Here is a 230,686-nt window from a genome sequence, read left to right on the forward strand (position 1 = left end):
TTTATGTTTCAATCAGTCGCCAGTTTATTTGGCCACAACCTTAAAGAAACTTATGATCCTGATGAGCAGAGAGATATCGAGGCCATACTTACCCAGGCCGGATATAATTCCACTAACTACTAATAATGGATAACACAAGCGTCTACAAGTTTAACGTTCAAAGGTTAAACGGTGATGATATCAGTCTGGCGGCCTATAAAAATAAAGTCCTTTTGATTGTAAACACCGCATCTCAATGTGGCTTTACCCCACAACTTAAAGACCTTGCCGAGCTAAAGGGGATTTTTGAAGGTGCCGATTTTGAAATACTTGCCTTTCCTTCAAACGATTTTGGCGGTCAGGAACCTTTGGAGGGTGCAGCTATTGCCACCTTCTGTGAAAATGCAGGAGCAACCAATTACCCCGTATTTGATAAAATAAGGGTGCGTGGCCCGTTTGCTCATCCTTTGTACCAGTTTTTTGCCAACAAAAAGGAAAACGGGAAACTAAAATCGGTTCCCCGTTGGAATTTTCATAAGTTTTTGATTGATAGGGAGGGCCACGTAACCGATTTTTACTACCCTTTTACAAAGCCTACTTCTTCAAAGATCCGGAAGAAAATAGAGCGGCTTTTAGCCGTTGCTCATTAACACAAACAATACAATGAAATTAGATATTTTAGTTTTATCGGTACATCCCGATGATGCCGAATTAGGCTGTTCTGGTACTATTTTAAAACACATAGCCCTTGGCCACAAAGTTGGCATTGTTGATCTCACCCGTGGTGAACTGGGTACCCGTGGCTCGGCCGAGATTCGTGAACAGGAAGCTACCGCTGCTGCCGGTATATTGGGAGTAGCGGTAAGGGATAATCTGGGTATCCCAGACGGTTTTTTTCAAAACACAAAAGAGTATCAGTTAAAAGTGATTGGTGCTATCCGCAAATATCGGCCTAAAATTATAATTACCAATGCTTATCATGACAGGCACCCTGATCATGGGCGCGCCAATGAATTGGTAGAAGCATCCGCCTTTCTTTCGGGTTTGCGTAAAATAGAAACTTTTAACGACGGCGAAGTACAGGAGGCCTGGAGGCCAGACCTGGTGCTTCATTTTATACAAGACAGGTATATCAAGCCTGATATTCTAATAGATATAACCGAGTATTGGGATAAAAAGATAGAAAGTATTTACGCCTATGGTTCCCAGTTTTTTAACCCCGAGTGGAGCGATGAGCCGCAAACTTATATTTCTACCCCCGAGTTTATTAACGTGGTTGCCGCACGGGCAAGCGAGTTTGGCAAAAGTATAGGCGCTAAATATGCCGAAGGCTTTACAAGCCGAAAAATTTTAGGCGTAGATGATCTTTTTGCTTTAAAATAATATATTTTTTAACTTTAAATAAATAACCCACTATTCCGTTAAGGAATAGTGGGTTATTTTATAATATAAGTTTAAATATTTACGCTTTAATATATTCAAAGCGATTATTTTCGTTGCTTCTTTCTCTTCTGAGTTTATTTTCGTTGGCGAGTTTTAGCAATATGCCGGATAGTTCAGATGTTTTAAAATCAGAATCGAACTGATCTTTACAATACTGGGCAATTGAGGAGATAGAACGTTGAGTATCAAAAAAATCGGTACTTAACAGTTGGTTTAATATTTTGGTAGCTCCTGGTTTTTTGCGACCTGGTATTGCCGAATTTTCATCATCTGAGCGTATTTTACGGCCCTTTTTACTGAAAATTTCGAAACCGTCGGCATCTGCTTTTTCCGACTCGATCATCACATCCAGTAGCCTGTCAATGATTCTTACCTGTACTGCTTCTGATTGAAATGAGTTAACAACTTCGGCTACTTCAACAAGTTGTTTTTTTAATTTCTCTATATGTTTGCTCATGATGAAATTAGAATTTATTCTAATTGGGATGAAACAAATCTAATCGGAATAATAACTAAAAATAAGGCGTATTTTGGTGAAAAGATAGCATATTTTAACTTTTTATGCCTTTCTGGCGATGTTCGCCTCCTGAAACATATATTAAATACAAAACTACTTACTCTGTGGAGTAAGTTATTATTAGTGAATTACTATAAGGTCATCACAAGCTTTTGGATATTTTCTCCAACATATCGAGCCCGATATCGATATGGCTTTTTTCAATAATAAGTGCCGGCCTGAAACGGATGCTTTTGTCGCCGCAGCCTAAATACATGATATTATTTTCCAGTCCCTTATTAATGAAGGCATCCCGCTTGTTTTTATCGGGGAAATCAAAAGCAGTAAGTAGCCCTTTACCGCGTACATTACTTATTATTGGCACCCGTGAAGCTATATCATTTAGCTGCTTTTGTAAATATTCGCCCATATTGGCGGCGTTCTCACATAGGTTATCTTCTTCAATAACTTCCATAATCTTTGATGAGCGCACCATATCAACCAGGCTGCCACCCCAGGTAGAGTTGATACGAGATGAAACCCGGAACACGTTGTTTTCAATCTCATCAACACGGTTGCTGCAAAGTATACCGCAAACCTGCATCTTTTTACCAAAAGCAATAATATCTGGCCGGGCCTTTTCGCCAAAATGCTCATGGCACCAGAATTTGCCTGTAAGGCCAACGCCGGTTTGCACCTCATCATAAATCAACATTGCTTCATACTCATCGGCCAGCAGGCGCAATTGTTCTAAAAATTCCTTACGCACATGGTTATCACCTCCTTCTGATTGTACAGGTTCAATAATAATAGCGCAAACATCATCTTTATTATCTTCAAATGCTTTCCGGATCTGCGCTACGGATAATTGTTCCCTTCGTAACAGATCTTCGTGATTGCTATCGCTATAGGGAAAATTCATATAAGGTACCGATACTCTTGGCCAATCAAACTTGGCAAACCATTTGGTTTTATTGGGTAGGGTATTGGTTAAACTCAATGTGTAGCCAGATCTGCCGTGAAAAGCATGCTCAAAGTGAATCACTTTAAAACCGCGTTCTTTAGTATAGCCCCTCGCAAAGTTTTTTTGTACTTTCCAGTCCATAGCTACTTTAAGTGCATTCTCAATAGCCAATGAGCCTCCTGCTATAAAAAAAGCATGCGGCAGGTAATCAGGAATACCAACCCGCGAAAAAGTTTCCAGGAACTGAGCATATTGGGTGGTATAAATATCAGAGTTTGATGGATTGGTTAATGCCGCCAGCATCAGGTTTTTTTTGAACCCCTCGTCGTTCACCATTTTAGGGTGATTGTAGCCCAATGGCACCGACGCAAAGCATGTAAAAAAATCAAGTAGTGTACGATCATGCTTGGAATCATAAATATAAACACCCTTACTTTTTTCCATGTCAAAAGTGAGATCGAAGCCATCGGCAAGTACGTGCTTATTTAATGAAGCCTGTACATTTTGGGGAGAAACAAGTAGGTTGTACATATCAGTTGGATTTAAACAAATCTACAAAAAAGCCTCAAAAAACAAAAATTAAGCGGTTTTTGAACCGATTAGCTAAAAAGTATGTTTAAATTGTTTAAAGTTGGTTTTTATACCAAAGCCCAAACCGGTACACCAGGTTTTGTGATGAAATCACTTGATTTAAATTGAAAAAACTTCCGTTTGCCCTTGATTTTAATTCTTGTTTACCCGAAAAATATAAAAAGCGTTAATGGTGAAATTAACCTTGGCGATAATGATTAAGGTTTTATTAAGTATTTATTAATATCGACTTATTTTATTTACAATAATAAACCAACGCTACGGGATAGCGCCCAAAGTACACCTGTATTGTATTTAATACCTAACTACCTATGTCAATTTGTGTTTTTAAACCTCCTTAGGCTAAAACCGGAAACCCCTGTTTGCTTACAAATCAATTTTTAAATCATCAAAACCGACAATATGAATTTTAAAAAAATATACACTATAAGTTTTATACTTATTATGGGCATATTAAGTGCCTGCCAAAAAAAAGACATCGCGAATAATGGAGCAACTGTTACTGGTTTAACAAAAAAACAAAAGACCACGGCATCGTCTGTTGGCGATGTGGTAGGCAAAGTAACCGTTGGCTATCAGGGTTGGTTTGCCGCCATTGGCGATGGATCGCCTATTAATTTATGGTGGCATTGGGCCGACCCGAATAACCAGGCACCAACTTCAACCAGTATCCGCATAAAATCATGGCCGGATGTGCGCGAATATACCAGTACCTATCAAACTGCTTTTGCAAATCTTAATAATGGGCAACCGGCAACGCTATTCTCGTCTTTTACAGACCAAACAGTAAATACCCAGTTTTCATGGATGCAGCAAAACGGCATTGACTGCGCCGCCCTGCAGCGTTTTAACCCAACAGGGGGCGAAGGCCCGGTACGTGATGCCATAACCGCGAAAGTAAAAACCGCCGCGGAAGCCACTGGCCGTAAATTTTATATCATGTATGATGTTGGCTACTGGACAAATATGCAATCGGAAATTAAAACCGACTGGACAAACAAAATGTCGGCTTACACATCTTCGTCGGCCTATGCTAAGCAGAACGGTAAGCCGGTTGTATGTATCTGGGGTTTTGGATTTAATGACGAAGGGCACCCATGGTCGGCAGCGGTTTGTTTAGATGTAATTAACTGGTTTAAAAGCCAGGGATGCTATGTAATAGGCGGGGTACCGGCTTATTGGCGGGATACAACTGCCAGCGAAGTAAGGCCCGGTTTCTTAGCAACCTACAATGCCCTCAATATGATATCGCCATGGATGATTGGTAAAATAGGCACCATTGCCGAGGCCAATAGTTTTTACAATGATCACCAGGTTGGCGATCAGGCTTATTGTAATGCTAATGGTATTGATTACCAACCCTGCGTTTTGCCAGGCGATCTGCAACTTCGTCAAAGAGTACATGGTGATTTAATGTGGACCCAGTTTTATAACCTGGTACGAGGTGGGGCCCAGGGACTTTATATTTCGATGTTTGATGAATATAACGAAGGTAACCAGATTGCCAAAACAACTGAAAACTCTTCTTTTGTGCCCGCGGGTTCAAGCTTTTTGTCATTGGATGAAGATGGGACAGCTTGCTCTGCCGATTATTACCTGCGTTTAACAGGCGATGGCGGTAAAATGTTGAAGGGACAAATCGCGCTTACCGCTACACGGCCTACCCAGCCCATTGTTAGCACCGGCGGCTCTGTACCTATAGGGCAATCGGTAACATTTAAAGGTTCAAGTAATAGCTTGTATGTAAGCAGCGAAAATGGCACCCAGGCCATGAATTGTAACCGCACTGCGGCGGGTGGCTGGGAGCATTTTACGGTGGTGGATGCCGGCGGCGGCAAAGTCGCGTTGCAAAGCCAGGGCAAATACGTATCGTCTGAAAATGGTACCCAGGCCATAACCTGTAACCGTACATCAATTGGCGCATGGGAGCAATTTGATTGGGTGAACAATAGTGATGGTACTGTTTCTTTTAGGGGAAATAATGGCAAGTATGTATCGTCAGAGAACGGAACTCAGGCCATGACCTGTAACCGCGCCACTATCGGCGGTTGGGAATCCTTTTGGTTAAATCAATAAAACAATAGTTTAAAGCCGCCGGCTAATGCCGTCGGCGGCTTTTTCAGATATGTTATTTCCAGGTACCTGGTGTATCGTCTTTTGCCTGTATATCTCAAAAAAACTTATCCTTCATCCCCAGTAATCCCCAGATACCGCCGCTATGAATAGCCAATATTTTACTGCCAGGTTTAAAATGACCTTTGCTAATGAGGTCATAAATGGCATACATCATTTTGCCCGTGTAAACGGGTTCAATCACAATGCCGGTGCTTGCCACAAATTGTTTGATGAATTTGATCAGTTCATCTGTGGTTTTGCCATAGCCTCCAAAATGATAACCCGTATGCAAATCATAAGCAACCTGTTTATGTAAAAACTTATCAATCTCCTCCTTTATAAAGCCACCGTTTTTAAATACGGGAACGGCGTTAAAATTGGTGTTTAGCTGATGTTGTGTTAAGCCGTTGATAATGCCAGCTGCGGTGGTTCCTGTTCCACAGGCACAAAAAATATGATCGTAGGTGTCTGTTAGCTCTTCTACCAATTCGCTGCAGCCCTGGGTAGCTTCTGTAGATGAACCGCCTTCGTCAATAAAAAAAGCTTCGGCATCATCGTCAAAATACTGATTGAACAAGGCTGGTTTATCCCGGTAACTTTCCCTATCAGTAAAAATTAGTTGCATGCCATGCAGTTTGCATAAAAATAAGGTATCGTTATCAACGGCCTCGCCCCGTACTATCCCGGTTGCTTTGAAGCCGAACTTGGCTGCTGCCGCTGCGGTGGCAAGCAGGTGATTGGAGTATGCGCCTCCAAAAGTAACCAGGTGGTTTTTATGCCGATGCTGCGCGCTTTTTAAGATATATTTTAATTTACGCCATTTATTGCCAGATATCATGGGGTGTATCAGATCATCACGTTTCAGGAAAACTTTTACGTTATGCTCCGCAAATAATGGATCATTGATCTGCTGAACCGGACTAAAAATTTCAAGATTGATATTCATAAAATAACCTGCCCTTAATGCTATTGCAATATTACGTTTAACCTACCACAAAAAACGATTACTTTTGCCCTCAAATGGCATACGAACCCGAGCTGATAGAGCAGGAAGAACAGGATTTATTTGAACACTTGCGTGTAGTGGTTGATAAAGGTCAGTCGCTGTTGCGTATTGATAAATTTTTGATGCACCGGGTGGAGAACGCCTCGCGTAACCGCATTCAAAATGCCATTGAGTTGGGCAATGTGTTGGTGAATGATAAACCAATCAAAAGCAGCTACCGCGTAAAGCCGTTGGATGTGATCTCGGTTGTATTGCCGCATCCGCCCCGTGATACCGAAGTTTACCCCGAAAATATTCCCATTAATATTGTTTACGAAGATGATGATGTATTAGTGGTTGATAAAGCCGCCGGTATGGTAGTACACCCCGGCTATAATAACTATACAGGCACGCTGGTAAATGCGCTGGTATACCATTTTCAGCAATTGCCAACTTTGCCGGGAAACGACGGCAGGCCGGGACTGGTTCATCGTATTGATAAAGATACTTCAGGTTTGCTGTTGATCAGCAAAAACGAACGTTCAATGAGTTGGCTGGCCAAGCAGTTTTTTGACCACACCATCACCCGTAAATACATTGCCCTGGTTTGGGGCGACCTGCCTGAAGATGGCACCGTGACAGGCTATATAGGCCGCAGTATAGCCGATAGAAGGGTGATGTCGATATATGATGACCCCGAGAAGGGAAAATGGTCTGTAACGCATTACAAGGTGTTGGAGCGCATGGGCTATGTTACATTGATAGAATGCCAGCTGGAAACCGGCCGCACTCACCAGATTCGCGCGCATATGCGGCACATTGGTCACCCACTATTCAGCGATGCTACTTATGGCGGCGATAAAATTTTGAAAGGTACCGTATTCAGCAAATACAAGCAGTTTGTAGAAAACTGTTTTGAACTGATGCCACGGCAGGCACTGCATGCGCAGGTGCTGGGATTTTTACACCCCACCCAAAAGAAACAGGTACTGTTTGAATCGCCTTTACCGCCAGATTTTGAAAGCGTATTGCTAAAATGGCGCAGATACACTGCCGCTGATAATCAGTTAAATACCGCCGAGCAGGAATAGTACTTCATGATCTGTTAATATAAGCATGGTTTTTGTGTAACAGTTTGGCATTTATAAATTTAATCTGATTTAAAAATCTGCACATTTGCACATCTGAAATTCGCACATCTACATGACGCCTGTGTTTATCAATTTTAACGGACAAATCCTTCCTCAAAACAGCCAGCTACTCACTATAGCAAACCGTGCTTTTAAATATGGCGACGGCTTGTTTGAAAGCATGCGCCTGATGAAGGGACAGCTTAAGTTTGCCGACTTGCATGCCAACCGCCTGCAACGCGGCATGAAGGCGCTTAAAATTGATGGCTATTCGCAAATGGATACCTGGTTTTTGAAGGATATTGTAGAGGAACTGGCCAAACGTAATAAGGTGAAGCACGGTCGCCTGCGCTTAACGGTTTACCGTGATGCCGAAGGTCTGTACGCGCCCAGTCAAAACAAAATGGGCTACTGCCTGGAACTGACAGAGTCTGACGAGCCCCGTTATTTTTTAAACGAAAAGGGTTTGATCATGGATGTGTTTACCGAGTTGCCTAAGCCATCAAACTACCTGTCGAACATCAAAACCTGCAACTCGCTTATTTACGTGATGGCGGGTATCTACAAATCGCAAAACAAGTTAGATGATGTGTTTCTGTTGAACCAAAACGGCTTTTTGTGCGAGGCCAGCAGCTCCAACATATTTATCCATTACCAAAACCACTTATACACTCCTGCGCTAAGCGAAGGCTGTGTTGAAGGTGTGATGAGACAGGTGGTCATAAAACTGGCGCAAAATGCCAAAATGGATATCACCGAGGCCCAGATCAATCCCGATATACTCTACGAAGCCGATGAGGTGTTTTTAACCAATGCCACCCGCGGCATCCAAACCGTAATGGGTTTTGGTGTAAGACGATACTTTAACCGGGTAAGTAAGGTGTTGATGGATGAGTTGAATAAGTTGTGAGTTGTTAGGTTGGGGGGCGGTTGCGAGGTTCGAGGGGGAATGGCTAATAATCAGAATCAAAAGTTCAGACGGTCAAAATCCAATAAATCTGTTTAATCCCGGTTCAGACAAAATCGATTACAGTTGCTCCTCAAAGATGAAAAAATGCCCGGTCTGTGGGTCTTCTTCATATAAATTGCCGTTATCCGGTTGGGCTCGCCAAATATTCAATCCCTTTTTGTTGATGAACCATGATGGCGCATCTTTCGGTGGCGCGGGAGTATCCCTTGTAATATGGAGGTTGTTTTGTTTGATGAACCCCAGTTTCCACTCTACAGTCGGCGCCAATTCCAGGTAAACAACGTATTCACGGCTAAGATGTGCTGATTGCCAGTATTTGCCATGGATAGCACGTACATTCTTATCCGGTTTTTGGCCGGCCCATAACATAAAGGTGTCGTCGGCACTGGTTGAGTTTTTCTCCCAGCATCCTGTTAGGGTAAACAAAAACAGTATTGCTAATAAAAAGCCGAAATAGTGTTTCACGGTTATATTGATCTTTTGATCAAATATAATCTTTTACTCTGCTACTACCGCGGTATTGATTGCGGCGAATATGCCATCCCAAAGGTTAATGCGTTCCTGCAAAGCTTCTTGAACAGCTGCTGTTGCTTCTTCCCATTTCTGATCGTCTTCGCCGCAAAGTTCGGCGGTCATTTCGTAGGCTAAATTGGAATGGTGATCACCATCAACCTCAATATGGCGCTCCAGGTAATATAACAGAATGTCAACCTTGCCCGGCAATTGTTTGCTAATTTCTTTTACAATGCTCACAAACATATCGGGAATCAAATCCTCACGACCAAATGTAAACACAGCTGCCTGCACATGGCTTTTGTTGTTGTTAATTACCTCAAAGGTGTGTTGTACAAAATTGCGGGCCGCCAAAGGGATCTCAGCAATAATCAAAGCTTCATCAATGTGTTTGCCAAAATTTAACTCATTAAACAGGTTGTTAATGGCTGTAGCCTGGCTGCCGGCTTGCTGCATGGCGCGCAGATACAATTCAAAATGGCTGGTGCGGTTGCCTTGCTCATCTACATCACTTTCCTCGCCGGTTACAATTTCATTGATCAGGTAACGGGTGTTGGCATTACCGGTTGGCATCCATGGGGTAGCAGTACAGGTAAGCCTTTGCTGCAGCGATTTTAACAACGACATAAAATCCCAAACCGCAAATACGTGGTGATCCATAAAGGCAGTCAATTCATCAAGTGAGTTGATGTTTTTATATAATTCGTGCTGAATTAACTGATCACGTAAGGGTTGGATTGTTGATTTTAAGCGTGCTATACGGTCGCTGAAGTTTGCCATTTGCAATTGAAAATTAATGGCCGCAAAAGTAGTAAACCTAACGGTTTAAAACCAGTAAGTTGTAGTTTTTGACTTTGAGTTGATAGGTCATCAACTTTGTTGATGCCTGCGTTAAGTGAGAAGGCCGATTTTCGATACCGCTCAATACCGTTCCACCGGAACGCATGGAACAGGTGGAACGCTTTGGAACGCATTCATATTAGTAATCAGCAAGTTGCGTTTTTTAAAAGTTAAAAAGCATGGAACACTTTATTGTCTCACTATCAGTAACTTAAGTCGAAAAAGTCATTATTGTCCTGAAAAAATGTAGGTTTTGATGGAACACGCGGTTAAATAGATGTGTGTGTCGTCCTGAAAAAGGTTTACAAGTCATAAATCATATAAAATACTATTGAATTGAATTTAAACAAGCAGTAAAAAATGAGTAACATTTTTATGCGCGGTAATCAAAATGGGTATATCTTTAAATATGAAATTGACCACTTTGTTACCAGTTATAGTAGCCATTGTTTTTGGAGCCGGATGCAAACCTGCCCCTGCGAAAGATCCATCCACGCCGGGAACGGAGATTCCCGAGGCCCTGAAAGATGAGAAATCAAGTTCGGACTTTTTAACAAAAACCAATCCCAGGGGATCAATGATGGATAATATTTATGATGATCTCGCTAAAAAAGATCCGACACTTCAAAAATTAGAAGAGCAGCTGCAACACTTCAACGCGGGTTTTCCGGATAGCTTAAAGAAATTTAATGAATATGCTAATAAATCTACTGCCTACTATTCATCGGCAAATGAGTCTTTAAATATGCTTAAGGATACCGTGTTGAGAGATCAGCTGAGAGCAGTGCTTGCCGATAGTAAATCGAAATATATGGGTAAAATAAGCAGGTTCAGTAATTTGATGACCCACATTGATAGCAACCACATCAAAATTGAAGATTACCATACCGTTTTAAAAGTAGTTACAACGCTGCCCGTTATTGAAAAATACCAGGATGATGCCATGCCCGATATTACCAGTACGGCAAACCTGGCCAATGAGGCGCAACGGTTAAGAGCTAAAACCTATCAGCTGGTTAAAAAGCAGGGAAAGAATTGACGTGATTAATTAGTATAGTAATCAATAGCTTCAATGATAACCTCACAAGCCATTGTAATTTCATCGGGCTGGATGATGAGGGGAGGGGCAAGGCGCATGGAATTACTGCAATGCAAAAACCAGTCGGTAATAACACCATTTTCGATACAGCGGTCGATGATCTTTTTGTTGAGGTAGAAGTCTGCCAGTTCAACGGCCAGCATCAAGCCTTTGCCACGCACCTCTTTAATAGCCGGGTGAACTAATAATTTGCGAAAAAGCGCTTCTTTTTCGGCTACGCCGGATATCAGACCATCTTCAATCAATACTTCCAAAGCAGCTAAACCGGCTGCGCAACATACCGGGTGACCGCCAAATGTAGTGATATGGCCAAGAATAGGGTTATCTTTCAAGGCATCCATAATTGCGGTAGATGCGATGAACGCGCCGATGGGCATGCCACCGCCCAATGCCTTTGCCAACAGCAAAATATCGGGTACTATCTCAAAGTGGTCAAATGCAAACAATTTCCCCGTACGCCCAAACGCGGCCTGGATCTCGTCTAATATCAACAACGTCCCGGTTTCATCGCAACGTTTGCGCAAAGCCTGCATATAAGCCAGGTCGGGTACACGAATGCCGGCCTCGCCCTGTACGGTTTCCATGATTACACAAGCGGTTTGCCCGGTTATCAATTGAAGGTCATCATTATTGTTAAAATTAATAAAACTTACACCAGGTAAAAGCGGACGGTAGGCCTGTTTAAATTCTTCATTCCCCATTACACTCAAAGCGCCTTGAGTACTGCCGTGGTAGGAATTGTGGCAGGCAATAATCTCACTGCGCCCGGTAAATCGTTTAGCTAACTTTAACGCTCCCTCAACTGCTTCGGCACCAGAGTTGGTAAAATAAACCGACTGTAAATTATCAGGCAATACGGAAATCAGCTTTTCGGCAAAAAGCACTTGTGGCGTTTGCACAAATTCACCATAAACCATCAGGTGCATGTATTTATCAACCTGTTGTTTAATGGCATCCTTTACCTTAGCATTGCCATGCCCAAGGCTGCTTACCCCAATACCCGATATCAGGTCGATAAAAGCATTACCCCTGGCATCGTACATGTAAATCCCCTCGGCACGCTCAAATTCCAGCAACAACGGAAAGTTGGTGGTCTGCGCGTTATTAGCCAAAAAAAGCTGACGAAGAGTAGGCATGAGCAGGAGTTATAAGTGTTGAGTAGTGAGTTTTGAGTTTTAAAACAAAGATAAGGCCTAATCCAAAATTACAAATAGGTAGCAATGAATTAAACCACGGGGACAAGACCAATGAACAAATGAACCAGTGAACAAATGAACCAATTAATTTCCTGCTCGTTCGCTGCGTTCGCTGAGTTGTTTGATGAGTTCGTCGTTAAATTCCTGCTCGCTTTTGTACAGCTTACTTACCTTCTCGGGCGGGAGGATTTTTGAAAAAGAATCTTTATAGCGTTTACGGATAGCAACAAGCTGGCTCTCGTAATAGATCTCCCTATCTATCTGCTCGGTACCGTTAGATGCCGCGCTGGAGTTGTTGAGGCGTTTTAAGATACGCACAGCAGTAAGTTCCTGCTGATATTTCTGGTATATGGGCCAAAACTTAGTCGATTCTTCGTCAGACAGATCCAGTTGTTTGCTGATGAAGTTATTGCGTGCGGCTTCCAGTTTTTTACCTATAGCGCCCTTTTTTGCCCGGTTAACTCCGGGCGCTGTCCTGCCGTTGGGCACAAGCGAATTGGCTTGCGCAAGGCAATGATGAGCGGTTGCTACAATAAAAAATACTATAAATGTATGCCTGATTAAATTACGCATTAAAACTCCTCAATTAATTAGTATCTATATAATCCGACAGATCTTCATCTAAACTCTGGCTGTTAACTTTTTGCGATCCATCCATTAATGTACGGGTGTCGTTGGCATCCATATGCAATTGCAGGTAGCTTTTAATTTCGGCTACAGGTACGGTCGAAAGTTCTTCATGCAGGTAAGTATGCGCATGATCTGTTGGTGCCGCGCTTTTAAATACCACGCCGATACCCAATATAAGGGCAAAACAAGCCGCGGTAGCATACCTTATGGTATGCGAAGCAAACATTCGGCGCACAAGACCTTTCTTTTTAACCGCTTCCTGGAAATTGATCACATTGTCTGTTTCCTCAACTTCTTCGGCATCCTGGTTAACCGTTTTATTTAAAATGTTTTGGCTAAGCTTATCAAAGTAATTTGCCGGCACTTCAAAGCCTTCGGCATCGGTGCTCATCAACTCCTCAATAGCTATGCGGCTTTGAATGTTGTTGCTTAGTTCATCAAAATAATTTGCAGGTACCGCAAAAACTTCATCCTCACTATGGGCATACTGCTCAATAGTTAACCTGCTTTGGATATTGTCGTCCAGTTCGCCAAAATAATTTTCAGGAACGGTAAAGCTTTCAGCCTCATTATTCACGTATTGCTCAATAGCAATCCTGCTTTGGATTTGGCCTGCCTGCTCGTCAAAAAAAAATTCGGGTGTGGTGAAGCCGGTATTATCAGTACCTAAGGCCGCCTGGATATTAACGCGGCTTTGTATGTTGCTGTTTAAATGTTCAAAGTAATTTTCAGGCACGTTAAAACCTGTAGATGAGTTTTTAAGCTCTTCCAGCCTGATGCGTGATGTTATGTGCTGCGCTAATTCATTGAAATAGCCAGACGGCACCATGAACGGGTTATTTGCGTTAACCTGTTTCAATGATGTATAATCATCCAGCCATTCCCTATTGTCCATATCGCTTTTCATACATAACTATAGATGAACAAAGTGCTAAAAGGTTTAACGTGATTATGAAAAATTTATGAAATTAATCTTTTGATAGTAAATATGCCTCTATCTTCTTGACTGCCAGGTGAAAAGATGCTTTTAACGCACCCACGCTTGTGCCCAAAACGTCAGAAATTTCTTCATATTTCATATCCTCATAGTATTTCATGTTAAAAACAAGCTTTTGCTTTTCTGGCAGGGTTAGCAATGCTTCCTGCAGTTTACGCTGAGCTGCGTCGCCATTAAAATACGCCGAATCGGCCAATGTATCGGCCATGTGTTCATAAGCAACATCATCCAACGAAACATTATTTTTTTGTTTCTTTTTGTTCAAAAAAGTAATGCATTCGTTGGATGCTATGCGGTACATCCAGGTATAAAGCTGCGCGTCATTCCTGAAACCAAGCAGGTTTTTCCAAACTTTAACAAAAATATCCTGGGTAAGGTCATCAGCATCGTCATGATCAATAACCATGCGCCTTACATGCCAGTAAATTTTTTGCTGGTATTTTTTAAGCAGCAGGTTAAACGCTTCGTTTCGCGTTTTCTCTTCCCTGAATTTGCTTAAAATCTCTGAATCTTCTACCTGCACCGACATTTTATAATTTTTATAGTTAAATGCTAATTAAGCATTTTTGTTTTTTCTTTCGATAACCTTTTTAACGGCCGCCACAATATGGTCTGCATCTAAACCGTATTTGGTCATCAATTGTTCTGGTGTACCGCTTTCGCCAAAGCTATCGTTTACAGCCACATACTCTTGCGGAGTAGGGTTGTTAACGGCTAACAATTGTGCTATGCTATCGCCCAAACCACCTAAACGGTTATGCTCTTCGGCAGTAACTACGCAACCGGTTTTAGCAACTGATTTTAATACTGCTTCCGCATCCAACGGTTTAATAGTGTGGATGTTAATGATCTCGGCATCAATACCTTCTTCGGCCAGTTTTTCGCCAGCTAAAATGGCTTCCCAAACCAGGTGACCGGTTGCAAATATACTAACATCGGCACCTTCGTTCACCATCCATGCTTTTCCAATCTCAAATTTTTGATCGGCATCGGTAAAAATAGGAACAACCGGCCTGCCGAAACGTAAATAAACCGGACCTTCATACTCTGCAATAGCCATAGTAGCGGCTTTGGTTTGGTTATAATCACAAGGGTTAATCACTGTCATCCCTGGCAACATTTTCATCAGGCCAATATCTTCCAGGATCTGGTGTGTTGCACCATCTTCGCCCAAAGTTAAACCCGCGTGTGAAGCGCAAATTTTAACGTTTTTGTTGGAGTAAGCTACCGACTGACGAATCTGATCATAAACCCTGCCGGTTGAAAAGTTGGCAAAAGTACCGGTAAAAGGAATTTTACCACCAATAGTCATACCAGCTGCAATGCCTATCATGTTTGCTTCGGCAATACCAACCTGTACAAAACGCTCAGGGAACTCTTTAATAAAATCATTCATTTTTAACGATCCAATAAGGTCGGCGCAAAGGGCAACAACCTGGTCGTTTTTTTTGCCGGCTTCCAGCAGCCCGGCACCAAAGCCCGAGCGGGTATCTTTTTTATCTGTGTAAGTATATTTCTTCATTTGAGTTGTGAGTGATGGGTTTTGAGTAATGAGTTTTTATTGTTTGTTGATAGGCAGTTTTGAATTAGAGGAGATGAGTTAAACTCAAAACTCGGCACTCAAAACTGACAACTAATTAATAATCGCCCAAAGTTTCTTCTAACTGTGATAATGCTGATTTAAGCTGTTCATCGTTAGGGGCAGCACCATGCCATTTGTGTGTGCCAACCATAAAATCAACACCATACCCCATTTCGGTATGCATCAATATCATGATAGGTTTACCCTGACCTGTGCGGCTTTTAGCAAGCTCTAAGGTTTTAACTACATCGGCCATATCATTACCCTTCATTTCCAAAACATCCCATCCAAAAGCTACCCATTTGGCATGTAAATCTCCTAATGACAATACTTTTTCGGTTGGTCCGTCAATTTGCTGGCGGTTGAAGTCAACTGTCGAGATCAGGTTATCAACCTTGTTGTGTGGGGCAAACATTGCTGCTTCCCAAATCTGGCCTTCCTGTAACTCGCCATCGCCGTGTAAGGTAAATACCAGGCTTTTATCTCCATTTAATTTTTTAGCTAAGGCAGCGCCGATAGCCACGGATAAACCCTGACCTAACGAACCAGACGCGATACGGATACCCGGCAAATGCTCATGTGTAGTTGGGTGGCCCTGTAAACGGGTATTTAGTTTACGGAAAGTTGCCAGTTCGGCTTTATCAAAGTAACCTGCATGCGCCAAAGTGCTGTAAAACACTGGTGAAATGTGGCCGTTTGATAAAAAGAAAAGGTCTTCGCCAATGCCATCCATATTAAATTTAGGATCGTGGTTCATTACCTCAAAATACAGTGCGGTAAAAAAATCTGTACAACCTAATGAACCACCCGGGTGGCCAGATTGACAAGCATGTACCATGCGTACAATGTCGCGTCTAATCTGCGACGCGGTTTTTTCTAAGTCTTGAATTGTTGATTTCATTAAAATTTAGGAAATTAAAAGAGCTGCTAATCTAAAAATAATTGTTGTTATTTTAACACTTATTTTACAAGATCTAACACCTGTTGTGACGAGTTTTTGGTATCAACTTTACTAATTAAATGGGTAATGATGCCATCGCCATTAATAATAAAGGTGGTGCGGGCGGTGCCCATATATTGTTTGCCGTACATGTTTTTCTCAACCCAAACGCCGTAGGCTTCAACTATAGCTTTTTCGGTATCTGAGATCAGTGTAAATGGCAGGCTGTATTTGGTCTCGAATTTTTTGTGCGATTTTTCGTCATCGGTACTTACACCTATTACATCATAACCTTTGCTTAGTAATGATTGATAGTTGTCCCTAAAATCACACGATTCGGCAGTACAGCCCGGGGTATCATCTTTAGGGTAAAAATAAAGGATTATGTTTTTGCCTTTATGGTCGGCCAGCGATACGGTGTTTCCGTTTTGATCTTTAGCTGTAAAATCGGGGGCTTTATCGCCTTCTTTTAATGTTGACATACTTATCTGTAAAAATCTGCGGTGAAATCTGTAAAATTATTTTTGTTATCCGCCAGGGTGAGTTTAAACGTGTGTTTACCCGGCGCAATATCGCCGCTAAAGGTATAGCTTAAAATTTTAGTTTTATAATCCAATTCCATTAAAACCCACTTATTATCAATGGTACCAGTGTAACTTTTTATGCCCGATAGGTTATCGCTCATCCTAAAATTGATACTGTGCGCCAGTTTCATGCTACTGCCGTTTTTAATATTGAGTGCATGGATCACCGGCGGGATGGTATCTATCTTAATAAAGTAATCGCCAAAGGTGCTTGTTTGGGTTTTTACCCAACCATCCTGGTAATAGCCACCTACACAACCCATAGTGGTACTTACAATAACGGCCTTATCGGCATATTTACCCAAATCAACTTCGGGTTTTATCCACAGGTCGTAATTTTCGTGAATAGGGGTAAGGCGGTTGTGGATGTGGTGGATGGATGAATAGCCGCCAACAGGTTTGGCCGAGTTGGAGTAAATAAAATCCAGATCGTCGTACAAATTGCCCGGCATAACGGTAACCTTTACCTTATCGGTACTAAACTCACTCTTTTTATCGTAATGAAATAAAGTGCCTGCTATTTTATTGGCTGAGGCATTAAAAGGGCTTGCCTGTACTTTAAGTTTTAATGATGATGTATTGCCGGCAACATCTTTTACCACATATTCAATATCATGCAGTGCATTATCATTAAAGGTAATGATGCCGCGGTTGATGGATTGCGGATATAACGAAATATGGCTGCCCGGCATAATAAAGCACTTCTGCATCCATCTGTGCGATTGTTCAAAGGCCGGGAAATCGATATAAGCGTTAATGGCATGTGTTTGATCGAATGCGAAACGCTCAACAGCAAAGGTATAAACGGTTTTTCCGTCGAGCTTTAACTCCAGCGAGTAAATGCCGTTATGGTTGGCCGATGTACTGTTCATATCGGTGGTATTGATGCCAAAACCGATATTGCCGCTAAGGTATAACACCTGTGGTTTGGTAAGATGATAGTTACCGGCTGCTCCCGTAACGCCCATAAAATCGCGCGGCGTTTTTTCGCTAAAGGGATTACCATTTAGGTGATAGATACCAATGGAGGTGATAGTTGGTGGCACCTGGTCGGGTATGGTTAAGCCAAACAGCTGCGGATTAATGGTTTCTTCGGTTTGGGTATCCCTGATCTCGAAGTGTACATGTGGCCCGGCAGATGCACCCGCGTTACCGGATATGGCTACTACCTCATCTTTACAAACGGGTACCTGCGTAGGTTGTAGTTTAAAGTCAGCTTCGAAGGTTTGGTGCTCATATTGGTATTGTTTTACCAATGCGGCCACAGCAGGCGTAAAAGCCGAAAGGTGACCATAAACAGTGGTATAACCATTAGGATGGGTAATATAAATAGCCCGGCCAAAGCCGCCGAATTGTACCCGTACGCGTGATATGTATCCATCATTTACAGCATATACCGGGTAGCCGGTGCGCTGATTGGTTTTAAAATCGAGCCCGGAGTGAAAATGTGCCGGTCGCAATTCGCCAAAAGAGCCGGCTGTGGTATGTGGCAGCAGATCAAGCGGGTAGCGGAAATAGTTTTGTGGGTATTGCCTGCTTTGGATGGTGGCGGTTTGCGCCAGCAGTTGTGTGTAGATTCCTAAAGATAATATACAGGTAATGATACTTCTTTTTTTTACCATGCTTAAAAAGCTGTTCAGTTTTAATTTAATAATGTTTTATGTTCGAGTGAAGCTTCCTAACGTAGAGACGCAATATTTTGCGTCTTCCGCCAGACGAGCGGCTTTGCGATTCAGATTTGCATGATCGATTTGCACACGGGAGACGCAAAATATTGCGTCTCTACACAGAAATTATATTACTTCACCCAAAAATCGAGCATTTTCTCGCCTTCCAAATACCCCTCAAGCCTATCGCCAACGGCTACTTTGCCAACACCTGCCGGGGTGCCGGTAAAAATAAGGTCGCCTTTTTTTAGGGTGATGTAACGGGATACAAAAGCGATGAGGCTTTCAAAAGAAAATAACAAGTTAGCGGTATTACCTTGCTGGCGTGTTTCGCCATTGATATTCAGTTTAAAGTTGATGTTATAGATATCTGCAAATTTAGCTTTGGGCACAAAAGCGCTGATAGGGGCCGAGCCGTCGAAAGCTTTGGCTAATTCCCAGGGTAGCCCTTTTTCTTTATGTTTACTTTGAATATCGCGGGCGGTAAAGTCAACACCAAGGCCAATTTCTTCATAATAACCGGCAGCAAACTTCTCGCCGATGTGTTTACCTTCTTTGCTTACCTTGAGTACAATCTCGATCTCGTGATGGATATCTTCCGAAAAGTCGGGGTGGTAAAATGGCTTGTTATCTTTTAAAATGGCAGTTTCGGGCTTCATGAAAATAACCGGCGTGGTAGGTACCGGGTTATTTAATTCTTTGGCATGTTCGGCATAGTTGCGGCCAATGGCAATTATCTTCATATCGTTTATGCGTAAATGCCAAAGCTAAAAAAAATTAGTCATTGCGCTGCGCTGTCATTTGCTTCGCGTCATTGGTCATTTCGCTTCGCTGTCATTAGTCATTTGCTTCGCTGTCATTAGTCATTGGGACTTTTCTTTTTTGAGAAAATAGTTTGAAATAATTAAAACAATAAAATGTACCAGCAATTCCCACTAATGACTAATGACTAATGACTAATGACTAATGACTAATGACTAATGACTAATGACTAATGACTAATGACTAATGACTAATGACTAATGACTATAAAACAGAGATTCGTTTAATAACCGATTCCGTACCGGCTACAACACGCACGAAGTAAAAGCCACGACTGAGTTTGTTATTAATCTGGTAGGCTATGGCATGGTCGCCGCCTTCCACTCTTTGGTTAAATACGGTGGTGATATCGTTGCCCAAAACATCCATAATTTTAACAGTTACGTTTGAGTTGCGGCTAATGGTGTATTTGAGGTTGATCTGATCTGTTACCGGGTTAGGATAAAGCTGCACATCATTAAGCAGTTTATCATCCGGGCGCGATACAGTTACTTTTTGGGTTGATGTTACTGCCGGCTTTAAAGGCGGCAATACCAGGTGCAATCCATTTTTTAAATAAGAGGGCTTATTGTTTTTGTTTTTGGTAACATGAAGGTAGGTTGTATCTCCCTTTAGTTTTGGTAAAGCAGTTTTAATGGGCGACGCGGCAGCCACGAAAGCAAAATTCATAAAAATTGCCACAGCAATTAATGCGAACCACGCGTAAGTGAAAGTAAAAGGGTAAGTAGTTTTTCGCCTCATTATTAAGTTTACTTTACAAAAGTATAAATAATGCCCTCACGACGTAAAAAATTGACGTTTTTGTAAAACTTTTTAACAAAATTTAACAATAAGAGCTGTTTTCAAAGTATAGACCTGTATTTCTCTTATACGTTTAACGTTTATATAAGTTTAATGGAAAAAATTAATATTTTTGCGCCATATTAAAGTAAAATAGTGTCAAACCATAAAGATCTGCAAAAACTGTCGGCCGCCGGCCTTCTTATCAGTTTAGGAATAATTTACGGTGATATTGGTACCTCCCCATTATACGTATTTAAAGCCATTGTTGGTACAAACCACATTTCTGAAACATTAATTCTTGGTGGGGTTTCCCTCATTGTATGGACGTTAACATTGCAAACTACATTAAAATATGTGGTTATCACGTTACGTGCTGATAATAAAGGTGAAGGAGGGATATTTTCCCTGTTCTCGCTGGTCCGTCGAAAGGCAAAATGGCTTATTGTACCTGCGGTTGTTGGTGGCTGCGCGTTGCTTGCCGATGGTATCATTACCCCGCCTATCACCATATCATCTGCCATAGAGGGTTTAGAAACCAAGATACCGCACTTACCAACGGTACAAATTGTAATCGCCATCATCACAGGCTTGTTCATTATACAACAGTTTGGTACATCATTGGTAGGCAAGGCTTTCGGGCCAATTATGTTTATCTGGTTTACCATGATGGGGGTTTTGGGTATCAGCTATATTGCTAAATCGCCGGGCATCATCAGGGCGTTAAATCCTTATTATGCATATGAGTTATTAAGCTCAAGCAGCAGCCATACCGCGTTCATTATATTAGGAGCCGTATTTTTATGTACTACAGGAGCCGAGGCTTTGTACTCCGACCTGGGGCACTGCGGTAAACAAAATATCCGTATCAGCTGGATCTACGTTAAAACCTGCTTAATATTAAATTACCTGGGGCAGGCTGTTTGGTTGTTGCAAAGCAACGGCGCTATCATGGACCTGAATGTTAACAACCCTTTTTATAAAATAATGCCCGGATGGTTTTTAATATTTGGTATCGGTATCGCTACCGTTGCGGCCATCATTGCCAGCCAGGCCTTAATTTCGGGTTCATTTACACTGATTGCCGAGGCCGTTAGGCTTAATCTTTGGCCAAAAGTACGCATCAACTACCCGTCAGAACAAAAGGGGCAATTGTATGTACCAAGTGTTAACTGGCTGCTTTGGGCAGGCTGTATTGGTGTGGTTTTAATTTTCCGTCATTCTGATAAAATGGAGGCGGCATACGGCTTAAGTATTACCGTGGCCATGCTCATGACCACTATACTGGTATCTAAGTTCCTGAAACGAAAAAAAGTACCGACATATATTATCAATACCTTTTTGGCGGTTTACCTGGTTATTGAAGGTACGTTCCTTACCGGTAACCTGGTGAAATTTTTACACGGTGGCTGGTTTACGTTATCAATAGGCTTTGTATTATTCACCGTAATGTGGACCTGGCACACGGCCCGCAAAATCCGTAACCGCTACGTGAAGTTTGTTGGTATTGATGATTACTATAACATCATCAACGAGCTTAGTGCCGATGAAAGCGTTCCTAAATATGCTTCGCAATTGGTGTATTTGACCAGCGCTAATTTTAATTCAGAGATTGAATCAAAAATTATTTATTCCATTTTACAAAAGTCGCCCAAACGGGCTGATGTTTATTGGCTGGTACACGTTGATGTGGTGGATGAGCCTTACAAACGTGAATACGAGGTTGACTTTTTGATCCCCAATAAATTGATCCGTATCGACTTTAAACTCGGGTTCAGGGTTGAGCAGCAGATTAACCTGTTGTTTAGACGGGTTGTTGAAGACCTGGTTAAAAAAGGCGAGGTAGATATCACCAGCAACTACAAATCATTAAACAAACACAAAATTGTAGGCGATTTTAGGTTTGTGGTGATTGAGAAACTGTTCTCGCGTTCGCACAGCCTGTCGTTATATGAGCGTTTCATCATGGATTTCTATGTTTACCTTAAAAAGGTGAGTTTATCAGAAGAACGCGGTTTCGGTTTGGATCTGAGTTTTGTAACGGTTGAAAAGGTACCGTTGATGTTATCGATACCTGATGCTATAGAGATACATAGGGTAAATTAAAGCCTCACCTAAACGGCGAAGCCTTCATGAGTGCCAAAAAGAAAAAATAAAATGCGAATAATCCTCTCCAAAGGAGAGGACTTGGAACTGCAGGCGGAGAATGTTTAATATTTCTTTCGAATACTACCAAATTCTGCCAGGTTGGTTTATCCAGCTTGGCTTTTGTGTTTAATACTGTTGGCGGCCTTCCGTTGGCACCACGCAAATCAAAAGTCCTCTCCTTTGGAGAGGATTTAGGTGAGGCCGAGGCTGCTGCTCGCCATCCTCATAAACCCCTTCACCTCGTCATTCAAATCTTCCTTAAAATACATCCTGAAATAATGGTTGTGCTGATTGGTGCCCGGAACGGTTTTTATTTTAGTGAAGCACAGGTTATCGGCATAAATTTCATCGAAAGGGAAAACCACATCAATAAAGTTTTTGCCCAATTGTGTTACATAGGCAAAGTTGGTTTTTAAACCAAGTGCGATCATGCTTTTGGTGGGGCATACTTTGATAGGGGTTATTTGCAGGTACTCATTAATGAAGTGATCAAACAGCTCAACGGTATAGTCGGATTTTCCTTTAAAAAAATCCCCAAGATTGCGTTCCCAGCAGGAGTGGACCTGGTTGGTATTAAAAAACTCGCGTTCGCAAATGGGGCAGGTCCACATAACAATTGTTTTATAGTGGTTGTTAAAATTGAGCGATGGGTAAAAGAGATTAACTCAGAACCCATCAATCAAAATTGGTTACTATTTTACATCAGCTTCTTTACCCAAAACGCTGTTTTTGTAGCTATAAGTAAAGTAAATCACAAGCCCTATTACCAGCCATATCAGGAATCTTAACCAATTGGTGTAGCCAAGTTCGGTCATCAGGTAAAAACAACTCATAAGTCCTAAAACAGGAATAAGCGAGAAGTTTTTAAGGAAACTATAAATGGCGATGACAATGATGAGGATAAAGAACAGGTAATTAGGGAAATTGTACAGGAAGCCGTTGAGTCCTAAGCTATATTTTGTTGTTTCGGCAATAGATGGGGTGGCCCTTAAGGCGGTATTAAACTTATCTTCTTCCAGTTCTTTAAAGTATTTTATAGCAACGGTTGTGTCGTTTATGTTTTGTTTGTTGTATAGCTTGGTACAGGTAATTGCCAACGCGTTTTTATCGGCAGCCTTCAAATCATCAATAATTGCCGATTTTTCTTTCAGTTTTTTAAACTGCATCATTTCTACCTGTGCAGGTGCTTTAATATAAATGCAAGCCCCTAATATGGCTATGGTTAAAAGGGGGATGATAAATTTGCCATTCACATACGGCAGGTGAAACTTGCCTTGTTGCGCTGCTTCGCGAGGTAATATCAATACACCGCCGCATACCAGTACAAATGCAAACAGGGTGCCAATGCTGGTAAGGTCGGTTACTTCGGTTAGGTTCATGAATAATGCCGGTATAGCAACCACAAAGCCTGTTACCACGGTAGCAAATGCAGGTGTGTGAAATTTAGGATGGATGCGTGAAAACGCTTTAGGTAATAAACCATCGCGACTCATGCTCATCCAAATGCGGGGTTGCCCCAGTTGAAATATCAATAATACACTTGCCGTAGCAATTACCGCGCTAATAGATATAATGTAACTCACTTTATGTAAGCCTACTTTGGCAAATACAAACGCAAGTGGATCGCCAACCTGTAGGTCTTTATAACTCACCATCCCGGTTAATACCAATGCTATCAGGATATATAATACCGTACAAATGATAAGGGAGTAAATCATACCGCGGGGCAAATCGCGTTGTGGTTGTTCGCATTCCTCAGCAGTGGTTGATATGGCATCAAAACCTATATAAGCAAAAAATACACCCGATACGCCCTTCATTACACCTCCAAAGCCATTAGGCATAAATGGGTGCCAGTTGGCCGGGGTCACATAAAAAAAGCCGACAACAATAACAGCGATAACGATCACAATTTTCAGGATCACCATGGCGTTGGTAGCTTTTTTTGTTTCGCGGATGCCGATATAAACCAGGTAGGTAATAACAAATACGATCATTAAGGCAGGCAAATTGGCTATTAGTTTAAAGTTGCCAATACCCGGTGCATTATCCCATGCCATCGCTGCTGATTTGGCCCTATCGGCAACATCGGCAATTTTTGCGCCTGCCGCCACAACAGCTTCGTGCCCTCTTAAGGCCGACACATAATCCATGGTCAGGTATTTGGGCAAATGGATATTAAAGCCTTCTAAAAGGTTCACAAAATACTCGCTCCATGAAATAGCTACGGCGATATTGCCAATGGCGTATTCCATCAAAAGGTCCCATCCTATGATCCAGGCAATCAGTTCGCCAAATGATGCGTAAGCGTAAGTATAAGCACTGCCCGCCACCGGGATGCGCGATGCAAATTCGGCATAACATAAAGCCGAAAAACCGCAGGTTATAGCGGTTACAACAAATAATAGGGAAACTGCCGGTCCGCCGTGAAAAGATGCCTCGCCAATGGTGCTAAAAATACCTGCGCCAACTACGGCGGCTATACCCATAAGGGTAAGGTCTTTTACGTTAAGTTCTTTTTTGAGTTGTGATGATGCTGTTCCGGGGTGTTCTGCGTCGCTAAAACCGCAATCAACATCGTGTAATATTTTGGCAATGGATTTTTTACGAAATATGCTTTTCGACATATATTTTAAAGTAATTAGTTAACCTTTCCCAAACATAATCATTTTTTTGCATTAGCTAAGTATCCAGTCAATGTGATATATACTGAGGTATTTACGCAAAAAAAGGCCGGGATTTCCCGGCCTTTTTAAATCTATTTTAATGACTAATTCATCTTAATATTAACGACTTGTTAAAAAAATAAGGTCTCACGGCTAATATTGAGCTTCTTCCGCCAAACGTTTCTTTCTGCGGATGGATGCTACTACCGCTATAATGATAATTAATGGCACACCACCAAATAGACCAATCTTAACAGGCGTTGACATGCCTTTGGCATTTGACAGGTATTGATCCTTACGGTTAACGTCTGATACTTTGATAGAATTCGAAAACTCTTTTAGCTCTGGTGTGGCAAGGTCGGCCCGTGCTTCGGGATAAAAATATTCAAAAGTGTAAGTAGCTTCCTGAGTATAAAGCAATATAAATCGCCTTAATTGAGGTGCTTCACCTGTTGAGCCGCTGTTATCAACCCTGAGTGTAAAAATGCGGGCCTCCAACGGACCGATGGTGGTATCGCGCGGGTTCATGATGCTTCCGTTTCGCGATTGTTTCCTGATGCCCTCGGCAAAGGTTTTAAATACGTTTTTAAGGTCTTTTTCTTTGTTTAAAGGTTTGTTGTTGGCGGCGTTTTGCGCCTTTATAACAACAATATATCCTAATGATGCCGTAGCTTGATAGATCTGCTGACCTAATGTATCTTTCTTGGTAAAGTTTGCGGGAAGTGATACTGTAACTACACTATCAATTTTTACAGGTTTAAGAATTTGACTAAAACCTAAAGTCGCAAACAGGATGAGGCTTAAACTTAAAATTGTCTTTTTCATAGTTAATCTAACCTGAAAAATAGCTTTTGGTTTTAAAAATTAATTGACAGCCGGTTTTGGGTCGACATGATGATATTGATAATCAGTTGATTTAGTTGATCGGTATTGCAGATGTCAGAGGACACTGATAAAAGTTTACCGGCTGGCTCAAGGTTTATAAAATTACAGTATTTAAGTGATCGCAATAAACTGTAATAGCCGGCAACACTTTGATTTGAAAACTTCAACCATCCCAACAAATCGCGGATTGAGCACCCTGTATCCGAAACCAAAATTTTTTCACCGACAAAACACGTACACTTACCGATTTCTTTAAATATATCGCCAGTTTTTGTTTGGCTCAACTATAATGTTACCTTAGTTTTGGGATATGATTTAAAATGCAACCGTACAAATGAACAACGATATAAATTCTCCGAACAACCCCAACAAAGGAAAAGCCATGGCCGGCATTATTTTGCTTGTTGTTGGGGGCTTATTGCTGCTAAAGCAACTTACCTTCTTTTTTCTGCCCGGCTGGCTGTTCAGTTGGCCAATGATATTGATTGCCTGGGGCCTTTACATTGGCGGCAAGCACAATTTCAAAAATTCGTCATGGGCCATCATGGTGTTTTTAGGGGTAGTTTTTTTATTTAATGATAACATTCCCGATGCAAGTCGTATAGTTTGGCCAATAGCTATTATTGGTTTTGGTATGTGGCTGATTGTAAGGCGCGGCAAACATGGCGATGCCGAATGGAATAAACATCGCGGTAAATGGGACAAAAAATTTGGCGATACGGATTTTTGGAATAAAACCGAAAAGCCAAAGTTTGATTTTGGCAACCAACCTGAAGTTGACTATACTGTAAAGGATGGTGGACAAACGCCTCCCCAGGAGCCTTTTACGCCTCCAAATACGCCGCCGCCATTCGGTCACCACGATGGCGATGACTACCTTGATACCGTATCTATCTTCGGCGGGGTTAATAAAACCATCCTGAGCAAAAACTTCAAGGGCGGCGATATCGTGAACATTTTTGGGGGTGCCGAACTTGATTTTACACAGGCCGATATTAATGGCCGCGTTTACCTGGATATCACCCAGATCTTCGGCGGCACCAAAATCATTGTACCATCTAACTGGCAGGTAGTGTCTGATCTGGCGGCCGTATTTGCCAGTGTTGATGATAAACGTATAAAAAGCACTGCATCAAACGTTAATGGTAAAATATTGGTACTAAAAGGGGTGTCTATTTTTGCCGGTGTTGATATCCGCAGCTATTAGCCCCACCCAAACCCTCCCCGGTAGGAAGGACTTTATATAACATAAACTAAACAAACCAAAGTCTCCCCTACCGGGGGAGATTTAGAGGGGGCTAAATAACATGAACTGGTACGTAGCAAAATTAGTTTTCAGGGTAATAAGCGGTGATGGCGATCATCAGGCGCAATTTGATGAGCAGTTACGCCTGATCAAAGCCGAAACCGAATTAAATGCCTTTGAAAAAGCAAACCAGATTGGTCATGCCAACCAGGATAGCTTTAAAAATATAGAAAAACAAACCGTTAAATGGCAGTTTATTGATGTGGCCGAACTTAACCGCATCAGCGAGCCCTCCGATGGTACTGAACTATATTACAACATCCACGAAACACCGGATGCTGATCTGTACATTGCCTGGGCGCACCATAAAGCCGCGTTGCTGGGTGTACGGAATTAATCAATTAAATTAAACAGAGAGAACATTAGTTTTGGCTACACCATCATTTTCTGCTTCAAGGTTATACGGTGCATTTGTTGCATGCGGCTTTGTATGGGCTGCATTGCAAACTTATATCATCCATAGTTTTGGCTTTTTGTGGTTCACCGCTACTATTGATGGTTTATTAAGCGCTGTTTTACTTGCCGGTGCCTGCTGGCTTATCAACAATAACCTTCGGTACTACCAGCCTGGTAAAGGCAGTTATATCAACTTGTTTATATGGGTAGTAGCACTGGCCGGTACTTGTGCCGCCGGATGCCGGTATTTATTGCCCTTGTTAAATACCGATAAGGTATATATCAACTTTGTGATCCTTTCGCTCACCGTTCGCTTTTTTACTAATTTTTTGGCGATTGGGTGGATGGCCATGATCAGCTTACTTTGGTACTCGCAGCTTGATCAAAAAGAAACCCTGAAACGCAAAACCGAAGCCGAGCAACTGGCCCGCGATGCCGAGTTATACAACCTGCGCCAGCAACTGCAGCCTCACTTTTTGTTTAACAGCCTTAACTCCATTAACGCTCTTATCGGCTTTAAACCCGATGAAGCCCGTAAAATGATTCACCAGTTGAGTGATTTTTTACGCGGAACTTTGAAAAAAGACGACCAGCAGCAGGTGCCGCTTTGCGATGAACTGGCCCACTTAAATTTATACCTCGAGATTGAAAAGGTGCGTTTTGGTCACCGTTTACAAACCGAGATCAGTTGCGATGATAAATGTGCCCAGGCTTTGCTGCCAAGCATGTTGTTGCAGCCACTGGTAGAGAACGCCATTAAATTTGGTTTGTACGATACTACAGGCGATGTAACCGTAAGCATCCGCGGCGAAATGGAAGAACACTACCTGGTAATTATGGTGCAAAACCCTTACGACCCACAAACATCACGACCTAAAAAGGGTACTGGTTTCGGTCTGCGTGGTGTGCAGCGCAGACTATATTTATTATATGCCCGTAACGACTTGATGGAAACTCACGCAAATGATGATATATTTACAACCATAATAAAAGTACCTCAAGTATGAAGCGCGCGTTAATTATTGATGATGAGCCCTTGGCCCGCATGGTTGTAATGGAATACCTGCTTGGTTTTAAAGACGAAATTGAACTGATAGGCGAATGTAATGATGGTTTTGAAGGACTAAAAGCCATTCAGCAACACCAGCCCGACCTGGTTTTCCTTGATATCCAGATGCCTAAAATTACCGGCTTTGAAATGCTGGAGTTGGTAGAGAACCCACCTGCTGTAATATTCGCTACCGCTTTTGATGAGTACGCTATAAAAGCTTTTGAGGCCCACGCGGTTGATTACCTGTTGAAGCCTTTTAGCAAAGATCGTTTTAACAAAGCGGTTGAAAAATTCCTGGCATCGGCCCCTCAAAAAACTATCGCTAAACAAACAGAAGAATTACTGGAAACCGCTGCTACCCAATCAGCAGCGCAGCATGAGCGTATTGTGGTTAAAACGGGCACCAAGGTTAAAATTATCCCGGTTGCCGATGTTGAGTACCTAATGGCCGATGATGATTATGTAAGCGTGATTACCAAAGATGGCTCGTACCTAAAAAACAAAACTATGAGCTTTTTTGAGCAAACCCTCGATTCAAGAAAGTTTGTACGCGTACACCGCAGCTACATCATTGCTATAGAGCAAATTACCCGTATTGATCCTTACGAAAAAGACGCCCACCTGGCTATCCTGAAATCGGGCGCCAAGATTCCGGTGAGTAAAACAGGTTACGTGAAGTTGAAACAGGTATTGGGGATATAGGGGGATTGAATGAACAATCCTGCTACGATAATAAATCAGATATTCGTCGCGACATATTGACTGGACCGCCGAAGTCGTACTCCGCTGGAGTACAATTCTGTGTTTTCCGATTTCTACAAAGCTTTTGTCCCGCCGGGACATCCTTGCGGATTAAATAGGCTTTGTTGTATATTTAAGATTGATCAACCGATAGACAAGCACCCCATAGGGGTGAAAGCTTTGTAGTAATTATTCCTTCCGTTTCCTGAGCTCAATCGGAGCTCAACTTCTCAGCGCTTTGAGTCCAAAAGATAGTACAGGACGGCCAAATTCCCGAGGTTTTATAAATTGCCCTTTGATACCTGTTATAAAACCTAACTGGTAAGCCAATTTCTATGGAGCCGGAGTTAATACATTCCTATGATTCAATTAAAAAATACAGCTATAGTCAAAGCGCTTTTATTAACGTTTTGTACAATTTTGATGTTTTGCTCATTTAAAATCGTCAATAAACCTATTGCAAAGCCGGTGGTTAATTCCCATCCCAAAATTGTCAATATCGTAAATTTTATTCGCTTACTGGAGCCGCGTGATCCTGCTATTACCGAGGATGTACTTTATCAAACCGTGGTAAAACAGGTTGAGATGATGAAGAAATATCATTTGGGCGGCACCTTTCTGTTGCAATACGATGCGCTGATGGATGACCGCTATCAAAAGCTTTTAAAAAGTCTGCCGCGCGATTCATTTGAAATTGGTGGCTGGTGGGAAATTCCACAGCCTATGGTTGAACGTGCCGGCTTGAAATGGCGCGGCCGTTACCCCTGGGACTGGCGGGCTAACATTGGCTTCGCTACAGGTTATACGCCTGCCGAACGCGAAAAACTAACCGACGTTTACATGGCCGATTTTAAAAAGATCTTTGGGTATTATCCAAAATCCGTGGCCTCGTGGTTTATTGACGCGCATACGCTGGCTTACATGTACACCAAATATCACATTGTGGCATCGGCCAATTGTAAGGATCAATATGGCACCGATGGTTACACCATGTGGGGCGGCTATTGGAACCAGGCTTATTATCCAAGTAAGATTAATTCATACATGCCTGCACAAAATGAAAAGAACCAGGTACCCATCCCTATTTTCAGGATGCTGGGCAGCGATCCCGTTAGGCAATATGATAATGGACTGGGTACAACCAGGCAGGGGGTAATTACGCTGGAGCCGGTTTATAAAGATGGGGGAGGCGACTCCACCTGGGTTAAATGGTATTTTAAACAGTTTGTTGAAGGTGCTGATATGGAATTTGCCTACACGCAGGCCGGCCAGGAAAACTCCTTTACCTGGGATGCCATGGCCAAAGGATTCGAGATTCAATTGCCACTAATAGCCCAACTGCGCGATGCGAAGAAAGTAAAGGTAGAGACATTGGCCGCATCGGGTAAATGGTTTAAAGAGCGTTACAAAGTTACACCCTCAACATCCGTTACCGTAAATGAAGACCTGCCGGGCAGCGACCGTAAAACGGTATGGTTCAACAGCCGTTTTTACCGGGTTAATTTATTGTGGGAAAACGGTAACCTGCGTTTTAGGGATATTCACCTGTTTAACGAGCGTTTGCCATCGGTATATGAAACCAAAGTGGCAACATCAAATGAGTGTACCTTTTTTACGCTTCCTTTTGTAGATGGCTACATCTGGAGCAAACCATCGCAAATTGCGGGGCTAAGGTTTAAGGCAATTATCGACGGCAAAGAAACATTGATAACAGGTGGCAAGCCTGTTATTACAGATAAAGTGCCCGGCAAGCTTCACATCAGCTGGCCGGTAACCTCCTTTGATGGAACATTGGTAATGGATTTGGATGCCCGTACCGTAAATGTGAAACTGGTAACCAAGCAACCCGTAAAGTGGTACCTGGATATGACCACTGCCGATGGTGCTAAACTGCCTTTCACCAAAGTTGGTGCTAACGCTGTTAATTGCAGTTTTGAAGGATTGAATTATTCCGTATTGGCATTAGCCGGCTCATTTTCAAAACCCGATAACGGAGCTGTTTTTAGGGTGATGCCGAAAGGGAATGATTTGGTGCTGGATTTGGCGGGGAAGAAATAAAAGTTTTAGTCGCAGAACCCAGACTTACGAAGTTTTCAAAACTTCGTAAGTCTTTTGTCGCTTTGCTATTTTCCCCTTCAGAGGCAGCCGGATTTTACAACTCGCATTGGAACACTTTTGTAAAGCCGTTTTAACAGTTTCTAAGCAATTTAATCACTGGTTCAATTTCTTATTTACAATCCTATCGGCATAATCCTGGATCAGGGCTTTGCAATCGGCCATACCCTTGTTCATTTCTGGATTAATCGCTCCATTCATCAGGTTTTTCTCCAGGCCTTTATCGGTAGATGCGAAAATGCCGGTAATGTTCTTCCCGTCGAAAAGGTAAATGTAATCGCCCTGCATAAACTGGTAAATGTTACCGGTTGAATTGATAACCCGCGGGGTTTCGGTGGGTAGGTTGCTAATGAGGCTGCGTCCCCATGACCGGAAAGGTTTATGATAGCCTATCAGATCAACCAGCGATGGATAAATATCCATTTGCTGGGCAAGGTCTGTACGAACGCCTTTTAATCCATAAGCCTCATTAGGACTAAAAAACAGGATAGGCACGGCAAAACGATTGATGGATTTGCTGTACTCCGGGTAGTAAGTTTGGCTGGTATGATCGGCGGTGATTACAAAAATGGTGTTGTTGTACCAGGGTTGCGTTTTGGCGTAGTTAAAGAACTGGCGTAAAGCATTGTCTGAATACTGTACACATTTATCAATAGGTAACGGACCGCCTGTAAAGCGGGCCTTGTATTTTTGAGGGATCTGGAAAGGGTCATGTGACGACAGGCTGAACAGCGTAGCCAAAAAAGGCTGTTTTTGTGTGCCGATGGTTTTGCCCATAAATTGAAAAAATGGCTCGTCCCAAATACCCCATATGCCATCAAAATCAGCATCGTTATTGTACTCGGTTCTGCCGTAGTAGTTTTTGTAACCTAAAATATTGCCAAAGCCCTGAAAACCCATCGAGCCATTAGCGGCTCCGTGGAAAAAGGCCGTTTGATAACCCAATGTATCGCAAATAGATACCAGAGACTGGATTTTTTGTTTGGCATAGGGCGAAGAGGTAAAGGCCGTTTGAAAGGAAGGAATCCCGGCCAAAACGGATGACATGGCATGGATAGATTGCCTTCCGTTGGCATAAGCATTATTAAATATCAGGCTGCTGTTTGACAAAGAATCTAAAAACGGGGTGTACGATTTAAAATTAGGAATATGGGCGTCCCTGTTCATACTGCCCCAATATTCGCGGGCCATGCTTTCCAAAATGATGACCACTACATTTGGCCGCACTGCCGGGTTGCTGTTATATTGTTTAATGGGCTTAATATTGGCGTTGATATAGGCCGTATCTGAAAAATGCTGAATTTTAAAATTATTGGCGCTGAGCGTTCTTAAAATGGCGAAGGGTGTGTTCAGGATGATATCGCCCTGGTTGGGCACGGTAACATGTTTATAGGCATCAACCATATTGATGGGGCGGGTGCTGTGCGCAAAATCGCCTCGGATACCACCGATGGTCAACGCGGTTATTACCAGGAACGAAACTACAGATGATAAAAAATAGACCTTCGCATCTTTTACGGGCTGCGGTTTAATTTTCACCCGTTTATAAAGCCATACCCAGGCAAAACAGCAGATAATAAATATAAAAATGATGTACCAGTAGGTGCCCGAAAAATGTTCAAATAATGCCTTTTTATTGGTTTCATCACTCAAAACATCAAGCGTGGCTTTGGTTGACCGTACCTGGCTAAAACGGTAATAAATGATATCGATAAAGTTGGTGGCATAAGCCAGCAGGTTGGTAACAAAGTATAAAATGGCCAATCCCTTTTGATAGTCGGGTTTGGTGTTAATGGTTAAAGGGAGTACGCTCAATATCAAAAACAAACTATTGATGTACAGCAGGGCAGTAGTATCAAAAGCCATCCCGTAGTAACACAGCTTTAACAGTCCCGAAAAATCATCAACAGCAAAAAGATTGGTATTAAAAGCAAAGAACAGTACTCTGGCTATAAAGTAGAACAGGTAACCTAAAAACAACCGGTATAAAAGTACTTTATATTCGTTCAGCCTAAATTTATCAGCCATAAGGTGATGCTTTTGTTCATCCGGAAACCAGGCCGCGCAGCAGGTGCTTAATTCCTGTTTTTGTAGGTTCAGGACACTAAAACACCCCGGCTTATTTTACGGAGATTTTGAAAAGCGAAGATATAAAAAAGCACCCCATTATTAAGCCTGTGTAAATGGTTGGGTGTGATGATTTAACATAAGGATGACGAAAACGGATGTATTCCCGCTATAAAGTATGGCGGTTTATTTCACGAGTTCAATTCTTGGGCGTCTGAAAGTAAAAAGCGTTGGGCACGTGCGATTCCTTCCTTGGGTCTACTGTGTGTACACATCTTTTTTATTAAAGAAAAATGTCATTTCGAACTCGCAAGCGCAGGGACAAAGCGGGGGGCGAGGAGAAATCTTGTGCGATTTACATGGGCTGAATGTCCGCTTTTACAAGATTTCTCCTCACCTCCGGAGCGCAACCCCTACCGGTTCGTTCGAAATGACAACTCTTTTTATTGGGGCCAAAAGTTTAACAAGATGTGGTTAAACGGTAGGTTGGGAGGGAATAAAATTTAAAGGTAACGGATTTTAAAATGCCTCGTTCAAACCCAAAAAGAAACCTTTATTACCATACTTACCAAAAGCGTAATCAAGACAAAGGTTGGTACGGGTAGCTTTATTAAACAATACCCTTAAACCTGCGCCGCCGCCTGGTTGAAACACCTGGAATAGCTTGGTGCCCTGCTCATCATTGGCGCTTTGCATGCTAAAGAAGGTAACGCCGCTTAAAAATTTGTTACGTGTTATAGGGAAACGGTATTCAACTTCGGTATCGTTAAATTGGGTCCCTTTAAAATAGGTGGTAGTGTAACCCCTGCCGCTACGGAAAGAACCATCTTTACCGGTGCCGGGCAATTCAAGATAAGGCAATGTGCCACTAAGCAAGTATGAACCCCAGTTCCAGATGGCTATTACGTGCTCGGGATGGCTTTCACTCAGGCTAAAATATTTCCTGAAATCGGTTGTAAACTGTACCGAGCTTTTGGTACTGCCTATCCAGGTTTGGTTAACCCTGAAACCGGCATCGGCATAAATACCTTTATATGCCCGGTTTTGATTATCACGCGTGGTATATTGAATGTTAAACAGGAAACCATTGGCCGAATAATGATCCTGAGGTAAGCCATGCTCGTTGTTATAAACGCTTGATGGTGTGCCGTCAAAAGTAGTGTCCTTTTGAGTAATCTTTCGCCTGATATCAAATGAAACACCTGCACCTACAAACAGGTTTTTCTCCACTTCTTTATAAACTTTTTCCCTGATATTAAAATATTGGGAATGCAGGGCGTATACCTTGTGTGTTGGGTCGGCAAGGGTTTTATCGTTTGCGCTTCCGCCGTCAATCTCACGGCCAATTCCGATTCCATAATCCGGGGTTACTGTTTTAGCTGCAACTATACTACCCTGAAAATTGTATTTATTACCCGGTGTAAATATATTGTGGTTAACGTAAAAGTAAATGATACCTTTTGTAGTGATAGATGCCGAGGTTGCTGCAACCGAAAGTAAAGTATTGGGGTCATTTCCTAATTTACGGCCAGCCACGGCCTTAATGCCTATCTGCGCGCCAATAGTTGGGTTAGCTGCAATATTGGGTATAATGGTGATACCCGATTTTTTCTTCAGCGTATCTGGTTTTCTGCCGGGATGAAAAATGTTACGGGTAAGGTCGTTAAAATCGTATTGCTGGTTAAAATTATCCGCTTTTTTAATCCTGGCCACCTTACGTAATGAATCTGCTTTTAATGAATCTATCGGCGGGCCAACCTGGGCGTAGCTATATTGGCTTATGCCGGCTAAAAAACATATAATTGAAACCTTTAATAATTTAGAGAGGCTATGTTTATTGTTATATAATACTGTCAATGTGATCGTTATTTAATTTAAATATCCATGTTGTAACAACAATGGAACTGATAAACTAACAAAATGTTTGACGGGCTGTGGAGTTGAGACAAAAGGCAAGCAAACATTTGGATAGGGCGCTTCTTTTTCACTTCATTTTATTTTCATTAATTTGATTGATCTTCATGCGTCTGCTTTTGCAGATCAACACCATATTATCATCATCTATGAGACCTAAATTTATTCTTTTAATATTCCTCGCGTTTATCTATTGCGCTTGCCTGGCTCAAAAACGAGTTGTAACTGTCGACACAAAAAACATGGTTTTGGTTAAATCGGCAATTTACTTTAGAGGCTTGGATAGCGCCCGGCTTAAAGCGGCAATTGATAGGTATCATTTACCTGCCGACTTTTTTTCGCAGGAGTACCCCGAGATTAAAATGTATGTCCCCGCTTTTTATATCGATAAATACGAAGTGACTAATGCAGATTATAAAAAGTTCGTTGAAGCCAATCCGCAATGGTCAAAAGCAAATATTCCGGATAGCCTGTACAATGGCGATTACCTGAAGGATTGGAAGGTGAATAACTACCCCAAAGGCAAAGGCGATCACCCTGTTGTTTATGTTAGCTTTCTTGCCGCTAATGCTTATGCGAAATGGGTGGGAAAACGGCTCCCTAATGAAGCGGAGCTGGAATATGCAGCCAAAGGTACACAGCAACAACCTGCCGATTTTCCCTGGGGTAATAACGATGCCGACAGACAAAAAGCAAATTTCATCCAATCGGGAATAGGGCAAACTACTAAAGTAGGTAGTTATGCCCCCAATACTTTGGGGCTTTATGATATGGCCGGTAATGTTTTTGAGTTTTGCCTCGACCTGTGGCGTCAGGACGAGTATGTTGAATTAAAAAAGGCCATAATAAGTAAGAACTTCTTTAATTTCTCTCCACCTGATCGTCATAGTGTAGCCATCCGTGGCGGTAGTTGGAATGACGAGGCTGTTAAACTGCGTACCACTTACCGGCAAAAAATAGCAATGACAGATTGTAGCCCGTACGTGGGTTTCAGATGTGCGGTTAGGGGACCTAAAAATAAAGATGGCCGTTAATTAAGTATTGCCCTTTATTCTGCAACAGTTTTCTTTTTAAAGAAAAAGTAGGTCTGACTAAAGTAGCTAAAGCAAATAATAAACACGGTAGCAATGATTTTTGCCGGGGTAGGGTACAGGCCAAGCCCATCAACCAACAGCTTCAGGAACACAATATTAAGCACAATACAAATGGCGTTAACCACTATAAACCGGGATAATTGCGCGCGTTTGCTTAGGCCTGATTCGTGAAAGATCACAAACCGGTTTAAATAAAAGCCGGTACAAAAAGATATACTGAAAGAAGAAATTAATGAAGCTATGTGCGGACTTAGCGTATAAGCCCCGATATGCAGGTTTTGCTTTTGATACACAAAATTATAAAACGCGCTGAAAAGCAAAATATCCAACACCGTATTACCACCACCACAAGCCGCGTACCTGAATGTATGCAGTGGCATCAACTTTTTAAACGGGCCGTAAAAGAAATCGACGATGATGAAAATAGTTCGCCTTATAAACTCATGGATTTTTCGCATTGCTGCAAAGGTATTGATTTTATTTTTTTGTTCTACAAACAGGCAAGATGCCGTGTAACGGCTACCTGTTCTAAACACTGAAAGCTATAATGCTTTTCAAAAATCAGAGAAATCTTAAGTATTTCTCCGATTACCCTCTGATTTTTTAACTCACCCCTGCAATCTCCAGCAAAACTTCTTCCTCTGGCTTGGCTTTGATCATGCCATTGATGTTGAAATGCATTTTTAAACATTCCAAAAAGTTTTGAATGGCGGGCGTTTGCTTAATTGTGGCGGCATACCAGGTGCGTTGAGCAATGGTATGATGTAATGGAAGTGTAACAATATTGCGACCACGAAGGTATGGTTCCACAATCCAGTCGGCCATAACGCTGATGCCAAGGCCCGCGTTCACCATCTCGATAGTGGCATCGGTGTAGTGAATCCGATGCAGCGTTTTGGGCCTGACCTGTTGCGCCTGGATGAGCGCTTCTATCACCGGCGTATCCTGGTACGATGGATCATATAATGGTAAAATGAGTTCCTCATTCTGGAAATCTGATACATTAATTACCTTCTTTTTTGCCAGTGGATGATCCTTACAAATCACCGCCACAAGGTGGTCTTCAAAGATCGGTTCGTACATGATTTTGGTGTTGATCATTTGCGTACGTACAATGCCAATATCCAGTTCTCCGCGCATCAAATATTCCAGCGGACGGCGCGTTGCATCCGATAAAATGTGGATATTGATATCAGGCCAGCGGTTTTTGTAATATTTGATGATGCCGGGCAACCAATGGTAAGCGGTGTAGCATTGCATGCTGATGGTGAGTTTTCCGGTCTTACCGTTCTTATAATTCTGGATGTCTTCTTCCAAAGAATTGATCTCGGCAAGGATTTTTTCGGCGCTTCTCAGGAAGCGATAACCTTGTTCAGAAAGATGGAGTTTTTTACCCTGGCGATGAAAAACTTCAATGTCCATTTCGCGTTCCAATTCTTTCAATTGGTGGCTTAATGCCGATTGTGTAAGGTGCAAAGTCGCGGCCGCTTTGGTAAGCGATCCCTCCTTTGAAATGGTATCAACTAAACGAAAATGATGGAGTGCAATATTCATGTATTAGTTTTTCTAATGATTATGACAAAATTAATTCATTTTTCTAATATGTGCCATACTTTTACATTTGCCGTGTACAAACTACACCACAATGTTACAAATACCTTCAAAACGATTACTTCTGTTTTTAGGTGTTTTTTATGTCATTCAAGCTCAGGCTCAGCAACAGGTTCTCAATATTAAAGATGCTGAACAAATGGCCCTCGCTAACTACGGTACCATTAAGTCGAAAGCAAACCAGCTAAACGCTGCGAAGGCATACTTAAAAGAAACACGAACAGAATATTTACCAGATGTGAGCATCTCTGCCCAACAGGACTACGGAACCGCCAACGGCCAAAATGGACCATTATATGGTTACCATGGCTTATCAGTGGCCTCATCTGGTCCCGCATTGACCAAACAAAACTGGAATGCCGCCTTTGGCTCACTTTACCTGAGCAACGTAAGCTGGGACTTTTTCAGCTTTGGCAAGGCTAAAGAAAAAGTGAAAGTGCAGGCCCAGGTTGTAAACCGCGAGCAAAGCGACTTATCGCAGGAAACTTTTCAGCACCAGATCAGGGTAGCAAGCACCTACCTGAATTTGCTGGCCGCCCAACAGCTCGAAAAAGCTCAGCAGGATAATCTTAACCGATCGATGGATCTGCAAAAGGTTGTTGTTGCCCGTGTTAAGAACGGCTTAAACCCTGGTGTCGATTCGTCATTAGCAAATGCCGAAGTATCAAACGCGCGCATCGCTTTAACCAACGCGCATCAAACCGTGCAGGATCAAAGCAACCAGCTTTCTATTTACCTGGGTATTCAGGCACAGGAGTTTGTGTTGGATAGTGCCTTTATTACCAAAGCACCGGCAAACCTTGCTGCGCAAAGCGCGATATCTGCTGCCGATCATCCTACACTGCGTTATTTCCAGAACAGGATAGGGGTAAGCGATGAGCAGACAAAGTATTTAAAAACCTTCGCGTTACCAACCTTTAGCTTATTTGGTGTATACCAGGGCAGGGGATCGGGCTTTAATGCCGATTATGCTTCCAACCAAAGCAGCTACAGTGGCAGCTACGGTGCCGGTGCCGATCCAACCCGTTATAACTACCTGTTTGGCGTAGCCATGGTTTGGAATTTTACTACTATTTTCCGTACGCATTACCAGGTACAATCGCAAAAGTATACTTCAATGCAATACAAAAACGATTACGACGTGGTGGCCCAGCAACTGCAAAATCAGCAGGTGCTTGCAGAAACCCGTATCAGCAACTCCCTTAAAAATTACCAGGAAGTGCCGGTAGAGGTTAAAGCGGCCAGCGATGCCTACATACAAAAATATGCGCTGTATAAAAACGGTTTATCAAACATTGTCGACTTTACACAAGCCCTGTACACGCTTAACCGTGCCGAGGTTGACAAATACATCGCATCCAATAACGTTTGGCAGGCCCTGCTCTTTAAATCGGCCGCTACCGGCGATTTTGGCTTATTCATTAATAATTTTTAATAAAAGATATATACATAAATAATGGGAATGATAAAAGGGGCGCTCCAAAAACCAATTACCATATTGGTGATAGTAGCCGGGCTGTTTTTCTTCGGGATAAATTCGATCCGTACCATCAAGATCGATATTTTTCCTGACTTAAACCTGCCGGTTATCTATGTATCTCACCCATACGGAGGTTTTACCCCAAACCAAATGGAAGCTTATTTTGGTAAGCAATATGTTAACTTGCTGTTGTTCGTTTCGGGCGTAAAAAGTATCGAAACCAAAAATATCCAGGGTTTAACATTAATAAAAGTTACTTTTTACGAAGGTACCAACATGGCCCAGGCAGCGGCCGAAGTCACGAGTTACACCAACCGGGCCCAGGCCTCGTTCCCGCAGGGATCGCAGCCCCCGTTTATTTTGAGGTTTGATGCCTCAACATTACCGGTTGGTCAGTTGGTGCTAAGTAGCGCCACCCGCTCCAATAACGAATTACTTGACTACGCGCTGGTTTACGTGCGGTCGTCATTTACTTCAATCCCGGGCCTGGTAGCACCGGCACCTTTTGGTGGTAACCAACGTACGGTATTGATCAAAATTGATCCAAACGCTTTACGTGCCCACAACCTAACGCCAGATCAGATTGTGGCCGCCCTGCGCGAAAACAACCAGAACACGCCGGCAGGTAACGTGCGCATAGGTGATTATAACTACCTGGCACCATCAAATACCACCATTAAGCAGATCAAAGATTTTGGCGATATTCCATTGTACAAAAACGGTATCCAAACTGTGTTTATGCATGATGTGGCTACTATTGAAGATGGCGCGGATATTACCAACGGTTACGCTTTAATTAACGGTAAACGTTCGGTTTACCTGCCAATCACCAAATCGGCCACGGCCTCAACCTGGGATGTGGTTCAAAACCTGAAGAAGGCGCTGCCAAGGTTCCAGGCTTTATTGCCCGATGATGTAAAGCTATCCTTTGTATTCGATCAATCGATATATGTAATTAACGCGGTAAAAAGTTTGGCCGAAGAAGGTGCCATTGGCGCTGTACTTACCGGTTTAATGGTATTGCTGTTTTTGGGCGATAGGCGCGGGGCGTTAATTGTAATATTAACTATCCCTACGTGTATCATATCAGCGGTATTCTTTTTATCGCTGTTCCATCAAACCATCAACATCATGACGCTGAGTGGGCTTTCGCTGGCGATAGGGATTTTGGTGGATGAATCGACGGTAACCATCGAGAATATTCACCAGCACTTTGATATGGGCAAACCCAAGGCATTAGCTATCTGGGACGCCTGTAAGGAAATCGCTTTCCCTAAATTGTTGATCCTGTTTTGTATCCTGGCCGTGTTTGCACCGGCCTTTACCATGACAGGTATCCCGGGCGCGTTGTTCCTGCCGCTGGCATTGGCTATCGGTTTCTCCATGATTATCTCTTACTTACTGGCACAAACTTTTGTACCTATCATGGCCAACTGGATCATGGTGAACAAGCACGAAGATCATAGCCATGCAGATGGTTTTGCTTTGGAGGACGAAGGTGAGCCATGGGAGCAAAAAGAAAAGGCCATGAAAAAGGCGCTTGAACATAGCGAGGGTAAAGTAACCCGCTTTGATAAATTCAGGGATAGCTTTATGCGCCTGATGGACCGTATGCTGCCAATGCGCAAATTATTGGTAACCGTGTATGTTATCGGCGCATTTGCTCTGGCGTTCCTGCTGTTCAATATCATTGGCCGTGATGTATTGCCAAAGGTAAACTCCGGTACTTTCCAGGTTCGTTTACGCGCACCGGATGGTACCCGTTTGGAGCGTACTGAGGTAATAGCGATAAAAGCACAGAAGATCCTTGGCGATATTGTTGGTAAAAACCACATCGCCATTACATCAACATTTGTAGGTTCGCACCCTTCCTCGTTTTCTACAAACCCTATTTACCTGTTTATGGCTGGTCCGCAGGAGGCTGTAATGCAAATAAGTTTGTCCGAAGATTATAAGGTAAACCTTGATGATTTGAAAGAAAAGATCAGGCATGAAGTTGCCAAACAAATTCCGGGCATCAAATTATCTTTTGAGCCAATTGAGCTTACCGATAAAATTTTAAGCCAGGGTTCACCAACGCCTATCGAAATTGCTTTATCGGGCAAAAACAAAAAGCAAAACCAGGAATACGCTTTCAAGATCTTAGATAAACTGAAAGATATCAAATACCTGCGCGATGCCCAGATAGGCCAGTCATTTAACTATCCTACTATCGATATTAATATAGACAGGCAGCGCGCGGCTCAGTTAGGCGTAGGCTTAAACGATATTTCCCGCTCATTGGTGGCATCAACATCATCATCAAGGTTTACCGAAAAAAATAACTGGATTGATGAAAAATCAAACCTGAGCTACCTGGTACAGGTGCAAATTCCTGAATACCAGATGGCCAGCCTCAATGATGTTAAAGAGATCCCGGTATTGGCCAACCAGGCCCGCCCGGTATTGGGTGATGTTGCCGATATTAAAACCGGCATAACCAATGGTGAAAATGATAACATTGGTGCCATACCAACGCTATCTGTTACAGCCAATCTTTACAAAATGGATTTGGGGACAGCTACTACCGATGTGCAAAAAGCAATCAACTCATTAGGTAAGCCGCCACGTGGTTTAACGGTTGAGTTGCACGGTATGAGCCAAACGTTAACCGATACTTTGGATAGTTTGCAATCAGGCTTGTTTGTAGCTATTTTGGTAATCTTTTTGATGCTGGCCGCAAATTTCCAGTCGTTCAAAATGTCTTTGGTGGTATTATCTACCGTACCTGCGGTGTTGTTTGGATCGTTGTTCCTGGTAAAAATTATGGGATCGACATTGAACCTGCAATCATACATGGGTATGATCATGTCTGTAGGTGTATCCATATCAAACGCGGTATTATTAATAACCAATGCCGAAGAATTACGTAAGCATAACGGCGACGCGTTAAAGTCGGCCCGTGAAGCGGTTGCCCTGCGTTTACGCCCTATATTGATGACCAGTTTGGCCATGATTGTGGGTATGGTGCCAATGGCATCCGGCTTAGGCGAAGGTGGTGATCAAACATCACCGTTAGGTCGCGCGGTAATTGGTGGGCTGATAGCCTCAACTTTTGCAGCATTGCTGATATTGCCGCTGGTATTTGCCTGGGTACAAGGTAACACCACCACCCAATCTGTTTCATTAGACCCTGAAGATAAAGAAAGTAAATTTTATGTCCCTTTGCACCATCATGAAAAAATTTAAAAATAAACCGATACTTATCCTTGCCGCTTTAGCCATTACCTTAAGCTCGTTGAGTGCGTGCCACTCAGATGATAAGGAAAAACAAGAACAAGAGGCAGAAGAGCAAACCCAGCAGGCGGCAGAAACGCCTACCGTGGAGCTAACACCTGTAACCAAAGGGAAATTAAGCAACAACATCACCATCCCCGGCGAGCTGATCCCTTACCAGCAGGTTGATCTGTACGCGAAGGTTAACAGCTATGTAAAAAAGCTGTTGGTTGATATAGGCTCTGAAGTGCATGCCGGCCAGTTATTGGTGGTGTTAGAAGCTCCCGAGATCAATTCGCAATTAGCAGGTGCGCAATCGCGCATCAAACAATATGAGGCGGTTTATTTTGCCAGCAAAGCCACTTATGACAGGTTGGTAAGCACCAGCAAAACACCAGGTACCATATCACAAAATGATCTGGAACAGGCCGAAGCTAAAAAGAACGCGGATATGGCCAATGTAGAAGCTGCAAAATCGGCACTGAAAGAGGTATCGGCTAATTTAGCTTACCTGGAGATCAGGGCACCTTTTGATGGTGTAATTACCAGTCGTAATGTAAACCTGGGTACCTATGTTGGCCCGGGTGGTAAAGGTTCTGATCCTTTGCTGACATTACAGGATCAAAACAGAATGCGTTTGGTAGTATCGATTCCTGAAAACTATACCGGCTCATTGAGCAATAAAAGCGAAGTGAGTTTTAGGGTGAAAGCCTTGCCTAATGAAAAGTTTACCGCCGAAGTAAAACGTATGGCCGGTGCTTTGGACGAGAAGCTTCGCGCCGAACGCCTGGAAATGGACGTGTACAATAAAAGTAAAAAACTATTACCGCATATGTTTGCCGAGGTTGATGTACCCCTTCCAGCCGGTGATAGCACTTTTGTAGTACCTAAAACTGCAGTAGTAACATCAACCGAAAAGGTTTTTGTAATTAAAGTGGTAAATAACAAAGCCCAGTGGGTTGATGTTAAAAAGGGAATTACCAGCGGCGATAACGCAGAAATATTTGGCGACATAAAACCAGGCGATCAACTGGTAAAAGTAGCCAGCGAAGAAGTAAGGGACGGTGCAACCGTAAAGACCAAGCAATAATATTCTTTTTGTTTTTTTCTGAGATCCCGTTCTGCGAAGGCAGACGGGATTTTTTGTTGGAAAGAGGATAGTAAAACAGAAATGTCATTTCGAAAGAGCAGCTGTGGGAAGCGCATGAGGGCGAGAGAGAAATCTTATACTTCCTGCTATGCGTTGACTATCGGCTAATGCATGTCGTATAAGATTTCTCCTCGTACCTTGTTCGAAATGACAACATTTTTTAATATTGCAAGTGGTAATTTGAGCCTATCTTACCTTAATCCTTACTGCAGTCCTTTCAAAATATTAATCCCAACATTATCAACCGTTTCTCCGCAATTGGATAGTACCACAACAGCCAGGTTCTTATCCCTGTTAAAAGCCAGGAATGAGCTGCTGCCATAGGTACCGCCGTTATGAAAAATATATTCCACACCGTTTATAGTGATAATATGCCAGGCCAAGCCAAGTTTGGCGTCTTTTTTAAAGGTGATCTGGTGTGTGAGGGCTAAGGCTTTACCTAATTTATCGTTAGCGGGGTTCATATTCACTTTAACATAAAGCAATAAGTCGTTAACCGATGAATGCAGGGCTCCACAGGGGGCCAGGGCGTCAAAATCCCACGAGAGTGTAGCTTTGCCATCGGCATTGTAAACCGTGGCTAGACGGGGCTGTATTTCGGCTGTTATGTGTTGCATAGTACTTTTCATGCCAAGCGGTTTGCAAATTATCTCGGTAACCAATTCATCATAAGTTTTGCCGCCAACCTGGGTTAGGATGGTTCCTAATAAGCCAACAGCTAAATTGGAGTAAGCATATTGCTCGCCAGGTACGCTGTTAATTTTGCAGGTTTTAAGATACGCGAAAAGTAATTTTTTGTCGTACAGTTTATATGGGTTCAGCTCGTCGGTATTTGGGTCGAGGTTATCGGGCATGCGGGCTAAGCCGGATGTATGATTGCTGAGTGTAAGCAGGGTGATGTCCTTTAGCGCCGGGTTTGTTTTAACAGAATCGGGCAAAAACTTAGTAATCGGATCGGTAAGTTTAATTTTGCCCTCGTTAACGTAGTAAGCTAATATGGTTGATGTAAACGTTTTACTGATAGAGCCTATCTCAAAAACGGTATTGGCATCCGGTAATTTGCCATTGCCTTTTACGGTTTCGCCATAAGCATAAAACGAGATCTTACCATCTTTTAAAACACCAATACTCAGCCCGGCAGTGCTTGCCTTTTGAATATATACACGCGCCGCCGAATCGACTTTAATATCCATAGGACTGTTCATTTTATTGGAGGTAGCTACTTTTTCCATCCTATCGGCAACAGCTTCTTTATAAGGCTGGAAAAGGAACATTTCTAATTTATCGTACTGATCTATACTCATAGATAGCTGTAAAGTAATAGTGCCAAAAATGATCTTATAGGTAGCAACCTTGTTGTTGAAAAAACTAACAAATGATGATCCCTTAATATCACCTAAAGGGAAAAGCTGTTGATTGCAAACCGAGCGGAACGCGTCGGCGTTGAGTTGGCTCCTGAACTTGTCGCCGGTGAGGCTGTAAATAGAATCGGCCAGTTTATCGTTGTAATAGCTTTTTACCAATGCGAAAACCGAATCTGTGCGGCGTTGCTGTTTACTTTGGGCTGTTGCCGATAAGGAAACCGTGCAGAGCGCGATAATCAATAAGCTTAAAAAATGTTTGATTTTCATAGAGCAGTGGATAAGTTAATAATCCTGCAGGTGTTTTTGTTGAAGGCGTTCGTTCAGCGGATCGGTTAGCCGGATAAACCTGCTTTCGTTGTAGGTCCATCTTAACCTGTTAGTGATAACGCCCGTGAAGCCCCCAATCATATAACTGTACCCAATAAAGCTGAACATGTTGGAAGGATCTTCCATAATAATTTTAAGGGTAACTACGGTAGATAAGCCCAGGATGCTTACCAATATCCACAAATACGCGCCAAGGATAATACCACCATCGGTAATGCAATATCTTAAAATACCTCGTTCACGAATCTTTTCCCACTTTTTAACAAAAAAGATATTCCTTACGTCTTCAGGGGTTAAGCTTTTATGTTTACCCAGGTATTTTTCAATCATCCACCTGTCACGACCGTAATAAGCTGCTCCCCAAAAGATGAAGCCGGAAGAAATCTCTGCAACAGTTTCAATAATTTTAAGATTGAAATTGAAAAATAGATAGCCCGTAAAAACAATCATACCAAGTACAACAAATATCGAGAGCTCGTTATCTCTAATGTACCTGGCTGTTTTATTCATTTCTTTATGGTGTTTGTCCGGCAAGTAAATACAGTACTGCCATACGTACGGCCACACCGTTTTCTACCTGGTCTAATATAATAGATTGTTTGCTATCGGCCACATCACTGGTAATTTCCACACCGCGGTTAATAGGGCCGGGATGCATTACCGTGATCTCCTTATCTAACGAATCTAATATGGTTTTATTGAGTCCGAACAGCATGGTATATTCCCTTAACGACGGGAAATATTTAATATCCTGGCGCTCCAGCTGAATGCGTAGCATATTAGCCACATCGCACCAGTTAAGTGCCTTGATCAGGTTATGCTCAACCTTTACACCTAATGAACCAATATATTTAGGGATCAGTGTGGTTGGTCCGCAAACCATTACCTCGGCACCTAATTGTTTAAGGCAAAGTATGTTGGAGAGTGCCACGCGCGAGTGCAGGATGTCGCCCACGATAACCACCTTTTTACCTGCTACATCGCCATATTTTTCGCGGATAGAAAAAGCATCAAGCAAAGCCTGGGTAGGGTGTTCATGCGCGCCATCGCCGGCGTTCACTATCTGGGCTTTTACATGTTTTGATAAAAAGATACCAGCGCCTGCGTAGGGGTGGCGCATAACTACCATATCTACCTTCATGGCCAGGATATTGTTTACGGTATCAATGAGTGTTTCGCCCTTACTTACAGAGGAAGATGAAGCCGCGAAATTCACCACATCTGCCGAAAGGCGTTTTTCTGCCAGTTCAAAAGAAAGGCGGGTACGGGTGGAGTTTTCGAAAAATATATTGGCAATAGTTACATCGCGCAATGATGGCACCTTTTTTATCGGCCTGTTTAAAACAGATTTAAAGGTATCCGCCGTTTCAAATATCAATTCAATATCTGCCCGGTTTAAATCTTTTATGCCTAATAAATGCCTTGTGCTTAGTCCTGCCATGATCTTTTGATTTCGGATTTCGGATGTTCGATTTCGGATTTTTAATTTTTGATTGTCCGATTTCTAATTCTCTGATTTCAGAATTATTTTTTTATTTCTAATTTATTAAGCCGTTGTCTCTCTTTTGCTGTTTTACCTATCGCGGTAAATATTGCTGTGAGTTCATTAGCTTCTTTCTTTAATGCTGATATACTGTTTGAATCTACCAGCTCCGACTCTTCCATTACCTCTAACCAGTAGATAGATTCGTCGGCTTATTCTTCAACAATTATTATTTTATTTATAAAGTCAGCAGTCGATTTTCCTCTACATGCCGATCTGTAATTTGCACCAATGGACGTAGCGCATCTTATCAATTGATTTGACAGTACATCCAGTGAACGTTTTCGTGGAAGTTGCTCTATAAACTTAATAATATCAATAGAAAACCTCAATGTCCTCCGTTTTAATTCTACCTTATCCACGTTTGCAAATCAAAAAATTCTAATTCCTTAATTCCGAAATCGAACATCCGAAATCCGATATTATTTTATTGTGCCTCAGATACAAGTACTATTTTATCTTCTCCATCAGTATCTTTCCAGCTTACCACTACTTTTTGGCTCGCGATGGAATCAACTTCTATCCCCACGTAATCAGCCGATACAGGTATGTGCCTTGAATAGCGCCTATCAACTAAAGTCAATAACTCTACTTTCTCCGGGCGACCAAAGGCCTGCATGGCATCCATGGCAGCGCGTATAGTACGTCCGGTCCACAGTACATCGTCCATCATGATCACTTTTTTGCCTTCGATGATAAAATCAATTTTAGTTTGATTAGGCACCAGTGGTGATCCCTGCCTGCGGAAGTCATCGCGATAAAAAGTGATATCCAGGTCGCCCTGCATAATTTTACTTTCGGGAAGTATCTTGCGGAGTTCTTCGGCAACACGGCGGGCCAAATAAATGCCACGCGGCTGAATACCAATCAATACCGAACCCGAAAAATCGTTATGATTTTCAATTAACTGGCGACATAAACGTTGTATGGTAATCTGGAATTTTTGACCGTCGAGCAGTGTTAGATTTTGCATCGTATGGGTGGATTTGGGCAAAAATAGTAAATAGTTTTCAGTTTTGAGTGATGAGTTTTGAAAGTAAACGAGTAGTAATAGATTAATGGATTGGTGTTATTACTTCGTTGTCCGTCATGCATAACAAATATGTCATTGCGAGGCACGAAGCAATCTCATACTCTACAGGGCAGATTTGCATAGTTCGCGATTGCTTCGTGCCTCGCAATGACATAATTTTATAGATTGTTTTCCAACTCAGATTTTGCGGATCGGATGATATTATTACTGCTCAGACAACAGTCTCAAAGCCGCCATAGCCCGCTCCGCATCCTTCTTCGCTACAAAAATATGATCATGGTAAAAAGCGGCAACAACATTGCAGCTAATTTCTTCTTTGGCCAATGCAGCGGCAAAAGCAGCGGTAAGCCCGGTTGCCTCTAATGACGAATGAATAGTTAGCGTGATCCAAGCGGCTATATAGCTATACTCCAGCCCGAGCGTATCGGCAATTTCTTTTTTGAGAATCACCGTTAGTGCTTCCTCTTCTTTAAAAGTGCCTATGACTTGTTTTATGTCGATGCTTTGATCGCCTGATACGGTGCAGTAAACATAATCGCCCTCATTTAAAATAGGGGTCATGGTTTTGAGAAGGGTATTTAGGTTGGTTTCGCCGGTCATGATTAATTAAGGTTATAAAAAAAGCCCTTCCGAATGATCGGAAGGGCTTAAGAATTGCTTAGTTTAAAAGCTTATGCTTCTTCGCCTTCAGATTCTTTTTTAGCAGCAGGGGCTGGCGCAGCTTTGCGGGCTTTGCTTTCAGCGCCTTCCATTTGCTCTTTTAACTGAGCTAATACGCTAAGGTCACCTAAAGTTGATTTTTCAACTGATTCTTTCACTTTTTTCACCGCGTTGCTTGCAGATTTTGCTTCTTTTTTGCGGTTTTCAAATTCCTGTACACGAGCGTCAGCGCGGGCTTCTTCCCAGATACGTGAGTGTGAAATAACGATACGTTTGTTTTCTTTGTTAAATTCAATGATTTTGAATTCAGCAGCTTCTTCAGCTTTAACGCTTTTGCCGTCTTCTTTAACCAGGTGTTTGGTTGGCGCAAAGCCTTCAACACCGTAAGGTAAAGCTACGATTGCACCTTTGTCAGTTACTTTCAACACAGTACCTTCATGAATTGAATCAATTGTGAAGATGGTTTCAAAAGTATCCCAAGGGTTTTCTTCAAGCTGTTTGTGGCCTAAGCTTAATTTGCGGTTATCAATATCAAGTTCTAAAACAACCACGTTTAATTTTTCACCAACTTTAGTGAATTCATTAGGGTGGTTAACTTTTTTAGACCATGATAAGTCGCTGATGTGAATTAAGCCGTCGATGCCGTCTTCCAGTTCAACAAACACACCAAAGTTGGTCATGTTTTTAACTGTAGCAACGTGAGTTGTGCCAATAGCATATTTCTCACCGGCATTTTGCCATGGATCAGGAGTTAATTGTTTAACACCTAAACTCATTTTGCGTTCGTCGCGGTCAAGTGTTAACACTTGTGCTTCAATCTCATCGCTAACTTTCAGGAATTCCTGAGGGTTGCGTAAGTTTTGTGACCATGACATTTCTGATACGTGGATCAAACCTTCAACACCAGGGATGATTTCAAGGAAAGCGCCGTAATCAGCAACAGTAACAATACGTCCTTTTACTTTTGAGCCTACAACGATGTTCTCGTCAAGTGACTGCCAAGGGTGTGGAGTTAATTGTTTTAAGCCCAAAGCAATACGTTTTTTCTCGTCATCAAAGTCAAGAACAACAACGTTGATCTTTTGATCCAATGCAAGAATTTCACGTGGATGCTCAATACGGCCCCAAGAGATATCAGTAATGTGTAATAAACCATCAACACCACCAAGGTCAATAAATACACCAAAGTCTGTAATGTTTTTAACAGTACCTTCCAATACCTGACCTTTTTCAAGACGGGCAACGATCTCTGTTTTTTGGTTTTCCAAATCGTCTTCAATCAGCACTTTGTGCGATACCACTACGTTTTTAAACTCGTGGTTAATTTTAACAACTTTGAATTCCATTGTTTTACCTACGTACACATCGTAATCCCTGATAGGTTTAATGTCGATTTGTGAACCTGGTAAGAAGGCTTCAACGCCCATAATATCTACAATCAAACCACCTTTAGTTCTGCTCTTAACAAAACCAGTGATGATCTCATCATTATCAAGTGCTGAATTAATGCGCTCCCATGATTTTTGAGTTTTTGCACGTTTACGTGAAAGTACTAACTGACCGTTAGCATCTTCTTGTGATTCTACAAATACGTCAACTGTGTCACCGATCTTAAGATCTGGTGTATCACGGAATTCTGATACTGAAACTAAACCGTCTGATTTAAATCCTACGTTTAATACTACATCTTTATTGTTAACATTAACAACCGTACCAGTGATGATTTCGCCTTTGGTGATAGAGCTGAAAGTTCCATCATACAATTTTTCGAATTTCTCACGGTCGCTATCGCTGTAGTTACCAAATTTTTTGTCATCTGCATCCCAGTCAAAATCTGCACTCGGTGTAGCTGCAATTTTAGATTTGATCTCTTCGATCGAGATTGAATCAGCTTCTGATTCAATAGTTTCTTTTTCGCCAGATGCGGTAACTGTACCCAGTTCAGCTTCTTTCGCTTTTAATTCTTTTTCTGCTTCTTGTTTTTTTGCCATTAAATAATTTATCTCCTTTTCCCAATTTGTTAATTGGGACTGCAAAGGTACAGACATATTTTTATTTAAAAAAGAATTATTTAATGTTAATTGCTGATAATTAGGCAGTTTTTATCCGGATTGAAGGATTTTTGGAGTAAGGAGCAAGGATGAAGGCCTTTTTGCAGAAAGGGACGTTCTATATCAATTGATTAAGGGCCTTATAATTTGCTGCCAATCTCATCAAATATCTCCATAAAACCACCCAATAAGTAATCGCGGTAGCTGCTAAGCACTTCGTTCATTTGGCTTTCATGTTGTTCGGTAAATGGATCTTTCCAAACCCGCATACAAATGCGTTTAAGGGCGTAAGAGATCTGGTGTGTTTCTGCATAGGTATGCAGGTACTTGCTTTTCTTGAAGTTTTCGTAAAACTTGAAGAACACTGCCGTATCTGCCAGGCCCGAGAAGGTTAAAAACTCATCTATAGTTTCTGTTTTACAACCAGCCAGGTGGGCATAAAAATCATCTACTTTTACTTCACCGGTGGTAAGTAACAGGTTATCAATAATCAATTCAAGCGCTATATGTCCTAAAAAAAATGGCTTTACCGGCGAACCTGTTATTGCAGGTAACAATTGTTTTTTTAGCTCGTGCGAGTGAAAGATGAAAAATTCGGATGAGTGAAAATACTTATCTACTGCCAGGTGCTTGTTCCAGCCGGCAATGATGGAATTAACATCAGGGTTGGGGGGGTGTAGTTTTTCGGGCCGCAGAATAACGTGCTTATCTGCATTTTTCAACAGGTCTGGCAATACCGTTCCCAATACATGGTAACAGTTGGTGGTATGCCTGTCGAAATAAAAGTGCGATAAAAAATTCATAAGCGTATGGATGCAATATACTATGATTTAAAGATACACAGGGTATCTTGGATTACGATATATCACTGTTTAAAAAATAGATGTATTATTGCCTGCAATATGGAATATGTTGATGTGGCAAAAAAACCAAGGATCAGAACACTCGATTCTTTAAGGGGGATTGCTTCTCTTTCGGTTGTAGCTTCGCACATTTTAGGACTTCATCTTTACCTCTCCCTTCGTTTATCCCCTTTTTATATTATAATGGCAGGACATGAGGCAGTTATTTTTTTCTTTGTGTTAAGCGGATATGTTTTAACCTATCAATATTCATCCAATCCGGTTTATTCTTATCATAGATTTTTACTTCAGCGAATAATCAGGATCTATATTCCTTATATCATATCAATTTTCTTGTGTATAGTACTTTTATTAATTTGCAAGCCTGCTCATTTAGGCGATGCCTGGATACATATCATGTGGTCGGCGCCAATAACTTATGAACTAATTTTAAAGCACATCTTTTTCATTAGTAACTTTAATACCAAGGCTTTCAATCCCGTAATATGGTCGTTAGTTCATGAAATGCGTATGGCTATATTATTTCCAGTCTTACTCTACTTTTTAAAACTTAAACCCGCAAAAGCTTTTATAATATTATTTACGGTTTCAATTATAGCAATGGTTGTTATAGCCTTTAATATTGAGCCGTCGTTTGGCTTTTTAAATAGCTTTAGTTATACCCTATATTATTTTTACATCTTTTTTGTTGGTGGATTAATTGCCAGATACCAACAAGCGTTAACTTTATTTTATAGCAGCTTAAGTCCAAATAAAAAAATAGTTTCAATTATAGGTGCGATTTTGCTTTACAATTATTCAAACTTCATCCCATCTCTACTTGTAAACAAACATTTACCCGCAATGGCTATTGAACCTGTTTCTACTATGGTTGGAGATCTTTTAACCGCCATCGCATCTTATTATTTAATTATAGCAGCAATAAGTACGTCAAACAACAAAGTACTTATCAGTAAAATACCTTTATTTTTTGGGAAAATATCTTATAGTTTATACCTTATCCACCTTCCTACCCTGGCTTTCATTTACTTTACTTTGTATGGTAAAATCTCAACTCCTATTATATTATGCATTGGCTTTATAGTCAGTTTACTTTTAGCGGCTATTTTTAATAAGTATGTAGAAAAACCAGCCATGGGGATGTCAAAGCATAACTTATTGAACAACCAGGCAGAAAAGCGGCTATAATATTTTTTGTCTTCATCCTCTTTTTAAGTCCAGCCTATCGTATAATTATTCTTTTATCTTTGCAGCTTTGAAACAACACTTAATATGAACTTTGTTGAAGAACTAACCTGGCGCGGTATGCTGCATACCATTATGCCGGGCACCGAAGAGATGCTTAATAAAGGTATGGCTTCGGGCTATATAGGGTTTGATCCTACTGCCGATTCGCTGCACGTAGGTCACCTAACACAGATCATGACTTTGATTCACTTTCAACGCGCCGGCCACAAGCCATTCGCGCTGGTGGGTGGTGCTACCGGTATGGTGGGTGATCCATCGGGCAAATCTGCCGAGCGTAATTTATTATCGGAGGATGTGCTGCAACATAACTTAGAGGCGGTTAAAGCCCAACTTACCCGTTTCCTGGATTTTGACAGCGGCATGAACAGCGCCGAAATGGTGAATAACTACGATTGGTTTAAGAATTTTACTTTCCTTGATTTTATCCGCGATGTGGGCAAGCACATCACCGTTAATTATATGATGGCTAAGGATTCGGTAAAAAAACGACTGGAGGGTGACACCGGCATGTCGTTCACCGAGTTTACTTACCAGTTGGTACAGGGCTATGATTTTTATTACCTGTGGAAAAACCATAACTGTACCATTCAAATGGGCGGTAGCGATCAGTGGGGTAATATTGTTACCGGTACCGAGTTTATTCGCCGCAAAGATGCCGGCGAAGCATTTGCCTTAACCACACAGTTGATTAAAAAAGCAGATGGAACCAAATTTGGCAAAACCGAAAGTGGCGCAGTTTGGTTAGATGCCGAACGTACATCGCCATACCAGTTTTACCAGTTTTGGCTAAACACAACCGATGTGGATGCCAAGGCCTATATTCGGATCTTTACTTTGTATGACCGTGCCGTTATTGAAGCCTGGGAAGCCGAGCATGACGCGGCACCACATACCCGTATATTGCAAAAAGCACTGGCAAAAGATATTACCATCCGCGTACATGGCGAAGCTGAGTATGAAAAGGCTATCAAATCATCTGAGTTTTTATTTGGTAACATTGGTATCGAGTTTTTGAACGAGCTTAACGATGCGGAGGTGCTGGCCTTATTTAGCGGCGTGCCTAACTTTAGCATCTCTTTAGATGAACTGAAAGACGGCATAGCGGTTACCGATCTGCTTGCAGCCAAAACAACTGTTTTCCCGTCAAAAGGCGAGGCGAAAAAAATGATTGCCGGCGGTGGTGCTGCTATTAACAAAGTTAAAATTGCAACTGCCGACGATGTTTACAATACCGAAGCTTTAATTGGCGGGAAGTTTATTATAGTGCAAAAAGGAAAGAAGAACTACTTTTTGATCATTGCAGAATAAATAAAAGCAATTCAATTACTTAGATGCAGGAGCGATGGCGAAAACCATCGCTTTTTTTGTGCGTAAAAATTTGATAATGCGACAAATGGTAATTATATTTGTATATATGTCATATAAAGAGAAGCGAAACAAAGATAATGTCCTGCACGAGCCAATGGCGGCTTACCAGGTATCTGCTCCTATGCCATCTTTTTACAATTTGCTTGGCGGCAGCAAATCACTAAAGCTTTCTACAGATTTTGATGTTATTAACCTGGCCCGTAAAGGTTTCCCTAAAAGCGTTTTATTGGCCTTGGCTAAAAAGATATCTTTAAACATACAGGAGCTTGCCAATATTTTGCACATCAGCGAGCGTACTTTACAACGTTACGAAGATGATGCCATCATCAAAACAGAATACGCCGAAAAGGCCGTTGAACTTGCCCGCCTTTATACCCGTGGCGAGGATGTTTTTGGGTCGATAGATAAATTTAAGATCTGGATAAAAACACCGTCATTGATTTTTAATGGTGAAGCACCAGTTACTATTTTGGATACTTCTGCCGGTTTTGATATGGTTTTTAAGGAGTTGGGCCGCATTGAACACGGTATTTTTGCCTGATGATTGTTTACCGCATTTCCAACTGTAATTATGCGGGCGACTTAAGCGGCACGGGGGCGCGTTTGTACGGAGGCCGGTGGAATAGTGAGGGTAAAGCCATGCTTTACACGGCATCATCAAGGGCTTTGGCTGTTTTAGAAGTATTGGTACATTTAAACACCTTAATTGTACCCAATAATTTCTGCTTAACCGAAATTAAAGTTCCTGAAAACGATATTTTTACTTTAGATGAGTCCCTGTTGCCACAAAACTGGCGGGATATATCGCCACCACGCCTATTACGCGATCTGGGTGATGAGTTTTTGAGAAAAAATGAACATCTGCTTTTTAAAGTACCCTCATCCATCGTACCTGCCGAATATAATTACCTGCTCAATCCTTTACATCCGGATGCTATAAAAGCCAAAGTAGTGAAACGAGAGCCTTTTAGTTTTGACGAGCGATTGATAAATTAATCATTAGGTCATTTGCTTCGCGTCATTAGGTCATTGGTTAAAATTTAATGCCTCAATGACACAATGACACAAAAAAAGCGATGAGGAAACCCCATCGCTTTTTTTATAACTGATTGTTTACACTTAAAAATCGCTAAGCAAATCCAATTTTTTAGCATTATATTCTTCCTGTGATATCAAGCCGTTATCAAACAAGGTTTTTAATCTTTTTAATTTTTCGGTAAGCTCATCTGGTTTTGGTGCTGGTGGGGCAGCCTGTAGTATTGGCTCGGGTGCTGGTGGTGCAACCGGTGCAGGTGGCAATGATGAGGTCACAGGAGCCTGCGCGTTATAAACCTGTTGTGCCGGCGATGCATGCGCAGCAGGGTTTTCAAACTGCACCGAGCCCGATTCTGCACGTTTTTGCTCCAAATCGCGTTGGCGGCGGGCTTCGCGCTCCACTTCCTTACGTTCCTGTGCGTATTGGTATAGCTTACGGCCCTGTACTTTAGGCAGGTAATCTACAGCCATTTCGGCACCGTTGGTTGTTTTTACGCTGAATATAGCCCCAATGATCTCTTCTTTAGTATATACATCAACAATATCCTTCCACACAAAATCAACAAACTTAATAGATAAGCCCAGGTTGGCCGGGGTAAAAAATAAGATGCGTTTGTTGGTTAGGGCAATGCAATCAGGAAATAAGTTAACCAATGGTTTTTTCTGAACTGCTATATAGATGATCTCCTCACCTGAAGAAAGCAGGTCGACCAAACGGAAATAAACTTTTTCAACCGTTTTAGGATCTTGTTCCTCGTTTAAAAATTTCTCAATCATGTTTTTAGCATTTATGATGCACGCAAAAATAACAATAATACTTAAGTAGCCTATAAGTTTTAAGCAATCAGCAAATTACAGCCGCGGATGTCGCTTTGATCAAAACGACCCAATACCTCAAAGGAGTTATCGGCATAAAGCTTGCCCAAGTCCTGTGTGGCTATAAACGAGCAGGAATTGATATTAGCCAGGTCTATCACGTTGATCCCACCGGTTTTGCCAACAGGTAACGTACTTATCGGGTCGTTAGTATCGCGGATGATGACCTGCATCCAGGGCGGGCATTCAAAAATACCATCGCCTTTGGAGTAGGCTTGCGAAAGCAGTTCCGTCATCCCATATTCTGAATGGATTGAGTTTACTCCAAAGCCTTTACACAGCATGTTGTGCAGTTCTTCGCGGATCATTTCTTTCCTGCGGCCTTTCATCCCGCCGGTTTCCATCACGATCAATTCCGGAAAATCTATCCTATAATTGTCAATAAAATCAAGCAGACCAAAAGTTACGCCAATTAACAAAACAGGCTTTTTAGCTTCCTGTTGCTTTTTAAGCTGATGGTAAAGCTCGTCATGGTTGTACAGAAAAAAGCCGCTATCGGGATTGTTTGATTGTTTGATCAGGTCGTCAACCATATAGATCAGCGATGAGCCTTCACGCTCCAAATAGGAGGGGAGTAAAGCCAGCACCGTGTGTGCCCTGATATCGCCATAAAACAAACCAAATGCTTTTCTGAAACTATCCTCGTACCAGGTTTTATCGGTTACATGGTGGCTGCTGGTGATCATCCCCGTAGTACCCGAACTGGTAAACGTTACCTCTGCCGGGGCATCTGTGCTCAATATGGTGTGCGATTTGAAAAACTCGATAGGTAAAAATGGGATTTTATCGACTGTAGCAACCTTTGCCGGATCAATCCGTAATCCCCTAATAAATTGATTGTACACTGCGCAGTTTTGAGCCTGGTAGTTAAAGATCTGTAGTGTCACATCCTCAAATTGCCCCGGGCTGCTGATAGAAAATACCTGTTGTTTATCGGGCTTGTTCATGCATGGCAAAGATAGTTAAATGTGCAGATGTGCAAATTTCAGATATGCAGATTGTTTTTTCGCTATGGTCAATGCGCATTTTTAAAACTGGGAACTTCTAACAGAGGAAATGATAGTGTCCCGCCGTCATGCCGAACTTGTTTCGGCACCCCACTTGCCGGGTATACTTCATGTGGTACACCTATCCTGTGGGGTCCTGAAACAAGTTCAGGATGACTTCCTTTTTTATAACTTGTCATAGGCAGGAGGATGGATGAACCAATGACGGTGGCACCATATCTCCGCAAGTTCCGGGTTTTAACCCGCGTCTGATAGCCCCACCTTTACACTATCAAAACACAATACGATGAACAAATTTAAAATTGTACCGCTTTCAAAAGCCTATGTAAATATCATTAAAACAACCATGACCGACGATTTTGGCAACCCGGTTGTTGAGCAATTAGCTACCGGCCTTGGGCCTTGTCGTATCTCATTAAAGCCGTTTGAAAAAGGGGTGGATAAACGACTGTTGTTTAAACACTCGCCGTTTGTGGTTGAAAATGCTTACAACCAGCCAGGCCCCATATTTATTAATGCCGATGAAGTGGAAGAGTACAGCGATGTGTTTCGTTTTCCGCAACTCATTAAAGCAAACAAAAAAAGCTTCCCCTTATCCTTAATTGGCTATAATCATGAGCAAATGATGGTACTCACAAGGTTAGTAGGAGATGATGATGTTGACCAATTGATAAACGAGATTTTTGACCAACATCCGGCAGTTGAATACCTGCACGCCCGCAATGCGCAGGCTTGCTGTTTTATCTGTAAAATTGAAAGGTTGTAATTTAAAAGTTAATTAACTTAATTTTAAAACAACTGTTTGTTTTATAGGTTGTTGTATTTAGTAGTTTAATTAAACTGCATACCCCATGAAAACATTAAATATTTTAAAATTCCCGCTGATATTAAGCCTGTTTTTTGTGCTGATATCTGCCAAAGCAGGCGACAAGGAAACCGAGCGTGTACACAACTCAACAAAAGTGCTCAAAGAGTTTGGCCGGATAAAAGAAAGTATCCCGCACCAATTATTGGAGCAATATGAGGGCATTGTGATTATCCCTAAAATGATCAACGCCGGCCTGGGCATTGGTGCCAAACGTGGCAAAGGCGTGGCTGTGGTAAAACTGGGCGGTGGTAAATGGAGCGACCCTGTTTTTGTAACTATTACAGGCGGCAGTTTGGGTTTGCAGGCAGGCGTGCAATCGGTAGACCTGGTGTTGGTTTTTCGTCATAAAGGCGTGCTGACCAAGGTTAAAAATGGCGATTTTACCATCGGCGGAGATATTTCTGCAGCTGCTGGTCCGGCGGGCCGCAGTTCGACAGCTACTACAGATTATAAACTGGAGGCCGAGATCTATTCGTACTCACGCAGCCGCGGGTTGTTTGCCGGTATTAGCATCAATGGCTCAAACCTGAGTATTGATAAATCGGCTAATGCCAAATTTTATGGCGATAAAGATTCTTCGGCAGATATTTTTGCCTCATCAAAAAGCAGCGCCGAATCTGTGAGGTCGCTTAAGGCAACTTTAAAAGCTTTGCAATAATTTAATTGTTGAAAATTGTTTTGAAAGAGCTTTGCTGTTATGGCAAGGCTTTTTTTGTAGAAGAAAACATGTCGCAGACCAACTGGCGAAAGACTTACGAAGTTTTTAAAACTTTGTAAGTCTGGATCTACGACTTGCTCCGACCAAATTCCTAAATAAACCGTTAAAACATCGTCAAAAAATAAAACAACTGCACTTTTTATGGGTTGAATACGTTAATTATGCACATTATTTGTATTAATCAACCCCATGAAAACATTGAAATTTTTGACGTTCCCGCTTTTACTAAGTTTATTTTTTGTGCTGATATCGGCAAAGCCGGATGAAAAGGAAACCGTAAGGATCCAAAATTCGGCCAACGTATTGAAGGATTTTGCCGAAATGAAAGAAAGTATCCCCAGCGAATTAATCAAAAAATACGAAGGTATTGTGATTATTCCCAAACTACTTAACGGCGGTTTGCTTATTGGCGGCAAACGCGGTAAAGGCGTAGCTATGGTAAAACTGGGCGATGGCAAATGGAGCGACCCTGTATTTGTAACGCTAACCGGTGGCAGCGTTGGTTTCCAGATCGGCGTTCAATCGGTGGATTTGGTTTTGGTGTTCCGTCACAAATCAGTTTTAACCGATATTAAGAAAGGTAGCTTTACTATTGGTGGCGATATTTCTGCGGCTGCCGGCCCGGTTAATCGCAATAAATCGGCAGTATCTGATGCTAAGTTAGAGGCCGAGATCTACTCTTACTCCCGCAGTCGTGGTTTATTTGCAGGGATCAGCCTTAACGGTTCTGGCTTAAATATCGACAACAATGCCGATTCAAACTTTTACGGCAATGATGATTCATCACAGGATATTTTTGCCGCGTCAAAAAACACTTCCGAAGAAGTTACAGCACTAAAAGAAAGCCTGAAGAATTTTAAATAAGCGTTGTTAAAAGCTTATGTTTAACGTGGCCCGCTTCAAAACAGGCCACGTTTTTTTATACCTGCTCTTTTTCAAAAGCCTTTTTAACCAGTAATCCGGATAGCGCGGCAAAGCCACCTACCAAGCCGCCTGCCAGCCCGGTTATGATCAATATTAACCACCAGGATGGCAGTTGAAATAATACAGCTATTTTTTTGGCCAGGATATGATCATTGGGGATGCTTTTAAATAGCGCTAATACCACCCATACAATAAAGACCGCGCCAAAGCCCGATACAAAGGCTTGGCCAGCGGTTTTACCTACAAAAATGGCGGCTAAAAATGCTGCTATTGCAACTACCCACCAGGGTAAAAAAAAGCCGCTTGCAAAGGATAAAATGAGTATGATGAGAAATAGCATGATGTTATTTTTTAGTGCTGATGGTTAAGGTTGTTTTAATACGGGGCGATTTTTCATCGGGCGATTGCATAAACAATAGTTCTTTCAACTGGCCTTGTTGCCAGGTTTTTAACATATCGTCATAAAAAAAGCTGCCAGGGTTGCCGCTTTCGCCGCCGGGTAAAATACCGTAGCCTTTTACCGTTGGCCCCATTTGTACCACCATACGCCATGATGGGCCATGCCCGTTAATCAACGCGTTTATGGTTGAGCCGGTACCACCACTTTCAAAATTGCCCGAGCTTAAGGCCTCCTGCCGGGTTAGGTGCTCAATTTCCATTGGTTTAACAGCGCCCCATTGCCAGCTTTTGCCGGGTTGCCCGTATTTGTGGGTAAGGCTGTCAATAACGTTTACAAAGGCATGGTTAATTACTTCGGTGCAGGTTTCTTTTGCCGGCGAGTGGATATTATCAAACCATTTGGAATCGGGTTCCTGCAAAATCAGTTTTTCGGTCCGGTCCATAGATGGGTAATTGGCCTGTAATTCTTTGGAGCCAAAATCATCGCTCCAAATCATCCTGTAAATCTCTAACCACCAGTTGCTAAATATGGTTGCGCCAACAGAATTTACAGCGAAGTTCTTATCCCAGGTTTTCACAATTTTATAAGCCGCCAACTGGTTTTGATCAAGCTTGGTGGCATCTAAGTATTTCATTAACGCAGGCATCATATCCTGGGCGCGGATGCTGTATACATCGGTTTGTAAAAGCCGCATGCTATCAACAGTGGCTTTTTGCATTACGGCAAGCCTGTCGTTAATGCGTTTACCTCGCTCGTATGGCGCAAACTGCCAGTTGATATAATACGGATAAGTTTGATCTGTTGACGATTGGTTAGCCGAACTCACAAATCCCCTTGGTGGGTTTTTAACGGTAGGGTTCTGATCAAAAGGGATCCAGCCGTGCCAGTCGTTCGCCGGGTCGCTGCCATCCATAATAAATTTACCCTGGTCCCTGAATTTTAGCGGGAACTTTCCGTTGGGCGTTATAGCTATATCGTTACCCTTACTGGCAAATACAAAGTTTGACGCCGGGGCATTAAAAAAGGTGAGCGCCTTACGGTAATCGTTATAATTTTTACCTGTGTTAAGGATGTACATGGTCATCAACTCGTTCGATTCATCGTGTGCTATCCACCTTAAAGCATCACCAACAGGGACAAATTTGGGCGTATGCGGGGTTGTTTTGCTTTTATCTTCATAAACAACCGGCCCGTGGTGGGTGTAAATAACCGTATCATACAAGGGGGCCTTGCCGCGAATGTTGATCACCTCAACCCTGCGGGTTGTTTTGTTCCATTGTTTATTGTACCAGTATTCGTTTTTGGCAGCATCCTTAAATTTTACCTGGTACCAGTCCAGCACATCGGCATCAACATTGGTTATGCCCCAGCTAATGTTATTGTTAAAACCTAAAATTACGCAAGGTGCGCCGGGTAAACTTACTCCGTAAACATTCATGCCCGGGGCCGAAAGCTGTATTTGATACCAAATGGATGGAAAGGTAAGGTCAAGATGCGGGTCGTTAGCCAAAATAGGGTAGCCATTGGCTGTTTTGCTGCCTGTAACCGCCCAGTTATTACTGCCGATGCCTTCTTCTTTTACAGATCGTTTGACTTCACCATTCATTTGCGCCAAAAAGCCTGCCGGTTTTTTGGGAATGGGTAGGGGTTTAAAATCCCATTTGGTACCTACCGGGATAATAGGGTCTTCTTTTGAAGGATAATCGGGGAACAGGTCATCGGTGGTTGTAGCGCCAAATTTTTTGAGGATGTTGCTCATGGCAAACTCGTTTGAGCCGCCTGCCAAAGTTTCTGACATCAGTTTTAATAAAAACGCGCAATTGATAGGCTTCCAATCTTCGGGGGCGTAATCCAATAGTTTAAACTCCAAGGGGTATTCGCGCGGGCCAAGCTGGTGAATGTAGGCGTTGATACCATCGGTGTAAGCCAAAATCATTTGGCGGGTGGTTTTATCGGCCATCATAGCTCTCAGGCTGTTTTCTGCACCGTAAACCATACCCATGCGTCGATGATAGCGGTCTATCTCCAGGGCCTGGTCGCCGGCTACTTCGGCCAGCCTGCCTGCAGCGCTGCGGGTTTGGATATCCATTTGCCAAAGGCGCTCGGTGGCGGTTACGTAGCCCTGGGCGTAATATAGGTCGTGCTCGTTTTGCGCAAAAATATGAGGGATGCGGTTTTCGTCGTACTTAATGGTTACGGTGCCTTGTAGCCCGGGTAACTTGAGTGTGCTTGCAGTTAAAATATGTTTGCTCTCGGCATTTTGCCAAAAACCATCTGCCGGACTCAGAAACTTGCCCAACGGAGGTACCGGGCCAAATTTTGTTTGCAGCATCCAAATGAGGGTGAGGGTAAAGGCAATGGAGAAAAATGCTTTTGTAAACTTCATCGGTATAGCGTGATATCGTCTATAAAGTTAAGATTTTAATATGCTTCTTCAAGTTTAGGTTTACGCTTTTTATAATGTCTTTTGGGTTTATTTTGCAGGCTATCCGGATTGCTGGTCTGATAGCCTGCTTTCTTTTCGCGCCTGAATTCCCATGGCGGTGTAGGGTTAACGTCATGCCAAAGGCCCAGCTTGCTTTCGCGGGCCTGCTGTTCGTACCCGGCCAGCTCGGCGCTTTGCGAATATTGTTTGTATTGCCAGGCGTAGCCGGTTTTTACCAGCTGATAGTTCACGTTGGTGCCATCCTCTAAAATAACTAACGCCACTGTACGGCCGTAACGGTCATGTACATTGCCAATCAGCTTTACATATTTGCCAAAACAAAGATCGGATGTGGCTTTTTTTGCCGCCTGCCCAAAGGCCTGTGTTTTTTCGGGACAGTCCACTTCGGCAAGACGTACGGTCATTTCCTGGTTATCGTTGCTTAGTAACCCAATGGTATCGCCGTCTTTAACCTTTACAACTTTATACAAGTTGGCCGGCTGGCGGTTACATCCCCAAAGGGTAAACAAAACAATAAGCAGGAGCGAGGAGTACTTTTTGAACATATGTGATTTCAGATGTGCAGATTTCAGATATGCAAATGTGCAGATTTTGGCCGGTTGATTTTTTGATTATGCTGATTTCGTTGATATGTTTTTTGGTCTGAACCGGGATTAAACAGATTTATCAGATTAACAGGATTTTGATATTTGAATCCTGCTAATCAAGGCTCAGGCATTATAATTATAGTATACATGGTATCAAAGAAGAGAATTAAAGAAACCGATAAAACGGGCAAGCCTTGGGGGAGTGGGCTTAGCGGTTAAACCAGTTGATAACAATATCCAGTCTTGATCTTTTTAAAACATCAAGCCAAAAACGGTGTACATGCAATGATTTCATGGTTTTTAACATTTTTTAACACTTTCAGTTATACTATAACTTTTTAATTAGGGAAATATTGTATCAGTTCATGGTTGATGGTTCATAGATCATGGTGACAGAGGAGTTCATGGGGAATAGTCGCTACTAATTGATTTTGATTATTCGGGTAAATAAAGTGCTATTAAATGGGTGATATTTTGCTGCCATGAACTATGAACAATGATCTATGAACCATCAACCATGATCTATTGAACTATCAGCAAAAACCTATTTGCTATCAACCCTTAACAATCGTATTTTTGCGCGTTATGAGTATTTCTAAAACATATCTACCCAAAGAAACCGAGGATAAATGGTACAGTTACTGGTTAAAGCACAACTTTTTTAAAAGTGTGCCCGATGAGCGCGAGCCTTATACCATAGTCATTCCGCCGCCAAACGTTACCGGGGTTTTGCACATGGGGCATATGTTAAACAATACCATACAGGATGTATTGGTACGCCGCGCCCGTATGAAAGGGAAAAACGCCTGCTGGGTTCCCGGTACAGATCATGCCAGTATAGCCACCGAAGCTAAGGTGGTCGCCATGCTTAAAGAGCGCGGCATCAGCAAAAAAGACCTTACCCGCCCCGAGTTTTTAACTTATGCCTGGGAGTGGAAAGAAAAATACGGTGGTATTATCCTGGATCAGCTTAAAAAATTAGGTGCCTCATGCGATTGGGACCGCACCAAATTCACCATGGACGAGGAACTATCCGAAGCCGTAATTGATACGTTCATCCACCTGTATAAAAAAGGCCTCATTTACCGCGGCGTACGCATGGTAAACTGGGACCCGCAGGGTAAAACCGCGGTGAGCGATGAGGAAGTTATCAGGAAGGAAATAAATCAGAAGCTTTATTATATAAACTATGAAGTTGTGAGTTCTGAGTTTTTAGTTTTGAGTGAAAAAGAGACTCAAAACTCAAAACTTAAAACTCAGAGCTATCTTACCATAGCCACCACCCGCCCGGAAACTATTATGGCCGATGCGGCTATCTGCATTAACCCTAATGACGAGCGGTATGTGCATTTGCATGGCAAGCGCGTATTTATTCCGCTGATTAACCGCGAGATCCCGGTGATACTGGATGAGTACGTTACCATGGATTTTGGTACCGGCTGTTTGAAGGTTACCCCGGCGCATGATTTAAATGACTATGAGCTTGGTCAAAAACATAACCTGCCTGTTATTGATATTTTAAATGACGATGGCACGCTGAACGAAAAAGCGCAGATTTTGGTTGGTGAAGACCGCTTTATCGCCCGTAAAAAAATTGCTGTGTTGCTTGAAGAAGCAGGAGCATTGGCCAAGGTAGAGGATTATAAATCACAAATTGGTTTTAGCGAACGTACCGACGCCGTTATTGAGCCTAAACTATCAATGCAATGGTTTTGCAAAATGGGCGAAATGGCTAAACCAGCCTTAGAATATGTGTTGGACGGTGAAGTAAAGCTTATTCCCGAAAAGTTCATTAACACATACCGTCATTGGATGGAAAACGTGCGCGATTGGAATATCAGCCGTCAACTTTGGTGGGGACAGCAAATTCCGGCCTGGTATTTACCAAACGGCGAATTTGTTATCGCTAAAAATATTGAAGAAGCGCTCAAAGAAGCTCAGCTCAAAACTCAAAACTCACAACTCACTACTGCCGATTTAACCCGGGATCCTGATGTTGTTGATACCTGGTTTTCATCGTGGCTGTGGCCGATCTCAGTTTTCGACGGATTTAAAGATCCCAACAATGCCGATATCAACTATTACTACCCAACCAACGACCTGGTAACCGCTCCCGAGATCCTGTTTTTCTGGGTAGCGAGGATGATTATGGCCGGGCACGAGTTTAGGGGCGCGGCACCGTTTAAAAACGTTTACCTAACCGGTATCGTAAGGGATAAACTGGGCCGTAAAATGTCGAAATCATTGGGTAACTCGCCAGATCCTTTGGAACTGATAGAACAGTATGGTGCCGATGGTGTGCGTGTAGGTATGTTGCTATGCTCACCGGCCGGTAACGATTTGATGTTTGATGTAAGCTACTGCGAACAAGGCCGTAATTTTGCCAACAAGATTTGGAATGCGTTCAAGCTGATTAAAGGCTGGGAGGTTGATAGCAGCCTTGCCAACCCTAATGAAATAGCCATTGAATGGTTTGGCAGCCGCTTTAACCAGGCCCTGGGCGAAATTGAAGATAACTTTACACAGTACCGTTTATCAGAAGCTTTAATGGCCACGTACAAGCTGGTTTGGGACGATTACTGCGCCTGGTACCTGGAAATGATTAAGCCTGCCTACCAACAGCCAATTGACGCGGTTACCTATAACGCAACTGTTGCTTACTTTGAAAACATCCTCAAAATACTGCATCCTTTTATGCCTTTCCTTACCGAGGAATTATGGCACGATGAATTGTTTGGGGAAAGGGATACTTTAGACTGTTGCATTGTTGCGCAATTGCCAAATATTGGGGAAATAAATACTCAGTTGTTAACTGAGGTTGAGGTGGTTAAAGTAATTCTTACTCAAATCAGGAATATTCGTCAAACAAAACAGATCTCGCCAAAAGACGCGCTTGAACTTTCGTATAAGTCAAATTCGGGCATAAACTATCAGCAGTACCAGGCAATTATAGCCAAGCTGGGCAATATCAGCACGTTTACAGCGGTTAACGATAAGGTTTTAGGTGCGGTCAATTTTCTTGCCTTAACCGATGAATTTTTTATACCCCTGAATGAAAATATTGATCCGGTAGCGGAGTGTGCCAGGCTGAATAAGGAAAAGGATTACCTTTTGGGCTTCCTTAAGTCTGTTAATGCCAAGTTGGGTAACGAACGTTTCATGGCCAATGCCAAGCCCGAAGTTATAGAAATAGAACTACGCAAAAAGGCCGATGCAGAGGCCAAACTACAAATCATCGAACAAAACCTTGTTGATTTGGCTTGCTAATTGCTTTTGTAATTGGCTCTTTGTACATGATGTTTAAAACGGCCCGTAATGCAGGGTTGTATTTAAACATCATGTGCAAAGAAGTCAATGAAATTCATGGGTAAAAAAGTAAGTTTTTTTAACTTTTCAATAAGCCAGATTTTGTTCAAGGATCAGCCGTTCCTTGACCAGGCTCGTATTCGTCTTCTTTTTTTTGGTTTTCCGCTGGTGTTTGTGGCACTTGGTGCTATTCTTTTAAGTGTTTATTTCCAGGGCCAGCTACTGTTGGCTTATACAGCTGCGGGCCTTATGGTTTGCGTTGCCGCTTTATTTAAGTTTTTAACTTATCGGCCCAACTGGCGGTTGATATCCCATTTATTGCTAAGTGCAGGCACCATTGTTAATATCACCGTGGTGTATTTTACGGTACAAACTGTTAATATTGTTACCATACAGGTTATCATATTGGTTATTGTTTTTAGCTATTACATGCTTGGGCAAACCGGCGGGTTGGTATATTCCCTGCTGAACACCATACCGGTACTTATTTTTATGATCATTGAGTTTACCAAAGGTTATGTAATTAATATAAAGCCCGATAGGATAGATCAGTCAACCATTATCATTACCCTGTTTGCTAATTTTATACTGCTCATATTTATCCACAGTCATTTTTATACAGCTTTTTTAAAGAACATAAAGCAGCTAAAAGACGGTGCCAGGGAGCAGGAAGAACTTAACGCCAGGCTTAATGTGGCTATTGAAAAGGCCGAAAAATCAACTCATGCCAAATCCGAATTTCTTTCAACCATGTCGCATGAGATCCGTACGCCACTTAACGCGGTAATTGGCATGAGCAACCTGCTTATGATGAACAATCCAAGAAACGATCAAAAAGAAAACCTGGAGATTCTTAAGTTTTCGGCCAGCAACTTGCTTGCGGTTGTAAACGATGTGCTGGATTTTAATAAAATAGAATCGGGTAGGCTGGTGTTCGAAAACATTCGCTTTAACCTGGTTGAGCTAATGCATAATATCTGTGGCGCGTCGATCATCAAAGCCGAAGAAAAAGGGCTTTTGTTTAAGCTGGATATTGACAGCTCGTTAAAAAATAAGATACTTTTTGGCGACCCTACCCGTATCACCCAAATTATTTATAACCTGGTTAGCAATGCCATAAAATTTACCGCAAAAGGTAACATATGGGTAAGGGTAACCTGTTTTGAAGACCGCCACAATACCGTTACCGTTAAGTTTTCAATAAAAGATACCGGCATAGGTATTGAAGAGCATAACCTGAGTACCATATTTGAACCCTTTACGCAGGAGTCGTTAACCACCACCCGGCAGTACGGCGGCACCGGGCTGGGTTTGGCCATTGTAAAACGCCTGCTTGATTTGCAAGGCTTGCATATGGATGTAAGCAGCAAAATGGGCAAAGGATCTGAGTTCTCATTTGCGATGGAGTTTCCGGTATCAACAGAAATAGTGGTAGATAAACCGGTTGTTGCTACTGTAAAATCACAAACAGAAGAGCCGGAAGGTTTGGCTTGCGTAAGGATGCTTATTGCCGAAGATAATATGGTGAACGTTATGCTGATGAAGAAGCTGCTCTCTAAATGGAAAATTATCCCAACCATTGCCGAGAATGGTATGCGCGCGGTGGAATTAATGCAATACGGTAACTTTGATATTATACTCATGGACCTGCAAATGCCCGTAATGAACGGACTTGATGCCGCCATGGAGATCAGGAAAATGGCCGATCCTAAAAAATCCGGGATCCCTATTATTGCTTTAACCGCTTCGGCTTTGATGGATATCAAAGAAAAAATTTATGAAGCCGGTATGAACGATTATGTATCAAAACCGTTTAAACCAGATGAGCTTCTCCAAAAAATACAGCATTTTGTAATGGTGGCCTAAACGGGCTTGCTATAGGCCGGTAAATCTTCAATAAACTTATATTCCCGCTTTTGCTGATCAATAATACAATAGTAATGCTGCAGGCCGTTGCTCACTGCCAGTAACGATACCTTGTGTACCATATTATACCGGGCAACCTGGTCAAACGTTTTTTGATCGATAGTTACCGATGGGGCTTTACACTCCACTATCAAAATGCGTTCACCAACGCTGTTAAATACCACAATATCTGTACGCTTTTGCAGCCCGTTTAGCTTAAGGCCACCCTCAAGCCTGATGAGCGAACGCGGATAGTTTTTTTGTTTAATTAAATATTGTACAAAATGCTGCCTTACCCATTCCTCGGGTGTAAGGATGATGGTTTTTTTGCGAATCTCATCAAATAAAGAAAGCTGCCCGTTGCCGTCATCGCTTATTTTAAAAGGATAGGGAGGGAGGTTAAGGGGTGGTAGAATTGAAGTCAAAATTAAAAATTAAAAAGTCAAAAATAGCTTCGCAAGGCGGCTATTGGGTTGTAAAAATCGTCATTGCTTTGTGCTTATCCACAACAAGTTCACCATGTCATTACGAGGAACGAAGCAATCTCATGCTCTACAGGGCCGACTTGCATAGTTCGCGATTGCTTCGTTCCTCGCAATGACATAATTTTATATGGTTATTGCCCGTTAGCAATATGTTAATTATGCCAAAAATAAGAATGATTAACGGCAAGCCTTCATGCAATTCAAACTTTACTTTCCACATTTGAAATATAGCAGCGTTTTACCACAACCTTTTCTTTAATTTTGAATATTGAACCAGAAAGTCATTTTTGACTTTTTAATTTTGACTTTTGAATTAAAATGACCGCTGCCGAGATAATTAAGGATATTAAAAACCGCAAATACAAACCCGTGTACCTGCTGCACGGCGAAGAGCCTTATTTTATTGATGTAGTGGGCAACCATATTGAGCATAACCTGCTTAGCGATGCCGAGAAGGGTTTTAACCAAACCGTAGTGTACGGCAAGGATACCGATATTATGACCGTGCTTAACGCCGCTAAGCGCTATCCCATGATGGCCGATTACCAGGTTGTTATGGTAAAAGAGGCCCAGGACATGAAATGGGGTAAGGATGACGATAAAAAAGGCATGGATCCCTTGCTTAGCTATCTTGAAAAACCGCTGCCGAGCACCATCCTGGTGTTTTGCTACAAGTACGGCAAGTTTGATAAGCGCAAAAAAACATATAAGGCTATTGATAAAAACGGGCTCGTGTTTGAATCGGCACCGTTGTATGATAGTAAGATACCGGCCTGGATAGAAGGTTTTATCAGCGACAAGGGTTATAAGATAAGTACGCAGGCCTCGGCAATGTTATCCGAGTACCTGGGTAACGATCTTTCAAAAATTGCTAACGAGCTTGAAAAACTGATGCTTAATGTTGCTGCCGGGCAGGAAATCACCCTGAAACATGTACAGGATAACATCGGCATTAGCAAAGAGTATAATGTATTTGAGCTGCAAACCGCGCTGGGTAAAAAGGATGCTTTTAAGGTTAACCAGATCATTAATTACTTTGAGGCCAATCCTAAAAATAACCCCATTGTACTGGTGCTGGGCAACCTCAATAATTTTTTCAGCAAGGTGCTGGCCTACCATTACATCAAAGATAAATCGCAGCAAAACCTGGCGCGCGAGCTGGGCGTAAATCCCTATTTTGTGAAAGATTATGAGCTGGCGGGTCGCAGTTATAATTACCCCAAAACCATGCAGATCATCAGCTACCTGCGCGAGTATGATTTAAAGAGCAAAGGTGTTGACTCGCTTGCGCCACACGGCGAGTTGATGAAGGAACTGATGTTTAAAATACTGCATTAATTATCCCTTAAACACGTTTTTGCAGCTTTAAACTAAGTAACATTTTTGTTAGGTGTATCATATGGCTGCGTAGCCCCGTAGTGGTATGCATTTGTTTGAAAATGCCCTTTTTAGCCAGATTTAAAGGTTTTTTGCTGTCGCGATCTTGAGGCTTCCACTTGTGTAAAGAACTATTTACATTGTAACAAAATTAACCGGTAATTTAATTTCTTATGTTCACTTAACGAAAGCAGCCTGCACTGTTTCCGAAGTATGATATAAACATAAAAATTAAAAAAATTATGATTCTTCTATTCTGCGGATTATCAGGTGCAGGTAAAACAACATTAGCCAAAAATGTTGCAACCGAATTGACAGAGCTTGGCGTAAGGACCGAGATCATTGATGGCGACGAATACCGGAGCGAGATCTGCAGGGATCTTGGCTTCAGTAAGGCAGATCGCTGCGAAAATATCAGGCGTTTGGGCTTTGTGGCCAGCCGGTTTTCGGCACATGGAATTGTTACTATCGTAAGCGCTATAAACCCCTACGAGGAAATGCGCCGCGAACTGACCGAAAAGTACGATCATGTAAATGTTGTGCATATTGATTGCCCGGTTAAACAACTCATTAGCCGCGATACCAAGGGGCTTTATAAAAAGGCTTTTTTGCCCGATGGACATCCCGATAAACTAAAAAACCTTACGGGTATCAACGCCCGGTTTGACGTGCCCTACGAGCCTGACCTGTATATCAATACAAGCGAAAGCACCGTGCAGGAAAGTACCTCATCGTTGCTGTATTTTATTTTAAATAACCTGCACCCTGTTGAGCCGGTTAAATATAAAGCAGCTAACTAAAATTATTCAAAAGGATACATCATGTTTTGATGTATAACCTTGTCACATCTATGCAAAAACGAACTCTTATTATAGCGGGCATGCACCGCTCCGGTACCTCGCTTATTACCCAGTGGCTTACCAAATGTGGTATGGAACTTGGCGAAAGACTTGGCGGCGCAAGTACCGGCAATATTGAAGGCCACTTTGAAGATTGCGAATTTTTAAAAATGCACGAGGAGATCCTCGATAACCATAAGCTCCCCCGATCTGGTTTAACGGCTGCCCATGTTGATAGCTTTTCTATTTATGAGCGGGAAAAGATTAAAAGTATTATTAAAGTAAAACAGCAGCTGTATGACCAATGGGGATGGAAAGACCCGCGCACCTGTATGTTTCTTGATGTTTACCAGCAGCTGATTCCAGATGCCTGTTACATGGTGATCATCCGCGATTACCAGTCGGTAATAAGCTCATTGCTGCGGCGCGATGTTAAGGTGATGGATAAAAGGTATGAAGACCGCAAGCTTTTTCCACGGCTGGCCTGGTTTCGGTTTAGGCGGGCCCGCAAAATAAAGGCGTTTTACCGCAGTAATACCCAGGAGTATTTAAAAGTTTGGATATCCTATAACCAGGATATTTTAAACTGCATTAAGCAGCTAAACCGGGATGCCTTTGTGGTAGTAAACTACAACATGCTTAACAAAGCCGACCTGCCTGTTTTTAAACACCTGCAAAACCAATGGGACTTTTCTTTAAAATATTTCAAGTTCAAGGATGTATTTAAGGAAAATCTTATGGGCGAAGACCTCGACATCGATCAGTATATCGTCGACAGAAGGTTGGTGTTTAAGGCTAAGCAACTACAGGATGAACTGATGGGATATATGATAGGGTAAAGCTTTGGCAGTGGTAACCTTTAAAAATGTGATTAGCCAGCGAAAGACTTACGAAGTTTTCAAAACTTCGTAAGTCTGGGCGGCGCTGTTCGAATGTCTCCGACGAACTACTATGCCTATAGTTTTAAACTACAGGAGGCGGACCATGGCGGTTACCTAAACGCGGGCCTCGGCAGCGAAAGTATTATTTACTTACTTTCTATCCATTCCTCGGCCGCTTCAAGATCGTTAAAAAAGCTGAAACTGATTTTTCCCTTTAATGTTTCGATACTTTTTTGGGCCGAGAGCTGGCTGAATACACTTGGCGAATAAACCCAGGCAAAATACCGCAGACCGGCCTTTTCCATCGCCGGGAACCATTCGTTATTACCCCAGTCTGATGCTTCAGACCAATTACCCAACACATGTATATTGCTGTTAAGCACCTTGCTTACTTTGTTTTTCTGCAACATATCCAACATTCGCAGGCAGCCTTGTTGTACCGATTCGAGGTTTTGGAAACCCGTCCAGTCGGCATCAATACGGTGATGGGTTTTATTATAAACCAGGGTTAGTGTGCTGTCCTGGTAAAACTCATCACCCCTGATAATTGCTTCCGCTTTTTCTGCGCCATCCAACAACAACCTGAAAAAGAAAGTGGAGCCTATACCGGGTTTACTTTCAATCCAAAAGCTGCCATGGTGCCGTTTCAGGATCTCGGCAGATATAAATAACCCCAACCCAAGGCCTTCAAAACGCATGGCAGTGTTATCAACCCGGTAATAGCGGTCAAACAGGCGCATGAGGTTTTTTTCTTCGATGCCGATGCCAAAATCCTGTACCGATACGATGAGGCTGTTATCGGGGTGGATAACGCAGTTTACAATTACCTTATCCGCCTCGGGCGAGTATTTAATGGCATTGCTTAGTAAATTATTTACCACCTGTTCCAGGCGGAAACGGTCGCCGGTGTAGGTAACATCTTCGGCTTTTTCCAGGATGATCTGGTGCGATGTGGTGGCTTGCTGCACGCTTTCGATGCTATCTTTAAGCATATCCAAAAAGCTGAAGGCCTCCATGTTATACTCCATTTTACCGGCGTTAAGGCGGCTAACATCCAACAGATCGCTGATGAGTTTCTCTAACCGTAACACATGCGTCGCCGATTTTTGGATAAAAGTGCTTAGCTTTTGCCCATCAGTAGTGCGCTGCATCAGCTGGTTAAATGCCTTAATACTGGTGAGCGGGGTTTTAAGTTCATGGCTGGCAATGGAAAGGAACTCATCCTTCTTTTGCTCGTTATTTTTCTGAATTTCGATATTGGTATTGGTACCCAGCCACAGGCGGATGTGCCCGTTCTCTATCAATGGCAAAGCCCTGGCCAGGTGCCATACATATAGGCCATCATGAAACTTCAGCCTAAACTCCACCATAAATTCCTTACCGCTTTGCAGGGCAGCCCTCCATTTTTGAGCGCTTATGTGCTGGTCATCGGGGTGGATAAACTCTTGCAACCTTCGGCCCAGGATCTGATCCATACTTTGGCCAAAATCATCGCAAATTACTTCGTTAACATAGTCGAGTGTGCCATCGGGGCGGGCTGTCCATACCTGCTGGGGCATGGCGTTCAGTAAAAAACGGAAACGCTGTTCGTTCTCTTTTTCCTTTTGGCGGGTAAGTATGGTTTCAGTTAACTCAAAAACAAATACCAGGATGCCGTCAACCACTTCGTCGGCATCATAACGGGCCTGGTAAATAAAGGAAAAGTAACGGTCTTCAATGGGGCCATCCTTGGTGCGGGCCATGGGTACTAATAGCTCCTTACCTTCAAAGGTGTTGCCGGTATAGTAAACGCTTTTTAAAATATCAATAATGGGTGTGCCCTCCAATTCGGGTAGGGCTTCGCTCAAAGGTTTGTTCAACAACTCCCTACCGGGAAAAAGCTGCTGATAAGATGGATTTACCAGTTCAAAAATAAAGTCGGGCCCATCAAGCACACAAATGCCGGTAGGCACCTGCATAAAAAATCGTTTGAGCCTGTCGCGCTCGGCAGCCGCTTCGGCCTGGGCGTTAAATAGTTCAACGCTGCGCAGCTCAACCCGCTCTTCCAATTCATCATTTAGCCTCAGCATACTTCGCTGCGCCTGGAACAACTCCTCGTTGGTGGCACTCAACTCCTCATTGGCCGATTGGATTTCCTCGTTAGTCGCCTGGATCTCTTCGTTTGCATTGGCCAGGCCACGGTTTAAGGCCAGCAGTTGCTGCTCGTTTTGTTCTAACCGTTTTTTGGCTAAAACAAGCTCTGTTATCTCGTACTTAAAGCTTAAAACGCCGGTTATTTTGCCCGCCTCATCGCGGATAGCCTGGTATACGTAATTAAAATAATGGTCTTTTACCGGACCGCCGATTTCATCGGCCAGGGGAATATTGATCTCATGGCCTGCCATGGTTTCTCCGGTTTTGTATACATGCTGCAGTATATCCCAAATGGGCTCGCCTGCTACTTCGGGCAGGGCGTATAACAAGGGTTTGCCTAATACTTCGCGGTTGGGGAAAAGTTCGGTTTTATAGCGTGGGTTTATAAATTCATAAACCAGGTCGGGCCCGGTTACTATAGCTATCTGGGCAGGAATCTCGTCAAACAGTTTTTCTATTTGCCTGCTCAGGTTTTCGGCCCGGGCAGCGGCAGCAGTTTCTTTTTCGAGGCTGGCCTTCAGGTTCCGCTCAGCAATTACCTGGACGGTAACATCCTCGGTGTGGTGAATAATGTAGCAAATTTCGCCCTCGGCATCCAAAACCGGGGTGTGTGATGTGTTCCAGTAACGTTCTTCTACGTGCAGCGGGTCTGTTGCCGATGGTATATCAAACCGCATTACCGGCAATTGGTGCGGCTTGTGTGTTTCCAATACAGTATTAAGCGAAAAAGAAATACCGCCCTCCTCGTGCGACCAATCCGGAATTTTGGGAAACACGTCAAAAAGAAAATGCTCGGCCAGTTCGGCCCGGGTTTTACCGGTAAGCTGTAAATAGGCATTGCTTGCCGTAAGCATATAAAGCTCCGGCGAAAGAATAAGATAAGGCTGAGGCATTGTTTCAAATACCCTCAGCGTTTCTGGCGGTAAAGCAGAACTATGTTTTAAAGCCATTTATAGCTATAAGAAAGATGTACACAAGAATACTAAACGGTTAGCATTTATTAAAATGCGATAATGGGAAAAATGTTTTTATTAGTTTGCAGTTGCCAGTTTGCAGTTGGCCAAAAAATCCAACAAATCTGATAAATCTGTTTAATCGCGGTTCAGAAAAAAAATCATCACAACAAAATCATCAACAGTCATGTCTTTGTATCTTTACTGCATACCCAGTTAACCCAATGGCGGCAGCGGCTTTATTTCCGGGAGTTTATTTGTACAGACGCATTGTGCAGGCCAAGCTGTTTATTGACGGGCACTATCACGAGGCTATTAACCTGGATAATATTGCCGATGAGGCATTCTTTTCTAAGTTCCATTTTATCAGGTTGTTTAAAAATACTTATGGCAAAACGCCGCACCAATATTTGATTACCGTTAGGGTTGAACAGGCCCGTTTGTTGCTGCAAAAGGGTAAGCCCGTTGCCGAAGTTTGCTACACCGTGGGTTTTGATAGTGTTACCTCTTTTTCGGCTTTGTTTAAAAAGACCATCGGGCAATCGCCATCGGCATACCGGCAACGGGAGATCAAACGGTCGGCCGAGATGCAGGTGTCGCCTTTAAAATTTATCCCCAATTGTTTTGCGCAGGAAAAGGGCTGGCTTAAAAACAGCAATTTTCAATAGGTTTTAGCAGGATGTTTTGTTCAGCTTTGGGAAACCAAACAACAAAGCATATGATCACCAAAATGAACCACGTTAGCATATTTGTTCTTGACCAGGACAGTGCCTATGAGTTTTACGTTAATAAACTTGGCTTTAAAGTACACACCGATGCATCAATGGGCCCCGGTATGCGCTGGCTTACCGTTTGTCCGCCAGAACAGCCCGACCTGGAGATTTCCCTGATGGCTATTGCCGAAGGCATGATGTTTAAAAAAGAAGCCGCCGCACAAATGCGCAGCATGGTAAGCCAGGGCACCTTCGGTTTTGGGGTATTTGAATGTAACGACCTGATGGCCACTTACGAAGAGTTGAAAGCCAAGGGCGTAGAGTTTAAAAAAGAACCCACCAAAGAATTTTATGGCTACGAAGCCCTGTTTAAAGATGACTCGGGCAATTGGTTTTCATTGGGAGAAAAGGAGAGATAGGTAGGTGGTATGAGGCTGTATCATCAATCAAGCCGTCCCTTGAGAATAACTCCACCTGGTCCCCGGATAAATCAAGGAAAAAAGAGGCTGATCATGATTTATGATACAGCCTCATATTAACGCAAAGTTATCTTTTGTAAATAATAAAGCCTACAACAATAAAAACTCCTGAAATATTTTACTTTTATAAGAAGCTATCTAAAAGCGGCTTCATAAAAATATTATAGTCCAAAAAGAATCGTTGTTCCTCCTTACAGCAATGACGATTCTTTTTGTTTTTAGACAGCTTCTAAGATAACCGGAATCATGGCATCAACATATCTTACCAAAATCGTAAAGGGAAAAACATACCATTTTAAAGCAACTGTCGAAGATCATGTGGTCAATATAACCGAAGGCGTGTTTTACAACTGGCTCGATCAATCGTCTGAAGGTTGTAGGAACAATGATAATGCTATAAAAAAACAACAGGAGTTGGTAAACGAAAAGTTGAATGAAGGATACCAAATAACGGCATATTCAGAAGTATTGGAAAACTCGATCTACATATACGACAAAGCAAAGTGGCACTTCGGCGGCAATTTTCCCGACGAACTGGATGATTTTCAAGGCTATGTTCACACAGGAATGTATTTAGGCTGGCTAATAAGCCGGAATTTAGTAAGCGGCCAGTTTGAAACCGATCACGAACAAGAAATAGCATTGTTTAAAAAGCAGGGTATAACAGGCTCGCAAATTTTTGAACGTTGTTGCGATGGTGTTTTAATGCTCGAAGATATCAATGAAATAGGGAATCGCTTTTCGCTGCCGTATTTCAATTTTAACACAGGCCAATATCTTGATGATTACGAGGCCACTCTTTTACAGAGCAAAGCCACCTTGTATCATGTTGATGACAACTGGGAGAATTATAACAAATTGAAATTTGTGTTAGATGAGCGATTTGACAACTGGAATATGGGCAATAGTAAAAAAACCTTTTAGAAACGGTAGTAAGCTTTAGCCCTACTGGGAGCAGGAGAAATAGCAGGGGTTCTTTGTATGGATGGGTTTCAAACTCATGACCATAAAAAATTATTATAAATTTATCCCGGCCTAACCGATTTATATAGCCCAAAGGGCCATTGCAAAAGGTTAATTACAAAACATGAATGGGATTATTTGACTTTTTTAAAAAGAAACCGATAACTATTGAACCGCCCCAACAACCGGCAGATGAAGAACCGATTGATCGTAATCTTGAGTTGCTCGAAGCATTCAAACTGAGGCTTATTGAAATGGGTTACAAAGTTGAATGGCATAATAAATACCAGGGCATTGTTATAAATGACGAATTGGAGATTGCCACAACAATAGTAAACAATCCCAATAATCACCCAAGTGTATTACAGTTAATCGTGCTGGCAATTCATCTCCAATATTTTCCTGGCGGGATACAGGAATGTTTTGTGGGGATAGGCCTTACTTTTCAGGATCAGGTAAAATCGGCCCTCCATAACTATATTGACAGCATTTTTTTAACCATCATCGATAGCTTTTCTGAAAGCCATAACCCGGACTTTGATTTTATGGTGAACACCGATGGAAAAGACGTATTGTGGCATCCTAAATTTGGGAGCATGTTATTACAGGGTAAATGGGACGAACAACCGATTGGTGAGCCCTTATTTGAATTATTGAATAAGCAGATCCCCGATAAACTAACCTCAAACAAAATCAACTGGCTCAAGATCTATCTTTTTAAACGGGACAATGAACCTATCATAGGGGATTGCCTCTTGAACAACCAACCCTGGGATGAAGGCATGGCTTTAGTTTCGCAATACGCAAATAGCTGGAATGTGGAAGGCGACTTTAAAGGAATCAAGCAATTTATTATGTTTAGACGGTGCGATTAAATATGATGACTTACGCAATCAATAATGTCAATTGATTTGTATATTTATAATAATATCATAGTACTGGTAGAAACGTTATAACAACCGGATGCTAAACCATGGAGCCAGAAATAATTAAATTACAGCTTTTTGATAAACAGGAACAAATCACTGCCAGCCTGTATGTACAACAACTTTCCGAGGATACTTTCAGGATGATTGAAAATGAGCTTTTCAATTGCCGGTTAACTTATGGAACAGAATTTAAAATCAGGATCAATAAAAACGGGGAGCACGAGATCGTAAAAATCATTAATGATTCAAATTTTGTCACCCGGCGCTTTTTCCTTTCAGCACAATTTAAAGAGTCGGAGTATAGGGTTTTAGGGGATGAAATTATGCGGCAAGGCGGCTTTTGGCAGGTCGACTTTGGAAGTATCGCTACCATAAACCTCCCCAAAGAGTGTGAGCTTGATATAGATGAAATCTTTAAAACTTTTGACTTTAAGCCGGGTGAAATTGTGGATTAAACAAATAACCTAACCCTACTTCACCTTTTTCCAATCCGCATCTTTCCCGGCCGCGTTGTACGTAGTAAGCACATAATTGCCTGTGCCTGCATCTATTTTAAATTCAAATTTTAACGCGGCTTCTTTGATGTAGAAACGACTGGGGCTTTCGGCAAAAAGCTTCACTTGGGGCAGGCGGTCTTTGGGGTTGGTGGCCTCTACATATAACTGGTTTTTTTTCAGGCTGATCACCATCTGGTGGTCTGTACCTACAGCGTACGTTCCGCACAGGGCTTTCAGGCTGTCGTCATTCAGTTGTATCCCGGTTTTAAGCGGGTGTCCAATGGCAAAGCGGGCAATATCGTTGGTGATCATCTGCCAATCCATATCAGTTTCAAAGCCATTGAACAGGGTAATTACCAGTACATCTTCATGCGGCAGCCAAAGTTCGTCGGTTTGGTAGCCGTCTGTCGAGCCGCTGTGTTCTACCGTTTTGATGCCGTCAATATCTTTAACAAACCACCCGTAACCGTATTGCGCTAATGCATCTGTTGGTTTAAAACCGGTGTAGGCCCTGGTTAACATGGCTGTACTGATCAGTTTGCCATCGCTTAAAGCCTGGTGCCATCGCAGCAGATCGTCGGCATTGGATGTTAAGGCACCGGCTGCGTACATCATGGTTGGGTCCTGGAGTTCGGCGTTTTCCCAGTGCTTGCCGTCAAACCTGGAGTAGCCGCCGGCTATGCCTTCGGTTTGCGGATGAGTGGGCAGGTAAAAAGTATGCTTTAAATTTGCCGGGCCAATAATATGATCCTGTAAATAACTGTCGAACGATTGACCGCTCACCCGCTCAACAATATAACCCAGCAAAAAATAGTTAGAATTACTGTATTCAAACTGGCTGCCCGGTTTAAAACGCAGCGGTTCGTCTTTAAAATAGTCGACGCCCTGCGCCGGGGTATAATGTTCATGTACTTTTTTAGGATCGGGATGTGCTATCTCCTGGAAATTGATTATGCCCGACGTTTGTGTCAACAGGTTTTCAATACTGATGGGGTAGGCTTTGTGCGGAAAATCGGGTATGTATACCTGGATACTGTCCTGTAACCTGATCTTACCCTGCTCAACCAATTGCAAAACGGCAATGGCGGTAAATTGCTTGGTCATGGAGCCAATGCGGAAGATCATATCCGGGGTCATAGCAGCTTTGGTTTTCAGATCGGCCAGGCCAAAAGCTTTGCGATAGATCACCTGCCCCTTTTTCGCTATCAATACCACGGCTCCGGGCGCAATACCTGGCAGGCGTGCATTAACCAGGCTATCGGTTTGCGCTTCCAAACGCTGGCCATAAGCCGGCGGCATGAGAAGGCTTATCACAGCGAGGCTGATTATGAATAAAGAGGTAGAGGTTTTCATTGTTTAAATTTAGGCAAATATGCGTCTCTACAAAAAAGCCCCTGGAGATTAATCCGGGGGCCTCGTTTTCATAGGTATTCAAGCTGCTAATCTTAATAATTCGGATTCTGCACCAACACGCCGCCGCTTTTATCAATTTCGGTTTGTGGTAGCGGCCATTTGTAAAACTTGTCTTCAAAATGATAGTTGATGAGGCTGGTTTTAACGGCGTTTAAAACAGGGCCGGCAATATGCCACCTCAGTAAATCAAAATGGCGCAGGCCTTCAAAGGCAAGCTCAATACGGCGCTCGTGCCTGATGCGATCGCGCATTTGGGCCTGGGTATAACCTGCGGGATAAGGCGGCATCCCCACACGTGCACGCAAATCGGTCATGGCTTTATAAACCGTGGCATCCGGGCCTGCTATTTCATTCTGGGCTTCTGCATACATAAGCAAAACCTCGCCAAGGCGTAATACTACGGCATCCTGCTGACTAAGTGTAGAAAAGCCGTAAGGCATATTGTTAGGTTCCAAAAACTTGATGGTACCGTAACCTGTAGGACGAAGATTTGATGGATGGTAAACCTTGCCATTGCCAAAATCAACAGAATCCCTGTAAACAGTTTTACGTAACCTTGGGTCGCGGTTGTTAAACTGGTCTTTGGTATCGGTAAGCGGCGATGTGCCATATGGCAGGCCATCGGTACATTCAAAAGCATCAACCATGTTTTGCAGCGGTGCGCAGGCATCATAATCGCCATAATACAGGTCCCAGGGAGCGGTATTGTTAGGCGATAAAAAGTTGATGGAGAAAATGATCTCGGTATTACCTTTTTGCGTGGCATCCCTAAATACATCTTCAAAATTGGTGCTCAGTTTATATTGGGCCATCAGGTCGGTACACAGGTCGCGCACCTGGGTAAGTATAGCCGGGTCGGGCGTACCGGTGGCTCCATATGCCGCAAATATCAATGCCCTTGCCTTAAGCGCTTTGGCCGATGAAGCTGCCGCGTGGCCGCCATTGGCGTAGTAAGCGTTGGTGCTTAAGTTGGCAATGCTGTAATCAAGATCGGTAGTTATTTGGGTAAGGATCTGCGCTGCCGGTACTTTTGGCTGCTTTTGGTTTGAAAGGTCAAGTGGTTGCAGTACCAGCGGCACATCGCCATAAATGGTGTACAATTGCAAATAAAAGTACGCGCGTATAAATCTTACTTCGCCCTCGTATATCTTCCTTTGCGCATCGCTGATATCGGCACCTTTATAATTACCCAGGTTTTGTAAAAACAGGTTTACACGACCAATGCCGGTATAGCTATCATTATAAATACCGGTTTCGTAACCGCCGGTGTTGGGGTTAAAATTGCCTTGCACAAAATCTTTTGAACTGCCCGAGTTAAACTGGTTGTAGCCGTTATCGGTAAAGCAATCCCTGAAACCTATACCTACCGAAAATTCTTCGGGCTGCATGGATGCGTATACCGCGGCCAGGGCCTGGTCAAAATCGCCTTTTGATTTATAAAAGGTTGATGTTGCTATCTGATCGAGCGGGTTAAGGTCGAGCGTTTTTTTACAGGCGCCTAAAAACAGCGCTGTAACAAATATGGTGGTTATTATAAGACGGTTTTTCATGTGGGGACTAATTAAAAGGTAACGTTTAGACCAAAAGAATAGATCTTGTTTTGCGGGTACTGTACCAGGTCGCCGCTGCCATACCGTTCCGGATCAAGTCCCTTAAATTTGGTGATGGTAAGCAAGTTATCGCCGGCAAAATAAACCCGCACCCGGTTAACGCCTATCTTTTTGGTAAGCTGTGCCGGTATGGTATAACCAAACACCAGGTTTTTAAGCCTCAGGTATGATGCATCCTGTAAAAAGAATGACGACGGACGGGTTATTTTATCTGGTGCACCCTGGCCCCAGTAAATACGCGGCATAGTGGTTGATGGGTTCTCTGGTGTCCAGCGGTTAAGCCAGTCGGTAGTTGGTGAAGCACCTTGTACAAACGGGATAGTTCCCCAGCCCGATACGTATGATTTTACGCCATACACACCCTGCATCATGGCGGATAGATCAAAGCCCTTAAAGCTGGCACCCAGGTTAAAAGAGTAGTTTAATTTAGGGTAAACGCCGCCAATAATGGTGCGGTCGTTATCGTCAATTTTACCATCGCCGTTCACGTCCTTGTATTTCAAGTCGCCGGGTAGGGTGCTGTCATTATATTGCTTTGGCGAACTGGCCACTTCGGCAGCGGTTTGGAAAATGCCCGTCACCTGCAGCATGTAAAACGAGTTCCATGGCTGGCCGTTTTGATTAATGGTATAACCCGACTTTTCGGTTTGGCCAAACTGTACCAGTTTGTTGCGGTTATGATCAACATTAACACCCACGTTGTATGCAAAGCCGCGCAAAGCGCCATCGTGAATCATGTTGTTATAGTTAATACCAAGCTCAAGGCCGCGGTTATTAACCACACCATCGTTAATGGTAGGTGCGCCTAAACCCACAACTGCAGTAACCTGCGATTGCCTTAAAATGTCTGATGTGGTTTTGTTATACCAATCGGCAGTAATGGTAAAATTTCTAAACAAGGTAAAATCCAAACCAATATCAGTCATGGTAGTGGTTTCCCATCTGATATTGGGGTTGTTCAGATTTTGCTGGGCTACGCCGGTAGTCAGGGTGCTGTTATCAAACGAGTAAGCGCCGGTTAGGTTAAGCAAGGCCTGGTAAGGGTAGTTAGCACCGTAACCGCCAATAACAATGTTTTGGTTACCCAACTGGCCCCATGATCCCCTTAGTTTAAAGTTGTCAAGCCAGGTTAAGTTAAGCGCCTTAACAAAAGGCTCTTCGGTGGCACGCCAGCCGGCAGAAAAGGATGGGAAAATCCCCCATTTATTACTGCCCGAAAATTTGGAGCTGCCATCATCGCGGATGTTGCCTTCTAACAGGTAACGGCCTTTGTAATCATAATTTACCCTGCCAAAGTACGACATTAATGCCCACTGGTTGGCCGTGCCATTAGCGCTCTGGATATCCGTACCGCCAGCGTTTAGCTCAAGCAAATTTTCATCGGGGAAGTTTTTGCGGTAACCCTGTAAATAGCTGTATTTGCTTTGCTCCACACTGTAACCGGCCTGTACCTTAATATTGTGGCCGCCAAAGTTATGGGCATAGTTTAAGTAACTGTAAAGGTTGGTATAAACGGTTTGCTCGTCCTGGTCGGTTAAGCCTTTACCCAAATCAAGCGATGTGCCTAATTGCTGGCTATGGAAGTAGTACTCATCAATGGTCGATTTAAAATCCTTGTACTTATCCATGTTAAAATTCACGGCACCTTTGGTATACCATGAAAAATCCTTGTTAAACTGTACCTCAAACCAACCCTGGGCGTTTACAGCATAATCGTTATCGTTATGGGTAAAACCTTTGTCAAGCTCGGCTATAGGATTTTTGTTGTTATACTCAAAATCATAGGCTTTATAAGTGTACCTGCCGCTGCCATCGGGCAGGAAAGGACTATAAGTTGGTGCCTGCGACATGGCCGACAGGAACAGATCTTTTGAACCACCTGCAACCGACTCTGTAGTGCCCGATTTAAGCAATACATTGGTGCCAAACTTGATATGGTCGTTAACTTTTGAGGTCAGGTTGATGCGGGCATTGTACCTTTTATAGTTAAATCCCCGCATAATACCATTTTCATCTACATAACCTAAGGATACGTTATAGGTAGTTTTATCGGTACCGCCGCTAAAAGTAAGGTTGTGGTTTTGGGTAGGGGCGGTTTTAAAGATGAGGCTTAGCCAATCGGTATTGGGGTAGTGCAGTTTATCGGTGCTGTTACGGTACAGGTCTATCTGGTCCTGTGGGTAAAGCGAACCCGGATCGGTAATGCCGCTGTTGATGTGCGCCTCATTAAAAAGCTCCATATACTGGGCCGAGTTAGTAACCACCTTAAACAGCTTGGTAGGTTTATAAATGCCCACGTTACCATCATAAGAAACCGACATCTGGCCGGCCTTGCCTTGTTTAGTGGTCACCAATATTACGCCATTGGCGGCCCTTGAACCATATATTGATGCCGACGCAGCATCCTTTAAAACAGATACATTGTCAATATCGGTGGGGTTAACATCGCTGAAGTTGCCAGGTACACCATCTATCAATACCAAGGGGTCAGATCCCGCGCCGCTAAAAGTGCTGTTACCACGGATGCGGATAGATACGCCCTCGTTACCCGGTTCGCCAGATCCCTGGTTTACCTGTACACCAGGGGCCAGGCCCTGTAGCATGGAGGCTGTATTTACAACCGGGCGTTTGTTAAGTGTTTCGCCGCTCACGGTTGATACCGCGCCGGTAAGGTTTACCTTTTTCTGCGTGCCATAACCTACAACAACCACTTCGTTAAGCGCCGATGTTTGTTCTTTTAAAACAACATCAACCTGGGTTTTGCTGCCCACAGCAATTTCCTGGTTTACGAAGCCGATAAAGCTAAATATCAATACGGCAGTATTATCATTAACGGTGAGTTTGTAAGTACCATCAAGCCCGCTTTGGGTGCCTACATCAGTGCCTTTTATTTTAACGGTAACACCGGGCAGGGGCTGGCCTTTGTCGTCTTTTACTGTACCTGTTATGGCGATAGCTTGCGCGGGTGCTTTTTCAACCGGTTTAGGGGTGACAACTATAGTGGTGTTGTTGATCACGTAGCTAAAGGGCTGGTCATGAAAGCACTGTTTAAGGGCTTCATCCAGATCGGCATTTTGCAGGTTCACGTTAACCGGCACAGCCTTTTTCAGCATTTTTGAATTGTACAAAATGCTGAAACCGCTTTGCTTGTGAATTTCCTTCAGCGCCTCACTTAGTGAAGCATTGCTTTTGGTCATGCTGATCTTTTGCGCAAACAAAGATGAGGCACTCACCTGCAGCACAGAAACCAGGCACAAAAAGAACGACAATTTCATAATCAGAAATAATTTAGATACGACACAGGGCAGCTCCCTGCATCTTATTGCAGTAGTTTTTTTATACATTTGAATGTTAGGTTAAATAATTGGTTATGAGAAAAATGATCATTGGTTTACCTGGCAGCGTAAAAGCTAATACCAGGGGCGGTGCGAACGCTCCTGGTTTATTGCCGACAGGTAATATTTAAAAATATGTATAGCTACTTTGTAAGTATTACCCTCCTTCCTTCAATTTTATAGTGAATGGTACCGGTTAACTGCATGTTGTTGAGCAGTTCGGTTATGTTTTTGTACCTGGAAATGGTTCCGCCAAATTCGTTCAGTTTTACATCCTCATCATTGTATTGCACATCCACATCATACCAGCGTACTACCTGTTTCATCACGTTGATGATGCTTTCGTCATGAAATACAAAAAAACCGTTTACCCAGGCCAGGCTTTCTTCGGTATCGGCTTTACTCACCTTTATTGCAGCGCCGTTTTGGGCAACTGTACCCTGCTGCCCCGGCATCAGCATAACAGCCGATGCAGCGTTCGACATCCGCACCGATCCTTCAACCAGTGTGGTGGTTACATTGCTGTTATCGCTATAGGCGTTCACATTAAAGTGGGTGCCAAATACCTGTACCTGTGTGCCATTGGCTTTTACAATAAAGGGTTTGGCTTTGTTTTTAGCAACTTCAAAGTAGGCCTCGCCGCTCAGCTCAACCTCGCGGTTGTTGCCGGTAAAAGCCTGCGGAAATTTGATAGACGATGCCGCGTTTAACCACACTTTAGTGCCATCCTCCAGCTCAACTTTGTATTGCCCGCCACGGGGGGTGGTAATGGTGTTTATTTCGGGTATGGTGTTAGCGGCGGCGGCGGTTTTGCTGAAATGATAAACCACCATGCCGTTGCCGGTTTTGCTTACCTGTATACCGGCTTGCGCGGCTATCTGGCCTTTTTTTGCATCATCTAAAATAATGCGGGTACCGTTGGCCAGGGTAAGATAGGCTTTGTTGCCACCCGGTACTATCTGTTTGATTTGTGCTAACTGTGATGTTGGCTGCGGCTTTGGTTTATCCCGCTTCACAAAAAGCAAACCGGCAAAAAGTACCATCAAGATAATCGCCGCCGCGCTAAGCCACTGATAAGTGTAGCTTCGTCGTGGTTTAAGCTCAACCACGTTGCGGCTTTCGCTTAGTTTTTGCCATATCCTGTTCCTGACATCCTGCTCGTTGGTAGTGTCATCGTCCCAGCCATCAGCTTGCAGCGTCATTTCGTCGCGGTAGCTGTCAAGCAATGCTTTTTCGGCAGGGGTGCATTGCCCGTTCATGTACTTCTGGTACAGTATCAGAAACTCTTGTTTGGTGATCATTAAAATTGGTAATTACCGGTTTATACTTTACATGTGTAGTTTACAGTTATCAACACACATACTTTTTTGTTTTTTTTTGAGATTTTTTTAGCCCTGCGTTGATGCAATAATTTTTTACTGGAAATTTGTTTTGTTCATGGCGATGCCTTTGGCCCGGGCTCTATGCTCATACGCCTGCAGGCATTGCGCTCATTGGCCGGTATCCGCGCCGATCCCTATCGCGTTGGTCTGAATAAGAATTAACAGGGTTTTTGTCTGAACCGGGATTTTTAGGATTACGGGATTAACAGAATTTAGCTTCATATCGCCGTAATGATTTCGTCTTCCCAAAAGTGCCAGCAGAACAGCTTCGGGCGAAAACGGGCAAAACAATGCGGGGTTGTGCGTTGGCAGGGCATAGGGAGTTTTTGCGGCGGGGCAAAGGAGAGCGAGGGCAAAATAATCCCAGCCCAGGTTTTGCCCGTTTTGCAGGGCAAAGGCCTTGAGCGCAAAGAAGCATCTCTGCTGACTTGATTTATTCACCAGTAATCTGTTTTTATTGGTGTTCATTATCTCGCTTTGCTCGGTCTTGGTTACTTTGTATCAAGCAAAAGTAACAGCCCTTCCGCGGCAATTGAGCGGGCCAATGTTATCGCTTCTACAAAATAATATCGTTACCTCAATATAACGGATGCTACAGGCCTTAATCTCGCCCAAATTAGCGCATATCGATAGAAATTTATACTTTTACGCCGTGAAGTTATTCTGCCTATTTTTAGCGGTTTTTGTGATCATGCTTTCGGCAAAGCCATGCTGTGCCGATAATGACTGCAGGTTAAAGCAGGCAGATAAAAAAGAACAGGGCAGTAAAGAGAAGGATTGTGCCGGCTGCTCGCCGTTTTTTATCTGTGGCGCCTGTGTAGGCTTTGTTGTAGCAAAACCCGTTGCGCTACATATTAAACGTGTTGCAGAAACCCCGGAGAAAACGCACTTTTTCTACCAGCTTCCCTTCGTTAAGCAAGTATCACTTGCCATTTGGCAACCGCCCCAGTTAGGTTAATACACCCGTCAATTCAAGCTGTATTTAACTTAATTATTAAAAAATGAAAAAACTTATTGTGCTTTCTATCGCACTATTTTATACTGTTGCCGCAAAATCTCAAAACATATTTAAAGCCGTTATTAAAGATGGCAAAACCCAGGAAACGCTGATTGGTGCTACGGCTACCGTACAGGGCCTGTCTATCGCTGCTGCATCTGATACCGCGGGTATCATCACGCTCACTAAAATACCGGATGGTCAACAGGTAATTAAATTTAGTTATGTTGGTTACCAAACCAGGTTGGATACCCTCACTTTTCCCCTGGCGCAAAATAACACTCTGCTTATTTTATTGCGGGCCGCCGGCAAAGGCGATGGCCAGGAACTGGAAACCGTTGTAATAGGCGCTACCAGGAGCAGCCGCACCATTGCCAATATACCTACCCGGGTTGAAGTGATTACCGGCGATGAGCTTGACGAAAAAGCCAATATGAAGCCCGGCGACATCCGCATGATGCTGGCAGAAAGTACCGGCATCCAAACACAGCAAACATCGGCTACCAGCGGTAATTCAAGCATCCGCATCCAGGGCTTAGATGGTAAATACACGCAGATCATCCGTGATGGCTTTCCCCTGTATTCCGGCTTTTCGGGCGGGTTGGGGCTGTTACAGATAGCCCCTTTAGACCTGAAACAGGTAGAGGTGATCAAGGGCTCATCCTCTACATTATATGGTGGTGGTGCAATTGCGGGCCTGGTAAACCTGGTTTCTAAAACGCCAACGGATGAGCGGCGCCTGGATTTCCTGCTAAACGGTACCTCGGCTTTGGGCCTGGATGCCAGCGGTTTTTATTCGCAAAAATTCAATAAAATAGGCACTACCATTTATGCGGCGTATAACCATGGCACTGCCTATGATCCCGCTCATATCGACCTCACGGCCATCCCCCAGTTCAACCGCTATACGTTAAATCCAAAACTGTACTTGTATTTCAATGATCGCACCACGTTAAACATCGGTATCAACAGCATGATCGAAAACCGCATCGGCGGCGACCTGCATTATATTGAAGGAAACGGCAATGCGGCACACTCGTATTTTGAAGAAAATAAGACAGGCAGGTATAGTGCCCAAACCCAGCTTGACCATAGTTTTAACACCCGTGAAAAATTCACCGTTAAAAGCAGCCTAAGCTATTTCGACCGCAGTATTAACTTACCGGGTTACCGTTTTTCGGGCGTGCAGGTTTCCAGTTACAGCGAGGCCAATTATGCGTATACCGGTAAAAAAATGGACTGGGTAACCGGCATAAATTACCTTACCGAGAAATTTAACGAAGACAAAAACAGCAGCTTTCCATTACGAAGCTATAACTATAATACCCTTGGCGGCTTTGTGCAAAATACCTGGGATGCCACAGATCAGCTCACTGTAGAGTCGGGCATCCGGGGCGATTATCATAACCAATATGGTTTTTTCTTTTTGCCGCGGGTTTCTGGTTTGTATAAATTTAACAGCCATTTCTCTATGCGCCTGGGTGGTGGTTTAGGTTACAAAGCGCCCAATGTATTTACCGAAGATGCCGAACGCATCCAGTTCAGGAATGTGTTGCCCATAGATGCCGCCGAAACCAAAGCCGAAAGATCATACGGGGCCAACTACGATGTAAACTACCGTACCGGCTTGTTTGATGAGCAGGTTAGTTTCAGCATAAATCAACTATTCTTTTACACGCGCATTGATAACCCTATCTTATTAACGCAATTGGCCAATGGCAACCTGCAATACCTGCAACCTGGCGGCGACCTGAACACTAAAGGAATGGAAACCAACGTGAAATTAACTTACCGCAATTTCAAATTGTTTTTGGGTTATACCCAGGCCGATGTTAGTCAGCATACAGGTAATACCATCAGCACTTACCCACTGGTATCAAAACATCGCTTAAATAATGTGCTGGTTTACGAGGTGGAGGGTAAATTTAAGATAGGAGCAGAGGCATATTATTTCGGTCCGCAACGGCTTAACGATGGCACCGTGGGGCGGGCTTATTGGACGGCAGGCCTCATGGCCGAGAAAACCTGGCAACGCTTTTCGCTCTTTGTCAATTTCGAAAACCTGACCGATACCCGGCAAACCAAATTCGGCCCGATATATAGCGGCGATATTACCAACCCGGTATTCAAGGATATCTATGCCCCTTTAGATGGTTTTGTAGTTAATGGAGGCGTTAAGTTTAAATTGTAGATAAATAGCCCCTTTGTTACCAGGCGAATGAGCTGGTTGGGTATCAATATTAAACACCCCTCTCCACCCTGTCATTCTGAGGAACGAAGAATCTTCTTCACTATAAAAGTCTGCAATTAGCATGGCGAAGAAGATCCTTCGTTCCTCAGGATGACAAATCTTTTACGTCATTTTTCCTTTCAGAGTCCGTCGGATTTACATCTCAGCATGACAGGGGATAGATGGTAAACTTTTACGTCATCCTCCCCCTTCATCCACAGCCGAATTTGATAATTCTTTATGATTGGGTCATTTTTAAACACCTTCCAATACTCAAAGCTTCTTGCTTACATTTGTAACACTAATTACCGCCAATGAAATGGATCACCCGTGAACGCCCTAAGATTGACCGCATAGCTTGTCCCTGGCTCATCAGGCGGTTTATTGATGCCGAAGCGGAAATTATTTTTGTACCTTTTGAACAGGTATTGCAAAAAGCCGCCGAGTTAGGTGCAACACCTTTCGACCTGCCTGATGTGGAATATACCCATTACGAAGATCAATGCACATTTGATTATTTTATTAAAAAACATCAGCTTAAAGATGCGGCGCTGAGCCGGATCGCGGCTATTGTCAGGGGCGCGGATACCGACCGGCATGATTTTGCGCCCCAGTCGGCCGGGTTAGAAGCTATCTTTTCCGGATTAGCCTATAACATCAAAAACGACCACGAATTACTGGAACTGGGGATGACCATTTATGACGGCTTGTACAGTTGGGCCAGGCACCTGCACCGGTTAAAACATACCCAGGCAGGGCCGGCCGAGCAGATGTTGCTGGAGGTATTCCATAAATACATCAAACAAAATAACTCAAAAAAAGCGCCAGGATGGGCCAAAGAACTTAAAGAGATGATACAGGATCAGTTGGATACCAACATGAGCCTGAGCTTGCAGCAGGTATCGGACGAATTGGAGATTAACCCGGCGTACCTGTCGCGCGAGTTCTCTAAATATTTTGATAACCTTTCCTTTGGCGACTACATCCGTAAGTTAAGAATAGAGAAAGCCATAAGCCTGATGACCAATACAGATTATTCACTTACCGAAGTAGCTTACCTCACCGGCTTTTCAGACCAAAGCCATTTTAACAGGATCTTCAAAAAGCAAACCGGTCAAAATCCTTCCCTTTATAAAAAAAGTACCCTCAAAAGTAAAAAGGATACAAATAGTTAAGTCCGTACAATTTCAGAGTTTAGGTATTAGGTAGTATTGCTGTAATATGGTTAAGCAATATTCCCTCAGGCAACTTGCGTTTTACTTCCTGAAACTGGGCACCTGGGGCTTCGGCGGCCCGGTAGCCCTGGTTGGCTATATGCAGCGCGACCTGGTAGAAAATAAAAACTGGCTTACCGAAGAAGAATATAAAGAAGGCCTTGCATTGGCGCAACTGGCCCCCGGTCCGTTAGCCGCGCAATTGGGTATCTATATTGGTTTTGTGCATTACGGGTTAATTGGCGCTACCTTAACAGGGCTTGCCTTTGTGCTACCCTCATTTGTGATGGTGGTGTTATTGGGTATGGCCTACAAACTCTATGGCGGTTTAGCCTGGATGCAGGCGATTTTTTACGGCGTAGGGGCGGCGGTAATTGGCATTATAGCCATGAGCGCCTATAAACTTACTGTCAAATCTATCAGTAAATTTCAACCGGCGTTAATGAAAGCCAAATGGCTTTTATGGTTATTTTATGTGGCAGGTGTAGTGATTACCGTGCTTACCGAGCGGGAAGAGATCCTTTTATTCCTGGCCTGCGGTATTTTGTATATGATAATCAAGGCGCCGCCACCATGGCTCAGGAAGCCTGCTGCTTTGCCTGCGGGCATATTAATTAGCACCGGCTTTTGGAAATACGAGGGGAAAACCTTGCAGGAGATAGCCTGGTTTTTTATTAAAGCAGGCACTTTTGTTTTTGGCAGCGGGTTAGCTATAGTACCCTTCCTGCACGGCGGCGTGGTAAAAGAATTCGGCTGGCTAAATGAGCACCAGTTTTTAGACGCCGTTGCCGTAGCAATGATAACTCCGGGACCCGTGGTAATTACCGTGGGGTTTATAGGCTATCTGGTGGCTGGTTTCCCCGGCGCCTGCATAGCCGCGTTAGCTACATTTTTACCCTGTTATTTATTTACTGTCGCGCTTGCACCCTCATTTAAAAAGATAGCCAAAAATGCCAGTATCAAAGCTTTTGTAGAAGGCATCACCGCTGCTGTGATCGGTGCTTTAGTGGGTTCGGTTATCGTTATTGGCCTGCGGTCAATTATTGATAAACCTACCGCTTTAATTGCTGTCGCGGCTGTTTTGGCACTCATTTATATCAAAAAACTACAGGAACCCTATATCATCCTCATCGCTGCTATTATCGGCATCCTTATCAAAACACTTTAATATGATTAAATACTTTACCACGCTGTTATTACTTGTTTGTTTTAAAGCAGGTTTTGCCCAACAGCCTGTCGTCTATCCTAAGGTTACGGGCTATTTTAGCGTTGTGCAGCCCCTGGCTACCTACGCAGGCGGGAAGGTTACAGGTAACTTCGGCAATGTATATGTACTTGGTTTTCCTTTCGGCGTAAACCTGTTAAAAAGCGACAGTTTCGGGGTCAGTTTTGAAGTTGCTCCGGCTATTCGCACCGAAAAAAATATTTCAAAGGTAAGTACGGTGCTTTTCCATCCCGGCGCGATGTTCCGTTTTAAACATGGCTTTACTTTTATAGGCCGCATGGCTTTTGAAACCAATGGCCGCTTTGGCGTAACGCCCGTATTTAACCAGGTGATAAAAAGGGGCAAGGACGCCAGTCTTTTTGTTTCAGTTCCCTTTCCCGTAAGGTTAGGTAACGATCAGCCGGCTTCTATTGGTACAGGGTTACAGTTGGGTGTTTCTTTTTAATTGTCTGGAGGTGCAATTGGGTTGGATTAAGTTGATTAGGTTGGATTGAGTTGATTAGGTTGGATTAAGTTGATTAGGTTGGATTGAGTTGATTAGGTTGGATTGAGTTGATTAGGTTGGATTGAGTTGATTAGGTTGAATTAAGTTAGATGTTGGATGGGAAGTTTTTATAATAATGATAATGGCGATGCCTTTGGCCCGGGCTCTATGCTCATACGGCTACAGGCATTGCGCTCATTGGCCGGTATCCGCGCCGATCCCTATCGCGTTTGTCTGAACCGGGATTTTTAGGATTAAGGGATTTTAGCTGCGATTGTTTAACTACAAATACATGATGCCCTCGTGATCCCAAATGTGTCAGCAGAACAGCTTCGGGCGAAAAGAAGCATTTCTGCTGACTTGAACTTTTGGACACTTTTGTTTCAAGACAAAAGTGTCGGGCCACCCGCGGCCAAGAGCGGGCCGATGTTGTCGATGAAAACTAAGTATTTTCGTTACCCAATAAACGTAAAAGCGGCATCATTTAATCAACTCCTTCAATTGCTTAATATCTTCGGGAGTTGTTCTGCAACAACCTCCAATAATTTTTGCTCCCGCTAAATACCAGGTTCTTGCATCATCAATGAAATGCGAATGGTGTGCCGACGAAGGCAACCAACATTTTGTTACCGCGTTCCAAACCTCACCTTTATTAGGATAGGTGAGTATAAGCTTGTCGGTATTTTGCGCGGCTATTTTTATTAATGCAGCTATGTATTGCGGTGCGGTACAATTAACCCCAACTGCAACTACCTGGTTTGATTGGTTTAGCAATTTTACGGCATCAGCAAATTTTTCGCCGCTGCAAATGTCGGTTTCATTTTTACAACTAAAACTAATCCATGCCTGCACGGTTGGAAATTCCAGTAACAATTCTTTTAACGCGATGGCCTCATCCAAACACGGAATGGTTTCGCAAGCCAAAATATCTGCCCCGGTTTCAATTAACACCTTAATTCTGCTGCGATGAAACGATTTCAACTCTTCTATGCTCACTCCATAATTACCGCGATATTCCGATCCGTCGGCCAAATGCGCGCCATAAGGGCCCACAGATGCCGCTACCAGTGGCATTTCTTTTCGGGATATTATTTTCATCGCGTCCTGGCGTGCCTCAAAAGCCAGTTGCACACTTAATCGCATCAATTTAACAGCTTCTTCGGCATTATATCCATGCTTTGCAAAGCCTTCAAAACTGGCTTGATAGCTTGCTGTTGTAATAACATCTGCACCCGCAATCAAATAATCGTAATGCACTTTCTTTATCAATTCAGGATCTTCATTCAACAGTTTGGCCGACCATAACGAATGATTGAGATCGGCACCCCGCGATTCTAATTCCGTAGCCATTGCACCATCAAGAATAACAAATCCTTTCTCCCGGATAAAAGGGGCAAATATATTTTTCATTTTAAAATGATATTGTCTTAAGGGCCAAATATAGTTGAATGCATTCAGGAAAAAGTTTGTAGATCCAAATCCGCCGTTACGCTAAACTCGCGGCAGCTAAATTATTTTACTTTTGTTTTTACCAGGCATAATGATTCTAAACCTTTAATCGCTAATCAACTTAAATGGAAAATGCACACCAGGTCTCGACGGATGAAATTGATAAAGTAAGGTCAATAGGCTTTAAAATAGAACATACTGAATCAAAATATCCCGCTGAATTTATAAATGAACATTTTGCAGGATTAGAGATTTTTGCGTTTTTAAATGAAATAACAGATTTGTTAAAGCCTACCGCAGAAGGGAGTTTAATGCAAACAGTGGATATGAGTGATACTCCTCCTCCAATGCTGTTAGTTGGTTTGTACGCAACCGATCACAACGACGATGATCGGGACTTGATCTTTGAAAGATCTTTTATTAGATATCCCGATCAATTAATTGTTGAGCATGATTATTTTAATCTTCCTCTATCTGCCCGAATGCAACGATTGTCTATTAAGGTGACCGCCTGTTGTTTGAAACAGTATATAAATTTAGGGGTTAACAAAATAAAAGTCCATGCGACGCTAAAAGATGGCGGATTTATTTGGGCTAAATTTGGATTTAAGGCAATTGAAAAGGCGGAAGTCACCACGATTTTAAATTCTGCTAAAAAGGATTTGAGTGATCACCAATTCAATGTTGTTGAACGATTTTACAAAGCATATTATGATAATGAACCAAATGGAACTAATTTTCCGATGGAGGATTGGGGCAGACTTGCTTATATGGAAAATACGCTAAAAGGAAGTGACTGGCACGGCGAATTGGACTTGATGAACCAGAAAGATTTTACTAACTTTAAAAATTATGTTACCCGATAGGTCGAAATATACGGAAGCTGCGCATGTTGGAGAGGAATTTTTCCACGATAAAGCCTATGAACTTGAAAGGCAATGTATGGTTGTACACAGCGCTGTACAAAGGAAAATTCTTTCGTTTCCAGAAGCATTAGAAGCATATAGTGTCACTAAAGAGCAATTTGGAAACTACCTGGTAAAAAATATCCGCCAGGACGTTTTTACTACATTATCTAAAGACGGGGTTGTTGATGTTGATATGTATCTGGATATTTTAAAAAAACTCTTTCACGAAGTATTAGATGATAGTCATGCAAAGAAAGCCGCTCCTGTTGATAAAGCGATTGATAAGCTTTCAACTGAAATGAAGGCCGAGGGTTACTATAAATTAGTAGCGGGGTAATTTATAATTTAATAAAACTATAAATTAATGAATCAATAAACTCGCGGTAGCTAAAGTTCTTACTCGTTTACATGCCTGTTATGCCATTGGACTACCTTGAAGCCATTAATGATAGAATCCTTATTTAACGACAATACCAGGTACTTTCCTGATTTAGGATCAAGGTATCCATAGTTAACGGTGATATTATAATAGATGCTATCCTTAACGTCGCCATAGTTGGCAGATTCGCCAAGGGAATCAATTAGCTGTTTATATGTTAAACCCTTCAATTTGTGGTTTTTAATTAAATCATTCAAAATAGGTTCTCTCATAGGATAATCCATGTCATTCTTAGTTGTCCATTTGGTTTTGCTAAACTTTTCGTCTTCATATCTTTTGCACGAGTTCAGTGAGAATGCAAATGCACCCAGTATTATAATAAGATATACCTTCATTTGATACGCAAGTAGGTTGTGGCCTTAAAGCTATGTTATGTCAGCTGCTGTGAGTTTAGCTTAGCCTAACTCGTGGTTTGTTAATTTAAATTGAAAACTAAGCTATATACAACATTACAACTTAAGCATCGCCTGCTTAGGTGGGTAATTTAAGTTGAAATCTTAAATTACGTATTACTTTACGGCTTAGTTCTTTCAGGTAATTCTGTGGGAGACAATTCGCCATTGATATAGACAGCTTTGTTGCAATCAGAACCTTTAGAGTAATATTGAACAATATTGTCGGTAATCTTAAAATCTCTATTTTGGGCTTTAACTACCTTAAATTTTCCACTATAATATCCATTTAACCATCTAACTCGATACAGATAATCGAAATTATCAATTTTTTCAGGATATACTTCATCATAAATGGTTTTAGTAAAATTGATTGGTAAATCACCTATATCTAAATCTATTGATTTGAACGCGTGAGGGTTATCGCTATGACCAGTACCACTGCTGTCATATGTAAAATAATCCTGCACAATTCGGTCTAATTGAATAGAAATATTTCTAATTGGGAACCGCGTCAAATTACTAATGTCAATACGAATACCGATTGGCCCCCGAACACTAAATTTAAGAGTTGGAACACTTTTTCCACCAGTTATATTGTTTAACGTTCTGTTTTGTAATTCTTGAATTTTTTTATTTTTTTCATTTAATTCATTTTGAAGTTCAAGGACAGTTTGTTGAGTTTTAATAATATCATCACTATGACTTAGGAGTTTAAATTGTAAATCGCTTATCTCCTTTTGCTTTGCCTCATTTTTTTCGGCTACTATTGTATTTGCTTCCGCATCTTTAATTTGCTTTATGATTTGTAGGATAGCGACAGTGAGTGCGAAGGTGCCTGCAACAACAGTGCATATGATAATGACGTTCGTTAAACTCATTTTGTGAATATTCATTGAACTTATTGGGTGTATATTTTTAGGTTCGATAGTACTTTTTTTGTACCATTCTTGCAATATTACCTAAATATAATCAAAACTTTCCGCCTCGGACATTTCTCTTGTGTCTTATCCCAACTGCGAAATCAATACCATAATAAATAAGATATGCCTCCATTTAATACGCAAGTCGTTTGTGGCCTTAAAACTATGTTATGTCAATGATAAAATCAAAAAGTCTTGCAATTGAAAATTGCGGTAGCTAACTTCAATTCAAAAGATTAGGCTTTTCGCTGATCCCAATACTGCATCCCTAAGCTCGCGGTAGCTAATCTATTTTTTAGCGAAAGCAATGAGAACCATAAGTTTGCCATTATCCAAAATATTGGTCATAGCCACAACCTTATATCCGTCCTTGTCATGCTTTACTATACAATTATTAATGCTACCAAACTTTCCGATAGGTTCATTTAATGTTACAACATCAAATAGCTGCTCTGAAGATTGAGTTGACGCAAAGACAGACTTAACACCAACTACTGTTAAAACGCAAATTGCGATTGCCGATACAATTAATAATAACTTTTTCATATATAAATAAGATTAAGGATTTAAGTATCTAATTTACAATTAGATTTGCCAATAAACAACCCGTGAAAACACCCTGTTTTTGTAATCAAAAAATCCTTAACCCAACATCATAGCAGAGAGTAAGAATCCTAACGAAGCATTTAATATCAATTTAATCTCCCCAAATTTTGATATTACCACGAGTTACGCTACGCTAAACTCGCGGTAGCTAAGTAATTTGCTTAATTTTTCCCCTCAAATTTTGATATCCCAATAATCAATCGTAATATTGCGATATAATTATGGGCGTCACCAAATCAGAAATATATACCGAAGAGCAGAACCGGCTGGCGGTGCAATTAAAAGCCATTGCGCACCCGGCACGCATTGCCATTTTGCAGGAGCTGATTAAAGCCAACGCCTGTATTTGCGGCGACCTGGTTACCGAGTTGGGCCTGGCCCAGGCTACCATATCGCAGCATTTAAAAGAACTGAAAAACGCGGGTTTAATACAAGGTACAATTGAGGGCGTAAGCATCTGTTACTGCATTGAGCCCAAGGCCTGGAAAAACCTGCAAAATGAATTGAATACGCTGTTTGCTTTATATAAGGATACGAATAGCTGCTGTTAAAATTTTTTGTTTAAATACATCGTAATATTACGATTAATAATTGAAAAAATCATGAATAATGTAGAAGCCATTAACTGGAAAACTTTTAAAGAAACCCTGCTGCAACATCCCGGCCTCGACCTTCAATTTCAATACGCGGAAGGCAAACTGGTAGACGCGGCTTACCATATCACCGAGATCAAACAAGCGCCCATCACATCGGTAGATTGTGGTGGCAAAATGAACGCCTGGACGGAGATCATTGTACAGCTTTGGGTGCCCGAGAACCAGGAACAGGAACGCTCCATGAAGGTAGGCAAAGCATTATCGATAGTTGATATTGTAGAAAAGATATTGCCGCTAAACCCGAATGGAACGGTAAAGATAGAGTTTGGCAATTCGGAGTTTGATACCCGCCAGATGTTTCCTAATGAAATGATTGTGGATGGCACCAGTCTTACCGTCGACCTGCGCCCTGATGCTGTACAATGTAAAGCCATTGCCCGCGGCGGTAGCTGTGGTACCAATGATAAAGGCGAAGAATGCTGCGCACCCGTGGTAGCCGAAAAACCGAAAGTACAATTAGTAAACCTTGCTGCCACTGCCGAAGCCTGCTGCACACCGGGCGGAGGCTGCTGTTAAATAATAGTATAAATATGATCATACAACAGGCTCAACCCTACAGGAACCAGGTGATTGAACTGCTGGCGGCCGAAAAGCTGCCGGTAGCCGATTTGCCCGAAATGCTGGACAATTTTATTGTTGGCATACAGGATGGCAGCGTAATTGGCGTTGCAGGTATTGAAATATACACGCGTTATGGCTTGCTGCGCTCGGTAGCGGTACAACCCCAAAAAAGAAGTTTTGGTATTGCCGGTAAACTGTTCAACAGGTTAGAGGCGATGAGCCGCTTAAAGGGTTTGCAGGCTATGTACCTGCTTACCGAAACTGCACCCGCATATTTTGAGCGAAAAGGTTTCACCAAAATAGCCCGGGAGGACGTGCCCGCAGAGGTGCAGCGCTCATCGGAGTTTAGCCATGTTTGCCCGGTATCTGCCATAGTGATGAAAAAAGAATTATGAATAAGAAAAACATATTAGTGCTATGTACCGGCAATAGTTGCCGCAGTCAGCTCGCCGAAGGTTATTTGCGTTTTTTTGCCGGCGATAAAGCCAATGTTTACAGCGCGGGCATCGAAACCCACGGCGTAAACCCTAAAGCCATTCAAGTGATGGCCGAGGATCATATTGATATCTCCAACCACACATCAAACCATGTGGATGAATACCTGGCCATCCCTTTCGACCAGGTGATCACCGTATGTGATAACGCCAACGAGGCCTGCCCGTTCTTTCCGGGTAAGGTAGAGCGTTTTCATCATAACTTCCCCGATCCTGCCAAAGCTACCGGTACACCGGATGAAGTAATGAACGAGTTTAGGAGGGTGCGGGATATGGTGAAAGCATATTGTGCCAATTTTGTAACCCAACAGGTTAACTAATCTTTTTTGGTTCAACCAATGCTTAAGGGGGGTAAATCAAATTGTCGCCGACTTTTAAAAGTTGCCCCTTCCCGGGGCTACTGTGTGTACATCTCTTTCTAAACTAAAAAAATGTCATTTCGATAGAGCGAAGGAGGGGAGATGAGCGGGGTGCGAAAGAGAAATCTTATACGAGCGACCATCAGATGTAGATTGTCACTCGCATAAGATTTCTCCTCACCTCCGGCGCACAATTCCTCACAGGTTCGTTCGAAATGACAACGTTTTTGTTTCAGTGATAAGATTTCAAAAGATATGTACACATAGTAGCTTCCTGAGGAGGTTAGAAGGGGCTTTATCAATGCGGCGATTTGAATTGAGCCAGTCGTTAAATAGCAATAAAACAATTAATAATAACACATAAATCATGTCAGCAAACAATTGCGCCCCGGTGGCCGAACGGAAAAAACTAAGCTTCCTTGATAGCTACCTCACACTTTGGATTTTCCTGGCTATGGCTATTGGTGTGGCGGTGGGCTATTTCATTCCCTCGTCCTCCGGCTTTATCAACTCTTTTTCCAGCGGAACTACCAATATCCCTTTAGCTATCGGGCTCATCCTGATGATGTACCCGCCACTGGCCAAAGTGAAGTACGAAAACATGGGCGAAGTATTTAAGGATACTAAAGTGCTGAGCGCGTCGCTGATCCTTAACTGGATCATCGGGCCCATATTGATGTTTGTACTGGCCATTACTTTATTGCGAGATCATCCTGCGTATATGGTTGGATTAATATTGATAGGGCTGGCCCGCTGTATTGCCATGGTAGTGGTTTGGAACGAACTGGCCGAAGGTAACCGTGAATATGCCGCCGGTTTAATCGCCTTGAACAGCATTTTCCAGGTATTGCTTTATAGCGTTTATGCATACCTGTTTATTACCGTGTTGCCGCCCTTATTTGGTTTGAAGGGCCTGGCGGTGAACATCACCATCGGCGAGATCGCCAAAAGCGTAGGCATCTATTTGGGCATCCCGTTTGCAGCCGGTGTTATCAGCCGTTACACCTTAATCAGGATCAAAGGCGAAGAATGGTTTCAAACTAAATATGTGCCCTTTATTTCTCCGATAACGTTGATCGCCTTATTATTTACCATTGTGGTGATGTTTAGTTTGAAAGGCAATTTGATTGTTCAAATTCCTTTTGATGTATTGCGCATCGCTATCCCATTGGTAATCTATTTTACCATCATGTTTGTGTTGAGTTTCTTCATCGGCAAATCATTTGGGGCAGATTACTCGCGGAGCACCTCTATCGCTTTCACAGCAACCGGTAACAATTTTGAATTAGCCATTGCCGTTGCCATTGGAGTATTCGGTATCAACTCGGGCGAAGCCTTTGCCGGGGTGATCGGCCCCCTGGTTGAAGTGCCGGCCCTTATCGCTTTAGTTAACCTGGCCTTTTATTTCCGTAAAAAATATTATACCGTTAACCGTTAATGCCTAAACTTTCGTCGCTTAGATTGTTGGTTATCAATATCTAAAATCGTCATTGCGGATTGTAAAATCTGCGGACTGTGAAGGGGAAAATGGCAATATAAAGCTATGTCATTGCGAGGCACCAAGCAATCGCAAACTGCGCAAATCTGCCTGTTTAGCGTGTGAGTGCTTCGTGCCTGCCCATGACAAGTTATAAAAATGGAAGTCATCCCGAACTTGTTTCGGGACCCTACATGACAGGTAATCCGCATGATGTATACTTAGCGAGTGAGGTGCCGAAACAAGTTCAGCATGACATTGGGTTTCAATTCGCTTTGTCATTTCCACCTTCATAGTCCGTCGGATTTTAAAACTTGCAATGACGATTTTTTTTGTACTATAATATTTTACGAAACCATTTTTAAACAGCTTCTAAGTATCTAAATAGAAATATCTAAAAGGCATGGCCGTAGCTCATGCACAATTGTAAATTATAGAATACACTGATTTTATTGCCAGTTAGTAAACGGATATTTGAGTTTAAAAGCCAGAGTTTGCTTTTGAAATTATTTTCAAAAAATAAAACATTGAATAATTTCGGCGCTTTTTATACTTTTACTCAACCTTTTATATGCCCAACACCCAACTTGATGATGCCGGATTATGGGCTGCCATTTGTCTGAACGATGAATCAGCTTTTACCACTCTTTTCGACAGGTACTGGGTAAGGCTTTTCAAGACCGCGCAACTGTACCTTAAAGACCGCGAGGCCAGCGAGGAACTGGTACACGATGTGTTTTTAAACATCTGGAACCGCCGGCATATATTAGTTATCGATTCTTTCCCCGCTTTTTTGCTTACTGCCGTACGCTACCAGGTTTATAACCGCATGCGTTTGGCTAAGGCACCCGTGATGCTGGCTCTTGATGACATGAAGGTTAAGGCACCCCTTAACAACAATACCGGCGAAGACCACATTATGACCCAGGAGTTTCAGCAGGAGTTGGCGCACCACCTGGTACACCTTCCCAAGCGTTGCCAGAAAATTTTTTACATGAGCAGGGCCGAGCAACTCTCAAACCAGGAAATTGCCGATAAGCTGGGCATCTCCAAACGTACCGTCGAGAACCAGCTCACCATCGCTCTCAAACATCTGCGTAGCTGCCTCAAATATGCCTGTGGTATTTTAATGGTAGCGCAGCTTTTTAAATAATCCGGTTTTAGTTTTTGGGGATGATGACCATCCCCAATTTTTGCCAATTAATAAACATACCAAACGGTGGGTGTGGGATGCTTATCCTGTCAAAATCAATAAAGATTTCCGAATTAAGCTGAAAAGAAAACAATGGTGATAGAAAAGTAGCAGAAAGGTGATCCAAAGGTAATAGAAAGGATATCGGTAAATAGTATAAAAGTGACCTGTAGGTTTCTATAAAGTGCTTAAAACGCCACAAAAACTAACAAAAGCATTAAAAATAGGATTCAAAAATGAGTGCAAAAATGTCGCGGCATTTTTGCACTCATTTTAAACAGGTCATCGCCATAAAAAACAGTTGCCTCCAAAAAGATTAGAAAAATCATAACCGGGTTTGTCCTTTTTTATAAATGTTATAATTGTTTTGAATTTTTATAAAATAGGGGTGGGTTTGTTGCGTTTTTTACTGTAAATAGGCTATGTTTATAACATAAAACATCGTTTATGTCAATAAAAGTAGCAATTCGTCATTTTACAAGTTATAAATACGACCGGCATATAACGTTGTCGCCCCAGGTTATCCGTTTGCGCCCCGCGGCCCACTCGCGTACCATGATCAAGGGCTACTCGCTGAAGATTTTGCCTGAAAACCACTTCATCAACTGGCAGCAGGACCCCTTTGGCAACTACCTCGCCCGCATCGTGTTTCCCGAGAAAGTGAATGAGTTTGTTATTGATGTTGAGGTAATTGCGGATATGGTGGTGATCAATCCTTTCGACTTTTTTGTGGAGGAATACGCAAATCACTACCCCTTTGAATACGATGAAGCGCTGCAAAAGAACCTGATCCCCTACCTGGAGATCACCGAGCGTGGCCCCCTGTTAATGGATCTCACCGAGAAAGCCAGTGAGCTGCTCAAGAAAAACGCGGTAACCCAGGATTTTTTAGTAACACTTAATCGATTGCTTTACAACGAGATATCATACAATATCCGTATGGAGCCGGGTGTGCAATCCTGCGAAGAAACGCTGGAATTGAAGTCGGGTTCCTGCCGGGATACAGCCTGGTTGTTTGTGCAGTTACTGCGGCATTTTGGGTTAGCTGCCCGCTTTGCATCCGGTTACCTGGTGCAGTTAAAGCCTGATATTAAGTCACTTGAAGGTCCCTCAGGCCCGGAACAAGACTTTACCGACCTGCACGCCTGGACAGAGGTTTACCTGCCCGGAGCTGGTTGGGTAGGGCTCGATCCTACTTCGGGCTTATTTGCGGGCGAGGGGCATATCCCGCTTGCCTGCACGCCCGATCCGCAAAGCGCGGCGCCCATCAGCGGTGGTATCATCAGCGACTCGGCCGAGCCCATCGAAACGAAGTTCCATTTTGAAAATACCATTACCCGCATTGAGGAAAAACCACGGGTAACCAAGCCCTTCTCTGATGAGCAATGGGTTGATATTATGGCACTTGGCGATAAGGTAGATGAAGAATTTGCCGCCAACAACGTGCGCCTCACCATGGGCGGCGAGCCAACTTTTGTATCAGTAGATAATAATGAAGCCCCCGAATGGAACTCGGCAGCCGATGGTGAGCATAAACGCCGCCTGTCAAACATCCTGTTCCACAAGCTTAAAAACGAATATGGTCATGGCGCACTCATGCAATACGGACAAGGTAAATGGTACCCCGGTGAGCCTTTACCGCGCTGGAAATTAGCCTGTTACTGGCGTAAGGATAATGTACCGCTGTGGAATAACGATACATTGATGGCCGATTTGTCAAAAGATTACGGTCTCACAGCAAAGGATGCCAAAAAATTTATGCGTGGGCTTAGCGATGAGCTGCACCTGGATACCAAAAATATAGCGCCTACCTATGAGGACCCTTTTTACTTTTTATGGGAGGAGAGCAAAACGCCTATCAATGTTGATCCGCTCAAGGTCGACCTGAAATCACCTTTGGAGCGACAGAAGCTGGCCGAGCTGCTGAATACCGGTCTGAATGAGCCTGTTGGCTACGTAGTACCCATAAAATGGGACCTGGAAAGCAGCAATTGGCAAAGTTGTAAATGGTCGTTCCGTCGTAAAAACCTGTTTTTGGTGCCGGGAAATTCGCCGGTTGGCTTACGGTTACCGCTGGATTCTATCCAGTATTTTGATCCTGCCGAGCAGGAAGAGCTGCCGGAGAGAAGCCTGTTTGCGGATGTGGATGCGCTGCCCGAAGGGGATGGCTTAATTCCCGAAGCAGGAGCTAAGTTTAACAATAGCAAAATCATATTTAAAACCGCTATGGTAGTTGAAGTTAGACAGGGCAAACTGTTCATCTTTTTCCCGCCTACAAGCTATTTTGAGCACTATTTGTACCTGGTTAACGCCGTTGAGCGTACAGCCGAAAAATTAAATATGCCGGTTTTGATAGAGGGATATGATCCGCCTGCCGATAACCGCATCACCAAAATGATGATCACACCAGATCCGGGGGTTATCGAAGTGAACATCCACCCGGCAGCAAGCTGGCGCGAACTGGCTAAAAACTACGACATCCTGTATAAAAAAGCTGCCGAATCAAGGCTGGCTACAGAGAAATTTAATATAGATGGGCGGCATACCGGCACCGGGGGTGGTAACCATGTAACCCTCGGCGGCGAAGTTCCGTCTGATAGTCCGCTGTTGCGTAGGCCTGATATTTTGCGCAGTTTCATTACCTTTTGGCAGCATCACCCTTGTTTGTCATACCTGTTCTCTACCCAGTTTATTGGGCCAACAAGCCAGGCACCACGGGTTGACGAGGGTAGGATGGAAACCCTATATGAGCTGGAAATTGCTTTTCAGCAGGTGCCGGATCATGCCGAAGGCGAAGTGCCTTTTTGGCTGGTGGATAGGATCTTCCGTCACTTTTTAACGGATATTACGGGTAATACACATCGGTCGGAGTTTTGTATCGATAAGCTTTACTCGCCCGATTCATCAAGCGGTCGTTTAGGTATCCTGGAGTTCAGGGGCTTTGATATGCCGCCGCATTATCGTATGAGTATGGTGCAGTTCTTACTTATCAGAACGCTGCTGGCCTGGTTCTGGAAAACACCTTACAACCATAAATTAGTGCGTTGGGGAACCGAACTGCATGATCGTTTCCTGCTGCCGCATTACTGCTACAAGGACATGACTGAGGTTGTAAACAGCTTACGCGATGCAGGTTACGGCTTCGATATCTCCTGGTTTGAACCTTTCTTCAGCTTTAGGTTCCCATTTCTTGGTGAGTTGCAGGTTGATGATATCAATATCGAGATCAAAATGGCTATTGAACCATGGCATGTGCTTGGCGAAGAAATGTCGAGCACCGGCACCTCCCGCTTTGTTGATTCATCGCTGGAGCGTATCCAGGTTAAAATATCCGGACTTACCGATTCCCGCTATACATTTTTGTGCAATGGCTTAAAAATTCCGCTAAAAAGCACCGGAGTACAGGGCGAATACATTGCCGGGGTGCGTTACCGGGCCTGGCAGCCGCCTTCGGCCCTGCACCCAACTATTGGTACCGATACACCGCTGGTGTTCGACCTGTTTGATACCTGGACACAGAAATCAATTGCAGCTTGCCAGTACCATGTATCGCACCCGGGTGGGCGCAGTTATGATACCTTCCCGGTAAACAGCTACGAGGCCGAATCTCGTATTATTTCACGTTTCTTTGATTTTGGGCACTCCGTTAATCTGGTGGAACCGGCTGTTAGTCAGCAGGCCGCGGGTGGGCGTTTTGTTACCAAAATGAATATACTGCCGCAGTATACCATCACCAATGAGGTGGTTAGCCCCGAATACCCGTATACTATGGATTTGAGGCGATATAAAAATGCTAAGAATTTATAGCAGAAAAATAAGAGATTTGGAACATGATTGAAACTTACCTGCAGCGGAGCCGTGAAACTGCCAAACCTTTTTTTGATGAGCTTGCCGCGCCCGAAGGTGTGGTGCGCGAACATTGGAAAAAGCTTGCCCACGCTTATGATGAGCTGGGTATTGAAAAGATGGAGCACCGGAGCAGGGAAATTGGCCAGGAACTGCGCGACAACGGGGTTACGTACAATGTATACAGCGACCCCGATGGGATTAACCGCCCCTGGAAACTCGACCCTGTGCCTATGGTGTTTAGCCAGCAGGAGTGGGAGAATATTGAACGGGGCCTGGCCCAGCGCGCCGAACTGTTAAATTTGATATTATCAGATATTTATGGCGAGCGTAAGCTGATCAAAGAGGGCTTCATCCCCTTTGAAATGGTGTTTACCCATAAAGGCTTTTTACGCCAGGCCGATAAGATCAAAATACCCGGCAAGTTTCAGCTTATCCAGTACTCTGCCGATTTGGTGCGTGGCCCGGCGGGCAAAATTTGGGTACTGCATGACCGTACCGATGCACCATCTGGAGCAGGTTATACGCTTGAAAACAGGGCCGCCATGACCAGGGTATTTCCCGATCTGATCCGCGAGAACCAGGTGCGTAAAATATCATCCTATTATCAAACGCTAAAAAATACGCTTACCAAACTCGCGTTACAAAATAAAGAGAACCCGCGGGTGGTGTTGTTATCGCCCGGTACCGCAAACGAAACTTATTTTGAGCATGCCTACCTGGCATCGTCATTGGGCTTTACCCTGGCTTTCGGGCAGGATTTAACGGTAAGTGATGGCTATGTATGGCTTAAAACCCTGCGCGGGCTAGAAAAGGTAGATGTTATTGTGAGGCGTGTTGATGATATTTACTGCGATCCGCTGGAGTTTTTAGGCGATTCACATTTAGGGGTCGTTGGTTTAATGGAAGCCGTGAGGCAAAAGAAAGTGACTATCATCAACCCATTAGGTTGCCGAATATTAGAAAATCCCGGTTTAATGGCTTTTTTACCACGCTTAAGCCGGCATTTGCTGAACGAAGAATTGATTCTGCCATCGGTAGCCACCTGGTGGTGCGGGCACGAAAAGGAGAAAAAATACGTGCTGGATAACTTGCCTTTCCTCATTATCCGCTCCATTTACCGCAGTAACGAGAATGTACCCTACGTAGGCAGCGAACTGAGTAAAAAACAAATAGACGAGCTTAGGAAAGAGATAAATACCCGTCCATATTTATATGTAGCACAGGAGTTTGTGAGTTTTAGTACTACGCCATCTTTAATCGAAAATAATTTAGAAGCCTGCAACGCGGTTTTCAGGAGTTACATTGTTGCCGATATGGATAAGCAGGCTTACCACGTAATGCCCGGTGGCCTGTCGCGAAGCTTTCCGGCTAAAGGTGATTTTATCATCTCAAACCAATCTGGCGGGATTAGTAAAGATACCTGGGTATTGGGGCCATCGCCGGTAAATGAAACAAAACCGGCTGTAAACCAACCAATACTACGGCAGGTTAAGAATATTTTGCCCAGCCGCACCGGCGAGAGTTTATTTTGGTTAGGCCGTTATTTGGATAGGGCAGTAAGCAATGTACGGATGATGCGTATCGTACTTAAAATTTACAACGAGCGCGACGACGAAATTCACCCCGAATCTGATCAAACGCTGGTAATACTACTTAAAAGCTTAAGTGCCCTAACGGGGACATTGCCTGGTTTTACCGCGCCCGATCAAAGTAAATTAAGACAGCCTGAACAGGAATTACTTTCGTTGGCGGTTGACACAAGCAGGCCCGGATCATTGGCTCAATCCTTACAATCATTTTTAACCAATGGCTATGCGGTGCGGGATAGACTAAGCCTGGATACCTGGCGAATTTTGGATAGCATATCTGAAGAATTTGAGCTGATGAAAGACAATGGCAACGATCTGCGGAAGATATACCATAACCTCGATCAGTTTATTATCAAGCTCATGGCTTTTATCGGCCTTAATAACGATAACATGACCAGGGCATCAAGCTGGCGGTTGTTGAATATCGGTCGTTTTTTAGAGTCATCGGTTAATACCTGCACTATTTTACAAGCTACACTGGCTAATAATGTTACACCCGATGTAGAGAAACAATTGATGGAACTGGTGCTGATGTGTAACGAAAGCCTGGTTACCTATCGTTATTTATACCGTTCAACATTACAACTGCCAGGAGTATTAAATTTATTGTTGATTAATGAGGATAACCCCAAATCTGTTGCTTTTTTGATCTCAAAAATTGATGAACATCTGAACCATTTGCCATACAGTCATACTGACGAAGGCCTTAGCCCGGCCCACAAAAAACTGTTGGAAGCTTTAACCATGATCAGGCTTTGCGATGTAAATAAGATGGTAGCACCGGGTGACAATGCTCCTAATAAAAAAGAATTGAGCCGGTTTTTAAGTCACCTCATTGTGTTATTGGGGCAGGCATCAACCATTATATTTGAGAGCTATTTTAGTCCAACCCAAAGCCAATACAGTTTTGTAAAAAGTAATAATGCACTGCCCGAGTTATAACAGATTCCAACGCTCATGAAATACAGGATCACCCATATCACCCGGTACGAATACCAGCTCCCGGCATCATTATGCCATAACCTGGTTTACCAGGTGCCGGTTAACCATAGTTTTCAGGAAGTGGAGAAAGTGCATTATCAAATTGAGCCCGAGCCTCATTTTTTGGTGACGAGGGAAGACTTTTTCAACAACAAGTTCATCTACTTTTCTATCGAAGAGTTTCATAAAAAGCTTAGCGTAGAGATCAAAAGTGAAGTTAAAATTGCTGAACCGGTTTGGATCAATGCCATTCCTAAAAATACAATGCCCTGGGAAAACGTGGTAAGCTGGTTGCGAAGTACAGAAGCCGAAAACGATATCAGGCAATTTTACCTCGAATCGGATCATGTCGTATTTATTCCGGGTATACAGGACTATGTATTAGAATCATTTACACCGGGCAGGCCTATCATGGAGGCCATGCTCGATCTTAATTCGCGCATCTTTAACGACTTTGATTTTACTCCTGGCTTTACCGACGTAAGTACCAAGCTTGAGGAGGTTTTTTTACATAGAAAAGGCGTATGCCAGGACTTTGCGCATTTTACATTGGCTTGCCTGCGCTCCATTGGCCTATCTGCCCGATACGTAAGCGGTTATATTGAAACCCTGCCGCCGCCGGGTAAACCCAAGCTATTTGGCTCCGATGCTTCGCATGCCTGGATAGCATTGTATATTCCAACTGTAGGCTGGACAGAATTTGATGCTACCAATAATCTGCTGGTGAATGACCGTCACATCCGCACCGCTATCGGACGCGATTTTGCCGATGTTGTACCTCTTAAGGGCATTGTCTACAGCGGTGCCGGGCAGCGGATGTTTGTAAATGTTGATGTGAGTAGGGTAGAATAGTGATGGCTAAATAAGCCACCACTACATTAAATGTCAATTACTTCACCTTCGACGCAAAACAAACCTTGTGTATAAAGCTTAGCTTTTCGATTACTTGGGGTTGAATTACAAAAGGATACAAATCGTGGTTGCCCATGCTGCGGTTCATGCTGTTCATGGCGAAGGTTAACGGCAACCACATATCAATCAATGCCTCAAAATTTGCCTGCTCATAAGGATTTGTTTTGATGGTGGCCTGCAAACTTTGGTCGTTACCGGCTAAGCGTGGCGCCACTTTAATACCAAAGGAGTCGCCGGTTTCCAGGGTATCAATAATGTGCAGGTAATGTGCCCAGGTTTCGGCCCAATCTTCCCAGGGGTGCGAACTGGCGTATGAACTGATGAAGTTTAAATTCCAGTCGGCAGGCGCGCCCTGGTTGTAATGGTTTTGCAGGGCCTGTGTGTAATCCTGCCGTTCATCGCCAAATAATTGACGGTATTCATCAATAAATGGGCTGTTGTCAATCAACCTGTCCCAGTAATAATGGCCAACCTCATGCCTGAAATGGCCCAATAGTGTACGATAAGGCTCGTTCATTTCCTTGCGGGATAGCTCACGCTTATCATCATCAGCCTCGTTGATGTTAAGGGTGATCAGTCCGTTCTCGTGACCGGTTAATACCTTTTGTACGGCATTAACATCAGTCAAAAAATCGAAACTAAGGCCTTTTTCCATGTCCTGTAGTTTGCTCACCAACGGGAGCTGCATTTGTAGCAGGGTATAAATGAGCCGGTGTTTGGCAACCTCAATCAGTTGCCATTGCCTTTGATGTTCGGGATCGGTTAGATTGGGCACAATATGGTTAAGCTCGCAGGCCCGGCAAAAAGTGTCGGCACTGTCGGCCGGAATGAGCCAGTTACATACATCAAACTGGTGATTTGTGCAGTATTTGTACTGTTGTGATTTTTTGTCGTCGTAAAGGTTATAAACCTCATTTTCGGCGGGTGTTAAAGTAACCAGGTTTACATCTTCTGGAACAAAGCCCAGTGAGTTTTTGCACGACTCGCAAACGCTGTTTTCAAAATATAATAGTTGACCGCAATTGGTACATTTAAATAGTTTCATAGGTTGTTTTTATGTAATAGCTTGTGTGTTAACAGATTTTATAGCGACGGGTTTTGAAGAAATGAAAATAGGAGCGGGATAGATTTTACAAACATGTTGAGCAACGTAACAGAAATTTACTGAAGTTTGTCGCGGTTACTAACGTGCGCTTATTTGAGCGGAATTATTTAAATAAAATTACACAAGTGGCTAAGGGTAAAGTTCCATTTGCGTGACTTAACAGCGTTACCGTATTATGTTATGCCGGTAAACCGGTTACTCATTAAATTTTACTAAATGCCTAAAACTCGCAAAGCGTTCCTGCTCATCTACATCACCTCGTTATCTTTACTCTTTTGCCCGGCGCTTTTTGCCCAGAATAATTTAAATAAGGAAATTATTCTTGCTGATATTAAACAGCAACCTATTGGCAAGGTGCTTGATAAAATATCAAACAATGGCAGTTTCAGTTTTGCCTATAATAATAAAACAGTACCGGCAGATAGCCTGGTATCTTTACCTGCTTATCGGGGTTCGTTGTTTAGCCTGCTTGATAGGTTGCTGGGCAGTAATTATGAATTTAAAGAGGTAGCCGGCTATGTAGTGCTCCGGCACGCCCCAAACAGGCTTTTTATTACCGCCGAGGTTAATATGCTCGGCCCCAATGAAGGCATCATAAAAGGCTACGTAAGCGACGACCGAAACCATACCCGGATAGATCATGCGAGTGTTTACGAAAAAAACCTGCTGGTTTCGGCAATAACAGATAAGCAGGGATATTTTGAACTTAAGCTTAAGGGTTTTACCGGCGCTGTTGTTTTAACGGTGAGTAAAGAAAGTTATCGTGATACTTCGCTGTTTATGCTAAACGAGGTTCATGTTTATTCCCGTACGGACGAAAAAAAATACCAGTATTATCCGGAGGAGGCTGGCAAGTCGGTTGAATCTAACCGCTTCGCCCGTTTTTTTATCAGCTCCAAACAATTGATGCAAGGCATAAACCTTGGCAATTATTTTGCCGCAAGTCCTTACCAAATCTCACTTACACCCGGGCTAAGTTCGCATGGTATGTTTAACAGCCAGGTAATTGATCATTTTTCACTCAATTTATTGGGTGGCTATACTGCCGGCATCAACGGATTTGAATTTGCGGGGCTATTTAATATCAACCGTAAAAACATGAGATATTTTCAGGCCGCCGGAATTTTCAATATGGTTGGCGGCCAGGTAAGCGGTTTTCAAGCCGCGGGTATTTTCAACAACGTACTGCAAAGCACATCGGGAGTACAACTTGGCGGTTTTGCCAATATCAATGGGGAAGCCAATGGCCTGCAAGTGGCTGGGCTGGTTAACCAAACCAAAGGGTTAAACACCGGGCTGCAATTGAGCGGTTTATTGAATGTGGCAGCCGAAACAAAGGGGCTTCAACTGGCGGGCCTGGCAAACTGGTCGTCGGGACAAACGGGATGGCAATTCGCAAGCATTGCTAATGTGGCGAAAAAGGTAAAAGGCCTGCAGATTGCTACGCTTGTAAACATTGCCGATAGTAGTGATTATCCCATTGGCCTGGTCAATTTTATCCGCAACGGCGAAAAAAGCCTTGCTGTAAGTACCGATGAATCGCTGTTCACTCATGTCGACTTCAGATCGGGCGGCCGTGTGCTTTATGGTGTGATAGGCCTTGGGTTTAAGTTTGATGCCCAGCCCACCTATGCCGCTAATTTCGGCTTGGGGATTCACATCATCCCCCGGCAGCGGTTTTCTTTAGATGGGGAATATTTTAGTCAGCTTGTTTTTAACGACCGGAAAATGCTGTACCAGGTTGGTGGCCTGAGACTTTTACCAGGTTACAAATTTACCCGTTGTTTAAGGGTTTTCGCTGGTCCATCCCTGCAGGGAATATATGCCGACCAGGCTTCTGATGCAACCGTTAACGGATGGGTGCTTAGCCGGCATAGTAACGGAAGCGGTTCAACAGTTTTTGATATCGGTTTTACCGGTGGGTTACAGTATTTATGGTGATTACTTGTTTATTGAATTGAAAACCCATTGCCTGTTTGCACAATATGTAATGATGGTGTGGTGTCTTTGATTACGTTCAAAATAGTGGCCAGAGAATCCTCCCGTTTAATGGTAACGGTGATGGGCTCATTAAGCAGGGATTGGTTTGCTATAATTATGTTTGAACCATAAGCTTCGTTCACAACTTCAATCAGCCTCCAAAGCGGTGTATTAACAGCCACGAATTGATTGGTACGATAGTAATTATATAACATATCCGTACTTTTTTGAACGGACAATTGCTTGTCGCCGGGCTTGATAACAACCATTTCATTGGCGTTAAGTTTAACCGCGCCCGATGTATGGCTTACCTGCACAATTCCGCTTTCTACAACTATTTCTGTACGATGATGCGTGCCGTTTATATTAAACGTAGTTCCGATATCCTTGATTAAAATGCCATTTGTTGTTACGGTGAATGGTGCCTGCTCATTGTGTTTTACTTCAAAAAAAGCTTCGCCTGTTAGGGTCACAGCCCGGTGCGATCCGAAATCTGCGGCATAGATTAAAACGGAGTTTTTATTAATGTAGATGACAGAGCCATCCGGAAGTGTTACGGTCTTTACATTATTGGCTGTACGGATGCTTACGGTATTCCCTGCATTGTCAGTGCTGGTTTTCAACACATAAGATATCAACCATCCTGCGCCTGCAAAAATGGTAACCGCAGCCGCTATCCTAAGCCAACTTGCAGCAGGGTACATCTTTCTAACTTTTGCGTCCTCCGGTTGTCTTTCGGTGCGTAGCTGTTTAAATTTATCCCATGCCTGTGTTTCTGTTAAAGGGCTAACGGGGGTAAGCCGCTTGCCCGATTCAAAGATCATTTTCATCCCTTCCAGTTGCCTGGCGTTGGCTTCATTTTGGGCAATCCAGTTGTTAACAGCCTGTTCTTCGCCGGCAGTGGCCTCTTTCAGTATATATCTGATCAGTAGCTCTTCGCTTACTTCCTGTTTCATGATCGGAACATATTTAATAACATAACAATAAAAAATGGTAAAAACTCTTTCAATTCTGTTCTCAGTATCCGCAGTGCTTTGCTCATATGGGTTTCTACTGTTTTAACCGAAATATCCAGGTGATCGGCTATCTCCTTATATTTTAATTCTTCAAATCGGCTAAGCTGGAACACTTCGCGGCACTTATCCGGCAATTTGTGAAGCGCGGTATCCAGGTGCCTTTCCAACTCGCTTAAATTTAGTTTGCCCGCGGCATCGTCTGTTTCGTTTTTCATTGAATTTGCCGTAAAGTTTTCATACTTAACCGCTACTTTTTGCCGCCGGAGATAATTAAGACTATCGTAATAAACCGATTTGTACAGGTAAGACTTTACAGCCGCGACAGCCTGCCATTTGTTACTTTCCCAAAGTTGAAGAAATAAGCACTGCACAATTTCTTCTGCTGTATCCCAGTCCTTCAATAAGGTATAAGCGTAAGCATGCAGTTGCCTGAAATGGGCTTTGAAAAGCTGTTCAAAAATAACCTCATCCTTATCGGTAGGCATGGCCGTTATAATCTGATTGTCCATCCGCGGCTATAAAGTTCGGCAGTGTAAAAATGATTGCATTTAATGAGGGTTTTTTTAATGAAGATAACCGCCCGAAGCAGTTACCTTCATGTCAAATTTAGCTATTGAAATTTAAAACCTACCCCAAGACTAAAGATATTGGCCTTTTGCCCAAGTGTTTTGTTTAGGTTGCTAAGACCAAGGCTATACCGGGCGTCAATGGTGAGGCTGCCAATATCGACGCCGGCATTGATCACATTTCCAACACTTAGTTTCTTGTAGCTGGAGCCTGCGGGTGCTACCGGCTTGTTGAGGTTGTAGTAAAGATCGGGGCCTGCAGAAACACGTACATTCATATCTGCCGTATTCAGTACCTTATAACCTATCATTAAAGGCACATTGATTTGCCTGAATTTAGCGTTATAAGAAGCTGAGTTGAAGTTGTATTTGTCGCTAAACGTAACATAATTTACTTCGGGCTGAAAAAACCATGTTTTACCTACCCTGGCAAATACGCCTGCAATAAAGCCGTTTTGCCAGACTTATCGGTAACCGCATTTAGTCCTGTTCTTAAGGTGGAAACATTTGCCCCGGCCTTAATCCCGATCTCGACATCGGAGGTTTGGGCTTTGGCAGCGTTGATACTTAAAGCCAGCAGCACAGCCGGCACAATGAATTTAATTGATTTCATGGATGTTCTTGTTATGATTAATTGATGTTGTGTATAAATAAGATCACTGCGTAAAAAAAGCAGGCATTGATAGTTATTAAAATGCCACTTGTATCCCTGCTGTATAGCCAAAAGTGAGCGCGTCAAGGCTGCGGTTGTTATTGGAGTACCAGCTGGAAATTCGGTTTTTGGTGAGGTTGATACCTTCTGGGTTATTGGTATATACAAAATTTAACGACGGCCCGCCAAACAACTCAATGGAATGCGACAGCTTAAGCGCCGGTAATAACCTGGCCGATGCTTTCAAATAATCACCCTTTTTGAAGCTGTTAAGACCGCCGGCTACAATTTCGGTACTCAGGCGAAAAGATTTTGCCGTGTATATGTGAAGCCCAAGGCCAGTTTCATAAGCATATTTTGCTTTGTTATTGTGCAGGTTGTAGCCAGTTCCAAGTATGCCGTAAAGCCATTTGCCGCCCGAACGAAAAGTGAGCATCAGGGTTTGATTTTCATCAATAGTTAAGCCGAAGCTTTTCTCTCCGTTTTTTGACAGGTTGATTACACCAATTTGCAGACCGGCCGTATCTGCAATGTTTAAAAACGAAAGTTGTATACCTTTAACAGTTTTTGCAACGTTTAAGAATCCCGAAATTTGTACCCCGCTGTTTTTATGGGCCACATTGGCGAAGCCGGCAATGGCAGTGCCTTTGCCATTTCCATAGGTGTTTAAAAATCCGGCTATCATGCTGCCTTTGGCATTGTTACCTATGTGATTGGAGAAGCCTGCAAGTTGAAGCCCATCTGCATCTTCCCTTACAATATTGGAAAACCCTGCCAGGCTCATACCTTTTTCAGAACGGGATACACCGGCTATCAGGTTCAGTGAAAATGTATTTGAATCTTTTGGGGCGTTTGTCCAGTTTGTGCTCAGGGGGTAAATAAGGCCCACATTTATTTTTGCCCGGCCCGTTCCCTGGGCATAAAGATGTTGACATGTACATGCTAACAGGAGCAATGTAAAAGCAATCATGGTTATTGCCCCTTTGTGCTGTTTGTAAATTCTGCGGTTCATTGTCTTCTATTTAATTTGTATTTGAAGCTATAGCCCGCAGTTTTCACTTTACCCTTACTCTTTGCAAAAAAAATCACGCGATTTTTGTTAGATAACATAATGCACCTGCCAGAACGGTGTCTTTTTAAGCCCAAGTGAAGGCCGGGAGGTTCGTTGTATTTTAAAGCCAATTATATTCCTGTTTAACAGCGCAATTGGGCAATCATCTGATCTTTTATCCTTGCACTGTTTTTATTGGTGTGTAAAACACGAGTATTTTGGTTTAGGTGTGACAATTTGGAAACAGGCTCATATTGCCACTGCTTGTGGAGCTACGGCAGTTTAGCTACAGTTTTATAAAATAATAACAGTTGGGTTTAATTAAGTCTGAATTATGTATAACAAACTGTATAATAGGTAGTTGTTTTGAGCTTGTATATTGTGGTGTAGAATAATGAGATATCTGTTGGGTACTTCATTAGTTAATAAGTTTAATCAAAAGTCCCTAAACAGCGAGTGTAACGGGACTTTGTTTTTACGAGAGATTCGTTATTTAATTAGGGGAAGTCCCGGAGCAGCGAGTGCAACGGGACTTTAATTTAAAATCTGTCGCTCAGTGCTATTCGCGCATTCATTTTCGTTGGTAGGGATAGTTGTTTGATGGTGGGGATTTAGAGCCGTTTTCAGTATAAAAAAGCCCCTTAGAATTAACTAAGGGACTTTGAAAGGGGGGGTGACTTTACAAATCTCGAACTATTTCTTGTCTGATTTGTGTTTAATCGAAGATTTGGACTTATAACCTTTTTGGTTCAAATCGTAAATGTGGCAGATTTTTAATACTACCTTTTATAACTGGTAGAAGGCTTACCTGTATTATTTCTGCAACTCCTGCAAACGCGATTTAATTTCATTTGACGTGGGGTTTAACTCGCTGGCCTTTTTGTACGAAGCGATAGCTTTTTGCTTTTCTCCTTTCATAGCATAAGCTGCACCCAAAGCCGCAAAGGCTTTTGAAGAAGACGGGTAATTAATTGTATTCATTTCCAGTAGCTTAATGCCATTGTTTAGGGTTGCCGGATTTTTTGCTAACCATTGTGCCCAGTCGTTGAAGTATGCTTCGTCAGGCAAAATCGGATACCCAAACCTTTGCGATAATCCTTTATAGTGTTTCATAATGATCTCAGGATCGACCTTTTCATCAGTTACCGGAGGAAGCGTCCATTGGTGATAGATAAATCGAAGTCCGTCATAGTAAGATTTAATAGGAACAGTCATATGACTCTCACTCGGATAGGGGATATATTCGAAATCTAATCCTTTGATGTTTCGCTTTTTGAGCAAGGAATCAAATTTTAAGACATTGGTATGAAATGGTGATCCAGGTGAAGATGAATCTTCATTGCCATCGCTAAAAAAAAGCGCTTTCGACAAAGTTAATCCTGCTTTTAATTTTTTATCTGCGAGCTTCAGAAGTAATTTCTGATCCCACCAGAAGGATGGGCTTACGGCAATGTATGCGTCGAACATATCCGGATAATTAATCAGGCAATTGATGGTTGTCAGGGCTCCGAATGAGTGTCCCGCAAAAATGCGGTAAGGTTGGGTTTTGTAATTTGAATTGACATAGGGTATGAGTTCTTTCTGAATGAATTGAAAAAAATGCTCATTTCCTCCGCTGTTCTTATACGGTGAATTAGCCGTGGTATCCGGTTTCCCAGAATAATCAGAGTTGCTGTGAGATGGAGTAAGGTCACGGTTACGGTCCGTATTTATTATTCCTACAACAATCAGTGGAGGCATAACAAATACATCTTGCCGGCTGAGGTATTTAGAATATTCTACCATCTGGGCGAAATGATTGTCGGCATCCAGAACATAGATCACCGGGTATTTTTTCTCAGGATTGGCAGTATCTTTCGGTGTGTAGATCAGTATTCTTCGATCTTCTTTAAGAATGTTTGAATGTATCGTTGCAACTTCTCCCTGATCGGGCTTAATTGGTTCTGCCTTTTGAGCATTTGCTTTAAATGAGCAAAAAAGCGGTATAATAAAAAATATGAATGTGAAATTCTTATTCAGGAAACCGGATTTCATATGATTTGGAATGGTGAATTCACTCCAATATAAGGTTTTTCCTGGCCACTTAATTTAAAAATTTAAAGAATTCCTCAATTCAGTGAATTCTCAACTGGTCTACGTTTATAACTTAGACCTAAAATATATTAAGCTTCCAGCTTATGGAAAGCTTTACTTTCAAATACAGTGGGATAATTGGTAATTGCCAATTTAACCTTAACTTTCAGTCGATATTTTCATTTGCTACAGTTGATATTTAGGGTGTTAAAAACCCTCTTTTTTGAAAAGTGTAGCAGGAAACGAAGTTTTAATTTAGGATTTAGTATTAGTGCGGACAGTTTTTCTGGTTACATTTACCCTAAATCTTATTCACATATTTAATGAAGAACGCTGCCCGATTTGCAACTATTGGTTTGCTTTTTGTCTCGAATTGTATTTACGCACAAAAACTATACGTCTGGTGTCCCAAAGATCAGTTAATCACCCCCGAGAAAGGATTTTCTTGAACATGATACTTTAGACGTCGTTATTTTCGATGGAAGGCTGCTGACGAAAAATTCCAAAATAGAATGTACTTCAGAAAACACAGTTAACCAATTAGCTGAATTTATTAAAGCAACATATCCTTCAGCTGTAGTTAGTTTATTGCCGTCAAGTACCTATTATAAAGACCCAATAAAAAACCACATAACTCTCAAAGTTGGAATTGCTGCATATCAAGCAGCTTTTGGAGCTGACATTAAGGTGGGAATCGGCAGTATTGGTGGTAGCTTTTCTTTCGGAGTTATCCCTGAAGGCAAATGGAATGCACTTACTGCGTACGCGTTAAAGGTCTATGATTATAGAGGGAACAAAGAGGACAAGCACACGAAAGATATTAGTAACATAGCATCTAAGCCGAATATGTTTGGGTATTCATCTGCCAAAAGTTGTCTTAATACCACATATATGGAGGCAAATCAAGAGATGTTATTTTTTATAGACGAGTCGCTTATGAAATAAGAGTAAAGATAGAATAGTGAGGAAATAATTATTCAGCAAAGTTAGGCGTGAGGTTGAACACATGGCAAGGAATTTCCGGCATAAACACAATCCCTCCGCACAACCTTACATTTATTCCGTTCCTCCTTGCATTTAGTTCAATCCATAAACCTGTAGATGCACCATAATTATTTATTCACTTAAACAGCAAGGATATGGAATCAAGACAGGAATTACAGGTAAATTTGAAAGCTAAACGATCCAAAGTGCGCCAAATCACCATTAAAACAAGCGAAATACAAATCAGAAAGCTGAAATTAGAATTATCACAGAAACTGTTAATTAACAATTAAATTTATTAAAAACTGCGTTTTTGGCTTGTAATGGCACTTTTACCCATAAAAAAAGCCCCTTAGAATTAACTAAGAGGCTTTGAAAGTGTGGTATCAGCTGGGATCGAACCAGCGACACAAGGATTTTCAGTCCTTTGCTCTACCGACTGAGCTATGATACCTCGTTTTCGGGAGTGCAAATGTAGCTTTCTTTTTCGGTTATGAAAATTATTTTTTCAAAAAAAGCTTAATTTTTTCTGATGGATGCACCTGTTTTAAACAATCTGTCAATAAATCAATTACTTAGCTGTAATATTTTTTTTAGCTTACAATTTTTTTTTCGGTGTCAACAATTCATTTAACTTTGAAATAAATACTATGCACGCATAATGATTGCACAGGCTATATTTATTATCATTTTAGGAGCGGCAATTTACCTGTTTACCAAAAACGCAGGTAAAATAAGGCGCAACATATTGTTGGGGAAGGATGTTGACAGAACAGATCAGCCCGCCCTGCGCTGGAAAACTATGGCCAAAGTTGCTTTAGGGCAAAGCAAAATGGTAAAACGCCCGGTTGCTGCCGTAATGCACTTTTTTATTTATGTTGGGTTTATCATCATCAACCTGGAAGTATTGGAGATCATGATAGATGGAGTATTTGGCTCGCATCGTGTTTTTTCGGCTCCGCTGGGTAATTTATACGGACTGCTGATTGGTAGTTTTGAGGTATTAGCTCTTTTGGTGCTCATTGCCTGTGTTGTTTTCTTATGCCGACGTAACATTGTCCGTTTAAAGCGCTTTTCGGGCACCGAGATGACCCAATGGCCAAAATCTGATGCTAACTATATTCTTTGTATAGAAATACTGCTCATGACCGCCTTTTTAACCATGAACGCGGCCGACTATAAATTACAGCTTTTACATTTTGAGCATTACGTTAAAGCAGGCAGTTTTCCGGTAAGTTCATTTATCGCCCCAATACTGCCAGGTGGAGCACGCGCATTAATAATGTTGGAGCGTGGTTGCTGGTGGTTTCACATCATCGGGATACTGGCATTTTTAAACTACCTGCCATATTCCAAGCATTTTCACATCCTGCTGGCTTTTCCTAATGTTTATTATTCCAATTTAAATCCTAAGGGAAAATTCACCAATATGGCATCGGTAACCAATGAGGTAAAGGCGATGCTTGATCCTTCTTTTGTACCCGAAAATACCGGCGAGCCAGCGCGGTTTGGTGTTAAAGATGTAACTGATCTTACCTGGAAAAACCTGATGGAAGCTTATACCTGTACCGAGTGCGGGAGGTGTACATCGGTATGCCCGGCAAATATTACGGGTAAGCTGCTATCGCCACGCAAAATTATGATGGATACCCGGGATAGGATCACCGAAGTAGGCAACAACTTAGATAAGCATGGCAAGGATTATGACGATGCCAAAACTTTGCTGGATAACTACATTACGCGCGAAGAATTGTGGGCCTGTACCTCCTGTAATGCCTGTGTAGAAGCCTGCCCGGTTAATATTAACCCTTTAGAGATCATAACCGAAATGCGCAGGTACGCGGTAATGGAAGAATCACAGGCCCCGGCCAGCCTGAATAATATGTTTGGCAATGTTGAAAATAACGGAGCCCCCTGGAAATACAGCCAGGCAGATAGATTGAACTGGGCAAATAATGAATAAGCCTGTGGGCTGTTTAGAAAAATATAATAGAATGTCACAAGATACTGCCGCGATAGAATTGAAATATCAGCTATTTGTAGAACGGGTAGCCGCAACAAAACTGGTGTGGGCGCTTACGAGCAAACAAGGTTGGGCCAATTCGCACGCTCAGCACGATGAAGAGGTTGGAGTAGTCCCGTTTTGGTCAGACCGAGCCCTGGCTAAGATTTGTGCCCGGGATGATTGGCGCAGTTTTACGCCGACTGAAATACCTTTAGCCGAATTTTTAGAGAACTGGTGTGTAGGTATGGCCGAAAACGGAACGTTAGCCGGTATCAACTGGGATGCAACGATGATTGGTAAAGAAGCTGATACATTAAACGTTGCGCTTGATATCCTGAACAGGTTAAGCGCCATCAATTCAGCAATTACTTTTAAAAACTACAGTAGTATCAACGAGTTTATAACAGAGATTAGCGAACCGTTTGATTAAATTATAAAGCAAAGCTTAAACAATGGACCTAAAAATCCCCACTATGGCCGAACTGGCCGCTGAAGGTAAAGAACCCGAAATATTGTTCTGGGTTGGCTGCGCAGGTAGTTTTGACGAGCGGGCACAGAAGATTACCCGCGATATCTGTAAGATACTGCAGCACGTAGGTATCAGCTACGCTGTTTTGGGTACCGAGGAGAGCTGCACCGGGGATCCGGCAAAACGTGCAGGCAATGAGTTTCTGTTCCAGATGATGGCCATGAACAATATTGCTGTACTGGATGGGTATAACATAAAAAAGATAGTTACCGGCTGCCCGCATTGTTTTAATACCATTAAAAACGAATATCCGGGCCTTGGTGGTAACTACGAAGTGATTCACCACTCGCAGCTTATTCAGCAGCTTATTGACGAGGGAAAACTAAAGGCCGAAGGCGGTGAAAGTTTTAAAGGGAAAAAGATCACCTTTCATGACCCCTGCTATCTTGGTCGCGGTAACAGCGTTTACGAGGCCCCACGCGCCGCTTTAGAGATTTTGGATGCCGAGCTTGTTGAAATGAAAAGGTGCCGCTCAAGCGGCCTGTGCTGCGGTGCTGGCGGCGGCCAGATGTTTAAAGAACCCGAGGCCGGTAGAAAAGACATCAACATAGAACGGATAGAGGATGTGATAGAGAGTAAGGCACAAGTGGTAGCTTCGGCCTGCCCGTTTTGCATGACCATGCTGACCGATGGCGTAAAACATCAAAATAAAGAACAGGAGATAAAGGTGCTGGATATTGCCGAAATTACGGTGAGGGCAAATGGCTTATAATCCTTTTGCTTTAAAATAGTTCAACGCGTTTTTCAGACTGTCCAACCGCGCCGGGTTCATGTTTCTTACCGGTAGTTCAAATGAGGTAGCCATAGAGTCAAGATCGCCCTTTGGATCGTCGTAGGTTTGCACAATAATATCGTCGGCGATGGTGCTGAATTTAAGGGTACCGGTAGTGTCGCTACCCAGGTATTCGATGTTATTTAACCGGTGTAAGTTGAACGAAAAATATTCCTGGTTACCATGTTGATAAGTTTTCCTTAAACGTAAAAAATAATCGTTGGTGAGGTTAAGTTCCCATTTTTTTAGTTTGGCATCAACAGGTGGGGCATATGATTCAAACAGGCATTTGTTACTCCAGCTAAGCCACTGAACCTCATCAAAACCAGGCCCGAAGCCGTAAATTAAGCCGCTACAGCCCAATAGTGCCAAAATGAGGATCGTTTTTTTAATTGATGGCATAAGTGATGTTTTCATGACAACAAATTGTTACCCTAAGTTAATAAATTGATATTTTTGTAAATGGAATTTTCTCAACACTCAAGAGTTTGGATCTATCAATCGGACAGGAAATTGACCGATCAGGAAGTACAACAAATTCAATCGGCGCTAAATAATTTTACCACCGGATGGACGGCTCATAACAACCAGCTACAGGCAAAGGGAGAGGTGCGGTATAACCGGTTTTTAGTACTGATTGTTGACGAAAGCCAGGCAGGAGCAACTGGTTGTTCCATAGATAAATCAGTTCATTTTATGAAGGAGATTGAGCAGCATTTCAGTATCAACCTGTTTGATAGGTTTAACCTGGCCTATCGTGAAGGTGAGGAGGTATTATCACAGCCGCGCCATGCCTTTGAAGACTTATTGAAACAAGGCAAAATAAACACCGAAACCATTGTATACAACAATATGGTGCAAAACTTAAGTGAACTGGAAAGCAAGTGGGAAGTGCCGTTTAAAAACAGCTGGCATATACAGTTATTCAGGGATTTGGTTAATGCCTGAGATTAATAAGGCTTGTTCAACTTTGTAGATAACCTAATTGTTTCTAAATTTATTTTATGGAACAATATGATAACAGGGTAGATGCCTTTATTGAAAAGGCTCCTGAATTTGCGAAACCCATCCTCGAATACATCAGAGAACTTGTTCATGAAACATCACCGTTGTTGATGGAGACAGTGAAATGGGGTTTTCCTTTTTTTGACTATAAAGGACCTGTTTGCCAGATGGCGGCTTTTAAAGAGCACTGCTCGTTCGGTTTTTGGAAAGCAACCTTATTAAATGATCCCCATAACGCGTTAAGTATTGGTGACGGCGCTGCCGGCAGTTTTGGCCGGATAGCCAAAGTAGAAGACCTCCCATCCAAAGAAATCTTACAGGATTTTATTCGCCAGGCTATTGCCTTAAATGAAAGCGGCAAAAAAACACCAGCGGCAGAAAGAAAAGCGACGGCTCCTAAGGCCGAACTGGTTATCCCTGATTACTTCACAGCGTTTTTAAAGGCTTATCCCAACGCCAGCCTTAACTTCGATAGATCAAGCTATTCGCATAAAAAAGAATACGTGCAGTGGATTGTAGATGCCAAAACTGATGCTACCCGTCAAAAGCGGATGGAAACCGCCGCAGAATGGATTGCTGAGGGCAAATCAAGGCATTGGAAATATAAATAGGTTAGAGAGTGGTTGATTGAGTTAGATTAGGTTGAATTGAGTTGATAAGAATAACCAACTGATTGGTTAGCTTTTTATTTCTGCCAAAAGAGAATGGAAAATATCCCCGAAACCCATCTTGATTTTGTGCATTAATAAAAATTGAATCTTTGTGAAATAAAACAGCCATTTTACTTCCTACCAACCACGATCCTGCTTTATGTGCCGTAATAAACTGGGCGTTCGATCTGAAAACCTGCCAGCCAGTTTGTTTTAACTCAAATTCAATCAGCTTCCTTAAGTCTGTAGTCGAACCCTGAAAGTTTACTATGATAAGTTTATCGTTACTCCGGGTATAGTAAATCCAGATTATCAGAAATACAACGGCCCCCAAGAAGCTTAAAATGGATATAATGTTGATGCTTGTTAGTACAAATGCAATAGCAACCACGATAGATATTAAAGGAAACATGATTAAACCGGAATAGCGGTTTAAAAAGCCATTATCCTCCCATTTAATTTTTAGGCTGGCTATTGATCTTTTAAAATCTATCTTTTCAAACATAATCCGTAATTAATACTCCGGCTTCTAAAAATCCAATGGTCCCAGTCTTTTCATATTCTTCATGATCAAATACTGTCTGTGTTTTAAATATTGGGTAGGATTGGTTGCCGACCATCTGAGCGGACTTGGGAAGATTACCGCTATCGCAGCTGCTTCATGCTTGGTAAGATCAGAGGCCGGTTTATGAAAATACGCTTGCGATGCCGCTTCAATGCCATAAATACCATCGCCCATTTCAATCTCGTTGAGGTAAATCTCCATAATGCGCTTTTTGCTCCAAAAAACTTCTATCAGCACGGTGAAGTAAGCTTCGACACCTTTTCGTAACAAAGAACGCTCTTCCCAAAGAAAAACGTTTTTGGCAACCTGCTGTGATATGGTACTGCCACCTATCAGTTTTTTGCTATGCGAGTTTTTTTCGATAGCTTTTTCTATCGCATGGAAATCGAAACCGTGATGCTCTAAAAAAGTCTGATCTTCTGCAGCTACCGCCGCGCGTTTCATATTGTCAGATATGTCATCAAAGCTTTTCCAGTGCTTATCTATTTTCCAATCTTTACCACGGGCTTTTTGCTGAAACCCACGCTCAATCATTAGCCAGGTAAACGGCGGGGGAACAAAACGGTACAGGAGCACGCCAAATAAACTAAGACCAAAAAATAAAATAAAAGTCAGTTTAACTATCCTTAAAGCCAACCTGATAATGCCGCTGAATTTGCCACCTTTTTTTCTTGAATTTGAACTTTTGGTATTTGAGTTCTTAGTTGTATGCATTTAAATTACCGGGTATGCTGACGTTAATATTACCGCTATAAAAAAAGGTGCTTTGCAAATGCAAAACACCTCTAAATTCTATATTTAAAATTTAAATCCGAAATCGGAAATCCGACTTCCGAAATAAATAATTACTCAGCTACTACTGAGAAAGGAACTTGTACCTTAACTTCTTTGTGCAGGTTAACGTTTGCGATGTAATCACCAACAAACTTAGGCTCCTGGTCAAAAGTGATACGACGACGATCAACATCAAAACCTTCTTTTTTCAACGCATCAGCAATTTGGATGGTATTGATGGCACCGAAGATTTTTCCGCTTTCACCGGCTTTAGCGCCAATGTTAAGTTTAACACCTTCTAAACGTGCAGCAATCGCATCGGCATCCTTGCGGATTTTTTCTTGTTTAAACTGAGCTTGTTTCAAGTTTTCAGCTAAAACTTTTCGTGCGCTTGGAGTAGCTAATATGGCGTAGCCTTTAGGTAAAAGGTAGTTACGGCCATACCCTGGTTTAACGTTTACTACATCGTCTTTATCACCCAGGTTTTTTACATCTTGTTTTAAAATAACTTCCATTTCTTAAATCTCCTATTATTTTAATGAATCTGTAACGTAAGGTAATAAACCAATGTGGCGTGCACGTTTAACAGCTTGAGCCACTTTACGCTGAAATTTCAATGAAGTACCGGTTAAACGACGTGGTAATACTTTACCCTGATCGTTAATGAACTTCAACAAAAAGTTAGCGTCTTTGTAATCGATATACTTAATACCATTCTTTTTGAAACGGCAGTATTTTTTACGGTTATCCTCCACTTTTGGAGCGGTAACGTATTTAATTTGTTCGTTTGCCATTAGTTTGCTGCCTCCTCTGTTGCTTTAGGTTTTTTGTTAAAAGCACCGCTGCGTTTTTTGTCATTGTAAGCAATGGCATGTTTATCCAAAGCAATGGTAAGGAAACGCAAAACACGCTCATCGCGCCTTAACTCAACCTCCAATTTGTTAATTAATTCACCTGGAGCCTTAAATTCAGTTAAGTGATAGTACCCTGTAGTTTTCTTTTGAATAGGGTACGCTAATTTTCTCAAACCCCAATTATCCTCCTGGACAATTTCGGCTCCGCCATCAGTTAAAATTTTGCTGAATTTGGCGTTGGCCTCTGCAGCAACCTCTACTGATAACAACGGGGTTAGAACGATCACGATTTCGTACTGTTGCATTATTATACTTTGATTTTTAATTAATTACCCCGCTATTACGGGGCTGCAAATGTAGCGATAATATTTGAAAATAAAAATTCTGATTCCATTAAAAATTAAGGACGCATTGGGGAGGGGCGCTATCTAATAGATACTGTGAAAATTTCACAGTATTGATACATTTTTTTCACAATAGTTAAAGTGTTGTAAATGTGGAACTTTTGGTGAAAGTTAATTCTGTATATTTATTGTGATATTAGTAATGATAGAATGTTTTTTTTATTAAAAAAATATTGTTTAAAAGTTAACGTTATGTTTATGTTAAAATTGAGATATTAACTACGGAGAAAATTTATTCGTCCTCTTTGCAAACAATACTTTAAATATGAAGAAACTTTCGTTTTTTGTAATAGCATTATTTTTTTATTCAACTTTGATTGCCCAGGAAAAAGAAGTTCATGTTAGTTTAGAAACACAGGGTATTGTTACTACAAATGACGCTGTCCCATTTTGGCTAAGGTCAAATCAATATGGCAGCGTGCCTCTCCCGGGTGGGTCTGGCAGCCTGATTGCCCGCATTCGCAAAGATTATGATACCACTAAAACATTTAGTTGGGCTGCCTCCTTTGAGGGGCGAGGGAATTTAGGCCGAACGGGGCAGTTTATTTTAGTTGAGGGGCTGGTAAAAGCACGGGCCGGAATTTTTGAATTAAAAGCCGGGCGATCAAAGGATGTTGTTGGTCTTGCCGATTCTACGCTGTCGTCAGGGTCGTTTGCTGTTTCGGGTAATGCCTTGGGTGTACCCAAAATAGGTATTGGTATTCCTGATTATTATAGTATACCGGTTTGGGGTAAATTATTTGCAGTTAAAGCCGGCTTGTACAATGGTTACCTGGGGAATGTAGACGCAGTTTATAAAAACAAACCAATCAATTTTAATAGCTATTATCTTGAAAACTACTTTTATTTTAGAATTGGAAAACCTGCCTGGCGTTTTAAAATTGATGTGGGTTACAATCATGAAGTTCAATGGGGGGCAGAAAAACAAGCTTATTCCACATTTTTTAATTTAAACTCAATTGATGCTTATTGGTACGTATTAACAGGCAAGGCATATAGGGGAGGATCTAAAGTTGGTAATCATTTAGGGTCAGTTGATATAGGGGCTGAATATAGATTTGATAGTTTCAATCTATCTTTATATAGGCAAAATCTTTATGATATAGGTGCTTTAAGTCATTTAGCTAATATTGCCGATGGTTTAAACGGTATCACTATCGCTAATACTCTTCCAAACTCTGGCTCTTTTCATTGGAAAAAGTTTTTATTTGAACTTTTATATACAGCTAATCAAGCAGGGGGCTTAGGCTCTAAACGCACAAGTTCCGGTGCCGAAAACTATTATAATAATGATGTTTATACTGAGGGGTGGGCTTATAATAATATAGGCCTGGGCACGCCATTTATTACCAGTAGAAATGATGCAAGGGGCGATTTAGCTCGGGCTTCCAATCAATTTTTTATAAATAACCGCGTTTTGGCTTTACACACAGCGGCTCAATTCTATATGTTTAACTGGTTGTATACTTATAAATTGTCCTATTCACAAAATCAGGGCACTTTCGCAACCGGCACAGAATTGTATCGCGGGGTTGACGGGGCGATAAGAACACCAGGTAAATATGGCACCTTTAAAAAGGTTCATCAATATTCTGGTTATATTGAAGGGCTGAGGCCATTAAAAAATGGATATAATGTGGGCTATAATATAGGCTATGATCGTGGCGGCCTGCTTTACAATTCGTTTGGTATCATTTTAAAGGCATCAAAAACCTTTTTATAGAAAAGATGCAGTATTTGAAATACATGTAATGGGCAAACATAAACGTAAATTGGCAGCAACTTATTTAAAATAATCAACTATGAATTTTATCAAGAGTTTGAACGGTAATGCCGCCGAGCAGGATTTTGCCAGGGTAGTGCTGCTATCTCCGCGCGAAGACGATGATATTGAAGGCGATTGGGAGGACGAGGACGATGAAGATTTCGATGACCAGCTTGATGCCGAGGACGATCTGCATGAAATACAGGCAGGCGACGACATCGGCGAGCCCGACCCGGAAGATGATGACCACCTGCCGGATGACGACCTTCAATAATGTTGGTAATTTTATATTAACAATAGCCCGCTTGCCGTTTTAACATAAGGCATTTTCTTGTTAACTTCGTGCTGTGGATAATTTCATTGTTTCGGCCCGTAAGTATCGCCCGGCTACTTTTGAAACGGTTGTTGGTCAGCAACATATAACCAACACGCTCAAAAACGCCATTAAAAATAACCAGCTGGCGCAGGCATTTTTGTTCTGTGGTCCGCGGGGTGTGGGCAAAACTACCTGTGCGCGCATCCTTGCAAAAACCATTAACTGCACCAATTTGCAACCCAATGGCGAAGCCTGTGGCGAATGCCCAAGCTGTAAAGCCTTTGAAAATGGTAATTCTTTTAATGTTCATGAACTTGATGCCGCGTCAAATAACTCGGTTGATGATATTCGTAGTTTAATTGAACAGGTACGTATACCACCTCAGGCAGCCCGTTACAAGGTATACATTATTGATGAGGTGCACATGCTATCACAGGCGGCTTTTAATGCCTTCCTTAAAACGCTGGAAGAGCCACCTCATTACGCTATTTTTATATTAGCCACAACAGAGAAACACAAGATACTTCCAACAATATTATCCCGTTGCCAGATTTTTGATTTTAACCGGATTAAGGTTGATGATATGGCCGCTCATCTGGCATCTATAGCAGGTAAAGAAAGCATCAGCTATGAACCCGATGGATTGCATATCATTGCTCAAAAGGCCGATGGCGGTTTAAGAGATGCGTTATCGATGTTTGATCAGATCGTTAGTTTCTCTGGCGGCAAGGTTACTTACCGATCTGTTATTGATAACCTTAACATACTTGATTACGATTACTATTTTAACATAACCGAAAGTTTGCTTAAAGAAGATACAGCTAAAGTATTGCTGTTTTTTGATGAGATCCTTTCACGCGGATTTGATGGTGCACATTTTATAGCCGGTTTAAGTGAACACTTCCGTAACCTGCTGGTAAGTAAAGATCAATCTACTTTAAAATTGCTGGAAGTAAGCGAGGGTATTAAAAGCAAATATCTTCAGCAATCGCAGGCCGGTTCTGTATCGTTCCTGTTATCCGCTATGAATATTGCCAATCAGTGCGATATAAGCTATAAGCTAAGTAAAAACCAACGCTTGCAGGTTGAACTCGCTCTACTCAAAATGTGCCACCTGCCTTCGGCCTTTAATATGGCCATAACGCCGCTCAATGGAACGTCCACTAACGAAGGGCCATTAAAAAAAAAACCTGATACCCCAGCAATAGCACCCGTAAGTAGTGATAATTCGGTAGTTGAAACAAGGGTTTTGAGTGATGCTCAGCCGGTTTATAATAAAACCACCCCCATTGCCAACGGGCAACCGGCCACGCCGGTGCAATCTGTTCCGGTTAAAGAAGCGCAACCAAGTCCTGTGGTAACCCCAAGGCCACCAGTGTTAATGCCTCGCAGTTCAACTTTAACCCCATCTTTAACCGATATAGCTAAAACCGAGGAAGAAATACTTGAGGAAGAAGATCCATATTTAAAAGGTGAGGCCCGACAGGATTTTACCATGGACGACTTTTTAAAGCATTGGAGCGATTTTGCAGCCAAGGTTAAGGCAGATGGCAAAAAGAACCTGGTTACCATATTTACATCCAATGCACCCCGGATGATAAGACCTTATGAATTTGAGGTTGTAGTGGGTAATATGGTACAGGAAAACTTATTTAAGGAGGAACGGCCTGAAATGCACAACTTTTTGAGAAGTAAACTCAATAATTTTAGCATAGAAGTACATGCACGTGTAGATGAGCAAAAAGTGGTACGTAAACCATATACAGCTATAGAGAAATTTCAATACATGGCTAATCGCCATCCAGACCTGATGGATTTACGTAATCGCTTTAATCTTGATTTTGATTAATAGCGAGCGGTGAGTGCCCGAATTTTCGACTCATAATTGATCTCCCACTACTCCCTTATATATTCTTGGGATATCCTTCTTCATCAAGGTCATCGCGGTCATCTTCGGGTGTATGCGCCAGTGCAGCGTCTGCAGGGTCAACTTCAACAATATCGCCATCATCCACGTGCATGCCAAGTTCATCAACATCTGTTTCTATTGACCTTTTGCTGCTATATTCACCATCGGCGGCGTCATATGGGTTAGCCTCATCGTAAGTGGAGTTCATATCCTCGCCGTTTTTAACTGAGGTTTTATAGGGATCGGGATGATCATAATCCGGATCGTCGCTTTTTACGTCATACTCAAAGCTGTCGTCGTCGGCATTATAATTAAGATCTTCCTTGTCAATTGTTTCGCCTAATTCATCTTTTAATGTCCTGTCGCGGTCATTAGTATCGTCTGTTAAAGCGTCATCGTCGTCATAGTCGGGGTTAATGTTCTGGTTGCTCATAGGTTTTGTATTTTATATTAAATATACAGTAAAAACCCTGCCAAAAAATCAATAGCCACCAATAAAAATGCGATGGAGGGAAATTAGTAATGAATCTGTTTACGGTATGATGTTACGCCGCCAATAGCAAATTTTACGCCAATAGTAAATTGTGCGTAAGCATCATTATTGCTTGCTGCTGTTTTATATCCGTCAAGTTCATCGCCAAATATGTAATTATATTGGTAGCCTATATCTATTTTAACACTGGGTTGGTTAAAATCATTATATATTTTAAATTCATACCCTAACCTTAACGGTAAAAACGGAGTTTGTGCGTTGTTATCACCTGTAGCATAAGTAGGATCGCGTTTATCAAGGCTTTTATAAACAATATGATTTACAACATAGCCAATACCGCCAGACACATATAGATTTTTCACCGCGTTTAAAAACGGGCTGCTTGAGTAGTCCACAAGTTCACCCGCCTGTAACTGGCCCCTGAATAAAAAAGATGTAAAATGGTTTTCAAATTTTCTGCCCGATGATGATGCAAGGGTGCCACCCTCAAGGCGACCAACTTGTAATTCAAACACGTAGTTAACAAACGGACTCTGGTTATAGTTAAAGTTAAAATGAACAGATGGTGTAACCGTAAGCGTATTTACGTCGGCCATTGCGGCAACGTTAACTCCTACAGCTGTACCTACATCATACTGTGCATAATCATAGCCAATTTGAGCTTTAGCCCAAAATGAGGTTGTACACAAGAAGAATATGAACAGCGTTTTTGTTATGTTTTTTATCATAATATAAGCAACAGTTACCTGGGGTTAAGGTACTGTTTGGGTTACTAACGTTTAATTTTATAAAAATAGCATCAAAGTTTATAAAAACAATAAACTGTAGCAATAAATCGTCACTAAAAGGCAATCAATTAATTTCGTGAACTATTTCAGTAGATTGATAAAGTCAAATTAATATATTTGAGGCCATTTAAATACAAAAGTAACCTTAGATATGTCAAAAATTAAAGTAGAAAATCCGGTAGTTGAACTGGATGGCGACGAGATGACCCGTATCATCTGGAAATTCATCAAGGATAAATTGATTGTTCCTTACCTTGATCTTGATATCAAGTACTATGATCTTGGTATCGAGTATCGTGATGAAACAAACGACCAGGTAACTGTTGATGCCGCAAATGCTATTTTAAAATATGGTGTAGGTATTAAATGTGCCACCATTACCCCCGATGAACAACGTGTAGAAGAGTTTGGCCTAAAACAAATGTGGCGCTCGCCAAACGGAACTATCCGTAATATTTTGGATGGTACTGTTTTTCGTGAGCCTATTGTTATGGCTAATGTGCCTCGTTTGGTTCCAAACTGGACAGCTCCAATCTGCATTGGCCGTCACGCTTTTGGCGATCAATACCGCGCTACAGATTTTGTTACCAAAGGAAAAGGTAAATTAACTATTACCTTCACTCCAGAGGATGGCGGCGCCGAGCAATCATTTGAAGTGTTTAATTTTAAAGGTGATGGCGTTGCATTAGCCATGTATAACACCGATGAATCTATCAAAGGGTTTGCGCATGCGTGCTTTAACCAGGCTTTAATGAAAGGCTGGCCTTTGTATTTATCAACCAAAAACACCATCCTTAAAAAATACGACGGCCGTTTTAAAGATATTTTTGAAGAGATCTATCAAAACGATTACAAACAAAAATTTGCCGATGCCGGTATTACTTATGAGCACCGCTTAATTGATGACATGGTTGCGTCTGCCCTGAAATGGAACGGTAACTTTGTATGGGCTTGTAAAAACTATGATGGCGACGTACAATCAGATACTGTTGCACAAGGCTTTGGTTCATTAGGTTTAATGACCTCAACTTTGGTTACACCGGATGGTACCGTAATGGAAGCTGAAGCAGCGCACGGTACAGTAACCCGCCACTACCGCGAGCACCAGGCTGGTAAACCAACATCAACTAACCCAATCGCGTCTATCTTTGCATGGACAAGGGGGTTAGAGTTCCGTGGTATCCTGGATAACAACCAGGAGCTGATCAATTTCTGCAAAGCTCTGGAAGAGGTTTGTATAGAAACGGTAGAAAGTGGTAAAATGACCAAAGATTTGGCTATCACCATTAAACCAAAAGTAGAGCACGGTACAGATTACTTATATACCGAAGAGTTTTTAGCGGCTATCGACGAAAACTTAAAAGTTAAATTGGGTAAGTAATTATTGCCTAATCAAGTTAAAAAAGTCTGCGATCATCGCAGACTTTTTTTGTAAGTACTATTTAAACCTATTCACAATCAACTATGCCTGTATATTCAAATACTAGTGGAAAACTAAAGAAATTAAATTTATTACCTCTTGATAAAGAAAAGGCCTTACAGAAGTTAGTTGAAGAAAACTTGTTGGAAGTTTTGGATATGAGATTCTTAGTTTCAGAATATCCAACGACACACGGTGGGCGAATTGATACTTTAGCAATAGATTCCGATGGCGCACCTGTTATTATAGAGTATAAGCGTAGTAGAAATGATAATGTTATTAATCAAGCGCTTTCATATCTTAAATGGCTTAAAGCGCAAAAAGTTGAATTTTTCGAGAGATTAGTTATGAAGAAATTGGGTGCTGAAAATCTTCCTAAAATAGATTGGAATAATCCTCGTATAGTTTGCATTGCAGAGAGTTATAGTAAGTTTGACATTGATACACTGGAAGTCATCCCACTAAGGTTGGAGCTCTACAAATTTCATTATTATGAAAATGACCTATTTGTTTTAGATAAAGTGAATGGTGAAGATGAAAAGCTGGGTGCAGCTCAAAACTTTGCTTCGGAAAAAGTAATCATTAAAACTAAAGAGCAAATTATTCCGGCACATTCAAAGGCAATAGATGCCGATACTGAAATTATATTAAAGAGCAATTTAGAAAATCAATTAAAAAAAGGCCAGCAATTCGTTCAAGACCTCTATAGACAACTTGAGAGTAAAATCTTTGAATTGGATGAAAATATTTATCGGAAAAATAATCCGCAAAATATAGGATTTAGAATTTCTAAAGCATTCGCTGAAGTCCATATCAGAAAAGATCACATTCTAATTTACCTGAGGCCTGTAGTTTATGATGATCCTGATAATAAGGTTTTTAAAGTTCCTGATACACATGGGTGGGCTTTGAGTAGAGGGGTACGTATTAAAAATGAAGAAGAACTTCATTATATTATGCCTTTAATAGAAATGTCTTACAATGATATTCTGTAAGCGGAGTAAATGATTTTACCTTTTCTTATTTAACTTAGCATTTTAAAAAACAACTATCATGTCGGCATTATATCCATTAAAATTTAAAACCATATTTAAAGATAAAATTTGGGGTGGTCAAAAGATCAACACCTATTTACATAAAGATTTTGGAACCCTGCCAAACTGCGGTGAAACCTGGGAGCTTTCGGGTGTAAAATCTGATGTTTCGGTGGTAAACGGCGGCGCGCTGGATGGCGAATCATTAGCCGATCTGTTGGAGCAATACAAAGACGAATTGGTGGGTAAAAAGGTGTATGATCATTTTGGGAATATATTTCCTTTGCTCATCAAGTTTATTGATGCCAATGATGACCTATCGGTACAGGTACACCCCAATGATGAACTGGCCAAAAAACGCCACAACTCTTTTGGTAAAACCGAAATGTGGTACGTTATAGAAGCAGATCCTGGATCGACATTAATTGCTGGTTTTAAACAGGAAATGACCGAGGAGAAGTATGTAAATGCTTTAAACAGCGGCCACATCATGGATATCCTTAACAAAGAAAATGTTACCGCGGGCGATGTTTTCTTTTTACCTGCCGGGCGGGTACATACCATAGGTAAAGGCTTACTGATTGCCGAAATTCAGCAAACATCAGATATTACCTACCGTATTTATGATTTTGACAGGGTTGATGATAAAGGAAATAAACGCGAGCTGCATACACAGGAAGCATTAGCCGCAATTGACTATAAACACTATCCGGAATATAAAACCCTATATCAGCCCGAAAAAGACGAAACCGTTCATTTAGTTAGCTGCCCTTACTTTACCACCAACATACTTGATTTTGATAAGAGCACATCAAAAGATTACTCGGCACTTGATTCCTTTGTGGTGCATGTATGTGTTGATGGTGCTTACAACGTAACTTATAACGGTGAAACGTATCCTGTTAAAATGGGGGAATGTATTTTATTGCCAAAAAATATTGATAAAATTGAGTTGGAAACCACTACCAGCTTTAAAATTTTGGAAAGCTATATTGAATAAAGCCTAAGGTTGCAGATATGGGTACACGTAAATACCCATATCTGCAATTTTATGCCTGAAATTTTTAATAAATAAATATTTTAACATTGTAGCTTATTTTAAGCTTAATTGAAAAATCATACGTGCATAAATTGTGATTATTTTGCCCAGTTGTGATTTTATTTCCGCAAAGGTGGTGTAAACTCCCCCTGTTGTTACCGGGGGCAAGTGCTGAAAGGAAACTCTTAATCTGCTATTGATTATTATTATATCAACCTGATCGTAAATTTGGTGCCAATATTTACTGTGCTATCTACCTTTATACTGCCACCCAAGGCCTCAATCTGGTTACGGGTTATGAATAGTCCAATTCCTTTAGCATCAGGGTTTTGATGGAAAGTTTTATACATTCCGAATATTTTATCGCCATAACGTTCCATATCAATGCCTATCCCATTATCTTCAAAAATGAGATAAATATGCTCGCGCTCTTTTAATGTATAACATTTAATAACCGGGCTTCTTTCTGGCGAGCTGTATTTTAGTGAGTTAGTGAGCAGGTTTTGCAAAATACTCTCCATATAAGCCGGTATGTAGCTTATTTGCGGGCATTTGTTAAAATCGTAGTTTATTTGGGCATCAAGGGCTTCTATATTGCTTTTAAGGGCAGATGTAATGTTTTTGAATAGTGTTTCAAAATCTATTATAGTTCTTTCATTGCCAATTTCGGTTTGAATCTTAACTATCTCATTTAAATGATCAATAGTGGTATTCAAACTGTCGCTGATGGATTTGATGTGCGAGAAGATCTCTGCGCGATCTTCGTCAACTTCAGTCTCCTGGTGAAGTTTTACCATAAATTGTAAATTACCAGTGTGCGACCGTAAGTTATGGGATACGATGTAGGCAAAGTTTTGCAACCGGCGGTTTTGGTCTGTCAACAAATTGAGGGACGATTCAAGCGCCAGTGTTTTTCTTTTTTTGTTATCAACATCCTGTATAATACCGCGTATGTTGATGCATTTTCCAAAATCATCAATAACAGGTATCCCCTTGGCCCTTACCCATATAACGTTGTTTTTTGCCGATCTTAAAAGCAATTCCAACTCATAAGGCTGACAAAACTCAATGGCATTATCAATGGCGTTTTTTATCACGGGGCGGTGCTGAGGCTCAAAAAAACTGATGGCTTCCTCTAAAGATAGTTTAACATGACTTTGTAATTCGAAGATGTCATAAAGTTGCTTTGATATTGATAGCCCCATAGAATGGGTACTAATTTCCCAACTTCCCAGTTTAGCAATCCTGATAGACTCATTATAAACAAGATCATTATAAGCGGCTTGAATTTGCGCTTGTTTATATTGATTAATATTGATGATGGAGCCATAAATGATATGACCGGTTTCGTCGTTGTGTTTTTTTATTGTGCTCTCAAACCAGTGATAACCAGATGTTTTTGTAAGAAGCCTTATTTGCAAAGAATTAGAAGGTGCCAGCTGTTGATGATTTAAGGCAGCTAAAAAAGAAGGTTTATCCTGATGATAAAGCAGGTGCTCAAAAAAAACATGATTTGAGCACTCTATTTCTCCCGGTTCATAACCTAAAATGGTATAAAACCCCCAGGACCATTTAATATTTTTTGTAGTAATATTATATTCCCAAATGCCGGCATTAATGTTATCAATAATTTGAGCAAGGTGTTGCTTGCTATCATCAGAAAATTTATGCCCTTCAGAAAAACTCATATTTTAAATAAACCCCTTTACTCAGTTATTGACACAAGCTAATAGTAAAATATGTGCCACAATTATGAAACCACCCCATTTACAACCGTTAGTTGTATTTGTTTTGTATATCGCGTAGAATTTTATAGTAATTAGGGGATTCCAAATATAAGATTTGGCTTGATTATAAATCATTCAAATACTGATAATTACAAAATAATTATAATCTTTAAAATTTAAGTAATTATAATGAAAATCGATTCGAAAAAAATATTTTCAGGAATTTTATTAGCTTTTTAATGTTTAAACGACAAATGAGGATTGAAAAAACTTATAATATCGTAGGTGAAACAATTTCCACAAAAAAAAATAAAAAGGTTACAAAATGCCCAAATTGGTTAATGTTTGATATTAATGTCCTATTTTACAGGCACTTTATAGTTGTTTGACTGGAAATTGTTTTTTTTAGTTCTGCTAAAGCGTTGCTGGCTATCCATTTAGCAGATTTATGATTTTGTGTGCTGATGCGCTCTGCGGTATTTATAGCTTCTGCTTTTAAAATCTCATTTTTTTTGCCAATTTGCCTCAACGCCCAATTAACAGCCTTTTTTACAAAATTGCGATTGTCCCATGCTTCACGTTCTATGACCGCAAAAAAGGGTATAAATGCCTCATTTGTTGCCTTCTTATTGTGCACGGCATATTCGGCCATTAATACAAACCCCGCGCGTTTTACAAACTCTTCAGTGCGGGCACTAAATTCAATGGCTTTGGTTATGGCAAATGGCGTACGATCAAACAGATTCCCGCATAGCTGGTCGCAAAGGTCCCAGGAATGGAAATCTTCTGTCCAGTTATCAATTTGTTGTTCTGTAACCATGGCCGGATCATCCACCAGGGATGCTAAAATGCGGGCTTCATGAATACCGGTAACCCAAAGTTCAAGAGCAAGGTTATGATCTTTTGTTATGCCTTTAGCTATTTTACGTATATCCGGCAGTTTAACGCCCAATGCCTGGGAGTTATCAATGCCGAAGCGTTGCATCCCCGCGAGATAATCTGGATTAGCCCGTTGCTTCAGGAGGGCTATAATTTTTTCAACCTGCATTTAGTCAGAAAAATTTTCACTTTCAAGCGTATGATGAATTTTTACAACTTCCATTAACGCGGCCGAGCAATAAAACGGATGTAGTTCCATTATCAACGCCCCCGCTTTTATAGCCGGGTCGGTTTCGGTAAGTGTTTTGGCTTCTTCAAGGGTTGTCACGTTAAAAATAAAGATGCCCTTTATAGACTGGTCATCTAAAAACGGACCTGCCACCACTAATTTACCTTCGTCGGCCAGTTTTGAGATATTCTTTAGATGTGCCATTTGCAGCTCCATTCTTGCTGCTGAATCCTTTAGCCGGTTTGGCCCCTCCTTTAAAAAGGCCATCACATACCTTTTCATCCCAAATTTATCCGCGCCCAGCTTCTTGGCAAGGGCTGCGTCGTAAACAGGTTTTGTTGGTTTTTGAGCAAAACAAGCAATACCAATAAAAATAAAAGTGATAAGCAGGGTAAGTTTTTTCATGAAATGGGGGCATTAGATTGTTATATTTCAGACCTTTTTTTGGATGTCTTCTATTGTCAAAAAAGCTAATAGTATTAATCTATCTCCTTCAATTCTATAAAACAAGGTATTGTGTTTGGTTATAACAAAACCCCTGATTTGTTTTTCCTCGTTTTCTAATGTACCTATTTCAGGGTTTTGAGCAATGATGTCTATTATCCTATAAGTTCGGGTAACAAAGTTCCTGGTTACATTATCACTCCATTCTTGTTGAAGATACTCGATAATTAAATTAAAACTGGTGCTTGCTCTTTGGTTCTAAACGATTACTTTAGCCATTTATCATGCTGCTGTTTCATCTGCTCGTGGCTTACCAAATTCTTCTCCTCGAAGCTTTCATCATAGGCCAGTAACAACTCTTGTTTTTCAGTTTCACTCAGGTTTTTCCACAAATTACCGGTTTGGTTATTATTTAACTGTTGTATAAGTTGATAATTGCCTTTTAAAAGTTGCTCATCATCAATAGTTTCTATTAAATGATGGAAATCTTCTTTAATGTTCATAGCTCTTGATTAACAAAGTTAAATTACAAAAATCTTTTCAATAACAAAAAAGCCGGGCAAAGCCCGGCTTAAAATCTGAGGCAATTTATCAAAGATTCCCTCTCAATTCCTGTTCACGCTCAATAGCCTCAAACAGTGCTTTGAAATTGCCGGCGCCGAATGATTTGGCTCCTTTACGCTGAATAATTTCAAAGAAAAGGGTAGGCCTGTCTTCAATGGGTTTGGTGAATATCTGCAACAGATAACCTTCATCGTCCCGGTCAACCAAAATGCCTAATCGTTTTAGCGGTCCAAGGTCTTCATCAATATGGCCAACGCGGTTGGTCAGTTCATCGTAATAGGATGTTGGAACGGTTAAAAATTCAACGCCACGACTTTGTAATTCGGTTACTGTAGCAACTATATCATGTGTTGCCAGGGCTAAGTGCTGTACACCCTCGCCTTCATAAAATTCAAGGTATTCTTCAATCTGCGATTTCTTTTTGCCCTCGGCCGGCTCATTAATAGGGAATTTAACGTAACCGTTGCCGTTGCTCATTACCTTGCTCATCAAAGCCGAGTACTCGGTCGAGATCATTTTATCGTCAAAGGTTAAAATGTTTTTGAAGCCTAAAACTTCTTCATAAAAATTAACCCATTCGTTCATTTTATGCCAGCCTACGTTGCCTACACAGTGGTCAACATATAATAAGCCGGTATCGGTAGGATTATACTTGGTTTCGTGTCTTTCGTAGCCAGGTAAAAATAATCCCCTGTAGTTTTTACGTTCGATAAAAAGGTGAACGGTCTCGCCATAAAGCTTAATGCCGCTGCTGCGTACTTCGCCATTTTCATCGCTTAGTGTGGCTGGCTGCTGGTACGGTTCAGCACCCCTGCTAACCGTTTGTTCAAACGCATCGTAAGCATCATCTACCCATAAGGCTAACACCTTTACGCCATCGCCATGTTTTTTAACGTGTTCGGCTATCGGGTGATCTGAATGCAGTGGAGTGGTTAATACTATCCTGATCTTTCCCTGTTGTAAAACATAGGATGCGCGGTCGCGTACCCCAGTCTCCGGTCCGGCATAAGCCAGATCCTGGAAACCGAAAGCGGTTTTATAAAAGTGGGCTGCCTGCTTGGCGTTGCCTACGTAAAACTCAACATAATCTGTACCGTTTAAGGGTAAAAAGTCAGCCCCCTCTAAATCTCCCCCTGTAGGGGAGACTTTTTTATTTATTTTATCTATAGTTTGCATTGTAGTGTTTTTTTTAGTTTTCTTAAAGCCCTCCCTTCCGGGGAGGGTTTGGGTGGGGCTATTGCCAGCTTTTATAATAATTCTCGTCCTCAATTTTAATAGCATCTTCGGTCAGCATCAGCGGCCTGAAGGGGTCTATCATTACGGCCAATTCGTCTGTTGATTCTTTGCCTATTGATTTTTCTACCGAACCCGGATGTGGGCCGTGCGGGATACCCCCTGGATGTAGCGTGATCTGCCCTTTTACCACGCTTTTACGGCTCATAAAATCGCCATCAACGTAATACAAAACTTCGTCGCTATCTACATTGCTATGGTTATACGGGGCAGGAATAGATAGCGGGTGATAATCAAACTTACGGGGTACAAAAGAGCAAATGACAAAATTATTGCCTTCAAAGGTTTGATGCACAGGCGGTGGCTGGTGCAGCCTGCCGGTTATGGGTTCAAAATCATGAATAGATAGCGCCCAGGGGTAATGGAAGCCATCCCAGCCAATAAAATCAAAAGGGTGTGTGCCGTAGATGTATGGGTATATAAGTCCTTGTTTTTTGATGAGGATTTTGAAATCGCCATGCTCATCGTAGGTTTTTAGGTCGGCAGGGCGTTTGATGTCACGCTCGCAATAGGGGGAGTGCTCCATCAGTTGCCCGTATTGATTACGATAGCGTTTTGGCGGGCGGATAGGGCTGAAGCTTTCAATGATAAACAACCTGTTATCGGCACTGTCAAATTCCATCTGGTAAATGGTACCGCGCGGAATCACAAGGTAGTCGCCATATTGAAATTTGATATTGCCAAAGCCCGTTTTTAGCGTTCCCGAACCTTCGTGAATAAAAACCACCTCATCGGCCTGGCTATTTTTGTAAAAATAATCTGTCATTGACTGACGCGGGGCGGCCAGCGAAATATGCAGATCGCTGTTTACCAGCACAGGCTTACGGCTTTGCAGGTAATCATCTTCGGGCTGTACGTTAAAACCGATGAGGCTGGTATGTTTCAAGTGCTTTTCGCGCGCTATTTTGGGTTCAACGCTATACGGCTCGCCCAAAGTTTTAACAATAGTAGGCGGATAGGCATGATAAACCAGCGAATAAAGGCTCGAAAAACCTTCGGTAGATACCAGTTCTTCGGCATAAAGTGTACCATCGGGCTTACGGAATTGCGTATGCCGCTTAGGCGGAATAGCTCCTAATGAATGATATACAGGCATGGTGTTTTAAATTGGTTAAGTAGTGCTGTTGGAAAGTTGAAATGTTTTAAAGTTACAAAGTTGCCTTTGTCGTTTTAAAGGATTTCAAATAATTAACAGTTTAGTATGGGGGAAAGTTTTAAGGCTCAAATGATTGAAAGTTGAAATGTTTTATTACACTCAAATCAAAACGTCGATAGCTTTACAACATTTGAACTTTTAAACCTTGCAACAAGAGTTAGTATTGAGCCAATACGGCTTTAGCAAGCATAGCATCCCTGAATGATGATGCATCGCTCATTGAGGTAAGCCCCAGGGAAAAATAAAAATGTTTTTGGATGCTCATGGTTTATACAATACGAAGTTAGTTTTTTTATTTGAGAATTTGAAGATTTGAGAATTTGAAAATTACCGGAAGGTTCTGGGTACTAAGAAATAATTTTCAAATCTTCAAATTTTCAAATCTTCAAATTCAATTCATTAGCTTTGAAATAACCAACCATTATAATCTATGAAATTAGTATCCTACAAAACCGAAGACCGGGAGCATTTGGGCATTTTTATCAATGGCCATATTTACAATCTCAACTCCTGCGATAAGCTGATCCCGGATAATATGAACGAATTTTTGTGGGGTGGCGATGAATTGATGGATCATGCGCGTAAAGTACATGCTGCTATAAGCAGGGGCAAGATGGAAGCCAAAGAGGAACTGTTTTTTGAGTTGATGGCCCCGGTACCGCATCCATCGTCATGCAGGGATGCTTATGCCTTCAGGCAGCACGTGGAGACCGCACGCCGTAACCGCAATGTACCCATGATCCCAGAGTTTGACCAATACCCGGTATTTTACTTTACCAACCATAACGCCATACAAGGCACCGGTGAAATTGAGTGTATGCCAGATCATTTTAAACAACTTGATTTTGAATTGGAAGTTGCCGTGGTGCTTAATAAAAAAGGCCGCAACATAAGAGCGGCAGAAGCGGATGGTTTTATTGCAGGCTTCATGATCATGAACGATATGAGCGCCCGCACCCTGCAAATGGAAGAAATGTTATTGAACCTTGGTCCTGCAAAAGGAAAAGATTTTTCGACGGTACTTGGTCCATGGCTGGTAACGCCCGATGAACTGGAAAAATATAAAGTTGACGCTAAACCTGGTCATACCGGTAATGCCTATAACCTAACCATGAAATGCGCAGTTAACGGTAAGCAGGTATCGGCAGGTAACCTGGCCGATATGGAATGGACTTTTGCCGAGATCATTGAACGCTGCGCCTACGGTTGCGATGTATTGCCTGGTGACGTAATAGGTTCTGGTACGGTTGGCACAGGTTGTTTCCTGGAACTTAACGGAACCGGATTATTAAATGATGCCAATTACCAAACTCAGTGGCTGCAACCTGGCGATCTGGTTGAAATGGAAGTAACGGGCCTGGGCATGCTGGGTAATATCATTACCAAAGCAAAGGAAGATTTTTCAATATTGGGGTTGAAGAAGTAACAGGGAAAGTGTTGTTGTTCCTTTATCAATAGCAAGTTGTAGATCCCAGACTTACGAAGTTTTCAAAACTTCGTAAGTCTTTCGTCGTTTTCAAAAAGCATATTCATTCCCTTTAATATGATAATCTGCAGGCACATGTGTTTTCTCAAACCTATCATAACCGGGTTTTAATGTTTTCCAGAACGCTGTGTAGGGTTGATGCGCATAAAAACTCATGTGCGCGGCATCCATCCTGAACGGAAAGATATCAAGATTTACTTTTTGCTGGCCACCTTCAAATGCTTTATAAACCAGGGTGTAAATTTCTTCAATTCGAGGGTCGGTCATGGCATAACAGCCTATGGACGCACAATGCCCATGGATCATGATGGCATCACCGGTGTAACCTTTTAGGCGTTCTAATTTGTTTGGGTAACCAACGTTGATAGCCAGGTAATAATTGCTTACCGGGTTTAGCTGCTTAGGCTCAATGGTATAAAACCCCTCCGGGCTTTTATTGTCGCCGCTCTTGGTTTTAGTGCCCAGGTTGCCCGAGTAATAACAAATTTCGTAAGTTTTAAACAGTTTATATGTAGGACCGTTTTTGACCCAAACCTCCAGGGCGTTCTGGTCTTTAAATATGCGGATGTAGATTGAAGTAATGGTTTTGAAGCCTTTATTGCTTAATTCCATTTGCAGTTTTGGCCACACGTTGAACCGCACGTCACTTGCACGTTTGCTATCGGGTAGATCATGCTTGGGGCCAATCACCATAAAGCAGGAAATCAGCAGAGAGCAGAATAACTTCGACATTGATAAGGATTTTTCTATCAATAACGAAATTTTAATTTGTTTATTTTGTTTTATTAAGAATTAAATTCTGATATCTTAAGCTGTTAGATAGTTATGCGGTGTTAAATGATTAATTAAATTATTCAAAATTTAATACCCGTTCTGCCATGCGTAATCCGGTGGTTAAGGCGGCTTCTACCGTGCCCATTGCTGTGCCTTCGTAAAGGTATTCGCCGGCAAAAAAGATGGTGTCCTGTATGGGTTGGCATATGATCTTGCGGGCCCGGTCGGCTGCTATGGTATCATAAGCATAGGAGCCAAGGGTAAATTCATAGGCAGTCCAGTTCACTATCTGCCAGCTAAGGAGTTTTTCCGTTAGCTTATCGATATCGTAATTGAAAATGTTAGCTAACGAGTTTAAGCTTTGGGCTAATACCTCGTTGTTTGAGGTATGAATCTTTGCGGCAGCATCAGGCCCGCCAAGCCAGCCTGTTAGTACATTAGCATATTCCGGGTGCTGTGTCCACCAGGTGGGGATTTCCTGCTCACTGAAAAGGTAACCCATATCTCTGGTTTGTTCGTTTATCCAAAACGCTTCATTAAACTCAAGCAATACCTTTATCACCGCTCCAAAACCCATAGCGGCAGTAGCCTTGCTAAGCTCCGGTATTTCGGGTTTAAAGCTCAACGATGCTATTTTGCTTGCATCCGCTTGTAAAACGCCCAGTGGGAGCGCTATGAGCAGCTGCGTGGCCTTGTAAACTGCATCGGTATCAGTAGTGATTTTTACTTTGGCTTGCTGCCACTCAATTTGTTTTGCAATGGCGTTTAAGTGGATCTGTCCGCCGGCTTGCTTTATTTCGTCAGCTAAATAGTTAACAAGGCTTACATAACCTCCTTCAATGCGATATTGAGCGCCCATATCCTCGGCCTGCCACTCTTTCCGTAAGGAAAATGAGCTTGCTTTTGCCGGATCGCCGTTGTCATAGCCAGATACGTATTGACGCACCATTTTGCGCGTACCCTGGTATTCATCGGCACTAAATTCCCGTTGCAGGAAATCGTCAATGGTGATATCCTGTTCAAGTGCGTTGAGCTTTTCTATGAGTTGGTCCCAATGCTCTACAAATGGCCCGCCGGTAGTAAAACTGCCGTTTTCGTATTTGTACATATTGGCGCTGGCATGATGATACTGGATGCCTGCCTCCTCCAACAAACATTGCGTAACCGGTAAATCGCCATGGATAAATTCGGCACCCAACTCCATTATCTGCTGCGATGGGCCGTGCTTAATCGTGTGGATGCGGCCGCCGATACGGTCACGCGCCTCCAGCACAATTACTTTTTTGCCTGCTTTGGCCAATGTACGCGCGGCCATTAAACCGGCGGCACCTGCGCCTATGATGATTATATCGGTATCTGTCATGATAGATGTTGGCTTAAAGCCATGTTTTATATACAAATATGGTGTAATGTGGTTTTAAGGCCAAAATTCCGGCGAAATGATCTGCCGCTTTCACCGATAAAATCCTTTTGCTTACCGGATAGTTTGGTTGTACTGCCAGTATTCTATTGTTGTGCTTTGAATGCCGCCGTACTTTTAGGGTATAATTTTAATACTTACAACGATGAACAACGATATAAACACCCCAGTAGAAACCCCAAACAATGGCAAAGTTGCCGCCGGGGTTATTTTATTAGTAATAGGAGCTATATTACTGGTAGATCAGTTTCAATTGTTTTTTATCCCCGACTGGCTATTTAGCTGGCCAATGTGGATGATTGCCTGGGGCGCATACATGGGGGCTAAATACAATTTTAGAAAACCATCATGGATGATCATTATGCTGATTGGCGTGGCCTGTTTAATTGACAATAACTTTGATGGTGCCGATCGTATTGTTTGGCCTATAGTCATCATGGGCTTTGGCACCTGGCTGGTATTAAAACCTAAGAAACAAAAGGAAGCCTACTACTTTGACAACAAAAAAGAAACCTTCCATTTTGATAAAGCCGCCGAACCCAAAATGTAATTGATTTAGTTTTAATAGTTTGATTTAAGGGAGAAACTGGAAGGTTTCTTCCTTTTTATTTGGGCTAAAAATTGTTGAAGATACAATGAAGAACAATGTAGAGACGCAATATTTTGCGTCTCCCGCATGCAAATCAATCGATTAGGAAATGTCTCTGTAAAGTCGCTCTGTATAGCCTGAGACGCAAAATATTGCGTCTCTACATTTAATAACCCTTATATCTTATCCATCTCCCCCTTTATAAACTCAGCTAATTCCTTCACGTAAGCAGCGCTGAAATCAAATTTGATACCGGCAGTTTCGTAAATTTCTTTGATAGTTTTGGTATAGCCAAGCTTTAAAGCATCAAGGTATTGCTGCAATCCTTTTTCGGGGTTTTCCTTGTAGTTTTTCCAAACGGCTATAGCGCCAAGTTGGGCCATGCCATATTCGATGTAATAAAACGGAACCTCGAAAATATGCAGTTGTTTTTGCCATAAATTAGCCTCGGCATCAGGATGATCGCTCCAGTCAACAAAGCCTGCGCCAAATGGCTCATAGATCTCCATCCAGGCTGCGCGACGGTCGGCGTCAGTATGATCAGGGTTGGTATAGATCCAGTGCTGAAACTGGTCGACAACGGCTACCCATGGCAAGGTTTTCAACACATCAAAAAGCTGATCGCGTTTAGCACGTTTCAGGTCTTCTTCGTTATCAAAAAACACGTCCCAGTTATCCATCGAAATCAACTCCATCGACATAGAAGCCAATTCTGCAACTTCTGAAGGGCAATGTTTAAAATCGTTTAGTTCCAGGTCGGCAGTTAAAAAGGTATGTACCGCGTGGCCTCCTTCGTGAACCATGGTAGTCAGATCGCGGAAGGTATTGGCCGAATTCATGAAAATGAACGGCGCGCCGGTTTCTGATAACGGGTAATTATAACCGCCCGGTGCTTTGCCTTTACGGCTTTCTACATCAAACAGGTTGTTTTCTTTCATGATCTCCAAACGTTCGCCCAGGTAGCTATTGATATTGGCGAAGCATTGGATAGATTTTTCGATTAGTTCGCTGCCGTTATTAAACGGTTTTAAAGCCGGTTTGCCCGATACATCAACATCCATATCCCATGGCTTTAAAGCCGGTAGGGCAAGGGCTGTTTTACGTTTTTCGGCCTGCACACGCAGGATAGGCACAATTTCTGTTTCAATAGCCGCATGAAAGGCGTAGCAATCCTGTGGGGTATAATCAAACCTGCCCAACGCCTGGAACATATAGTCCCTGAAGTTTTCAAAACCCGCATTTAAAGCAACGGTATGGCGCAATTTACGCAGGTGATCAAAAAGGGTATCTAAAGTATCTTTTTCCTGTAAGCGGCGGGCTGTTATTTTCTCCCAAACCTCCTGGCGTTTGGCACGGTCGGTTCCTTTTAAAAATACCGAAGCCTGCTCTAAAGTAAATTCCTTATCATCAATATGGACAGACATCGCACCGGTTATCGACTGGTATTTTTGTTGCTCCACCTGGATCTCGGTTTGTACCGGGATGTTTTCTTCGCGGAACAGTTCTAATGATTTTTTGATCGCCCGCAAAAAGATAAAATATTTTTCGCCGTCAAGCTGATCGATATATGCGCTGGCTACCAGTTTTTTGTTCAGCTCATTATCATAAGGCGCAATTTTGGGTGATATCTCTGTAGCGAAATATTGGAAACTTTGCAGCAGTTCTTCACTGTTGGTATCGCAGGTCATGCGGATATAGCGCCAGGCCGAATCTTCTTCTAATGCAGCTTCCAGTTCGCTCCTGTCATGCAGCCACTTTTCCAGTTCTTTAACCGAATTAATAGGGCGTTCCAATAATTCTTTATAAAAAGGCTCAAGGATTTCCCAGGTAATATCAAGCTTAGCCGGGATATATTTTCTTGTTTTTTTGTGGATCATAATTTTTAGATGTGCAAATATGCGTGTATGCAAATATGCAGATTTAGTCGGAAAGTCGGGAAAGTCCGGGAAGTCCGAAAGTTGGAAAAGTCCGAAAGATTGAAAAAATGTGGTTGATTTAATCAATGTATTTGATCTTCTGGATACTGGGGGGCTGAGGTTCCCAGGCCTCACTACTTTCGGACTTCCCGGACTTTCCCGACTTACGGACTATGCCTTCGGCTTATACAGCGTTTTCGACATTTCGGTAATCCCGTCCTTGTAACTGGTAGGTTTAAAGTTGAAGGCTTTTTCGAACTTGCTGCTGTCAAAAATATAGTCGTGGTCATACTGGTAATACATTTCTACCGTGCCCATTACCACTTTTTGAAACAGGCCTATTAGCCACAACATATATTTTTTAATGCTGAAAAACTTCGGGTTAACTTTATAAACATTTGCTGCAATTTCAATAAACTGTTTGCCGGTAATGGCAGGCGGCGTTGGCAAATGCCAGACCTGGTTAGCACTGTCGGGTTTTTTGCCCAGCAGATACATCGCTTTACCTGCATCTTCAATAAAAATAAAGTTGTGCTTTTTGCTTGCGTCGCCTATCCATTGCGCGGATTGGCCGGCGGCATATTTGCTGAGCACCATCATATCAATAAAGCTGTTGGTTGAGTCGGTACCATAAAAGTCTGGCGCACGTGCTATAGTGGCGTTGATTTTCCCCGCTTTTACTTCGGCCATCAGCATATCGGCAATACCTGCGCGGACGGTGCCTTTCACACTGACCGGGTGATAAGGTGTATCCTCCATCATAGCGCCATCAACCAGGCCATACATGTAAACATTGTCAAAAAATATAAGGCGGGCACCTGTGGCTTTGGTTACGTTGATAACGTTTTGCATAATGATGGGCCATTGCTGCTTCCATACATCTTTATCATAAATCAATCCTGCTACCAGGTAAATGATGGTTGATCCTTTTGCTGCCGATAAAACCTCATCGTAATTCAGTAGATCGGCCTTTTGCCAGGTTATGTTTTTACCGGTTGTGTTAACGGGTTTGCGGCTAACCAAGCGGATGGTTTCGTTGGCGTTCATTAATTCGCGGGTTAGGGCATTTGCCACCGGACCGCCGGCTCCTAATATAGTGTGCATGATCTTTTTCGTTTTGTGTATAACAAAGGTATAGCGGGCTTGTAAGCCAAAACGTTAACAAAAGATAAGAAAAACACGATTTATAGATTAAGCAGGATTGATAGGATTTGATATGCAGATTTCAAATTTCAGATATGCAGATAAAGTTGTGGTTGATGATGAATCACATAATGAGGTACTGTTATCATTGAGTTTTGCTTTTTGCTTTAAGCCTTCTGCTTTAAGCTTTCTTAAGCGCTTATCTTCATGATCCTCCGCCTTATCCGCGAAAGCGAAACAGGGGTGACCCCCAAAAAATTGGCTATATAATGTTGTGGGATGCGCTGCAATACCTCACCGCCGGTTTCAATAAGTTTGCTGTAGCGTTCTTCGGGTGTTTGGGTTACAAATGCGTTTACGCGGTCTTCGTAACAAATCAGGTATTGCTCGGCTATCAGCCTGCCAAAGCGTTCCATTTTACGGCCGATAAATTCATCGTCGTAAACCTGTTGGATAGCTCTGTAACTTAAGGTAACTATCTGGCTATCTTCCAGTGCCTGTATATAGTTTTCGCCAGGCTGGCGGGTTAAAAAGCTTTTGTATGAGCTGAGTAGTTCATTCTCAAAGCTAAAATAACCGGTTATTTCTTCGCCATCCTTTACTAAAAAATAGCGCACTGCGCCTTTAACAACCAGGCCTATGTGGTTGCAAATTTTGCCTGGTTCGGCAAAGTTTTTCTTTTTTTTGAGGATGCTTACCTCCAAATGTGGCGCTAATGCCTGCCATTCCATATCATTCATGGGCACATAGGTTTCTACATGCTCCCTGAATTTTTGGAGGGCTGTTAGCGGGTCCATATCCTATCCAGTAAAAATAAAACCGCGAATACCACGCTGGCTATACCATTGGTGGTCATAAAGGCAAAGTTAACCCGGCTTAGGTCGGTTGGTTTTACCAGCAGGTGTTGGTATATCAGCATGGAGCAGAAGAACAGGATACCTACATAATACAGGATACCTACGTGGGTAAATAACACCGGCATCATAATAAACAGGGCCGAAAGAACATGTAAAAATGTAGAAAGCCTTAAAGCGTTCACTTTACCAAGGTATGCCGGAATAGAGTGCAGGTTTTGGCTGCGGTCGAAATCTTCATCTTGTAGAGCGTAAATGATATCAAAACCACTTACCCAGCATAAAACAGAGAGCGAGAAAAATACTGGTGTTAAGGCAAACGCGCCGGTAACTACTAAATAGGCGCCAATAGGGGCTAAGGATAAACCCAGACCTAATACCAAATGACAAAGGGCGGTGAAACGTTTGGTAGCGCTATAACCCATGACCACAAATAAAGCAATTGGTGATAAGTAAAAGCATAACGGGTTGATAAAAAAAGTAGCCGCGATAAACAGCCCGCAATTGATCAGGGTAAATGTTAAAGCCGCCGGCGCGCTGATCCGGCCTGCGGGGATATCGCGTTGTTTGGTACGTGGGTTTTGGGCATCGATATCCCTATCCAGGTAACGATTAAAGGCCATGGCTGAGTTTCGGGCAAAGATCATACATAGCACCATCAGCACAAGTTTTTTCCAGTCGAAGGTGTGTTCAGTAGTAGTTATCGCCAAAAAAAAGCCGATGAATGCGAACGGCATGGCAAAAATGGTATGCGTAAAGGTTACTAATGAAAGGTATTTTTTCATTTGCTGTTAGTCTCTTGGTTCAAAATGCGGTATTACAAAACTCTTATTAATATTATCAATAAACCCTAAAATCTCATCCCTGCCAGATTGTAGCTCAGACGAGGTTACAAAGTATTGCGGAAATTCCTCAAATGTTTCGGTTAGTGATTTTTTAAACTTAGCAATATTCTGATCTGTTTTTACGCTTGATTGTTTATCGGCTTTGGTGAAAACCAATACAAACGACAATCCTTTTTCGCCCAGCCAGTTGCAAAACTCAAGATCGATCTTTTGTGGCTCAAGGCGGCTGTCAATCAGCACCATTACGCATTGCAGACTTTCGCGTTTATCAAGGTAGTTATGGATAAATTTGTTCCAGTTAGCTTTATTTGTTTTAGATGCACGTGCATAGCCATAACCAGGCAAATCCACAATGTACCAGGAATCATTTATAAAAAAATGGTTAATCAACTGTGTTTTACCCGGGGTTTGCGATGTTTTTGCCAGTCCCTTTTTTGCGGTAAGCATATTGATCAGCGAAGATTTGCCCACATTTGAGCGACCTATAAAAGCGTACTCGGCCTTTACAGGAGGAGGTAACTTACTGATTTGGGTATTGCTGCAAATAAATTCGGCTGTTTTAACAATCATGCTGCAAAGGTAGGGTTTTTGTTTGTTGTTGTTCTTGTTGTAATGTTGTAATGTTGTAAAGTTGAAATGTTTGTTATTCTTGCAGTAACGTTTGAATGTTATAAAATTGAAATGTTGTTATTTCAAAGATGAGGAACAATTCTCCACAAAATAAATGTTTAAACATGTTTTACAAATAGGCGACAAATTCAATCAGAATCCTGGTTAACTTTACTAAATTAAAGCATCTGGGTTTCAATAACCTTGTAACATTACAACTTTACAACCTTTCAACAACATATAACAATGGAAGATTATAAAATACCCGCCCAAACCCGCATCGGTCACGTTCATTTAAAGGTAAGCGACCTGCAAAAATCCCTTGATTTTTATTGTGGGCTGCTCGGCTTTGATAAAATGCTGATGTACGGCGACCAGGCTGCATTTATTTCGGCCGGGGGATATCATCACCACATTGGTTTAAACACCTGGCATAGTAAGGGGGCATCGCCCGCGCCGGAATATGCGCCGGGCTTATATCATACCGCTATTCTTTACCCCGAACGTAAGGACCTTGCCCTGATATTGCAAAGACTGATCGATGCAAAGTACCCAATCACCGGGGCATCAGACCACGGCGTATCCGAAGCCATCTACCTGAACGATCCCGACCAGAACGGTGTTGAACTATACTGGGACCGACCTAAAGAACTATGGCCGACCAACGAACTTGGCGAGATGACCATGTTTACCCGCCGCCTGGATATTGAAGGCTTACTGGCAACTATTAAAGGCTGATAGCCAAACTTTTTAAAGTAAGCTTTTTGACCCTTACGAAACCTCGCGGATACCTTTCCGGCACCTTATGGGTAACCTGCTGCGCACTTAACTATTACCAAACTCATCCAAACTATACCCTTTTATAAACTTTAAAAAGTATTTAATATTTTGATAATTAGATGTTTAAATAAGTTTAGGTCTTGTAAAATGGCTACCTCTTTTAACCAAATAACCCGATCATCTTTTACAGACGACCGGGTTATTTTATACCATCAAATATAAGCAAAATTTTGCGCTTTACTGCTGGATTTTGCAACATGCGGAGCAGTTTTTATAGATGCACCTGCGATGTAAACTGCTACGCTAAGCTAAAATTTTAGCTCATCTGCTAAATCGTTTAATCGTGTTATAGTTCCTTGATCCTGATGTTCCTGAAATAAGCTTTATGGCCATGGTCCTGCAAGGCAATGAGACCCGTTTTAGCGGTGCCATAGTCGGGATAATCTTTCCATTTGCCTTCGGCTTTCTTTTTGTTCCATTCATCGGTCCAGGCTTCAAAGGCAATGATCTTCGATCCGTTAAGCCAATGCTCCACATGACCGTTGTTAAATACTATTTTGCTGATGTTCCATTTGCCGATTGGTTCCACCTTTTTTAAGGTGTTGGGCAGGTGCATGGCATAGTCGCAGCCGTTTTTTTGCCATTCTTCCAGTTTGTCGGGCCAGCCTTCATCGTCAATGATTTGGTATTCTGGGCCGGTGGCGTAGGTGGAGTGATATTTAGCATCTTCAATTACGTGATATAATACTCCACTGTTGCTGCCTTTATCAATTTTCCATTCCCATTCCAGCTCAAAGTTGGTGTAGGCTTTATCAGTAACAATATCGCCGCCGGTATCGCCTTCGGCAGCGTCAAGGCAAACCAAAGCACCGTCAATAATGGTCCAGTTTTTTACAGGTGTGGTTTTATTGAAACTGTGCCAGCCTTTTAAGGTTTTACCGTCAAACAGATTAACCCAGTTACTTTTTTTAGCAGTCACCTTTACATGTGGCGGCACTTTTACTACTACTGCCGACGTTTGCACACAAACCACCGCCGCGGCTGCCATAATTAGGCCGAGCTTTTTTAATTGTTGTTTCATAAGTTTATTGGATAGGTATGTACTTTTCTACTATGATTCAGTTCCGACCCGCCTCAGGGTCCTCCTTTGGAGAGACCCCGAGGGTACAGGGAAGGTTAAGATTTTTTTCGCGCAAAGGCGCAAAGGCCGCCAAGTAAAAACTTAAAATCTTTGCGCTTAGCGCCTTTGCGTGAATATTTATTCCAGTAAGCGATTTTTGTCTCAACTCTTGATTCTTGACTCTTAATTCTTTTTCCCCACCTGCATTCTCTCAGGGTCCCAAAACATGGGGCTATCTTTGTAATAGCTATCATTACAAAGCAGGGCAGGGGCGGCGGCGCGATAACCAAAAATGGCATCCTCGGTTACTTTGCCATTGTTCCTGATGGCGGTAAAAAAGTTGACCATATGATCATAAGGGCCGCCCATATAACCTTTGTCGGCATCGTAAGTGATCTCTTCGGGCGGCAACATCTTTTTGCGCTCGGCATAGCCAACACCCGCTTTTTTCAATTTGTCCAGGTAAAAAGGATCGTCGCTGGCAAAGGTTTTATTGCGTTTAAGGGTTACTTTATCCCAGGTAATATCCATCGATCCCTCGCTGCCTACCAGTTTTAAATAGGTGGTACCGCTGGTGCCATCCACAAAGTTGCAACGTAACGATAGATTAAAGGCCGGATGCGCCTGCGTTTTGCCATAATCAAAAGTGCCTAACAACACATCAGGTACTTCGCGGCCATCGTTCCAGAAACGTAAACCGCCAGATGCGTAGATCTTATTTGGCCCTATCGAATCGGTAATAAAATGCAGGCTCGAAAACAGGTGCACAAATAAGTCGCCGGCCATGCCTGTGCCGTAATCGGTATAATTTCTCCAGCGGAAAAAGCGCTTGGAGTCATAATCGCGTTTTTTGGTATTGCTGATGTAGGTTTCCCAATCTACAGTTTGGGTTGATGCATCTGCCGGGATAGGGTATTGCCAAACCTCCAGCGGTTCGCGCCTGGCCCAAAAGCCCTCGGCATAATTAAGCTGACCGATAGCACCACTTTTTAATAGCTCATGTGCTTTCTCGTTCCCTAATGAGGATACGCCCTGGCTGCCCACCTGGAAAATTTTGCCGGTTTCCTGCTGTGCTTTAATCACCGCCGGACCTTCGCTTATGGCATGTACCATCGGTTTTTCGCAATACACATGTTTGCCGGCATGCATGGCATCAACAGAAATTTGCTGGTGCCAATGATCGGGCGTGGCTATAATCACCGCGTCGATATCTTTGCGGTTCAGGATCTCTTTATAAACTTTAGTGGTAAAAATATCCGCGCCGTATTTGGTTTTGGCATCTTTTAAGCGGCCATCATACAAATCGCAAACGGCAACCAACTTTACGCCCGGTACTTTCAGCGCGGTATCGGTATCACTGTTGCCCATGCCGCCGGCACCAATCAGGGCAATATTGATCTGATCATTATACTCATAGCCTAATTGGCGTTTGAGTATGGCAAAGGGTTTAACAGTGTTACCGGCGGCAAACAGGCTATTGCCCACAGCCACCGCGGCTGTTGTGGTAGTTAATTTTTTGATGAAACTGCGGCGCGAGGATTCTTGTTTTTCTTTCATAGATAAGGAAATGAACTTTATACTAAAATTAATTTGTGAGAAACTATAAAATATAACCTCCTATAACAGGATGGCAATAGAGCGTTGGTTTAAACAGGATTGGTTTTTAAAATTAGTGAATTGACTTTACATTCAAAGAGCGTCTTTTAAGTATTTATCATTTAAAAGCGATGGGGTTTAAAACCTAAGTGTTCGAAAGAAAAATGACAAAGGCGGGTTTTTCGTACTTTACGGTGTGCTCTTTACGGCTGTTACTACTCACCCGGTCAACGCTTCGCTGGACCGCCCTCTCTCCGGCAAGCCGCAAAGAGGGCTTAAAAAACAAACGGGAATTTTCCGTCCCCCCTATGCGACGCAGTCGGAGAGAGGGGAAGACGGGCGAAGCCGAGTCGGGGTGAGTCGTCCTTGGTTAGTTTTTCATTATGCCCGCTGCCCGGTTCTAAAAGCGATTTCCCCGTCAACTTAATCCATCCCGATAAAACAATCAATATACAATCACTATCTTTGCCGCTACTATCAAAATGAGCAAAACCATAACTCCCTACAATAACGAGCAGGCTACCAAAAAAGAACAGGTGGCAGATATGTTCAACAATATATCCAAAACGTATGATTTTTTGAACCACTTCATGTCCTTGGGTATCGATATCATCTGGCGTAAAAAGGCTATTAACGAATTGAAAAAAGATCAGCCTAAACTGATCCTTGATGTAGCTACTGGTACCGGCGACTTTGCTTTTGAGGCTTTAAAAATCCTGAAACCAGAGCGCATTATTGGCGTGGATATTTCACGTGGTATGCTGGATATTGCCGAGCAAAAAATTGAAAAACGTGGCCTTGGCGATAAATTTGGTGTAAAACTTGGCGACTCGGAAAAACTGCCTTTTGGCGATGCCGAGTTTGACGCGGTTACGGTTGCCTATGGCGTACGCAATTTTGAGAACCTGGAAGTTGGCCTGGCCGATATTCAACGGGTGCTAAAACCTGGGGGAAAAGCGGTGGTATTGGAATTTTCAAAACCGAAGACATTTCCTGTTAAGCAGCTTTATAACTTTTATTTCAACTACATTACCCCCGGCATTGGTAAGCTGTTTAGTAAAGATGCAAGGGCGTACAGTTACCTGCCCGAGTCTGTTGCCGCTTTCCCGGATGGGAAAAATTTTGTTGCTTTGATGGATAAAGTAGGCTTTAAAAATACCAAACAAAGGCCTTTGGCGTTTGGTATTTGTTCTATATATACAGGCGTTAAATGATTAAAACCCGCTACCTTTTACTTGTATGCTTTATGTTTTGCAGCCAGTTTTTAATGGCTCAACACGAAAATGTACCTGCATGGGGTGGCGGTGCCGACCAGGTTGATCTAAGCTGGGGTTTTAGCTTCAGTTACGTAGCCAGCGATTTTAAGATCACCAAAAAGCCAAACTGGCGCAGTCCTTTCTTTGATAAAGGCACGGGCACTTATATTACAGATTCGGTAAACAGCATCAGCTCAAAAAGTACACCGGGTTTTGCCATAGGTTTTATAGCCAGGTATACATTAACCGAGCATTTTGAAGTGCGCAGCACACCATCGTTGGTTTTTGCCGATAGAAATTTGACGTACACCTACGCCAACCCCGATCAAAACCAGGTGAAGCAGATACAAACCACCTCGTTTGAAATTCCGCTATCATTCAAGCTCAAGTCAGATCGCCTTGGCGATTTCAGGGCTTACATCCTGGGCGGTGTTAAATATACCCAGGCCATTGGCTCCAAAAAGAGCGAAGCCAACCTCGATCCGCTTGATAAAGCCGTTAAAAATGTATGCGGCTTTAGTTCTTATGAAGCCGGTATTGGCTGCGATATTTATTTCGAATATTTTAAGCTATCGCCCCAAATCAAAATCTCCAACTCATTTGGTAACCTCCTTGTAGCCGAAGATCATCCTTTTGCGGCACCAATAAGCAAGCTATCGTTACATACGGTAATGTTTAGTTTATTTTTTGAGTAGGAGCCCCCTCTAAATCTCCCCCGGAAGGGGAGACTTTTGTGTTTTTTTTTTAAAGCCCTCCCTTTCGGGGCGGGTTTGGGCGGGGCTTATTACCCTTACAAGACAATAATTCAAACTAAAAAACATAATTTCGCTGCCATAGTTATCCTACTACTATGAGTAAAATTGCTTTAATAACAGGTGCTACCGCTGGTATAGGCGAGGCTTGCGCGCATGTGTTTGCGCGTGAAGGTTATAATTTGATCTTAACCGGGAGGCGCGAGGACAGGCTTAATAAGGTTGCATCGTATTTGAATGATAAATACAATGTAGAGGTTACGGCCATGTCATTTGATGTGCGCAACCGTGCCGAGGTTATCGAAAACCTGAATGAGCTCCCCGCCGAATGGAAAAATGTTGATGTGCTGGTTAACAACGCCGGCTTAAGCCAGGGACTTGATCCCATCCAAAAAGGCGATATTGATGATTGGGAAACCATGATTGATACCAACATAAAAGGCTTGCTTTACGTAAGCAAGGTGGTATCAAACTGGATGATTGATAACGGCAAGGGCCATATCATCAATTTAGGTTCAATAGCAGGTAAAGAGGTTTATCCAAACGGTAACGTATACTGTGCCACCAAGCACGCCGTTGATGCCTTAAATAAAGGCATGCGGGCTGACCTGCTGCCGTTTGGTATAAGGGTTACCGCTGTACATCCAGGCGCTGTTGAAACCGAATTTTCGGAAGTGCGCTTTAAAGGTGATAGGGAACGGGCTAAAAAAGTTTACGATGGTTTTGAGCCATTAATAGCCCAGGATATTGCCGAAACCATTTGGTTTGTAGCATCGCGCCCGGCGCACGTAAACATCAACGACCTGGTAATTATGCCAACCGCGCAAGCAACGGCAACTAATATATTCAGACACTAGATGTGCAGATTTCAGATGTGCAGATGAGTGATTTGATAAATTTGATAATGTTCGGTCGCACTACAACAAGTCAATTATGCACTCATTAAAATTAATCTGCACATTTGCACATCTGAAATTTGCACATTTGGAAACACATTTGCACATCTGAAATCTGCACATCTAAAATCAAAATAATGTCACTAATCACACAAATAGACCAGGATATAAAGCTGGCTATGTTAGCTAAACAGCCAGACCGTTTAAGGGGTTTGCGCGCCATTAAATCGGCTTTGTTACTGGCCAAAACAGAAAAAGGAGCTGCTGATGAACTCACCGAAGAAGGTGAGATCAAGGTACTTCAAAAACTGATTAAACAACGGAAAGAATCGGCCGATATTTACAAAACGCAAAACCGCGAAGATCTGTACGAGATTGAAATGGAAGAGATGCGTGTAATTGAGCCGTACCTGCCGCAACAGATGAACCGCTTTGAAATTGAAGGCTATTTACAGGACTTAATCGGCAGGATAGGAGCCACCTCAACCAAAGATCTGGGCAGGGTTATGGGTATGGCCAATAAAGAACTTGCCGGCAAAGCCGATGGTAAAACTATCTCTGAAATTGTAAGGCAACTGTTGGGTTAATCAATAATTTATCAATATAAGCTTAATATCTACATTGATAAATTATTACTATAATTGCTGAAACTCGTTCGCAATAAACTAATTTTATAGCGGATTAACACATTTTTATACTAAAACGGGTTTTGGTATAGTTAATTGAAAATTAATACTGAATATTTATATGGATTTCGTGCTTAAAGAGGAACACGGTTTTAGTTACATCGATGAGGGCGAAGGAGAGGTGCTGTTACTACTGCACGGTTTGATGGGGGCGTTAAGCAATTGGGACGGTGTAATTGATGAGTTTAAATCAAAATACCGTGTAATAATACCTATATTGCCTATTTATGATATGCCGCTGATAACAACAGGTGTTAAAAGCCTGTCAAAATTTGTGCATAAGTTTATAAAGTTTAAGCAGCTAAGCAATATTACCATGTTAGGTAACTCGCTTGGTGGTCATGTTGCCCTGGTTTACGTGTTGGCCCATCCCGAAAATATTAAGGCGATGGTGCTTACAGGCAGTTCGGGTTTATATGAAAATGCCTTTGGTGGCTCATTTCCGCGCCGCGAAAGTATCGATTTTGTTCGCGAGAAAGTGCAGTATACATTTTATGATCCGGCCATTGCAACAGATGAAATGGTTAACGATATTCATAAACTGATTAATGACAGGCATAGCGTGCTCAGGCTGCTGGCTATGGCAAAATCGGCCATCCGTCATAACATGAAAAAAGATCTCCATAAAATGACCTTACCGGTTTGTTTAATATGGGGTAAAGATGATAAAATTACGCCACCAGAAGTGGCAGTAGAGTTTAATGAAGAGTTACCAAACTCCGAGTTGCACTGGATTGATAAATGCGGCCACGCCCCAATGATGGAGCGGCCCGAAGAGTTTAATGTACTGTTGAGCGCGTTTTTAAACAAAATAAAAGCATAACATGATTGCAATTGAACTGATAGCTGATGCGATACCCCCGGCGCATACCTCTGATACCATACAGAAGGTGTATGAGCGTATGGTGGAGTTTCGTGTCCGCCATTTGCCAATTGTAAACGAAGATCAATTTTTAGGGTTAATATCTGATGATGATATGCAGGGCGAAAGCGATAACCAAACGCCCGTTGGCGCATTGGCCTTATCGCTGGTAAACCCGTATGTGCGCGAGGATCAGCATGTTTATGATGTTATCCGCCTGTTTCATGAACGTAAGCTCACTGTGGTGCCGGTTTTGGATGTTAAACAAAACTACTTGGGTGTTATCACTATAAATGCTATTACAGATTATTTTGCGCAGATTACCTCGGTTTCGCAGCCGGGTGGCATTATTGTGTTAGAGATCAATAACAAAAACAATTCGCTGGCGCATATGGCCCAAATTGTTGAATCTGATAACGCGCAGATCCTGAGCTCCTACGTACAAACCTTCCCCGATTCAACCCGCATGGAAGTAACCCTTAAAGTTAATAAACAGGATATTTCAACCATCATAGCCACATTCCTGCGTTATGAGTATGATATTAAAGCAACCTTTAACCATACCGATCATAACGATAACGCCAAAGACCGCTACGATTCACTCATGAATTACCTTAATCTTTAGTTAGTTCATGGTTAATGGATCATAGTTCATGGCCAGCAAGTAGATCATAGCATGATTGTCATCGATAAGAAAGCCATGAACCATTATCTATGAACCATGAACAATTAACCACCCAAAATGTAAAGCATGAAAATAGCAATTTACGGCCGGCCATTTAATGAACCATCGGTATTACCGTATATTCAGCAGGTGTTTGATAACCTGGCCCACCATAATGTTGATATCTATGTGCACCAGCAGTTACATGATTATCTTCAGGATAAAATTACCGGTGTACAATACAAACTGCTGCGTACTACCGATTCATTAAAAGGTTTTATAGATGTATTTATAACCCTTGGCGGCGATGGCACCCTGTTAGATATGGTTACCGTTATCCGCGATTCGGGTATCCCGGTAATAGGGATCAATTTTGGTCGCCTTGGTTTTTTAGCCAGTGTAAATAAAAGCGATATCAACGCCGCTATTCACGCGGTAGTAAATAAAGAGTTCACGCTTGATTGCCGTGAGTTGCTGAAGATAGATTCAAAGGCCGATATTTTTGGTAACGATAACTTCGCCCTTAATGATATTACCATTCATAAGCGCGACGACGCGGCCATGATTATCACCCATGTGTTTTTAAACGACGAGTTTTTAAACTCCTATTGGGGCGATGGATTGATCATATCAACCTCAACCGGCTCAACAGCGTATTCGTTAAGCTGCGGCGGACCGATCATCTTCCCGCAATCAAACAGTATAGTTGTTACCCCTGTATCGCCGCATAACCTTAACGTAAGGCCTATTATTTTGCCCGATAACAGCAAACTGTGTTTTGAGGTAGAAACCCGCAGCTCCAAATACCTGGTATCCTGCGATTCGCGGATGGCCGTTATGGACGAAACCATTAAATTTCATGTACAAAAGGCGGGTTTTCAATTAAATTTAATCCGCCTGAATAATGAAAGTTACTTAACCACGTTAAGAAACAAACTATTATGGGGACTGGATGCCCGTAACTACTAAATTTGCTGGATGCCAAAATTTGTACTTTGTATGTTTTTTTTACTTGCAACCTACCAACTACAGGCCCAAACCTGGGAGGTAGGAGGCTCATTGGGTGGCGCGGGTTACATTGGCGACTTAAACCCTAATAACCCCGTAAAAATAAGCGGCCCATCTGCCGGCTTATTTGTTAAACGTAATTTCGATGGTTATTTATCGGCAAGGATAACTTTTAGCTACGCCCGGTTTGCGGCGGCGGATAGCACTTCATCCAGTCAGCAGTTCCGTGATCGTAATTTGAGTTTTACCGATGGGGTAAAGGAGTTGACTGCCATAGGCGAGTTTAATTTTCTGAAGTATATTCCAGATGCCGGGCCTAACAAGTTTACCCCTTTTATATATGCCGGTATTGGTGTAGCGGCCTACGCGCCGCGCGCAATGTATAACGGGCAGGGTGTAAACTTAAGGGAGTTAAAAACAGAAGGTCAAAAGGCACAATATGGCGACAATACCGTAGTTATTCCATACGGCGTGGGAATCAAGTATAACATCGGCGGTAAATTCAACCTTGGGGCCGATATTGGCTATCGCTATACTTTTACCGATTATCTTGATGATGTAAGCGGTACCTATGCCGATAAAAGTAAATTAACAGGTGTCGCAAGGGCTTTGTCAGACCGGTCTGGCGAGAAAACCGGGGTGTACATTGGTACAACCGGCACACAGCGCGGCGATTTTAAGCCCCGGGATACGTATTTTCTGCTCAACTTTACCATATCCTACACGTTTGTAATCCAACGTTGTTATTTTCAGAATTAAATTTCGACAAAACATATAAAATAAAATTTTATTTTGTAAAATATGTAATAATTGATTTTATAGTTCGTTATTTGTAAATAATCAGTATTTAATACTGTATTTAGCAATTAACCTTAAATCTATAAAGTCATGGCCGAATTAGCATCTTCAACCCCACGCTCAGGCGCAGCGCATGGTCGCAAAAAAATGAATGTACGTGTCGATCTTACTGCAATGGTCGATCTGGCTTTCCTGCTTATCACCTTTTTTATTTTAACCACTACGCTTCAAAAAACCAAAGCAATGGATCTGGCTATGCCCGTAAATGAGGGTGATGAGGCTGTTCCGGCGAGCCGTAGCCTAACCATTTGCCTGGGCAAAAATAACCAGGTAATGTATTACCTGGGCGAACTGGCCAAACCAATTATAGCCCCCACACTTACCAACTTTAATAGTACCGGTTTACGGCAAACATTAATTGAAACCGGTAAAATGATCAGGGCAAAATATGGTAAAAACATGATTGTACTGGTAAAGCCGAGCGATCACTCTAAATACAGCAGCCTGGTGAGCACGCTTGATGAGCTTAATATTACCCAAACTCAAATATTTTCTATTGTTGATATAGCACAGCCCGATATTGATGCTTTGAAGCAAAAAGGCGTTTACTAACAGCCGGTATAAATTTCTTTCAAAATATTTTTATATCCTTCATGAGTACATATACAGCCGTCATTGAGAGTATCAAGATCTGCAGACTCGGAACGAAATCATGACGTAAACCGGGCGCAGAAGACTCACCCGGCTACGCTTCGCTGGCCACCCTCTCTTCGCTTTGCGGAAAGAGGGGTTTGAACGCTTTTTCTCTTAAATTATTGAACAACAATCAATACTATTCAGACCCCTCTTTCCGGCGAAGCCGGAGAGAGGGTGCCGCGCGTAGCGCTGGCGGGTGAGTCTTCTTCGCCATGCAATCTACGTCATGCCCACCTTCGCAGTCCGTCGGATTTAAAACTTATAATGACGATCTTTTTATTTATTTCTAAAAAGGCGTTTACTAACAAATTAACCACCCTTATCACCCTGATTAAAGCCGGGCATTTGAGTAATCAGTGCCTGGTTTTTTATTTTATAGTTATTTAAATTTCAGTAAAATGCAATTTAAAATATTGTTTTATGGGTTTTTGATGACATTTAAAGGCTTTATTTACAATAAGATTTTCTTTTGTTGTTGCATACTAAAAAAATACAAAGTAAGTTTTACCTTTGTACCCTGAAAAAACCGGGAATTTGGCAATTATACACGCTTAAGCCCGGTTGATTGGTAACGCAGATTAGTCTAAAAAACAAATATTTATTAGACATAGCATTGATAAACGTATAAAACAGGCGTGTCTTTTATATAAGCCATAAAGCCGGCTTTTTATTTGAACAATATGGAATATTTGGATCAGATTGATTTGTTGAAATTGCCTAAGCATGTAGCTATCATTATGGATGGCAATGGGCGCTGGGCAAAAGAAAAAGGCAAATTAAGAGTATTTGGTCATCATAACGGGGTAACATCTGTAAGGGATGTTGTGGAGGGATGCGATAAAGTAGGTGTAAAATATATCACACTATATACCTTTTCATCAGAAAACTGGAACAGGCCTAAATTTGAGGTAATGGCTATAATGGAGCTTATGGTAAGCACCATTAATAAAGAAATTGCCGGCTTTATGAAAAACAACATTAAGCTTAATGCCATTGGCGATTTGGACCTGCTGCCCCCCAAATGTTTAAAAGAGCTTAACTCGGCCATGGAAAAAACCAAGGGTAATACCGGGGTTATCCTCACGCTGGCTTTAAGTTATGGTTCAAGGCGCGAAATTTTACATGCAACAAAAAATATTGCTGCACAGGTGAAAAGCGGAGAACTGGAAATTGAAGATATTAATGAAGCCGTATTTGAACGCAATTTATTCACTAATGATATGCCCGACCCTGAATTACTGATCAGAACCGGCGGCGAATATCGGATAAGTAACTATTTATTATGGCAAATTGCCTATGCCGAATTGTATTTTACAACCAAGCTATGGCCCGATTTCAGGAAGGAAGATTTGTACGAAGCGATACTTGATTATCAAAAACGCGAACGTCGTTTTGGTAAGACCAGCGAGCAGGTTAACTAAATTTTTTCTTTTAACAAATTTTAACAACTGTATAAATTAATTTTAGCCCACTAAAATATTCGAATGTATAAATTTCTTTTTGCTATTCTTTTCTCTGTTTTTGGTACTGCTGCCTTTGCCCAGATTTCCAATTCGCCAAGGCAACCCCTCACCAAACAGATACCGGCCGATAGTTTAAGTTACCTTAATCCGCACGATTATATTATTGGTGGTATTACTGTAAGTGGGGTAAAATATTTGGATAAAGACAATTTAATATTGTTATCTAAATTAACCAAAGGCGATAGGATCAATATTCCCGGCGAACGTAATGCCGAGGTAATAAAGAAATTATACGAACAAGGCCTGTTTGATGATGTACAGCTAAACATCACCAAAATTAACCTGGATACCGTTTACCTGGAGATTGTGGTAGTGGAACGTCCGCGTTTATCACGCATGCACATCACGGGTATCCGCAAAGGCGAAATTGAAGACATTCAAAAAAAGCTAACCGATAAAACAGGTAAAATTGTAAACGAAAACTTACTAAGCACCACATCGGCCATTATTAAAAGGCACTTTAACGAAAAAGGCTTTTTAAATACCACCGTTATCATGACCCAGCGTAAAGATCCGGGAGATGCCAACAGCGTGATATTGGACGTAAAGGTTGATAAGAAAACCAAGGTGATGATCAACAACGTTACGTTTGAAGGCAACAAGGCATTCTCACAAAGCGATTTGCGTGGCTACCTGAGCAAAACACGTAAAAGAAGATGGTATAACGTTTTTGGTTCAAAGAAATTTAAACAGGATAAATACGAAGAAGATAAAGTTAACCTGGTTGAAAAAATGCAGGCCAAAGGTTATCGTGATGCCGAACTGATCAGTGATTCTGTTTGGAAAAATGATGATAAAACGGTTAATGTAAAACTTAAAGTTTACGAAGGTCCTAAATATTACTTCGGTAAAGTGAAATTCAGCGGTAACGCCAAATACCCATCTGCATTACTGGATAGGATCATGCACATTAAAAAAGGTGATGTATTTAGCGAAGATGAATTAAATAAAAGGTTAAGCGGCCCTACACCAAGTAATGACGACGTTTCATCGCTTTACTTAAATGATGGTTATTTAACCTTCAACGCCGATCCGGTACAAACAAGGGTTTACGGAGATACCGTCGACCTTGATATCCGCATTTACGAAGGCCCGCAATATACCATTAACCGTGTAAGCTTAAAAGGTAACGATGTAACCAACGATAAGGTTGTATTACGTGAAATTCAAACCAAACCAGGCCAAAAATTCAATAAGGAGTTATTGATCCGCAGCGCGCGTGAAATTGGTCAGTTAGGTAACTTTGATGAGCAAAAAACCGAACCTAAACCAACCAACATCAACCCCCAGGATGGTACAGTAGATATTATTTATAACGTTGTTGAAAAACCGTCAGACCAGATTGAGTTATCGGGTGGTTTTGGTGGCGGGCAGCTGGTGGGTACACTGGGCCTTACGTTCAACAACTTCTCGTTAAGAAATATATTTAACCTTAAAGCCTACAAGCCACTGCCTAAAGGCGATGGTCAGAAACTAAGCTTAAGAGGTCAGTCAAGCGGTCGTACTTATCAAAACTTCTCGTTCACTTTTTCTGAGCCATGGTTAGGTGGTAAAAAACCAATTTACTTTGCGTTGTCTGCCTATACACAAGGCAGCTCAACCGGTCAGTACTATCCAAAATCGAGCCCTTACTACAATAACCTGCGTATTAACGGTGTGGGTATTACTTTGGGTAAAAAATTAAGATGGCCGGATAACTATTTCCAATTGAATTACTCGTTAAACTTTGACCACTATAACCTGGATAACTATACCGGTTACCTGTTTAGCAATGGTACATCGTTCAACATTAAGTTAACCCAGGAGTTAACCCGTAACTCAATTGATATGCCTATTTTCCCTACACAGGGTTCAAATATTAAATTGACTATCCAGGCAACACCTCCATACTCGTTGTTTAACAATGTGAACTATAAAGTAGCAACCCCACAGGAGCGTTACCACTTTGTGGAGTATTACAAATTCAAATACGATGCACAGTGGTTTACCAAAATAGTGGGTAAATTTGTGTTGATGAGCCAGGTGAGGTTTGGTTTCCTGGGTATGTATAATAAAGAGGTTGGGCCTTCGCCGTTTGAGCGCTTTAAATTGGGTGGCGATGGTATGCAGAGTTACCAGTTTTTACAAGGTAGCGAGATCATCGGCTTAAGAGGTTACCAAAACTTCTCTATTGTGCCAGAAGGTTCAAACGAAAACCAAAACACCAACACAGGTAGTACCATCTACAATAAATATACTTTGGAACTGCGTCACCCGGTTATTGCCAGCCAGTCGGCTACGATATTCCTGTTAACCTTTGCCGAAGGTGGTAACGTTTGGAACAATTTTAGCCAGTTCAGTCCGTTTAACGTAAGGCGTTCAGTAGGTGTGGGAGCAAGGATATTTTTACCTATATTTGGCTTGCTTGGATTAGATTACGGTTACGGATTTGATAAAATACCTGGTGCACCTGATGCAAACAAAGGCCAGTTCCATTTTACAATTTCTCAGAGTTTATCCGGCGGATTTAATTAATTTGCGCAGCGATATATGAAAAAGATAATTTTAATAGCCATTTTAACGTTTACAGCATTTGCGGGAGCATATGCACAACGTTTTGCTTATGTTGATTCGGAATATATTCTAAAGCACATGCCAGAGTATGCCTCATCACAAAAGCAGCTGGCAGCATTATCTGATCAGTGGCAAAAAGAAGTTGACAGTCGCTTTCAGGAGATTGACCGTTTATATAAAGCATACCAGGCCGATCAGATATTGATGACGCCCGATATGAAAAAACGCCGTGAGGCCGAAATTGTAGATAAAGAGAAAGCCGCCAAGGATTTTCAGCGCCAGAAATTCGGACCGGATGGTGAGCTTTCACAAAGAAGTACTGCGTTGGTTAAACCAATTCAGGATAGGGTGTCTAAAGCTGTACAAGCTGTTGCCGAGAGTAACGATATAGACATGATCTTTGATAAAAACAGTGAAGTGATCATGCTGTATGCAAACCCAAGGTTTGACAGAAGCGCCGATGTGATCACCAAGCTTGGGCTTAAGCCCGGCGTATTGGCCAAGTAAACTTTTGAATAAATAAAAATAAGAACAGAACTAATTAAACACAGGACAAGAAAAAATGAAAAAACTATTTAAAGTTGCTTTAGTTGCAGTAGGAATGATATTTGCCGGCAACTTTGCCCATGCACAAACTAAAATTGGTCATATTAATTTTAACCAGCTGATTGACTTATTGCCAGAAACTAAAACAGTTTCAACCCAGATTCAGGCTTACCAAAAACAATTCATTGACATGCTTACTACCATGAACAATGAGTACACTACTAAAGGCCAGGATTTTCAAAAAAACCAGGCTACTATGACCGATGCGGTACGTACTGCAAAAGGTAACGAATTACAGGATATTCAAAAACGCATGGCTGATTATCAAACTAACGCTCAACAACAGGTTGAAGCTAAAAAGAATGAATTAGGCAAGCCATTATTTGACAAAGCTACAGCAGCAGTACAAGCGGTTGCTAAAGCAAAAGGTTACGCTTATGTATTAGATTCATCACAAGTGAGCCTGTTGGTATCACCAGATGCTGATGATTTGATGCCGGCTGTAAAAGCACAATTAGGTTTAAAATAATATCAATTAACCGTCATTTATAAAAGAGCGCCCTGTATTTACGGGGCGCTTTTTTTATGTTTGTATATGAGCAATCAACCTATAGGCATTTTTGATTCAGGCTTTGGCGGCCTCACTGTTTTTAAATCTATTTATGAGCAGCTGCCCGGTTACGATTATATATACCTGGGCGATAACGCCCGCGCGCCCTATGGCAACCGCTCTTTTAAAACCATTCATGAATATACCTGGGAGTGCGTACAGTGGCTTTTTGCACAAGGCTGCCCACTGGTGATTGTGGCCTGTAATACGGCTTCGGCAAAGGCGCTGCGTACCATACAACAGCAGGACCTTAAAAATGCCGACCCAACCAAACGTGTACTTGGCGTAATACGCCCCACTGCCGAAATTGTTGGCAACTATACCAACACCAAACACATCGGTGTGCTGGGTACCAAGGGAACGGTACAATCCGGATCATACCTTTTAGAGATCAAAAACTTTTTCCCCGATGTGCAGGTTTATCAGCAAGCCTGCCCGCTTTGGGTACCGCTTATTGAAAACGGCGAATATGACCAGCCCGGAGCCGAATATTTTGTAAAACTATACCTTGATCAGGTGATGGCGCAATCGCCGGATATTGATACCATCCTGCTGGCCTGCACCCATTATCCCATCATCAAAGGAAAAATTGAAGCCAATTTGCCTGCACATGTGAAAGTGGTTTCGCAGGGCGACATCGTAGCCAAAAGCCTGGTAGATTACCTGCACCGCCATCCCGAAATGGAAACCCGGCTAACCAAAGCAGGCAGCCACCAGTTTTTTACAACCACAGATGACACTGCTGATTTCGACCATCACGCTTCGTTGTTTTTTTCAGAGCCAGTGAAATCGACTTATGTGGCCGCTAATGATTTGGTGGGTTGTTAGTGAGTGAGTGGTTGATTGAGTTGGATTCAGTTGATTGAGTTAGATTGAGTTGATTAGGGTTATATGTTAATTTTTAGGCTGATCAATCAGGTCTAACTCAATCAACTGAGTCCAACTAAATTGTAATAATAACCTGTACCTCTCCGTATCAGGGTGTATCATCTGTACTCTCAGTTGTCAATAGTCAACTCAATCTAACTTAATAAACTGAATCAACCACTCACCCAATCAACCACCCACTAATATATACTAAACTTGTCGTCTAAAATAACCCAACATTTAGTAAGTTTGCAGCTTTAGCAAAAAGGCGCTTGAATTATTATATCACATATTTTATTGTAGCTATAGGGTTGTTCAGTTTTTCGGCCTTTTTTGCGTTGGCAGGAGTATATGCCGAGCGGAAGATCTCTGCCTTTATTCAAGATCGGCTTGGTCCTACAGAAACAGGGAAATTCGGCTCGCTGCAAACACTGGCAGATATCATGAAAATGATCCAAAAGGAGCTCATCATTCCCGCTGCTGCTGATAAATGGCTGTTTATGCTGGCACCTGCTATTATCTTTATAGCTGTTTACATGGGCTTTGCCGCCTTACCCTGGGGACCGGGACTTATTCCATCCAAAATAAATTTAGGTATCTACTACATCTTCGCCATAATATCTATAGAAACATTGGGCATCCTGATGGCAGGCTGGGGATCAAATAACAAGTATTCTATATTGGGCGCTATGCGCTCGGCCGCTCAGATTATCTCTTATGAGATTCCTGCCGGTTTTGCCATTATATCCGTAGTGATGATAGCTCAAACGCTCGATCTGCAGGCCATAGCCATGCAACAAGGTGTATTGGCTACCGAAAAAATAAAGTTTGCCGGTTTTTGGGATGTAACCACAACAGGAGGATTTTTCAGTTGGAACATTTTCCGGGCGCCACACCTCATCATTGCGTTTGTGATCTATTTTATAGCATCATTGGCCGAAAGTAACCGGGCACCATTTGATATCCCCGAAGCAGAATCAGAATTGGTAGCTGGTTTCCATACCGAGTTTACCGGCATCCGTTTCGCGCTGGTATTTTTGGCCGAGTATTCGATGATGTTCCTGGTAAGTATGATAGGTGTCATCCTGTTTTTAGGGGCATGGAATACCCCATTACCAAACATAGGCCCGGTACATTTAGCTATCTGGACAACCAACATGTGGTGGGGCATTTTATGGGTAGCCCTAAAAACATTAGGTCTGGTAGCCATCCAGATGTGGATCAGGTGGACGCTGCCCCGTTTCCGGGTAGACCAGCTGATGAACCTTTGCTGGAAAGTACTAACCCCGCTGGCATTTTTATGCATGCTGATATCGGGCATATGGCGGTTGTGGCTCATGTGATTTTGAGGATTTCGGATGTTCGATTTCGGATTTCGAGTTTAGGATTTAGAGTTTAGAATTTAGTTTTTTAGAATTTAGAGTTAAATGCCATTTAGTTAAGCATTTTGTTCCCCGTAGGGGATAAAGCTTTGTAGCAATAACAATAAACAACGTTCCGTGCCGTAGGTACGAAACCTGTGTAGCGTACCTACGGCACGCAAAAGTTTAATTTTTATATGGCTACAAAGCTTTTGCTCCGATGGAGCAACCTGAAGGGCTTCTAATTAAATAACGTTTATTTGGGATTTAGTTTTTAGAGTTTAGAATTTAGTTTTTAGAATTTCAACGATTTGTTCAACAAAGTAATCAACGGTTTTAAAACGGCATGGAAAGGCTTAAGCCTTACCGTGAAGCACTTGTTTGCCAATAATTCGGCAAGGAAAATTGTTACTGTGAGCGATACCAATTACTTTAAACAGCTGGAGAGCGGTACCAATACCATCCAATATCCTAAACAGCAATTGCCTGTGCCCGAGATTGGCCGGTACCAGCTGGATGTGGAAATGGATGATTGCATAGTTTGCGATCTGTGTGCCAAAGTTTGCCCTGTTAACTGCATCGACATTGAGGCTATTAAGGCTACTGAGGCTATTGGCCAAACATCCGATGGTACTACCAAGCGCCTGTACGCCGCCAAGTTTGATATTGATATGGCCAAATGCATGTATTGCGGCCTGTGTACCATTGTGTGCCCCACCGAGTGCATTGTAATGACCAACCAGTACGATAAAACCGTGTTTGAACTGAGCGACCTGGTTTACCAATTCTCTGACATGCCAGCGGATGTAGCTGCCGAAAAACGTGCCCTGTTTGATAAGCAACAAGCCGAAAAGCAAGCCGCTAAACTGGCTGCCATGAAGCAAAAGGAGGGAGGCGCATGAGTTTGATCCGCCTGTTGTTTTATTTCATGAGTTTTATTGCCATTGCTTCGGCACTATACGCGGCCTCAACCAAAAACCTGGTGCGCAGCATATTTGTGTTTTTTGTAACACTGTTTGCACTGGCTGGTCTGTACGTTTTATGCCTGGCCGATTTTGTAGCGGTAACGCAGGTAGTGATTTATGTAGGCGGCATCCTGGTGCTCATCCTGTTCGCGTTCATGCTCTCGGGGAAGGAGACATTGGATGTGATGCAGCAGCAAAAGGGCAAGTTTTTTAGTCTGGGTAAATTACCGGCGATACTGTTGGCTGCTTTGTTTTTTATAGTGATGATCAATGTAGTGCTTAAGGCCGATGCAGATAACCTGCCCTGGGTAAAAGATTCCATCGCCAATAACAATACCATAGCGCCCAATGTGGCTACTATTGATAATATAGGTGTTAACTTAATGACACGTTACCTGCTGCCTTTTGAAGCTATCTCGGTTTTACTGTTAATGGCATTGGTAGGCGCGGCTCACCTGTCGCGTAAGGAGGCTGAAGCATGATCACACTAACCGACTTCCTGGTAGTAAGCGTGGCGCTGTTTTGCATAGGCCTGTACATGATTATCTCCAAACGCAACGCCATCCAGATATTGATCGGCATCGAACTGATCCTGAACGCTGCCATACTAAACCTGGTAGCCTTTGGTAAGCACGATGCGGTAAACAACAGCGGGCAGATCTTCGCCCTGTTTGCCATTGTACTGGCCGCAGCAACAACCGCAGTAGCACTCGCTATAATCCTAAACGTGTACCGAAAATATAAAACCATCGATCCTGACAAGATCAATAATTTAAAGGATCAATGATGAAGGTTTTGCTTGCGATAATCGGCTTGTTTATTTCCCTCGGCGCAATTGCCCAGCAGCGGGATAGCATTTACATTTCGGGAGGGAAACTGATCATACAAGATGCGACTACCCCGGCAGGCAAAGCCTACGTTGAAGTAGACGGTAAAGTATTTACGGGAAAACTGAGCAGTATTAAGCCGGCAGATATAAAATCTTTCTCCGTAATAAAACCTAATGACGCTAAAAATACATTTGGCGCAAGCGGAGCAAATGGTGTTTATTTTATAAAAACAAATGCCGGCGAATTGGCTGATATGGAATTAACGGCTAACGATTCTTTGAATAGAGGACAGCCATATGATCATTCATTTGCACAATCAGCTTCAACTGGCAAAGCCAATATGTATGTGATCAACGGTGAGGTATCTACAGAAAAGAAGCTGCAGGAATTAGACCCGGGTGATATCATAAGCATAGATATTTTAAAGAACAATAAAAATCAGGATCCTGCTTTGAGTAATTTAAAAGGGAATGTGATGGCAGTAATTACCAAACCTTTTGCGATAAAACAATATCGACAAAAATTGGGTCGGTTTTCTAAGGAATACAAAGCTTTCCTTGATGCAAATAGCAACGATGACAGCAGGGTGGTATTCCTAATCGATGGAACACTTTATTCGCCAACAAAAAACGAAGGGATCAAAGGTCTTTTTCAGCTAAATGAGAACAAGATACATAAAGTGTCTTTTTCAAAAGGACATGAGGTAGCCTCCGGCTGGAAACCCGCGGTAGTAATTATCACAACGAAATAAACATTGAACAACACACTATCCCATACCGATACCTCTATTATCATCTGCACTATCGCAGCTGTGGCATTACCGCTGTTTGCTGCTGTGGTCAATTTTTGCCTGCCGGTAAAAAGTAAGGTTGCGGGTTGGGTATCTACATTGGCTATTTTATTGGGTTGTGTTTTATCGGCCAAAGTTTTTGCCGGGGTGTGGAACAGCTCGCAGATTCATATAAAAGAGGTTTGGTTTACAATCGGCACTACCAAAGTTTATGCTGGTATCCTGTTAAATAATCTTTCTGTTTTAATGTTGCTGCTGGTATCGCTTATCGCTTTGCCGGTGCATGTGTACTCTACGGCTTATATGAAGCATGACGAGCGCTACGGTAGATATTTTACTTATCTCAGCTTCTTTTGTTTCAGCATGCTGGCATTGGTGGTGGTAGATAACCTGGTGCTGTTTTATGGCTTTTGGGAATTAGTGGGCTTTTCATCGTACCTGCTTATTGGTTTTTGGTTTACCAGGGATAAGGCGGTGCAGGCTAATAAAAAAGCCTTTATCATGAACCGGATAGGAGATATAGGATTACTGAGCGCTATTATCATCCTGTTTGTGATGTATGGCACATTTGATATCGATGCATTATTTGGTCACAGCGGGGCGGTTAGTTTTTCTGCCATACGCGAGGGGCAGTGGGCAATCGCGCTTGATCTGTTACCTAAATCGGTAGGCTCTGTTTGGCTTCCCTCGGGAGCAAAAGGTGCGATCCCTGCTGTTTGGCAATACGTCGCTGTAGCAGGTATCTTTTTAGCTGTTGCCGCCAAATCGGCCCAGTTCCCATTGCATACCTGGCTGCCAGATGCCATGGAAGGGCCGACTTCCGTATCAGCCTTGATTCACGCAGCTACCATGGTGGCGGCAGGCGTGTTTTTACTGGGGAGGGTTTACCCTATGTTCAATGGAACGGAATTGACCATATTAGCTATCATTGGCTGCTTCACAGCATTTATGGCGGCTACCATTGCGCTCACCCAAAACGATTTGAAACGGGTATTGGCATACTCCACCATATCGCAGTTAGGCTTTATGGTGTTGGGGATGGGAGTGGGCGCTTACTCGTCTTCGCTGTTCCATTTGGCTACGCATGCCTTTTTTAAATGTTTGCTGTTTTTGGTAGCGGGTATTGTTATCCACCAAATGCAACACGTGAAAGAAGATAACAACCTGGATATCGACCCCCAGGATATTTTATTGATGGGGGGCTTGCGTAAAAAAATCCCGCTAACTTTTATGGTTGCTGTTATTGCCGGTTTGGCATTGATCGGCTTGCCGCTTACCTCAGGTTATTTATCAAAAGACGGCATCCTGATCCAGGCCTTTGAATGGAGCGATGGCAAAAGCGTATGGCTAAAAATAATCCCGGTAACCGCGCTCATTACCAGCTGGCTAACCGCCTTTTATGTGGCAAGGCTCATCTTCAAAGTTTTCTTTGGCGATTTCAGGTTGCAAAACATCCACCCAAAACTGAAATTGCACCTGACTGATGGCGGCTGGCAGTACAAGTTGCCCGTAGTGTTATTAGCTGTTTGCTGTTTATTCCCGCTGTTTTCATTTAACCCATTCTCCTACGAAACCTCATGGCTATTTAAGGGATTGAATATTTCGCGCATAACTAAGTTCGAGAGTATTTATCACTTGATTATCCCGGTATTAGTAAACGGGATAAGCCTGGTGGTGCTGTACCTGGCCTATGCTATCTACGTAAAACAAAATAGCTTTGCTTTTTCGCAAACCGGCTTTTTTTATCGTTTATCGTACAATCAATGGTATATTGATAAAATATATAAACGGGTGTTTGTAAAACCGGTGCTTGGTTTGGGTAAAACCTTATTTTGGTTCGATAAAAATATTATTGATGGCTTTGTACACCTGTTGACTAATATGGCCGGTTGTGTAGCCCGTTTTTCGGCCTGGGCAGATAAATATATTGTAGATGGCTTTTTACATTTGCTGGCAGCCATAGTACAAAGTATTGGCAATTTTGCGCGTAAGTTTCAAGGCGGCAAGGTTCAATACTATTTGTTTAGCATGCTGGTGATAGTACTGGCGTTGTTTCTTTTTAAAATACTGTTATAAACCTGATGAATATATTAACCTTACTCATATTTATACCTGTACTCTTCGGCATTGTCATTATGGTGCTGCCATCGCGCATGCGCAACAGTTTTAAATATATTACCCTGCTGGCCACACTCATCCAGTTAGGCATCAGTATATGGATGTACCTTAACTTTAAAACCGGTGCAAACTTTGCAGGTATTAACCACGAAGACCAGTTTCAGTTTGTGCAAAAACTCCCCTGGATAAGCCTTAACCTGGGTGGCATGGGCAAAATGCAGATAGATTATTTTGTGGGGATAGATGGCATTTCTATAACGTTACTGGTGATGACATCGCTGGTAATGGTGATCGCTACTTTGGCTTCCTGGGAAATTAAGAGCAACCTTAAAGGTTTCTTCCTGCTGTTTTTACTGTTAGATATGGCCGTAGTAGGCGTGTTCTGTGCCCTGGATTTCTTTTTGTTTTACCTGTTCTATGAGCTGATGCTGTTGCCATTATACTTCCTGATAGGGATGTGGGGCGGCGTGCGCCGGGAATACGCGGCTATTAAGTTTTTCCTATATACGTTATTCGGTTCGGTATTTATGTTGCTGGTGATGGTAGGTTTATACCTATCCGTAACCGACCCGGTAACCGGCAACCATACTTTTAACATGGTACAAATGATGAACCCTTCCAATTATGATCAGGGCTCTGTATTCTCCTTGGCCGCGCATCAAACCATCATGGGCATGTCGGCACGTACAGTTGGCTTTGTGGTGCTGTTCATCGCTTTTGCTATTAAAGTGCCCATAGTGCCCCTGCATACATGGCTACCCGACGCGCACGTGGAAGCACCTACACCGGTATCTATCATCCTTGCGGGTATCCTGTTAAAAATAGGGGGCTACGGAATTATCCGGATCTGTTTAGGTATCTTCCCCGAAGTAGCTACCCATTATGCCTTCTGGCTCGGCCTCATTGGCGTTATATCCATATTATATGGTGCCTTTAACGCCCTGGCTCAGCGCGACCTGAAAAGGATGATCGCTTACTCATCGGTATCGCACATGGGTTTTGTGCTGTTAGGCATCGCCTCGCAAACTGCTGAAGGGATTAGCGGCGCGGTGATGCAAATGGTGAGCCACGGATTTTTATCAACTATGCTGTTCTTTTTGGTTGGCGTTATTTACAACCGGGTGCATGATAGGGATATTTACCATTTCCGCGGACTGGGTACCTTGATGCCGAAATATACAGCCTTTGTCATGATCGCATTCTTCGCGTCGTTAGGTCTGCCTGGCTTTTCGGCATTTGTGGCCGAAGCATTTACACTGGCAGGTGTATTTAAATCGCATAATGTGAATGGTTTACTGCCTTACTGGTTTGCCGTTTGCGGCACGGTGGGCATACTGCTGGGTGCTGCCTACTTTTTGTGGACACTGCAACGCATGTTTTTCGGGCAGGAATCATTAAAAGGTGGTAGCATCTGGAAAATAGCACTTACTGATTTAAACCTTCGCGAAAAACTAACCCTTGCACCGTTAGCCATCATCGCCCTTGCTTTGGGTGTAATGCCATCATTGGTTTTTGATAAAGTGAATGATTCTGTATTGGCGCTTATCCAGTTTTTACAAACAAAATAAATGAACCAGCTACTGCCATATATAACCGGTTTATTAAACGATGTTTTCACGGGCATAACCTATTTTATGCCCGAAGCCTACCTGGTACTGTTGTTCCTGGTGGTAATGATAACCGATCTGGTGTTTGGCAAAAGAGCTGTTGCCTACTGTCGCGCGGTAGCCTGTGCCGGTTTGGTGATCGTGTTGTTTAAAGACCTGTTGCAGTTTGGATTAGTGTTAGATGGACCGCACCTCATATTCAGCAATATGCTGCTGCTTAGTCGCAGCGGCATATGCTTTAAACTGATCATCGATGTGCTGGCATTTATATTGCTGCTATATTTTACCTGGGACAAAAAACTTAAATCACACGACAAAGGCCTGGCCGATCTGTATTCTATTGCCATAGCATCCGTATTTGGCTTGCATTTAATGGCGATGGCGGTAAACCTGTTATCTGTTTACCTGGCTATTGAAATGGTTTCTATAGCATCGTACCTGATGGTGGCTTACCGTACCGAGAATGCTTTTAGTACAGAAGCTGGTTTAAAATATGTTTTGTTTGGCGCAGCATCATCAGCCATCATGTTGTACGGTATCTCGTTGTTATATGGCTTCAGTGGTTCGTTAGATCTGCTGGCGCGATCAACCGTGACCCAGTTGATCAATGTTAACCCGGTTAGCTCGTCATTTGCGATGGTATTGGTGCTGGTAGGGATCGGTTTTAAGCTTTCCTTCGTGCCCATTCATTTTTGGGTGCCCGATGTTTACCAGGGCGCGCCAACGCCGGTTACAGCCTGGCTTTCAAGCTTGCCCAAAATTGCCGCTTTTGCTTTGCTGTTTAATGTTTTACCGCCAATGGTGCTGGTGGGCAAATCAACAGGCTTTAACCTGGAGATTGTACTGTCGGTTATCGGTATTGTTACTATGATAGCGGGTAACTTTGCCGCGGTGATGCAAAACAATGTTAAACGGATGCTGGCATATTCCAGTATTGGTCATACGGGTTTTGCGCTGATGGCGGTTATTGTGCTTACCCCGCAAAGCTTAACTACCCTAACTTATTACTTATTAGTTTATGCGCTGGCTAATATCGGGGCGCTGGTACTGGCAACCTATTTTAGCAACGTTGCCGATGCCGAAGATATGGACGGCTATAAAGGTCTTGGGTTAAAATACCCTATTGCTTCAGTTTGCTTTACCATTATATTGATCTCGCTTACCGGCTTGCCGGTTACCGCGGGTTTTACGGGTAAGCTGTTTGTTTTTTCATCGGTGTACAATACCTACCAGCAAAGTCATAGTATCTGGCTGGCTTTGCTGATGGCTACCGGAGCGCTAACTACAGTAGTATCCCTGTTTTATTACATTAAAATTCCGCTTAATTTATTCCTTAAAAGGTCAGAAAATCAGGATCTTGAATATAGAAAATCCTATAATTCGGTTATTTTGGCTGCAATTGTGAGCTTTATCCTGATTTTATTGGGTGTTTTCCCAGATTTTGTTCTTAAATACCTGTAAAATCAATTTTTTATTATCTGTTTAATAAAAAATTAACATAATCTTCTTTTAATTGCTTAAAAAGTATTAATTTCAGGCCGTTTTATAAACGAGTTTCCAATTAATACATGAAGCGTTACTTTCCATTCTTTGTTATACTTGTAATACTGTCGCTTACGTTCCTGTTTCCGTCTGTTGATTTTAAAAACTCAGGTAACCCCCAATTTAATACCGGCGATATTGCCTGGATGCTGATGTCGACAGCACTTGTTTTGATCATGACACCAGGCCTGGCTTTCTTTTACGGCGGTATGGTTAACAAAAAAAATGTGATCTCAACTATGCTGCAAAGCATTGTTTGTATGGTTATAATTACCGTGCTTTGGGGCATATTTGGTTTCAGTCTTGCTTTTGGCGAAAGTTTTCACGGTGTTATTGGCAACCCATCAACTTACTTTATGATGAAAGGTATGTTGGGCAATGCTACCTGGAAAGCCGCGCCAACCATACCATTGCTGCTGTTTGCCATGTACCAGTTAAAGTTTGCCATTATTACCCCGGCACTCATCACCGGTGCTTTTGCCGAGCGCATCCGCTTTAACTCTTACATTATTTTTCTTGTACTTTTTTCCATCTTCATATTTTCGCCGCTGGCGCATTGCACCTGGCACCCGGATGGCATTTTGGCTAAATTGGGCGTATTGGACTTTGCGGGTGGCACGGTAGTGCATATGTCGGCCGGATGGGCTGCCCTGGCTTCTGCCCTTTACCTCAAGCGCCGTAACGACGCTAACCACTCACCTGCCCGCATCACCTACGTGATGATTGGTACCGGTTTGTTATGGTTTGGCTGGTTCGGTTTTAACGCGGGTTCGGCATTTGGCGCAAACGCTTTAGCGGTAACCGCTTTGGCTACCAGCACTACGGCATCTGCCGCGGGTGGTATTACCTGGATATTTTTTGACATGTTGCTCGGTCGTAAGCCATCGGCAATGGGTACTTGTATAGGCGCGGTTGTAGGCTTAGTGGCCATTACACCTGCTGCCGGTTATGTAAGTGTCCCGCATTCGCTGGCTATTGGTATTATATCGGCAGTGGTGAGTAACCTTGTTGTAGAGTGGCGTACCCGCACTACCATCGATGATACGCTCGATGTATTCCCTTGCCATGGGGTAGGTGGTATGGTGGGGATGCTGCTCACAGGGGTATTTGCCAATCAGCATGTAAACCCTAATAATACAACCGGCAACGGTTTGTTTTTTGGCGAAACACACCTGTTCATGGTACAGCTTTTGGCCATGGTAGGCGTATCCATTTTTGCATTCTTTGGATCGTTACTGCTGCTCAAGATTACAGACATGATATCCCCACTAAGGGTTTCGGCCGAAGAAGAAGTGCTGGGGCTTGATATCACCCAACATGGCGAAAAGCTGTGATCAAAAAAATGAATTTCAAACCAACTAAATAAACCTGGAAGTCCGGCTGAGAAGCCGGATTTTTTTTGCTTAAGGGAGCAAGGACTTTTGGAGCAAGGATTAAAGACTTTTGGAGTAAGGACTTTTGGATTAAGGAGTAAAGACAGGAAAAAAATGCTGGTTGTTAAACGCTTCGCGTCTTATTTTGTCTATAATTATGAATAAAATTTTGTAGCTGTCTTAACTCTTGATTCTATTTTTAATCTCTTGACTCTATTCGATAATCAACTAAACATCTTTAATACTCCCAATCAAAATATATTACCTTTTGATGGTGAAGTTTTGCTGTATCCTAACTTTTACCAGGAGGATGGGGTTTATGCTATTTTTGAGGAGCTTAAACACACTATTTTGTGGAAACAGGATGCAATGAAAATTTATGGTAAAGTAGTGAATTTTCCGCGGCTTACGTCATGGTATGCTGATGGCGACCAGGAGTACATTTACTCTGGTGTGGTGAACACGCCAATTCCCTTTACACCATTATTACTCAAAATTAAAGAAGCTGCCGAAGCGCAATGTGATAAACAATTTAATTCGGCCCTGCTCAATTATTACCGTAACGGCGGCGACAGCATGGGCTGGCATAGCGACGATGAAAAGGAACTTAGCGGCAACCCGGTTATCGCGTCGGCATCATTTGGGGCAACCCGTACTTTTCAGTTTAAACATAAAACCCAAAAGAACGCCAGGGTATCGGTTGGGTTGAATAATGGCAGTTTGCTAATTATGCAAGGGGCAACACAACACCATTGGCTGCACCAGGTGCCTAAAACTGCTAAAGAAATGGGGCCAAGAATCAATATAACCTTCCGGGATATTAAATATTGACCTCGCGCCGCGTTGCAACATCGGGGATTAAATGATAACTTAGTTTATCTAACTAAATCCATTTGCCGGTATGAAAAAAGCTACACTACTTGCTTTACTTTTAAGCCCGTTGCTGACCGCTAAAGCCCAAGTCGCATTATCAACCGACGATAGCGACACTTTCTATTTACACAAATTCGCACAGCATATTGGCCAGGAAAGCTACAAGGTAACCAAATATAAAGACTCAGTTAAATACACCATCGATTTCAAATTTGTTGACCGGGGATCGCCGGTACCGTTAAAAACAAGTTTAACATTAACTCCTGCGGGTTCGCCGATAGAACTTGTTACCAAAGGAAGCACCTCCAGGTTTTCTACAATTGATGATTGGGTAAGAGTTTCAGATGATGGAGTTTCATACAGGGTTGATGATAAACGGACAAGCTATAAAACTGCTGAGCATATCAGTTTCCCGGTGGCAGGTTATTCGCCCACACTGGTGCAGCAGGTAATGCTACAGTATTGGAAAAAAAATAAGCAGCCGCAAACTTTAAAAACACTGCCTTTTGGCTCGGTTCAAATAAAAAAGGATGGAACAGATCAACTGAACTTTAACGGTAAAACGCTAACCCTCGATAGGTTTACAGTAGGCGGCCTGGTATGGGGAAATGAATTGATATGGACCGATACTAACGGAAAACTGATTTGCCTTATGACCAATGACGCGGAAGGGGATAAGCTGGAATCTGTACGAAAGGAATATGAAACCTTGCTGCCCGAACTCATTAGCAGGGCCGCGGTTTATGGTATGCAGATCTTCGCTAAAGCAGCAGCGGCACCTAACACAACGGTAAAAGTGATTGCCATTACTGGCGGCAACCTGGTTGATGTTAATACCGGAACCGCTATACCCAACGCTGTAGTATTAATAGAGAATGGGCTTATCAAAACCATCGGAAAAGTGGGTACTGTTACAATACCCGCGGACGCAACTTTAATTGATGCCAAAGGGAAAACCATTTTGCCCGGATTATGGGATATGCACGCCCACTTTGAGCAGGCAGAATGGGGCCCGGCGTACCTGGCTGCGGGCGTTACAACTGTTAGGGATTGCGGTAACGAATTTGAATACATTAACGCGATAAAAAACGCTATAGATAGCGGTAGGGGCGTTGGTCCCAATATCCTGAAGGCAGGTATTATTGACGGTAAGGGGCCAATGTCATTAGGCATTATACAGGCCGATACGAAAGAGGAGGCTATAAAAGCGGTTGACCGTTATAAAGAAAATGGTTTTGCACAGATAAAAATTTACAGTTCGGTAAAACCGGCTATAGTCAAAGCTATTTGCGATGAGGCGCACCGCCTTGGCCTTACCGTTACAGGCCATATTCCTAATGGGATGACTTTGCAGCAGGGGGTAGACTCGGGCATGAACATGGTAAACCACGAGCAATATGTGTATTCTATTTTAAAAAGAAACAAAGACCGGTCTGTTAATTTCGACGACTCGGTAAGTATAGCGGCCATAAAGTTTATTAAAGACCATCACGTAGTGATCGACCCAACTTTAGGTGTTTTTGAACTGGCTTTCCGCAATGTAAAGGATAGTATCACCAATCTTGAACCTGCATACAATACACTGCCGCCGCCATTACAAACGTTGTTCAAAAACATGGGGATGGAGCCGGCCGATGCAATTAAATACAAACCGCTGATGCAAAGTATGGCCATATCTGTTAAAAAATTATATGACGCGGGCGTAATTATTGTTGCCGGTACCGATATGGGTTTCCCTGGTTTTAGTTTGGATAGGGAGTTGGAGTTATATGTAAACGCCGGCTTAACACCTGCCCAGGCTATAAAAACGGCTACCATTACCCCGGCTATAGTTATGGGTGTTGATAACAAAACGGGCTCAGTTGAAGCTGGTAAACAGGCCGACATTATATTGGTAGATGGCGATCCCTTAAACAATATCAGCGATATCCGTAAGGTATCGGTAGTGATAAAGGCCGGCAGGGTTTATGATCCGGTGTCGTTACACCAGATGGTTGGTTTTTCGCGGTAATTTGGTAATTTAGTGCCATGCAGCAGGAATTGATAACCTTATACCGGCCTGTTGGCCCTAAAGAGCTTAAACTGATAGAAGAATCTGGTTTTAAAAGATTCCCGAAAAGATTGGCGCAGCAACCTATTTTTTACCCGGTGATGAATGAGGCTTATGCTATACAAATAGCCCGCGACTGGAATGTGCCTGCATCGGGCTCAGGCTTTGTAACCCGTTTTAGTTTGCCTGCCGATTTTTTAGCAAAATACAATGTTGAAAATGTTGGCGGCCCCATTCATAACGAACTTTGGGTCCCTGCCGAAGAGTTAGAAGATTTTAATGATCACATCATTGGTCCGATAGAAATAACGCAATTTTTTTACCCCGAAGAGGGGAATTAATGTTGCGACAAATAAATGCAATGTAATGACAAATGATTTTACAAAGAGTCCATTATAAATGATACCTTTGCAGCCTCATTCCGAATCATGAGCGATCAGATTAAACATGAATGCGGTGTGGCATTTATCCGCTTATTAAAGCCACTATCTTTTTATCAGAAAAAGTACGGAACTGCGCTGTACGGCCTGAACAAGCTTTACCTTTTAATGGAAAAACAACACAACCGCGGCCAGGATGGCGCAGGTGTTGCTACCATTAAATTAGATATAGCCCCGGGCAAACGTTACATAAGCAGGCACCGCTCAATGGCTTCAAACGCTGTTGCTGATATCTTCGAATACATCCAGAAGAAATTCGCGGATATTCAAAAGGAAACTCCCGAAAAAATGCTTGACGCCGAGTGGCTTAAAGAACACGTGAGCTTTACAGGCGAAGTTTTATTAGGGCACCTGCGTTATGGTACCCACGGTAAAAATAGCATTGAAAGCTGCCACCCGTTTTTAAGGCAAAACAACTGGCAAACCCGTAACCTGGTTATTGCAGGTAACTTTAACATGACTAATGTTGATGAGTTACTGCAACAGCTTTACGATTTGGGTCAGCATCCTAAGGAGCAAGCCGACACCATCACCGTATTGGAAAAAATGGGCCACTTTATCGATACCGAGAACCAGGGCTTGTTTGATCAGTACAAACGCGAGGGTTTGGACGATAACGTAGAGATTAGCAAGCTGATTGCCAACGATATGGATGTTGCCAAAATTTTGACCAAATCGGCCAAAAACTGGGATGGCGGTTATACCATAGCCGGTATTTTGGGCCATGGTGACGCGTTTGTAATGCGCGATCCTGTTGGTATCCGCCCGGCATTCTATTATTATAACGACGAGATTGTGGTGGCTGCTTCAGAGCGCCCTGCTATTCAAACCGCGTTTAATATTCCGATGGAAGAGATCAGGGAAATTAAACCTGGTCACGCGCTTATTGTTAAAAAGAACGGTAAGATAACCGAAACCATGTTTAGCGAGCCAAAGGAAAAAAAATCATGTTCTTTTGAACGGATCTATTTTTCACGCGGCAGTGATGCTTCTATTTATCGTGAACGTAAACAATTAGGCAGGCTGCTTTGCCCTCAAATATTGGATGCTGTTAACCACGATATTAAAAACACCGTATTCTCCTATATCCCAAACACAGCCGAGGTCGCGTTTTACGGGATGGTTGAAGGTGTTCACAAATATGTAAAAAAATATCAGCGTGATAGGTTGTTAAGCCGCGAAGACAAGATAAGCGATGAAGAGCTTACCGAGATACTGGCGCTTGCACCACGTGTGGAGAAAATAGCTATTAAGGACGTTAAACTCCGTACTTTCATTACCCAGGATGCCGACCGCAGCGAAATGGTTGCCCACGTTTATGACACCACCTATGGTTTAATTAAACGTGATACCGATACCCTGGTTGTGCTTGACGACTCGATTGTACGTGGCACCACACTTAAACAAAGTATCCTGAAAATATTAGACAGGTTAGGCCCTACCAAGGTTGTTGTGGTATCATCGGCTCCGCAGATCCGTTACCCTGATTGCTACGGTATCGATATGTCGCGAATGGGCGAGTTTGTTGCTTTTGAAGCTGCCATCAGCCTGTTAAAGGAAATGGATAGGGAAGATGTGATCCTTGATGTTTACCAAAAATGTAAGGATAGCATTAAACTGCCTAAAGAGAAGGTACAAAACCATGTGAAGGCGATATACGAGCTATTTACAGATCAGCAGGTTTCTGACCGTATAGCCCAGATCATCACCCCCAAAGAGATTAAATGCGAGGTAAAGGTAATTTATCAAACTTTAGATAACCTGCACATTGCCTGCCCCGATCATACCGGCGACTGGTACTTTAGCGGTGATTACCCAACCCCAGGCGGTAACAAAGTTGTTAACCGCGCCTTTGTTAACTGGATGGAAGGTAAAAACCAAAGAGCTTATATGTAGCCCCTGGCCCCCTAAAGGGGGAGTGAAAATATTAAGGCGATGAAATTAATTTCATCGCCTTTTTTATTGTACAAGTAAATCAAAAAGCTCCCCCTTCAGGGCTACCGTGTATACACATCTTTCTAAAAAAGAAAAATGTCATTTCGATAGAGCGAAGGAGGGGTATAAGATGGGGGCGAAAGAGAAATCTTCGACGCCCTGCACCGTCGAATGTCCGCTTTTACAAGATTTCTCCTCACCTCCGGCGCGCAATCCCACTGGTTCGTTCGAAATGACAACGTTTTTTATTGATGATATGACTCCAAAAAGATGTGGGTACACGGGAGCATTCAGGGGGCCGGGGGACTCACGACGCCGTTGGCGCCGAGAAAATAATATGGGTAAGCAGTTTATCAACCAAAACCAATGAGGCTATGATTAAGGCGATACCGGCAACTTCATTTAAGCGATGGATAAGTTTAACCGAGATCCTGTCGCGCAGTTTATCAGCGTAGAAGGCTTTAAGGGTATCCATGCCAAACTGCAGGATAAGAATGGTAAGAAACATTACCGCGATGTGAAATGATCTATGTGGGCTGCCAACCAGGAAGGTAGTACTCGCGGCGCCAATAACCACCGTCCAATGGAAAAGGAGGGTAGGGTTAAAAATACACATCAGAAAACCTTTAAGGAAGTAGCCAAATCTATCGGCACCGGTAGGTACCTTATTGCCGTAGTTGATCTCGGCTTTTTTAAACATATAATAAAGGCCAAGCGCAAATAATATGGCACTGCCTACAATACCCGCTATGAGTTTTGTATGATCAGATACATCAATGTATTGTGATCCAAATAATAAGGCACCCACAAAAAAAACGTCGCTGCTTACAACGCCGAGTGCAAGAGCAACGCCTGCATGAAAACCTTTTTCAATGCTGGTTTTAATAAGAGCAAAAAAGACCGGGCCAGTTAAAAACGTCAACACTAATCCAAACCCTATACCCGAAACAATGGCTTTTATCATTAAGTTAGGCTTTGTTCATTTTTGAACAATGCGAATATGCAATTTTATCTATTAAACAACGAAACTTAAAATTGTGATTTATTTAATTAAAAAAAGTATAGCCACTTTTACAAAAAATGAATTATGTTTAACGATTCAAAATCTATTCTGTATAACCAATTTTAAAAATGGAACAAAACAAGGCCAAAAGTTATAGTTCGGCGCTTTATACGCTAATAACTGTATTTTTCTTCTGGGGTTTCTTAGCCGCCTCTAATGGTGTATTCATACCCTTTTGCAAAGAACACTTTCACTTAACCCAGTTTGAATCACAGTTGATCGACTTTACCTTTTATGGTGGTTATTTCATTGGCTCACTGATATTATATTTTGCCTCATCTATAAGCAAAGTAGATATCATGAATAAAATGGGTTATAAAAATGGTATTATTTTAGGTCTTATTGTATCGGCAGTTGGTGCATTGGGTATGATTCCCGCTATCGCTTCAGGTTCTTTCGGCTTTATATTAGCAGTATTTTTCATTATAGCTGTTGGTTTTTCATTGCAACAAACAGCAGCGAATCCGTTTGTGGTGGCTTTAGGTCCACCGGAGACTGGTTCAAACCGTTTAAATTTTGCAGGTAGTATCAATAACATCGGTGGTTTGTTAGGCCCGGTGGTTGTGGGAATTATTTTGTTTGGTTCGGCATCGGCTAAAATTGCAGCTAAGGATGTGCAGATCTCTTCCGTAAATAACCTTTATTACATGCTTGCCGGTTTGTTTATTGCGGTTGCTATATTCTTTTGGTTTTCAAACTTACCAAAGGTTACCAGCGACGAAAAAATAGAGCCGAGTGGTAAAGCAAATACCCCGCTTTTAATTATGTTTTTGGCGTTCCTGCTTATTTTGGCAGCCGACCCGTTAAGTGCTTATCTCAATAAGCTGCTATCTTCAGATCACATAAAAAGCCAGTATTTTGTTTACGCATCTTTAGCTATTATTGTATTAACACTGGTAGGTACCATATTGGCCGCTAAAAAAAGCAAAGAAGGCTGGGGCGCTATGCAATATCCTCAATTGATTTTGGGTATGCTGGCCATATTTACTTATGTCGGTACCGAGGTTACTATCCAAAGTAACATGGGCTCATTGTTAAAAACGCCTGAGTTTGGTTCTTTCAAGGAATCGGAAATAGCACCATATATCTCATTATATTGGGGTAGCTTAATGATCGGTCGTTTTGCAGGTGCAATTGGTGCGTTCAATCTTTCAAAAACTGCTAAATACGTACTAACCATCCTGATCCCTTTCATCGCGTTTGGTATTGTATTGCTTGTAAATGCTGCAACCGGTGTAAACGTGAGTAACCTGTATGGTTATGCAGCTTGTGTAGCTATCCTGATTGTTGCTTTCTTTATCGGTCAGCAAAAACCTACCCGTACACTGGCTGTATTGGGTTTATTAGGTATGGTATTTATGTTAACAGGTTTGGCTACAACCGGTAAGGTTGCAACCTTTGCCTTTATCAGTGGTGGGTTGTGCTGTTCAATTATGTGGCCTTCCATTTTCTCATTAGCTATTACAGGTTTAGGAAAATACACCAGCCAGGGTTCGGCATTTTTGATCATGATGATTCTTGGTGGTTCAATCATTCCACCATTGCAAGGTAAAATAGCCGATGGTAGCAACAATGTTATCCCCGGCATGAGCGGTATTCACTTCTCTTATATAGTACCTGTATTGGGCTTTGCTTACCTTGCTTATTTTGCGTGGAAAGTTAGCCGCGAACTACGCAGTCAGGGTATCGATCTTGACCATGTTGAAGTAGCAGCCGGCCACTAATTTTTAAAACTGTCATTGGTCATTGGGTCATTAAGTCATTTTTTAGGTGATTTAATGACCCAATGACGTTAATGACCAAATGACTTAATGATGAAACCAAGTTTCGATTCTATTTTTATGAACCTGGCAACAGACCTGGCTATGCGCTCACACTGTGTTAAAGCTCACGTAGGCGCTGTTTTAACCCGCGATACCCGTATTATATCCATAGGCTACAACGGGCCGCCTGCGGGCACGCATAACTGCGACGAGGAATGGCCGGGGGTAGGTTGCGCACGCGATTCAAAAGGGAGCTGTTCCTTAGCCCTCCACGCCGAAGAAAACGCGATATTATACGCCGTAAAAAGCGGTGCCCGTTTAGAGGGTGCAACTTTGTACACCACACTTTCGCCTTGTATTGCTTGCGCGAGGCTCATCTATTCGGCAGGGATAACCAAAGTTTACTTTGATAAATCATACGCCGAGTACAAAGGCATTGGCAGCGATGAAGGTGTTGATTTTTTAAACAGGTTTGGGGTACCTACAGTAAGGTTTGTGGAGGATTAAAGTGGAAGAGCAGTGACGAATTCAGACTTACGAAGTTTCAAAAACTTCGTAAGTCTCCGTAGAAGAGTCTTTCACTCCGCCATAAAAGGCTCAATATGGCTCAATGCAAATAGCAACTGCTCTTCCTGGCTCAGATCGGTATTGTCCAGAATTATCGCGTCTTCGGCCCTTGTGAGCGGACTTTCCTTGCGGGTAGTATCCTGGTAATCGCGGTGCGCAAGGTTGTCAAAAACTTCTTCTAAGGTGATGTTTGGGTTTGTGGGTAAAAGCTCGTTATAGCGTCGTTCGGCCCTTACCTTTGGGTCGGCAGTCATGAAAAATTTAACCTGCGCATGCGGAAAAACTACAGTGCCGATATCCCTGCCATCCATTACTATATTTTTTGATTTGCCTAAACGCTGTTGCTGTTTAACCATGGCCACGCGTACATCATGGATGGCCGAAACCGGACTTACTTTATCGGCAACATGCATCTGGCGGATCTCGTCAGATACATCTTCATCATTCAATGTAATATGAGTTTGGTAATCGCGGGAGTGGAAATTGAGGTGGATGTTTTTTAATGCGGTTGCAATTTGCTCGTTGTTTTGCAAATCCACATTGTTACGTATAAAATATAAAGTTACAGCGCGGTACATAGCGCCGCTGTCAACGTAAATAAAATGAAGCTTTTTTGCTAATGCCTTTGCCAGCGTGCTTTTGCCGCAAGATGAATAACCATCAATTGCTACTACGATGTTGTTGCTCATAAAGCCGCTAAATTAAGGAATTTTGCTAATGGTTGATGCCCGTTCAAGTTGTTTTAATAGCCCCAATCAACGTTGTTAAAAGTGATTGCCAGCCAAATACTTAACACTTTTAGGCACTGGTAATGTTGCCCGTTAAAGGCGGTTGTGCCCTAAACTATAATTTTACACCCCTTAAGAAATCTTCAATCCCCATCCGTTTTTTGCCTTCCAGTTGTACATCCTTTGCGCTGATAAAGCCACCTTTGGCGGCAAATTTTAAAAAGGTTTTGCCATCAGTAAGGAAACCGCCGGGTTGTATGGCGGGCTCATCTATCAATAATTCAGATGCGTATATCTTCAGAATTTTGCCGTTCAGATCGGTAAAGGCCGTAGGTACAGGGCTTAAACCACGTATTTTATTATAAATAGCTTCAGCGGGCTGCAGCCAGTCTATCTGGCAATCCTCTTTAAAAATCTTAGGCGCGTGTTTCAGCTCTTCACCTGTTAATAATTGTACCTGCGGGTGCTCGTTATAACGGCCGCTTTCAACCGCTTTTACGGTTTTTACCAGCAGGCCTGCGCCCTTGTTCATGAGGCGGTCGTGCAAATCGCCGGCAGATTCATGGCCCGTAAGCGTTATCTTTTCGGTAAATAAAACATCGCCTGTATCAATTTCATGTTTCAGGAAAAAGGTTGTTACGCCACTTTCTTTTTCGCCGTTAATGAGTACCCAATTAATTGGGGCGGCGCCGCGGTATTGCGGCAATAACGATGCGTGTAAATTTATGGTGCCTTTGGCAGGCATGGTCCAAACAGCTTCGGGCAACATGCGGAAGGCCACTACCACCTGCAAATCGGCCCCCAGTGCTTTAAGCTCGGACAAAAACTCCGGACTTTTTAATTTTTCGGGTTGTAAAACTTTTAACCCGTTTGCTACCGCATATTGTTTTACCGCCGATTCGTTAAGTTTTTGCCCGCGACCTGCCGGTTTATCGGGAGCAGTTACAACGCCAACAATATCACTGCTGGCTTTAATTAAAGCATCAAGCGATGCAACTGCAAACTCGGGGGTACCCATAAATACAATTCTCATGTTATATGCTATTTTATTTGCTTCTGCTATTAGTTGTACAATAAGTATTTACTGCGTGTTTTATTGAATTTTTTTAAACCGGGCTGCCAGCTCCTACGGATCTCATTTTCGGTTTTACCTTCGGTTATTTGCGTTTGCAACTCTTTACCACCGGCCAGTTTGTTAAAATACGCGTTAAAAAAATGATCCTTATCGGGGAAAGCTTTGTAAAGTTCAATAAGCCAGGCCAGGTTAATGTGCCCCATGGTCGTGATCTTCTCTACGCCGTAGCTTTTTAAATCGATACCAAAACATTCCTTATCTTTTTGAGGTGGGTTTTCGCTCATGCCCGGGATGCTTAACGGTGTAAAGGAGTACTTGTAGATCCCTTTTAATAAAGGATGCCCAAGCACCAGGAACGGAAAATAAGTGCCCCTGCCCAGGCTAAAAGTGGTACCCTCAAACAGGCAAACGCTGGGATATAGTAAAATAGATTGATTGGTATTTAAATTGGGCGACGGGTTTACCGGCAATTTGTAAGGCATATTGTGGCTGTAATTGGCCACTTTAATGATCTTTAATTTGCATTTTACGCTGTTTTTAAGCCAGTGCTCGCCATTGATCATTTGGGCGTATTCGCCAATGGTCATGCCGTGGCTGATGGGAATAGGGTGCATACCTACAAATGAGCGGTAGGCGGTATCTAATATCGGCCCATCAACAAGGTACCCGTTTGGGTTGGGCCTGTCCAATATCATCAGCTCAATATTATTTTCGGCGCAGGCCTCCATCACATAGTGCAGGGTTGATATATAAGTATAAAACCGTGCACCAACATCCTGTATGTCAAATATCATCAGGTCGATGCCTTTTAAATCTTCGGGCGTTGGCTTGTAATGTTTATTACCGTACAAGGATATTACGGGTAAGCCTGTTTTGGTATCAACCGCATCGGTAACAACCGCGCCGTTGCTGGCATTACCGCGGAAGCCATGCTCCGGACCGAAAACTTTTTTGATGCCGATGCCGCGTTTAAGCAAACTATCAACGCTGGGCGTAAGGGTTTTACCAATAACAGAAGTTTGATTAACAACCATCCCAATATTTTTTCCCTTAAGATAGTCAAAATACAGCGGAACCTGGTCGGCTCCGGTAATTATTTCTGAGTCAATTTTCTTGTCGGTCTTAACACTATCGGCAGGCTTGCTATGGTTAATAATCGCATTGCCACTTGTGGTATGGATACTTAGTATTGCTATTAGTGCGCTTTGAATAAAAACAGGAATGGTTCTCATAAAATATTGTGTTGAAACAATTTAAAAAGTAGCAGGTTTAATAGCAAAACCGCATATTTGCGAAGGTACTAAAAAACATTCTGCATTGAGTTTCGCCTCCTTTATATCAGCCCGGATAACATTCAAGTCAAAGCGTACATTTTCAAAACTGATTGTACGCATTGCCATTATTGGCATTATGCTTGGTTTGGGGGTAATGATATTATCGTTAGCCATTGTTAAAGGATTTAAACACGAGATTCGCGAAAAAGTTCGTGGCTTTGCCGGCGATCTGCGGGTAGTGAAGTTTGATTTGAATGGTTCTTATGAAAGTTCGCCTATAACTTATGATGCTGCCTTTGTACAAAAGGTGCTTAAAATACCTTCGGTAACCAATGTGATGCCCACCGCTACCAAACCGGGTATCATCAAAGCCAATAACGAAATTGAAGGCGTTGTATTAAAGGGCGTTGACAAAAGTTACGACTGGAGTTACTTTAAAAAGATGATGGTTGCCGGCGATGTGATCGATTTTAAAGATTCTGTTGAGGCGCAAAAAGAGATCATGCTATCGCAAACTACCGCAAACCGGCTAAAACTTAAAGTGGGCGATAAACTGCTGATGTATTTTGTGCAGGAGGGGTTACGCAAGCGCCAGTTTAAAATAAAAGGCATTTTTAGCATTGGGGTAGAGGAGGTTGATAAAACCTTTGTGGTTGGCGCGCTATCATTAATAAACCGCGTTAACAACTGGAAGCCCGGCGAAATAGGCCAGTATGAAATACGCGTTGCCGATTTTGACCAGGTAAATGCCGCGGCCGATAGGATAGATGATATTTTGCCCATCAAAGAAAAAACGAATACAGTTATGGATGATTATCCTAACATTTTTGAGTGGCTTGACCTGTTAGATGTAAACTCGGTAGTGATGCTGGTACTCATGGTAATTGTAGCGGTGATCAATATGATCTCGGCATTGTTGATCATGATATTGGAGCGTACCGCCATGATAGGCATGTTTAAAGCCATGGGGGCATCAAACTGGAACATTCAAAAAGTATTTTTATTTAATGCTACCTACCTGATAGGATTGGGCCTGCTGTTGGGTAATGCTTTAGGTTTAGGTTTGGGCTTTTTTCAGCAACAAACCCACTTCTTCCAGCTCGACCAGGCCTCTTATTACATGACCTTTGTACCCGTAATGTTTAGCGGTTTTGATATCCTTTGGCTTAATGTAGGCACGCTGGTCATTTGCCTGCTGGTACTTATTGTACCATCTATGCTGGTAAGCAAAATTTCGCCGGTGAAGGCTATCAGGTTTAAATAAGGGCGATTCAAAAACGCAGTTTTCAATTTCAGCCTGTGGGCGGTGTTTTCACCGCACCACTATTAAACGCGTCATTGTGAGTTGTTCCTCCTGCCCATGACGTTTGAATATTTACGTAAGCATCGGTTTTGAACGCGGGCGAAGACTCACCCGGCTCGGCACAGATTAATAAATGCGATAGCTTACACCCAACCGCATCAGTTCGCTATGAGCAGTAAGTGTGGTAGTGCTGCTGCCGCCACTTCCGGTCAAATCCGTTTCAACTCTTGATAGGTAATTGGTTAAGCCATGTGCAAAGCTGGCGTTAAGCGCCCATTTGCCGTAGGATGCTGCCGCTCCCAGGCGTAACCTCACATCTGTAGGTGCTTTTGTCCGGGCGTAATCAACAGGGTATGTTTTGCCATTGTTATCTTTAACACTGCCTTCATCTTTGGTTTTTAGGATAATACCAACATCCACACCAGGCAAAATATCTAACTTAACTTTATGCAGCAGAAACCGGTAACCTATGTATGGATTTAGGTTGATGCTTTGATTTTGCAGGTTAGTATGTCCCTTTACCGCAAAACTTGGGTCGGTGTAAACAGTATTGACATCATTAAAGGTTATATAAATAAGTGGGGTATATTTATCAATATTTACCTGGCTTCGTAATACTTCATAACCGGCACCTAAGCCCCATATAAAACCACTTTTTGCAACAAATTGCCCCTGTAAAGTACTGCCATAACTAAAACCATTACGGTTGCCATAGGGGTTGTTGGTATAATTTTGATTATTTGAGCCGTATTGCATAACCTGGGATGTAGCTGTCGCGGATTTGCCTGAAAAATGAAACAAGCCCGAATTGGCCTGAACCGATAGCTCAAATTGTTGGGCAAATGCCAATGAGGCCGCAAACAACAGGGCAGTTAGCGCAAGTAAATGTTTCTTCATTTTTTATTGGTAAAGTTAAGTTTCAGGTTTATACCGCCTGCGCCAAACTTTATCTGTTGCGATCCCAGCCCCTGAAGCGGGTATTTCAAAAATGGCTCAATAATAAGGCGATTGCTTTTCCCCAAAGCGGTGCCCAAACCAAAGGAAACGTTAAGTGTTTTGGCAAAGTAAAAGCTATTAAAACTTTGCCTATCCGTTTGGTCAGTTGTTTGCTGGGTTACACCAGCCAACAACGAGTTATGGGTGATACCGTAACTGGTGGTATAAGCCTCATTAATAAACGTGCCCGAGCTTAAGCCAGCCGAGATATAAGCATCAGTTTTTTGCGGGTTGAATTCGTACTTGATATTGATAGGCACATCAAGCCCTACCAGGCTGGCATTATAGTTTTTAAAGGTAGGTAATGATGCTGCAGGGGCCAGCATATTGTCTTCGCGGGCGGCTGCGTATGATAATGCGCTTGCCGCGTTTGTATTAGGGGGCGTTGAGCTGCCGTACTTCAACGTGTTTTGTGCCAATGCAATACCGGTTGAAAGTTTAATGTTTTTACTCAATTTAATATCAGATGTAAAACCGGCACCGGCGTTAACCTGGTTGCTGCTGCCCTTGGCATAGTTAAAAAATGTTGCCGCATACACGCCAAATTTTACTTTTTTATCATCAATGACCTTTTCTGCCGGTTTTTTAGGCTGATTTTGCTCGGCTTTAAACATGGCGTCTATCGTGCTTGTTGGTGTGGCGGTTTTAGCAACCTGTTTATCCGTATTTTTAGAGTTGATGTCAGCGGCTTTGCCGGGTACAACAGTAGTGTTTACCGCATACTGAGCCGCATCAGTTTTTGGAGAAACGGATTTAACACTATCAACTCTTTTTGCAGGTGTAGCTATTGCATCGGTCTGCTTGTTTGCCGGTGGCTGAACAGCGGCCACGTTGTTGTTGATACCATTATTGCCACTGATCACCAAAGGCGGATTTACCATGGTATTATTGGAGGCAACCTGTTTTTGCTGATTGCCTGCCGCAATGTTATTGGGTTGTACTGTAGCCGTATTTGTGTTATTAATTACCGGGTTTTTATGTGCAGGCTGATTGTTTTGAGCAATATTGTTTGGTGTTGATACCGTGCTATCAACCGGGCTTTTATGTACAGGTTGATGGTATTGGGCAATAGTGTTTTGTGCTGATGCAATAGTATCAACAGGGGTATTTGCAGGCGCAGTTTGCGTCGCCGCCAATTGAGCCGCCGAATCTTTAGCACCGGTTTTTTGTTGTTGCTGATGTTTTGCCGGTTTAAGGGCAAGGGTATTATCGGGCTGCGTTTTTTTACTCAGCATCCAAACGCCTATACTTAAAAACAGCAGTAAGCCGGCTGCCACACCTGCCCACCATAACCAAACCACCGGGCGCTTCTTCTCCTCCTCAGGAAATCTTTCCCTGAGCAGCAGCCAGCCCTCATCGGCGGTGGTGTCTTCGTAGTTATCAAACACCTCCCTGATGCGGTTCTTTAAGTCGTTATCCAACTGATCATCCATGGTTTTGTGCTTCTTGCCTTAATATTTTTCTTAATCGTTCTTTAGCCCGGCTTAAATAAACGCGCGATGAACTTGCCGGGATAGCTAACATAGTACCAATTTCATCATGATTATAACCATCTATTTCGTACATATTAAAAATGGTAAGCTGTATGGCAGGCAGCTCATTCATCAGTTTTAATATATCCTGTGCATTTAAATTATCAACCGTGCCCACATTACTGCTTAGGGGCGCGGCATTATCCAACTCAATATTTAACTGGAATTTAAGATCCTTACGGCGGCGGTCAATAGCAGTGTTTACTATAATTGTACGCAGCCAGGCTTTAAAGGGCTTATCTGTATTGTAATTATTTATGGCGTTAAATACTTTTATAAATGCGTCATTTGCGGCCTCTAACGCGTCGTCGCGGTTAAGGCTGTAGCGCAAGCTTATACCCATAGCGTAGCCATAAAACTGCTTATACAGCATTTCCTGGTATTTAAGGTTGCCTGCTTTGCATTGGCTGATAATTTCTTCTTCAGTAATGCGCTTGGGTGGATGCATTAAGTGTATTTATTCCGCTTAAATATTGTGTTGGTTTTTATGCCCTTACGCAGCATGTAACCATATTGATACAAATAAAAAAAATGTTTTTTTATTGCAGGCCATACCGGTGTAAATAGTTTTAACTGAAAATTAAATTGCCATGCAATTAAAAAAAGCCGCGCCAAATAAACGGCGACGGCCTTTCAGTTAAAAACAAATATTAGTTTGCGGTTTTGGTAAGGTCATAACGACCTATTGTATCCGGGCTTGTACCTGCAGTTGTGCGTAACATTTTTAAAGTAGTGCCATCATACACATACTGAAAAAGGCCTGATAGGTGCCTTTTGGTTTTAGGGGCAGTAGCGCTATAGGTACTATCATTAAACAGGAGGTAATATCCATCATAATTAAAAGTACCATGGCTACCCGCGTGGTATAAGGTAGTATCAGAAATTACCCTGAAGTGACCATCTGTGGTCATCTTTAAAAAAATGGTATTTTTTACACTGTCATAATTGCCAGAGCTGTTTCTGGTATAAAACCTGAACTGGCCGGTAAAAGAACCAGCAGGGGTAGGTACAACTGTGGCGTCCGATTTTGGCGAACAAGCGACAGCAAATATTAACAATACAGGTATTAAGTAAAATAAATAACGCTTCATATTTCCTTGTAATTTATATTGGTTACGTATATAAAGATACAAACGCTACAGCAAGCAAAGGATATTTTTAAAGTTTTTTTGCCTCGTTCCAAAAAATGTCCATTTCGGCAAGGCTCATATCCTGTAGCTGTTTGCCGTTTTCTTTGGCTTTCAGTTCAAGGTATTGAAAGCGTTTGATAAATTTCTTGTTTGTTTTTTCGAGCGCGTTTTCGGGGTTGATGTTGATGAAGCGGGCATAGTTGATGAGCGAAAACATCAGGTCGCCAAATTCAGCCTCGGCTTTTTCATGGTCGATGGTGCTTTCGTCTTCGGCATTAAACTCGTTTTTAAACTCCTGCATTTCTTCTTCAACCTTGGCCCATACCTGGTCTTTTTCTTCCCAGTCGAATCCAACGCCCCTCGCTTTTTCCTGTATGCGTGATGCCTTTACCAAGGCGGGCAATGAAGCAGGTACGCCGCCTAAAACAGATTTATTGCCCTCTTTAAGCTTAATTTGCTCCCAGTTGCGTTTTACGTCCTCTTCGTTTTGTACTTCCACATCGCCATAAATATGAGGGTGGCGGTTAATCAGTTTATCGCAAACACCATTTAGTACATCGGTAATGTTAAAGTCATTGGTTTCGGACGCTATTTTAGAATAGAAAACCAGGTGCAGCATAATATCGCCCAGCTCTTTTTTTATTTCCTGCATATCATCGCCTAAAATGGCATCACTCAGCTCATAGGTTTCTTCAATAGTAAGGTGACGCAGGCTTTCCAGCGTTTGCTTTTTATCCCAGGGGCAGTTGGCCCTCAGGTCGTCCATAATGATCAGTAAACGTTGAAATGCGATGGTTGATGTAGGGGCCGTTTCCGGAGCTTTTAAAGGCATGTGTTTGTACAGATTAATTATAGTACAAATGTACTATATCGTGTTTAATGCAAACTTATGCCACAGTTAATTATATGCTAACATTAATTGATTTTATTAGCAAATGACTAAATTGGGATAACAATTTACCTTCACTATCATGAAAAAAATTTACTTACTGGCTTTAAACATCATTGTATTTTGTGGTTTTTGCAGGGCGCAACAAACAGAACCGGGTTTGCAGCCTGCTACCTTTCGGCAGCCACAGCCTTTTTTATATACTATTAACACCCTTAACCCCGGCGGCCGTAACTGGAGCCTGAATTACTCTGGCGGTTATGGCGAGCGTACGGTAACCCCGCTGGGTTTTGATGGCGTTGATCAAAACCTTTCTGTTAAGGGGTACCTGGGTGCAAAATTTACCTTTTTGGCAACGCTTGGTACAGGCGTAAGCAACGGTACAGTACACTCCTTACAACAAGCCGAAGTGTTACGTGATTTTATAGGCGGCAACCAGCCGGCCGGTTTCAGGATTGGCGGTGGTTTTGGCTTTAGGCGAGAGTTTAATAATGACGCGGTCGCTTTTAGTCGTATCGCGGCAGCTTATGACGTTACTTCGTGGAAATTAGGTGCCAACGTACGTTTTGAAAAAGCATTTGATGCTAAACGCGATGGATTGGATGTAATATCAAGCCTGGGTGTTTTGCGCCATATAAGCGGCGGCTTTTTTGGCGGGGTAGAAGCCGTAGGGCAGGATTTAGAAGGCTTTTGGGAAAGTGACGAGGCCGAAGGCGGTGCCCGTTTATTGGTAGGCCCATCCTTAAATTACGCGCCGGCATCTTCGCGTTTTGCATTCTCGTTGTGTGGCGGGCCAATCATTTACGCCACCCATAGTACCATAACGCAAGGCGAATTTGCCTACCGAGAACTGCCGAACACCAACGGTTTTACGCTTAAGTTTAACGTTGGTTTTAGGTTTTTATAGGGCTTAGCTGTTTTTAACTCCGCGCAGCATTTCCCGTTTACCGGCGGCACCCGGTACTTTTTCAATTTTAAGATCGAGCGCTTTAAGCATGCGTTTAAGGTTGCCGGTGATGGCATAAGTAACAAATACGCCACCCGGTTTCAAAAAGCCGGCCACGTGGCTTATCGCCGCCTGTTCCCACATTTCGGGCTGGCGGGATGCGGCAAAGGCATCAAAGTAAATGATATCATATTGACTGGCTGATGTAAAATCAAGCAGTTTAACGGCGGCAATTTCTAATTTACAGTTATTATTAATACTAACAGGACTGGTTAAAGCTTGGGGATAGTTTGATAAATAAGAAGCCCATAAGGCTGCCGGGGTATATGCCTCATAACCGGTTTCGCTCATCATTTGTGATGTAAGTGGGTAGGCTTCTATCCCGGTGTAGTTAAGGTTGATGTTTTTGCTACTGCAAACATCGGCACTTAGTAAAAAGTTTAAACCGGTGCCGAAACCAATTTCCAGTATACTTACTTCACCGGCATTGGTTTGGTTTAAAAAATACTCCAGCCCCGAGTTAACAAACACATGCTGACTTTCCTGCAAAGCCCCGTTTCGTGAATGATAAAGCTCGCCTACCTGCGCGTTGTAAATGGTTTTTGAACCATCGGCGGTGGTGACTATAGAAAGATTGGTCATTGGGTCATTGGTCATTGAGTCATTAACTTTATGCAGTCTTACTTAGCGCGAACCAAAAAACTCGGTGATTACTTCACCCAGGTCATAAACAGGCACATCGGTTATATAGCCCGCTATGATACTGGCCGCCGCTGCCGAACGATAACCCGCCGCGCAGTGTACTACAATTGGTTTTGTGGTTGGTATTTCGTTGAGGCGATCACGTAATTGGGGTAATGGGATGTTGATGGCTGCATCAAATGCTTTGCTTCCGCTTACTTCGCTTTCGTTTCGCACATCTATGGTCGTATATTTATCAATATCGGCTTTAAACGCGGCCAAATCAAGATCTGGTAGTATTTCGCAGGCGTTTTTGGGTGATAGCTGGGTAGCAAGTATGTTGCTTTCGTAGCCTATCTTAGCGGCTTTTTTCAGCAGTTTGTCAAGGCTCTCTTCATCATCGGCCACCAGGTAAAATTTTTCATCAGCCTGCAGGATAGATCCCAACCAGGTTTCAAATTTTTCACCATCCTGCAGGTTGATAGCGCCTTTTAAATGACCGGCCCTGAAAATTGGCTTTGGGCGACTATCGATAACCGTAATATCGTCCTGTAACTGAATATCAGCATCAATCATCGGTACCTTATCTACATTTCGCTGCATAGCAGGCGCGCCGCTTTTGTTGAGCTCTACATCGTAACCAAAATAGTTTGGTACAAAAGGCTGGTCGCTGGTAAGCGTTTTGATAAATGTAAATTCATCCATGAGCTGTAAAGCATAGTTTTCCAACAATTCGCGCCCTATGGTACTCTGCAAATCGGGACTCATATTTTTGCCGCATAATGAACCGGGGCCGTGGGCCGGGTAAACAATAACGTTACGGGGCAGGGTCATGATCTTATGGCGGGTGCTCAGGTACATTTGTTTGGCCAATTCTTCTTTTTTGGCGGTGATGTTGCCAACGTTTTCGCGCAGGTCGGGCCTGCCCACATCGCCTACAAACAAAGTATCGCCGGTGAAAACAGCAACCTCTTTGCCCTCTTCATCTACCAGTAAAATACAAATAGAATCGGGCGAGTGGCCGGGGGTATTGATGGCTTTAAGCTTAATGTCATTCAGCTGGATTACGTCGCCGTCGTCAAAAGTTTCATGTGGGTAGGTGGCACCGGTAAGTTTACTGCAATAGATCACCGCGCCGGTGGTTTCATGGATTTCCAGGTGCGAACTTACAAAATCGGCATGGGGGTGGGTTTCAATCACGCCAACCACGTCGGCCGTATGCATTGCCGCGAAATCATAGTAAGGCTGCGGATCGCGCGCCGGATCAATAACGATCATTTTACCTGTACGGATCACCGCATATGAAGCATGCGCTAATCCTTTATCATAAAATTGCTGGATAATCATATCGGCCGCAAAGATAGGAGTTTGTAGCGGATGTTGTAAGATTGGAATGTTGTAAGGTTGTAAAGTTTGCGGGGAGTTGTAAGGCGGAAATGTTTTAAAGTGGAAACATTTTGAAGCGTTAGCAGGTTTTGTATTTATAATTAATAACTATATATTTAGTTGATTGTTAAAGTTATGAAAACATCTGTAGTTATTACTTTCATTTTGGCGTGCTTGACCGCCAGTTCTTTTGCGCAAAAAGCAAAGTTGGATACATCATTGATCCAAAGAATTGATTCGATGTTTAAGGACGATCAGCGGTGGCGCAAAGAGTATAACAAGTTTCAGCAAAAAAAGTCAGCCTTTGATGAGGAAACTATCAACAGCAATTGGCTTAGGGCTGATAGTATTAACGAGGTGAAGGCCAAAGCTATCATCAATAAATACGGATACCCCGGGTACAATAGGGTAGGCGATACCAGCAACGATTTTTGGGCTATTGTACAGCATTGCGACGATGACATAGCTTTCCAGGAACGGATACTGGTTCTGTTGAAAAAGGAGGTAGATAAAAACAACGCCGATAGATCAAACTACGCGTTACTTACCGATAGGGTGCTGGTAAACAAGCACCAAAAACAAATTTATGGCACCCAAATAAAACTCGACCCAAAGACAAAGAAAGCAGCACCATTTCCACTCAAGTTTCCCAAATCGGTTGATAAACTGCGCAAACAGATGGGATTAGGGCCACTGGCCGTTTATGTTAAAAGTTTTAACACGGTTTAAGGATTTGGAAGGATTACCAGGATTGAAAGTTAACAATCGTGGTAATCCTTTAATCCTAAAAATGTTGGTTCATACAAAGTAATTCAAAATTTATCTGCACATCTGAAATCTGCATATTTGCACATCGAAAATTATTTCCCGTGCAAACTCACCACGTTGCCATCGGGGTCTTTAATGTTTAAAAACTTGCCCCAAGGGGTGTTATCTACTTCGGCTAATTCTACACCTTTTTCGGTTAGGTCTTTTATGTCGGCATCAAGGTCATCGGTTTTAATTACAAGTCCGCGGATGCTGCCGGGCTTCATATCCGGGAACCAATTTACTAGTGTGATGGATACCGGCGAACCAGGGTAAGCCATCTGGATCCATTGTGCACCATCGGGACCAAATGGGGACTCTACCAAAACTGCAAAGCCAAGTTTAATGTAAAAATCTTTGGCCACCTGCTGGTTTGTTACCGGGATAGAGATAATTTCAATTGCTTTCATATTGTTTACTCAGTTGTTATAATTAGTTGCGATAAATTTACGGTTAGGTTGTATGATCTTTATACATTTTTTACACATTGATTAAATTCCTTTTTATCTTGTTTGCGTAAGTAAAGTGTAATCGGCAAAACCGTTAGACCCAATTACTGTTTACCACTTACATAACCAATGTCAGCAAATAACGACCAGTTTTACGCAGGGTTGCCCGTGAACGAAATTCCCCTCGGTGATCTTTTTATTAACGATAAGTTGTTTTACAATGTGCCCGAAAACTGGCACGTGATTATCACCGATATAAAAGGCTCCACCACAGCGGTGATGGATGGTAAACACGAAAATGTTAACCTGGTGGCTACGGGCAGTATTGTTTCGGCGCTTAACATTGCATTTAAGGCCGATATAGCCGTGCCTTTCTTTTTTGGGGGTGATGGCGCAACCTTTATGGTACCGCCATCTATTTTACAAAACGTGATGCAGGCGCTGGCTCTGCATAAAGATAATACGCTGAGAGCCTTTGAGTTGGAATTACGCACAGGCACTATCCCAGTTAAGCAAATTTATGATGCGGGCTACAAACTTCGCATCAGTAAGTTTTGCAGTTCGGGAAATTTTGCCATCCCCATAGTTTTAGGAAATGGCTTAAGTTATGCCGAAAGGGAGATCAAAGGAAATGATAGTCTAACCAGCTATCAATCACAGACTTCTGAGCTTGACCTAGGCGGCATGCAATGCCGCTGGGATAAAATACCACCTCCCGAAGATTACGAAGAGGTACTTACCTTGTTGGTTGTTGCTTTGCATGAGCAGGAACAACCTGAGGTTTTCAGAGATGTAATTTGCCATATTGATAGGATTTACGGCAATACCGAAGAACGGCAGCCTATATCGGTACCTAAGCTTAAGCTAAAAACAACCTTTAACCAACTGGAAAAGAAAATGCGCACCCGCATCAGCAACAGTAAGATAGTTGAAATACTTAAGCACTGGGGCACCATGCTGATCACGTATGTTTATTTGCGTACCAAAAAAGGTAAAAAGTATTTGGATAAGCTGGTAGAAATGTCTGACACGTTGGTTATTGATGGTAAAATTAATACCGTGATAACAGGCACACCTAATCAACGGAAAGAGCTGCAAGAGGTTTTGAGCAAAATGGAAGATGCCGGGCAAATCTATTACGGCTTCCACGTGAGCAGCGAGTCGGTAATGTCATGCTATGTGCGCGATCTGGAAGACGATCACATCCATTTTGTTGACGGTGCCGAGGGTGGCTATACCAAAGCGGCGGGCTTTATCAAACAAAAACTGGCCCGGTAATTCGTTTTTGCTTTATCGCCGGCAGGTAAAAATTGGCAGGTCAAACAAATCACCAACACTGCATCTAATATTATTGGTTTAACTTTGTAGTAACATTAAATCAATACGAGCCATGAGTAAGTTCACCATTCCCGAAAAGGTATTGTATGTATGCACCGGCAGTAAATGCGGCAAACGCGGCGGTAAGGACATGTACAAGCTTGCCAAATCATACATTAAACACTATCATGGCAATACCGAAATGGAAGTGATAGAAACTGAATGCACAGATCGTTGTAAATATGCCCCGATATGCAGTATCCAGCCCGGCAATACCTGGCTGAAGGAGTATCATGCCAAGGATGTGTTGAAGCTGATGGATTTGATAGAGTGAGAGCCTCACCTAAATCCTCTCCAAAGGAGAGGACTTTGATTTGCATATTTAAGAATTACAATAAGAAAAGTCGTTTTGCCACTGGCAAAACGACTTTTTTTTAGAACTCTCTCCTTTGGAGAGGGCAGGGTGAGGCCCTACGCCTCGCTATTATATTTTATTTCACCAACGTGTTTGTCAATCTGCCAGCGGCCGGTGCCTTCTTCGCCAATAACCTCAAACAATTCAAGGGCGCGGCGGGCTTTGTATTCTTCTTCACGTTGTTCTTTCAGAAACCAGTTTAAAAACTCCATAGTCACAAAATCCTGCTCTTTCATGCAGCGGGCATAAATGTTTTTGATAGAGTTGGTAACGCTGATCTCCTGGTCTAAAGCCTCTTCAAAAACTTCGCGGAATGAGTTGTACTCCTGTTTAATGCCGGTAACTTCTGGCGATACAGAATTGCCGCCCATATCAAGTACGTATTTAAAAAATTTTAACTGGTGTGTTCTTTCCTCTTCGGCTTGTTTAAAAAAATAGTCAGACGAAAAATCATAACCATTACGGTTACACCATGATGCCATTGATAAATATATCGAAGAAGAGTAAGCTTCTTTTTTAATTTGCTGATTTAAAAGCGATTCGATCTCTGTAGAGATCAGGCTTTTTATGCGAAGTAAGTCTTTCATGATCGGATTAAATTGAATAGTTAATATAAACTTATTGCAGAAATAATATACAATTATAGTGCTATAAATCTATTTTGCTTAAAATAAACGCAATATGAACTTGGTCTAAATAATAAGGAAGGAGGTCACTAAGGCATTGGGGCATTAAGTCATTATAAAAGTTAAGCCTCGCGAATTTAACAATGACCTAATGACGCGCCGCAATTGACAGCGCAGCGTAATGACCAATTGCTACTGACTAATGACTAAACTTTCGTTTAAGATATGGTTAAGCTCCAGCATTACAAATGTACCTTCCAGTAATTCTTTAAGGGCAATGATTTGTAACAGGGTTAAAACGTAGCAATGGTCGCAGGCGCAGATGAAGATAATTTCAACATCAGGATCTTTAGTGGTATTAAGCAGGGCATGCTCAATATCTATATGATAAACAGATTTACGAAGCTTTAATAAACAACGATAATCAAATTTGGCAACCTTACCTGCAAAATCAACATACCAGCAACGCTCTTCGTCGCATTGGTAAACGGCGCCCTTTGTTGTTTTAAAAACATCGGTCCATGGAGTTGTTTGGGTTAGCGTAGTGATCATATAATGTTACAAAGATTGTGTTTATTTATATTTATTCCAAATAAAGATAAAGAATTTTTGAGGGATATATTTTTCCCATCAAGAAATATTTAAAATTTAATACAACAAATCATTTTTATTATAAATTTGAAACGCGGATTACGGTATCGTTCCCGGCCGCGGCCAATTAACCAGTTTAACATGAAAAAAAATTCACTATTAACCTTATGCAGTTTTGTGCTGGCTATAAGCGTGTATGCGCAAATGCCTGCTTTAGAGCGTGTTGAGCCAATGTCCTGGTGGGTAGGGATGAGTAATCCAAACCTGCAGCTTATAGTACATGGTGACAACATTGCAGGTCGTAATGTGGTGCTTAACTACCCGGGTGTAAAGCTAAAAGCAGTACATAAAGTCGAAAACTCCAATTATTTATTCCTCGATCTGCAAATTTTTTCATCAGCCTTACCGGGAACGTTCCCGATAAAATTTACCAGGGCTGGTCAAAAGGACCTGGTTTACCAATATGCACTCAATAAACGCGATAAATCTGCTGGCAGAATACAAGGGGTAACCAGCAAGGATGTGATCTATTTGATTATGCCAGATCGCTTTAGTAATGGAGATGAAAGTAACGACTCTTTTGATAACCTGCGCGAAAAAGGTATCCATCGCGACTCGATGTATAGCCGCCATGGAGGCGACCTGCAAGGCATCATGAATCATCTTGATTACCTGAAAAGTTTGGGCGTAACCGCCATTTGGCTAACCCCCGAAATTGAGAACGACGAGCCTCATGCATCATACCATGGCTACGCTGTTACTGATTATTATAAAATAGACCCGCGCTACGGTACCAACGAGCTTTATAAAAAGTTTGTCGAAAAATGCCACGCCCTGGGCTTAAAGGTTATTAAAGATTTAGTGCACAACCATGCCGGTACCGAGGGCTATACCATTTTAGATATGCCGATGAAAAGCTGGGTACACCAATGGCCTAAGTACACTAAATCAAACTTCAGGGATGCGGCGGTGATGGACCCGCATGCTTCGCCTATGGATCGTAAGCTGATGGCTGATGGTTGGTTTGATCACCGCATGGCTGATATGAACCAGAATAACAGCTACGTACAAAATTATTTGACTCAAAACCACATCTGGTGGGTGGAGTACGCCGGTATTGACGGGTTCCGTTTAGATACCTACCCGTATAATGATCCTGCCTACATGGCCAAATGGGCACAGGATGTTAAAGCGGAGTTTCCGAGGCTTTCTATTTTTGGGGAAACACTGGTATGGTCGGCAGCTAACCAGGCCTTCTTTACGCAAGGCAACACTGTTAACCGCGGTATGGATACACATCTGCCCGGCGTAACCGATGGCGTTTTAAAAGATGCCATTTATGAAGCCATTAATGGTAATGATGGCTGGACAGATGGCGTTGGTCGCCTGTATTCTGTATTGGCGCAGGACTTTCTGTACCAGGATGCAACCCGCAATACCATATTTATGGATAATCATGATATGAGCCGTTTGCTATCAATGGTTAAGGAGGATTTTACCAAATACAAATCGGCAATGGCTATGCTGTTAACCATGCGTGGCGTGCCGCAGCTGTATTATGGCGATGAGATCCTGATGAAAAACTACAGTGATCCTGATGGCCTGGTGCGCGAGGACTTCCCTGGTGGTTGGAAAGGCGATAAGGATAATAAATTTACCGCGGATGGGCGTTCAAAAAAAGAAAACGAAGCTTTTAACTATGTAAGCAAGCTGGCTAATTACCGTAAAGGCACAACTGCACTGCAAACCGGTAAACTGATGCAGTATATACCCGAAAAAGGTATTTACGTGTATTTTAGGTACGATGCTCAAAAAACGGTAATGATTATCTTTAATAGCAGTGAAAAAGAGCAAACTACCACAACCGACAGGTATTTTGAACGCCTTGGCGATGCCAAAAAAGCAAGGAATGTGATCACCGATGAGGCAGTAGATCTGGGTACTTTAACATTGCCGGGTAAAGCAACATTAGTAATGGAGATTTTACCGGCCATTACACATTAAAATTATATCTTAGTAGCTATAAGTCACGCATCTAAAACGTTAAAATGAACAATATTAAAGCCTGTATATTCGATCTGGATGGTGTAATTGTCGATACAGCGGTTTATCACTACAAAGCCTGGAAAAGGTTGGCCAACAGTTTAGGGTTCGATTTTACCGAACATCAAAATGAGCAATTGAAAGGCGTAAGCCGGGTGCGCTCGCTGCAGCTTATCCTGGGCTGGGGCGGTGTAACCAAAACGGAGGCAGAACAGGAAGCCCTTGCCACGCAAAAAAATACCTGGTATATGGAAATGGTAAACCAAATGCAGCCTGATGAGATTTTGCCCGGGGCAAAAGAATTTGTTGAGGTTTGCCGCAAGGCGGGTATCAAAATAGCATTAGGCTCGGCAAGTAAAAACTCCATGACCATCCTTAACAAAATTGGCATCACCAATTTGTTTGACGCGGTTATTGATGGTAACAAGGTAAGCAAAGCCAAACCCGATCCCGAAGTATTTTTAGAAGGTGCCAAAGCCCTCAGTGTTGAACCCGAAGAGTGCGTGGTATTTGAAGATGCCATTGCAGGGGTTGAAGCCGCCAAAGCAGGCAACATGAAAGTAGTAGGCATTGGCCAGCCCGGCGTGCTGGATGCCGATTTGGTGATCAGCGGGCTGGATAAAATGACGTTAGATAAATTATTTAAATTATAAAAGCCCCACCCAAACCCTCCCCGGTAGGGAGGGCTTAAGAAAGGGGAAGTCTCCCCTATCGGGGGAGATTTAGAGGGGGCTGTTTTTTGAGATTAACATGAAAAATTATATTAAAGTTGATGAGTGGAAGATAGTTGAAGAAGGCTTCGATTCGCATCATCACCAGGTATCTGAAAGCATATTTAGTTTGGGTAACGGCCGTATGGGGCAGCGTGCCAACTTTGAGGAAGCCTATAGTGGCGAATCATTATTGGGTAACTATGTTGCAGGTGTTTACTATCCCGATAAAACCCGCGTAGGCTGGTGGAAAAACGGCTATCCCGAATACTTTGCCAAAGTACTGAATGCTGCCAACTGGACAATCATTGATGTTGTACTTGATGACGAGCAGCTTGATCTGGCAAAATGCACGGTAAGTAATTTCCGCAGAGAGCTGAATATGAAAGAAGGCTACCTGAAAAGGAATTTTACTGCCAAAACAGCTTCAGGTAAAGAAGTTGAAGTAGAAGCAATCCGCTTTTGCAGCATGGTTGATGACGAAACCGCAGCTATAAAATATACCATTACACCTTTAAATTTTAGCGGTAACATTACCATTACCCCGGCTATTGATGGCGATGTAATGAACAAGGATTCCAACTACGATGAGAAGTTTTGGGATGAGGTGAGCAAAGCCAATGACGCCGATTGCGGTTACGTGGTAATGCGCACCAAAAAGACTGGTTTTGAAGTTGCAACAGGGATGAAATTTGTGATAGAGCAGGATGGAAAAGTTATCCATCCCCAAACAGAATCTATCCTTAAAGAAAAATATGTTGCTACCAAAAATAACCTGCAGGTGCAGCAAGGGCAAAGTATAAGCGTTACAAAATATGTAGCCAACCTGTCTTCGCAAAATCACAAGCCGGAAGACCTGGTAAAACAGTTGGATGCAACTCTTAACCACATTAGCGTCAAAGGATTTGATACTATGCTGGCCGAACAAGCCGCGGCCTGGGCCGAAAAATGGAAACATAACGATATCATTATCGAAGGCGATGCATCGGCACAACAAGCTATTCGCTTTAATATTTTCCAGCTTAACCAAACTTATACCGGCGAGGATGATCGCCTGAACATTGGCCCCAAAGGTTTTACCGGCGAAAAATACGGAGGCAGTACCTATTGGGATACGGAGGCCTATTGCGTGCCTTTTTATCTTTCAACCGCGCCACAAAAGGTTACCCGCAACCTGCTTTTATATCGCTACAAGCAATTGGGTAAAGCCATTGAAAACGCTGCCTCGCTCGGTTTTAAAAACGGAGCGGCATTGTACCCCATGGTTACTATGGATGGCACCGAATGCCATAACGAGTGGGAGATCACTTTTGAGGAGATTCACCGTAACGGAGCAATCGCCTACGCTATTTTTAATTACGTACGCTACACTGCCGATGAAGCTTACCTGGCCGATTATGGTTTGGAAGTTTTGATAGCGATAGCCAGGTTCTGGTCGCAAAGGGTTAGTTGGTCGCAGGACAAGCAGCAATACGTAATGCTGGGCGTAACCGGACCAAACGAGTACGAAAATAACGTAAATAATAACTGGTATACCAGTATGCTTGCCGTTTGGTGTATGAAATATACCATGGAAGTTGCCGGAAAAGTTAAAGCGGCTGATAGCACCAAATACAACGCACTTGCAGCTAAGATCAACCTTGATGAAGCAGCCGAATTTAGCCGATTCGGTCACATTGTGGGGAATATGTACCTGGGGCACGATGAAAAGCAAGGTATATTTTTACAACAGGACGGTTACCTGGATAAAGAGCAGATCCTGGTGAAAGATCTACCCGCAACAGACCGCCCGCTGAACCAAAAATGGAGTTGGGACAGGATCCTGCGTTCATGCTACATTAAACAGGCCGACGTATTGCAAGGGATCTACTTTTTTGAAGATGATTTTGACATCGATACCATCCGCAGAAATTTTGATTATTATGAGCCGCGTACCGTGCATGAATCGTCATTATCACCATGTGTACACGCTATATTAGCCGCTAAGCTGGGCGATGAAGCCCGGGCTTATGAGTTTTATCTGCGTACTGCCCGGCTCGATCTTGATGATTACAACAACGATACGGAAGATGGCTGTCACATCACCTCAATGGCCGGCACCTGGATGGCTGTGGTTGAAGGTTTTGGCGGCATGCGGGTAAGGGATGGCAAGCTGTTATTTCAGCCTTTCATTCCCGAAAAATGGGCATCGTTCTCATTCCATATCGGTTTCCGCGGCGCGTTGTTGAATATCAAAGTAAGCAAGGATGGTGTGCAGCTCAAAAATCTATCGGATGTGGGAGCAACGGTTTCCGTTTACGGTAAAGACCAACTGGTGAAAGCCAATGACGAATTATTGGTTGAGGCATAATGAAAAGAGGTAAAGTTTTTGTCTGTTTTGTTGCGGTGGGTTTATTACCGTTAATTTCGTTCGCGCAGATAAAACATCACAAAAAAAATAACATGGAACAAAGCACACCAGATCATAAATTAATTATATACCAGTTATTGCCGCGCCTTTTTGGTAATACAAAAAATGTAAATAAAACCAATGGCTCCATTGAAGAGAACGGTGTTGGCAAGTTGAACGATATCAACGATAAAGCCCTGCATGAAATTAAAAAGATGGGCTTTACCTACGTTTGGTATACCGGTGTAATTGAACACGCTACCATGACCGATTACTCAGCTCAGGGTATTAAAGCTGATGATCCGGATATCGTAAAAGGTCGTGCAGGCTCGCCTTACGCCATCAAAGATTATTATGATATTGATCCCGATCTGGCTGTTGATGTTAAAAACCGGATAGGAGAGTACGAGGAACTCATTAAGCGTACCCATAGCAATGGTCTTAAAGTTTTGATGGACCTGGTACCCAACCACGTAGCCCGCACTTACGCGTCTGATGTAAAGCCGGCCGGCGTGCGCGATTTTGGACAGGATGACGATCATTCAAAAGCCTTTAGCGCCACCAATGATTTTTACTACATGCCCGGCCAGCCATTTACGGTTCCTGGTGGGTATAATCCCGGTGGCGATGAATTTAAAAGCCCGCTAAAGGATGGTAAGTTTGACGAAACCCCGGCCAAAGCAACCGGTAACGATGTTTTTAGCGCCTCGCCATCAATTAATGATTGGTTTGAAACCATGAAATTGAACTATGGTGTTGATTATATGGATCATCGTTGCAGCCACTTCGACCCGATTCCACCACTTTGGAACAAGGTTTACGATATTTTAAAATATTGGACTGCCAAAGGTGTCGACGGTTTCCGTTGTGATATGGTGGAAATGGTGCCTATTGAATTTTGGGGCTGGGTAATCCCTAAAATGAAAGCCGAACACCCGGGCATTGTATTCATAGGCGAAGCTTATGATAAAGGCAAATACAACGATTATATTTTTAAAGGCCATTTTGATTACCTGTATGATAAAGTAGGTTTATACGATACCGTACGCAACCTTACCCGTAATGATTACCATACCAATACCTGGGGCATCAACGCTGTTTGGAACCACGATAGTAAAGGCATAGACGAGCATATGCTGCGCTTTATGGAAAATCATGATGAGCAACGCATAGCATCGCCCGATTTTGCAGGCAACCCGTGGCTGGCCGTGCCGGGTATGATTATTACCGCCACGCTAAACACCGGCCCTGTAATGATTTACTTTGGCCAGGAGGTTGGCGAGCCGGGAGCAGGCAGCGAAGGCTTTAGCGGGAATGATGGCCGTACCTCCATATTTGATTACTGGGGTGTGCCCGAGCATCAGAAATGGATTAACGGCGGTGCTTATGATGGCGGCAGGTTATCTGACGATCAGAAAAAGCTGCGAGGCTTCTACAGTAGTTTGTTGAACGCCGTTAACCACAGTGAGGCTATAAAAGCCGGCGAATTTTATGAGTTGATGATGGCCAATGAGCATCAGCCGGGTTTTGACACAAAAATGTATATATACCTGCGTTATACCAACAATCAGCGTATATTAGTAATAACCAATTTTAACCGGGATGCCCGCACAATAAGCGTAAAGCTGCCGGATGACCTGTTACATAAATTAAATTTAAACGGCAGCAAGCAATTTAAAGACCTGTTGAGCGGCATTAACTACAACACCAATGATATAAAAAAGGGCGTTGAAGTAACCGTTAGAGCAAGTAGTGGATTGATGCTGGAGTTTTAAAAGTTGTCAGCCGCATATAAAACTATGTCATTGCGAGGAACGAAGCAATCGCGAACTATGCAGATTCGCTCTGTAGAGCACGAGATTGCCACGCTTCGCTCGCAATGACATATAGGAAAGAACCGGATGACCAATGATTATTGACCAATAAACCAACAATGAATAAAGTATTACAAAAACCAAGATTAAGCTTCTGGCAAATCTGGAACATGAGCTTTGGCTTTTTAGGCATCCAGTTTGGCTTTGCCTTGCAAACGGGTTACGCCAGTCGTATACTGCAAACTTTTGGTGCAGATGTAGGCAATTTATCATTATTTTGGTTAGCCGCGCCTTTAACGGGCATGATCATTCAGCCAATAATTGGTCACTATAGCGATAGAACCTGGAACCGTTTAGGTCGCCGCCGTCCGTACTTTTTAACGGGGGCATTACTGTCTGGTCTGGCGCTTTGTTTTTTACCAAATTCATCGGGGCTGGCATTTTTGATCCCGCCAATCATTGTGGGTGCAGGTATGCTGATGCTGATGGATGCCTCATTTAACGTGGCGATGGAACCCTTCAGGGCGTTAGTAGCTGATAACCTGCCCGATAGCCAGCACACAGCCGGCTTCTCCATGCAAACTTGTTTAATAGGCGTCGGGGCAATTGCAGGATCGGTGTTACCATCGGTTTTACATGAATGGTTGGGTATAAAATCTACGGCTGCACCAGGCATTGTGCCCAATAACTTGCTGTATTCATTTTACGCCGGGGGGCTTATATTGATAGGGTGTATTTTATGGACGGTTGTGAAAACAAAAGAATACCCGCCCGAAGAATATGCCAAATTTCATGAACCAGATGTAGAAACAGTGAAGCGAAGCGGCATTATGGAGTTTATAAATGATCTTGTGAATATGCCCAAAACCATGAAGCAGTTAGGCTTAGTGCAGTTTTTTTCGTGGTTTGCGCTATTTTCTATGTGGGTGTGGACAACCCCAGCGATAGCTACTCATGTATTTCATCTGCCTTCGGGAGATACTACGTCCCAGGCTTATAATAATGCAAGTGATTTTGTGGGCAAAATATTTGGTGTTTACAATGGCGTCTCTGCATTATACGCATTGTCGTTACCATGGATAGTTAGAAAAATAAACCGCAAAAGAACACATGCTTTTTCATTAGCCATGGGGGGCGTTGGTTTAATTTCAATATTTTTTATTCAAAACCATAACTTGCTATACTTTTCAATGGTGGGTATTGGCCTTGCCTGGGGTAGTATTTTAGCCATGCCTTATGCCATTTTATCAAGCTCGATACCTGCTAAAAAAATCGGGGTGTATATGGGGCTATTTAATTTCTTTATTACTTTTCCGCAGATAGTAAGCAGCCTGTTCAGTAGCCTTATTATTAAACATTTGTTTAATAGCGAATCAATTTATGGTTTGGTAATGGGGGGCACCTTCATGTTCCTTGCTGCCTTATCCGTACTTTTTGTACAGGATGGTAAAAAAATTCAAATAATAGAGGTTGTTGATTGAAGAAAAAATCAAAAACTGGCACAGTTAATGATTTTTCGTTAATTCAAATGTTGTATATTGCGTAGTAAGTACACATTATACATATTTGCAAAAACACCGATAAATAATTTGAATGGAAAGTAATACGCCAAATCCAGAGCTGATAACCAGTAAGATAGTAGAAGTAGAAAATTTATTGGAAGAGGAAGAAGAGTTCCATCACCTTAATAATCCTGCAGATGGTATAAAACCCATCATCAAAAAATACCTCGGAATCCCCAATCACGCCGATCAATTGGGCAATAAATTCTACTTTACCGATGGCGATGCCAAGGTTGAAGTGGTAGTTGTTACTGACGATATTATTCGCGTAAGGCTTGCGCCGCATGGCGTTTTTTTAGAGGAGTTTTCATACGCTGTTCCTAAACTGGAGCAAAAAGCTGCGGAGTTTACTTTATATGAAAATGACGATGAGTTTCGCGTTGCAACTAAATCGATAAATTGCCATATCCGTAAAAAGGATTTCTTTATATCTTTTTCTGACAGTAATAACCATGTTACCAGTACCGATGCGGTACCGATGCACTGGGAAGAGAACGTTCAGTTTGGTGGCTACTATGTGTTTTGTACAAAAACGTCGGCACCAGATGAAAGTTTTTTTGGCCTGGGTGATAAACCAACCGAGCTTAACCTGCGGGGCAAGCGTTTAAAAAACTGGAACACAGATGCCTATTCTTTTGCCTGGAACCAGGACCCGTTATATCGTAGCATTCCTTTTTACATCAGTGTAAATGAGGGCATAGCACACGGTATTTTCTTTGATAATACATTTAAAGCGCAGTTTGACTTTGGTGCCGAAGATAAAACCAAAACCAGTTTTTGGGCTGATGGCGGCGAGCTGCAATACTATTATATCCACGGTCCGCATATGATGGATGTGGTAAAAAACTACCACATTTTAACCGGTACGCACCCAATGCCGCCGCTTTGGGCGCTTGGTTACCACCAGTGCCGCTGGAGTTATTATCCCGAAGCTAAAGTGCGTAAGATAGCCCGTGGTTTCCGCGACAATCAAATCCCATGCGATGGTATCTACCTGGATATCGATTATATGGATGGTTACCGCTGCTTTACCTGGAACCGCAAGTATTTTCCCGATCCAAAGAAAATGATCAGTGAACTGGCTGCCGATGGCTTTAAAACTGTGGTAATTATTGATCCGGGTATCCGTGTTGATGACAACTATTGGGTGTTTAAAGAGGGTAAAGAGAAAAGATATTTTTGCCGCCGAAGCGATGATTACTTTATGGAAGGCCACGTATGGCCGGGCCGTTGCCAGTTTCCCGATTTTACCAATCCCGAGGTACGCGAGTGGTGGGGAGGTTTGTTTGACGAATTAGTGGAGATGGGCGTTGCCGGTGTTTGGAATGATATGAACGAACCTGCCGTATTTGGTGCCGGTACTTTCCCGGATGATGTTCGTCACCAATATGATGGTCACCGTGGCTCGCACCGTAAGGCGCATAACGTTTACGGTATGCAAATGGTACGCTCAACTTACGAAGGCTTGCGTAAGATCATGAAAAATAAACGCCCTTTTACTATTACCAGGGCGGGTTACTCGGGCGTACAACGTTACTCATCGGTTTGGACGGGTGATAACGTAGCCTCATGGGAACACTTAAAATTAGGGAATATCCAATGCCAGCGTTTATCGGTATCTGGTATTCCGTTTTGTGGTACAGATATTGGCGGTTTTAGCGGCGAGCCTGATGGTGAATTGTTTACCCGTTGGATCCAGTTAGGTACCTTCTCGCCGTTTATGCGCGCGCACTCTGCAGGTGATACCAAGGAGCGCGAACCATGGAGTTTTGGTGAGCCCTTTACAGCCATCAACCGTAAATTTATTGAATTACGTTACCGTTTAATCCCGTACTTATACTCTACCTTTTGGGAGCATCACCGTTACGGTTTCCCTATTTTAAGGCCGGTGGTAATGCACGAGCAGGATGTGTTGCTGAACCATTTCCGCCAGGATGAGTTTACTTATGGCGATAAAATACTGGTTTGCCCGGTTATGGAGCCGGGTCAAACCAAACGTAACGTATACCTGCCAAAAGGCAAATGGTTCAACTTCTGGACTTTTGAAGTATCAGAAGGTGGTAAAGAGGTAACAGTTGATACGCCTTTAGATACCATGCCTTTGTTTGTTAAGGCAGGATCGGTAATACCAGAGTACCCGGTGATGCAGTACGTAGGCCAAAAAGAGATAGAGGAAGTAAAACTGAACATTTACTTTACCGATTACGAAGTAAACTCCTTCCTGTTTGAAGATTACGGCGAAACCTTCGCCTACGAGCAGGATATTTACCTGGAGAAAAAATTTGTAGTAAACGGCAGCTCAAGAAATTTAACCATAGGCCAAAGTATGGAAGGTTTGTATACCCCACGTTATGAAGGCTATCACTTTAATATTATTGGCCTGCCATTTAAGCCAGCTAAAATAACGGTCGACGGTAAAACGGTAAGCGATTTTACCACCAATACCGATGGTACCATGGAGTTTAAGTACAGTAAGAAGTTTGTGCAGATAGAGATTACAAAATAACAAAATGCAAGCCGCCCCCAAAAGGGCGGCTTTTTTTATTAAAATAATCAACCCTGCATCTTACAAAACAGTTGTAAAAGCGCTTTTATAAAAAGTCTTAACTCTTGATTCTCGTTTCTTGACTCTATTCAAGTAAATCCTGTTATATTTGATTGTATAAACCAAAACTCAATCCTGTTATTTGGGTTATTCTTTACAAGCCCCAACAGGTTATCTATATCATGGCCAAAAAAACTACAATAACCGACACACCGATACCGGAAACAAAGCCTGTAAAAGAAAAAAAAGCCCCAAAGGCCAAAACTGAGAACGCTGAACCGAAAGCCGCTGCTCCTGCCAAAAAAGCCGTGAAAGCAAAAGCTGCCCCTGCCGAAAAAAAGGTGGCAACGCCTAAGCCCAAAGTCGTTAAAACAAAAACTGCCGAACCTGTTGTTGCTGCACCGGCACTGGTATTAAAAGCCGTTGAACCATACAGCCGTTTTACCGATTTTGATATCAGCCTGTTCAAATCCGGTAAGCATTTTAAGCTTTATGAAAAGTTTGGTTCGCATGTGGTGGAGTATAATGGCGTGGTGGGTACCTATTTTGCGGTTTGGGCACCAAACGCCCGGTATGTAGCCGTTATAGCCAATTTTAACGGTTGGAACCGTGGCTCACATAGCTTGAATGCCCGTTGGGATTCATCAGGCATCTGGGAAGGCTTTATACCCAACATAGGTGTAGGCGAAACCTATAAATATTACATCAAATCATCAACCGGGGAAGACCTTGAAAAGGCCGATCCCTTTGCTTTGCGCTGGGAAGTACCACCAAGCACAGCATCTATAGTTGCCGATACTTTTTACGAATGGCGTGATGCCGACTGGATGACCAACCGCCACGAGCATAACGCCCTTGATAAACCCTACAGCGTTTACGAGGTGCATTTAGGCTCATGGGCACGCAGTTTAGAAAGCCCCGATGAGTTTTTAACCTATACCCAGCTGGCCCATAAGATGGTGCCTTACGTAAAGGAAATGGGCTTTACCCACGTAGAGTTTATGCCTATTATGGAACACCCGTACTACCCAAGCTGGGGGTACCAGATCTCGGGCTACTTTGCCGCGGCCTCACGCTATGGTTCGCCACAGGAGCTGATGTATCTGATAGAGGAGTTTCACAAAGCAGGCATAGGTGTTATCCTTGACTGGGTACCATCACATTTCCCGGGCGATATTCATGCCTTGTATAAATTTGATGGCACACACCTTTACGAGCATGAGGATATGCGCAAAGGCTTCCATCCCGATTGGAAATCATACATATTTAACTATGGCCGTAACGAGGTTAGGGCTTTCCTGATCAGTAATGCCCTGTTTTGGCTGGATAGGTACCATGCCGATGGTTTACGCGTAGATGCCGTGGCATCCATGCTTTACCTTGATTACTCGCGCAAGCATGGCGAGTGGGAGCCAAACATTTATGGCGGTAACGAAAACCTGGAGGCCATATCCTTCCTTAAAGAGTTTAACGAGGCCGTATACAGCCACTTCCCATCAGCTCAAACCATTGCCGAAGAATCTACATCATTTACAGGTGTTAGTCGTCCGGTGTATTTGGGGGGCTTAGGTTTTGGTATGAAATGGATGATGGGCTGGATGCACGATACCATCGATTATTTTCATGAAGACCCTATCCACCGTAAATATCACCATAACGAGATCACTTTTAGCACCATATACGCCTTTACCGAAAACTTTATGCTGCCTTTCTCGCACGATGAGGTAGTTTACGGCAAGGGCAGCATGCTGCGCAAAATGCCGGGCGATGAGTGGCAGCAATTTGCCAACCTGCGCCTCATGTATAGCTATATGTTTACCCATCCCGGCACCAAACTATTGTTCCAGGGGGCCGAATTTGGGCAGGGCGATGAGTGGGATTACAGCAAATCGTTACAATGGCATGTGCTGGAGTACGCCAATCACCAGGGTATGTCAGAAACGGTAAAGGCCCTGAACCACCTGTACCGCGATGAACCTGCACTATACGAAAAAGCCTTTGACTTTACCGGTTTTGAATGGATAGATGGCGGTAACGCCAATGATTCGATACTTGTTTACGGCCGTATGGGGCATAATAGTAAGGACGACCTGGTGATTATCCTGAACATGACCCCTGTACCGCGCTACAACTACCGTATTGGCGTACCCGCAGCCGGCGCGTGGAAAGAGATTTTTAACTCCGATGCCAAAAACCTGTGGGGCAGCGGTATCATTAACTACGATGCCGTAAAAACTGATGCCCAGAAATGGCACGGGAAAGCAAATTCTATCAACATAACCATACCGCCGTTGGCTGCTGTAGTATTCAAAAAAATACCAGATGCACCGGCCAAATATGAGTTAAAGCGATAATATTAAAATATCTATAAACTGTTTAACCCTTTTTTGATACTTTACGTTAAAAGAGTGGTTAAACAGTTTATATAGATAAACCCTGCCTATGAACCCTAAATTTCGCAACCTTTTCATCATCGGGGGAACCCTTGCTTTACTTGGGCTCATTATCCAGGTTGTAGTCACTTTTCCCGACGTTGACGCCAAAAACATTCTCCTGAATGCCTTACCGGCACTGTTCCTGTATTTTTTAGCCTATAAAACTTACCACGAGCGTAAAGACAGCGAGTTGATGTAAATTTACCCCATGAACTTTTTCAACCTCATTGTTTTCGGCGTTATTGCTCTTATGCTGCTTTTGTTGGGGTATAAGATCAGGTACCAAAAAAAATCGAGCCTCATCTCGGGCTTTAATGAAGATATGGTTGCCGATGTAAACGGCCTTTGCAACTACGTAGGCGGGCTCATGCTCATCAATGCCGCCATCGCCCTATCAACAGGCATCCTCATGACCTGTTTCCCCACCCAATTAAACTATTGCCTTATCTATTTTGTGGCAGGTATTTTAGGTACCACCATTGCCGCAGGTGTGGGCAAAAAGCGGTTTATGAAAAGGTAGGGCACTTACCGCCACAGCGCCATCCAAAAGTGTTGCGTTGCGCAACAGGTGTGTAAGTGGTAAATCATTATCTTATTAATAATCAAGGTGTTCTCTATTGCGGCATTTTGAAAGCCGAAACAAGCGACCGTTGATTTTTTTCTGATTTCGTTGATTGCGCTGATTTTTTTTGCTATCCGATACCTCGCAGCTCCCCCAAAAAAAATCTTACTACTTGATACTTACTACTTGATACTTACTACTTGATACTAAACGATGTACTGACAAAACACTGTCACCACTTCTTGTTTTTTTGCTCCGTAAATTAGCGTGTAAATCCCCAACACTTTATGGAACGTCACCCTTACATTGAATCTATCAGGCGGGAAACCGCTGCCTTTACCGACCGTAAGATCAAGGCCGGGCAGTTTAGCAGAAATTTTATCGGCATCAGCCTGTTCACCACCCGGCGGGCTAACGACTGGATGAAACAGGAGTACAGCAACCCCCGCGCCCGCATGCTGTTTGGCAGCTTTTGGTTCGAGCATGAGCTGTGCATCCTGTTTGCCGATACCAACCTGGGCAAATCAATCCTGGCTGTACAAATTGCCGCCAACCTTACCACCTGTAACACGGTAGAGCCGTTTTACAACAAATGCGATGAGCCGCTGCCTACGCTTTATATCGATTTTGAGCTTAATGCCAAACAGTTTGAAGCCCGCTACCGCCACCCGCAATGGGGCAGCCACCTGTTTAGCGACCTGTTTTACCGGGCCGAGTTTAACCCCGAAGGCGACGACCCGGTGCTGTACGCCAGCTACGAAAAATATGTAGAAGAATGCATCATCACCGCCGTTACAACCACCAAGGCCCGGGTGCTCATTATTGATAACATTACCTACATGCGCCGCGGTACCGAAAAGGCCAGCGATGCCCAGCCACTTATGAAAATGCTCAAAGCGCTCAAAATTAAATACAAGCTGAGCGTGCTGGTGCTGGCCCATACCCCCAAGCGCGATACCGGCAAGCCCCTTACCGTAAACGATTTGCAGGGCAGTAAAATGCTCATGAACTTTGCCGATAGCGCCTTTGCCATTGGCCAAAGCCGCCTTGATGCCAATTTACGTTACCTCAAACAAATTAAGCAGCGCACCCAGCAGGAACAATACGGCGAAGACAATGTGGTACTCATCCGTGCCGAACATGATTATACCCTTTTAAGCTACAAATTTGAAGGCTACGCCGCCGAATACGAGCACCTGCGCCACCAAAATGCCCGCGATGAGGTGAACATCCGGCAAATTCGCCAGTTGTATAGCGAGGGGATGTCGTTACGTAAAATGGCGGTCGAGCTGGGGCTGCATTTTTCGGCAGTACACCGGGCGGTGAAAAAGATCAGGGCCGAAGCTATGGTTGACAAGGTGGAAGCCGGAAATTAACTGCATTGCGCGTGGGCAGCAGCGGTAAGTTATATTAAAAAGTTTGCTGTTTTAGTAAACTTTTTGTAAATTAGATTAAGCATGTATATCATTAACCAGGAAAGTGGCGAACGAAAGGCAGTAGAAGTGCTGCCTGTTTCTGGCAGTGATTTAAAAAGGGTTAATAAAACAAGATATTTTTTTAACTGGAAACCACTTATGGAAAGTTGTCGTCTTTTTAAGTTGGTAATTAAAGGTGCCGATGATATTCTTGGCCTAATGGCGTTGATTGATCATCCGGCCGAAGAAAGAACCGAAATTAAGTTGTTGACCAGTTCAAAGGAAAATGTAGGGAAGGGTAAGCAGTATGACAGGATCGCCGGTTGTTTACTTGCTTTCGCCGCACGTGAGGCGTTAGGTTTGTACGAAAAAAATCCATGTATCTCACTACTGCCTAAAACAAACCTGAAACAAAAATATATTGATAAATACCAAATGATTGATGGCGGGCGTCAATTGTATCTTGAAGATAACCCGCTAATGGACCTGATAGAAAGATATTTGTTATGAAAAAGAAATTGATAGATACACCGCTCACCGATGACGAAATTGTAGATGCAATGGTGCCTCCCGTCGCCCTTACCGCTACAGAGAAAAATGAGGCAGATTTAGAACTGGCCGGCTTTAGGAAAGTACGTAGGGATGCGCTTGGGAAGGACGAACAACAATTATTTCAATTGAGAAAACTGCGTGTTCAGTTAGAGGAATATATTAACACAGATCAGTTTCAGCCGGAAAAGAATTTTGGTTTTTTTCTGGGGCAATATATCAAGGCTGCAAAAAGAAAGCAAGTAGAATTTGCGAAAGATGTTGATATTCATAGAACTACGGTAACCAATTTGCTTAAGCACAGGAAAAAGCCGAATGATAGTTTGATGATACGCCTGGAGATCCATTCGGGCAACACCATTCCGGCTATTGATTGGTTTAAACTTCATGAAATGGAAAAAGGCTATGAGATAAGAACAAGCAAAAGTTTACGGGAAAAAGAAAGGGCATTTGTAAAGCATAGTCTTGACGTGTTGGATTAAACCGACACGTTGATCATTGGTATGGCCTACATTGAGCTAACCCACACGCAGCCAAAAAACACTTGCGCCAGCTGGGACTGCATTTTTCGGCAGTACACCGGGTGGTGAAAAAGATCAGGGCTGAAGCTACTACCAATGCCGCCGAACCCGGAGTTTAATGGCAATACCTGCGGTCCGGGCTATTTGCTCATACTGCACAAGGCATTAGCCACGGCCAATCCCCATGCCCTCGCCCGGCCGGTATCCGCGCCTATCCCTATTGCGGAAATTGGGGAATAATAAAAGAGCAGGGAAATGTGCGATTCCTTTGGAGAAGGGCGGGTAGGGGTTAACCTAGTGCATAAAGGAAAACTCCGTATTTATTTTGCGCTGGTGCACGCGTGCTGCCCCTCCGTACAAGCCGAATTGCTTTAAAGAGCGTAAAGTATTGGGATTTTTTTATTGTTATCATATTTACAAAATGATTGCGACTTAAACGCGGGGTGCAAGCGACACGCGTGCGCCAGCAGAAGATCAATGATGCTTGCCTATTTCTATTCCTTTTACCTTCCTATATAATTCAGTCGCGTACAAATCCGTCATTCCCGACACATAGTCTAATACGTTGAGGGCCTTTATATAAGGAGTTTTACTATCCGAAAAATCACCAAATTGAGATGGGACTAGTTTCAATGCTTTTTTTTCTAGATGATTTCTTTTACTTTCTGGCTTTAGCGAACCTGGAATCATCGCTTCTAAAAGATCGTACATCACATTATAGCCAGCAAGTTCAAGCTCTACAACGGTATTATGATTGTAGAGTTTTTCCTTAGAAATAGTTTCAATATTTTTAAGTGCAGTACAGCTGTCTTGAATATGATCAATAAGGGTGTTATTAAATTTGCCTTGCAATATTAATGGAAGGTTGTTGATAAATATCTCTGATGCTTGAAGCGTTAAAGTATTTATTGCTCTACTTCTTAAATATCCAATTTTTTCATTATTATCACCAATTGAGGTAAATGTTTTTTTTATATCATCCATATTGTCATCAGTTCTTCCGACGTCGGCGATTAAATTAAGAAACGCTTCTTTGATATCATTATCACTCAATATCCTTAGCCGGTGGGCGTCTTCAAAATCAATAATTCGGTAACAGATATCATCAGCAGCTTCTAGTAAATAAACAAAAGGATGCCTGCCATAGCATAAGGGGGAGACCTGCTCCCTTATCATTTGTAAATCTTCAGCAATCTCTAGGAATAGTGATTTCTCGCTCTGAAAAAAACCATATTTTTTCAAATGTTTAAATGAACTATTTACAGCTGTTGACTCGCAAGGGTACTTTAATATAGTTGCTAAGGTAGCGTAAGTAATCCTATATCCTCCCGGTAGTCGCCCTTCAAATTGATTAGTTAAAATTCTAAACGCGTTTGCATTTCCTTCGAAATTTGTCAGGTCCTTCCATTCTTCGTTTTTGAATAAGTTCTTGTCAACACCACCGTTTTCAAAAAAATTTGAAATTGCTTTTTCTCCGGAATGTCCAAATGCTGGATTGCCAATATCGTGGGCTAAACAACCTGCCGCAATTACTTCTGCTAAATGATACTTGTAAAATTCAATTGAGTCGCCTTCTAAATCTGATTTATGGATTTCGGCTATATGAGCACCGGCTATTTTGCCCAAAGATCTTCCAACTGAAGATACTTCTAATGAATGAGTCAACCGATTATGAACAAACACACTTCCTGGTAAAGGAAACACTTGTGTTTTGTTTTGCAGCCGTCTGAATGGTGATGAAAATATCAACCTGTCAAAATCTCTTTGAAATTCCGATCTAACACCTAGACCATTATTCGTTTTTCCAGGTCTTTTTGTGGAATATAGTTTGTTTAGATTCATCATTCTTTTATCATGAAAATGTATTCCATTAACTCATCTGGAGTAGCAGCGTGACTATTAAATAAAATAGTCAAATTAGAATATTCAAATATTATACTGCTGGGATAGTCTTTCGAAAGTAGGTCATTATTTAACGACCCTATTTTTATTTGAAGCTTTTTAAAAAAACTTTCTAGAAACTTTAACTGGAATTTACCTCTAAAAAAATCTCTTTGGCTGATATTCTTAAAATATATTATTTTCCTTAAAAAATAAAATCTGTGACATACTCCTTGACAAGAGAATAATCGTTCTATTTCATCATGAGTATTAATATTTCTTATTTCATTTATTCCAGACATATCACCTAAAACGGTATTGTCTAAACTTCTATTTATCGTCGAGTCTATTTTTAATCTTCTGTTTACTTTTCCAGAAACCCTTAAGTCGGAATAACAAGCTAACCATGCATTAAGGGGAAGTGTTCTTTTGTGAAATTCTTCCAATAATTCACTAAATAATGTCAAACAACGAATTAAATCCGGTGATTCTCGCTGAATTTTAAAACAGTCAATTAAAATCTCCTCGATACAGGAGTTAGACAAATAAAAGTTTTCTATACTATAGCAATTGGTTTCATAAAAATCTTTGTTATTAAATGCCTTTTCATAGTCCTTGTCTATAAAAAAACCGGTCCTACACAATGAATATACTTCGTTACCTTTAATAAGTGCATAAGCTTCTTTGACTTTATCTTTACCGCCACAATTGAATTCACGAAAATTGTTAGGAGGAATGATTTTAAATATTCTTGGTTTATAATATCTTAAATCGTCAATGCCTTCAAAAAAACAAAAAACTGCATCGGGCTTTTTTTTATGTGCCAATATGAAATCGGTAAAGGCGACAACAGGGTCGTCTATTGCAGCGATCATATTATCAATTAAACTTTCAATCATTCTTTTGCTTACTTATGTAGAGATCTAAACCTTCAGCATATTCCTTTAACTGGTTATTGAAAATAAATGGGGAATGTGTAATGGCAAATAGAAAAGCGCAATTTCCAGAGTTTATAACGTCAGGAAGTAAATTTCTTTGCCAGTTTAGCGATAGCGAAAGTTCAGGTTCATCTATGAGAAATATCAAATCTTTTCGGTGACAGAAGAAAAATTTAGAAAATATGTTTATAATCTGTTTTTCACCAGATGAAAGATATTGTAAATCAACTTTTTCTTGATTGTTGAGATTTATTATCTCAAGCCCTTTTGCTTGAGATAAAACAAACTCAGTCTCTTCGAGGTATTTATTACATGTGTCCTTAAATTGATTTAGTTGATGAGTATCATTATATTCTAAAAAATTAGTTTGAATGTCATTCATTTGAAAATCCATGACAGTCTCTTTAAAAATCTCACGTTTTTCTTTATCAAATAAATTCCTGCGATTTATAAGATCATACATGTCCCCTTTATAACGGTTATCTAAAAGATGGTATAACTGCTGATAAAGATTTCGGAAAATTGGAAGATAAATAATTCGATTTTGAAATATTTCTAATATTTTATTGATTCTATCGAACTTTGCTAAGACATTTTCATCAAAATATCTATCGGATTTTTCCAAATAGCTTACATAAATATTCAATTCGCTTTGAGAAAATTCTATTAGATTATCGTGCAATTCTAATTCGATGAAATCGAATACGATTTCATCAAGAGATCCCCACTTTTTTGTCAATAAATAATAGAAAACATCGAGAATAGTTGTTTTACCCAATCCGTTCTCACCCACTAATATTTTGTAAGGTCTTTTAAATATAATATTAGCATTTCTATAGTTCTTAAGACCAACAATTTGAAAGCGCTTAATTAATTCTTCTTGCATTGCTTGTTAGGTCTTATTTATTTCTTCAATAACTTCTGAGTATTTAACACATCCGTTACATACTCCACATGGCTCGTTACTGATATGGCAAGAATGGGCCCAAAACAGTAAGCTCTCAGGGATTTTAGATTTTTTGATTAATTCGGCAGTTGTAAGATTTATAGCAGGAGTTATAACGTTAATATTTCCTTCTTGAATCGATAGTAGTTTATTTATAATGTTGAAAAATTTCTTCGTTCCATCTATATAGCTATTGTCTGTTTTAACTGCTCCAAATATTAGGCTATCTATATCATAGGAAATTGCTTTCATACTTGTTAGCGTTATTAATAACTGATTTCTATATGGCCACCATTCAGGGACAGGTGATACCGGTGATATTTTATCGTTGCACATTTCGCCGCTTCCTAATGAGCTACAATCGATATGTAATATCTCATGAGGGATGTTCAATTTTTCGCATATTTTCTTACTAACTTCCAACTCTTTTTCGGAACTTTTTTGTCCGTAATCAACCGTAAAGGCCACGGACAACTTTTTCTTGTACATATAGGTCAAAGCGACAGAGTCCATCCCTCCCGACAGTAAAATTGCATACTTCATACTTTATACGACTCCCAAACTGTTTTATAAATTACTGTAGAAAAATCCTTTTCAAATAAGCAATTAGTACCTTTAAGCATGGTCAAAGCTTCACTCTTTTCGTCCTCTACAAAAACAACTACGGGTAAATTCAGGGACTTTGCGAATCCTATTTCAAACAATGTTCCTGCATCTAAGCCGTCAACAATGGCTAAAACAATGTCGCAGTTTTTTATAGCCTCTATATCTAAGGGAACAACCTGTGTTGCGTTGCCAAGCCCAACATCGTGATAAGGAGAAAAAACGTCAAGACCGAAATTTCGCAGTTGAACTCGGAATTGCTCAATCATCCAGCGTTGCGCCATATTAAAAAATGGCCCAGCAAGATAGATCTTTGGTTTAACTTTCGATTCTTTATAAAATCTTTCGAATTTTGATTCGTCGATAAGCTGCGGCAATGGTAACGACTTTGTTTCAGTATAGTAAGCAGTTGCTAGTGAAGCATTAATTGCTGACTCTTCAATGGAATGGTTCTCGATCAAATAATTATAAGCGAATGATGCTGTAAAAATATCTCCTGTTCCGATTGGCCAGACGTGCTTTGTTTTAAATACCGGCACGTGAAAGTCATCCTTATCTCTTTGAATAATTATTGCCCCATCAGTTCCTTTTTTGATGACAGCCGCCACTACATTTTCTACAGAAAATAAATATTCTTTGATCCCTTTTAAACTAACGGCCCCTGTAAATATTTCCATTTCGCCAATATTTGCGACCCAAATTAGTTCCTGCGTATCGGACCCATTAGACCAAAATGATTGCGGATTTCCTGGCGATTGAGGATCGTAAATAGCCTTCTTTGCTTTTACTTTTTTATTCCCTTCAATCATCCCAAATTGAACAATTAGATCAGCGTAAATTATTTCCTCGTCATTTACCTCGATTCGATCAAAATAGGGCTCCGCCAAAGGGTGATCGTATGCAAACGTATTTGTATAAGGAATCAATTTGGCTTTAGTAGTTATTCCAATTGCCTCGGATATACAAACAAGCTTGTCGTAATCAACTTTACCGATATTGGTATGAAAGACGACTTTAGACGGTTTTTCGCTTAAAGCATGTGCCGCTCGTAAACCCGACCCATATAGTTCATCCCAAAATGGTTCTCTACAGGTTTCGTAATATGTACCACCTATTATATTTAAAATCATGCCAATGATTCATGTAAAACTGTGATAGCACATTTAGCGCCATCGACACTCCTAACTCTTGCATAGAAAGTATTGCCTGCAATAATACAGTTAATTAACTGCTTTAGATTTAAGTGGATAATTGTGCCAGCAATCTTGCTTTTATAAATAACAACGCAAGTGGTTTTTGATGGTGATAATTCGATCTCTAATAATAAGCCCACTTCCAACAACACTAATACTTCCTCCTTTGGGGAAGATAATTGGGTGTTAAATTTCAACTCATCACATGCAACATCCTGATTACGGGATTGACTGCCGCCCCCTCGATTATTTGAATTACTTCCGCCCATAGTTTAAGTTTATTGGATTGATAATATTATGAATAATATTCTGAAATAGAATAGATTGGGAAAAAAAATAATGTATCTTTTTTTTAATCGTTCTATTCATTTCCAGTCAGTTAAAACGTGGAGGATTAAATACATAGATCGAATGCAATTATCATTTAAGTTAAACTTCATCTATTTTTAAAGTTATTGATTGGTGTTTATTGTCACCGCAACAATAACCGGTTGAACAATAAACTTTAAGAACATTAATCAATGAAGACTTTAATACTGTACTTGTATATGATAGTAATGTTGGTGTTGATGTACTTTTTGGCGTTTCCGTTAGTTAATTTTGCATTACGCCCTTTGGTTACTTATACGTTTCTGGCATTTGGCCCCCCTGTTTCATTTAACAAAGATGTTTGTAAATTCAAAACATTGGCAATTTATGAATTACCTGTGTGGCGTTGGTCTTTTAATTATAACGTTCATATTTAGGTATTTGTATCTGTAGCTATAGAGCGGAAGTACAAGCCTGAACACTTGGATTAACCCTTTCCTGGACGTTCCCCAATGTCATTAAGTTAAAGATTTAACAGCGCCGTTAGGTGCAACATATCGGTAGAAAATATAATCACCAATGAAAAGCGTGCTGTTAGGTATGCAACATCGTCGGTTTCGTACCTAACGGCACGAATATCCTAATGGGTGCCGTCTGCTACCTACATTAAACCCCGATGGGGTTTCCCTTAACTTAATGACATTGCCTCTTTCTCCGAGGAGGGAATCGCACGTTTCCCCGCTCTTTTTTCTTTTGGGTAGTTATGTTACAACTTCAATACTGTCGTGATCCCTTCCCGTCAGCAGAGCAGCTTCGGGCGAAAACCGGCAAAACGATGCAGGGCGAGTGTGGTGGCAGGGCATAGGGAGTTTTTGCGGCAGGGCTAAAGAGGGCCGGGGCAAAATAATCCCAGCCCAGGTTTTGACGGTTTTGCAGGGCAGAGGCCTGTGCGGCAAAGAAGCATTTCTGCTGACGGCCATTTTGGTTACTTTTGGGGCTTCAAAAGTAACAGCCTACCCGCGGCGATTGAGCGGGCCGATGCTGTCGATTACATCAAAGTAATTTTGTTAAGCGGCTTTAGTGTTTAGGTAAGCGGCATCCTTTTCGACTATCCCGGCTTGTTGGTGAAAACACACAACAAGGGGCGGAATGACGTTTTGTAAAAAACGTTTGTCATCCTGAACGTAGTGAAGGATCTTCTTCACTATAAAAGTCGGCGATGAGCAGGGCGAAGAAGATCCTTCGTTCCTCAGGATGACAAATCTTTTAACCCCTTCCTGCACCTTCCCCAGGGAAGAAATCGCACGTTCCTAGCTCTTTTTTCTTTTGGATAATACGTGCTGTTGCTGGTGATGAGGGAAAACGAATTTCGCAATAGGGATGGAAATGGATACCGGCCCCGCGCCTAATGCTTTGCGCAGTATGAATGTACAGCCCGGGCCGCAGGCATTGCCATTGTGGGACTATTAGACTTTGGGACGGTTGGACTATTAGATTTTTGGACTATTGGAGCAAGGAGTAAGGATATGTGCCGGGTAACGAAATTACTTAGTTGTAAGTGAGGACATCGGCCCGCTCAATTGCCGCGGGAGGGCTGTTACTTTTGCTTGATCAAAAGTAACCAAAAATCAAGTCGGCAGAAATGCTTCTTTGCCGCACGGGCCTTTGCCCTGCAAAACGGACAAAACCTGGGCCGGGATTATTTTGCCCTCACTCACATTTCCCCCCGCTGCAAAAACTCCTATGCCCTGCCACCGCACGGCCCCGTATTGTTTTGCCCGTTTTCGGCCGAAGCTGTTCTGCCGACGGGAAACCGAAAAGCTTTCGTTAATAAAACTCCCATGCCCTGCCACCGCACGGCCCCGCATTGTTTTGCCCGTTTTCGGCCGAAGCCGTTCTGCCGACGGGAAACCGAAAAGCTTTCGTTAATAAAACTCTTATGCCCTGCAGCCGCACGGCCCCGCATTGTTTTGTCCGTTTTCGGCCGAAGCTGTTCTGCCGACGGGAAGCCGAAAAGCTTTCGTTAATAAAACTATTATGCCCTGCCACCGCACGGCCCCGCATTGTTTTGCCCGTTTTCGGCCGAAGCTGTTCTGCCGACGCTTTTGGGAACCGAAAAGCTTTTGTGCAAAAACGCACTATGCCCTACAGCCGCAGGGCTTGGAGGTTAAATGTTTATTCCCATTTAATTTAAATAGCTATGTGAACCCTTACAGAAAATACATTTACAGGGCCTCTGTCGCCGTTATAGGCGGGGTTTGCAATAAACTGGTATCCTGCTGATAGGTGCAGGTAATTGTTTATCCTGGCGCTGTAATAGGCCTCTGCTATGTTTTCGGTTTTGTAGTTGCTGAGCCTGCCATCGCCAATAATAAATCCATCGCCGCCGGTTGCCAGGTAGTCGCGGTGCGCTTTCGAAATTCCGTTTATAACTGCCGCTATTCCGAAGGTGTCATCGGGGCGGTGCCACCTGTTGCCGGCAAGGTTTAAACCTACACTGCCGCTGTGGTCAATTTCGGTAAATGCCCAGGTGGCGGTTTGGCCGTCGTTCCAGCTGGTTCTAAAAAACAGGCCAAGGTCGGTGGTTAGTTCCTGCTCGCCATTAATGCCGAAGCCGTATTTAACGCCACCGTATTTGTGGCCGTTTATTACATCCAGCGAGTCGGTGTGGTTGGTGTAACCCTTAATTACGTCACGGTAGTTGGGCGCCTTAGATACGTTTCTGAACCCTAAAAGCCTGATGGTACCTTTGTGTTTGCCCAGCGTTAGGTTCTTTTGAATTTCGATAACATCGCCCTGGGCCTTGCTGTAATGCGCATCGAGGGTTGGTCCGTTGGCATAGGTTGGCACCAGTACGGTTCCTAACCTTACAACCCAGCCGGGGGTAGCATATTCTATAACCAGGCCTTCGGTATAGCCCCTGGTATTGGCAGGATAATCCCAGGCACCGGCGCTCATTAAAGACCAGTTCATGAATTGTGTACGCGGGTCATGACTGTAGCTGTTGTTGTCAAACATATCGGCAATGGCAAACTTGCCCGCGGTAATGGTTATGCGTTTGCGGGGCACCAGTTCGCTTACCTGGTTAATGTCATCGGCAACGGTATCTACCGCTGTACCCAAGGCAATGTATTGCCGGTAAAACAGGCGTGCCAGGTACAAGGCCGGGGCGGCGCTTCCAATGCGAAAGGTTTCGCCATTTGGGAAACCGGCAACACCTACCGCGCTGCTAAATCCCCGCCCGCCAGAAATTTCGGGATTAAAATAAACCGACGCGCCTTTCCATAAGCGGGCACCTGCAAACAGGGTAGTGGTTAGGGAAAGCGCCTCCTCGGCAGCGGGTTGCAGGCTATTTGTGCCACTATAAGGCGCATGAAATGCCGGGTGACTTTGGTTGATAGCCGTTAACTGAAAATGGAAATTAAATGGGCTTTTGCTTAAAGTATCTTTGGTTTGGGCATCGGCAGTAATTACTATGCTGAGCAGCAATAATTGCAGAAATAGAATTTTTTTCATGGTTGTTGGAGTTAGAAGAAGCTGTTTTGGGATGGTTTAGTAAAACTATAGCACAAAAAGAAACGTCATTGCGAGTGTTAAAATCCACGGACTGTGAAGGTGGAAATGACGTAACAAACTACCCTCTCCGTCCTGTCATGCTGAGGAACGAAGAATCTTCTTCACTATAAAAGTCTGCAATTAGCAGGGCGAAAAAGATCCGTCGTTCCTACCCCTGACAAGTCCACCATGTCATTGCGAGGCACGAAGCAATCGCATGCAATACAGGGCGGATCTGCATAGTTCGCGATTGCTTCGTTCCTCGCAATGACATAGCTTTATATTGTCATTCTACCTTCAGAATTTCGCGAAATTTTACAACTCAGGATGACAATCGTTTTACAAAGCCTAATGGGTAGGAGGAACGACGAATCAATGACGTTTCTTTTTGTTTTTAAACAGTTTCTAAAGGTTTAAAATTGCAAAGCAATACCCCATAAGGTTATGTTACCACTTTTTATGGGATGCTTTTGGGTGGATTTAATTAGTGGTGCTGCACGAAGTAATGATCGAGCAGGATATTTAAAATGATGAGTGCGATGATTGCCAGCAGCCACCAATGCCAGTTGGATTTTTTTAAAGCCATTGCTGAAATTTATTGATGAACCAGTTTTTAATCAGTTGCGTAAGCAGGCAGTAGCTTAATAAAATACCAACCAGCCATGGGAAATAGCTTAAAGGCAAGGCCGTTAGCTTTAACGCCGGTGCCAGCGGCGAAAACGGCAAAGCGATACCAATAAGCATAAT

The 230,686-nt window shown here is 42.4% G+C and carries 212 protein-coding genes, 1 tRNA gene and 1 pseudogene (2 of these 214 cut by a window edge); 113 read left to right on the forward strand and 101 right to left on the reverse strand.

Annotation, left to right across the window (positions count from 1 at the left end):
* The 3 genes in view from FHS10_RS06920 to bshB1 are tightly spaced (at most 13 nt apart) and all read left to right on the forward strand, a layout consistent with a single transcriptional unit that may run on beyond the window.
* Positions 1-123, forward strand: the final stretch of a protein-coding gene (locus FHS10_RS06920) for a DUF4294 domain-containing protein (RefSeq protein WP_259088913.1). The gene continues 492 nt to the left of window position 1, outside the view; 123 of the gene's 615 nt are visible here — the last part of the coding sequence; its start codon lies beyond the left edge, outside the window; the stop codon is at positions 121-123.
* Between the two features lie 2 nt (positions 124-125).
* Positions 126-629 (forward strand): glutathione peroxidase, encoded by a 504-nt coding sequence (locus tag FHS10_RS06925; RefSeq protein WP_259088915.1) that lies wholly within the window; start codon positions 126-128, stop codon positions 627-629.
* Between the two features lie 13 nt (positions 630-642).
* Positions 643-1,362, forward strand: a complete 720-nt coding sequence (bshB1, locus tag FHS10_RS06930; RefSeq protein WP_259088923.1) for a bacillithiol biosynthesis deacetylase BshB1 — start codon at positions 643-645, stop codon at positions 1,360-1,362.
* 79 nt (positions 1,363-1,441) lie between these two features.
* Here bshB1 and FHS10_RS06935 read toward each other — a convergent pair whose 3' ends face one another.
* Positions 1,442-1,879 (reverse strand): hypothetical protein, encoded by a 438-nt coding sequence (locus tag FHS10_RS06935; RefSeq protein ID WP_259088924.1) that lies wholly within the window; start codon positions 1,877-1,879, stop codon positions 1,442-1,444.
* Between the two features lie 202 nt (positions 1,880-2,081).
* Positions 2,082-3,413 (reverse strand): L-lysine 6-transaminase, encoded by a 1,332-nt coding sequence (gene lat / locus FHS10_RS06940; RefSeq protein WP_259088930.1) that lies wholly within the window; start codon positions 3,411-3,413, stop codon positions 2,082-2,084.
* A 462-nt stretch (positions 3,414-3,875) separates the two neighbouring features.
* Here lat and FHS10_RS06945 point away from each other — a divergent pair, with 462 nt between their 5' ends.
* Entirely contained in the window at positions 3,876-5,549 is a 1,674-nt protein-coding gene (locus tag FHS10_RS06945; protein WP_259088932.1) for a hypothetical protein, read from the forward strand.
* Positions 5,550-5,643: 94 nt separating this feature from the next.
* Here FHS10_RS06945 and FHS10_RS06950 read toward each other — a convergent pair whose 3' ends face one another.
* Complete coding sequence (locus FHS10_RS06950; RefSeq protein WP_259088933.1) at positions 5,644-6,534, reverse strand: 1-aminocyclopropane-1-carboxylate deaminase/D-cysteine desulfhydrase; 891 nt, start codon at positions 6,532-6,534, stop codon at positions 5,644-5,646.
* Positions 6,535-6,608: 74 nt separating this feature from the next.
* On the opposite strand from FHS10_RS06950, the gene FHS10_RS06955 reads away from it, so the two are divergent.
* On the forward strand, positions 6,609-7,664 hold the full coding sequence (locus tag FHS10_RS06955) for an RluA family pseudouridine synthase (RefSeq protein ID WP_259088934.1): 1,056 nt from the start codon (positions 6,609-6,611) through the stop codon (positions 7,662-7,664).
* Positions 7,665-7,776: 112 nt separating this feature from the next.
* Positions 7,777-8,613, forward strand: coding sequence for an aminotransferase class IV (locus tag FHS10_RS06960; RefSeq protein ID WP_259088936.1), 837 nt, complete (start codon positions 7,777-7,779; stop codon positions 8,611-8,613).
* Between the two features lie 117 nt (positions 8,614-8,730).
* Here the strand turns inward: FHS10_RS06960 and FHS10_RS06965 are convergent, their stop codons facing one another.
* Together FHS10_RS06965 and FHS10_RS06970 are read right to left on the reverse strand one after the other, a co-directional pair.
* The gene (locus FHS10_RS06965; protein ID WP_259088937.1) at positions 8,731-9,138 is read right to left on the reverse strand and encodes a hypothetical protein; all 408 of its coding nucleotides are present in this window, start codon (positions 9,136-9,138) and stop codon (positions 8,731-8,733) included.
* Positions 9,139-9,171: 33 nt separating this feature from the next.
* On the reverse strand, positions 9,172-9,966 hold the full coding sequence (locus FHS10_RS06970; RefSeq protein WP_259088939.1) for a DUF3050 domain-containing protein: 795 nt from the start codon (positions 9,964-9,966) through the stop codon (positions 9,172-9,174).
* 469 nt (positions 9,967-10,435) lie between these two features.
* Here FHS10_RS06970 and FHS10_RS06975 point away from each other — a divergent pair, with 469 nt between their 5' ends.
* Positions 10,436-11,065 (forward strand): hypothetical protein, encoded by a 630-nt coding sequence (locus tag FHS10_RS06975; protein ID WP_259088941.1) that lies wholly within the window; start codon positions 10,436-10,438, stop codon positions 11,063-11,065.
* 5 nt (positions 11,066-11,070) lie between these two features.
* On the opposite strand, the gene FHS10_RS06980 is transcribed toward FHS10_RS06975, so the two are convergent.
* From FHS10_RS06980 to FHS10_RS07025, 10 genes are all read right to left on the reverse strand, one after another.
* Positions 11,071-12,261, reverse strand: a complete 1,191-nt coding sequence (locus tag FHS10_RS06980; RefSeq protein WP_259088943.1) for an aspartate aminotransferase family protein — start codon at positions 12,259-12,261, stop codon at positions 11,071-11,073.
* Between the two features lie 144 nt (positions 12,262-12,405).
* Positions 12,406-12,894: a hypothetical protein gene (locus FHS10_RS06985; protein WP_259088945.1), complete on the reverse strand. Its 489-nt coding sequence runs from the start codon at positions 12,892-12,894 to the stop codon at positions 12,406-12,408.
* 13 nt (positions 12,895-12,907) lie between these two features.
* Positions 12,908-13,858, reverse strand: coding sequence for a hypothetical protein (locus tag FHS10_RS06990; protein ID WP_259088947.1), 951 nt, complete (start codon positions 13,856-13,858; stop codon positions 12,908-12,910).
* Positions 13,859-13,919: 61 nt separating this feature from the next.
* The gene (locus FHS10_RS06995) at positions 13,920-14,477 is read right to left on the reverse strand and encodes an RNA polymerase sigma factor (RefSeq protein ID WP_259088949.1); all 558 of its coding nucleotides are present in this window, start codon (positions 14,475-14,477) and stop codon (positions 13,920-13,922) included.
* A gap of 27 nt (positions 14,478-14,504) precedes the next feature.
* Positions 14,505-15,470 carry a transketolase family protein gene (locus tag FHS10_RS07000; protein ID WP_259088950.1) on the reverse strand — a complete coding sequence of 322 codons (966 nt, stop codon included), beginning with the start codon at positions 15,468-15,470 and terminating at the stop codon, positions 14,505-14,507.
* A gap of 115 nt (positions 15,471-15,585) precedes the next feature.
* A complete protein-coding gene (locus FHS10_RS07005) occupies positions 15,586-16,431 on the reverse strand; it encodes a transketolase (RefSeq protein WP_259088952.1) in 846 nt (281 codons plus the stop codon).
* 59 nt (positions 16,432-16,490) lie between these two features.
* Positions 16,491-16,952 carry a thioredoxin-dependent thiol peroxidase gene (bcp, locus tag FHS10_RS07010; RefSeq protein WP_259088954.1) on the reverse strand — a complete coding sequence of 154 codons (462 nt, stop codon included), beginning with the start codon at positions 16,950-16,952 and terminating at the stop codon, positions 16,491-16,493.
* Between the two features lie 2 nt (positions 16,953-16,954).
* Entirely contained in the window at positions 16,955-18,676 is a 1,722-nt protein-coding gene (locus FHS10_RS07015) for a M23 family metallopeptidase (protein WP_259088955.1), read from the reverse strand.
* Between the two features lie 176 nt (positions 18,677-18,852).
* A complete protein-coding gene (locus FHS10_RS07020; protein ID WP_259088960.1) occupies positions 18,853-19,464 on the reverse strand; it encodes a fumarylacetoacetate hydrolase family protein in 612 nt (203 codons plus the stop codon).
* 283 nt (positions 19,465-19,747) lie between these two features.
* Positions 19,748-20,212, reverse strand: coding sequence for a T9SS type A sorting domain-containing protein (locus FHS10_RS07025; RefSeq protein ID WP_259088961.1), 465 nt, complete (start codon positions 20,210-20,212; stop codon positions 19,748-19,750).
* 267 nt (positions 20,213-20,479) lie between these two features.
* On the opposite strand from FHS10_RS07025, the gene FHS10_RS07030 reads away from it, so the two are divergent.
* A complete protein-coding gene (locus FHS10_RS07030; RefSeq protein ID WP_259088962.1) occupies positions 20,480-22,429 on the forward strand; it encodes a KUP/HAK/KT family potassium transporter in 1,950 nt (649 codons plus the stop codon).
* A gap of 233 nt (positions 22,430-22,662) precedes the next feature.
* On the opposite strand, the gene FHS10_RS07035 is transcribed toward FHS10_RS07030, so the two are convergent.
* The 3 genes from FHS10_RS07035 to FHS10_RS07045 all read right to left on the reverse strand — a co-directional run bounded on the left by FHS10_RS07035 (position 22,663) and on the right by FHS10_RS07045 (position 25,962).
* Complete coding sequence (locus FHS10_RS07035) at positions 22,663-23,082, reverse strand: DUF5655 domain-containing protein (protein WP_259088963.1); 420 nt, start codon at positions 23,080-23,082, stop codon at positions 22,663-22,665.
* A gap of 81 nt (positions 23,083-23,163) precedes the next feature.
* Positions 23,164-25,098 carry an amino acid permease gene (locus FHS10_RS07040; RefSeq protein ID WP_259088964.1) on the reverse strand — a complete coding sequence of 645 codons (1,935 nt, stop codon included), beginning with the start codon at positions 25,096-25,098 and terminating at the stop codon, positions 23,164-23,166.
* A gap of 192 nt (positions 25,099-25,290) precedes the next feature.
* On the reverse strand, positions 25,291-25,962 hold the full coding sequence (locus FHS10_RS07045) for a hypothetical protein (RefSeq protein WP_259088965.1): 672 nt from the start codon (positions 25,960-25,962) through the stop codon (positions 25,291-25,293).
* A gap of 394 nt (positions 25,963-26,356) precedes the next feature.
* Here FHS10_RS07045 and FHS10_RS07050 point away from each other — a divergent pair, with 394 nt between their 5' ends.
* From FHS10_RS07050 to FHS10_RS07070, 5 genes are all read left to right on the forward strand, one after another.
* A complete protein-coding gene (locus FHS10_RS07050; RefSeq protein ID WP_259088966.1) occupies positions 26,357-27,229 on the forward strand; it encodes a LiaF transmembrane domain-containing protein in 873 nt (290 codons plus the stop codon).
* Between the two features lie 100 nt (positions 27,230-27,329).
* Positions 27,330-27,665, forward strand: coding sequence for a DUF4288 domain-containing protein (locus FHS10_RS07055; protein ID WP_259088967.1), 336 nt, complete (start codon positions 27,330-27,332; stop codon positions 27,663-27,665).
* 31 nt (positions 27,666-27,696) lie between these two features.
* On the forward strand, positions 27,697-28,731 hold the full coding sequence (locus FHS10_RS07060; RefSeq protein ID WP_259088972.1) for a sensor histidine kinase: 1,035 nt from the start codon (positions 27,697-27,699) through the stop codon (positions 28,729-28,731).
* A complete protein-coding gene (locus tag FHS10_RS07065) occupies positions 28,728-29,477 on the forward strand; it encodes a LytR/AlgR family response regulator transcription factor (RefSeq protein ID WP_259088973.1) in 750 nt (249 codons plus the stop codon). The genes FHS10_RS07060 and FHS10_RS07065 overlap by 4 nt, the downstream gene beginning before the upstream one ends.
* A 507-nt stretch (positions 29,478-29,984) precedes the next feature.
* Positions 29,985-31,574 carry a DUF3863 domain-containing protein gene (locus FHS10_RS07070; protein WP_259088975.1) on the forward strand — a complete coding sequence of 530 codons (1,590 nt, stop codon included), beginning with the start codon at positions 29,985-29,987 and terminating at the stop codon, positions 31,572-31,574.
* Positions 31,575-31,727: 153 nt separating this feature from the next.
* Here the strand turns inward: FHS10_RS07070 and FHS10_RS07075 are convergent, their stop codons facing one another.
* Together FHS10_RS07075 and FHS10_RS07080 are read right to left on the reverse strand one after the other, a co-directional pair.
* Positions 31,728-33,659, reverse strand: coding sequence for an LTA synthase family protein (locus FHS10_RS07075; RefSeq protein ID WP_259088980.1), 1,932 nt, complete (start codon positions 33,657-33,659; stop codon positions 31,728-31,730).
* A 558-nt stretch (positions 33,660-34,217) separates the two neighbouring features.
* Positions 34,218-35,555 carry a BamA/TamA family outer membrane protein gene (locus FHS10_RS07080; protein WP_259088986.1) on the reverse strand — a complete coding sequence of 446 codons (1,338 nt, stop codon included), beginning with the start codon at positions 35,553-35,555 and terminating at the stop codon, positions 34,218-34,220.
* Between the two features lie 206 nt (positions 35,556-35,761).
* Here FHS10_RS07080 and FHS10_RS07085 point away from each other — a divergent pair, with 206 nt between their 5' ends.
* The gene (locus FHS10_RS07085; RefSeq protein ID WP_259088988.1) at positions 35,762-36,646 is read left to right on the forward strand and encodes a formylglycine-generating enzyme family protein; all 885 of its coding nucleotides are present in this window, start codon (positions 35,762-35,764) and stop codon (positions 36,644-36,646) included.
* A gap of 14 nt (positions 36,647-36,660) precedes the next feature.
* On the opposite strand, the gene FHS10_RS07090 is transcribed toward FHS10_RS07085, so the two are convergent.
* Positions 36,661-37,164: a GtrA family protein gene (locus FHS10_RS07090; protein ID WP_259088989.1), complete on the reverse strand. Its 504-nt coding sequence runs from the start codon at positions 37,162-37,164 to the stop codon at positions 36,661-36,663.
* 145 nt (positions 37,165-37,309) lie between these two features.
* A complete protein-coding gene (locus FHS10_RS07095; RefSeq protein WP_259088991.1) occupies positions 37,310-38,260 on the reverse strand; it encodes a LysR family transcriptional regulator in 951 nt (316 codons plus the stop codon).
* Positions 38,261-38,351: 91 nt separating this feature from the next.
* Here FHS10_RS07095 and FHS10_RS07100 point away from each other — a divergent pair, with 91 nt between their 5' ends.
* The 3 genes from FHS10_RS07100 to FHS10_RS07110 are packed head-to-tail and all read left to right on the forward strand — an operon-like array spanning position 38,352 to position 44,142.
* Positions 38,352-39,752 (forward strand): TolC family protein, encoded by a 1,401-nt coding sequence (locus FHS10_RS07100; protein ID WP_259088994.1) that lies wholly within the window; start codon positions 38,352-38,354, stop codon positions 39,750-39,752.
* A gap of 21 nt (positions 39,753-39,773) precedes the next feature.
* Positions 39,774-43,025, forward strand: a complete 3,252-nt coding sequence (locus tag FHS10_RS07105; RefSeq protein ID WP_259088995.1) for an efflux RND transporter permease subunit — start codon at positions 39,774-39,776, stop codon at positions 43,023-43,025.
* Entirely contained in the window at positions 43,012-44,142 is a 1,131-nt protein-coding gene (locus FHS10_RS07110) for an efflux RND transporter periplasmic adaptor subunit (RefSeq protein ID WP_259088997.1), read from the forward strand. Before FHS10_RS07105 ends, FHS10_RS07110 begins: the two co-directional genes overlap by 14 nt.
* A 263-nt stretch (positions 44,143-44,405) precedes the next feature.
* Here the strand turns inward: FHS10_RS07110 and FHS10_RS07115 are convergent, their stop codons facing one another.
* From FHS10_RS07115 to FHS10_RS07155, 9 genes are all read right to left on the reverse strand, one after another.
* Entirely contained in the window at positions 44,406-45,833 is a 1,428-nt protein-coding gene (locus FHS10_RS07115) for a serine hydrolase domain-containing protein (protein WP_259088999.1), read from the reverse strand.
* Positions 45,834-45,848: 15 nt separating this feature from the next.
* Positions 45,849-46,403, reverse strand: coding sequence for a hypothetical protein (locus FHS10_RS07120; RefSeq protein WP_259089001.1), 555 nt, complete (start codon positions 46,401-46,403; stop codon positions 45,849-45,851).
* A gap of 4 nt (positions 46,404-46,407) precedes the next feature.
* Positions 46,408-47,334, reverse strand: a complete 927-nt coding sequence (locus FHS10_RS07125; protein WP_090467170.1) for an aspartate carbamoyltransferase catalytic subunit — start codon at positions 47,332-47,334, stop codon at positions 46,408-46,410.
* 83 nt (positions 47,335-47,417) lie between these two features.
* Positions 47,418-47,558, reverse strand: coding sequence for a hypothetical protein (locus tag FHS10_RS07130; protein ID WP_259089007.1), 141 nt, complete (start codon positions 47,556-47,558; stop codon positions 47,418-47,420).
* A 30-nt stretch (positions 47,559-47,588) separates the two neighbouring features.
* A complete protein-coding gene (locus FHS10_RS07135) occupies positions 47,589-47,798 on the reverse strand; it encodes a four helix bundle protein (RefSeq protein ID WP_259089010.1) in 210 nt (69 codons plus the stop codon).
* A gap of 65 nt (positions 47,799-47,863) precedes the next feature.
* Positions 47,864-48,409: a bifunctional pyr operon transcriptional regulator/uracil phosphoribosyltransferase PyrR gene (gene pyrR / locus FHS10_RS07140; RefSeq protein ID WP_259089011.1), complete on the reverse strand. Its 546-nt coding sequence runs from the start codon at positions 48,407-48,409 to the stop codon at positions 47,864-47,866.
* Between the two features lie 264 nt (positions 48,410-48,673).
* Entirely contained in the window at positions 48,674-49,069 is a 396-nt protein-coding gene (locus FHS10_RS07145; RefSeq protein WP_259089013.1) for an ACT domain-containing protein, read from the reverse strand.
* A gap of 71 nt (positions 49,070-49,140) precedes the next feature.
* Positions 49,141-51,120: a 30S ribosomal protein S1 gene (gene rpsA, locus FHS10_RS07150; protein WP_259089184.1), complete on the reverse strand. Its 1,980-nt coding sequence runs from the start codon at positions 51,118-51,120 to the stop codon at positions 49,141-49,143.
* A gap of 200 nt (positions 51,121-51,320) precedes the next feature.
* Complete coding sequence (locus FHS10_RS07155) at positions 51,321-51,983, reverse strand: hypothetical protein (protein ID WP_259089014.1); 663 nt, start codon at positions 51,981-51,983, stop codon at positions 51,321-51,323.
* Positions 51,984-51,989: 6 nt separating this feature from the next.
* Between FHS10_RS07155 and FHS10_RS07160 the strand changes: the two genes are divergently transcribed.
* The 4 genes from FHS10_RS07160 to FHS10_RS07175 all read left to right on the forward strand — a co-directional run bounded on the left by FHS10_RS07160 (position 51,990) and on the right by FHS10_RS07175 (position 55,655).
* Positions 51,990-53,231 carry an acyltransferase family protein gene (locus FHS10_RS07160; protein WP_259089015.1) on the forward strand — a complete coding sequence of 414 codons (1,242 nt, stop codon included), beginning with the start codon at positions 51,990-51,992 and terminating at the stop codon, positions 53,229-53,231.
* Between the two features lie 84 nt (positions 53,232-53,315).
* Positions 53,316-54,599, forward strand: coding sequence for a tyrosine--tRNA ligase (gene tyrS, locus FHS10_RS07165; RefSeq protein WP_259089016.1), 1,284 nt, complete (start codon positions 53,316-53,318; stop codon positions 54,597-54,599).
* A gap of 106 nt (positions 54,600-54,705) precedes the next feature.
* On the forward strand, positions 54,706-55,200 hold the full coding sequence (locus FHS10_RS07170; protein ID WP_259089017.1) for an Xre family toxin-antitoxin system antitoxin: 495 nt from the start codon (positions 54,706-54,708) through the stop codon (positions 55,198-55,200).
* A complete protein-coding gene (locus tag FHS10_RS07175) occupies positions 55,200-55,655 on the forward strand; it encodes an RES family NAD+ phosphorylase (protein WP_259089018.1) in 456 nt (151 codons plus the stop codon). Before FHS10_RS07170 ends, FHS10_RS07175 begins: the two co-directional genes overlap by 1 nt.
* Before the next feature lie 123 nt (positions 55,656-55,778).
* Here the strand turns inward: FHS10_RS07175 and FHS10_RS07180 are convergent, their stop codons facing one another.
* Positions 55,779-56,471, reverse strand: coding sequence for a PH domain-containing protein (locus tag FHS10_RS07180; protein ID WP_259089019.1), 693 nt, complete (start codon positions 56,469-56,471; stop codon positions 55,779-55,781).
* A gap of 59 nt (positions 56,472-56,530) precedes the next feature.
* A complete protein-coding gene (locus FHS10_RS07185; protein WP_259089020.1) occupies positions 56,531-57,517 on the reverse strand; it encodes a long-chain-fatty-acid--protein ligase in 987 nt (328 codons plus the stop codon).
* A 346-nt stretch (positions 57,518-57,863) separates the two neighbouring features.
* Here FHS10_RS07185 and FHS10_RS07190 point away from each other — a divergent pair, with 346 nt between their 5' ends.
* The 3 genes from FHS10_RS07190 (at position 57,864) to FHS10_RS07200 (ending at position 60,027) form a co-directional block, all read left to right on the forward strand.
* Positions 57,864-58,343 (forward strand): DUF1203 domain-containing protein, encoded by a 480-nt coding sequence (locus FHS10_RS07190; RefSeq protein ID WP_259089021.1) that lies wholly within the window; start codon positions 57,864-57,866, stop codon positions 58,341-58,343.
* Positions 58,344-58,428: 85 nt separating this feature from the next.
* Positions 58,429-59,103, forward strand: coding sequence for a lipid-binding SYLF domain-containing protein (locus FHS10_RS07195; protein WP_259089022.1), 675 nt, complete (start codon positions 58,429-58,431; stop codon positions 59,101-59,103).
* Between the two features lie 249 nt (positions 59,104-59,352).
* A complete protein-coding gene (locus FHS10_RS07200; protein ID WP_259089023.1) occupies positions 59,353-60,027 on the forward strand; it encodes a lipid-binding SYLF domain-containing protein in 675 nt (224 codons plus the stop codon).
* A gap of 55 nt (positions 60,028-60,082) precedes the next feature.
* Here FHS10_RS07200 and FHS10_RS07205 read toward each other — a convergent pair whose 3' ends face one another.
* Genes FHS10_RS07205 through FHS10_RS07215 form a run of 3 tightly spaced genes read right to left on the reverse strand, consistent with a single transcriptional unit; the run spans position 60,083 to position 63,478 of the window.
* The gene (locus tag FHS10_RS07205) at positions 60,083-60,427 is read right to left on the reverse strand and encodes a hypothetical protein (RefSeq protein ID WP_259089024.1); all 345 of its coding nucleotides are present in this window, start codon (positions 60,425-60,427) and stop codon (positions 60,083-60,085) included.
* Between the two features lie 4 nt (positions 60,428-60,431).
* Positions 60,432-62,873: a penicillin acylase family protein gene (locus tag FHS10_RS07210; protein WP_259089025.1), complete on the reverse strand. Its 2,442-nt coding sequence runs from the start codon at positions 62,871-62,873 to the stop codon at positions 60,432-60,434.
* A gap of 35 nt (positions 62,874-62,908) precedes the next feature.
* On the reverse strand, positions 62,909-63,478 hold the full coding sequence (locus FHS10_RS07215) for a thermonuclease family protein (protein WP_259089026.1): 570 nt from the start codon (positions 63,476-63,478) through the stop codon (positions 62,909-62,911).
* 627 nt (positions 63,479-64,105) lie between these two features.
* Here FHS10_RS07215 and FHS10_RS07220 point away from each other — a divergent pair.
* Both FHS10_RS07220 and FHS10_RS07225 read left to right on the forward strand, forming a co-directional pair.
* Positions 64,106-66,787, forward strand: coding sequence for a valine--tRNA ligase (locus FHS10_RS07220; protein WP_259089027.1), 2,682 nt, complete (start codon positions 64,106-64,108; stop codon positions 66,785-66,787).
* 96 nt (positions 66,788-66,883) lie between these two features.
* On the forward strand, positions 66,884-68,692 hold the full coding sequence (locus FHS10_RS07225) for an ATP-binding protein (RefSeq protein ID WP_259089028.1): 1,809 nt from the start codon (positions 66,884-66,886) through the stop codon (positions 68,690-68,692).
* Here FHS10_RS07225 and FHS10_RS07230 read toward each other — a convergent pair.
* Positions 68,689-69,156 (reverse strand): type I restriction enzyme HsdR N-terminal domain-containing protein, encoded by a 468-nt coding sequence (locus FHS10_RS07230; protein WP_259089029.1) that lies wholly within the window; start codon positions 69,154-69,156, stop codon positions 68,689-68,691. The genes FHS10_RS07225 and FHS10_RS07230 overlap by 4 nt on opposite strands.
* Before the next feature lie 378 nt (positions 69,157-69,534).
* Here FHS10_RS07230 and holA point away from each other — a divergent pair, with 378 nt between their 5' ends.
* The 3 genes from holA to FHS10_RS07245 all read left to right on the forward strand — a co-directional run bounded on the left by holA (position 69,535) and on the right by FHS10_RS07245 (position 72,271).
* Positions 69,535-70,554, forward strand: a complete 1,020-nt coding sequence (holA, locus tag FHS10_RS07235; protein WP_259089030.1) for a DNA polymerase III subunit delta — start codon at positions 69,535-69,537, stop codon at positions 70,552-70,554.
* A gap of 281 nt (positions 70,555-70,835) precedes the next feature.
* Positions 70,836-71,393: an adenylyl-sulfate kinase gene (cysC, locus tag FHS10_RS07240; protein ID WP_259089031.1), complete on the forward strand. Its 558-nt coding sequence runs from the start codon at positions 70,836-70,838 to the stop codon at positions 71,391-71,393.
* A gap of 50 nt (positions 71,394-71,443) precedes the next feature.
* On the forward strand, positions 71,444-72,271 hold the full coding sequence (locus FHS10_RS07245; protein WP_259089032.1) for a sulfotransferase: 828 nt from the start codon (positions 71,444-71,446) through the stop codon (positions 72,269-72,271).
* A 188-nt stretch (positions 72,272-72,459) separates the two neighbouring features.
* On the opposite strand, the gene FHS10_RS07250 is transcribed toward FHS10_RS07245, so the two are convergent.
* Positions 72,460-75,396 carry a PAS domain-containing protein gene (locus FHS10_RS07250; protein ID WP_259089033.1) on the reverse strand — a complete coding sequence of 979 codons (2,937 nt, stop codon included), beginning with the start codon at positions 75,394-75,396 and terminating at the stop codon, positions 72,460-72,462.
* A gap of 227 nt (positions 75,397-75,623) precedes the next feature.
* Between FHS10_RS07250 and FHS10_RS07255 the strand changes: the two genes are divergently transcribed.
* The 5 genes from FHS10_RS07255 (at position 75,624) to FHS10_RS07275 (ending at position 78,938) form a co-directional block, all read left to right on the forward strand.
* Positions 75,624-76,067: a helix-turn-helix domain-containing protein gene (locus FHS10_RS07255; protein WP_259089034.1), complete on the forward strand. Its 444-nt coding sequence runs from the start codon at positions 75,624-75,626 to the stop codon at positions 76,065-76,067.
* Positions 76,068-76,117: 50 nt separating this feature from the next.
* Positions 76,118-76,531 (forward strand): VOC family protein, encoded by a 414-nt coding sequence (locus FHS10_RS07260; RefSeq protein WP_259089035.1) that lies wholly within the window; start codon positions 76,118-76,120, stop codon positions 76,529-76,531.
* A 306-nt stretch (positions 76,532-76,837) separates the two neighbouring features.
* Positions 76,838-77,515, forward strand: coding sequence for a DUF7832 domain-containing protein (locus tag FHS10_RS07265; RefSeq protein WP_259089036.1), 678 nt, complete (start codon positions 76,838-76,840; stop codon positions 77,513-77,515).
* Positions 77,516-77,682: 167 nt separating this feature from the next.
* Entirely contained in the window at positions 77,683-78,429 is a 747-nt protein-coding gene (locus tag FHS10_RS07270) for a DUF6348 family protein (RefSeq protein ID WP_259089037.1), read from the forward strand.
* Between the two features lie 98 nt (positions 78,430-78,527).
* Positions 78,528-78,938 (forward strand): hypothetical protein, encoded by a 411-nt coding sequence (locus FHS10_RS07275; protein WP_259089038.1) that lies wholly within the window; start codon positions 78,528-78,530, stop codon positions 78,936-78,938.
* A 15-nt stretch (positions 78,939-78,953) separates the two neighbouring features.
* Here FHS10_RS07275 and FHS10_RS07280 read toward each other — a convergent pair whose 3' ends face one another.
* The 5 genes from FHS10_RS07280 to FHS10_RS07300 form a co-directional block, all read right to left on the reverse strand.
* Positions 78,954-80,333 carry a serine hydrolase gene (locus FHS10_RS07280; protein WP_259089039.1) on the reverse strand — a complete coding sequence of 460 codons (1,380 nt, stop codon included), beginning with the start codon at positions 80,331-80,333 and terminating at the stop codon, positions 78,954-78,956.
* A 92-nt stretch (positions 80,334-80,425) separates the two neighbouring features.
* Positions 80,426-81,943 (reverse strand): RagB/SusD family nutrient uptake outer membrane protein, encoded by a 1,518-nt coding sequence (locus tag FHS10_RS07285; RefSeq protein ID WP_259089040.1) that lies wholly within the window; start codon positions 81,941-81,943, stop codon positions 80,426-80,428.
* 11 nt (positions 81,944-81,954) lie between these two features.
* A complete protein-coding gene (locus tag FHS10_RS07290) occupies positions 81,955-85,278 on the reverse strand; it encodes a TonB-dependent receptor (protein WP_259089041.1) in 3,324 nt (1,107 codons plus the stop codon).
* Positions 85,279-85,481: 203 nt separating this feature from the next.
* Positions 85,482-86,639 carry a FecR family protein gene (locus tag FHS10_RS07295; protein ID WP_259089042.1) on the reverse strand — a complete coding sequence of 386 codons (1,158 nt, stop codon included), beginning with the start codon at positions 86,637-86,639 and terminating at the stop codon, positions 85,482-85,484.
* Between the two features lie 189 nt (positions 86,640-86,828).
* Positions 86,829-87,188, reverse strand: coding sequence for a hypothetical protein (locus FHS10_RS07300; RefSeq protein ID WP_259089043.1), 360 nt, complete (start codon positions 87,186-87,188; stop codon positions 86,829-86,831).
* Positions 87,189-87,372: 184 nt separating this feature from the next.
* Between FHS10_RS07300 and FHS10_RS07305 the strand changes: the two genes are divergently transcribed.
* The 6 genes from FHS10_RS07305 (at position 87,373) to FHS10_RS07330 (ending at position 93,122) form a co-directional block, all read left to right on the forward strand.
* Positions 87,373-87,678, forward strand: coding sequence for a hypothetical protein (locus FHS10_RS07305; protein WP_259089044.1), 306 nt, complete (start codon positions 87,373-87,375; stop codon positions 87,676-87,678).
* Positions 87,679-87,721: 43 nt separating this feature from the next.
* Positions 87,722-89,908 carry a TonB-dependent receptor gene (locus FHS10_RS07310; RefSeq protein ID WP_259089045.1) on the forward strand — a complete coding sequence of 729 codons (2,187 nt, stop codon included), beginning with the start codon at positions 87,722-87,724 and terminating at the stop codon, positions 89,906-89,908.
* Positions 89,909-90,261: 353 nt separating this feature from the next.
* A complete protein-coding gene (locus FHS10_RS07315) occupies positions 90,262-91,122 on the forward strand; it encodes a chromate resistance protein ChrB domain-containing protein (protein WP_259089046.1) in 861 nt (286 codons plus the stop codon).
* Between the two features lie 46 nt (positions 91,123-91,168).
* On the forward strand, positions 91,169-92,329 hold the full coding sequence (locus FHS10_RS07320; protein ID WP_259089047.1) for a chromate transporter: 1,161 nt from the start codon (positions 91,169-91,171) through the stop codon (positions 92,327-92,329).
* 1 nt (position 92,330) lies between these two features.
* The gene (locus FHS10_RS07325; protein WP_259089048.1) at positions 92,331-92,831 is read left to right on the forward strand and encodes a hypothetical protein; all 501 of its coding nucleotides are present in this window, start codon (positions 92,331-92,333) and stop codon (positions 92,829-92,831) included.
* 156 nt (positions 92,832-92,987) lie between these two features.
* Positions 92,988-93,122: a hypothetical protein gene (locus FHS10_RS07330; RefSeq protein WP_259089049.1), complete on the forward strand. Its 135-nt coding sequence runs from the start codon at positions 92,988-92,990 to the stop codon at positions 93,120-93,122.
* Positions 93,123-93,350: 228 nt separating this feature from the next.
* Here the strand turns inward: FHS10_RS07330 and mmuM are convergent, their stop codons facing one another.
* The gene (mmuM, locus tag FHS10_RS07335; protein WP_259089050.1) at positions 93,351-94,280 is read right to left on the reverse strand and encodes a homocysteine S-methyltransferase; all 930 of its coding nucleotides are present in this window, start codon (positions 94,278-94,280) and stop codon (positions 93,351-93,353) included.
* A 164-nt stretch (positions 94,281-94,444) separates the two neighbouring features.
* On the opposite strand from mmuM, the gene FHS10_RS07340 reads away from it, so the two are divergent.
* Together FHS10_RS07340 and FHS10_RS07345 are read left to right on the forward strand one after the other, a co-directional pair.
* Positions 94,445-95,185, forward strand: a complete 741-nt coding sequence (locus FHS10_RS07340; protein WP_259089051.1) for a hypothetical protein — start codon at positions 94,445-94,447, stop codon at positions 95,183-95,185.
* Entirely contained in the window at positions 95,172-95,564 is a 393-nt protein-coding gene (locus tag FHS10_RS07345; protein ID WP_259089052.1) for a hypothetical protein, read from the forward strand. The genes FHS10_RS07340 and FHS10_RS07345 overlap by 14 nt, the downstream gene beginning before the upstream one ends.
* A gap of 59 nt (positions 95,565-95,623) precedes the next feature.
* On the opposite strand, the gene FHS10_RS07350 is transcribed toward FHS10_RS07345, so the two are convergent.
* The 3 genes from FHS10_RS07350 to FHS10_RS07360 form a co-directional block, all read right to left on the reverse strand.
* Positions 95,624-96,001, reverse strand: coding sequence for a hypothetical protein (locus tag FHS10_RS07350; RefSeq protein WP_259089053.1), 378 nt, complete (start codon positions 95,999-96,001; stop codon positions 95,624-95,626).
* Positions 96,002-96,180: 179 nt separating this feature from the next.
* Positions 96,181-96,939: a coiled-coil domain-containing protein gene (locus FHS10_RS07355; protein ID WP_259089054.1), complete on the reverse strand. Its 759-nt coding sequence runs from the start codon at positions 96,937-96,939 to the stop codon at positions 96,181-96,183.
* 330 nt (positions 96,940-97,269) lie between these two features.
* A complete protein-coding gene (locus FHS10_RS07360) occupies positions 97,270-97,527 on the reverse strand; it encodes a hypothetical protein (protein WP_259089055.1) in 258 nt (85 codons plus the stop codon).
* Between the two features lie 281 nt (positions 97,528-97,808).
* Here FHS10_RS07360 and FHS10_RS07365 point away from each other — a divergent pair, with 281 nt between their 5' ends.
* The 9 genes from FHS10_RS07365 (at position 97,809) to FHS10_RS07405 (ending at position 109,597) form a co-directional block, all read left to right on the forward strand.
* Positions 97,809-98,138, forward strand: a complete 330-nt coding sequence (locus FHS10_RS07365) for an ArsR/SmtB family transcription factor (protein ID WP_259089056.1) — start codon at positions 97,809-97,811, stop codon at positions 98,136-98,138.
* 51 nt (positions 98,139-98,189) lie between these two features.
* Positions 98,190-98,759, forward strand: a complete 570-nt coding sequence (locus FHS10_RS07370) for a DUF6428 family protein (protein WP_259089057.1) — start codon at positions 98,190-98,192, stop codon at positions 98,757-98,759.
* A gap of 14 nt (positions 98,760-98,773) precedes the next feature.
* Entirely contained in the window at positions 98,774-99,199 is a 426-nt protein-coding gene (gene arsN2 / locus FHS10_RS07375; protein ID WP_259089058.1) for an arsenic resistance N-acetyltransferase ArsN2, read from the forward strand.
* A complete protein-coding gene (locus FHS10_RS07380; RefSeq protein WP_259089059.1) occupies positions 99,196-99,618 on the forward strand; it encodes an arsenate reductase ArsC in 423 nt (140 codons plus the stop codon). Before arsN2 ends, FHS10_RS07380 begins: the two co-directional genes overlap by 4 nt.
* A gap of 406 nt (positions 99,619-100,024) precedes the next feature.
* Positions 100,025-101,095 carry an ACR3 family arsenite efflux transporter gene (arsB, locus tag FHS10_RS07385; RefSeq protein WP_259089060.1) on the forward strand — a complete coding sequence of 357 codons (1,071 nt, stop codon included), beginning with the start codon at positions 100,025-100,027 and terminating at the stop codon, positions 101,093-101,095.
* A gap of 610 nt (positions 101,096-101,705) precedes the next feature.
* Positions 101,706-102,287 carry an RNA polymerase sigma factor gene (locus FHS10_RS07390; RefSeq protein ID WP_259089061.1) on the forward strand — a complete coding sequence of 194 codons (582 nt, stop codon included), beginning with the start codon at positions 101,706-101,708 and terminating at the stop codon, positions 102,285-102,287.
* A 486-nt stretch (positions 102,288-102,773) separates the two neighbouring features.
* On the forward strand, positions 102,774-106,133 hold the full coding sequence (locus FHS10_RS07395) for a transglutaminase family protein (protein WP_259089062.1): 3,360 nt from the start codon (positions 102,774-102,776) through the stop codon (positions 106,131-106,133).
* Positions 106,134-106,156: 23 nt separating this feature from the next.
* Entirely contained in the window at positions 106,157-108,706 is a 2,550-nt protein-coding gene (locus tag FHS10_RS07400) for a circularly permuted type 2 ATP-grasp protein (protein ID WP_259089063.1), read from the forward strand.
* Between the two features lie 15 nt (positions 108,707-108,721).
* Positions 108,722-109,597 (forward strand): transglutaminase family protein, encoded by an 876-nt coding sequence (locus tag FHS10_RS07405; RefSeq protein ID WP_259089064.1) that lies wholly within the window; start codon positions 108,722-108,724, stop codon positions 109,595-109,597.
* Positions 109,598-109,634: 37 nt separating this feature from the next.
* On the opposite strand, the gene FHS10_RS07410 is transcribed toward FHS10_RS07405, so the two are convergent.
* The gene (locus FHS10_RS07410; protein WP_259089065.1) at positions 109,635-110,702 is read right to left on the reverse strand and encodes a zinc-binding metallopeptidase family protein; all 1,068 of its coding nucleotides are present in this window, start codon (positions 110,700-110,702) and stop codon (positions 109,635-109,637) included.
* Positions 110,703-110,978: 276 nt separating this feature from the next.
* Between FHS10_RS07410 and FHS10_RS07415 the strand changes: the two genes are divergently transcribed.
* Positions 110,979-112,703, forward strand: a complete 1,725-nt coding sequence (locus FHS10_RS07415) for a peptidase associated/transthyretin-like domain-containing protein (RefSeq protein ID WP_259089066.1) — start codon at positions 110,979-110,981, stop codon at positions 112,701-112,703.
* 8 nt (positions 112,704-112,711) lie between these two features.
* On the opposite strand, the gene FHS10_RS07420 is transcribed toward FHS10_RS07415, so the two are convergent.
* The 7 genes from FHS10_RS07420 to FHS10_RS07450 form a co-directional block, all read right to left on the reverse strand.
* A complete protein-coding gene (locus FHS10_RS07420; protein ID WP_259089067.1) occupies positions 112,712-113,698 on the reverse strand; it encodes a FecR domain-containing protein in 987 nt (328 codons plus the stop codon).
* Positions 113,695-114,267, reverse strand: coding sequence for an RNA polymerase sigma-70 factor (locus FHS10_RS07425; protein WP_259089068.1), 573 nt, complete (start codon positions 114,265-114,267; stop codon positions 113,695-113,697). The genes FHS10_RS07420 and FHS10_RS07425 overlap by 4 nt, the downstream gene beginning before the upstream one ends.
* 101 nt (positions 114,268-114,368) lie before the next feature.
* Positions 114,369-114,770: a porin family protein gene (locus FHS10_RS07430; RefSeq protein WP_259089185.1), complete on the reverse strand. Its 402-nt coding sequence runs from the start codon at positions 114,768-114,770 to the stop codon at positions 114,369-114,371.
* Positions 114,746-114,937, reverse strand: a complete 192-nt coding sequence (locus FHS10_RS07435) for a hypothetical protein (RefSeq protein WP_259089069.1) — start codon at positions 114,935-114,937, stop codon at positions 114,746-114,748. The genes FHS10_RS07430 and FHS10_RS07435 overlap by 25 nt, the downstream gene beginning before the upstream one ends.
* 76 nt (positions 114,938-115,013) lie before the next feature.
* Positions 115,014-115,988, reverse strand: coding sequence for a hypothetical protein (locus FHS10_RS07440; protein WP_259089070.1), 975 nt, complete (start codon positions 115,986-115,988; stop codon positions 115,014-115,016).
* A gap of 852 nt (positions 115,989-116,840) precedes the next feature.
* On the reverse strand, positions 116,841-118,061 hold the full coding sequence (locus FHS10_RS07445; RefSeq protein ID WP_259089071.1) for an alpha/beta hydrolase: 1,221 nt from the start codon (positions 118,059-118,061) through the stop codon (positions 116,841-116,843).
* A 1,404-nt stretch (positions 118,062-119,465) separates the two neighbouring features.
* Positions 119,466-119,538, reverse strand: a tRNA-Phe gene (locus FHS10_RS07450).
* Between the two features lie 207 nt (positions 119,539-119,745).
* Between FHS10_RS07450 and FHS10_RS07455 the strand changes: the two genes are divergently transcribed.
* Genes FHS10_RS07455 through FHS10_RS07465 form a run of 3 tightly spaced genes read left to right on the forward strand, consistent with a single transcriptional unit; the run spans position 119,746 to position 122,330 of the window.
* A complete protein-coding gene (locus tag FHS10_RS07455; protein ID WP_259089072.1) occupies positions 119,746-121,047 on the forward strand; it encodes a 4Fe-4S dicluster domain-containing protein in 1,302 nt (433 codons plus the stop codon).
* A 31-nt stretch (positions 121,048-121,078) separates the two neighbouring features.
* Entirely contained in the window at positions 121,079-121,519 is a 441-nt protein-coding gene (locus FHS10_RS07460) for a DUF2750 domain-containing protein (protein WP_259089073.1), read from the forward strand.
* Between the two features lie 22 nt (positions 121,520-121,541).
* Positions 121,542-122,330, forward strand: a complete 789-nt coding sequence (locus tag FHS10_RS07465; RefSeq protein ID WP_259089074.1) for a (Fe-S)-binding protein — start codon at positions 121,542-121,544, stop codon at positions 122,328-122,330.
* On the opposite strand, the gene FHS10_RS07470 is transcribed toward FHS10_RS07465, so the two are convergent.
* A complete protein-coding gene (locus tag FHS10_RS07470) occupies positions 122,325-122,807 on the reverse strand; it encodes a hypothetical protein (protein ID WP_259089075.1) in 483 nt (160 codons plus the stop codon). The two genes, FHS10_RS07465 and FHS10_RS07470, sit on opposite strands and share 6 nt — an antisense overlap.
* Positions 122,808-122,852: 45 nt before the next feature.
* On the opposite strand from FHS10_RS07470, the gene FHS10_RS07475 reads away from it, so the two are divergent.
* Together FHS10_RS07475 and FHS10_RS07480 are read left to right on the forward strand one after the other, a co-directional pair.
* Complete coding sequence (locus FHS10_RS07475) at positions 122,853-123,338, forward strand: ABC transporter ATPase (RefSeq protein ID WP_259089076.1); 486 nt, start codon at positions 122,853-122,855, stop codon at positions 123,336-123,338.
* 56 nt (positions 123,339-123,394) lie between these two features.
* Positions 123,395-124,006, forward strand: coding sequence for a YdeI/OmpD-associated family protein (locus tag FHS10_RS07480; RefSeq protein WP_259089077.1), 612 nt, complete (start codon positions 123,395-123,397; stop codon positions 124,004-124,006).
* A gap of 1 nt (position 124,007) precedes the next feature.
* Here FHS10_RS07480 and FHS10_RS07485 read toward each other — a convergent pair whose 3' ends face one another.
* The 5 genes from FHS10_RS07485 to rpsF all read right to left on the reverse strand — a co-directional run bounded on the left by FHS10_RS07485 (position 124,008) and on the right by rpsF (position 126,543).
* Positions 124,008-124,550 carry a hypothetical protein gene (locus FHS10_RS07485; protein ID WP_259089078.1) on the reverse strand — a complete coding sequence of 181 codons (543 nt, stop codon included), beginning with the start codon at positions 124,548-124,550 and terminating at the stop codon, positions 124,008-124,010.
* A gap of 24 nt (positions 124,551-124,574) precedes the next feature.
* A complete protein-coding gene (gene mtgA / locus FHS10_RS07490) occupies positions 124,575-125,324 on the reverse strand; it encodes a monofunctional biosynthetic peptidoglycan transglycosylase (RefSeq protein WP_259089079.1) in 750 nt (249 codons plus the stop codon).
* A gap of 131 nt (positions 125,325-125,455) precedes the next feature.
* Positions 125,456-125,899: a 50S ribosomal protein L9 gene (gene rplI, locus FHS10_RS07495; RefSeq protein WP_259089080.1), complete on the reverse strand. Its 444-nt coding sequence runs from the start codon at positions 125,897-125,899 to the stop codon at positions 125,456-125,458.
* A gap of 15 nt (positions 125,900-125,914) precedes the next feature.
* The gene (gene rpsR, locus FHS10_RS07500) at positions 125,915-126,178 is read right to left on the reverse strand and encodes a 30S ribosomal protein S18 (RefSeq protein ID WP_022833472.1); all 264 of its coding nucleotides are present in this window, start codon (positions 126,176-126,178) and stop codon (positions 125,915-125,917) included.
* Positions 126,178-126,543: a 30S ribosomal protein S6 gene (rpsF, locus tag FHS10_RS07505; protein ID WP_259089081.1), complete on the reverse strand. Its 366-nt coding sequence runs from the start codon at positions 126,541-126,543 to the stop codon at positions 126,178-126,180. Before rpsF ends, rpsR begins: the two co-directional genes overlap by 1 nt.
* A 364-nt stretch (positions 126,544-126,907) precedes the next feature.
* Between rpsF and FHS10_RS07510 the strand changes: the two genes are divergently transcribed.
* From FHS10_RS07510 to FHS10_RS07520, 3 genes are all read left to right on the forward strand, one after another.
* The gene (locus tag FHS10_RS07510; RefSeq protein WP_259089082.1) at positions 126,908-128,365 is read left to right on the forward strand and encodes a capsule assembly Wzi family protein; all 1,458 of its coding nucleotides are present in this window, start codon (positions 126,908-126,910) and stop codon (positions 128,363-128,365) included.
* A 79-nt stretch (positions 128,366-128,444) separates the two neighbouring features.
* Complete coding sequence (locus FHS10_RS07515; protein ID WP_259089083.1) at positions 128,445-128,681, forward strand: hypothetical protein; 237 nt, start codon at positions 128,445-128,447, stop codon at positions 128,679-128,681.
* A 73-nt stretch (positions 128,682-128,754) separates the two neighbouring features.
* Positions 128,755-130,572, forward strand: coding sequence for a DNA polymerase III subunit gamma/tau (locus FHS10_RS07520; RefSeq protein WP_259089084.1), 1,818 nt, complete (start codon positions 128,755-128,757; stop codon positions 130,570-130,572).
* A 55-nt stretch (positions 130,573-130,627) separates the two neighbouring features.
* On the opposite strand, the gene FHS10_RS07525 is transcribed toward FHS10_RS07520, so the two are convergent.
* Both FHS10_RS07525 and FHS10_RS07530 read right to left on the reverse strand, forming a co-directional pair.
* The gene (locus tag FHS10_RS07525; RefSeq protein ID WP_259089085.1) at positions 130,628-131,065 is read right to left on the reverse strand and encodes a hypothetical protein; all 438 of its coding nucleotides are present in this window, start codon (positions 131,063-131,065) and stop codon (positions 130,628-130,630) included.
* 83 nt (positions 131,066-131,148) lie between these two features.
* The gene (locus tag FHS10_RS07530; RefSeq protein WP_259089086.1) at positions 131,149-131,853 is read right to left on the reverse strand and encodes a hypothetical protein; all 705 of its coding nucleotides are present in this window, start codon (positions 131,851-131,853) and stop codon (positions 131,149-131,151) included.
* A 211-nt stretch (positions 131,854-132,064) separates the two neighbouring features.
* Here FHS10_RS07530 and FHS10_RS07535 point away from each other — a divergent pair, with 211 nt between their 5' ends.
* From FHS10_RS07535 to FHS10_RS07545, 3 genes are all read left to right on the forward strand, one after another.
* Positions 132,065-133,294 (forward strand): NADP-dependent isocitrate dehydrogenase, encoded by a 1,230-nt coding sequence (locus FHS10_RS07535; protein WP_259089087.1) that lies wholly within the window; start codon positions 132,065-132,067, stop codon positions 133,292-133,294.
* A gap of 83 nt (positions 133,295-133,377) precedes the next feature.
* Positions 133,378-134,328 (forward strand): DUF5655 domain-containing protein, encoded by a 951-nt coding sequence (locus tag FHS10_RS07540; RefSeq protein ID WP_259089088.1) that lies wholly within the window; start codon positions 133,378-133,380, stop codon positions 134,326-134,328.
* A 58-nt stretch (positions 134,329-134,386) separates the two neighbouring features.
* On the forward strand, positions 134,387-135,367 hold the full coding sequence (locus tag FHS10_RS07545; protein WP_259089089.1) for a type I phosphomannose isomerase catalytic subunit: 981 nt from the start codon (positions 134,387-134,389) through the stop codon (positions 135,365-135,367).
* 245 nt (positions 135,368-135,612) lie between these two features.
* Here the strand turns inward: FHS10_RS07545 and FHS10_RS07550 are convergent, their stop codons facing one another.
* The 7 genes and pseudogenes from FHS10_RS07550 to FHS10_RS07575 all read right to left on the reverse strand — a co-directional run bounded on the left by FHS10_RS07550 (position 135,613) and on the right by FHS10_RS07575 (position 141,638).
* Positions 135,613-137,094 carry a PAS domain-containing sensor histidine kinase gene (locus tag FHS10_RS07550; RefSeq protein ID WP_259089090.1) on the reverse strand — a complete coding sequence of 494 codons (1,482 nt, stop codon included), beginning with the start codon at positions 137,092-137,094 and terminating at the stop codon, positions 135,613-135,615.
* 403 nt (positions 137,095-137,497) lie between these two features.
* A complete protein-coding gene (locus FHS10_RS07555) occupies positions 137,498-138,181 on the reverse strand; it encodes a DNA alkylation repair protein (RefSeq protein ID WP_259089091.1) in 684 nt (227 codons plus the stop codon).
* On the reverse strand, positions 138,182-138,646 hold the full coding sequence (locus FHS10_RS07560) for a YciI family protein (protein WP_259089092.1): 465 nt from the start codon (positions 138,644-138,646) through the stop codon (positions 138,182-138,184).
* A gap of 27 nt (positions 138,647-138,673) precedes the next feature.
* Positions 138,674-138,925 (reverse strand): annotated as a pseudogene (locus FHS10_RS29290) (type II toxin-antitoxin system RelE/ParE family toxin); the annotation flags it as partial.
* A gap of 26 nt (positions 138,926-138,951) precedes the next feature.
* Positions 138,952-139,188, reverse strand: coding sequence for an HMG-box domain-containing protein (locus tag FHS10_RS07565; protein WP_259089093.1), 237 nt, complete (start codon positions 139,186-139,188; stop codon positions 138,952-138,954).
* Positions 139,189-139,276: 88 nt separating this feature from the next.
* The gene (gene hppD, locus FHS10_RS07570) at positions 139,277-140,425 is read right to left on the reverse strand and encodes a 4-hydroxyphenylpyruvate dioxygenase (protein ID WP_259089094.1); all 1,149 of its coding nucleotides are present in this window, start codon (positions 140,423-140,425) and stop codon (positions 139,277-139,279) included.
* 58 nt (positions 140,426-140,483) lie between these two features.
* On the reverse strand, positions 140,484-141,638 hold the full coding sequence (locus tag FHS10_RS07575; RefSeq protein ID WP_259089095.1) for a homogentisate 1,2-dioxygenase: 1,155 nt from the start codon (positions 141,636-141,638) through the stop codon (positions 140,484-140,486).
* A 490-nt stretch (positions 141,639-142,128) separates the two neighbouring features.
* On the opposite strand from FHS10_RS07575, the gene FHS10_RS07580 reads away from it, so the two are divergent.
* The gene (locus FHS10_RS07580) at positions 142,129-143,124 is read left to right on the forward strand and encodes a fumarylacetoacetate hydrolase family protein (RefSeq protein WP_259089096.1); all 996 of its coding nucleotides are present in this window, start codon (positions 142,129-142,131) and stop codon (positions 143,122-143,124) included.
* A 90-nt stretch (positions 143,125-143,214) separates the two neighbouring features.
* On the opposite strand, the gene FHS10_RS07585 is transcribed toward FHS10_RS07580, so the two are convergent.
* Both FHS10_RS07585 and FHS10_RS07590 read right to left on the reverse strand, forming a co-directional pair.
* A complete protein-coding gene (locus FHS10_RS07585; RefSeq protein ID WP_259089097.1) occupies positions 143,215-143,916 on the reverse strand; it encodes a L,D-transpeptidase family protein in 702 nt (233 codons plus the stop codon).
* Between the two features lie 118 nt (positions 143,917-144,034).
* Positions 144,035-145,321: a flavin monoamine oxidase family protein gene (locus FHS10_RS07590; protein ID WP_259089098.1), complete on the reverse strand. Its 1,287-nt coding sequence runs from the start codon at positions 145,319-145,321 to the stop codon at positions 144,035-144,037.
* 202 nt (positions 145,322-145,523) lie between these two features.
* Between FHS10_RS07590 and FHS10_RS07595 the strand changes: the two genes are divergently transcribed.
* The gene (locus tag FHS10_RS07595; protein WP_259089099.1) at positions 145,524-145,928 is read left to right on the forward strand and encodes a LiaF transmembrane domain-containing protein; all 405 of its coding nucleotides are present in this window, start codon (positions 145,524-145,526) and stop codon (positions 145,926-145,928) included.
* Between the two features lie 215 nt (positions 145,929-146,143).
* Here the strand turns inward: FHS10_RS07595 and FHS10_RS07600 are convergent, their stop codons facing one another.
* The 5 genes from FHS10_RS07600 to yihA form a co-directional block, all read right to left on the reverse strand.
* Complete coding sequence (locus FHS10_RS07600; RefSeq protein ID WP_259089100.1) at positions 146,144-147,844, reverse strand: M3 family oligoendopeptidase; 1,701 nt, start codon at positions 147,842-147,844, stop codon at positions 146,144-146,146.
* Between the two features lie 210 nt (positions 147,845-148,054).
* Positions 148,055-148,987: an NAD-dependent epimerase/dehydratase family protein gene (locus FHS10_RS07605; RefSeq protein ID WP_259089101.1), complete on the reverse strand. Its 933-nt coding sequence runs from the start codon at positions 148,985-148,987 to the stop codon at positions 148,055-148,057.
* 230 nt (positions 148,988-149,217) lie between these two features.
* A complete protein-coding gene (locus tag FHS10_RS07610) occupies positions 149,218-149,823 on the reverse strand; it encodes a Crp/Fnr family transcriptional regulator (RefSeq protein ID WP_259089102.1) in 606 nt (201 codons plus the stop codon).
* Positions 149,811-150,665 carry a UbiA-like polyprenyltransferase gene (locus FHS10_RS07615; RefSeq protein ID WP_259089103.1) on the reverse strand — a complete coding sequence of 285 codons (855 nt, stop codon included), beginning with the start codon at positions 150,663-150,665 and terminating at the stop codon, positions 149,811-149,813. The genes FHS10_RS07610 and FHS10_RS07615 overlap by 13 nt, the downstream gene beginning before the upstream one ends.
* A gap of 6 nt (positions 150,666-150,671) precedes the next feature.
* Positions 150,672-151,295: a ribosome biogenesis GTP-binding protein YihA/YsxC gene (gene yihA, locus FHS10_RS07620; RefSeq protein ID WP_259089104.1), complete on the reverse strand. Its 624-nt coding sequence runs from the start codon at positions 151,293-151,295 to the stop codon at positions 150,672-150,674.
* Positions 151,296-151,580: 285 nt separating this feature from the next.
* Between yihA and FHS10_RS07625 the strand changes: the two genes are divergently transcribed.
* Complete coding sequence (locus FHS10_RS07625; RefSeq protein ID WP_259089105.1) at positions 151,581-152,072, forward strand: VOC family protein; 492 nt, start codon at positions 151,581-151,583, stop codon at positions 152,070-152,072.
* Between the two features lie 388 nt (positions 152,073-152,460).
* Here the strand turns inward: FHS10_RS07625 and FHS10_RS07630 are convergent, their stop codons facing one another.
* Together FHS10_RS07630 and FHS10_RS07635 are read right to left on the reverse strand one after the other, a co-directional pair.
* Positions 152,461-153,195, reverse strand: coding sequence for a 3-keto-disaccharide hydrolase (locus tag FHS10_RS07630; protein WP_259089106.1), 735 nt, complete (start codon positions 153,193-153,195; stop codon positions 152,461-152,463).
* A 222-nt stretch (positions 153,196-153,417) separates the two neighbouring features.
* Entirely contained in the window at positions 153,418-154,791 is a 1,374-nt protein-coding gene (locus FHS10_RS07635) for a Gfo/Idh/MocA family protein (RefSeq protein ID WP_259089107.1), read from the reverse strand.
* A gap of 521 nt (positions 154,792-155,312) precedes the next feature.
* Here FHS10_RS07635 and ubiE point away from each other — a divergent pair.
* From ubiE to FHS10_RS07770, 27 genes are all read left to right on the forward strand, one after another.
* Complete coding sequence (gene ubiE / locus FHS10_RS07640; protein ID WP_259089108.1) at positions 155,313-156,044, forward strand: bifunctional demethylmenaquinone methyltransferase/2-methoxy-6-polyprenyl-1,4-benzoquinol methylase UbiE; 732 nt, start codon at positions 155,313-155,315, stop codon at positions 156,042-156,044.
* Positions 156,041-156,781, forward strand: coding sequence for a type IX secretion/gliding motility protein PorT/SprT (porT, locus tag FHS10_RS07645; protein ID WP_344757722.1), 741 nt, complete (start codon positions 156,041-156,043; stop codon positions 156,779-156,781). Before ubiE ends, porT begins: the two co-directional genes overlap by 4 nt.
* A gap of 155 nt (positions 156,782-156,936) precedes the next feature.
* The gene (locus FHS10_RS07650) at positions 156,937-157,695 is read left to right on the forward strand and encodes an SDR family oxidoreductase (protein ID WP_259089110.1); all 759 of its coding nucleotides are present in this window, start codon (positions 156,937-156,939) and stop codon (positions 157,693-157,695) included.
* Between the two features lie 176 nt (positions 157,696-157,871).
* Positions 157,872-158,321 (forward strand): GatB/YqeY domain-containing protein, encoded by a 450-nt coding sequence (locus FHS10_RS07655; RefSeq protein WP_259089111.1) that lies wholly within the window; start codon positions 157,872-157,874, stop codon positions 158,319-158,321.
* 160 nt (positions 158,322-158,481) lie between these two features.
* Positions 158,482-159,243: an alpha/beta fold hydrolase gene (locus FHS10_RS07660; protein WP_259089112.1), complete on the forward strand. Its 762-nt coding sequence runs from the start codon at positions 158,482-158,484 to the stop codon at positions 159,241-159,243.
* A 1-nt stretch (position 159,244) separates the two neighbouring features.
* On the forward strand, positions 159,245-159,907 hold the full coding sequence (locus FHS10_RS07665) for a CBS domain-containing protein (RefSeq protein ID WP_259089113.1): 663 nt from the start codon (positions 159,245-159,247) through the stop codon (positions 159,905-159,907).
* 126 nt (positions 159,908-160,033) lie between these two features.
* Entirely contained in the window at positions 160,034-160,915 is an 882-nt protein-coding gene (locus FHS10_RS07670; protein WP_259089114.1) for an NAD kinase, read from the forward strand.
* Between the two features lie 9 nt (positions 160,916-160,924).
* Positions 160,925-161,713 (forward strand): type IX secretion system protein PorG, encoded by a 789-nt coding sequence (gene porG / locus FHS10_RS07675; protein WP_259089115.1) that lies wholly within the window; start codon positions 160,925-160,927, stop codon positions 161,711-161,713.
* A gap of 129 nt (positions 161,714-161,842) precedes the next feature.
* Positions 161,843-162,364, forward strand: a complete 522-nt coding sequence (locus FHS10_RS07680) for an ExbD/TolR family protein (protein ID WP_259089116.1) — start codon at positions 161,843-161,845, stop codon at positions 162,362-162,364.
* A gap of 764 nt (positions 162,365-163,128) precedes the next feature.
* Positions 163,129-163,869 (forward strand): undecaprenyl pyrophosphate synthase, encoded by a 741-nt coding sequence (gene uppS, locus FHS10_RS07685; RefSeq protein ID WP_259089117.1) that lies wholly within the window; start codon positions 163,129-163,131, stop codon positions 163,867-163,869.
* 63 nt (positions 163,870-163,932) lie between these two features.
* Positions 163,933-166,485 carry an outer membrane protein assembly factor BamA gene (bamA, locus tag FHS10_RS07690; protein ID WP_259089118.1) on the forward strand — a complete coding sequence of 851 codons (2,553 nt, stop codon included), beginning with the start codon at positions 163,933-163,935 and terminating at the stop codon, positions 166,483-166,485.
* 15 nt (positions 166,486-166,500) lie between these two features.
* Positions 166,501-167,031 (forward strand): OmpH/Skp family outer membrane protein, encoded by a 531-nt coding sequence (locus tag FHS10_RS07695; RefSeq protein WP_259089119.1) that lies wholly within the window; start codon positions 166,501-166,503, stop codon positions 167,029-167,031.
* Between the two features lie 55 nt (positions 167,032-167,086).
* Positions 167,087-167,599, forward strand: coding sequence for an OmpH/Skp family outer membrane protein (locus FHS10_RS07700; protein ID WP_259089120.1), 513 nt, complete (start codon positions 167,087-167,089; stop codon positions 167,597-167,599).
* Between the two features lie 66 nt (positions 167,600-167,665).
* On the forward strand, positions 167,666-168,508 hold the full coding sequence (murI, locus tag FHS10_RS07705; protein ID WP_259089121.1) for a glutamate racemase: 843 nt from the start codon (positions 167,666-167,668) through the stop codon (positions 168,506-168,508).
* A 311-nt stretch (positions 168,509-168,819) separates the two neighbouring features.
* On the forward strand, positions 168,820-169,890 hold the full coding sequence (gene nuoH, locus FHS10_RS07710) for an NADH-quinone oxidoreductase subunit NuoH (RefSeq protein WP_259089122.1): 1,071 nt from the start codon (positions 168,820-168,822) through the stop codon (positions 169,888-169,890).
* 329 nt (positions 169,891-170,219) lie between these two features.
* On the forward strand, positions 170,220-170,810 hold the full coding sequence (locus FHS10_RS07715) for a 4Fe-4S dicluster domain-containing protein (RefSeq protein WP_259089123.1): 591 nt from the start codon (positions 170,220-170,222) through the stop codon (positions 170,808-170,810).
* Positions 170,807-171,355, forward strand: coding sequence for an NADH-quinone oxidoreductase subunit J family protein (locus FHS10_RS07720; protein WP_259089124.1), 549 nt, complete (start codon positions 170,807-170,809; stop codon positions 171,353-171,355). Before FHS10_RS07715 ends, FHS10_RS07720 begins: the two co-directional genes overlap by 4 nt.
* Complete coding sequence (gene nuoK / locus FHS10_RS07725; RefSeq protein WP_259089125.1) at positions 171,352-171,660, forward strand: NADH-quinone oxidoreductase subunit NuoK; 309 nt, start codon at positions 171,352-171,354, stop codon at positions 171,658-171,660. Before FHS10_RS07720 ends, nuoK begins: the two co-directional genes overlap by 4 nt.
* Positions 171,657-172,454, forward strand: coding sequence for a hypothetical protein (locus FHS10_RS07730; RefSeq protein WP_259089126.1), 798 nt, complete (start codon positions 171,657-171,659; stop codon positions 172,452-172,454). The genes nuoK and FHS10_RS07730 overlap by 4 nt, the downstream gene beginning before the upstream one ends.
* Before the next feature lie 3 nt (positions 172,455-172,457).
* Entirely contained in the window at positions 172,458-174,569 is a 2,112-nt protein-coding gene (locus tag FHS10_RS07735; RefSeq protein WP_259089127.1) for an NADH-quinone oxidoreductase subunit 5 family protein, read from the forward strand.
* Between the two features lie 5 nt (positions 174,570-174,574).
* A complete protein-coding gene (locus FHS10_RS07740) occupies positions 174,575-176,179 on the forward strand; it encodes a complex I subunit 4 family protein (RefSeq protein ID WP_259089128.1) in 1,605 nt (534 codons plus the stop codon).
* A complete protein-coding gene (locus tag FHS10_RS07745; protein WP_259089129.1) occupies positions 176,180-177,679 on the forward strand; it encodes an NADH-quinone oxidoreductase subunit N in 1,500 nt (499 codons plus the stop codon).
* Between the two features lie 107 nt (positions 177,680-177,786).
* Complete coding sequence (locus tag FHS10_RS07750; protein WP_259089130.1) at positions 177,787-179,094, forward strand: ammonium transporter; 1,308 nt, start codon at positions 177,787-177,789, stop codon at positions 179,092-179,094.
* A 246-nt stretch (positions 179,095-179,340) separates the two neighbouring features.
* On the forward strand, positions 179,341-179,964 hold the full coding sequence (locus FHS10_RS07755) for an alpha-ketoglutarate-dependent dioxygenase AlkB family protein (protein WP_259089131.1): 624 nt from the start codon (positions 179,341-179,343) through the stop codon (positions 179,962-179,964).
* Positions 179,965-180,034: 70 nt separating this feature from the next.
* Positions 180,035-182,017 (forward strand): amidohydrolase family protein, encoded by a 1,983-nt coding sequence (locus FHS10_RS07760; protein ID WP_259089132.1) that lies wholly within the window; start codon positions 180,035-180,037, stop codon positions 182,015-182,017.
* Positions 182,018-182,034: 17 nt separating this feature from the next.
* On the forward strand, positions 182,035-182,397 hold the full coding sequence (locus FHS10_RS07765; protein WP_259089133.1) for a hypothetical protein: 363 nt from the start codon (positions 182,035-182,037) through the stop codon (positions 182,395-182,397).
* 87 nt (positions 182,398-182,484) lie between these two features.
* The gene (locus tag FHS10_RS07770) at positions 182,485-184,392 is read left to right on the forward strand and encodes an amidophosphoribosyltransferase (RefSeq protein ID WP_259089134.1); all 1,908 of its coding nucleotides are present in this window, start codon (positions 182,485-182,487) and stop codon (positions 184,390-184,392) included.
* Between the two features lie 346 nt (positions 184,393-184,738).
* On the opposite strand, the gene FHS10_RS07775 is transcribed toward FHS10_RS07770, so the two are convergent.
* Positions 184,739-185,395 (reverse strand): LysE family translocator, encoded by a 657-nt coding sequence (locus tag FHS10_RS07775; protein WP_259089135.1) that lies wholly within the window; start codon positions 185,393-185,395, stop codon positions 184,739-184,741.
* 167 nt (positions 185,396-185,562) lie between these two features.
* Here FHS10_RS07775 and FHS10_RS07780 point away from each other — a divergent pair, with 167 nt between their 5' ends.
* Positions 185,563-187,218 (forward strand): MFS transporter, encoded by a 1,656-nt coding sequence (locus FHS10_RS07780; RefSeq protein ID WP_259089136.1) that lies wholly within the window; start codon positions 185,563-185,565, stop codon positions 187,216-187,218.
* 87 nt (positions 187,219-187,305) lie between these two features.
* Positions 187,306-187,764 (forward strand): deoxycytidylate deaminase, encoded by a 459-nt coding sequence (locus tag FHS10_RS07785; RefSeq protein WP_259089137.1) that lies wholly within the window; start codon positions 187,306-187,308, stop codon positions 187,762-187,764.
* Between the two features lie 71 nt (positions 187,765-187,835).
* Here FHS10_RS07785 and cmk read toward each other — a convergent pair whose 3' ends face one another.
* The 3 genes from cmk to FHS10_RS07800 form a co-directional block, all read right to left on the reverse strand.
* Positions 187,836-188,513, reverse strand: a complete 678-nt coding sequence (gene cmk, locus FHS10_RS07790) for a (d)CMP kinase (RefSeq protein WP_259089138.1) — start codon at positions 188,511-188,513, stop codon at positions 187,836-187,838.
* Positions 188,514-188,667: 154 nt separating this feature from the next.
* A complete protein-coding gene (fmt, locus tag FHS10_RS07795) occupies positions 188,668-189,585 on the reverse strand; it encodes a methionyl-tRNA formyltransferase (protein WP_259089139.1) in 918 nt (305 codons plus the stop codon).
* 29 nt (positions 189,586-189,614) lie between these two features.
* Complete coding sequence (locus FHS10_RS07800) at positions 189,615-190,859, reverse strand: exo-beta-N-acetylmuramidase NamZ family protein (protein ID WP_259089140.1); 1,245 nt, start codon at positions 190,857-190,859, stop codon at positions 189,615-189,617.
* Between the two features lie 85 nt (positions 190,860-190,944).
* Here FHS10_RS07800 and FHS10_RS07805 point away from each other — a divergent pair, with 85 nt between their 5' ends.
* Positions 190,945-192,165, forward strand: coding sequence for an ABC transporter permease (locus FHS10_RS07805; protein WP_259089141.1), 1,221 nt, complete (start codon positions 190,945-190,947; stop codon positions 192,163-192,165).
* 165 nt (positions 192,166-192,330) lie between these two features.
* On the opposite strand, the gene FHS10_RS07810 is transcribed toward FHS10_RS07805, so the two are convergent.
* The 5 genes from FHS10_RS07810 to mazG form a co-directional block, all read right to left on the reverse strand.
* On the reverse strand, positions 192,331-193,101 hold the full coding sequence (locus tag FHS10_RS07810; protein ID WP_259089142.1) for a hypothetical protein: 771 nt from the start codon (positions 193,099-193,101) through the stop codon (positions 192,331-192,333).
* Positions 193,098-194,633, reverse strand: a complete 1,536-nt coding sequence (locus FHS10_RS07815; RefSeq protein WP_259089143.1) for a hypothetical protein — start codon at positions 194,631-194,633, stop codon at positions 193,098-193,100. The genes FHS10_RS07810 and FHS10_RS07815 overlap by 4 nt, the downstream gene beginning before the upstream one ends.
* Entirely contained in the window at positions 194,626-195,180 is a 555-nt protein-coding gene (locus FHS10_RS07820; protein WP_259089144.1) for an RNA polymerase sigma factor, read from the reverse strand. Before FHS10_RS07820 ends, FHS10_RS07815 begins: the two co-directional genes overlap by 8 nt.
* Positions 195,181-195,382: 202 nt before the next feature.
* On the reverse strand, positions 195,383-195,823 hold the full coding sequence (locus FHS10_RS07825; RefSeq protein WP_259089145.1) for a hypothetical protein: 441 nt from the start codon (positions 195,821-195,823) through the stop codon (positions 195,383-195,385).
* Positions 195,824-195,890: 67 nt separating this feature from the next.
* Positions 195,891-196,694 (reverse strand): nucleoside triphosphate pyrophosphohydrolase, encoded by an 804-nt coding sequence (gene mazG / locus FHS10_RS07830; RefSeq protein WP_259089146.1) that lies wholly within the window; start codon positions 196,692-196,694, stop codon positions 195,891-195,893.
* A gap of 139 nt (positions 196,695-196,833) precedes the next feature.
* On the opposite strand from mazG, the gene FHS10_RS07835 reads away from it, so the two are divergent.
* Positions 196,834-197,658 carry a hypothetical protein gene (locus tag FHS10_RS07835; RefSeq protein ID WP_259089147.1) on the forward strand — a complete coding sequence of 275 codons (825 nt, stop codon included), beginning with the start codon at positions 196,834-196,836 and terminating at the stop codon, positions 197,656-197,658.
* Positions 197,659-197,661: 3 nt separating this feature from the next.
* Here the strand turns inward: FHS10_RS07835 and mnmC2 are convergent, their stop codons facing one another.
* Together mnmC2 and FHS10_RS07845 are read right to left on the reverse strand one after the other, a co-directional pair.
* Positions 197,662-198,354: a tRNA (5-methylaminomethyl-2-thiouridine)(34)-methyltransferase MnmC2 gene (gene mnmC2 / locus FHS10_RS07840; RefSeq protein WP_259089148.1), complete on the reverse strand. Its 693-nt coding sequence runs from the start codon at positions 198,352-198,354 to the stop codon at positions 197,662-197,664.
* 27 nt (positions 198,355-198,381) lie between these two features.
* Positions 198,382-199,725 carry an MBL fold metallo-hydrolase gene (locus FHS10_RS07845; protein ID WP_259089149.1) on the reverse strand — a complete coding sequence of 448 codons (1,344 nt, stop codon included), beginning with the start codon at positions 199,723-199,725 and terminating at the stop codon, positions 198,382-198,384.
* 174 nt (positions 199,726-199,899) lie between these two features.
* Here FHS10_RS07845 and FHS10_RS07850 point away from each other — a divergent pair, with 174 nt between their 5' ends.
* Entirely contained in the window at positions 199,900-200,493 is a 594-nt protein-coding gene (locus tag FHS10_RS07850; protein ID WP_259089150.1) for a DUF6624 domain-containing protein, read from the forward strand.
* Positions 200,494-200,624: 131 nt separating this feature from the next.
* On the opposite strand, the gene FHS10_RS07855 is transcribed toward FHS10_RS07850, so the two are convergent.
* Positions 200,625-200,981 (reverse strand): VOC family protein, encoded by a 357-nt coding sequence (locus FHS10_RS07855; RefSeq protein ID WP_259089151.1) that lies wholly within the window; start codon positions 200,979-200,981, stop codon positions 200,625-200,627.
* A gap of 168 nt (positions 200,982-201,149) precedes the next feature.
* On the opposite strand from FHS10_RS07855, the gene FHS10_RS07860 reads away from it, so the two are divergent.
* Together FHS10_RS07860 and FHS10_RS07865 are read left to right on the forward strand one after the other, a co-directional pair.
* On the forward strand, positions 201,150-202,298 hold the full coding sequence (locus FHS10_RS07860; RefSeq protein ID WP_259089152.1) for a DUF3095 family protein: 1,149 nt from the start codon (positions 201,150-201,152) through the stop codon (positions 202,296-202,298).
* A gap of 112 nt (positions 202,299-202,410) precedes the next feature.
* Complete coding sequence (locus tag FHS10_RS07865; RefSeq protein ID WP_259089153.1) at positions 202,411-202,671, forward strand: (2Fe-2S) ferredoxin domain-containing protein; 261 nt, start codon at positions 202,411-202,413, stop codon at positions 202,669-202,671.
* Positions 202,672-202,808: 137 nt separating this feature from the next.
* Here FHS10_RS07865 and FHS10_RS07870 read toward each other — a convergent pair whose 3' ends face one another.
* The gene (locus tag FHS10_RS07870) at positions 202,809-203,339 is read right to left on the reverse strand and encodes a ferritin (RefSeq protein ID WP_259089154.1); all 531 of its coding nucleotides are present in this window, start codon (positions 203,337-203,339) and stop codon (positions 202,809-202,811) included.
* A 231-nt stretch (positions 203,340-203,570) separates the two neighbouring features.
* Positions 203,571-203,930, reverse strand: a complete 360-nt coding sequence (locus tag FHS10_RS07875; RefSeq protein WP_259089155.1) for a hypothetical protein — start codon at positions 203,928-203,930, stop codon at positions 203,571-203,573.
* A 180-nt stretch (positions 203,931-204,110) separates the two neighbouring features.
* Here FHS10_RS07875 and FHS10_RS07880 point away from each other — a divergent pair, with 180 nt between their 5' ends.
* The 13 genes from FHS10_RS07880 to FHS10_RS07940 all read left to right on the forward strand — a co-directional run bounded on the left by FHS10_RS07880 (position 204,111) and on the right by FHS10_RS07940 (position 220,754).
* Positions 204,111-205,973 carry a glycoside hydrolase family 13 protein gene (locus FHS10_RS07880; RefSeq protein WP_259089156.1) on the forward strand — a complete coding sequence of 621 codons (1,863 nt, stop codon included), beginning with the start codon at positions 204,111-204,113 and terminating at the stop codon, positions 205,971-205,973.
* Positions 205,974-206,017: 44 nt separating this feature from the next.
* Positions 206,018-206,665 (forward strand): beta-phosphoglucomutase, encoded by a 648-nt coding sequence (gene pgmB, locus FHS10_RS07885; RefSeq protein ID WP_259089157.1) that lies wholly within the window; start codon positions 206,018-206,020, stop codon positions 206,663-206,665.
* Positions 206,666-206,762: 97 nt separating this feature from the next.
* Positions 206,763-209,072 carry a glycoside hydrolase family 65 protein gene (locus FHS10_RS07890; protein ID WP_259089158.1) on the forward strand — a complete coding sequence of 770 codons (2,310 nt, stop codon included), beginning with the start codon at positions 206,763-206,765 and terminating at the stop codon, positions 209,070-209,072.
* Positions 209,073-209,164: 92 nt separating this feature from the next.
* On the forward strand, positions 209,165-210,886 hold the full coding sequence (locus tag FHS10_RS07895; protein WP_259089159.1) for an alpha-amylase family glycosyl hydrolase: 1,722 nt from the start codon (positions 209,165-209,167) through the stop codon (positions 210,884-210,886).
* Between the two features lie 158 nt (positions 210,887-211,044).
* Complete coding sequence (locus FHS10_RS07900; protein WP_259089160.1) at positions 211,045-212,406, forward strand: MFS transporter; 1,362 nt, start codon at positions 211,045-211,047, stop codon at positions 212,404-212,406.
* A gap of 112 nt (positions 212,407-212,518) precedes the next feature.
* Complete coding sequence (locus FHS10_RS07905; RefSeq protein WP_259089161.1) at positions 212,519-214,993, forward strand: glycoside hydrolase family 31 protein; 2,475 nt, start codon at positions 212,519-212,521, stop codon at positions 214,991-214,993.
* 221 nt (positions 214,994-215,214) lie between these two features.
* Positions 215,215-217,386, forward strand: coding sequence for a 1,4-alpha-glucan branching protein GlgB (gene glgB / locus FHS10_RS07910; RefSeq protein ID WP_259089162.1), 2,172 nt, complete (start codon positions 215,215-215,217; stop codon positions 217,384-217,386).
* 88 nt (positions 217,387-217,474) lie between these two features.
* Positions 217,475-217,666, forward strand: coding sequence for a hypothetical protein (locus FHS10_RS07915; RefSeq protein WP_259089163.1), 192 nt, complete (start codon positions 217,475-217,477; stop codon positions 217,664-217,666).
* A 9-nt stretch (positions 217,667-217,675) separates the two neighbouring features.
* The gene (locus FHS10_RS07920; RefSeq protein ID WP_259089164.1) at positions 217,676-217,987 is read left to right on the forward strand and encodes a DUF3784 domain-containing protein; all 312 of its coding nucleotides are present in this window, start codon (positions 217,676-217,678) and stop codon (positions 217,985-217,987) included.
* Between the two features lie 329 nt (positions 217,988-218,316).
* A complete protein-coding gene (locus FHS10_RS07925; protein ID WP_259089165.1) occupies positions 218,317-219,405 on the forward strand; it encodes an AAA family ATPase in 1,089 nt (362 codons plus the stop codon).
* Positions 219,406-219,486: 81 nt separating this feature from the next.
* Positions 219,487-219,954 carry a hypothetical protein gene (locus FHS10_RS07930; protein WP_259089166.1) on the forward strand — a complete coding sequence of 156 codons (468 nt, stop codon included), beginning with the start codon at positions 219,487-219,489 and terminating at the stop codon, positions 219,952-219,954.
* The gene (locus FHS10_RS07935; RefSeq protein WP_259089167.1) at positions 219,951-220,475 is read left to right on the forward strand and encodes a hypothetical protein; all 525 of its coding nucleotides are present in this window, start codon (positions 219,951-219,953) and stop codon (positions 220,473-220,475) included. Before FHS10_RS07930 ends, FHS10_RS07935 begins: the two co-directional genes overlap by 4 nt.
* 135 nt (positions 220,476-220,610) lie before the next feature.
* Complete coding sequence (locus FHS10_RS07940; protein WP_259089168.1) at positions 220,611-220,754, forward strand: hypothetical protein; 144 nt, start codon at positions 220,611-220,613, stop codon at positions 220,752-220,754.
* 234 nt (positions 220,755-220,988) lie between these two features.
* Here FHS10_RS07940 and dgt read toward each other — a convergent pair whose 3' ends face one another.
* The 8 genes from dgt to mgtA all read right to left on the reverse strand — a co-directional run.
* Positions 220,989-222,359: a dGTP triphosphohydrolase gene (dgt, locus tag FHS10_RS07945; RefSeq protein ID WP_259089169.1), complete on the reverse strand. Its 1,371-nt coding sequence runs from the start codon at positions 222,357-222,359 to the stop codon at positions 220,989-220,991.
* On the reverse strand, positions 222,356-223,294 hold the full coding sequence (locus FHS10_RS07950) for a DUF4435 domain-containing protein (protein ID WP_259089170.1): 939 nt from the start codon (positions 223,292-223,294) through the stop codon (positions 222,356-222,358). Before FHS10_RS07950 ends, dgt begins: the two co-directional genes overlap by 4 nt.
* On the reverse strand, positions 223,287-224,219 hold the full coding sequence (locus FHS10_RS07955; protein WP_259089171.1) for an AAA family ATPase: 933 nt from the start codon (positions 224,217-224,219) through the stop codon (positions 223,287-223,289). The genes FHS10_RS07950 and FHS10_RS07955 overlap by 8 nt, the downstream gene beginning before the upstream one ends.
* A gap of 6 nt (positions 224,220-224,225) precedes the next feature.
* Complete coding sequence (locus tag FHS10_RS07960) at positions 224,226-224,822, reverse strand: 7-cyano-7-deazaguanine synthase (RefSeq protein ID WP_259089172.1); 597 nt, start codon at positions 224,820-224,822, stop codon at positions 224,226-224,228.
* Positions 224,819-226,012 (reverse strand): PfkB family carbohydrate kinase, encoded by a 1,194-nt coding sequence (locus FHS10_RS07965; RefSeq protein ID WP_259089173.1) that lies wholly within the window; start codon positions 226,010-226,012, stop codon positions 224,819-224,821. Before FHS10_RS07965 ends, FHS10_RS07960 begins: the two co-directional genes overlap by 4 nt.
* On the reverse strand, positions 226,009-226,344 hold the full coding sequence (locus FHS10_RS07970) for a hypothetical protein (RefSeq protein WP_259089174.1): 336 nt from the start codon (positions 226,342-226,344) through the stop codon (positions 226,009-226,011). The genes FHS10_RS07965 and FHS10_RS07970 overlap by 4 nt, the downstream gene beginning before the upstream one ends.
* Before the next feature lie 2,230 nt (positions 226,345-228,574).
* Positions 228,575-229,900: a carbohydrate porin gene (locus tag FHS10_RS07975; RefSeq protein WP_259089175.1), complete on the reverse strand. Its 1,326-nt coding sequence runs from the start codon at positions 229,898-229,900 to the stop codon at positions 228,575-228,577.
* A gap of 615 nt (positions 229,901-230,515) precedes the next feature.
* Positions 230,516-230,686 carry the final stretch of a magnesium-translocating P-type ATPase gene (mgtA, locus tag FHS10_RS07980; RefSeq protein ID WP_259089176.1) on the reverse strand. Its footprint extends 2,529 nt past the window's final position, so the window shows 171 of its 2,700 coding nt (coding positions 2,530-2,700); its start codon lies off the right edge, out of view; it ends in the stop codon at positions 230,516-230,518.

The sequence above is a fragment of the Mucilaginibacter dorajii genome (assembly GCF_024808255.1).
In the GTDB taxonomy this organism is placed as follows: Bacteria; Bacteroidota; Bacteroidia; order Sphingobacteriales; family Sphingobacteriaceae; genus Mucilaginibacter; species Mucilaginibacter dorajii.

Bases quoted from the DNA above. Each gene is read 5' to 3' on its own strand.
- FHS10_RS06925 (WP_259088915.1), top strand. From the start codon at position 126: ATGGATAACACAAGCGTCTACAAGTTTAACGTTCAAAGGTTAAACGGT.
- bshB1 (WP_259088923.1), top strand. From the start codon at position 643: ATGAAATTAGATATTTTAGTTTTATCGGTACATCCCGATGATGCCGAA.
- FHS10_RS06935 (WP_259088924.1), bottom strand. From the start codon at position 1,879: ATGAGCAAACATATAGAGAAATTAAAAAAACAACTTGTTGAAGTAGCC.
- lat (WP_259088930.1), bottom strand. From the start codon at position 3,413: ATGTACAACCTACTTGTTTCTCCCCAAAATGTACAGGCTTCATTAAAT.
- FHS10_RS06945 (WP_259088932.1), top strand. From the start codon at position 3,876: ATGAATTTTAAAAAAATATACACTATAAGTTTTATACTTATTATGGGC.
- FHS10_RS06950 (WP_259088933.1), bottom strand. From the start codon at position 6,534: ATGAATATCAATCTTGAAATTTTTAGTCCGGTTCAGCAGATCAATGAT.
- FHS10_RS06955 (WP_259088934.1), top strand. From the start codon at position 6,609: ATGGCATACGAACCCGAGCTGATAGAGCAGGAAGAACAGGATTTATTT.
- FHS10_RS06960 (WP_259088936.1), top strand. From the start codon at position 7,777: ATGACGCCTGTGTTTATCAATTTTAACGGACAAATCCTTCCTCAAAAC.
- FHS10_RS06970 (WP_259088939.1), bottom strand. From the start codon at position 9,966: ATGGCAAACTTCAGCGACCGTATAGCACGCTTAAAATCAACAATCCAA.
- FHS10_RS06975 (WP_259088941.1), top strand. From the start codon at position 10,436: ATGAAATTGACCACTTTGTTACCAGTTATAGTAGCCATTGTTTTTGGA.
- FHS10_RS06980 (WP_259088943.1), bottom strand. From the start codon at position 12,261: ATGCCTACTCTTCGTCAGCTTTTTTTGGCTAATAACGCGCAGACCACC.
- FHS10_RS06985 (WP_259088945.1), bottom strand. From the start codon at position 12,894: ATGCGTAATTTAATCAGGCATACATTTATAGTATTTTTTATTGTAGCA.
- FHS10_RS06990 (WP_259088947.1), bottom strand. From the start codon at position 13,858: ATGAAAAGCGATATGGACAATAGGGAATGGCTGGATGATTATACATCA.
- FHS10_RS06995 (WP_259088949.1), bottom strand. From the start codon at position 14,477: ATGTCGGTGCAGGTAGAAGATTCAGAGATTTTAAGCAAATTCAGGGAA.
- FHS10_RS07000 (WP_259088950.1), bottom strand. From the start codon at position 15,470: ATGAAGAAATATACTTACACAGATAAAAAAGATACCCGCTCGGGCTTT.
- FHS10_RS07005 (WP_259088952.1), bottom strand. From the start codon at position 16,431: ATGAAATCAACAATTCAAGACTTAGAAAAAACCGCGTCGCAGATTAGA.
- bcp (WP_259088954.1), bottom strand. From the start codon at position 16,952: ATGTCAACATTAAAAGAAGGCGATAAAGCCCCCGATTTTACAGCTAAA.
- FHS10_RS07015 (WP_259088955.1), bottom strand. From the start codon at position 18,676: ATGGTAAAAAAAAGAAGTATCATTACCTGTATATTATCTTTAGGAATC.
- FHS10_RS07020 (WP_259088960.1), bottom strand. From the start codon at position 19,464: ATGAAGATAATTGCCATTGGCCGCAACTATGCCGAACATGCCAAAGAA.
- FHS10_RS07025 (WP_259088961.1), bottom strand. From the start codon at position 20,212: ATGAATTTTGCTTTCGTGGCTGCCGCGTCGCCCATTAAAACTGCTTTA.
- FHS10_RS07035 (WP_259088963.1), bottom strand. From the start codon at position 23,082: ATGTGGACCTGCCCCATTTGCGAACGCGAGTTTTTTAATACCAACCAG.
- FHS10_RS07040 (WP_259088964.1), bottom strand. From the start codon at position 25,098: ATGTCGAAAAGCATATTTCGTAAAAAATCCATTGCCAAAATATTACAC.
- FHS10_RS07045 (WP_259088965.1), bottom strand. From the start codon at position 25,962: ATGAAAAAGACAATTTTAAGTTTAAGCCTCATCCTGTTTGCGACTTTA.
- FHS10_RS07050 (WP_259088966.1), top strand. From the start codon at position 26,357: ATGAACAACGATATAAATTCTCCGAACAACCCCAACAAAGGAAAAGCC.
- FHS10_RS07055 (WP_259088967.1), top strand. From the start codon at position 27,330: ATGAACTGGTACGTAGCAAAATTAGTTTTCAGGGTAATAAGCGGTGAT.
- FHS10_RS07065 (WP_259088973.1), top strand. From the start codon at position 28,728: ATGAAGCGCGCGTTAATTATTGATGATGAGCCCTTGGCCCGCATGGTT.
- FHS10_RS07075 (WP_259088980.1), bottom strand. From the start codon at position 33,659: ATGGCTGATAAATTTAGGCTGAACGAATATAAAGTACTTTTATACCGG.
- FHS10_RS07085 (WP_259088988.1), top strand. From the start codon at position 35,762: ATGAGACCTAAATTTATTCTTTTAATATTCCTCGCGTTTATCTATTGC.
- FHS10_RS07090 (WP_259088989.1), bottom strand. From the start codon at position 37,164: ATGCGAAAAATCCATGAGTTTATAAGGCGAACTATTTTCATCATCGTC.
- FHS10_RS07095 (WP_259088991.1), bottom strand. From the start codon at position 38,260: ATGAATATTGCACTCCATCATTTTCGTTTAGTTGATACCATTTCAAAG.
- FHS10_RS07100 (WP_259088994.1), top strand. From the start codon at position 38,352: ATGTTACAAATACCTTCAAAACGATTACTTCTGTTTTTAGGTGTTTTT.
- FHS10_RS07105 (WP_259088995.1), top strand. From the start codon at position 39,774: ATGGGAATGATAAAAGGGGCGCTCCAAAAACCAATTACCATATTGGTG.
- FHS10_RS07110 (WP_259088997.1), top strand. From the start codon at position 43,012: ATGAAAAAATTTAAAAATAAACCGATACTTATCCTTGCCGCTTTAGCC.
- FHS10_RS07115 (WP_259088999.1), bottom strand. From the start codon at position 45,833: ATGAAAATCAAACATTTTTTAAGCTTATTGATTATCGCGCTCTGCACG.
- FHS10_RS07120 (WP_259089001.1), bottom strand. From the start codon at position 46,403: ATGAATAAAACAGCCAGGTACATTAGAGATAACGAGCTCTCGATATTT.
- FHS10_RS07125 (WP_090467170.1), bottom strand. From the start codon at position 47,334: ATGGCAGGACTAAGCACAAGGCATTTATTAGGCATAAAAGATTTAAAC.
- FHS10_RS07130 (WP_259089007.1), bottom strand. From the start codon at position 47,558: ATGGAAGAGTCGGAGCTGGTAGATTCAAACAGTATATCAGCATTAAAG.
- pyrR (WP_259089011.1), bottom strand. From the start codon at position 48,409: ATGCAAAATCTAACACTGCTCGACGGTCAAAAATTCCAGATTACCATA.
- FHS10_RS07145 (WP_259089013.1), bottom strand. From the start codon at position 49,069: ATGACCGGCGAAACCAACCTAAATACCCTTCTCAAAACCATGACCCCT.
- rpsA (WP_259089184.1), bottom strand. From the start codon at position 51,120: ATGGCAAAAAAACAAGAAGCAGAAAAAGAATTAAAAGCGAAAGAAGCT.
- FHS10_RS07155 (WP_259089014.1), bottom strand. From the start codon at position 51,983: ATGAATTTTTTATCGCACTTTTATTTCGACAGGCATACCACCAACTGT.
- FHS10_RS07160 (WP_259089015.1), top strand. From the start codon at position 51,990: ATGGATGCAATATACTATGATTTAAAGATACACAGGGTATCTTGGATT.
- tyrS (WP_259089016.1), top strand. From the start codon at position 53,316: ATGAACTTTGTTGAAGAACTAACCTGGCGCGGTATGCTGCATACCATT.
- FHS10_RS07170 (WP_259089017.1), top strand. From the start codon at position 54,706: ATGTCATATAAAGAGAAGCGAAACAAAGATAATGTCCTGCACGAGCCA.
- FHS10_RS07175 (WP_259089018.1), top strand. From the start codon at position 55,200: ATGATTGTTTACCGCATTTCCAACTGTAATTATGCGGGCGACTTAAGC.
- FHS10_RS07180 (WP_259089019.1), bottom strand. From the start codon at position 56,471: ATGATTGAGAAATTTTTAAACGAGGAACAAGATCCTAAAACGGTTGAA.
- FHS10_RS07185 (WP_259089020.1), bottom strand. From the start codon at position 57,517: ATGAACAAGCCCGATAAACAACAGGTATTTTCTATCAGCAGCCCGGGG.
- FHS10_RS07190 (WP_259089021.1), top strand. From the start codon at position 57,864: ATGAACAAATTTAAAATTGTACCGCTTTCAAAAGCCTATGTAAATATC.
- FHS10_RS07195 (WP_259089022.1), top strand. From the start codon at position 58,429: ATGAAAACATTAAATATTTTAAAATTCCCGCTGATATTAAGCCTGTTT.
- FHS10_RS07200 (WP_259089023.1), top strand. From the start codon at position 59,353: ATGAAAACATTGAAATTTTTGACGTTCCCGCTTTTACTAAGTTTATTT.
- FHS10_RS07205 (WP_259089024.1), bottom strand. From the start codon at position 60,427: ATGCTATTTCTCATCATACTCATTTTATCCTTTGCAAGCGGCTTTTTT.
- FHS10_RS07210 (WP_259089025.1), bottom strand. From the start codon at position 62,873: ATGAAGTTTACAAAAGCATTTTTCTCCATTGCCTTTACCCTCACCCTC.
- FHS10_RS07215 (WP_259089026.1), bottom strand. From the start codon at position 63,478: ATGTTCAAAAAGTACTCCTCGCTCCTGCTTATTGTTTTGTTTACCCTT.
- FHS10_RS07220 (WP_259089027.1), top strand. From the start codon at position 64,106: ATGAGTATTTCTAAAACATATCTACCCAAAGAAACCGAGGATAAATGG.
- FHS10_RS07225 (WP_259089028.1), top strand. From the start codon at position 66,884: ATGGGTAAAAAAGTAAGTTTTTTTAACTTTTCAATAAGCCAGATTTTG.
- holA (WP_259089030.1), top strand. From the start codon at position 69,535: ATGACCGCTGCCGAGATAATTAAGGATATTAAAAACCGCAAATACAAA.
- cysC (WP_259089031.1), top strand. From the start codon at position 70,836: ATGATTCTTCTATTCTGCGGATTATCAGGTGCAGGTAAAACAACATTA.
- FHS10_RS07245 (WP_259089032.1), top strand. From the start codon at position 71,444: ATGCAAAAACGAACTCTTATTATAGCGGGCATGCACCGCTCCGGTACC.
- FHS10_RS07250 (WP_259089033.1), bottom strand. From the start codon at position 75,396: ATGGCTTTAAAACATAGTTCTGCTTTACCGCCAGAAACGCTGAGGGTA.
- FHS10_RS07255 (WP_259089034.1), top strand. From the start codon at position 75,624: ATGGCGGCAGCGGCTTTATTTCCGGGAGTTTATTTGTACAGACGCATT.
- FHS10_RS07260 (WP_259089035.1), top strand. From the start codon at position 76,118: ATGATCACCAAAATGAACCACGTTAGCATATTTGTTCTTGACCAGGAC.
- FHS10_RS07265 (WP_259089036.1), top strand. From the start codon at position 76,838: ATGGCATCAACATATCTTACCAAAATCGTAAAGGGAAAAACATACCAT.
- FHS10_RS07270 (WP_259089037.1), top strand. From the start codon at position 77,683: ATGGGATTATTTGACTTTTTTAAAAAGAAACCGATAACTATTGAACCG.
- FHS10_RS07275 (WP_259089038.1), top strand. From the start codon at position 78,528: ATGGAGCCAGAAATAATTAAATTACAGCTTTTTGATAAACAGGAACAA.
- FHS10_RS07280 (WP_259089039.1), bottom strand. From the start codon at position 80,333: ATGAAAACCTCTACCTCTTTATTCATAATCAGCCTCGCTGTGATAAGC.
- FHS10_RS07285 (WP_259089040.1), bottom strand. From the start codon at position 81,943: ATGAAAAACCGTCTTATAATAACCACCATATTTGTTACAGCGCTGTTT.
- FHS10_RS07290 (WP_259089041.1), bottom strand. From the start codon at position 85,278: ATGAAATTGTCGTTCTTTTTGTGCCTGGTTTCTGTGCTGCAGGTGAGT.
- FHS10_RS07295 (WP_259089042.1), bottom strand. From the start codon at position 86,639: ATGATCACCAAACAAGAGTTTCTGATACTGTACCAGAAGTACATGAAC.
- FHS10_RS07300 (WP_259089043.1), bottom strand. From the start codon at position 87,188: ATGAACACCAATAAAAACAGATTACTGGTGAATAAATCAAGTCAGCAG.
- FHS10_RS07310 (WP_259089045.1), top strand. From the start codon at position 87,722: ATGAAAAAACTTATTGTGCTTTCTATCGCACTATTTTATACTGTTGCC.
- FHS10_RS07315 (WP_259089046.1), top strand. From the start codon at position 90,262: ATGAAATGGATCACCCGTGAACGCCCTAAGATTGACCGCATAGCTTGT.
- FHS10_RS07320 (WP_259089047.1), top strand. From the start codon at position 91,169: ATGGTTAAGCAATATTCCCTCAGGCAACTTGCGTTTTACTTCCTGAAA.
- FHS10_RS07325 (WP_259089048.1), top strand. From the start codon at position 92,331: ATGATTAAATACTTTACCACGCTGTTATTACTTGTTTGTTTTAAAGCA.
- FHS10_RS07330 (WP_259089049.1), top strand. From the start codon at position 92,988: ATGGGAAGTTTTTATAATAATGATAATGGCGATGCCTTTGGCCCGGGC.
- mmuM (WP_259089050.1), bottom strand. From the start codon at position 94,280: ATGAAAAATATATTTGCCCCTTTTATCCGGGAGAAAGGATTTGTTATT.
- FHS10_RS07340 (WP_259089051.1), top strand. From the start codon at position 94,445: ATGGAAAATGCACACCAGGTCTCGACGGATGAAATTGATAAAGTAAGG.
- FHS10_RS07345 (WP_259089052.1), top strand. From the start codon at position 95,172: ATGTTACCCGATAGGTCGAAATATACGGAAGCTGCGCATGTTGGAGAG.
- FHS10_RS07350 (WP_259089053.1), bottom strand. From the start codon at position 96,001: ATGAAGGTATATCTTATTATAATACTGGGTGCATTTGCATTCTCACTG.
- FHS10_RS07355 (WP_259089054.1), bottom strand. From the start codon at position 96,939: ATGAGTTTAACGAACGTCATTATCATATGCACTGTTGTTGCAGGCACC.
- FHS10_RS07360 (WP_259089055.1), bottom strand. From the start codon at position 97,527: ATGAAAAAGTTATTATTAATTGTATCGGCAATCGCAATTTGCGTTTTA.
- FHS10_RS07365 (WP_259089056.1), top strand. From the start codon at position 97,809: ATGGGCGTCACCAAATCAGAAATATATACCGAAGAGCAGAACCGGCTG.
- FHS10_RS07370 (WP_259089057.1), top strand. From the start codon at position 98,190: ATGAATAATGTAGAAGCCATTAACTGGAAAACTTTTAAAGAAACCCTG.
- arsN2 (WP_259089058.1), top strand. From the start codon at position 98,774: ATGATCATACAACAGGCTCAACCCTACAGGAACCAGGTGATTGAACTG.
- FHS10_RS07380 (WP_259089059.1), top strand. From the start codon at position 99,196: ATGAATAAGAAAAACATATTAGTGCTATGTACCGGCAATAGTTGCCGC.
- arsB (WP_259089060.1), top strand. From the start codon at position 100,025: ATGTCAGCAAACAATTGCGCCCCGGTGGCCGAACGGAAAAAACTAAGC.
- FHS10_RS07390 (WP_259089061.1), top strand. From the start codon at position 101,706: ATGCCCAACACCCAACTTGATGATGCCGGATTATGGGCTGCCATTTGT.
- FHS10_RS07395 (WP_259089062.1), top strand. From the start codon at position 102,774: ATGTCAATAAAAGTAGCAATTCGTCATTTTACAAGTTATAAATACGAC.
- FHS10_RS07400 (WP_259089063.1), top strand. From the start codon at position 106,157: ATGATTGAAACTTACCTGCAGCGGAGCCGTGAAACTGCCAAACCTTTT.
- FHS10_RS07405 (WP_259089064.1), top strand. From the start codon at position 108,722: ATGAAATACAGGATCACCCATATCACCCGGTACGAATACCAGCTCCCG.
- FHS10_RS07410 (WP_259089065.1), bottom strand. From the start codon at position 110,702: ATGAAACTATTTAAATGTACCAATTGCGGTCAACTATTATATTTTGAA.
- FHS10_RS07415 (WP_259089066.1), top strand. From the start codon at position 110,979: ATGCCTAAAACTCGCAAAGCGTTCCTGCTCATCTACATCACCTCGTTA.
- FHS10_RS07420 (WP_259089067.1), bottom strand. From the start codon at position 113,698: ATGAAACAGGAAGTAAGCGAAGAGCTACTGATCAGATATATACTGAAA.
- FHS10_RS07425 (WP_259089068.1), bottom strand. From the start codon at position 114,267: ATGGACAATCAGATTATAACGGCCATGCCTACCGATAAGGATGAGGTT.
- FHS10_RS07435 (WP_259089069.1), bottom strand. From the start codon at position 114,937: ATGAAATCAATTAAATTCATTGTGCCGGCTGTGCTGCTGGCTTTAAGT.
- FHS10_RS07440 (WP_259089070.1), bottom strand. From the start codon at position 115,988: ATGAACCGCAGAATTTACAAACAGCACAAAGGGGCAATAACCATGATT.
- FHS10_RS07445 (WP_259089071.1), bottom strand. From the start codon at position 118,061: ATGAAATCCGGTTTCCTGAATAAGAATTTCACATTCATATTTTTTATT.
- FHS10_RS07455 (WP_259089072.1), top strand. From the start codon at position 119,746: ATGATTGCACAGGCTATATTTATTATCATTTTAGGAGCGGCAATTTAC.
- FHS10_RS07460 (WP_259089073.1), top strand. From the start codon at position 121,079: ATGTCACAAGATACTGCCGCGATAGAATTGAAATATCAGCTATTTGTA.
- FHS10_RS07465 (WP_259089074.1), top strand. From the start codon at position 121,542: ATGGACCTAAAAATCCCCACTATGGCCGAACTGGCCGCTGAAGGTAAA.
- FHS10_RS07470 (WP_259089075.1), bottom strand. From the start codon at position 122,807: ATGAAAACATCACTTATGCCATCAATTAAAAAAACGATCCTCATTTTG.
- FHS10_RS07475 (WP_259089076.1), top strand. From the start codon at position 122,853: ATGGAATTTTCTCAACACTCAAGAGTTTGGATCTATCAATCGGACAGG.
- FHS10_RS07480 (WP_259089077.1), top strand. From the start codon at position 123,395: ATGGAACAATATGATAACAGGGTAGATGCCTTTATTGAAAAGGCTCCT.
- FHS10_RS07485 (WP_259089078.1), bottom strand. From the start codon at position 124,550: ATGTTTGAAAAGATAGATTTTAAAAGATCAATAGCCAGCCTAAAAATT.
- mtgA (WP_259089079.1), bottom strand. From the start codon at position 125,324: ATGCATACAACTAAGAACTCAAATACCAAAAGTTCAAATTCAAGAAAA.
- rplI (WP_259089080.1), bottom strand. From the start codon at position 125,899: ATGGAAGTTATTTTAAAACAAGATGTAAAAAACCTGGGTGATAAAGAC.
- rpsR (WP_022833472.1), bottom strand. From the start codon at position 126,178: ATGGCAAACGAACAAATTAAATACGTTACCGCTCCAAAAGTGGAGGAT.
- rpsF (WP_259089081.1), bottom strand. From the start codon at position 126,543: ATGCAACAGTACGAAATCGTGATCGTTCTAACCCCGTTGTTATCAGTA.
- FHS10_RS07510 (WP_259089082.1), top strand. From the start codon at position 126,908: ATGAAGAAACTTTCGTTTTTTGTAATAGCATTATTTTTTTATTCAACT.
- FHS10_RS07515 (WP_259089083.1), top strand. From the start codon at position 128,445: ATGAATTTTATCAAGAGTTTGAACGGTAATGCCGCCGAGCAGGATTTT.
- FHS10_RS07525 (WP_259089085.1), bottom strand. From the start codon at position 131,065: ATGAGCAACCAGAACATTAACCCCGACTATGACGACGATGACGCTTTA.
- FHS10_RS07530 (WP_259089086.1), bottom strand. From the start codon at position 131,853: ATGATAAAAAACATAACAAAAACGCTGTTCATATTCTTCTTGTGTACA.
- FHS10_RS07535 (WP_259089087.1), top strand. From the start codon at position 132,065: ATGTCAAAAATTAAAGTAGAAAATCCGGTAGTTGAACTGGATGGCGAC.
- FHS10_RS07540 (WP_259089088.1), top strand. From the start codon at position 133,378: ATGCCTGTATATTCAAATACTAGTGGAAAACTAAAGAAATTAAATTTA.
- FHS10_RS07545 (WP_259089089.1), top strand. From the start codon at position 134,387: ATGTCGGCATTATATCCATTAAAATTTAAAACCATATTTAAAGATAAA.
- FHS10_RS07550 (WP_259089090.1), bottom strand. From the start codon at position 137,094: ATGAGTTTTTCTGAAGGGCATAAATTTTCTGATGATAGCAAGCAACAC.
- FHS10_RS07555 (WP_259089091.1), bottom strand. From the start codon at position 138,181: ATGCAGGTTGAAAAAATTATAGCCCTCCTGAAGCAACGGGCTAATCCA.
- FHS10_RS07560 (WP_259089092.1), bottom strand. From the start codon at position 138,646: ATGAAAAAACTTACCCTGCTTATCACTTTTATTTTTATTGGTATTGCT.
- FHS10_RS07565 (WP_259089093.1), bottom strand. From the start codon at position 139,188: ATGAACATTAAAGAAGATTTCCATCATTTAATAGAAACTATTGATGAT.
- hppD (WP_259089094.1), bottom strand. From the start codon at position 140,425: ATGCAAACTATAGATAAAATAAATAAAAAAGTCTCCCCTACAGGGGGA.
- FHS10_RS07575 (WP_259089095.1), bottom strand. From the start codon at position 141,638: ATGCCTGTATATCATTCATTAGGAGCTATTCCGCCTAAGCGGCATACG.
- FHS10_RS07580 (WP_259089096.1), top strand. From the start codon at position 142,129: ATGAAATTAGTATCCTACAAAACCGAAGACCGGGAGCATTTGGGCATT.
- FHS10_RS07585 (WP_259089097.1), bottom strand. From the start codon at position 143,916: ATGTCGAAGTTATTCTGCTCTCTGCTGATTTCCTGCTTTATGGTGATT.
- FHS10_RS07590 (WP_259089098.1), bottom strand. From the start codon at position 145,321: ATGACAGATACCGATATAATCATCATAGGCGCAGGTGCCGCCGGTTTA.
- FHS10_RS07595 (WP_259089099.1), top strand. From the start codon at position 145,524: ATGAACAACGATATAAACACCCCAGTAGAAACCCCAAACAATGGCAAA.
- FHS10_RS07600 (WP_259089100.1), bottom strand. From the start codon at position 147,844: ATGATCCACAAAAAAACAAGAAAATATATCCCGGCTAAGCTTGATATT.
- FHS10_RS07605 (WP_259089101.1), bottom strand. From the start codon at position 148,987: ATGCACACTATATTAGGAGCCGGCGGTCCGGTGGCAAATGCCCTAACC.
- FHS10_RS07610 (WP_259089102.1), bottom strand. From the start codon at position 149,823: ATGGACCCGCTAACAGCCCTCCAAAAATTCAGGGAGCATGTAGAAACC.
- FHS10_RS07615 (WP_259089103.1), bottom strand. From the start codon at position 150,665: ATGAAAAAATACCTTTCATTAGTAACCTTTACGCATACCATTTTTGCC.
- yihA (WP_259089104.1), bottom strand. From the start codon at position 151,295: ATGATTGTTAAAACAGCCGAATTTATTTGCAGCAATACCCAAATCAGT.
- FHS10_RS07625 (WP_259089105.1), top strand. From the start codon at position 151,581: ATGGAAGATTATAAAATACCCGCCCAAACCCGCATCGGTCACGTTCAT.
- FHS10_RS07630 (WP_259089106.1), bottom strand. From the start codon at position 153,195: ATGAAACAACAATTAAAAAAGCTCGGCCTAATTATGGCAGCCGCGGCG.
- FHS10_RS07635 (WP_259089107.1), bottom strand. From the start codon at position 154,791: ATGAAAGAAAAACAAGAATCCTCGCGCCGCAGTTTCATCAAAAAATTA.
- ubiE (WP_259089108.1), top strand. From the start codon at position 155,313: ATGAGCAAAACCATAACTCCCTACAATAACGAGCAGGCTACCAAAAAA.
- porT (WP_344757722.1), top strand. From the start codon at position 156,041: ATGATTAAAACCCGCTACCTTTTACTTGTATGCTTTATGTTTTGCAGC.
- FHS10_RS07650 (WP_259089110.1), top strand. From the start codon at position 156,937: ATGAGTAAAATTGCTTTAATAACAGGTGCTACCGCTGGTATAGGCGAG.
- FHS10_RS07655 (WP_259089111.1), top strand. From the start codon at position 157,872: ATGTCACTAATCACACAAATAGACCAGGATATAAAGCTGGCTATGTTA.
- FHS10_RS07660 (WP_259089112.1), top strand. From the start codon at position 158,482: ATGGATTTCGTGCTTAAAGAGGAACACGGTTTTAGTTACATCGATGAG.
- FHS10_RS07665 (WP_259089113.1), top strand. From the start codon at position 159,245: ATGATTGCAATTGAACTGATAGCTGATGCGATACCCCCGGCGCATACC.
- FHS10_RS07670 (WP_259089114.1), top strand. From the start codon at position 160,034: ATGAAAATAGCAATTTACGGCCGGCCATTTAATGAACCATCGGTATTA.
- porG (WP_259089115.1), top strand. From the start codon at position 160,925: ATGCCAAAATTTGTACTTTGTATGTTTTTTTTACTTGCAACCTACCAA.
- FHS10_RS07680 (WP_259089116.1), top strand. From the start codon at position 161,843: ATGGCCGAATTAGCATCTTCAACCCCACGCTCAGGCGCAGCGCATGGT.
- uppS (WP_259089117.1), top strand. From the start codon at position 163,129: ATGGAATATTTGGATCAGATTGATTTGTTGAAATTGCCTAAGCATGTA.
- bamA (WP_259089118.1), top strand. From the start codon at position 163,933: ATGTATAAATTTCTTTTTGCTATTCTTTTCTCTGTTTTTGGTACTGCT.
- FHS10_RS07695 (WP_259089119.1), top strand. From the start codon at position 166,501: ATGAAAAAGATAATTTTAATAGCCATTTTAACGTTTACAGCATTTGCG.
- FHS10_RS07700 (WP_259089120.1), top strand. From the start codon at position 167,087: ATGAAAAAACTATTTAAAGTTGCTTTAGTTGCAGTAGGAATGATATTT.
- murI (WP_259089121.1), top strand. From the start codon at position 167,666: ATGAGCAATCAACCTATAGGCATTTTTGATTCAGGCTTTGGCGGCCTC.
- FHS10_RS07720 (WP_259089124.1), top strand. From the start codon at position 170,807: ATGAGTTTGATCCGCCTGTTGTTTTATTTCATGAGTTTTATTGCCATT.
- nuoK (WP_259089125.1), top strand. From the start codon at position 171,352: ATGATCACACTAACCGACTTCCTGGTAGTAAGCGTGGCGCTGTTTTGC.
- FHS10_RS07730 (WP_259089126.1), top strand. From the start codon at position 171,657: ATGATGAAGGTTTTGCTTGCGATAATCGGCTTGTTTATTTCCCTCGGC.
- FHS10_RS07740 (WP_259089128.1), top strand. From the start codon at position 174,575: ATGAATATATTAACCTTACTCATATTTATACCTGTACTCTTCGGCATT.
- FHS10_RS07745 (WP_259089129.1), top strand. From the start codon at position 176,180: ATGAACCAGCTACTGCCATATATAACCGGTTTATTAAACGATGTTTTC.
- FHS10_RS07750 (WP_259089130.1), top strand. From the start codon at position 177,787: ATGAAGCGTTACTTTCCATTCTTTGTTATACTTGTAATACTGTCGCTT.
- FHS10_RS07760 (WP_259089132.1), top strand. From the start codon at position 180,035: ATGAAAAAAGCTACACTACTTGCTTTACTTTTAAGCCCGTTGCTGACC.
- FHS10_RS07765 (WP_259089133.1), top strand. From the start codon at position 182,035: ATGCAGCAGGAATTGATAACCTTATACCGGCCTGTTGGCCCTAAAGAG.
- FHS10_RS07770 (WP_259089134.1), top strand. From the start codon at position 182,485: ATGAGCGATCAGATTAAACATGAATGCGGTGTGGCATTTATCCGCTTA.
- FHS10_RS07775 (WP_259089135.1), bottom strand. From the start codon at position 185,395: ATGATAAAAGCCATTGTTTCGGGTATAGGGTTTGGATTAGTGTTGACG.
- FHS10_RS07780 (WP_259089136.1), top strand. From the start codon at position 185,563: ATGGAACAAAACAAGGCCAAAAGTTATAGTTCGGCGCTTTATACGCTA.
- FHS10_RS07785 (WP_259089137.1), top strand. From the start codon at position 187,306: ATGATGAAACCAAGTTTCGATTCTATTTTTATGAACCTGGCAACAGAC.
- cmk (WP_259089138.1), bottom strand. From the start codon at position 188,513: ATGAGCAACAACATCGTAGTAGCAATTGATGGTTATTCATCTTGCGGC.
- fmt (WP_259089139.1), bottom strand. From the start codon at position 189,585: ATGAGAATTGTATTTATGGGTACCCCCGAGTTTGCAGTTGCATCGCTT.
- FHS10_RS07800 (WP_259089140.1), bottom strand. From the start codon at position 190,859: ATGAGAACCATTCCTGTTTTTATTCAAAGCGCACTAATAGCAATACTA.
- FHS10_RS07810 (WP_259089142.1), bottom strand. From the start codon at position 193,101: ATGAAGAAACATTTACTTGCGCTAACTGCCCTGTTGTTTGCGGCCTCA.
- FHS10_RS07815 (WP_259089143.1), bottom strand. From the start codon at position 194,633: ATGGATGATCAGTTGGATAACGACTTAAAGAACCGCATCAGGGAGGTG.
- FHS10_RS07820 (WP_259089144.1), bottom strand. From the start codon at position 195,180: ATGCATCCACCCAAGCGCATTACTGAAGAAGAAATTATCAGCCAATGC.
- FHS10_RS07825 (WP_259089145.1), bottom strand. From the start codon at position 195,823: ATGAAGCGTTATTTATTTTACTTAATACCTGTATTGTTAATATTTGCT.
- mazG (WP_259089146.1), bottom strand. From the start codon at position 196,694: ATGCCTTTAAAAGCTCCGGAAACGGCCCCTACATCAACCATCGCATTT.
- FHS10_RS07835 (WP_259089147.1), top strand. From the start codon at position 196,834: ATGAAAAAAATTTACTTACTGGCTTTAAACATCATTGTATTTTGTGGT.
- mnmC2 (WP_259089148.1), bottom strand. From the start codon at position 198,354: ATGACCAATGACCCAATGACCAATCTTTCTATAGTCACCACCGCCGAT.
- FHS10_RS07845 (WP_259089149.1), bottom strand. From the start codon at position 199,725: ATGATTATCCAGCAATTTTATGATAAAGGATTAGCGCATGCTTCATAT.
- FHS10_RS07850 (WP_259089150.1), top strand. From the start codon at position 199,900: ATGAAAACATCTGTAGTTATTACTTTCATTTTGGCGTGCTTGACCGCC.
- FHS10_RS07855 (WP_259089151.1), bottom strand. From the start codon at position 200,981: ATGAAAGCAATTGAAATTATCTCTATCCCGGTAACAAACCAGCAGGTG.
- FHS10_RS07860 (WP_259089152.1), top strand. From the start codon at position 201,150: ATGTCAGCAAATAACGACCAGTTTTACGCAGGGTTGCCCGTGAACGAA.
- FHS10_RS07865 (WP_259089153.1), top strand. From the start codon at position 202,411: ATGAGTAAGTTCACCATTCCCGAAAAGGTATTGTATGTATGCACCGGC.
- FHS10_RS07870 (WP_259089154.1), bottom strand. From the start codon at position 203,339: ATGAAAGACTTACTTCGCATAAAAAGCCTGATCTCTACAGAGATCGAA.
- FHS10_RS07875 (WP_259089155.1), bottom strand. From the start codon at position 203,930: ATGATCACTACGCTAACCCAAACAACTCCATGGACCGATGTTTTTAAA.
- FHS10_RS07880 (WP_259089156.1), top strand. From the start codon at position 204,111: ATGAAAAAAAATTCACTATTAACCTTATGCAGTTTTGTGCTGGCTATA.
- pgmB (WP_259089157.1), top strand. From the start codon at position 206,018: ATGAACAATATTAAAGCCTGTATATTCGATCTGGATGGTGTAATTGTC.
- FHS10_RS07890 (WP_259089158.1), top strand. From the start codon at position 206,763: ATGAAAAATTATATTAAAGTTGATGAGTGGAAGATAGTTGAAGAAGGC.
- FHS10_RS07895 (WP_259089159.1), top strand. From the start codon at position 209,165: ATGGAACAAAGCACACCAGATCATAAATTAATTATATACCAGTTATTG.
- FHS10_RS07900 (WP_259089160.1), top strand. From the start codon at position 211,045: ATGAATAAAGTATTACAAAAACCAAGATTAAGCTTCTGGCAAATCTGG.
- FHS10_RS07905 (WP_259089161.1), top strand. From the start codon at position 212,519: ATGGAAAGTAATACGCCAAATCCAGAGCTGATAACCAGTAAGATAGTA.
- glgB (WP_259089162.1), top strand. From the start codon at position 215,215: ATGGCCAAAAAAACTACAATAACCGACACACCGATACCGGAAACAAAG.
- FHS10_RS07915 (WP_259089163.1), top strand. From the start codon at position 217,475: ATGAACCCTAAATTTCGCAACCTTTTCATCATCGGGGGAACCCTTGCT.
- FHS10_RS07920 (WP_259089164.1), top strand. From the start codon at position 217,676: ATGAACTTTTTCAACCTCATTGTTTTCGGCGTTATTGCTCTTATGCTG.
- FHS10_RS07925 (WP_259089165.1), top strand. From the start codon at position 218,317: ATGGAACGTCACCCTTACATTGAATCTATCAGGCGGGAAACCGCTGCC.
- FHS10_RS07930 (WP_259089166.1), top strand. From the start codon at position 219,487: ATGTATATCATTAACCAGGAAAGTGGCGAACGAAAGGCAGTAGAAGTG.
- FHS10_RS07935 (WP_259089167.1), top strand. From the start codon at position 219,951: ATGAAAAAGAAATTGATAGATACACCGCTCACCGATGACGAAATTGTA.
- FHS10_RS07940 (WP_259089168.1), top strand. From the start codon at position 220,611: ATGCCGCCGAACCCGGAGTTTAATGGCAATACCTGCGGTCCGGGCTAT.
- dgt (WP_259089169.1), bottom strand. From the start codon at position 222,359: ATGATGAATCTAAACAAACTATATTCCACAAAAAGACCTGGAAAAACG.
- FHS10_RS07950 (WP_259089170.1), bottom strand. From the start codon at position 223,294: ATGATTGAAAGTTTAATTGATAATATGATCGCTGCAATAGACGACCCT.
- FHS10_RS07955 (WP_259089171.1), bottom strand. From the start codon at position 224,219: ATGCAAGAAGAATTAATTAAGCGCTTTCAAATTGTTGGTCTTAAGAAC.
- FHS10_RS07960 (WP_259089172.1), bottom strand. From the start codon at position 224,822: ATGAAGTATGCAATTTTACTGTCGGGAGGGATGGACTCTGTCGCTTTG.
- FHS10_RS07965 (WP_259089173.1), bottom strand. From the start codon at position 226,012: ATGATTTTAAATATAATAGGTGGTACATATTACGAAACCTGTAGAGAA.
- FHS10_RS07970 (WP_259089174.1), bottom strand. From the start codon at position 226,344: ATGGGCGGAAGTAATTCAAATAATCGAGGGGGCGGCAGTCAATCCCGT.
- FHS10_RS07975 (WP_259089175.1), bottom strand. From the start codon at position 229,900: ATGAAAAAAATTCTATTTCTGCAATTATTGCTGCTCAGCATAGTAATT.